Annotated in this window: 209 protein-coding genes, 4 tRNA genes and 1 pseudogene (2 of these 214 only partly in view); 113 read left to right on the top strand and 101 right to left on the bottom strand. The window is 64.2% G+C overall.

The window, feature by feature from the left end; translation table 11 throughout:
- On the top strand, positions 1–643 hold the 3' portion of the coding sequence (locus FOY51_RS01935; protein ID WP_149428496.1) for an SDR family oxidoreductase. Its footprint begins 74 nt before the window's first position; 643 of the gene's 717 nt are visible here — the last part of the coding sequence; its start codon lies off the left edge, out of view; its stop codon occupies positions 641–643.
- Here FOY51_RS01935 and FOY51_RS01930 read toward each other — a convergent pair.
- Positions 640–1383 carry a TetR/AcrR family transcriptional regulator gene (locus FOY51_RS01930; protein ID WP_149428495.1) on the bottom strand — a complete coding sequence of 248 codons (744 nt, stop codon included), beginning with the start codon at positions 1381–1383 and terminating at the stop codon, positions 640–642. The two genes, FOY51_RS01935 and FOY51_RS01930, sit on opposite strands and share 4 nt — an antisense overlap.
- Before the next feature lie 110 nt (positions 1384–1493).
- On the opposite strand from FOY51_RS01930, the gene FOY51_RS01925 reads away from it, so the two are divergent.
- The 5 genes from FOY51_RS01925 (at position 1494) to FOY51_RS01905 (ending at position 6286) form a co-directional block, all read left to right on the top strand.
- Complete coding sequence (locus tag FOY51_RS01925; RefSeq protein WP_214633045.1) at positions 1494–3023, top strand: MFS transporter; 1530 nt, start codon at positions 1494–1496, stop codon at positions 3021–3023.
- 137 nt (positions 3024–3160) lie between these two features.
- Positions 3161–3655 carry a toxin-antitoxin system HicB family antitoxin gene (locus FOY51_RS01920; RefSeq protein WP_149428494.1) on the top strand — a complete coding sequence of 165 codons (495 nt, stop codon included), beginning with the start codon at positions 3161–3163 and terminating at the stop codon, positions 3653–3655.
- A 26-nt stretch (positions 3656–3681) separates the two neighbouring features.
- Complete coding sequence (locus FOY51_RS01915; protein ID WP_149428493.1) at positions 3682–4545, top strand: DUF4097 family beta strand repeat-containing protein; 864 nt, start codon at positions 3682–3684, stop codon at positions 4543–4545.
- Between the two features lie 11 nt (positions 4546–4556).
- Positions 4557–5498 carry an ATP-binding cassette domain-containing protein gene (locus FOY51_RS01910; RefSeq protein WP_149428492.1) on the top strand — a complete coding sequence of 314 codons (942 nt, stop codon included), beginning with the start codon at positions 4557–4559 and terminating at the stop codon, positions 5496–5498.
- Positions 5495–6286, top strand: a complete 792-nt coding sequence (locus FOY51_RS01905) for an ABC transporter permease (RefSeq protein ID WP_149428491.1) — start codon at positions 5495–5497, stop codon at positions 6284–6286. The genes FOY51_RS01910 and FOY51_RS01905 overlap by 4 nt, the downstream gene beginning before the upstream one ends.
- Before the next feature lie 205 nt (positions 6287–6491).
- On the opposite strand, the gene FOY51_RS01900 is transcribed toward FOY51_RS01905, so the two are convergent.
- Positions 6492–7796: a cytochrome P450 gene (locus tag FOY51_RS01900; protein ID WP_149428490.1), complete on the bottom strand. Its 1305-nt coding sequence runs from the start codon at positions 7794–7796 to the stop codon at positions 6492–6494.
- The gene (locus FOY51_RS01895) at positions 7793–10267 is read right to left on the bottom strand and encodes a peroxidase family protein (protein ID WP_214633044.1); all 2475 of its coding nucleotides are present in this window, start codon (positions 10265–10267) and stop codon (positions 7793–7795) included. The genes FOY51_RS01900 and FOY51_RS01895 overlap by 4 nt, the downstream gene beginning before the upstream one ends.
- Positions 10268–10567: 300 nt before the next feature.
- Here FOY51_RS01895 and FOY51_RS01890 point away from each other — a divergent pair, with 300 nt between their 5' ends.
- Together FOY51_RS01890 and FOY51_RS01885 are read left to right on the top strand one after the other, a co-directional pair.
- Complete coding sequence (locus tag FOY51_RS01890; protein WP_149428489.1) at positions 10568–11170, top strand: flavodoxin family protein; 603 nt, start codon at positions 10568–10570, stop codon at positions 11168–11170.
- Between the two features lie 116 nt (positions 11171–11286).
- Complete coding sequence (locus tag FOY51_RS01885) at positions 11287–11697, top strand: ester cyclase (protein ID WP_149428488.1); 411 nt, start codon at positions 11287–11289, stop codon at positions 11695–11697.
- Between the two features lie 44 nt (positions 11698–11741).
- On the opposite strand, the gene FOY51_RS01880 is transcribed toward FOY51_RS01885, so the two are convergent.
- The 11 genes from FOY51_RS01880 to FOY51_RS01830 form a co-directional block, all read right to left on the bottom strand.
- Positions 11742–12884, bottom strand: coding sequence for a glutathione-independent formaldehyde dehydrogenase (locus FOY51_RS01880; RefSeq protein WP_149428487.1), 1143 nt, complete (start codon positions 12882–12884; stop codon positions 11742–11744).
- Positions 12885–13026: 142 nt separating this feature from the next.
- Entirely contained in the window at positions 13027–13236 is a 210-nt protein-coding gene (locus tag FOY51_RS27445; RefSeq protein WP_235916042.1) for an ANTAR domain-containing protein, read from the bottom strand.
- Between the two features lie 147 nt (positions 13237–13383).
- Positions 13384–14544, bottom strand: coding sequence for an alpha-hydroxy-acid oxidizing protein (locus tag FOY51_RS01870; protein WP_214633043.1), 1161 nt, complete (start codon positions 14542–14544; stop codon positions 13384–13386).
- Positions 14541–15542, bottom strand: coding sequence for a zinc-binding metallopeptidase family protein (locus tag FOY51_RS01865; RefSeq protein WP_149428486.1), 1002 nt, complete (start codon positions 15540–15542; stop codon positions 14541–14543). The genes FOY51_RS01870 and FOY51_RS01865 overlap by 4 nt, the downstream gene beginning before the upstream one ends.
- Complete coding sequence (locus FOY51_RS01860; protein WP_149428485.1) at positions 15535–16827, bottom strand: cytochrome P450 family protein; 1293 nt, start codon at positions 16825–16827, stop codon at positions 15535–15537. Before FOY51_RS01860 ends, FOY51_RS01865 begins: the two co-directional genes overlap by 8 nt.
- 29 nt (positions 16828–16856) lie before the next feature.
- Complete coding sequence (locus FOY51_RS01855) at positions 16857–17564, bottom strand: cutinase family protein (RefSeq protein WP_149428484.1); 708 nt, start codon at positions 17562–17564, stop codon at positions 16857–16859.
- A 188-nt stretch (positions 17565–17752) separates the two neighbouring features.
- Positions 17753–18496, bottom strand: a complete 744-nt coding sequence (locus FOY51_RS01850; protein WP_149428483.1) for an SDR family NAD(P)-dependent oxidoreductase — start codon at positions 18494–18496, stop codon at positions 17753–17755.
- 47 nt (positions 18497–18543) lie between these two features.
- Positions 18544–19431, bottom strand: coding sequence for a transglutaminase family protein (locus tag FOY51_RS01845; protein ID WP_149428482.1), 888 nt, complete (start codon positions 19429–19431; stop codon positions 18544–18546).
- Positions 19428–22031: a circularly permuted type 2 ATP-grasp protein gene (locus FOY51_RS01840; protein ID WP_149428481.1), complete on the bottom strand. Its 2604-nt coding sequence runs from the start codon at positions 22029–22031 to the stop codon at positions 19428–19430. The genes FOY51_RS01845 and FOY51_RS01840 overlap by 4 nt, the downstream gene beginning before the upstream one ends.
- 19 nt (positions 22032–22050) lie before the next feature.
- Complete coding sequence (locus FOY51_RS01835; protein ID WP_149428480.1) at positions 22051–25374, bottom strand: transglutaminase family protein; 3324 nt, start codon at positions 25372–25374, stop codon at positions 22051–22053.
- A gap of 37 nt (positions 25375–25411) precedes the next feature.
- Positions 25412–26569 (bottom strand): MFS transporter, encoded by a 1158-nt coding sequence (locus FOY51_RS01830; RefSeq protein WP_187776133.1) that lies wholly within the window; start codon positions 26567–26569, stop codon positions 25412–25414.
- Between the two features lie 67 nt (positions 26570–26636).
- Between FOY51_RS01830 and pheA the strand changes: the two genes are divergently transcribed.
- Positions 26637–27554 (top strand): prephenate dehydratase, encoded by a 918-nt coding sequence (gene pheA / locus FOY51_RS01825; RefSeq protein WP_149428478.1) that lies wholly within the window; start codon positions 26637–26639, stop codon positions 27552–27554.
- Positions 27551–28207 (top strand): histidine phosphatase family protein, encoded by a 657-nt coding sequence (locus FOY51_RS01820; RefSeq protein ID WP_149428477.1) that lies wholly within the window; start codon positions 27551–27553, stop codon positions 28205–28207. Before pheA ends, FOY51_RS01820 begins: the two co-directional genes overlap by 4 nt.
- Here FOY51_RS01820 and FOY51_RS01815 read toward each other — a convergent pair.
- A complete protein-coding gene (locus FOY51_RS01815; RefSeq protein ID WP_149428476.1) occupies positions 28182–28721 on the bottom strand; it encodes a hypothetical protein in 540 nt (179 codons plus the stop codon). The genes FOY51_RS01820 and FOY51_RS01815 overlap by 26 nt on opposite strands.
- A gap of 208 nt (positions 28722–28929) precedes the next feature.
- Here FOY51_RS01815 and FOY51_RS01810 point away from each other — a divergent pair, with 208 nt between their 5' ends.
- Positions 28930–29850, top strand: a complete 921-nt coding sequence (locus FOY51_RS01810) for a type IV toxin-antitoxin system AbiEi family antitoxin domain-containing protein (RefSeq protein WP_187776132.1) — start codon at positions 28930–28932, stop codon at positions 29848–29850.
- 69 nt (positions 29851–29919) lie between these two features.
- Here the strand turns inward: FOY51_RS01810 and FOY51_RS01805 are convergent, their stop codons facing one another.
- The 7 genes from FOY51_RS01805 to FOY51_RS01775 all read right to left on the bottom strand — a co-directional run bounded on the left by FOY51_RS01805 (position 29920) and on the right by FOY51_RS01775 (position 35352).
- Entirely contained in the window at positions 29920–30912 is a 993-nt protein-coding gene (locus FOY51_RS01805) for a DUF1648 domain-containing protein (RefSeq protein ID WP_149428474.1), read from the bottom strand.
- Positions 30909–31283 carry a GntR family transcriptional regulator gene (locus FOY51_RS01800; RefSeq protein WP_149428473.1) on the bottom strand — a complete coding sequence of 125 codons (375 nt, stop codon included), beginning with the start codon at positions 31281–31283 and terminating at the stop codon, positions 30909–30911. Before FOY51_RS01800 ends, FOY51_RS01805 begins: the two co-directional genes overlap by 4 nt.
- Before the next feature lie 106 nt (positions 31284–31389).
- Entirely contained in the window at positions 31390–32211 is an 822-nt protein-coding gene (locus FOY51_RS01795; protein ID WP_149428472.1) for an ESX secretion-associated protein EspG, read from the bottom strand.
- Positions 32208–33449 carry a PPE domain-containing protein gene (locus tag FOY51_RS01790; RefSeq protein ID WP_149428471.1) on the bottom strand — a complete coding sequence of 414 codons (1242 nt, stop codon included), beginning with the start codon at positions 33447–33449 and terminating at the stop codon, positions 32208–32210. The genes FOY51_RS01795 and FOY51_RS01790 overlap by 4 nt, the downstream gene beginning before the upstream one ends.
- Before the next feature lie 29 nt (positions 33450–33478).
- Positions 33479–33790, bottom strand: a complete 312-nt coding sequence (locus FOY51_RS01785) for a PE family protein (protein ID WP_149428470.1) — start codon at positions 33788–33790, stop codon at positions 33479–33481.
- Between the two features lie 150 nt (positions 33791–33940).
- Positions 33941–34291, bottom strand: coding sequence for a metallopeptidase family protein (locus FOY51_RS01780; protein WP_149428469.1), 351 nt, complete (start codon positions 34289–34291; stop codon positions 33941–33943).
- Positions 34292–34293: 2 nt separating this feature from the next.
- Complete coding sequence (locus FOY51_RS01775; RefSeq protein WP_149428839.1) at positions 34294–35352, bottom strand: septum formation family protein; 1059 nt, start codon at positions 35350–35352, stop codon at positions 34294–34296.
- Between the two features lie 297 nt (positions 35353–35649).
- Here FOY51_RS01775 and FOY51_RS01770 point away from each other — a divergent pair, with 297 nt between their 5' ends.
- The 5 genes from FOY51_RS01770 (at position 35650) to FOY51_RS01750 (ending at position 41123) form a co-directional block, all read left to right on the top strand.
- On the top strand, positions 35650–36039 hold the full coding sequence (locus FOY51_RS01770; RefSeq protein ID WP_149428468.1) for an ankyrin repeat domain-containing protein: 390 nt from the start codon (positions 35650–35652) through the stop codon (positions 36037–36039).
- Positions 36040–36050: 11 nt separating this feature from the next.
- On the top strand, positions 36051–37307 hold the full coding sequence (serS, locus tag FOY51_RS01765; RefSeq protein WP_149428467.1) for a serine--tRNA ligase: 1257 nt from the start codon (positions 36051–36053) through the stop codon (positions 37305–37307).
- Positions 37308–37617: 310 nt separating this feature from the next.
- Positions 37618–39054 carry a C4-dicarboxylate transporter DctA gene (dctA, locus tag FOY51_RS01760; protein ID WP_235916040.1) on the top strand — a complete coding sequence of 479 codons (1437 nt, stop codon included), beginning with the start codon at positions 37618–37620 and terminating at the stop codon, positions 39052–39054.
- The gene (locus FOY51_RS01755; RefSeq protein WP_149428466.1) at positions 39047–39793 is read left to right on the top strand and encodes an MTAP family purine nucleoside phosphorylase; all 747 of its coding nucleotides are present in this window, start codon (positions 39047–39049) and stop codon (positions 39791–39793) included. The genes dctA and FOY51_RS01755 overlap by 8 nt, the downstream gene beginning before the upstream one ends.
- Before the next feature lie 52 nt (positions 39794–39845).
- Positions 39846–41123 carry an MFS transporter gene (locus FOY51_RS01750; RefSeq protein WP_149428465.1) on the top strand — a complete coding sequence of 426 codons (1278 nt, stop codon included), beginning with the start codon at positions 39846–39848 and terminating at the stop codon, positions 41121–41123.
- 41 nt (positions 41124–41164) lie between these two features.
- Here the strand turns inward: FOY51_RS01750 and FOY51_RS01745 are convergent, their stop codons facing one another.
- A complete protein-coding gene (locus tag FOY51_RS01745) occupies positions 41165–42433 on the bottom strand; it encodes a glycoside hydrolase family 183 protein (protein ID WP_235916038.1) in 1269 nt (422 codons plus the stop codon).
- Between the two features lie 166 nt (positions 42434–42599).
- Between FOY51_RS01745 and FOY51_RS01740 the strand changes: the two genes are divergently transcribed.
- Positions 42600–43820 carry an MFS transporter gene (locus tag FOY51_RS01740; RefSeq protein ID WP_149428464.1) on the top strand — a complete coding sequence of 407 codons (1221 nt, stop codon included), beginning with the start codon at positions 42600–42602 and terminating at the stop codon, positions 43818–43820.
- Positions 43821–43860: 40 nt separating this feature from the next.
- Positions 43861–44775: a neutral zinc metallopeptidase gene (locus FOY51_RS01735; RefSeq protein ID WP_187776131.1), complete on the top strand. Its 915-nt coding sequence runs from the start codon at positions 43861–43863 to the stop codon at positions 44773–44775.
- Here FOY51_RS01735 and FOY51_RS27070 read toward each other — a convergent pair whose 3' ends face one another.
- A complete protein-coding gene (locus FOY51_RS27070; protein ID WP_187776130.1) occupies positions 44776–44940 on the bottom strand; it encodes a hypothetical protein in 165 nt (54 codons plus the stop codon).
- 41 nt (positions 44941–44981) lie between these two features.
- Here FOY51_RS27070 and FOY51_RS01730 point away from each other — a divergent pair, with 41 nt between their 5' ends.
- A complete protein-coding gene (locus tag FOY51_RS01730; protein ID WP_149428462.1) occupies positions 44982–45320 on the top strand; it encodes a hypothetical protein in 339 nt (112 codons plus the stop codon).
- Positions 45317–46252 (top strand): DMT family transporter, encoded by a 936-nt coding sequence (locus FOY51_RS01725; protein ID WP_235916036.1) that lies wholly within the window; start codon positions 45317–45319, stop codon positions 46250–46252. The genes FOY51_RS01730 and FOY51_RS01725 overlap by 4 nt, the downstream gene beginning before the upstream one ends.
- Positions 46253–46269: 17 nt before the next feature.
- Here FOY51_RS01725 and FOY51_RS01720 read toward each other — a convergent pair whose 3' ends face one another.
- Complete coding sequence (locus tag FOY51_RS01720; RefSeq protein WP_149428461.1) at positions 46270–47004, bottom strand: HAD family hydrolase; 735 nt, start codon at positions 47002–47004, stop codon at positions 46270–46272.
- A gap of 18 nt (positions 47005–47022) precedes the next feature.
- On the bottom strand, positions 47023–48798 hold the full coding sequence (locus FOY51_RS01715; protein ID WP_235916034.1) for an ABC transporter ATP-binding protein: 1776 nt from the start codon (positions 48796–48798) through the stop codon (positions 47023–47025).
- Positions 48799–48920: 122 nt separating this feature from the next.
- Here FOY51_RS01715 and FOY51_RS01710 point away from each other — a divergent pair, with 122 nt between their 5' ends.
- Positions 48921–49340 carry a MarR family winged helix-turn-helix transcriptional regulator gene (locus FOY51_RS01710; RefSeq protein WP_149428460.1) on the top strand — a complete coding sequence of 140 codons (420 nt, stop codon included), beginning with the start codon at positions 48921–48923 and terminating at the stop codon, positions 49338–49340.
- On the opposite strand, the gene FOY51_RS01705 is transcribed toward FOY51_RS01710, so the two are convergent.
- From FOY51_RS01705 to FOY51_RS01695, 3 genes are read right to left on the bottom strand one after another with little or no spacing between them, the layout of a single operon-like run.
- Complete coding sequence (locus tag FOY51_RS01705) at positions 49341–50867, bottom strand: MBL fold metallo-hydrolase (RefSeq protein WP_149428459.1); 1527 nt, start codon at positions 50865–50867, stop codon at positions 49341–49343.
- Positions 50868–50910: 43 nt separating this feature from the next.
- On the bottom strand, positions 50911–51693 hold the full coding sequence (locus tag FOY51_RS01700; protein ID WP_149428458.1) for a hypothetical protein: 783 nt from the start codon (positions 51691–51693) through the stop codon (positions 50911–50913).
- A 14-nt stretch (positions 51694–51707) separates the two neighbouring features.
- Positions 51708–52556: a hypothetical protein gene (locus FOY51_RS01695; protein WP_149428457.1), complete on the bottom strand. Its 849-nt coding sequence runs from the start codon at positions 52554–52556 to the stop codon at positions 51708–51710.
- Positions 52557–52576: 20 nt separating this feature from the next.
- On the opposite strand from FOY51_RS01695, the gene FOY51_RS01690 reads away from it, so the two are divergent.
- The 5 genes from FOY51_RS01690 to FOY51_RS01670 are packed head-to-tail and all read left to right on the top strand — an operon-like array spanning position 52577 to position 57423.
- Positions 52577–53326 carry a lysophospholipid acyltransferase family protein gene (locus FOY51_RS01690; RefSeq protein ID WP_149428456.1) on the top strand — a complete coding sequence of 250 codons (750 nt, stop codon included), beginning with the start codon at positions 52577–52579 and terminating at the stop codon, positions 53324–53326.
- Between the two features lie 3 nt (positions 53327–53329).
- The gene (locus FOY51_RS01685; RefSeq protein WP_149428455.1) at positions 53330–54070 is read left to right on the top strand and encodes a lysophospholipid acyltransferase family protein; all 741 of its coding nucleotides are present in this window, start codon (positions 53330–53332) and stop codon (positions 54068–54070) included.
- The gene (locus tag FOY51_RS01680) at positions 54067–55539 is read left to right on the top strand and encodes an FAD-dependent monooxygenase (protein ID WP_149428454.1); all 1473 of its coding nucleotides are present in this window, start codon (positions 54067–54069) and stop codon (positions 55537–55539) included. Before FOY51_RS01685 ends, FOY51_RS01680 begins: the two co-directional genes overlap by 4 nt.
- Before the next feature lie 14 nt (positions 55540–55553).
- Positions 55554–56345 carry an SDR family oxidoreductase gene (locus FOY51_RS01675; RefSeq protein WP_149428453.1) on the top strand — a complete coding sequence of 264 codons (792 nt, stop codon included), beginning with the start codon at positions 55554–55556 and terminating at the stop codon, positions 56343–56345.
- A gap of 10 nt (positions 56346–56355) precedes the next feature.
- Positions 56356–57423 carry an NAD(P)H-dependent amine dehydrogenase family protein gene (locus tag FOY51_RS01670; RefSeq protein WP_149428452.1) on the top strand — a complete coding sequence of 356 codons (1068 nt, stop codon included), beginning with the start codon at positions 56356–56358 and terminating at the stop codon, positions 57421–57423.
- Positions 57424–57466: 43 nt separating this feature from the next.
- Here FOY51_RS01670 and FOY51_RS01665 read toward each other — a convergent pair whose 3' ends face one another.
- From FOY51_RS01665 to FOY51_RS01640, 5 genes are all read right to left on the bottom strand, one after another.
- Positions 57467–58102, bottom strand: coding sequence for an SRPBCC family protein (locus FOY51_RS01665; protein WP_149428451.1), 636 nt, complete (start codon positions 58100–58102; stop codon positions 57467–57469).
- Complete coding sequence (locus tag FOY51_RS01660) at positions 58099–58431, bottom strand: ArsR/SmtB family transcription factor (protein WP_149428450.1); 333 nt, start codon at positions 58429–58431, stop codon at positions 58099–58101. Before FOY51_RS01660 ends, FOY51_RS01665 begins: the two co-directional genes overlap by 4 nt.
- Positions 58432–58805: 374 nt before the next feature.
- Entirely contained in the window at positions 58806–59462 is a 657-nt protein-coding gene (locus FOY51_RS01650; protein WP_149428449.1) for a sterol desaturase family protein, read from the bottom strand.
- A complete protein-coding gene (locus tag FOY51_RS01645) occupies positions 59459–60181 on the bottom strand; it encodes a FadR/GntR family transcriptional regulator (protein WP_149428448.1) in 723 nt (240 codons plus the stop codon). The genes FOY51_RS01650 and FOY51_RS01645 overlap by 4 nt, the downstream gene beginning before the upstream one ends.
- A 126-nt stretch (positions 60182–60307) precedes the next feature.
- Entirely contained in the window at positions 60308–61984 is a 1677-nt protein-coding gene (locus tag FOY51_RS01640; RefSeq protein ID WP_235916032.1) for a DUF885 domain-containing protein, read from the bottom strand.
- A 79-nt stretch (positions 61985–62063) separates the two neighbouring features.
- On the opposite strand from FOY51_RS01640, the gene FOY51_RS01635 reads away from it, so the two are divergent.
- Positions 62064–63329, top strand: a complete 1266-nt coding sequence (locus FOY51_RS01635; protein ID WP_149428447.1) for a glycosyltransferase — start codon at positions 62064–62066, stop codon at positions 63327–63329.
- 4 nt (positions 63330–63333) lie between these two features.
- Positions 63334–64419, top strand: coding sequence for a glycosyltransferase (locus FOY51_RS01630; protein WP_149428446.1), 1086 nt, complete (start codon positions 63334–63336; stop codon positions 64417–64419).
- A 124-nt stretch (positions 64420–64543) separates the two neighbouring features.
- Here the strand turns inward: FOY51_RS01630 and FOY51_RS28170 are convergent.
- From FOY51_RS28170 to FOY51_RS01615, 3 genes and pseudogenes are all read right to left on the bottom strand, one after another.
- A pseudogene (locus FOY51_RS28170) lies at positions 64544–64822 on the bottom strand (GNAT family N-acetyltransferase); the annotation flags it as partial.
- A gap of 36 nt (positions 64823–64858) precedes the next feature.
- Positions 64859–66538 carry a purine-cytosine permease family protein gene (locus tag FOY51_RS01620; protein ID WP_149428445.1) on the bottom strand — a complete coding sequence of 560 codons (1680 nt, stop codon included), beginning with the start codon at positions 66536–66538 and terminating at the stop codon, positions 64859–64861.
- Positions 66539–66636: 98 nt separating this feature from the next.
- A complete protein-coding gene (locus FOY51_RS01615; protein ID WP_149428444.1) occupies positions 66637–67578 on the bottom strand; it encodes an endonuclease/exonuclease/phosphatase family protein in 942 nt (313 codons plus the stop codon).
- Positions 67579–67666: 88 nt separating this feature from the next.
- Here FOY51_RS01615 and FOY51_RS01610 point away from each other — a divergent pair, with 88 nt between their 5' ends.
- Together FOY51_RS01610 and FOY51_RS01605 are read left to right on the top strand one after the other, a co-directional pair.
- The gene (locus tag FOY51_RS01610) at positions 67667–68506 is read left to right on the top strand and encodes an HAD family hydrolase (RefSeq protein ID WP_149428443.1); all 840 of its coding nucleotides are present in this window, start codon (positions 67667–67669) and stop codon (positions 68504–68506) included.
- Between the two features lie 9 nt (positions 68507–68515).
- Positions 68516–69160: a hypothetical protein gene (locus FOY51_RS01605; protein WP_149428442.1), complete on the top strand. Its 645-nt coding sequence runs from the start codon at positions 68516–68518 to the stop codon at positions 69158–69160.
- Between the two features lie 11 nt (positions 69161–69171).
- On the opposite strand, the gene FOY51_RS01600 is transcribed toward FOY51_RS01605, so the two are convergent.
- Positions 69172–71415 carry an N-acetylmuramoyl-L-alanine amidase gene (locus FOY51_RS01600; protein WP_149428441.1) on the bottom strand — a complete coding sequence of 748 codons (2244 nt, stop codon included), beginning with the start codon at positions 71413–71415 and terminating at the stop codon, positions 69172–69174.
- Between the two features lie 313 nt (positions 71416–71728).
- On the opposite strand from FOY51_RS01600, the gene FOY51_RS01595 reads away from it, so the two are divergent.
- Positions 71729–73342 carry a SpoIID/LytB domain-containing protein gene (locus FOY51_RS01595; protein ID WP_149428440.1) on the top strand — a complete coding sequence of 538 codons (1614 nt, stop codon included), beginning with the start codon at positions 71729–71731 and terminating at the stop codon, positions 73340–73342.
- A gap of 13 nt (positions 73343–73355) precedes the next feature.
- On the opposite strand, the gene FOY51_RS01590 is transcribed toward FOY51_RS01595, so the two are convergent.
- Positions 73356–74636: a lipase family protein gene (locus FOY51_RS01590; RefSeq protein WP_235916030.1), complete on the bottom strand. Its 1281-nt coding sequence runs from the start codon at positions 74634–74636 to the stop codon at positions 73356–73358.
- Positions 74637–74853: 217 nt separating this feature from the next.
- On the opposite strand from FOY51_RS01590, the gene FOY51_RS01585 reads away from it, so the two are divergent.
- A complete protein-coding gene (locus FOY51_RS01585) occupies positions 74854–76389 on the top strand; it encodes an amino acid permease (protein WP_149428438.1) in 1536 nt (511 codons plus the stop codon).
- Here FOY51_RS01585 and FOY51_RS01580 read toward each other — a convergent pair.
- The gene (locus FOY51_RS01580) at positions 76386–76859 is read right to left on the bottom strand and encodes a MarR family winged helix-turn-helix transcriptional regulator (protein ID WP_149428437.1); all 474 of its coding nucleotides are present in this window, start codon (positions 76857–76859) and stop codon (positions 76386–76388) included. The genes FOY51_RS01585 and FOY51_RS01580 overlap by 4 nt on opposite strands.
- A 60-nt stretch (positions 76860–76919) precedes the next feature.
- Here FOY51_RS01580 and FOY51_RS01575 point away from each other — a divergent pair, with 60 nt between their 5' ends.
- Positions 76920–78125, top strand: coding sequence for an FAD-dependent oxidoreductase (locus FOY51_RS01575; RefSeq protein ID WP_149428436.1), 1206 nt, complete (start codon positions 76920–76922; stop codon positions 78123–78125).
- Position 78126: 1 nt separating this feature from the next.
- Here FOY51_RS01575 and FOY51_RS01570 read toward each other — a convergent pair whose 3' ends face one another.
- Together FOY51_RS01570 and FOY51_RS01565 are read right to left on the bottom strand one after the other, a co-directional pair.
- On the bottom strand, positions 78127–79530 hold the full coding sequence (locus FOY51_RS01570) for an HNH endonuclease signature motif containing protein (RefSeq protein ID WP_149428435.1): 1404 nt from the start codon (positions 79528–79530) through the stop codon (positions 78127–78129).
- A 61-nt stretch (positions 79531–79591) separates the two neighbouring features.
- Positions 79592–80152, bottom strand: coding sequence for a DUF2867 domain-containing protein (locus tag FOY51_RS01565; RefSeq protein WP_187776129.1), 561 nt, complete (start codon positions 80150–80152; stop codon positions 79592–79594).
- A gap of 103 nt (positions 80153–80255) precedes the next feature.
- Between FOY51_RS01565 and FOY51_RS01560 the strand changes: the two genes are divergently transcribed.
- Entirely contained in the window at positions 80256–80999 is a 744-nt protein-coding gene (locus FOY51_RS01560; protein ID WP_149428433.1) for a VOC family protein, read from the top strand.
- On the opposite strand, the gene FOY51_RS01555 is transcribed toward FOY51_RS01560, so the two are convergent.
- Positions 80996–83086, bottom strand: coding sequence for an AMP-binding protein (locus FOY51_RS01555; RefSeq protein ID WP_149428432.1), 2091 nt, complete (start codon positions 83084–83086; stop codon positions 80996–80998). The genes FOY51_RS01560 and FOY51_RS01555 overlap by 4 nt on opposite strands.
- Positions 83087–83235: 149 nt before the next feature.
- On the opposite strand from FOY51_RS01555, the gene FOY51_RS01550 reads away from it, so the two are divergent.
- Both FOY51_RS01550 and FOY51_RS01545 read left to right on the top strand, forming a co-directional pair.
- Entirely contained in the window at positions 83236–84453 is a 1218-nt protein-coding gene (locus tag FOY51_RS01550) for a cytochrome P450 (RefSeq protein ID WP_149428431.1), read from the top strand.
- A complete protein-coding gene (locus FOY51_RS01545; RefSeq protein WP_149428430.1) occupies positions 84450–85025 on the top strand; it encodes a TetR/AcrR family transcriptional regulator in 576 nt (191 codons plus the stop codon). Before FOY51_RS01550 ends, FOY51_RS01545 begins: the two co-directional genes overlap by 4 nt.
- Here FOY51_RS01545 and FOY51_RS01540 read toward each other — a convergent pair.
- Both FOY51_RS01540 and FOY51_RS01535 read right to left on the bottom strand, forming a co-directional pair.
- Positions 84998–85456: a nitroreductase family deazaflavin-dependent oxidoreductase gene (locus FOY51_RS01540; protein ID WP_149428429.1), complete on the bottom strand. Its 459-nt coding sequence runs from the start codon at positions 85454–85456 to the stop codon at positions 84998–85000. The two genes, FOY51_RS01545 and FOY51_RS01540, sit on opposite strands and share 28 nt — an antisense overlap.
- Before the next feature lie 83 nt (positions 85457–85539).
- Positions 85540–86313, bottom strand: a complete 774-nt coding sequence (locus FOY51_RS01535) for a hypothetical protein (protein ID WP_149428428.1) — start codon at positions 86311–86313, stop codon at positions 85540–85542.
- 102 nt (positions 86314–86415) lie between these two features.
- On the opposite strand from FOY51_RS01535, the gene FOY51_RS01530 reads away from it, so the two are divergent.
- The 8 genes from FOY51_RS01530 to FOY51_RS01495 all read left to right on the top strand — a co-directional run bounded on the left by FOY51_RS01530 (position 86416) and on the right by FOY51_RS01495 (position 96303).
- Entirely contained in the window at positions 86416–87171 is a 756-nt protein-coding gene (locus tag FOY51_RS01530; RefSeq protein WP_149428427.1) for a MerR family transcriptional regulator, read from the top strand.
- Positions 87172–87263: 92 nt separating this feature from the next.
- Positions 87264–88484: a UDP-galactopyranose mutase gene (gene glf, locus FOY51_RS01525; protein ID WP_149428426.1), complete on the top strand. Its 1221-nt coding sequence runs from the start codon at positions 87264–87266 to the stop codon at positions 88482–88484.
- Entirely contained in the window at positions 88481–90430 is a 1950-nt protein-coding gene (locus FOY51_RS01520) for a glycosyltransferase (RefSeq protein ID WP_149428425.1), read from the top strand. Before glf ends, FOY51_RS01520 begins: the two co-directional genes overlap by 4 nt.
- A complete protein-coding gene (locus FOY51_RS01515; protein ID WP_149428424.1) occupies positions 90414–90938 on the top strand; it encodes a phosphatase PAP2 family protein in 525 nt (174 codons plus the stop codon). The genes FOY51_RS01520 and FOY51_RS01515 overlap by 17 nt, the downstream gene beginning before the upstream one ends.
- Positions 90935–91861 (top strand): decaprenyl-phosphate phosphoribosyltransferase, encoded by a 927-nt coding sequence (locus FOY51_RS01510; protein WP_149428423.1) that lies wholly within the window; start codon positions 90935–90937, stop codon positions 91859–91861. Before FOY51_RS01515 ends, FOY51_RS01510 begins: the two co-directional genes overlap by 4 nt.
- On the top strand, positions 91839–93827 hold the full coding sequence (locus FOY51_RS01505; RefSeq protein ID WP_371830392.1) for an arabinofuranosyltransferase AftB family protein: 1989 nt from the start codon (positions 91839–91841) through the stop codon (positions 93825–93827). The genes FOY51_RS01510 and FOY51_RS01505 overlap by 23 nt, the downstream gene beginning before the upstream one ends.
- 163 nt (positions 93828–93990) lie before the next feature.
- Positions 93991–95031, top strand: coding sequence for an alpha/beta hydrolase (locus tag FOY51_RS01500; RefSeq protein ID WP_253072994.1), 1041 nt, complete (start codon positions 93991–93993; stop codon positions 95029–95031).
- A 237-nt stretch (positions 95032–95268) separates the two neighbouring features.
- Complete coding sequence (locus FOY51_RS01495) at positions 95269–96303, top strand: alpha/beta hydrolase (protein WP_235916027.1); 1035 nt, start codon at positions 95269–95271, stop codon at positions 96301–96303.
- Positions 96304–96361: 58 nt separating this feature from the next.
- Here the strand turns inward: FOY51_RS01495 and FOY51_RS01490 are convergent, their stop codons facing one another.
- On the bottom strand, positions 96362–97150 hold the full coding sequence (locus FOY51_RS01490; RefSeq protein ID WP_149428422.1) for an LLM class flavin-dependent oxidoreductase: 789 nt from the start codon (positions 97148–97150) through the stop codon (positions 96362–96364).
- Positions 97151–97414: 264 nt separating this feature from the next.
- Here FOY51_RS01490 and FOY51_RS01485 point away from each other — a divergent pair, with 264 nt between their 5' ends.
- From FOY51_RS01485 to FOY51_RS01445, 9 genes are all read left to right on the top strand, one after another.
- Complete coding sequence (locus tag FOY51_RS01485) at positions 97415–98461, top strand: alpha/beta hydrolase (RefSeq protein ID WP_235916025.1); 1047 nt, start codon at positions 97415–97417, stop codon at positions 98459–98461.
- A 197-nt stretch (positions 98462–98658) separates the two neighbouring features.
- Positions 98659–99651, top strand: a complete 993-nt coding sequence (locus tag FOY51_RS01480) for an alpha/beta hydrolase (RefSeq protein ID WP_149428421.1) — start codon at positions 98659–98661, stop codon at positions 99649–99651.
- Positions 99652–99822: 171 nt separating this feature from the next.
- Positions 99823–101670, top strand: coding sequence for an alpha/beta hydrolase-fold protein (locus FOY51_RS01475; RefSeq protein ID WP_149428420.1), 1848 nt, complete (start codon positions 99823–99825; stop codon positions 101668–101670).
- 62 nt (positions 101671–101732) lie between these two features.
- Entirely contained in the window at positions 101733–102278 is a 546-nt protein-coding gene (locus FOY51_RS01470) for a DUF732 domain-containing protein (RefSeq protein ID WP_149428419.1), read from the top strand.
- A 6-nt stretch (positions 102279–102284) separates the two neighbouring features.
- Positions 102285–103247 carry a cutinase family protein gene (locus FOY51_RS01465; protein ID WP_149428418.1) on the top strand — a complete coding sequence of 321 codons (963 nt, stop codon included), beginning with the start codon at positions 102285–102287 and terminating at the stop codon, positions 103245–103247.
- A 93-nt stretch (positions 103248–103340) separates the two neighbouring features.
- Positions 103341–104333: an LLM class F420-dependent oxidoreductase gene (locus tag FOY51_RS01460; protein WP_149428417.1), complete on the top strand. Its 993-nt coding sequence runs from the start codon at positions 103341–103343 to the stop codon at positions 104331–104333.
- 180 nt (positions 104334–104513) lie between these two features.
- A complete protein-coding gene (gene fadD32, locus FOY51_RS01455) occupies positions 104514–106412 on the top strand; it encodes a long-chain-fatty-acid--AMP ligase FadD32 (RefSeq protein ID WP_149428416.1) in 1899 nt (632 codons plus the stop codon).
- Between the two features lie 152 nt (positions 106413–106564).
- Positions 106565–111502, top strand: a complete 4938-nt coding sequence (pks13, locus tag FOY51_RS01450) for a polyketide synthase Pks13 (protein WP_149428830.1) — start codon at positions 106565–106567, stop codon at positions 111500–111502.
- Entirely contained in the window at positions 111499–113040 is a 1542-nt protein-coding gene (locus FOY51_RS01445) for an acyl-CoA carboxylase subunit beta (RefSeq protein WP_149428415.1), read from the top strand. The genes pks13 and FOY51_RS01445 overlap by 4 nt, the downstream gene beginning before the upstream one ends.
- Before the next feature lie 2 nt (positions 113041–113042).
- Here the strand turns inward: FOY51_RS01445 and FOY51_RS01440 are convergent, their stop codons facing one another.
- Both FOY51_RS01440 and FOY51_RS01435 read right to left on the bottom strand, forming a co-directional pair.
- Positions 113043–114038: a hypothetical protein gene (locus FOY51_RS01440; protein WP_149428414.1), complete on the bottom strand. Its 996-nt coding sequence runs from the start codon at positions 114036–114038 to the stop codon at positions 113043–113045.
- A 126-nt stretch (positions 114039–114164) separates the two neighbouring features.
- Positions 114165–114806 (bottom strand): TetR/AcrR family transcriptional regulator, encoded by a 642-nt coding sequence (locus FOY51_RS01435; RefSeq protein WP_149428413.1) that lies wholly within the window; start codon positions 114804–114806, stop codon positions 114165–114167.
- A 60-nt stretch (positions 114807–114866) separates the two neighbouring features.
- On the opposite strand from FOY51_RS01435, the gene FOY51_RS01430 reads away from it, so the two are divergent.
- The gene (locus FOY51_RS01430; RefSeq protein ID WP_149428412.1) at positions 114867–115736 is read left to right on the top strand and encodes an esterase/lipase family protein; all 870 of its coding nucleotides are present in this window, start codon (positions 114867–114869) and stop codon (positions 115734–115736) included.
- A 6-nt stretch (positions 115737–115742) separates the two neighbouring features.
- Here FOY51_RS01430 and FOY51_RS01425 read toward each other — a convergent pair whose 3' ends face one another.
- Genes FOY51_RS01425 through FOY51_RS01405 form a run of 5 tightly spaced genes read right to left on the bottom strand, consistent with a single transcriptional unit; the run spans position 115743 to position 125495 of the window.
- Entirely contained in the window at positions 115743–116507 is a 765-nt protein-coding gene (locus tag FOY51_RS01425; RefSeq protein WP_149428411.1) for a polyprenol monophosphomannose synthase, read from the bottom strand.
- 14 nt (positions 116508–116521) lie between these two features.
- Complete coding sequence (locus tag FOY51_RS01420; protein WP_371830391.1) at positions 116522–119830, bottom strand: arabinosyltransferase domain-containing protein; 3309 nt, start codon at positions 119828–119830, stop codon at positions 116522–116524.
- 54 nt (positions 119831–119884) lie between these two features.
- A complete protein-coding gene (locus FOY51_RS01415) occupies positions 119885–123088 on the bottom strand; it encodes an arabinosyltransferase domain-containing protein (protein WP_149428409.1) in 3204 nt (1067 codons plus the stop codon).
- 27 nt (positions 123089–123115) lie between these two features.
- Positions 123116–124942 carry a glycosyltransferase family protein gene (locus FOY51_RS01410; RefSeq protein ID WP_149428408.1) on the bottom strand — a complete coding sequence of 609 codons (1827 nt, stop codon included), beginning with the start codon at positions 124940–124942 and terminating at the stop codon, positions 123116–123118.
- 31 nt (positions 124943–124973) lie between these two features.
- Entirely contained in the window at positions 124974–125495 is a 522-nt protein-coding gene (locus FOY51_RS01405; RefSeq protein ID WP_235916024.1) for a carboxymuconolactone decarboxylase family protein, read from the bottom strand.
- A 74-nt stretch (positions 125496–125569) separates the two neighbouring features.
- Between FOY51_RS01405 and FOY51_RS01400 the strand changes: the two genes are divergently transcribed.
- Positions 125570–126037 carry a MarR family winged helix-turn-helix transcriptional regulator gene (locus FOY51_RS01400; protein WP_149428407.1) on the top strand — a complete coding sequence of 156 codons (468 nt, stop codon included), beginning with the start codon at positions 125570–125572 and terminating at the stop codon, positions 126035–126037.
- A gap of 69 nt (positions 126038–126106) precedes the next feature.
- Here FOY51_RS01400 and FOY51_RS01395 read toward each other — a convergent pair whose 3' ends face one another.
- From FOY51_RS01395 to dprE1, 3 genes are all read right to left on the bottom strand, one after another.
- On the bottom strand, positions 126107–127915 hold the full coding sequence (locus FOY51_RS01395; protein WP_149428828.1) for a galactan 5-O-arabinofuranosyltransferase: 1809 nt from the start codon (positions 127913–127915) through the stop codon (positions 126107–126109).
- 89 nt (positions 127916–128004) lie between these two features.
- Complete coding sequence (dprE2, locus tag FOY51_RS01390; protein ID WP_149428406.1) at positions 128005–128766, bottom strand: decaprenylphospho-beta-D-erythro-pentofuranosid-2-ulose 2-reductase; 762 nt, start codon at positions 128764–128766, stop codon at positions 128005–128007.
- A 47-nt stretch (positions 128767–128813) separates the two neighbouring features.
- Positions 128814–130211 carry a decaprenylphosphoryl-beta-D-ribose oxidase gene (gene dprE1, locus FOY51_RS01385; protein WP_149428405.1) on the bottom strand — a complete coding sequence of 466 codons (1398 nt, stop codon included), beginning with the start codon at positions 130209–130211 and terminating at the stop codon, positions 128814–128816.
- A gap of 46 nt (positions 130212–130257) precedes the next feature.
- On the opposite strand from dprE1, the gene FOY51_RS01380 reads away from it, so the two are divergent.
- Entirely contained in the window at positions 130258–130719 is a 462-nt protein-coding gene (locus FOY51_RS01380) for a GtrA family protein (protein WP_290367868.1), read from the top strand.
- 4 nt (positions 130720–130723) lie between these two features.
- On the opposite strand, the gene FOY51_RS01375 is transcribed toward FOY51_RS01380, so the two are convergent.
- Positions 130724–132919, bottom strand: coding sequence for a molybdopterin oxidoreductase family protein (locus tag FOY51_RS01375; RefSeq protein WP_149428404.1), 2196 nt, complete (start codon positions 132917–132919; stop codon positions 130724–130726).
- Positions 132920–133136: 217 nt separating this feature from the next.
- On the opposite strand from FOY51_RS01375, the gene FOY51_RS01370 reads away from it, so the two are divergent.
- Both FOY51_RS01370 and FOY51_RS01365 read left to right on the top strand, forming a co-directional pair.
- Positions 133137–134012 (top strand): cyclopropane mycolic acid synthase family methyltransferase, encoded by an 876-nt coding sequence (locus FOY51_RS01370; protein WP_149428403.1) that lies wholly within the window; start codon positions 133137–133139, stop codon positions 134010–134012.
- Complete coding sequence (locus FOY51_RS01365) at positions 134009–135019, top strand: fused (3R)-hydroxyacyl-ACP dehydratase subunits HadA/HadB (protein ID WP_149428402.1); 1011 nt, start codon at positions 134009–134011, stop codon at positions 135017–135019. The genes FOY51_RS01370 and FOY51_RS01365 overlap by 4 nt, the downstream gene beginning before the upstream one ends.
- 3 nt (positions 135020–135022) lie before the next feature.
- Here the strand turns inward: FOY51_RS01365 and lppU are convergent, their stop codons facing one another.
- From lppU to FOY51_RS01350, 3 genes are all read right to left on the bottom strand, one after another.
- The gene (gene lppU / locus FOY51_RS01360; protein ID WP_149428401.1) at positions 135023–135628 is read right to left on the bottom strand and encodes an LppU family putative lipoprotein; all 606 of its coding nucleotides are present in this window, start codon (positions 135626–135628) and stop codon (positions 135023–135025) included.
- A 110-nt stretch (positions 135629–135738) separates the two neighbouring features.
- The gene (locus FOY51_RS01355) at positions 135739–136236 is read right to left on the bottom strand and encodes a hypothetical protein (RefSeq protein ID WP_187776128.1); all 498 of its coding nucleotides are present in this window, start codon (positions 136234–136236) and stop codon (positions 135739–135741) included.
- Between the two features lie 148 nt (positions 136237–136384).
- Positions 136385–137161 carry an alpha/beta hydrolase gene (locus tag FOY51_RS01350; protein ID WP_235916023.1) on the bottom strand — a complete coding sequence of 259 codons (777 nt, stop codon included), beginning with the start codon at positions 137159–137161 and terminating at the stop codon, positions 136385–136387.
- A gap of 122 nt (positions 137162–137283) precedes the next feature.
- Between FOY51_RS01350 and FOY51_RS01345 the strand changes: the two genes are divergently transcribed.
- Entirely contained in the window at positions 137284–137811 is a 528-nt protein-coding gene (locus tag FOY51_RS01345; protein ID WP_149428400.1) for a DUF4282 domain-containing protein, read from the top strand.
- On the opposite strand, the gene FOY51_RS01340 is transcribed toward FOY51_RS01345, so the two are convergent.
- Complete coding sequence (locus FOY51_RS01340) at positions 137808–138215, bottom strand: MarR family winged helix-turn-helix transcriptional regulator (protein ID WP_235916021.1); 408 nt, start codon at positions 138213–138215, stop codon at positions 137808–137810. The two genes, FOY51_RS01345 and FOY51_RS01340, sit on opposite strands and share 4 nt — an antisense overlap.
- A gap of 88 nt (positions 138216–138303) precedes the next feature.
- On the opposite strand from FOY51_RS01340, the gene FOY51_RS01335 reads away from it, so the two are divergent.
- Positions 138304–139752: an MFS transporter gene (locus tag FOY51_RS01335; protein WP_235916019.1), complete on the top strand. Its 1449-nt coding sequence runs from the start codon at positions 138304–138306 to the stop codon at positions 139750–139752.
- Between the two features lie 74 nt (positions 139753–139826).
- Positions 139827–140639 (top strand): DUF72 domain-containing protein, encoded by an 813-nt coding sequence (locus FOY51_RS01330; RefSeq protein WP_149428399.1) that lies wholly within the window; start codon positions 139827–139829, stop codon positions 140637–140639.
- On the opposite strand, the gene FOY51_RS01325 is transcribed toward FOY51_RS01330, so the two are convergent.
- Positions 140628–141197: a TetR/AcrR family transcriptional regulator gene (locus FOY51_RS01325; RefSeq protein ID WP_149428398.1), complete on the bottom strand. Its 570-nt coding sequence runs from the start codon at positions 141195–141197 to the stop codon at positions 140628–140630. The two genes, FOY51_RS01330 and FOY51_RS01325, sit on opposite strands and share 12 nt — an antisense overlap.
- 87 nt (positions 141198–141284) lie before the next feature.
- On the opposite strand from FOY51_RS01325, the gene FOY51_RS01320 reads away from it, so the two are divergent.
- Positions 141285–141722, top strand: coding sequence for a DUF4267 domain-containing protein (locus tag FOY51_RS01320; RefSeq protein ID WP_214633041.1), 438 nt, complete (start codon positions 141285–141287; stop codon positions 141720–141722).
- Here FOY51_RS01320 and FOY51_RS01315 read toward each other — a convergent pair.
- From FOY51_RS01315 to rfbA, 3 genes are read right to left on the bottom strand one after another with little or no spacing between them, the layout of a single operon-like run.
- The gene (locus FOY51_RS01315) at positions 141660–142574 is read right to left on the bottom strand and encodes an MBL fold metallo-hydrolase (protein WP_149428396.1); all 915 of its coding nucleotides are present in this window, start codon (positions 142572–142574) and stop codon (positions 141660–141662) included. The two genes, FOY51_RS01320 and FOY51_RS01315, sit on opposite strands and share 63 nt — an antisense overlap.
- Positions 142575–142585: 11 nt before the next feature.
- Positions 142586–143173, bottom strand: coding sequence for a dTDP-4-dehydrorhamnose 3,5-epimerase family protein (locus FOY51_RS01310; RefSeq protein WP_149428395.1), 588 nt, complete (start codon positions 143171–143173; stop codon positions 142586–142588).
- A 2-nt stretch (positions 143174–143175) separates the two neighbouring features.
- On the bottom strand, positions 143176–144051 hold the full coding sequence (gene rfbA / locus FOY51_RS01305) for a glucose-1-phosphate thymidylyltransferase RfbA (protein WP_149428394.1): 876 nt from the start codon (positions 144049–144051) through the stop codon (positions 143176–143178).
- A gap of 158 nt (positions 144052–144209) precedes the next feature.
- On the opposite strand from rfbA, the gene FOY51_RS01300 reads away from it, so the two are divergent.
- Complete coding sequence (locus FOY51_RS01300) at positions 144210–145184, top strand: alpha/beta hydrolase (RefSeq protein WP_149428393.1); 975 nt, start codon at positions 144210–144212, stop codon at positions 145182–145184.
- Between the two features lie 65 nt (positions 145185–145249).
- Here the strand turns inward: FOY51_RS01300 and FOY51_RS01295 are convergent, their stop codons facing one another.
- Positions 145250–145990 carry a DUF8020 domain-containing protein gene (locus FOY51_RS01295; RefSeq protein WP_149428392.1) on the bottom strand — a complete coding sequence of 247 codons (741 nt, stop codon included), beginning with the start codon at positions 145988–145990 and terminating at the stop codon, positions 145250–145252.
- Positions 145991–146427: 437 nt separating this feature from the next.
- On the opposite strand from FOY51_RS01295, the gene rfbB reads away from it, so the two are divergent.
- The gene (gene rfbB, locus FOY51_RS01290; RefSeq protein ID WP_149428391.1) at positions 146428–147432 is read left to right on the top strand and encodes a dTDP-glucose 4,6-dehydratase; all 1005 of its coding nucleotides are present in this window, start codon (positions 146428–146430) and stop codon (positions 147430–147432) included.
- 7 nt (positions 147433–147439) lie between these two features.
- On the opposite strand, the gene FOY51_RS01285 is transcribed toward rfbB, so the two are convergent.
- The 5 genes from FOY51_RS01285 to FOY51_RS01265 are packed head-to-tail and all read right to left on the bottom strand — an operon-like array spanning position 147440 to position 152932.
- Complete coding sequence (locus FOY51_RS01285; protein ID WP_149428390.1) at positions 147440–148270, bottom strand: glycosyltransferase family 2 protein; 831 nt, start codon at positions 148268–148270, stop codon at positions 147440–147442.
- The gene (locus FOY51_RS01280) at positions 148267–148731 is read right to left on the bottom strand and encodes a GtrA family protein (RefSeq protein ID WP_149428389.1); all 465 of its coding nucleotides are present in this window, start codon (positions 148729–148731) and stop codon (positions 148267–148269) included. The genes FOY51_RS01285 and FOY51_RS01280 overlap by 4 nt, the downstream gene beginning before the upstream one ends.
- Positions 148732–148744: 13 nt before the next feature.
- Positions 148745–149683, bottom strand: a complete 939-nt coding sequence (locus tag FOY51_RS01275) for an NAD-dependent epimerase/dehydratase family protein (RefSeq protein ID WP_149428388.1) — start codon at positions 149681–149683, stop codon at positions 148745–148747.
- Between the two features lie 3 nt (positions 149684–149686).
- Positions 149687–150655 (bottom strand): glycosyltransferase, encoded by a 969-nt coding sequence (locus FOY51_RS01270; protein ID WP_149428822.1) that lies wholly within the window; start codon positions 150653–150655, stop codon positions 149687–149689.
- A 42-nt stretch (positions 150656–150697) separates the two neighbouring features.
- A complete protein-coding gene (locus FOY51_RS01265) occupies positions 150698–152932 on the bottom strand; it encodes a hypothetical protein (protein ID WP_149428387.1) in 2235 nt (744 codons plus the stop codon).
- Between the two features lie 133 nt (positions 152933–153065).
- Between FOY51_RS01265 and FOY51_RS01260 the strand changes: the two genes are divergently transcribed.
- The 5 genes from FOY51_RS01260 (at position 153066) to FOY51_RS01240 (ending at position 157785) form a co-directional block, all read left to right on the top strand.
- Positions 153066–153326 (top strand): hypothetical protein, encoded by a 261-nt coding sequence (locus tag FOY51_RS01260; RefSeq protein WP_149428386.1) that lies wholly within the window; start codon positions 153066–153068, stop codon positions 153324–153326.
- A gap of 132 nt (positions 153327–153458) precedes the next feature.
- Positions 153459–153704, top strand: a complete 246-nt coding sequence (locus FOY51_RS01255; protein WP_149428385.1) for a hypothetical protein — start codon at positions 153459–153461, stop codon at positions 153702–153704.
- A gap of 93 nt (positions 153705–153797) precedes the next feature.
- Positions 153798–155684: a glycosyltransferase gene (locus FOY51_RS01250; RefSeq protein WP_149428384.1), complete on the top strand. Its 1887-nt coding sequence runs from the start codon at positions 153798–153800 to the stop codon at positions 155682–155684.
- On the top strand, positions 155681–157168 hold the full coding sequence (locus FOY51_RS01245) for a glycosyltransferase family 39 protein (RefSeq protein ID WP_149428383.1): 1488 nt from the start codon (positions 155681–155683) through the stop codon (positions 157166–157168). Before FOY51_RS01250 ends, FOY51_RS01245 begins: the two co-directional genes overlap by 4 nt.
- Before the next feature lie 38 nt (positions 157169–157206).
- Positions 157207–157785, top strand: a complete 579-nt coding sequence (locus FOY51_RS01240) for a mismatch-specific DNA-glycosylase (RefSeq protein ID WP_149428382.1) — start codon at positions 157207–157209, stop codon at positions 157783–157785.
- Positions 157786–157837: 52 nt separating this feature from the next.
- On the opposite strand, the gene FOY51_RS01235 is transcribed toward FOY51_RS01240, so the two are convergent.
- Both FOY51_RS01235 and rsgA read right to left on the bottom strand, forming a co-directional pair.
- Positions 157838–158689, bottom strand: coding sequence for an SDR family oxidoreductase (locus FOY51_RS01235; RefSeq protein ID WP_149428381.1), 852 nt, complete (start codon positions 158687–158689; stop codon positions 157838–157840).
- A 102-nt stretch (positions 158690–158791) separates the two neighbouring features.
- Complete coding sequence (rsgA, locus tag FOY51_RS01230) at positions 158792–159808, bottom strand: ribosome small subunit-dependent GTPase A (RefSeq protein WP_149428380.1); 1017 nt, start codon at positions 159806–159808, stop codon at positions 158792–158794.
- A 184-nt stretch (positions 159809–159992) separates the two neighbouring features.
- Here rsgA and FOY51_RS01225 point away from each other — a divergent pair, with 184 nt between their 5' ends.
- Positions 159993–161369: an NAD-dependent succinate-semialdehyde dehydrogenase gene (locus FOY51_RS01225; RefSeq protein ID WP_149428379.1), complete on the top strand. Its 1377-nt coding sequence runs from the start codon at positions 159993–159995 to the stop codon at positions 161367–161369.
- A gap of 95 nt (positions 161370–161464) precedes the next feature.
- On the top strand, positions 161465–162109 hold the full coding sequence (locus tag FOY51_RS01220; protein WP_187776127.1) for a sigma-70 family RNA polymerase sigma factor: 645 nt from the start codon (positions 161465–161467) through the stop codon (positions 162107–162109).
- Here FOY51_RS01220 and glfT1 read toward each other — a convergent pair.
- From glfT1 to FOY51_RS01200, 4 genes are read right to left on the bottom strand one after another with little or no spacing between them, the layout of a single operon-like run.
- Positions 162096–163004: a galactofuranosyltransferase GlfT1 gene (glfT1, locus tag FOY51_RS01215; RefSeq protein WP_149428377.1), complete on the bottom strand. Its 909-nt coding sequence runs from the start codon at positions 163002–163004 to the stop codon at positions 162096–162098. The two genes, FOY51_RS01220 and glfT1, sit on opposite strands and share 14 nt — an antisense overlap.
- Positions 163001–163825, bottom strand: coding sequence for a galactan export ABC transporter ATP-binding subunit Wzt/RfbE (gene wzt, locus FOY51_RS01210; RefSeq protein WP_149428376.1), 825 nt, complete (start codon positions 163823–163825; stop codon positions 163001–163003). Before wzt ends, glfT1 begins: the two co-directional genes overlap by 4 nt.
- Before the next feature lie 26 nt (positions 163826–163851).
- Positions 163852–164718, bottom strand: a complete 867-nt coding sequence (gene wzm / locus FOY51_RS01205) for a galactan export ABC transporter permease subunit Wzm/RfbD (RefSeq protein WP_149428375.1) — start codon at positions 164716–164718, stop codon at positions 163852–163854.
- A gap of 17 nt (positions 164719–164735) precedes the next feature.
- Positions 164736–165302 (bottom strand): bacterial proteasome activator family protein, encoded by a 567-nt coding sequence (locus tag FOY51_RS01200; RefSeq protein WP_149428374.1) that lies wholly within the window; start codon positions 165300–165302, stop codon positions 164736–164738.
- Positions 165303–165451: 149 nt separating this feature from the next.
- Here FOY51_RS01200 and FOY51_RS01195 point away from each other — a divergent pair, with 149 nt between their 5' ends.
- A complete protein-coding gene (locus tag FOY51_RS01195) occupies positions 165452–166651 on the top strand; it encodes a cysteine desulfurase-like protein (RefSeq protein WP_149428373.1) in 1200 nt (399 codons plus the stop codon).
- On the opposite strand, the gene FOY51_RS01190 is transcribed toward FOY51_RS01195, so the two are convergent.
- A complete protein-coding gene (locus FOY51_RS01190) occupies positions 166652–167641 on the bottom strand; it encodes an NAD(P)H-quinone oxidoreductase (RefSeq protein WP_149428372.1) in 990 nt (329 codons plus the stop codon).
- A 64-nt stretch (positions 167642–167705) separates the two neighbouring features.
- On the opposite strand from FOY51_RS01190, the gene FOY51_RS01185 reads away from it, so the two are divergent.
- The 3 genes from FOY51_RS01185 (at position 167706) to FOY51_RS01175 (ending at position 171938) form a co-directional block, all read left to right on the top strand.
- Positions 167706–168209, top strand: a complete 504-nt coding sequence (locus tag FOY51_RS01185) for a MarR family winged helix-turn-helix transcriptional regulator (RefSeq protein ID WP_149428371.1) — start codon at positions 167706–167708, stop codon at positions 168207–168209.
- A gap of 254 nt (positions 168210–168463) precedes the next feature.
- Entirely contained in the window at positions 168464–171679 is a 3216-nt protein-coding gene (locus tag FOY51_RS01180) for a DUF5615 family PIN-like protein (RefSeq protein ID WP_149428370.1), read from the top strand.
- Between the two features lie 171 nt (positions 171680–171850).
- Positions 171851–171938 (top strand) — tRNA-Ser (locus FOY51_RS01175).
- Between the two features lie 75 nt (positions 171939–172013).
- Here the strand turns inward: FOY51_RS01175 and FOY51_RS01170 are convergent.
- On the bottom strand, positions 172014–172313 hold the full coding sequence (locus tag FOY51_RS01170; RefSeq protein WP_149428369.1) for an excalibur calcium-binding domain-containing protein: 300 nt from the start codon (positions 172311–172313) through the stop codon (positions 172014–172016).
- A 131-nt stretch (positions 172314–172444) separates the two neighbouring features.
- On the opposite strand from FOY51_RS01170, the gene FOY51_RS01165 reads away from it, so the two are divergent.
- Both FOY51_RS01165 and FOY51_RS01160 read left to right on the top strand, forming a co-directional pair.
- Positions 172445–173386: an alpha/beta hydrolase gene (locus FOY51_RS01165; protein WP_235916017.1), complete on the top strand. Its 942-nt coding sequence runs from the start codon at positions 172445–172447 to the stop codon at positions 173384–173386.
- Positions 173387–173389: 3 nt separating this feature from the next.
- Positions 173390–174124: a class I SAM-dependent methyltransferase gene (locus FOY51_RS01160; RefSeq protein WP_149428367.1), complete on the top strand. Its 735-nt coding sequence runs from the start codon at positions 173390–173392 to the stop codon at positions 174122–174124.
- Here FOY51_RS01160 and FOY51_RS01155 read toward each other — a convergent pair.
- Positions 174114–175676: an alkaline phosphatase D family protein gene (locus FOY51_RS01155; protein WP_149428821.1), complete on the bottom strand. Its 1563-nt coding sequence runs from the start codon at positions 175674–175676 to the stop codon at positions 174114–174116. The two genes, FOY51_RS01160 and FOY51_RS01155, sit on opposite strands and share 11 nt — an antisense overlap.
- Before the next feature lie 88 nt (positions 175677–175764).
- On the opposite strand from FOY51_RS01155, the gene FOY51_RS01150 reads away from it, so the two are divergent.
- Entirely contained in the window at positions 175765–176421 is a 657-nt protein-coding gene (locus tag FOY51_RS01150; protein WP_149428366.1) for a TetR/AcrR family transcriptional regulator, read from the top strand.
- On the top strand, positions 176418–177317 hold the full coding sequence (locus tag FOY51_RS01145) for an alpha/beta fold hydrolase (RefSeq protein ID WP_149428365.1): 900 nt from the start codon (positions 176418–176420) through the stop codon (positions 177315–177317). The genes FOY51_RS01150 and FOY51_RS01145 overlap by 4 nt, the downstream gene beginning before the upstream one ends.
- Here FOY51_RS01145 and FOY51_RS01140 read toward each other — a convergent pair.
- Positions 177306–178202: a TIGR03619 family F420-dependent LLM class oxidoreductase gene (locus FOY51_RS01140; protein ID WP_149428364.1), complete on the bottom strand. Its 897-nt coding sequence runs from the start codon at positions 178200–178202 to the stop codon at positions 177306–177308. The genes FOY51_RS01145 and FOY51_RS01140 overlap by 12 nt on opposite strands.
- A 123-nt stretch (positions 178203–178325) precedes the next feature.
- On the opposite strand from FOY51_RS01140, the gene FOY51_RS01135 reads away from it, so the two are divergent.
- Entirely contained in the window at positions 178326–179306 is a 981-nt protein-coding gene (locus FOY51_RS01135) for an alpha/beta hydrolase (RefSeq protein ID WP_149428363.1), read from the top strand.
- Positions 179266–180273, top strand: a complete 1008-nt coding sequence (locus FOY51_RS01130) for an alpha/beta hydrolase (protein ID WP_149428362.1) — start codon at positions 179266–179268, stop codon at positions 180271–180273. Before FOY51_RS01135 ends, FOY51_RS01130 begins: the two co-directional genes overlap by 41 nt.
- Here FOY51_RS01130 and FOY51_RS01125 read toward each other — a convergent pair.
- Together FOY51_RS01125 and hisC are read right to left on the bottom strand one after the other, a co-directional pair.
- Positions 180270–181952, bottom strand: a complete 1683-nt coding sequence (locus FOY51_RS01125) for a bifunctional metallophosphatase/5'-nucleotidase (protein WP_149428361.1) — start codon at positions 181950–181952, stop codon at positions 180270–180272. The genes FOY51_RS01130 and FOY51_RS01125 overlap by 4 nt on opposite strands.
- A 102-nt stretch (positions 181953–182054) precedes the next feature.
- Entirely contained in the window at positions 182055–183131 is a 1077-nt protein-coding gene (gene hisC, locus FOY51_RS01120) for a histidinol-phosphate transaminase (RefSeq protein WP_149428360.1), read from the bottom strand.
- A 50-nt stretch (positions 183132–183181) separates the two neighbouring features.
- On the opposite strand from hisC, the gene FOY51_RS01115 reads away from it, so the two are divergent.
- From FOY51_RS01115 to FOY51_RS01075, 9 genes are all read left to right on the top strand, one after another.
- The gene (locus tag FOY51_RS01115) at positions 183182–183874 is read left to right on the top strand and encodes a dienelactone hydrolase family protein (protein WP_149428359.1); all 693 of its coding nucleotides are present in this window, start codon (positions 183182–183184) and stop codon (positions 183872–183874) included.
- An 89-nt stretch (positions 183875–183963) separates the two neighbouring features.
- Positions 183964–184053: transfer RNA gene (locus FOY51_RS01110), tRNA-Ser, on the top strand.
- Positions 184054–184107: 54 nt separating this feature from the next.
- Positions 184108–184180, top strand: a tRNA-Arg gene (locus tag FOY51_RS01105).
- A gap of 91 nt (positions 184181–184271) precedes the next feature.
- Positions 184272–185588 carry a wax ester/triacylglycerol synthase family O-acyltransferase gene (locus FOY51_RS01100; protein ID WP_187776126.1) on the top strand — a complete coding sequence of 439 codons (1317 nt, stop codon included), beginning with the start codon at positions 184272–184274 and terminating at the stop codon, positions 185586–185588.
- Positions 185585–186724, top strand: coding sequence for an LLM class flavin-dependent oxidoreductase (locus tag FOY51_RS01095; RefSeq protein ID WP_149428357.1), 1140 nt, complete (start codon positions 185585–185587; stop codon positions 186722–186724). Before FOY51_RS01100 ends, FOY51_RS01095 begins: the two co-directional genes overlap by 4 nt.
- Positions 186725–186918: 194 nt before the next feature.
- Positions 186919–187386, top strand: coding sequence for a MarR family winged helix-turn-helix transcriptional regulator (locus tag FOY51_RS01090; RefSeq protein WP_149428356.1), 468 nt, complete (start codon positions 186919–186921; stop codon positions 187384–187386).
- Between the two features lie 19 nt (positions 187387–187405).
- Positions 187406–188980, top strand: coding sequence for an MDR family MFS transporter (locus tag FOY51_RS01085; RefSeq protein ID WP_149428355.1), 1575 nt, complete (start codon positions 187406–187408; stop codon positions 188978–188980).
- Between the two features lie 60 nt (positions 188981–189040).
- Complete coding sequence (locus FOY51_RS01080) at positions 189041–190495, top strand: MFS transporter (protein ID WP_149428354.1); 1455 nt, start codon at positions 189041–189043, stop codon at positions 190493–190495.
- A gap of 67 nt (positions 190496–190562) precedes the next feature.
- On the top strand, positions 190563–190967 hold the full coding sequence (locus FOY51_RS01075; protein WP_149428353.1) for a pyridoxamine 5'-phosphate oxidase family protein: 405 nt from the start codon (positions 190563–190565) through the stop codon (positions 190965–190967).
- On the opposite strand, the gene FOY51_RS01070 is transcribed toward FOY51_RS01075, so the two are convergent.
- A complete protein-coding gene (locus tag FOY51_RS01070; protein WP_149428352.1) occupies positions 190968–191360 on the bottom strand; it encodes a RidA family protein in 393 nt (130 codons plus the stop codon).
- Positions 191361–191388: 28 nt separating this feature from the next.
- On the bottom strand, positions 191389–191814 hold the full coding sequence (locus FOY51_RS01065; protein WP_149428351.1) for a VOC family protein: 426 nt from the start codon (positions 191812–191814) through the stop codon (positions 191389–191391).
- Positions 191815–191902: 88 nt separating this feature from the next.
- On the opposite strand from FOY51_RS01065, the gene FOY51_RS01060 reads away from it, so the two are divergent.
- Both FOY51_RS01060 and FOY51_RS01055 read left to right on the top strand, forming a co-directional pair.
- Entirely contained in the window at positions 191903–192859 is a 957-nt protein-coding gene (locus FOY51_RS01060; protein WP_149428350.1) for a helix-turn-helix transcriptional regulator, read from the top strand.
- Positions 192856–193479 carry a hypothetical protein gene (locus tag FOY51_RS01055; RefSeq protein ID WP_214633040.1) on the top strand — a complete coding sequence of 208 codons (624 nt, stop codon included), beginning with the start codon at positions 192856–192858 and terminating at the stop codon, positions 193477–193479. Before FOY51_RS01060 ends, FOY51_RS01055 begins: the two co-directional genes overlap by 4 nt.
- 90 nt (positions 193480–193569) lie before the next feature.
- Here the strand turns inward: FOY51_RS01055 and FOY51_RS01050 are convergent, their stop codons facing one another.
- The gene (locus FOY51_RS01050; protein WP_149428349.1) at positions 193570–194148 is read right to left on the bottom strand and encodes a hypothetical protein; all 579 of its coding nucleotides are present in this window, start codon (positions 194146–194148) and stop codon (positions 193570–193572) included.
- Positions 194149–195190: 1042 nt separating this feature from the next.
- On the opposite strand from FOY51_RS01050, the gene FOY51_RS01045 reads away from it, so the two are divergent.
- Positions 195191–196054, top strand: a complete 864-nt coding sequence (locus tag FOY51_RS01045) for an exodeoxyribonuclease III (RefSeq protein WP_149428348.1) — start codon at positions 195191–195193, stop codon at positions 196052–196054.
- On the opposite strand, the gene FOY51_RS01040 is transcribed toward FOY51_RS01045, so the two are convergent.
- Genes FOY51_RS01040 through FOY51_RS01025 form a run of 4 tightly spaced genes read right to left on the bottom strand, consistent with a single transcriptional unit; the run spans position 196037 to position 199177 of the window.
- Positions 196037–196705, bottom strand: a complete 669-nt coding sequence (locus FOY51_RS01040; RefSeq protein WP_149428347.1) for a DUF998 domain-containing protein — start codon at positions 196703–196705, stop codon at positions 196037–196039. The genes FOY51_RS01045 and FOY51_RS01040 overlap by 18 nt on opposite strands.
- Before the next feature lie 40 nt (positions 196706–196745).
- A complete protein-coding gene (locus FOY51_RS01035; protein WP_149428346.1) occupies positions 196746–197171 on the bottom strand; it encodes a very short patch repair endonuclease in 426 nt (141 codons plus the stop codon).
- A 5-nt stretch (positions 197172–197176) separates the two neighbouring features.
- Positions 197177–198004: a hypothetical protein gene (locus FOY51_RS01030; protein ID WP_149428345.1), complete on the bottom strand. Its 828-nt coding sequence runs from the start codon at positions 198002–198004 to the stop codon at positions 197177–197179.
- 27 nt (positions 198005–198031) lie between these two features.
- Complete coding sequence (locus tag FOY51_RS01025; protein ID WP_149428819.1) at positions 198032–199177, bottom strand: DNA cytosine methyltransferase; 1146 nt, start codon at positions 199175–199177, stop codon at positions 198032–198034.
- Between the two features lie 250 nt (positions 199178–199427).
- On the opposite strand from FOY51_RS01025, the gene FOY51_RS01020 reads away from it, so the two are divergent.
- The 3 genes from FOY51_RS01020 (at position 199428) to FOY51_RS01010 (ending at position 203779) form a co-directional block, all read left to right on the top strand.
- Positions 199428–201242, top strand: coding sequence for an ABC transporter ATP-binding protein (locus FOY51_RS01020; protein WP_235916016.1), 1815 nt, complete (start codon positions 199428–199430; stop codon positions 201240–201242).
- Complete coding sequence (locus FOY51_RS01015; RefSeq protein ID WP_149428344.1) at positions 201235–203094, top strand: ABC transporter ATP-binding protein; 1860 nt, start codon at positions 201235–201237, stop codon at positions 203092–203094. Before FOY51_RS01020 ends, FOY51_RS01015 begins: the two co-directional genes overlap by 8 nt.
- A gap of 73 nt (positions 203095–203167) precedes the next feature.
- On the top strand, positions 203168–203779 hold the full coding sequence (locus FOY51_RS01010; protein WP_290367867.1) for a putative glycolipid-binding domain-containing protein: 612 nt from the start codon (positions 203168–203170) through the stop codon (positions 203777–203779).
- Between the two features lie 53 nt (positions 203780–203832).
- On the opposite strand, the gene FOY51_RS01005 is transcribed toward FOY51_RS01010, so the two are convergent.
- Positions 203833–204798 (bottom strand): prephenate dehydrogenase, encoded by a 966-nt coding sequence (locus tag FOY51_RS01005; RefSeq protein ID WP_149428816.1) that lies wholly within the window; start codon positions 204796–204798, stop codon positions 203833–203835.
- 93 nt (positions 204799–204891) lie between these two features.
- Here FOY51_RS01005 and FOY51_RS01000 point away from each other — a divergent pair, with 93 nt between their 5' ends.
- From FOY51_RS01000 to FOY51_RS00985, 4 genes are all read left to right on the top strand, one after another.
- Entirely contained in the window at positions 204892–205428 is a 537-nt protein-coding gene (locus FOY51_RS01000) for a tRNA adenosine deaminase-associated protein (protein WP_149428343.1), read from the top strand.
- Between the two features lie 19 nt (positions 205429–205447).
- On the top strand, positions 205448–205882 hold the full coding sequence (locus FOY51_RS00995) for a nucleoside deaminase (protein WP_149428815.1): 435 nt from the start codon (positions 205448–205450) through the stop codon (positions 205880–205882).
- 133 nt (positions 205883–206015) lie between these two features.
- A complete protein-coding gene (locus FOY51_RS00990; protein ID WP_149428342.1) occupies positions 206016–206213 on the top strand; it encodes a CsbD family protein in 198 nt (65 codons plus the stop codon).
- Between the two features lie 42 nt (positions 206214–206255).
- Positions 206256–206346: transfer RNA gene (locus FOY51_RS00985), tRNA-Ser, on the top strand.
- Positions 206347–206361: 15 nt separating this feature from the next.
- Here the strand turns inward: FOY51_RS00985 and FOY51_RS00980 are convergent.
- Positions 206362–207009: a site-specific integrase gene (locus FOY51_RS00980; protein ID WP_371830390.1), complete on the bottom strand. Its 648-nt coding sequence runs from the start codon at positions 207007–207009 to the stop codon at positions 206362–206364.
- A gap of 272 nt (positions 207010–207281) precedes the next feature.
- Between FOY51_RS00980 and FOY51_RS00975 the strand changes: the two genes are divergently transcribed.
- From FOY51_RS00975 to FOY51_RS00965, 3 genes are all read left to right on the top strand, one after another.
- Positions 207282–208460, top strand: a complete 1179-nt coding sequence (locus tag FOY51_RS00975) for a Fic family protein (RefSeq protein ID WP_149428341.1) — start codon at positions 207282–207284, stop codon at positions 208458–208460.
- Between the two features lie 221 nt (positions 208461–208681).
- On the top strand, positions 208682–209554 hold the full coding sequence (locus FOY51_RS00970; RefSeq protein ID WP_149428340.1) for an alpha/beta fold hydrolase: 873 nt from the start codon (positions 208682–208684) through the stop codon (positions 209552–209554).
- Entirely contained in the window at positions 209551–210111 is a 561-nt protein-coding gene (locus tag FOY51_RS00965; protein WP_149428339.1) for a cysteine hydrolase family protein, read from the top strand. The genes FOY51_RS00970 and FOY51_RS00965 overlap by 4 nt, the downstream gene beginning before the upstream one ends.
- On the opposite strand, the gene FOY51_RS00960 is transcribed toward FOY51_RS00965, so the two are convergent.
- Together FOY51_RS00960 and FOY51_RS00955 are read right to left on the bottom strand one after the other, a co-directional pair.
- The gene (locus FOY51_RS00960) at positions 210100–210294 is read right to left on the bottom strand and encodes a hypothetical protein (RefSeq protein ID WP_149428338.1); all 195 of its coding nucleotides are present in this window, start codon (positions 210292–210294) and stop codon (positions 210100–210102) included. The genes FOY51_RS00965 and FOY51_RS00960 overlap by 12 nt on opposite strands.
- Positions 210295–210345: 51 nt before the next feature.
- Positions 210346–211527 (bottom strand): ROK family protein, encoded by a 1182-nt coding sequence (locus tag FOY51_RS00955; protein WP_149428814.1) that lies wholly within the window; start codon positions 211525–211527, stop codon positions 210346–210348.
- Between the two features lie 148 nt (positions 211528–211675).
- Between FOY51_RS00955 and zwf the strand changes: the two genes are divergently transcribed.
- Genes zwf through eda form a run of 3 tightly spaced genes read left to right on the top strand, consistent with a single transcriptional unit; the run spans position 211676 to position 215612 of the window.
- On the top strand, positions 211676–213154 hold the full coding sequence (gene zwf / locus FOY51_RS00950) for a glucose-6-phosphate dehydrogenase (protein WP_149428337.1): 1479 nt from the start codon (positions 211676–211678) through the stop codon (positions 213152–213154).
- Entirely contained in the window at positions 213151–214986 is a 1836-nt protein-coding gene (gene edd, locus FOY51_RS00945; RefSeq protein ID WP_149428336.1) for a phosphogluconate dehydratase, read from the top strand. Before zwf ends, edd begins: the two co-directional genes overlap by 4 nt.
- A gap of 14 nt (positions 214987–215000) precedes the next feature.
- Positions 215001–215612, top strand: a complete 612-nt coding sequence (eda, locus tag FOY51_RS00940; RefSeq protein ID WP_149428335.1) for a bifunctional 4-hydroxy-2-oxoglutarate aldolase/2-dehydro-3-deoxy-phosphogluconate aldolase — start codon at positions 215001–215003, stop codon at positions 215610–215612.
- Positions 215613–215614: 2 nt separating this feature from the next.
- On the opposite strand, the gene FOY51_RS27065 is transcribed toward eda, so the two are convergent.
- The 4 genes from FOY51_RS27065 to FOY51_RS00925 form a co-directional block, all read right to left on the bottom strand.
- Positions 215615–215791 carry a hypothetical protein gene (locus tag FOY51_RS27065; protein ID WP_187776125.1) on the bottom strand — a complete coding sequence of 59 codons (177 nt, stop codon included), beginning with the start codon at positions 215789–215791 and terminating at the stop codon, positions 215615–215617.
- A 29-nt stretch (positions 215792–215820) separates the two neighbouring features.
- Positions 215821–216231 carry a DUF5313 domain-containing protein gene (locus FOY51_RS00935; protein WP_149428334.1) on the bottom strand — a complete coding sequence of 137 codons (411 nt, stop codon included), beginning with the start codon at positions 216229–216231 and terminating at the stop codon, positions 215821–215823.
- Positions 216232–216251: 20 nt separating this feature from the next.
- Positions 216252–216719, bottom strand: a complete 468-nt coding sequence (locus FOY51_RS00930; protein ID WP_149428333.1) for a MarR family winged helix-turn-helix transcriptional regulator — start codon at positions 216717–216719, stop codon at positions 216252–216254.
- 126 nt (positions 216720–216845) lie between these two features.
- Positions 216846–218990, bottom strand: coding sequence for an MMPL family transporter (locus FOY51_RS00925; RefSeq protein WP_214633039.1), 2145 nt, complete (start codon positions 218988–218990; stop codon positions 216846–216848).
- Positions 218991–219102: 112 nt separating this feature from the next.
- Between FOY51_RS00925 and FOY51_RS00920 the strand changes: the two genes are divergently transcribed.
- On the top strand, positions 219103–219678 hold the full coding sequence (locus FOY51_RS00920) for a TetR/AcrR family transcriptional regulator (RefSeq protein ID WP_149428331.1): 576 nt from the start codon (positions 219103–219105) through the stop codon (positions 219676–219678).
- Between the two features lie 8 nt (positions 219679–219686).
- Positions 219687–220172, top strand: a complete 486-nt coding sequence (locus FOY51_RS00915) for an RrF2 family transcriptional regulator (RefSeq protein ID WP_149428330.1) — start codon at positions 219687–219689, stop codon at positions 220170–220172.
- Here FOY51_RS00915 and FOY51_RS00910 read toward each other — a convergent pair.
- Positions 220165–221355, bottom strand: a complete 1191-nt coding sequence (locus FOY51_RS00910; protein ID WP_149428329.1) for a lipid-transfer protein — start codon at positions 221353–221355, stop codon at positions 220165–220167. The genes FOY51_RS00915 and FOY51_RS00910 overlap by 8 nt on opposite strands.
- On the bottom strand, positions 221355–221825 hold the full coding sequence (locus tag FOY51_RS00905; protein ID WP_149428328.1) for a Zn-ribbon domain-containing OB-fold protein: 471 nt from the start codon (positions 221823–221825) through the stop codon (positions 221355–221357). Before FOY51_RS00905 ends, FOY51_RS00910 begins: the two co-directional genes overlap by 1 nt.
- Positions 221826–222021: 196 nt before the next feature.
- Between FOY51_RS00905 and FOY51_RS00900 the strand changes: the two genes are divergently transcribed.
- Together FOY51_RS00900 and FOY51_RS00895 are read left to right on the top strand one after the other, a co-directional pair.
- Positions 222022–222648: a TetR family transcriptional regulator gene (locus tag FOY51_RS00900; RefSeq protein WP_149428327.1), complete on the top strand. Its 627-nt coding sequence runs from the start codon at positions 222022–222024 to the stop codon at positions 222646–222648.
- Positions 222649–222681: 33 nt separating this feature from the next.
- Positions 222682–224991, top strand: a complete 2310-nt coding sequence (locus FOY51_RS00895; RefSeq protein ID WP_149428326.1) for an MMPL family transporter — start codon at positions 222682–222684, stop codon at positions 224989–224991.
- A 39-nt stretch (positions 224992–225030) separates the two neighbouring features.
- Here the strand turns inward: FOY51_RS00895 and FOY51_RS00890 are convergent, their stop codons facing one another.
- A complete protein-coding gene (locus FOY51_RS00890; RefSeq protein ID WP_149428325.1) occupies positions 225031–225891 on the bottom strand; it encodes an SMP-30/gluconolactonase/LRE family protein in 861 nt (286 codons plus the stop codon).
- A 118-nt stretch (positions 225892–226009) separates the two neighbouring features.
- Between FOY51_RS00890 and FOY51_RS00885 the strand changes: the two genes are divergently transcribed.
- The 3 genes in view from FOY51_RS00885 to tgt are tightly spaced (at most 29 nt apart) and all read left to right on the top strand, a layout consistent with a single transcriptional unit that may run on beyond the window.
- Positions 226010–227743, top strand: coding sequence for an ABC transporter ATP-binding protein (locus FOY51_RS00885; RefSeq protein ID WP_149428324.1), 1734 nt, complete (start codon positions 226010–226012; stop codon positions 227741–227743).
- A complete protein-coding gene (locus FOY51_RS00880) occupies positions 227740–229650 on the top strand; it encodes an ABC transporter ATP-binding protein (protein WP_290367866.1) in 1911 nt (636 codons plus the stop codon). Before FOY51_RS00885 ends, FOY51_RS00880 begins: the two co-directional genes overlap by 4 nt.
- Before the next feature lie 29 nt (positions 229651–229679).
- Positions 229680–230686, top strand: partial view of a tRNA guanosine(34) transglycosylase Tgt gene (gene tgt / locus FOY51_RS00875; protein ID WP_149428323.1) — the 5' portion only. Its footprint extends 178 nt past the window's final position; 1007 of the gene's 1185 nt are visible here — the first part of the coding sequence; it begins with the start codon at positions 229680–229682; its stop codon lies beyond the right edge, outside the window.

The following is a 230686-nucleotide window of genomic DNA, read 5'->3' as shown; positions in this document are numbered from 1 at the left end:
GGGCGGAAGCCACGTGGTGTTGAACTACCGGGAGAAACGCAAACGCGCACAGGCGATTGCGGACGAGATCACCGCTGCCGGTGGGTCGGCGGACGTCGTCGGCGCCGATGTCACCGACACGGTTGCGGTGGAGGCGATGCTGGACCAGATAGGCAAGTTGGATGTGTTGGTGCTCAACGCATCCGGTGGTCTGGAGTTGGGCGCCGGACCCGATTACGCGATGTCGATCAACCGAGACGCCCAGGTACGACTGGTCGACCTCGCGTTGCCGAAGTTGGTAGACGGCGGTCGGATCGTCTTCGTGACCAGCCATCAGGCGCACTTTCATGGCCGCAAACCGGTGCCTGCGGACTACGAGCCGATCGCGGCGAGCAAGCGTGCAGGCGAGGATGCGTTGCGCGCGAGGCTTCCCGAATTGGCCGAGCGCGGAATCACTTTGGTCGTCGTCTCCGGCGACATGATCGAGGGCACGATCATCGTGCGGTTGCTGGAACGTCGCAACCCGGGCGCTGTCGATGCGCGCCGTGAGCACGGCGACCTGCCGACCGTCGAGGAATTTGCTGTAGCTATCGCTGACGCTGTCAACTCGCCCGTCGAATCCGGTCACACCGTCTATGTCGGTGGCGGCGACTACCTGAATTAGCTTGCGCGCGCAGCAATTCGGGCTGCTATGCCGTCGAAAACGGTATCGAGACCGAAGCGAAATTCGTCGACCGCGAAATCGCTGTTGTCGTCTTCCAGAGCGCCTGACATCAGCGCATCGGTGATGCGTGGAAAACGCTCATGGTCGATCAGCTGCATCAATCGGCGCCCGTACAGCTCACCCGCATCGGTGTCGCCACCGAAGCCGACCGACAGCTGGGTCTGGCCGCGAACATAGACGTCGACCAACAACATCGACGACAGCTTCTCCTGTTGTTCCAGGCCGGTATCCGCGAACGCTGCGAGGCCACGTTCCATCCATGCGATCTGGTGCGGCAGCAGCGGCGGCTCGTTGACAGCCACCTCCATCACCCACGGATGCTGTACGAGCTTGCCGCGGTTGGCCTGCGCCCATGCGTTCAGCAGTTCGCGCCACGACGCGTCCGGCTCGTCGGCATAGTCCGGGATACCGAATGCCTCGTCCACGATGAGCGTGACCAGCTCTTCCTTCGACTTCACATACCGGTAGAGCGCCATCGACGTCAGCCCGAGCTCGGCGGCGACGTTGCGCATCGATACCGCCGCCAGCCCCTTTGCATCTGCGATGGCAACGCCGGCAGCGGCAATGGTCGCAAGGTCGACGCCGCGCTTCGGACCCGGTCGGGCCACGTCGACGCCTGTCCACAGCTGCCGAAGGAAGTCGGGGATCTCGACCTCGCCACCTGCCATTTCCTGCGTCATCTCGACTCCTCGAAGAATTTTTGCTCGATCTGTTTACATCCTACACAGCGAGTTGTACATTTGCTTACATCGTCGACAGTAGACGACGTAAACAGATATGAGGAGCAGTGATGACCGAAATGATGCAAGACGAGGAACAGCGAGCCGGACGCAAGGAATGGACCGGCCTGGCAGTCCTGGCGCTGCCGTTGCTGCTGGTCTCGATGGACGTGTCCGTCCTCTACTTCGCGGTGCCGTTCATCAGCCGTGACCTGGACCCGAGCGCTACGCAGCAGCTGTGGATCTTCGACATCTACGGATTTGTCCTAGCAGGTCTGCTGCTGACGATGGGGTCGCTCGGCGATCGGATCGGTCGCAGGCGGTTGCTGCTGATCGGCGCCGTCGGGTTCAGCCTCGCCTCGATCCTGGCCGCGTACGCGCCCTCGGCCGAGGTTCTCATCGCCGCGCGCGCCATTCTCGGCATCGCCGGTGCCACTTTGATGCCATCGACGTTGGCGCTGATCCGCAATATGTTCCACAACGCCGAAGATCGCGGTAAAGCCATCGCGATCTGGACTGCCGTGATGACCGGCGGCATCTCGCTGGGACCGGTGATCAGTGGCGCCCTGCTCGAGCACTTCTGGTGGGGCTCGGTGTTCCTGATCAACATCCCGGCGATGCTCCTGCTCCTGGCCATCGGACCGGTATTGCTGCCAGAGTTCCGCCCGCCGAACCCCGGCCGCTTCGACTACATCAGCTCGGTGCTCTCGCTCGCCGCAATTCTGCCGCTGATCTACGGCATCAAAGAGTGGGCGGCCAACGGATTCTCGGCCGACTACGTCGGATTCATCGTCGTAGGTCTGATCTTCGGTGGGGCGTTCGTGCAGCGGCAGCGCGTTGTCCCTGATTCGATTCTGGACCTGTCGCTCTTCGCCAACCGCGGCTTCAACGCGTCGGCGATCGCCAACTCGGTTGCAATGTTCGCGCTGGTCGGGAACGCGGTGTTCATGACGCAGTACCTGCAGTCGGTGCTTGCGATGAGCCCATTGAAGGCAGCGCTGTGGAGCTTGGCTCCGTCCGTGGTGGTCGCAGGGGCGGCGCCGATCGCAACGACGCTCGGCGCCAAGGTAAATCGCGCATATGTGCTGGCAGGCGGATTTCTGATCGCAGCGGCCGGATTCGCAATCGTTGCCAACGTCCATGCGACGTCGTCGCTTGCGGTCATTCTGATCGGAGCCGCCGTACTCAGTGCCGGGCTCGTCGCGGTGATGACGTTGGTGACCGAGGTTGCGCTCGGCGCAATCCCGCCGGAGCGTGCAGGGTCGGCGTCCGCAGTGATCGAAACGGGCTCCGAGTTCGGCGGCGCCCTTGGCATCGCGATCCTCGGCAGTATCGGTGCCGCGGTCTACGGCAATCATGTCGCGTCGGCCATTCCGGCGGGAACTCCCGACGAGACTCGGCACGCGATCCGCGAGACGCTCGGCGGCGCAATCGCGGTCACCGATCACCTGCCCAACGGTGGTGCCATCCTTGCTGCCGCACGCGATGCCTTCACCACCGGAATGAACGTCGAGGCCAGCGCCGGCGCGGTTGTCATGGTCGCCGCCGCCATCCTCTGTGCACTATTTCTCCGCAATGCGGGCCATCTCGACACTGTCTAGAACGTGAGCAAGAGGTCCCCTGACCACCGTTTATAGGTGGCGGGGGACCCTTCGCTGGCGTGGGGCGGCGCCAGCGTCCGGCAACTTGGTGCCGCATAGGTGTTGCAATGACACCACGACGGTGCCATAGTGATGCCATGGACCTCACGCCTTACGTAAACAACCTCCGTCGAGAACTGGCGGTTGCAGCCGAAGCAGGTGGCGACGATGCTCGCGCCCTTGCCGATCGTCTGACGGCTCCGCTGGAATCGGCCGTCAGGCTCACGCTCCTGAGCGCACTCTCCGATGCGGCGGGCGAAATCACCCGCGAACTTGCGCCCGGTTACGTCGACGTTCGCCTGCGCGGCGTCGACCCGAGCTTCCGCGTCACGCTTCCGCCCGAAGAACACCCGGCAGAGGTACAGGCGGCGCCGCTGCCGGTGATCGCCGACGACGACGGAACCACGTCACGCATCAATCTTCGACTTCCCGAAAGCCTCAAGACGCGCATCGAGGAAGCGGCCGCCCGCGAGTCGCTCTCCGTCAACACCTGGCTCGTCCGGGCTGCCTCCGCGGCGCTCGAAGCCCCCGAACCCCGATCCACCCGCCGCATGTCCACCGGCGGTCAGCGCTACACCGGCTGGGTCAAGTAGCCCCGTCTCCCCGAAAGGAAATCGAAATGCAGACCTACGACACTCCCAATCCGATCGCCGTGATCATCGACGTGATGGTGGCTGACGTGACGATCGACGCGTCCGACCGCACCGACTCGATGGTGACCGTGACGCCGAGCAATCCGTCCAAGCCTGCCGACGTCAAAGCTGCCGAGCAGTGCAAGGTCGGGTTCGCCGACGGCCGTTTGACGGTGAAGTCACTCAAGCAGTGGAAGATGTACAGCCCGTTCGGCCCGACCGGATCCATCGACGTCCTCGTCGAGGTGCCGACTGGATCGCAGGTTTCCGGCGACTCGTCGCTCGGAACGTTCCGGAGCGAGGGGCGGCTCGGTGACTGCATCATCAAGACCTCGATGGGCGGCATTCACCTCGACCAGACCGCAAAGCTGAACGCGGACAGCTCGAGTGGTGACATCACGGTGAATCGCGTCATCGGTCGTACCGAAGCAAGCACCGGCAACGGCGCCATCACCTTTCGCGATATCGACGGCACCGCCGCGATCAAGAATTCCAACGGCGAGACCCGGGTCGACGTCGTGACCGGCGACATTCGGGTCAATTCAGCCAACGGTGCCGTCACCATCGGGTCGGCTCACGCGTCCGTCGATGCCAAGACGGCCAACGGCAACATTCGTGTCGCCGAGGTCGTGGAGGGCGCAGTCGTTCTCGAAACGGCACTGGGGGAGTTGGAAATCGGTGTCCGCGAAGGAACCGCGGCATGGCTGGACGCTCACACCCAATTCGGCCGCGTCGACAGCACGCTCGACGAGTCCGGCAGCCCTGCGGCGGGCAAGGTCGTCGAAGTCCGCGCCCGAACGTCCATGGGCGACATCATCGTTCACCGATCCTCGGTGGCGTACCGATCATGAATGGAGCAGACATGAGCACCACAGCAATCGCCGTCACCGGTCTTCGCAAGTCGTTCGGTGAGAAGACCGTGCTCGACGGCATCGACTTGGCAGTACCGGAGGGCACCGTCTTTTCGCTGCTCGGGCCCAACGGCGCGGGCAAGACCACGATGGTGCAGATCCTCTCGACGTTGATCGGTGCCGACTCGGGGATCGTCCGCGTCGCCGGTCACGACCTTGCCGCCGATCCCGACGCCGTTCGCGCGGAAATCGGTGTCACCGGCCAGTTCTCGGCCGTCGACGGCCTGCTGACCGGCACCGAGAACTTGATTCTGATGGCCGACCTGCACCGGCTCGGCAGGGCTGAGGGTCGCCGCCGTGCGCAGGAACTGCTTGTGCAGTTCGATCTCGTCGAGGCCGCAGGCAAGCCGGCCGCCAGCTACTCGGGCGGCATGCGGCGTCGACTGGATCTGGCGATGACGCTGGTCGGGAGCCCGCGCATCATCTTTCTCGACGAGCCGACCACCGGACTCGACCCGCGCAGCAGGCGCACCATGTGGGACATCATCCGCAACCTGGTCGCGAACGACGGCGTCACCATCTTCCTCACCACGCAGTATCTGGAAGAGGCGGATCAGCTCGCCGACCGGATCGCCCTGCTCGATCACGGCATCCTGGTGGCCGAGGGCACCGCTGACGAGTTGAAGCGGCTGATCCCCGGCGGGCATCTCGAGCTGCAGTTCGCCGATGTCGAAAGCCTCGACAGGGCCGCTCACGCAATCGATTCCGTCGGTCGTGACGACGACGCCCTGACACTGCAGGTGCCCAGCGACGGTGGTGTGGCAGCGATGCGCGCCGTGTTCGATCGCCTCGATGCCGAAGCGATCGAGATCGTCGGATTGACTGTCCACACCCCCGATCTGGACGACGTGTTTCTCTCTCTCACCGGACAGGCAAAGGAGTTGCAGTCATGAGCACGCTCACTTACGCAGCAACCGATTCCGCGACGATGTTGCGGCGCAACCTACGTCATATGCGGCGATATCCCTCGATGACGGTGATGCTGATCGGCATGCCGGTGGTGTTCTTGCTGCTGTTCGTCTACGTCTTCGGCGGCACCCTCGGCAGTGGACTGGGGGAGGCGGCAGGCGGCCGAAGTGCTTACGTCAACTACGTGGTCCCCGGCATCATGCTGATGGCTCTCGCGGCGACCGCGCAGGGGACCGCGATCTCGGTCGCGATGGACATGACCGAAGGCATCATCGCCCGCTTCCGCACCATGGCGATCACCAGGTCGTCGGTGCTCACCGGCCACGTCTTCGGCGCCGTCATCCAGTCGATGCTCTGCGTCGCGGTCTCCGTGGCCGTCGGGTTCCTGGTGGGCTTCCGGCCTGACGCAACCGCCATCGAGTGGCTCGCCGTTGTGGGCATGGTGGTGCTGACGGCGTTCGCGCTCACCTGGCTCACCGTCGCTATGGGGTTGGTGTCGAAAAGTGTCGAAACCGCAAGCAACACACCGATGTTCCTGATGCTCCTGCCGTTCTTCGGCAGCGCCTTCGTGCCCACCGACTCGATGCCGACCGGACTCCGGTGGTTCGCCGAGTATCAACCGTTCACGCCGATCACCGAGACCCTGCGCGGACTGCTGATGGGCACGTCGATCGGCAACAGTGCGGCACTGGCCATCGGGTGGTGCATCGTGATCGCCGGGCTCGGCTACCTGTGGGCCCGCAAGCTGTACGCCAGGGATCCGAGCAACTGACGCTCTAACGGTCGAGACGCGCAGGTTGTGTACGTGTCGCACAGGTTGCAACCCATGCGACACGTACACAACCTGCGCGTTCAGCCGTCTCGACCGGAGTCAGTGCACGTCGCGGAGGTTCTACCGACGTCACGCCTCCGATCGGCAGCGCGACGTCCGCAACGACGGTGCGAAGTGGCGTGCGCGTTCAGCCGTCTCGACGGAGCTAGTCCTTGACCACGATCTTCGCAGTGAAGTAGTCCATCATGTGCGGCAGGCTTGCCGGGTCACGCAGGATGGGCTGCTTCGCTTCGATCGTTCTGCCTTCCAGCGCAACTCGCATCGCGACCCGGCCGATCAGCAGTGCAAGATTGCTGCCGGGGCAGCCCTGCGGTCCACGGCTGAACGCGTTGAATCCGGGGTAGCTCCCCGCGTCGCCGTCGACCCATTCCTCGGGAGCAAAGCGATCGGCGAAATCGAGCCGCTCCTTGTTCCGATGGCCGTACGTGTTCACGACCACCACCTGGGTACCCGCCGGGATGGTCAGTCCACCGCCCCAATCGATTTCGGTGATCGTCTCCCGTGACAGCATCGGCGTCGTCGGCCACAGGCGCATCGCCTCCTGCAGGCACGCCTGCAAGTATTCGTCCGTACCGTCGGCGATCGCGTGCTCACGCTTCTCCTGATGATTCGCCAGCAGCACCAAGCCACGCAGCGTGTTGATCGCCAGCGTGTCGCCCATGGCGAACATCCAATGCGTCACCTGCCCGACCGGCGCGGTCAGGCTGTCGACCGGCGCATCGGCGAAAAAGCCGGCGATGCTGCCCTTTTCGGCCCGTCGAATGTATGCGGCGATGCGATCGGTGAACGCGCCCAGGTCGCCGGAGGGTTTGCCCGGCATCGAGTTGGCGCCGGACATCATCCGCTCGAGCGTGTCGGTGAGAGCCCAGTCGCCCGCGGCAGCGTCGCCGAGGATCACGCGTCGGGTGATCCGCTGGATGGCCTTGTTCCATGGCTGCCAGGAGATTTCACCGGTTTCGGCGCCTACCGGTTCGATCTCCTCGCGGGTGATCTGCTCCACCCGCTCGGTGAGCCCGCCGGGCGGGCCGACCTTGCCGAGCACCGACTCGGTGAATCGGCGCCTGCTGGACCATTCCTCGCCCCGCGATATGGTCACCGCATCGGGCTGAAAGTGCACCATCCCTTTACGTTTGGCGTCCGGATCCGCGGCGATCTGCCCAGGGGAGGCGTCGAGCACTCGCGCGACATCGTCCGGGTTCAGCACCAGCAGCGCCTCGTCGAGTCCCATCCGCACCCACACCGGCCTGCTCTGGTAGCGCCGATCGACACTGCCGAGGAAGCTGATCGCCTTGCCGTCGACGTCGGCAAGCGTGGCCGCCGCGACAGGCGTCGACCTGCGGCGAAACAGTCCCTGCACCACGTTGGGCACCACTACCAGCGAGTTGAACAGCGCGTTCTCGCCGATGGTGGCTTTGGAGAAGGCTTCGGACATTGCGTGCACTCCGCTCATTCTGCTATCCGGTTCCAGGGCGCGAAGGCGTTGGCGACGCCGTCGAGAGCTGGGGCCAATTCGGGGTGATGACGCAGGAGCACGTCGGTCATGTTGTTGGTCTCGATCCACCGGATGCCTTCAGGGGTGTAAACCTCGGGCGTGTAGTCGTCGGTGTAGAAACGATCGGACTTCAACCGGCGCGATGCCATCAGGATGAAGATGCGAAATGCGGTGTCGCTGAAGCCGAATCCGGGCGGCGGCGTCTCGGCCAGCATCCCGACCTGCAGATCGACGCGATCGATGTCGTCGTTGTAGACCTCCCGAATCGCCTCGGCCAACTCCGGATCGTCGGTGAGATCCTCGAATCGGGTGATCCGACTCTTGCGTAGCTTCTCGCGGAAGTCGTTGTAGCGCGGGACCCCTCGTTCCCGGTCGCGCACGATGTCGATGGTCGCGAGATCGACGCGATCACCGTTGAGTCGGACGTGATCGGTGAGCGCCTTCGGATGGTTCTTCAACGTGATGGCGCCGGGGTTCGCGACGCCGAACGAGTAGAGCAGGTTGGACCAGCCGTAGCGTCGAATCGTCGGCCGCGTGCCCTTGCCTTGGATCGGGTCGAAGTCGACGGTGTCGATCAGCGAGTCGTCGGTGTGGTCGCGGATCTCGTAGTCGTCGGGTATCAACGGATGCAGCCGGTAGACGGAGATGAACTCCTCGGTGATCGCATACGGCGCGGTGCCGTGATCTTGCGCGGATCCGACTATGCCGCCGATCATTTCGGTGCCGAGGTGCCCGAACTTCTCCCGCGTCCAGCGCGGTAGCACGCCGTACCAGTTGGCGTTCATCGCGCGGTCCAGGACAGGGGTATTGAGAATGCCGGGGGTCCACTCGACAGTGTGAATCTTCGCCATCAATGCGGCGTTGACCAATCGTGCTGTCAGGAAAAGCTTTTCGTCGTCCCAGGTGGGGTGCACGCTGGCCAAATGGTCGCAGATCGCGTTGTGCTCCTTGACGAACAAGGTGTGCAGCAGCGAGAGCCCGATCCAGTAGTTGTCGGCGAAGCCGGTCCGGTCGACACCGTCGAGCTTCTTGTCGCTCTCGTTGGGCAGCATGCCGTCTTCGACGATCAGCTTGCCCGACGCGCCGGTCCGCAGCTCGCGGTTACGGGCTTCGGTGGAGCCGTAGATCTGCGAGCCGTCCCACCAGTGCGTGACGGTGTTGACGTAGGTGGGCGGATCGCCTTCGGTGTCGGCTCGGCTGCGGTCGGGGCTGGTCGCCCGTACCCGCATCGGCGTGCCCTCGGGCCACTCGTCGTTGTCGTCCAGCTCGATGTCGATGTACTCGCTGGGCGAGTTCTCCCCGTGCCCGAACCAGCCGTGGTTCTGGAACTGGATCCAACACGCGGCGAGCACGTTCAACGTGGTGGCGGGCTTGAACACGTCGCGGTGCATGAGCTTGCTGGCGACCAGTCGCGGATTCGGCTCCATCCGCTCCGGTAGCGGCTCGGGAGCGGTGGCGTCGATCGGTGCGTTGCGACCGAACCGGGTGCCCACCTTGCCCATCTCGGGGTCGTACGGGTCCTGATCGGCGCCGTCGTACGTACGGTACGGCGGCAGATCCTCCGACGGGGTCCGCTCACCGGGTGTGCGGGTGTCGTAGAGGTTGTATTCGCGGAGATCGTCGCGCAGCGCGCGTAGGTTCAGCAGCGCGATCGGCGTCGGCAGCTTCCACCAGTCCCGCGCCTTGTTGACCTGACGGAACACGGTGGAGTTGACCCCACCGAAGCTCTTCTCGACGACGCCGAGAACGGTGTCGACCGTGCCCTCCGGCTTGTGCGGTGGCACGTCGACCGACCGCAGCGCGAAGTAGCCGACCGTTCCGTATGTGCCGCCGGAGCGATGCATCACCTTGCCGAGGAACACCTGCGGCACCACCTGCACCAGTTCGTCGCGCAGGCCCTTCACCAGCAACGACGGATTGGCGCTGATGGTGGCGAAGTCCAGGACCAGCACATCCAGATCGGGGTTCTCGACGCCAGGCTCCACGCGGGTGTCGAAGTCGAAGATGTGGCGGCCGTCGTCGTCCTCGCCGGTTTGATACAGCGGCCACACCAGCTTCGCCGGCCACCGCGCGGTGTCGCCGATGTTGTTGGTGCCGCGGTTGCCTTCCTTGTCGAAATGCATTCCGTGCCAAGGCATCCAGACCGATCCGAAGGCCTTGGCGGCGCGGTCGACTATCGGCTGGACCAGCGGGACCAGCAGCTTTCCGGCGGTGGGTCCGTCCAGATCGGCCGGTAGCGAGCCGTCGGCGAACACGGTGTCCAAAGCGGCTACGCCCGCCGCGCGATCGGCGTTGGCGAGTTGCTCCAGCTCTTCGAGAAAGGACCAACCTTCGAGTGCGGCTGCATGCTCGTCTTTCGCTGCATGCTCGCGTAATTCGGCGATACGGGTGCCGACATCGGTCGGCGAATGTCCATCCAGGACGCTCATACTGCAAACCTAACGCTGTTTTGAGGAAACACTGTGGCCGGGATCACACTTGGCGAACAGCGCGGAGTCTACGCGGAATCGCGCGGTGGTCGGCAGAAAACTCAGCTCGGTCCTAGAGCGCCTATTGCGTCCAGTAGGCGCTGGAAATGAGGCAGTTCAGGTCTGTGATGGGCGGGTCGGTCGGTGACAGATCGCCGCGGCGGGTGCGCCCGCCGCTTGTTTCGTTTCGTCAGCTACCGGGGCGGGTACGCCAGATGTGGCGGCGGCAGACATGTCGCACCGACGATGAAGGCGGTAAGCATGGCGGAACTGTTGCGTGCGCTAGTGCTGGTGTGCACCTTGAGTCCCAGCCCGGCCTCCTCCAGCAGCGAACTGCTCGCGCGGCAACTGCTCGAGCAGATGCCCGACGTGGATGCTTCGGTCGTGCGGGTGGTCGATCACAACATCACCGCGGGCGTAGAGCTCGATATGGGTTCGGGCGATGAATGGCCGGCTATTCGATCCCAACTGGTCGATGCCGACATTCTCGTGTTGGCGACGCCGACTTGGATGGGTCAGCCCAGCAGTGTGTGTCAGCGGGTTCTGGAGCGTTTGGATGCCGAGTTGTCCGAGACCGATGCGCAGGGCCGGCCGTTGACGTTCGGGAAGGTCGCTGTCGCGGTCGTGGTCGGTAACGAGGACGGGGCCCATCACATCAGCGGCATCATCTACCAATGCTTGAACGATGTCGGGTTCACCGTTCCTGCCCAGGGCGTCACCTACTGGAACGGCGAAGCGATGCACGGCATCGATTACCAAGACCTCGACGATGTTCCTGAGAAGACGGCCGGAACGACCAAGACTGCCGCGACCAACGCGATCCACTTGGCACGGTTGCTCAAAGACAACTACCCAGCGCCTTGACGGCGTGTCGAAAAGTGTTGACAGCGAGACTGTCCCGCCCTCGCAAGCACTGCTGGGTGCGGGATCCCGAACACCTACAAGCAGCCATATCTCGACAATTGAGGAGCACACAAAAGATGAGTGAGACGGAAAGCAACATTGCCACCCAGCAGACCTTCGGAGATGCGGTCAACAGCGGCGACCTCGACGTATTCGACACCGTCGTTGCACCCGAGTGCGTCGATCACGACCCGGCACCGGGGCAGGTGCCGGGGCCGCAGGGGTTCAAGGCGTTCTTCAGCGATATGCGTACCGCGTTCCCAGATCTCCATGTCGAGGTGGAAACACTGGTCGCCGACAATGACCAGGTCGCGTTCGCATACACCCTCACCGGCACTCATGGTGGCGTGTTCGACGGCCACGACGCCACGGGCAAATCGATCAACGTCCGTGGAGTGCAGATCAGCAAATTCAGTGCAGGCAAGATGACTGAGCGATGGGGCAGTTCGGACGAACTCGGGATCCGGACGCAGCTAGGGCTGGCCTGAACCATCCACTCTCGCCCTCCCGGGCGAGAGTGGCGTTCGTCGATTCAGCCGCCGGTGGGATTGAGGACAACCTTCGTCCATCCCGCGTCGCGAGCATCGAAGTGCCGGTACGCATCCGGAGCGGCATCGAGCCCGAGGTTGTGGGAGACGAGTCGTGACGGTGTCGCTTTGCCGTGGTGGACGAGCTCGCGGAGTTGCCGATCGTAGGCCTTGACGTTGGCCTGGCCGGTACCGATCGTCTGACCCTTGAAGAAGAACTTCCCGAAGTCGAAGTCCATCCGTCCCTCGCGCGCCTGTTCGTCGTCGGCCCCAGGATCCTCGGGCAAAAAGACGCCGACGACGCCGATTCCGCCGGTGGGCTTCACGATGTCGACGAGTGCGTTCATCGTGAGGTTCGATCGCTCGACACCGGAGGAGTCGTGGGCTTGATAGCCGACGGCCTCGACACCGCGATCGACGCCGGCCCCGTTGGTGATCTCGTTGATCTGTTCCACTGGATCGCCGTCGGCGGTGTTGATGCCGGTCGCGCCGAACTTCTCCGCTAGGGCGACTCGCTCCCCGATGTGGTCGATGACGAAAACCCTGCTTGCGCCTTGTATTTCGGCAGAATAGGCGGCCATCAGCCCGACCGGACCGCCGCCGTAGACGACGATGCTCTCGCCTGGCTGCAGTTTCGCCAGCCGGGTTCCGTGCCATCCGGTGGGCATGATGTCGGTGAGCATGACGTAGTCGTTTTCTTTCTCGACGCTGTCTTCGGGAAGTTGCAGCGCGTTGAAATCGGCGAACGGCACCCGCAGATACTCTGCTTGTCCACCGTTGTACGGCCCCATTTCGGCGTAACCGTAGGCGCCGCCTGCATTGGGAGGGTTGACGATCAGACAGAACGCTGTCAATCCGCTAGTGCAGTTTGCGCAGAATCCGCAACCGATGTTGAAAGGCAACGCAATTCGATCACCGACCTTGACCGAATACACCCCGGCACCGACCTCGACGACTTCGCCCAGATTCTCGTGGCCGATGACTCTGCCGGCGTCGAGGCTGGTTCGCCCCTCGTACATGTGTAGGTCTGACCCACAAATATTGGTCGCGGTGATCTTGACGATTGCATCGGTGGTTTGCTCGATCTTCGCGTCGGGCACCTCCTCGACAGAGATGTCGCGGGGACCGTTGTAGACAACTGCGCGCATCAGAAATCCTTTTGCCAGCAATGGAATCCGTGTACAACGGGCTGCTTCATTGCCGACGGCGTGCACCTTCGATGCTACGGAACATCCGACAAATGGCAATCCGGCGGCAGTAGCCATGAGCGGCTCGGCGAGGTGGTCTGGCTCAGGGTTGGCGATCGCTGCCGAGTTCGACGAGTGATTGCGCGACGTCGCCCAGTTTGGTGTTTCCTTCCTGGGAGAGCTGGGTGAGCAAGCTGAAGGCCTGCACAGCAGTGATGGCGTAGGGCTCCATGAGCATGCCTTTGGGTCGCCCGATGATGTCGCGGGACGCCAGAGCCGAGGACCATTGCTGTTGTTGCTGTGCTCCGCCCAATGCGATAGCCGCATGGTGGCTAATGCTTCGGCGGTGCCGTAGGAAGCGCTATCGAACGCATACGGCGTCGATCCGTACAAATTCAGGGCACCAAGATTGCTCCCAAAATTGGTCATCGTCATGGTGCGGCTGGCGCAAGGTGCGCAGCTACGCAGGAAGGAGTGACGACGGGCCGAGCTCCGCCGGCGAACCGTAGCCGGAGAGCGCCAGGGTGATGTCGAATTCGGCGAGCAGTGAGCGCATGACCTGCTCTACGCCGGACTGTCCGGCCAGTGCGAGGCCGTAGAGGAAAGGCCTGCCGATCAGCACGGCGTCGGCACCCAATGCGAGCGCTTTGAACAAGTCAGCGCCGGTGCGCACACCGGAGTCGAAGAGCACCGCGATCTGCCCGCCGACGGCAGTGGCGATCGCGGGCAGCGCGTCGAGCGAACCCCGCGCGCCGTCTATCTGCCTGCCGCCGTGGTTCGACACGATGATGCCGTCCATACCCGCGTCGACGGCCAGTCGCGCGTCCTCGACACAGCAGATGCCCTTGAGCACGATCGGGCCGTCCCAATGTTCGCGCAGGAAGGGCAGATCGGACCAGGCGAGTCCGACGTGCGGGAACATGCCGATCCAGCGTGCTGTCGCAGCGGCAGGATCTTGTTCGACTGGCTTGCTGAGGCCGGCAAGAAAGGCCGGGTCGGTCAGGTAGTTCGCGAGGCCGGTGTTAACGAGGAACGGCAGGTAGCCGCGGTCGAGGTCCTTGGGCCGCCAACCGAGCACACCGGTATCGAGGGTGACTACCAGCGTGGTGAAGCCGCTGTCCTTCGCGCGTTTCAGAAAGCTGATGCAGACGTCGCGATCGGTTGGCCAATACAGCTGATACCAGCGCGAACCGGTGCCGCTGGCCTCGGCAACCTGTTCGAAAGAATGCGTCGCCGCCGTCGAATGCGTGTAGGTCAGTCCCAACGCCGTTGCAGCGCGCGCGGTCGCGAGTTCGCCGTCCGGATGCGCCAGCTGCTGCACGCCGACGGGAGCGATCAGCACGGGGGCAGGCATGTCGGTTCCGAGCACCGTGCACGACAGGTCGCGCTCGGCAGACCCGCGCAGCATCCGCGGCACGATCTGCCACTTGTCGAACGCGGCGCGATTCGCGCGCGCCGTCGCTCCGCTGCCCGCGCTGGGAACGATGTAGCCGAGGGCATCGGGGGAGAGCGTCGCTGCGGCCTTCTCTTCGAGCCCGGCCAGATCGGTGGTCACCTCGGGCAGCATGTTCGCGAACATGCCCTGGGCATAGATGCCCGACTGGTAATCGCTGTAGTTCACGATCCGCTCCTCGTAATCACTGTGTGAATGAACCGCATCTTTTCCAGCACCGCCGCGGGCAGCACGAACGGATAGAGATCCGGATGACCCATCGATCTGTTCACCATATTCAGCGACCACGACAACGGCAGCCACATCTCGATGATCTGGTCGAATGCGGACGGTCCCTCCGGCGGTCGATCGAAAGTCGCTCCGGCAGGGACCATTCCGAATGCGGCTGCGGTGTCGAGGGTGTCGCGGATGTGCAGGTAGTGGGCGAACGTCTCGGCCCAGTCCTCGGCGGGATGCATGGTCGCGTAGGACGACACGTGCGTCTTCTCCCAGCCCGACGGCGCCCCGGTGTCGTAATGCCGCTCGAGCGCGCACCGGTAGTCGACGTTGGGATCGCCGAACAGTCCGACGAACTCGTTCAGCGCATCCGGAACGGTGACCAGCTTCGGGTAGTAGTAATGCCCGATCTCGTGGCGGAAGTGTCCGAGCAACGTGCGGTACGGCTCGGCCATCGACACGCGCAATCGTTCGCGGTGCACGTCGTCGCCCTCGGCGAGATCGAGGGTGATCACACCGTTCATGTGCCCGGTGATCACCGGCTCGAATCGGCTGGACAGCAGATCGAAGGCGAGGCCGAACTGCGGATCGGCGTCCCGACCGACGATGGGTAACCCCAGTTCGGTCAGCTCCACGATCAGTCGTCGTTTCGCGGCTTCGGCGTTAGCGAAGTCGCCGAGGTCTTCGGTGCGGCCGTCGGCAGGTCGGGTGCGGGTGAGTCTGCACGATTCGCACAGTCCGCTGCCGATCCCGATGGGCACCAACCAGTTACAGCGCGCGATATGCAGGTTGTCGCAGAGCCGGAACTGCGTGGGGTCGACGCCGTCCTTGCCGATCACTCGCAGCGTGCGGTCGTCGAGGCTGTACCCGAGTGGGCTCGAACACGACAGGCAGACGGAATTGTCGAACGCAAGATGCTGCCCGCAGACCGGGCAGGTGAAGTCACGCACGGCGGTAAGCCAATGGACATGGGCCTGCCGCTCGCGCGACACCGCCGATCTGCGCGGGCACCGGGATCGGGTAGCTGGTCCACTGCGCGACGACGTGGTAGGTCGAGAGCAGATGGATGAGGGCCTTCGACATCGCAGCCAGCGAGAACGGTTGAGCTGGACACGAGTGCTTGCCGTGCCCGAACGACGTCACCAACTGCGCCGACGCGAGCCCGCTGGTGTCGGCGAGCCGATGCCGGTCCCAGCGCAGCGGATCCCACGTGGTCAACCCGGGACCCGCCGACGTGTTGGTCAGCGGTAGCAACGTGGCGATCGTCGAACCGGGATCGACGCGGTAAGTGGTTGTGCCGTCTGCGAATTCGACGGGCTCGAGCACGCTGCGCGCCATGATCGAGCGTTGCGCGAGTCGGGTGGATTCCAACGCGCAGCGGTCGGCGAGTGTTCGATCACCGGCGGCGACCAGGTCGCGCTCGTGCGGATGCCCGACCAGATCGACCAGCGCCCAGCCGAGGGCCGCGGCGAGGTTGGACATCGACGCGATGTGGATCAGCGCGACATCGCCCGCCACACCGGTGCGGCGAACATCGTCGGGCTCGTCGGCCCAGGCCGCCGCGATGCGACCGAAGAGCGAGTCGTCGGGGTCGTTGCTTTCAGTGCCGTTGTGCAGCTCGAGAGCCGCACCGATCACCTCGCCGACGTCGGCAAGTGCCGCGCGCTCAGCCTTCTTGCCCGATGCGGCGACAGCGGCCATCGCGTCGGGATGAACGAAGGCGTCGGAGCCGTCGAGGGTGTCGAAGGCCAGGACGAGTCGCTCGAAGTTGTCGCCGGTGTCGTTGCCCGGACCTGCCCAGGACGCCAGTCCCATCCGGTGACCGAGTCGTCGCGTGAGGGCGAAGACGTCGACCGTTCCGGCGTCGCCGAGTTCGGTGACGGTCTCGACCAACGCGTGGTCGAGGTTGCTCAGATACGTGGCGACATCGCCGCGCCGAAACAGTCCACCGGGCAGTATCCGGCGGCCGAGAAAGATCTCGTCGGGCAGCTTGCGTCGGAGCATCAGGAAATCGGCGACGCCCTTGCTGGCCTGTGCCTCCGGCAGCGCATAGAAGGACTCGACGCCCTGCGCGGAGAAAGTGAACAGGTAGCGGTCGCCGCCACTGTCGACGACGAAGGTGTCACCGTAGGCGTCGCGGGCGTGCGCAAGCTCGGCTACCGCGTCGTCGACGGCGATGTCCCACGGAAGTCCGACGCCATCCGCGAGCGGGGGCATGGGGGTGATTGCGGGCACCAGGCCACAGTAATGGTGCGAGGTGTTTGTCAGAGTCGGCTGACTACGAATCCCGCCGCACCGAGAGCCATTCCGTTGAAGGCGTACAGACCGTGCAGCGCGTTGGGCTGGCCGACGCCCGAGCCGTCGCAGATCGTGTCGCCGCCGATGCACAACTCGGTGTTCTTTCCGGCGTAGAGCGGACCGACAATTGCCGGCGGCGCCCCGGCGTCACGCAACCATCGGTCCGACGGCTTGCCGAAAAGAACCACGGCTGCGACCTGATTGGACACCGCAGGTGGCAGCGGCGCAGGCCAGTCGGCTGCGTACTCCGTGGGCACTGCTGCCGGCGTTCCCGACATGGTCGCGTAGCCGGTCAGGGCTGCACCCTGCGAGTATCCGCCGAGCACCAGCCTGGTGTTCGCGCAGTTCGCCGCCATGTATTCGACGTGCGCCTGCTCGTCCCTGATGCCATCGAGGACCGTTCCGGCCAAGGCGATCGGGTCGTTGAAATTGTTGCTTGCCTGGTAATTGACTGCATACGATCCGACCGATCGTCCTACCGCGAGCAAGCGCACTGACTCCACGAAGGACGTCCCGGTGACGCCGAGCCCTGGCGGTTCGGATGTTCCCCGCGCGAAGATCACCTCGACGTCGGGACACGTCGCCGCAGAGGCCGGCTGGGTGGGCAGAACAAGTGGAATCGCCGCTGCCACGATTGCGGCACCGACGAAGCGCGCTAGAGAACGTGCGCTCATGAGAAACTCACCGACTCCCAGGTTTCCGGGGCGTGGGTACGCTCCGGCATTACCCGACATTCGGAGCCGAGGCCCGTACGGATGAGTGGTTTCCGGTTATTCCTTCCCGATTCCGCGCACCGAATGTGCGTACGCGCGCGAAACTTACTGCGCCGGTGAACATTCAGTGCGCGAAATGTCGACGGGCGTCATACGAAGCTTCCGCCGCCGTTCACCGCCACTGTCTGCCCAGTCAGGTAGGCGTTGCCGATCACCATCAACACGGCCTGACCGATCTCGTCCGGTCTGCCTATTCGGCCGACGGGAATGCGGTCGGCGACACCCGATTCCTTCAGTGGTGCAGCCATTTCGGTATCGACGAGGCCGGGGGCGATGGCGTTGACCGTGATCCCATCGGGCGCAAGCCGTGCGGCGTATCCGCGGGTGAGCCCTTCCAATCCCGACTTCGACGCGTTGTAGTGCACGCCGATGCCGCCAGCGCCGCGCGCGGCGATCGACGAGATGTTCACTATCCGTCCCCAGCCTCGCTCTCGCATTCCGGGGAGCACGGCTTGGGTGCACAGGAAGGCCGACTTCAGATTGACCGAAAGCGTCTGATCGAAGTCCGCCTCGGTGATGTCGTCCACGCCGCGAATGGTTGCGATTCCGGCGTTGTTCACGAGCACGTCGACCGGGCCCAGTTCGGACACGACCTGTTCTGTCAACGCCTGCACCTCGGCGGCAACGGAGACGTCCGCGCATACGGCGATTGCTCGGCCGCCGGCCTCGTCGATCGCGGCGACCGCTGCGGCCGCTTCGTCCTCGCGGTGGCGATAGTTGACGGCCACCGCCGCTCCGGCCCGACCGAGCGCCTCCGCGATTCCGCGTCCGATCCCACGAGAACCACCGGTCACAAGCGCGACTCGACCGGCAAGTGTTGTCTGTTCGTCCATGTCACGCAGGTTAGGACGTGGAGTGCGCTCCAGGTCAAGGACGGGCGTCAGTCCAGCGGAGCCACGTCCACCGAAACGTTGATCGTCGACTTCTTGGAATCGGTGTAAATGATGCCGCGCAAGGGCGGAACGTCGGCGTAGTCGCGGCCCCACGAGACCGTGATGTAGCGCTCGTCGGCCAGCTGGTTGTTGGTGGGATCGAACGCCAGCCACTCGTCGTCCGGCAACCAGACGGCAGCCCATGCGTGCGACGCGTCGACGCCGATCATCCGTTCCTTGCCGGGCGGCGGCCGCGTCGACAGATATCCCGAGACATACCGTGCCGCTAGTCCTTGCGAGCGAAGGCAGGCGATCGCGATTCGGGCGAAGTCCTGGCACACGCCGGAGCGTGCCTCCATCACCTCGGCCACCTTGGTCGAATTGGTGGTCGATCCGGACTTGTAGGTGAAGTCGGTGAAGATGCGGGTGGTGAGTTCACGGATCACCTCGACCAACGGTCTGCCGGGTGTGAAGGTCACGGCGGCATAGTCGCGAACCGCGTCGGTGATCTCCGGCGGCACCAGATCCAGCACGAACTCGGTGGCCAACGCTCCCGCGACACCCGTGGGACGCGAATCCTCCCACGGCGCAGTCGAATAGCCGCGTTGCAGTCGCACCTCGTCCGGCGGATCAACCTCGGCGGTGGATACGTTGGTGACGACAAGTGTGCGGTGATCGGTGTTGATGTGGAAGAACGCTGTCGTGTTGCCGAAGACGTCGGGACTGGTCGATCGGTCCGATGGTTCCGGTTCGATGATCAACTCCGCGTCGGTGATTCGCTGTCCGGGTAGTTCCCGCGGAGTCAGATGGGTGCGACCGTACGAACTCGAAACATCGTCGGAGTAGGTGTACGTGGTTCGATGTGTGATCCGATAGCGCTTGGTTTCGCCCGTCATGGCAACACCTGCGCAAGACTGAGTCCCCACAGTGGCTGAATGTCCTGTGGCATGGACAGCTGTGTCGCCAGAATGATCTCCGACAACGACCGCAACGACGCATGAATGCCGTCCAGCAGCTCTACCAGATCGGTGCGCAACCCTTCCGGCCCAACGGTTTCCAGATCGGCGGGATCGGCTCGGCGCAGTTGTGCGCTCATCTCTTCCGCGAGCCGCTCGGCGCGCGAGGAACCCGATGCCTCCGGTAGGGCGTGCAGGTCGTCCTTGAGCCGATCCAGTTGGTAGACAAGGGAACGCGGGTTGCCCTCGTCGAACAGCAGCAGTTGCGCGACGGCGGCCAGGCGAATGACGCCCCGGTTGCGGCGCGCGTAGATCACCGACGATTCGCTTGCGGCCAAAACGGATTCGATCACCATCCGCTCGGTCGAGGGCATCCGCGGCGCGTCGAGAGTGGCACCGAGCAGCGCGGTCAGCTGAAGACCGCGTTCGAGTCGTTTGCCGATGTCCATCAGGTACCAGCCGGGATCGTGCACCATCGATTCGGCGCCCAGTCCGGACAGCGACAACATGCCGGTGAGCACCGCCGACTGCACGGATCCGATTGCGCTGCCGTCGTCGTAGGTGACGGTCGCGAACTCTGCCAACGCGGCGTCGACGGTGCTCAGCACGGTCCAGGTGTCGTTGGAGAGCTGGTCGCGGACAGCGCGTGCCGCGTAACCGAGGCGGTCGACGGACTGCGCCAGCGAGCCTGCGCGCGTCTTGTCGGCGGTCAGCGTTCGCTGCAGATCGTGAGCGTTGACGTCCATGGAACCGGTGATTTCGGCGAGCGCATCCAGCAGGATCGTCACGCTGTCACTGCCGTCGAGCCACATCCGGTGGCGGTACTCCTGCTGTCGGTCGCGGACCGCGATCAGCAGTCGCGCCGTATCTTCCGCACGCTCTGCGTAGCGGCCCATCCAGAAGAGGTCCGACAGCACGCGCGGCGAGCTGACCACATCAGCCACCGCCGCATGGAAGACGGGCAACGATTCGGGCGGCGGGACCAGGCGAATCGGGCCGGTGGCATCGGCAGCGCCACCCCGATCGGCCGGGCGAACCCACACGTCCTTGGCTGCGATGCTGTGCAACGCCAACGACGTCGGATTCTCCGCCATCACCTGCCCGAGGCCGCCGACCATCGCCGTGAAACCCGCGCGCTGGGCGACGGCGAACATGCGGAACGCCACCGGCGCGGATCGTACGGCCGACGCGCTGGATTCGATGGGCGCCACCGAGAACTGGGGCGGCTCCTGCCCGACCCATTTCCACGGTTCGGCCTCGATCTGAGCGGCGAGCGTCTCCCGCGCGGCCGCGGTGAGCAGTCGGCCCACCTGCACCTCGGTGCCGACCGTCGACTTGACCACCAGCGATCCCAGATTCGCCAGCAGGTGCGACTTCTGCAGGTCGTCGCCTGCCCAGTAGGTCGGGGTCGACTCCAACAACAGCTCTTCACCGAGCAACGAACGACTGAGTTGCGGGAGAAATCCGGGCAGGGCGGCGTTCTCGAGCACGCCGCTGCCCAGGGTGTTGACCACGCTGACCGCGCCGCGCCGCAGCACCTCGACCAACCCGACCACACCGAGTCGCGAATCTGCCCGCAGGTCGAGCGGGTCGGCGAAGGCGGCGTCGACGCGGCGCAGCACAACATCCACGCGCTTGAGAGTGCCCAGCGACCGCATCCACAGCTTGCCGTCGCGGACCGTCAGGTCGGCGCTCTCCACCAGTGGGAAACCCAACACCGACGCGAGATAGGCCTGGTCGAATGCTGTTTCGGAGTGTGTACCCGGGCTGAGCACGACGACGACCGGGTTCTCCGCCGCATCCGGTGCGGCGTCGATCAGCGCGAGGCGCATGGTCTGCGCAAACGACGAGATCGGGCGCGGCGCGGTCTGCTGAAAGACATCAGGCAAGGCGCGCGAGATCACCCGACGATCGGCGAGCGCGTAGCCGGCACCCGATGGCGCCTGCGTCCAGTCGGCGTTGACGCGGAAGCTGCCGGTCGGGGACCGGCTGACGTCGCACCCGTGCAGAAACAGCTGATGCGGTCCGGGGACCGTGATGCCGTGGGCGGCCCGGAGATAGCCGGGGTGGCCGAACACCAGCTGCGGTGGCAGCAGACCCGATCGCACCACCGACATCGGCCCGTACAGATCGGCAAGCAAGGCATCGAGCACCCGAGATCGTTGGGTGAGACCGGCTTCGAGTGTGGCCCAGTCGTCGGGTGCCAGCACCAACGGCACGCCGTCGAGCTGCCACCGGCTCGGCGGGACGGACTTACCGGGCTCGGCGACCGACGTCTCGTTGTAGGTGATGCCGTAGGTGTCGACGAGGCGCCGGACGCGATCGCGCAGCCACTGCATCCCCGGATGGCCGCGGGTCGACAGGCCTGCCGCCGGGTCGGCCCAGTGGGGTTTCAGTGTTCCGGTGGCGTCGAACAGTTCGTCGTAGCGGGTCTCCGTGGGCGAGAGCTCGAACAATGCACCCTGCGGCCGGGCGGTGCGGTAGTTGCCGAAGACATCGGGTGGCGAGCCGGCTGCGGGCGCTGTGGCTTCCTGGGTCATCGACTCACCTCCTCAGCTCCTACCTCAGTACGGACCGTGCCCTCCGAAGGTCCAGTATCCCGGGAGCACCGACGTCTGTGGCCAGTCGAGCCTGTTTGCTGCGCAAGTCTGACAAATCGATGGGGCCCGGCGTGTACCCGGCTGCCTCGAAGCGACGGTTCCGCCGCGATTCGGCCTCGACGGCGTTGACCGGGGCACCGTCGTAGGAGCGGCCACCGGGATGCGATACGTGGTACGTGCAGCCGCCGCGGGAGCGACCGTTGACGGTGTCGACAAGGTCGAAGACCAGAGGGCCGTCGACGGTCAACGACGGATGCAACGCACTCGGTGGTTGCCAAGCGCGGTAGCGAACACCGGCGACCTGCACGTCCGACTTGTCGGTACCCATCAGCGGTACCGGAAAACCGTTGCAGGTCAGGATGTATCGACCGGTGTCCGCACCGGCGAGACGCACCTGCAGCCGCTCCACCGACGAATCGACGTAGCGCGCGGTCCCGGTCAGCGACGACTCTTCGCCGAGCACGTTCCACGGCTCGATGGCGCCACGCAGCTCCAGTTCGGCACCGTCGATGATCGCTGTTCCGATTCGCGGAAAACGGAATTCGGTGAACGGGTCCAGCCAGCTGGTGTCGAAATCGATGCCGTGCGCCCGCAGATCGGCCGCGACTGCGGTGATGTCCTCGATGATGTAGTGCGGCAACAGATAGCGCCCGTGCAGGTTGGCGCCGTGGCGGATCAGCGGTGCCTTCAGGGGATCGTCCCAGAACCGGGAGACCAGGCTGCGGACCAGCAGCGATTGCACCATCGCCATCCGGTGATGCGGAGGCATCTCGAAGCCGCGCAGCTCCAGCAGGCCGAGCCGACCGCGCGCCGAATCGGGGCTGTAGAGCTTGTCGATGCAGAATTCGGCGCGGTGGGTGTTGCCGGTGATGTCGGTGAGGAGGTGCCGGAGCGCCCTATCAACTTGCCAGGGCGAGTTGTTTTCGCTGCCGAGTCGATCGATTTCGGCGAAGGCGATCTCCAACTCGTAGAGCGCTTCCTGCCTGCCCTCGTCCGCGCGCGGCGCCTGCGACGTGGTCCCGATGAACCTGCCGGAGAACAGATACGACAGCGACGGGTGCCGCTGCCAGTAGGTGAGCAGCGAGACCAGCAGGTCGGGCCGACGCAGCAGCGGCGACTCTGCGGGTGTCCGACCGCCCAGGGTGATGTGGTTGCCACCGCCGGTGCCGCCGTGGGTGCCGTCGTTGTCGAACGACTCTGTGCCGAGCCGGGTTCGGCGCGCCTGCTCGTACAGGTTCGCCAGCAGCTCCGATTGTTCGGCGAAGGACGACGTGGGCTGCATGTTCACTTCGATGACACCGGGATCCGGTGTCACGGTGAGGGTTTCGATGCGCGGATCAGGCGGCGGCGCATACCCCTCGAGCACCACCGCGGTCCCCGTCGCCTCGGCAGCGCTTTCGACGACCGAAATCAGGTCGACGAAGTGGTCCAACTTCGCGACGGGCGGCAGGAACACGTAGGCAATGCCGTCGCGTACTTCGACAACCAGTGCAGTGGTGGGCAACCCGACCTTCGCACGCGGCGCCTCGGTGACTACCTCGGCATCGGGTTCGTCGACCTCGTCGGGAATCGGCTCCTTGTCCGCAGTCGGATCGTCGTCGAAAGGCGGTTCGGAGGCGCGCCAGGAAATCGAATCGAGTGGCAGACGAAGACCGGCGGGAGAGTCGCCGGGCCGCAACACGATTCGCCCTCGCCGCAGCTTCCAGTCGGCGCTCTCCCATAGGGTGCCGTCTTCCGCGCGGTGCAGTGGCAGAACGTATGCAGCGGCAGTGCGCACCGGCTGGGAAACCTTGTCGATCAATGCTTGTCGCGCATCGACGGAATCGGTGGTCGGATCGAGGTCGGTGGTCGGGGGATCGCCGTCGGGTTGGCGAAGCAGGGTCGCGAGATCGGCGATCGGATCTTCGTACGCCGGGCGGACCTGGGCGTCCGGCAGTCCGAGCTGCTCGGCGATGTCGGCTGCCAATTTCTGTGCCGCAATGGGTTCGGTGCTATTGGTCTGTTCCGGTGACCACGGATCGGCGAGCAGTTCGGGATCGTTCCAGAGCTCACCGCCGTCCGTGCGCCAGTAGAGCCCGATCTGCCAGCGCGGCAACGGTTCTCCGGGATACCACTTGCCCTGATTGCGCTGCACGAAGCCGGTGGGTGCGTACACGTCCTTGAGTCGGGAGGCGAGCTCGCTGGCGAGGCGACGCTTGTGTGGCCCGTCCGCGGCGGTCGTCCACTCGGGGTCTTCCTGATTGTCGATCGAGACGAACGTCGGCTCGCCACCCATCGTCAACGCCACGTCGCTGTCGACCATGCGCCGGTCGATCTCCGCGCCGAGCGATTGAATGGCCGTCCACTGTGTTTCGGTGTACGGCAACGTGACTCGTGGGTCTTCGTGGATTCGGGTGACCACGTTGGCGAAGTCGAGGATGCTCTCGCAGATGCCGGTGCTGCCGGAGATCGGGGCGGACGACGACGGATGCGGCGTCGCGGACAGCGGTATGTGGCCTTCGCCCGCGAACAGCCCCGACGTCGGGTCGAGGCCGATCCAGCCCGCGCCGGGAATGTAGACCTCGGTCCAGGCGTGCAGGTCGGTGAAGTCGGCTTCCGGACCGGACGGGCCGTCCAGCGACTTCACATCCGACGACAGCTGTACCAGATAGCCGGAGACGAAGCGTGCGGCCAAACCCATCTCGCGCAGAATCGACACCATCAGCCATGCCGAGTCGCGGCACGATCCGATTGCAGCACGCAACGTGTGATCGGGCGTCTGCACGCCGACTTCCATGCGCAGCGTGTAGCCCACGCAGTCCAGGATCTCGCGGTTGAGGCGAGCGAGGAACTCGATGGTGCGGATCTTGCTTGGAACGGTGAAGTCGCGCACCCAATCCTTGACCAGTTCACCAGGGCCCGAGCCGGGTTCGCCCTCGTCGACAGGTCGTAGGTAGGGCTCGAGGTCGGCGAGCAGGTCGGCGGGGTACTCGAACCCGTAGTGCTCGGCGAAGTCTTCGATGAAGAAGTCGAGCGGGTTGATCACCTCCATGTCGGCGATCAAGCCGACGGTGATGCTCAATTCCTTGGCACGTTCGGGAAATACCAGGCGCGCAAGGAAATTACCGAATACGTCCTGCTGCCAGTTGACGAAATGCTCGGCCGGTTCCACCTTCAGGGTGTACGCCTCGATAGGCGTCCGGGTGTGCGGAGCAGGTCGGAGCCGCACCACGTGCGGATGTACCGCCACCAGCCGGTCGAAGGTGTAGGTGGTGCGGTGTTCGAGTGCCACCTTTATGCCCATCCCGAAATCTCATCACACGCGGCGACGGCGCGCTCGTTCAGGCAATCCGCTTCCGCAGCGCCACCAGCAGCGGAACCGCGAGCAGACCGAAGACGGCGAGCAGTGTGAACGCAGCGGCCGGAGTGTCGACGAGCGCCTGGACCGACAGCGCGACCACCAGTCCGCCTGCATTGCCGGCAAGCCATACCAACGATGCGACGGCGCCACCGGCCGCGCCCGCGCGGCGCTCGGCCAACTCGAGAATCACCGGCAGCGCGGCAACGTTGAGGAAACCGCTCACCGCGAGAACGGCGACGCCGACCCCGAATCCCGGCGCGACTGCGAGAGCAAGCGCGGCGACAATGCCGACGATGACCGACGCGAAAAGCATCGCGGGCTGCGCGTTGCGGCGGGCGATGGTGGTCGGCAGGGTGGCAGCGCCGATGGTGCCCGCAACCAGCATGATCACCAGCAACACGCCTGCTGAGGACGCGGTGATTCCCGCCGGTTCCAGCAACGCCTGCAGCCAGGTGGTTTCAGCGATGTAGATCCCGAAGCCGAGGAAGACGACGCCGCACATGATCCGGATCGCGCGGTCGCTCCAGACGACACGCAATGATTCGAGCCCTGCCGCGACTCGCCCGGACGGGTAGGGACTCGGCCGCAGCAGACACAGCACCAGCACGATCGCCGACACCGCAGCGAACACGGCGCCGATCAGCTCCAGATCGGGAATCTGGTCCGGGGCGGACAGCGCCGCGCCCAACACGATTGCCAGCAATTGTCCTGCGGTGAGGCTGCAGGCGCCCAGCGCGATCCCGGCCGGACGATCCTTCTCGGTCAGGTATTCGCGAGCGACCTTCGCGATCGCACTGAGCAGCAACGGCTGCGCAACAGCCGCGATCAGCTGACCGATCAGCGCCCACGAATAATCGTCGCCGAGCAGGCGGACGATCGCACCGATCGCCGAAAGGATGGCGCCTGCCGCGAGCGACGAGCGAAACGACCTGTCCAGCAACAAACCCGCGGGCAGCGCAAGCAGAACGTAGAGCAGTGGTTCGATGTTGGCGAGCCACCCGATCGCACCGATAGACACTCCGTAGTGATCCGCCGCGACCGTGGTGACGGGCGCATAGGTCAGCCACAAGGTCTGCGAGGCCGCCGCAACGGACGCGTAGGCGATCAGTACCGACCACCTGCTACGGCTCGAGTTCACGGCTGATCCAACCGCGTTCACTCGACGGTCGTCAACGCGAGGCCCATCATTGCGTAACCTCGTGAGCGTGCAGCGGATCGCGTATTTCGGACCGTCCGGAACTTTCACCGAGATGGCACTGGCCGGGTTGGAGACGGCCGGTGCGTTCGACGGCACCGTCGAACGTGTCACCGCCGCCAGTCAGCCTGCCGCGTTGGAGCTGGTTCGGGCCGGCGATGTCGACGGTGCGGTGGTCCCGATCGAGAGTTCCATCGAAGGCTCCATTCCAGCGACATTGGATTCGTTGGCGATGAGCGCGCGCCTGCAGATCGTTGCCGAAATCGACTTGGACGTGAGCTTTTCTATCGTCGCCAAGTCGGGCACCGCGTTGACCGACGTCCGCACCATCTGCGCCTATCCGGTCGCGGCCGCGCAGGTGCGGCTGTGGCTCGAACGTGAGTTGCCGGACGTCGAGGTGCGGTACGCGGCATCGAATGCCGCCGCGGCCGAGGACGTCGCGAACGGCCTCGCCGACGCGGCGGTGTCGACGGCGTTGGCGGGGGAGCGGCTGGGTCTGGAGTCGTTGGCCTCGGGCGTCGTCGACTACGAGGGTGCACGCACCCGCTTCGTTCACGTCACCAAACCGCGTCGAGCACCGGCGGTGACGGGATCCGATCGCACGTCGATCGTCCTCGAACTGCCTAACGAGCCAGGCTCGTTGTTCGGTGCGTTCGCCGAGTTCGCCACGCGCGGAATCGATCTGACCCGAATCGAGTCGCGGCCGACCAGAACCGGCATCGGCACCTACCGCTTCTACCTCGACTGCATCGGGCACATCGACGACGCGGCCGTCGGTGAGGCGTTGAAGGCGTTGCACCGCATGGCAGCAAGCGTTCGGTTCCTGGGATCATGGCCTGCAGCAAACGAATTCGGCACCGCGCCACCGTCGGATGCTCCGGACTCGCAGTGGCTGGCCGAACTACGGGAAGGGCGGGCGGACCTGTGACCGGACGGCTGATCCTGGTGCGGCACGGGGAGACCGAGGGCAACGTCGCGAAGCAGCTCGATACCAAGCTGCCCGGCGCTCCGTTGACCGAGTTGGGTGTCATGCAGGCCAGAACCATCGCCGAGCGGTTCGCGGCCGAAGAGCCGGTCGCGCTGGTGTCGTCGCATGCGTTGCGCGCCTTGCAGACTGCGAGCTACATCGAGGGCTCGACGAGTCTGATCGTGCAGGCGCTGGACGGTTTGCACGAGGCGCAGGCGGGCGACCTCGAAGGGAAGACCGACGAGGCATCGCACGAATTGTTCAAGAAGGTCTTTCACGATTGGCACATGGGCGATCTCACCGTGCGCGTGCCCGGTGGCGAGTCGGGTCAGGACGTGCTGGACCGCTACGTGCCGGTGCTCGACCAACTGCGCGAGCAGTACCTGGATTCCGGCGACGTGGTGGTGGTGAGCCACGGCGCCGCGATCCGGCTGGTCGGGCGCTACCTCGGCAACGTGCCCGGGCTGTTCTCGTCGCACAACCACCTGGACAACACCCAGACCGTCGAGCTGGTCCCGACGCCCGACGGGTGGGAGTGCGTCCGGTGGGCGGTGTTCGAGCCGCCGTTCGAGCAGGAGGACGTCGCCGCTATTGCGGACGACCCGATGGGCTAGACGACCCGAAGCCCGACGAGCCCGTCGCAGGCGGCGGCGTTGCGCAGCCTGCGACCTGGATCGACTGCCACGCAGGGTGCCGGTCGGGCCCGTTCGGTCCGAGGATCATGCGGTACTCCACGTTGTACGTCTCGGTCGGCGGTTTGGCCGGGTAGCCGAGGCTCGGCAGGTTTTCGGTCTTCTGGCTGGTGACCGGCGGCAGGTCGGTGCGGTAGGGGTTGCCGGGGAAAGTCGGTGTGCCGTCGGCGACTTCGGAGTGCACGCTCAACCGGCCGGTCGGGCCTGATCCGTAGTCGGTGCCGGTCAGCGGCTCGCCGTCGACACGGAAGTCGATGGTGTAGAACGTCGAATTCGTGCGGTTGACGATCTGGAACGTCACGTCGCACGCCGCCGCGGACGACGCCGAAATATCGGTGCCGGGACTGGCCGCCGACGCGGGGCCTGCGAAGGCCACGGCGCTCAGGACGGTGATCGGTAGTACGGCAACAGCAGCTCGCGTGGTTCGGATCGACATCGAAACTCCTCCGTTCGTAGCCCCCGATTTCGAGACAAGCACGAACGGTTGCGGTCCCGCACCCGTTTTGCCGGAATTGTTACCAAGTGCAACGAGCATTTGGCGCACCGATTTTGCATCCGAGCGCGAAACTTGCTGCGCCGGTGAATGTTTCAGTGCGCGGAATGAGTTATCCACAGGCTGTCGCTTGGGGCTACCGGCAGCGATGGTGACCCGGCACGCTGAGAGGTGTGACCGATTCGGACGTGTCTTCACCCGCAGGCAGGCACTCGATCGCGGGCTGAGCGACGCGCAGATCCATCGTGGCGTCAGGTCCGGCGACCTCACTCGCGTGTCGCGCGGTGCACTCGCGCAAAGTGAGCGATGGGCTGAGCTGGCGGCGGTCGAACGGTATCGCGCGACGGTGCTTGCCGCCGTGGGTCGATGCACGACGGGAGCCGTGGTCAGTCACGTCTCCGCGGCCGTTCTCCACTCGCTTCCGCTGTTGCGGCCGGACTTCGACGCCGTGCATTTCTCGGAGGATGGCCGGGGCGGCGGCCATCGTGCACATCGCATTCTGCATCGGGTCTCACTCGCGCCCGCCGATGTGAGCGTGCTCGACGGCGTTGCGGTGACGACGCCTGCCCGCACGGCAGTGGATGTGGCGTGCCTCGGCTCGTTCGAGCAGGCGGTGTGCGTGCTGGAGTCGGCGCTGCGCAGTGGTGTATCGGCGGAAGACATCGACGACGTTCTCGCCCGGCTCGGCAAGCGTCGAGGGATTGGCGTCGCGCGTCGGGGCGCTGCCTTTGCCGACGATCGCACGGAAAGCATCGGCGAATCGTGGAGCCGTGCGCAGATGGCGTCCTGGCCGGATATCCCGTTGCCTCGCCTACAGCACGAATTCCGCACGCCGGAGGGTCTTTTCGTGGCGCGGACAGACTTCGATCGGGACGGTGTACTGGTCGGGGAGTTCGACGGCATGGTGAAGTACGCCAAGGACGCGTCCGACGCCGTTCTGGCCGAACGCCGCCGCGAGACCAATCTGCACGCTCTGGGTGTGCACGTGGTGCGCTGGACCTGGAGTGATTCACGCCGTCCCGGCGCGCTGCACAGATTGCTACGGCAAGGGCTCGAGCGCGTCGGACGGTAACAGCGCATCGAATATGCATCCGAGCGTGAAACTTGCTGCGCAGGTGAATGTTCAGTGCGCGGCATCGCGCTAGCCGCGCTGGATCAAACCGTTCACAACGCCTGCTCCGGTTGCGGCATCGTCGACCGTCACCACGTCACGACCGCCACCGACACGTTGGACGAGCAGTGCGTCACCGCCGCGCAAGATGAAGCCCTCTGCGCCTGCGCAGGGTCCGCGGAGCGCGAATCGGTGACCGTAGCCGCCAAACTCACGGTAGGGGCGGATCTGGACCACGCGAGCGGACACGATGTCGTCGAGCGCGATTGTGGTCCTCGGCCAGCCGAAGGCGCTGCGAATGCTGACGCCACGCTGGTCGACGGTCACGCGGATCGACAGCAATGCCGCGAGTACCACGATCAGGATCACGGCGCCGATCAGCAATGCCCACTGCCGAGTTATCAGGGCCAGAACCGGAAAGACGCCGATGCCCACGACACTCAGCACAGCTGCGACGCGATTGACGGATGCTCCACTGGTCCACACCACGCGTTCGTCTGCACCGATGGGGATGGTCGGTTGATCGCCGACCACCAACTCGTTCGGCGTCGCCCAGCGCGGAATGATGATGGCGCACAACGCTCCTATCAGTACACCGACCACCAATGCGGTCACGATGGACCACGCGGAAGTGTTGGCTTCGGTCGCATCGAGCAGCCCGCGTTGCGCCGACGTCAACAGACCGATGAGCGTCACCGAGAAGACTGCTGTCCCGGCGCCGGTCGCGCTCGCGAGCCTGGCGATGGTGCTGTGCGGCGCGTAGAGCGCGATGCCGACACCGATCGCGGTGAACAGCGCACCGAAGATGACGAGTAACGAGATGGTGCCACTGATCGATCCGAACCGGTCCGGCGAACCCAGTGCGTCCCAGTGGGTCGCGATCGGCTCCGGCAGGTCGGAGCGCCAGCTGTCCACCAGCCAGGCGCCGCCCGCCGTGATCAACGCCGGGGGTAGGCCCGCGAGCAGGATCCGCACGACCGGACGCGTGGTGGCACCGATGGGCTGGGGTGCAATCTCGGTCATTTCGACTCCTCCATGGGTTCGCTCTGTTCCGCACGCACGATCTCGACGATCTCGTCCGTACTCATGCCCAACTGTCTTGCTACAAGCCGCAATTCGGACACGGCCTGGTGCAGTCGCACGGTGCCGTCGAATGCAGTCGCCGTCACGACCGCACCGCGGCCGCGGCGCAACTCGACCAGACCTTCGTCGCGAAGTTCCTGATATCCGCGCAAGATCGTGTGTACGTTCAGTCCCAGTGACGACGCCAGTTGGCGGGCGCCAGGTAGCCGTTCGCCGATGGTGATCTCGCCTCGCGCGATCGCTCCGCGCACTGCTCCCGCAATTTGGGAGAACAGCGGTTCCGATGATGTCGGATCGACCTGTATCAGCACACGGTTAGCATATTGTTCTATTTCAAATAGAACAAGTCTCGATCTGGCAACAGAGAAAAGCCCGTTCACCGAGGCGATCGGTGAACGGGCTTTCTGGGAAACGTGGCTACTGCCGGGTGGGGAAGTTCTCGCGGGTCGGCAGCGTCTCCACCAGCGAGTGGATGGCCTGCCGCAACCGTGCGTCTGTACCCGAACTCAGCGCCGACCACTTGGTGCCGTCTGCTGCCCGACTGGATGTCGCGATGAAACGACCGTCGCGCGTGTCGAACACGGCGATGTTGCCCTCCGCTTGATCACGGGTGCCGTCGCCGTAGGCAACGCCCACGATCTCCGTGTGCGCGAAGCAATGCAGCATCGCCGCTGCCACCACACCCGACTCGCGCGACGGAATGCCGATCTCCGCAAGCCTTTCCGCAGTGCGCTCGGGATCGCTGGAATCGTCGAAGATCAAACCCAGCGGCTCGGTCGGGGCATTCAGACCGCTGAAGTCCAACGGCGTCGACGGTCCGAGTGCCGCGATGATCGGGCCCGCGGGATCGGTGTCGAGCTGGTCGATGACGTACGTGTCCGGACCACGCAGGGCCAGAACCGTCCGCTCGTCACCCTTCGCCACGCACAACCGCGAGATCGACTCGTCGACGTAGTAGCGCAGCGCGATGATCCAATGCGGACGAGCCAGCACCTGCAGCCGCTCGACCAGGTCGGGAACGATCTGACCGTCGTCGATGAGCCCACGTTCGGTCAGCGCGCCCTCGGCCGCACCGAGTGCGGCGTCGCGGTCGGGAGCGTTGTCGTAGCGCGGCACCGCAGCGAGCACCACCGGAAGCTCGTCGATCTGCAACCGCTCCATCAGCAGTTCCATCTCGTCGAGCGTGAGCGTGACCGCCTCCAACGTGGACGGTGCGGGGCCGATCCCGAGATCGATCACCTGACGGGTTCCATCGCAGCGCCGTCGCCGCCGATGACGGACGGGATAACCGTCCGACCGTCGGAGAAGTGCTCGAAGTTCTTGAGGTACTCGGGTGTCTCGTGCTCGGCGTCGTCTTCGCCGTCAGCGGTGCCGCGGCCGGGCATCATCGATCCCGGGTTGCCGGTACGACCGGCGAGTGCGGGATCGAGCCGTGCGCCAGCGCCGAGACCGTCCTGCATGGTCGCCGATCCGTTCAAGCCGTTCGCCGATGCGCCGCCCAGCGCCGAGCCGGGGCTGCCCCAGCCTTCCGGCAACTTGATGCCCGACGAGCTGCCCAAGCCGCCTGCCGCGCTGCCTGCGCCGAGGGAGACGGCGCGGGTCGAGGCGCTCGACGCAACCGCACCGCCGATTGCACCTGCACCAAGACCGGCCATTCCGCCCATCGGCATGCTCGGCGCTCCGCCTAGCGAGCCGGTGAGGTTGCTGGTGACTGCCGAGACTGCGGCACCACCGATGTTCGTCGCAACCGACGATGCCGCGGACGTGGCGGTTCCGGCGATGTTGCCTGCCTGAGCCACCGCGCCCTGCACCACCGGGTTGTTCATCACGGCGCCTGCCAGGGTGCTGGCCGCTTGCACCGGGTTGGCGGTGAAGGCGCCGACCGGATCGGTGAAGACGTCCGGGCTTTGATTCTGCTTCGAATCGTCAGCGGGGGCACCCGCCGCGATCGCGGGCGACGGCGCGAAATCGTTGGGGATGGCGAGCACGCTGGTGGCGGCCTCGTAGGCCTCCATGACCAGCGCGGCGCGGATGTCCATGGCCTTGTCGGCGGCCTCGGCCAGCTCGGCCGTGCCGTTGAGCGCGCCGCCCGTGGAGTACGCGGCCACCTTGGCAGCCTGGACGGCGGCGATCTCCGGAAGACTCGGCATCGCCAGCGACGCCACGGTGTAGGCCGTCACGTTCGCAGCGGCCTTCGCGCTGGTCAGAGCCGAGTTGACGGCCATGTGCTCGGTCCACCCAGTGAAGTTGGTTAGCTGCGCGATCGCACCGATGCCGTTGATGCCCTCGAGGCCGGCGCCTAGTTCCGCGATCACACGTGCCGTGGTGGCTGTTGCCTCCGTGTATACGGCGGCGAGCGTCCCCCACGCCCCGCCCGCGGCCGAGATCGGCACAGCATGTGCACCGGTGTTCAGAGTGATGGAGTTACCCGTCGCAGTACGTGGCAGCCAGAAAACGCCGGTTACGCCCAATGTCATTGCGAATCTCCCCTAGTTCTTATCCGGCGTCAGACTTCGATGGAACCGAGCGAGCCGGCATTGGTGACGTCGTGGCCGATGTACTGAGCAACATGGTTGCGAAGAACGGCTGCCGCGTTGTGCAGCTCGGCGATACCACGGAGCGCGGCGGGCTCGAAGCTCGCGGCGGTGCGGTTGAAGTAGCCCGCTGCCAGGCCGGACACCTCTTCTGCGCCGGACGGAATCACGTGGGTGACCGGGGCATTCAACGAGACTGCGACCTGTAGACGGTCAGCGAGCAGTTCCAGTTCGGTCGCTGCTGCGAGCACCATTTCGGGTTCGACACGTACTAAGCCAGGCATGGCGTCCTACTCCCTCACGCGAAGTGTTGCCGGATCGGCGATACGCCGATCCGACTGGTGGAACCACCGTTGAATTCCCCCTCGATTTCTTGGACGCGAAGGATCCGTGATCGGTTCCATCGAGTTCCAAAGAAATTTCCCTCGGACAGACTAGCCCCAGCCGAGCTGGTGAAGGCGCTCTTCTTCGATCCCGAAGTAATGGGCGATCTCGTGAATCACTGTCACGGCAACCTCGTGCACCACTTCGTCCTCGTCGGCGCACATCTCGAGAATCGCGTCGCGGTAGATGGTCACCGTGTCCGGCAACGACCCGCCGTAGTGGCTGTCCCGCTCGGTCAAGGCGATGCCCTCGTAGAGCCCGAGCAGGTGCGGATCGTCGTCGTTGCGCGGCTCGACCAGGACCACCACGTTGTCGATCGCCGCTGTCAGTTCCTCCGGTATGAGATCCAAACCGTCCCCGACCAGCTCTTCGAACCGGTCGGGGGACATCGCGACTGCCACGATCAGCCCGGCGGCGCGGGTACGACAGGTGCGCCCGGGTCGGGCGGCGGCACCGGCGCGGGGGCGGCACCGGGCAACGGGGCCGGCATGGAGCGACCGTTCGGGATGGCAGGCGGCGGGACCGGCGGCTGGCCGTTGATCAGGATGTCGCCCTTGGCGGAGTTGACGATCGGCGCGAAACCGCCTGCGTCGACCTCCTTGCCGACAGAGCAGTTGATCCTGCGGCTTCCGGCGAGCCAGCTCGACGCGTCCAAGTTGTCCCAGAACAGCGTCAAGGTCTTGTTGCGCAGTGCATCGGGCGATCCGAGGTACGCGTCGGACTGCTTGGTGCACTCACCTTCGATGAACTTGTCCTGGTCGTCGGACGAGGGCGGACCGCCGGGGAACTGCTGCGCCAAGTCGATCGTGCCGACCACCTCGAAGGCATGCTGCTGCGAGCATTCGACGGGGTCGGACGGGATGTTCTGGTTGATGCCGATGCAGGTGCCCGGATCCCACACCTTCGACTGGTCTTGACTCACAACGGTTCCGACGATCGGCATCAGCGCGCCGGTAGTGCCGGAGAACTGCAGGCCGCAGCGCAGCGTTCGCTCGCCCGCAGCCCAGCCCGCTTCGCCGGGATTGATCAGGCCGATGTCGAACTTGCCGTTCGGATCGAACTTGGCACCCAGGTAGTCGTTGACGGCCGGTGCGCAATGTTCGTCGCGCAACTCCGAGAAGCGCAGCACGCCTGGGAACTTGGAGCCGGGTCCGAACTCGGCACCCGGGTACTTGCTCAGATCCACCTCCGACGCTACCTCGAACAGGTGCGGTTCTTTGCAGTCGACTTTGCCGAGGTCGCTGGCGTCGGGGTTCTTCCAGGTCAGGCAGTCGCCTTGGGCGGCGGAACCGAACGCCTCACCGGCGACAGCGCCGGTGGCGGCGGCCGCATCGCCTGCCGGGTGCACGCTCAGGTCCTTGTCTTTCTTGAACCCGCCGGTGAGGAAGATGGTGGCGATGGCTGCCACGATGGCGCCGATGGCCACAGCGGCCAGCACTCGACGCGTCGTCGCAGCGGACATGTGGCGATGCTTGGTAACGGGCTCGTCGACGTCGTCGTCGGCATCCGCGGTCGGCTCGTCCTCGACCGGTGCAGCACTCGCCGCCGTCGGGTTGGCTGACCACGCGGTGTCGGGCTCCGTCGTCGCAGGTAGAGCCTGTTCTGGCTCGTCGCGACCGGAGTCGTCTCGCTTGGGTCGCAGCCCGCCGAGACGGCGGATTCTGTCGACGGGACTCTTCTTCGCGGGCATGTCTTCCTCGGGCATCGCGCTCCATCATGCCCGGTCGCTCTCGTGGAGCGCAGCGTAGCTTGGCAAGTCATGAGCGAAGATGTCCAAAATCTGGCAAACCGGCTGTTCGCGATGGCCCGCGAGGGTGCGTCGGACACGCTGGCTCAGTACCTGGACGCAGGGACGCCGGTGAACCTGTGCAACCAGAACGGCGACACGCTCTTGATGCTCGCCGCCTATCACGGACATGCGACGACGGTGTCGACACTGATCGAACACGGGGCGGACGTGAACCGAGCGAACGACAAGGGCCAGACCCCGCTCGCAGGTGCGGTCTTCAAGGGCGAAGACGACGTGGTGGCGGCGTTGGTGCGCGCGGGTGCGGATCCGACGACCGGGCACCCGTCGGCCGTCGACGCCGCGACGATGTTCGGCCGCTCCGATTACCTCGGCCTGCTGCAGCCGGAAAACGGTCAGTAGGCTGCAGAGTCGTGATTGACCTGAGATTCGTGCGAGAGAACCCCGACGTCGTGCGTGCATCGCAGCGGGCGAGGGGCGAAGATCCAGCCCTGGTCGACGCGCTGCTCGAGGTCGATACGAGTCGCCGCGCCGCCGTGGCCGCCGCCGACAACATTCGCGCCGAGCAGAAGGCGCTCGGAAAGAAGGTCGGCAAGGCCAGCCCGGAGGAACGCCCCGCGCTGCTCGCCGGCTCTCAGGAACTTGCCGCGAAGGTCAAGGAAGCCGAGGTTGCGCAGACCGCAGGCGACGCCGCGTTGGACGCGGCCCACCGGGCGATCTCGAACGTCGTCCAGGAGGGTGCACCCGCGGGCGGCGAGGAAGACTTCATAGTTCTCGAGACCGTCGGCGAGCTACCGACGTTCGACTTCGAACCCAAGGATCATCTGGAGCTCGGCGAGTCGCTGAACCTCTTCGACATGGAGCGCGGCGCCAAGGTCTCCGGTGCGCGCTTCTATTTCATGACCGGCTTCGGGGCGATGCTGCAGCTCGGCATGCTGCAGCTCGCCGCGCAGAAGGCGATGGCCAACGGGTTCACCATGATGATTCCGCCGGTGCTTGTGCGCCCGGAGATCATGGCGGGCACCGGCTTCCTCGGCGCGCACTCGGCGGAGGTCTACCACCTCGAAGAAGACGATCTGTATCTGGTCGGAACCTCGGAAGTGCCTATGGCAGGCTTTCATTCGGGCGAAATCCTGGATTTGAACAACGGGCCGAAGCGGTATGCGGGCTGGTCGTCGTGCTTCCGTCGCGAGGCGGGCAGTTACGGCAAGGACACCCGCGGCATCATCCGTGTCCACCAGTTCGACAAGGTGGAGATGTTCACCTACTGCAAGCCCGAGGACGCCGACGCTGAGCACCAGCGGTTGCTCGGTTGGGAACGCGACATGCTCGCCGCGATCGAGGTGCCGTATCGGGTAATCGATGTTGCTGCAGGCGATCTCGGGTCGTCGGCGGCGCGCAAGTTCGACTGTGAAGCCTGGGTTCCGACGCAGCAGGCCTACCGCGAGCTGACGTCGACGTCGAACTGCACGACGTTCCAGGCGCGCAGGCTCAGCGTCCGCTACCGCGACGAGAACAACAAGCCGCAGATCGCCGCCACCCTCAACGGAACCTTGGCCACGACGCGCTGGATCGTTGCGATCCTCGAGAACCACCAGCAGGCCGACGGATCGGTGCGGGTGCCAGCTGCCTTGGTGCCGTTTGTCGGGACGGATGTGTTGCGGCCGTAGAGTGGCCTGGATCACAGCGCTTAGACTTCCGATTGTGAGCGGCCCATAGTCCCGAATCTGGTACTGCATCAGCAGGTTTGGGAGTATTCACGTGTGATTCTGCGGTCTGATCCTGGGGCCTCGTCGCAGCCTGTAAGCCCCGTACCAAACGGTACATTTCCGCATGCCGAAACCTAATATTCGCATTGCGGCAATTTCTTTCGCGCGTCTCTTGACATGCAAAATGTGACGCGGTTCACTCGGTATCAAGATATGAAAAGTAACTTCCACAATACGGAAGTTTTGGTATCGCTAGCCCGAGGAGGGCACCGTGTCCGATGTAGCAACCGCCACCAAACCCAAGAAGCAGCCGTGGTACCGCTCCTTGTTCGTCCAAGTCTTGATGGGCATTGCGCTCGGCATCGCCACCGGTGTGTTCTTCCCGACCTTCTCCCACCATCTGGGTCCGCTGGGTGAAGGCTTTATCAAGCTGATCAAGATGATCGTCGCGCCGCTGATCTTCCTCGTGATCGTCACGGGCATCGCCAAGGTTGGGAGCATGAAGGCGCTGGGTTCGATCGGCGTCAAGGCCCTGCTCTGGTTCACGGCGGGAACCACCTGCGCATTGGCGCTCGGACTGCTGATCGCCAATGTCGTTCATCCCGGCAGCGGTCTGAACGTCGACCCGGCGACGCTGGACACCACCGCGCTGGACCAGAAGACGCAGGGCGGGCACCTCCCCGGCGGTGTCGAGTTCGTCATGAACATCATTCCGACCAGCGTGTTCGACGCTTTTGCGCAGAACAACCTGCTGCAGGTGCTGCTGTTCGCGATTCTTTTCGGTGTCGCGTTGGCGTCGTTCAGCGAGTCGGCACCGCCGATACTGATGGACGTCATCGACCAAGCGCTGCACGTCATCTTCCGCATCGTCGGCTACATCATGTACCTCGCACCGCTCGGCGCATTCGGTGCAATGGCCTTCACCGTGGGCAACTACGGCGCTGGCTCACTCAAGTCGTTCGGCATGCTGATCCTCGCTTGCTACGGCGCGGCGATCATCTTCATCGTCGTGCTGTCGCTCGTGGTGTGGGCGATCACCGGTCTCAATGCGTGGAAGTTCATCAAGTACTGCCGGGAAGAGTTCATGCTGGCGTTGGGTACGGGATCGTCCGAGGCAGTCATGCCACGCATCATCAAGAAGCTCGACAACGCCGGATGTGACCGCGCCGTAGTAGGTCTCGTGATTCCCACCGGCTATTCGTTCAACCTCGACGGAGCTGCGATCTACCTGTCGCTCGCAATGATCTTCCTTGCGCAAGCTGTCGGCGTCGACCTCGGCTTCGGCCAGCAGCTCGCGATCATGGGAATCCTGATCCTCAGCTCGAAAGGTATGGCGGGCGTACCTGGTTCGGCGTTCGTCGCATTGTCCGCGACGGCCGCGGCCATCGGTGCGTTCCCCGTCGCCGCCGTCGCACTGCTTCTCGGCGCAGATCGTTTGATGGACTCCATGCGCGTGTTCACCAACCTGCTCGGTAACTGCCTCGCCACCTTCGTCGTCGCCAATTGGGAAGGGCTGCTTGACAAGGACAAGATGCGTGCCGTGCTAGACGGGAAGATCACTCCCGACGATCCGGACGACGTTGCAGCGCACCCGCACCCCGGTGGTGAACAGCACGGCGATGCAATGGATTCCGTGGCGATCAAGCCCGCACCGGCAGCGTTGCCGACGACGTCGACCACCGAACAGGTTGCGAGTCAGAATGTCTGAGCCGACACCCACTGTTGCGGTGCTGGGAACCTGGGGCTACTACGGGTTGCTCGACGACGCCGAACAGATCGAGGTCGAAACCCCATACGGCCCTGCCTCCGACAACATTGTGCTCGGAACCTTCGAGGGACGCAGGCTCGCCTACCTCACGCGAACTGGCCGCAATCGCGACATTCCTCCGCACCGCATCAACGCGCGAGCCAACATCTGGGCGTTGCACAGCTTGGGAATTCGCACGATCTTGGCCCCGACGCCGTCCGGGTCGCTGCGGTCGGCAATCGGAGTCGGGTCCCTTGTGGTCCCCGACCAGTTAGTCGATCGGACCGGTCGCACCGACGACACCTTCCACGACGACGACGTGCACATCTCGTTCGCGGAACCGTTTTGCGCGTCGACACGGCAGACCGTTGTCTCGACGCTCCGCAAGAACGGCTGGATCGTTAACGACGGCGGCGTCATGGTCGCCATCCGTGGGCCGCGCTTCTCGACGCGAGCCGAATCGCGTTGGTACGCAGCGCAGGGCTGGGATCTGATCAGCATGACCCCGTATCCCGAAGCTGCACTTGCTCGCGAACTCGGCATGTCCTACACGTGCATCGCACTGGTAACGGACCACGATGTCATCGGTGACACCCCGTGGCCGGTCAGTCAGGAGTTGGTGCGCGAGCAGCTCGACTCCAACACGCTTCGCCTCCGAAAGGCCTTGTTGCAGATAGTGATGGAGCTAAGTCAGCGTTGATCGGTTGCGATTCCTCCCGGATACCGGGAGGAATCGCAACGGATAGGCTGGGATCGTGCGCGCTTGGGTTGTCTGGTCTGCCGGAGTTCTCGCGTACGTAGTCGGTGTCATGCACCGCACCACGTTCGGCGTCTCCGGGATCGACGCTGCCGCCAGGTTCGACGTGGCTCCGACTGTGCTGTCGTCGTTCGTCGTGCTCCAGGTTGTCGTGTACGCAGCCATGCAGATTCCGGCCGGCGTCATGCTGGATCGATTCGGATCGCGGGTGCTCATCGCGTCCGGCGCGGCGATCATGGCGGCCGGGCAGCTCACTCTCGCCATGACCGAGTCGCTTCCGCTGGCGATCGGGGCGCGCGCCGTCGTCGGCGTCGGCGATGCGTTGACCTTCATTTCCGTGCTGCGCCTTGTGCCGCAGTGGTTCGCCCCACGCCGCGTGCCACTGGTGACCCAGTTGACGGGCATCCTCGGTCAGATCGGCCAAATCCTCTCGGCCGTACCGTTTCTCGCACTGCTCTACGGGCCGGGCTGGTCGGTAGCGTTCGGTTCGGCAGCGGCGCTCGGGGTGCTGATCGTGGTGCTGGTGCTCGCGGTCGTCCGCAACGCACCGCCCGGTTTGGCAGTGGTCGCCGAGAAGGTGACGTTGCGCGATACTGCCCGATCGATTCGGGACGTGTGGTTTCGGCCGGGAACTCGGCTCGGCTTCTTTTCGCACCTGGGTACACAGTTCTCGATCACGACGTTCGCACTCATGTGGGGGTTGCCGTATCTCACGTCGGGTCAGGGGTTGTCGTCCGGTGCGGCCGGCGGGTTGCTGAGTTTGTCGGTGTTGTCGGCGATCGTGTCGGGCATCGTGATCGGAGTCCTCACGGGTCGCTATCCGAACAGGCGGTCCTGGCTGGTTCTGTTCATCATGGTGAGCAACGCGTTGATGTGGACCGTGGTGCTGATGCTGCCGGAGCGGGCTCCCGTGTGGCTGTTGGCGCTGTTGGTGGTCGTGATCTCCGTCGGTGGGCCCGGGTCTGCTGTGGGATTCGACTACGCGCGCACCTTCAATCCGAGTGCCAATCTGGGCACCGCGCAGGGGATGGTCAACATCGGAGGCTTCTTGGCGACGTTGTTGGTGATCCTCGCCATGGGCTTCATCCTCGACGCCAAGGGCGGCTACACCTTCGAGGCGTTCCGAGTTGCGTGGACCGTCCAGTACGTCGTTTGGGCGGTCGGGATAATCGGAGTCCTGTTGTCGCGCAAACGCACTCGGTCGGTCACCGGTGTCACACCGAGAACGCTGTCCGAGGTGCGGGAGCGGATTCGGCGCGATCGGGAGGGCTAGCCCGGTCTTGCAACGCATTCGCCGAGTCGGAGCGCCGCCTCCTACAACGTCGTCCTCATCAACATCACGTTGTAGTCCGACCATGTTGTTGCGAGGAAATACAAGTCCGATCCGCTCGACCACGGATGAATATATGCGCCATAGAGTTCCGGCACATCACGGCTGGATACCAAGACGTCGGGCGCGCCCCATGGACCCCACGGATTCGGTGCTTTGCGCATCACGATCGAGTTGGACCCGTCGGTGTACATCGAAACGAATGCGCCCAAGTGGTCGTTCCATTGCACCGACAGTTCGCTGACGGGCCCGGGGATGACCGAAGCCGCGGCGCCGGGATTGGTTGGGGTCCAGCCGGTTCCGTTCCAGTATTCGTAGGCCGCGGTGTTGCGGACAGCCTCGGGTCGGACGCGAGCAAGGCGTGCGTCCCCGGAACGTCCTGGGGGCGTGCCGAATTGGTAGAGCCACCCGTCGCCGTGCTGCAGGTACGACGCCATCTGAAAGTTGTCGAACCCGCCGGGGAGGTTGGGGCGCAACGTCGTTGGATCGACGGTCCAGTTCTCGCCGTTGTCGGTGGAGTATGCGACGCCGGCAAAGTTGGTGACCCAGTGGCCGGGGGCGCCCCACGATCGGACCGACATGAAGTTGATGTACTGCGTATCGCCGACGGCGATGCCGGACGTCGGGATCACCGTGATCTCCACACCGGCGATCTTCTGGCTGGGAATGATCTCTTTCGCATGGTTCGGCCTGTCCAACGCCGCGCTGTCGAATCCCATTCCGTCGGAGAGGTTTCGATCGCCGCTGCGCAGGAGAACATTGCTGCGCCAGTCTCCGACGAAACCGCAGAACGGATTGATGGTCAACCCGAACGTGTCGCCGAATGCGGTGAGCACCTGCCCTTTTCCGTTGTCCCACATGATGCCGAGGTCGGTTCCGAGCACGCCGAATCGCCGGACGGTGTCGTTGGGACTCAGCGGTCCGGTGAGATGCGAAATGGCCTGGGTTCTGCCCTGCAGGTTCGGGAGGTGGCCGTCGCGGCCGTTGAGCCAGGGGATCGGGTTCACAGCGCCCGCACCTGAACCAGCCGACCCCGATCCAGCCGACCCCGATCCAGCCGACCCTGAGCCCGCCGATCCCGAACCAGCACTGCCTGAACCGGCACTCCCGGTTCCCGAACCCGTGCCTGCGCTGCCGGTGCTACCGCCGCACCCTTGCGCATCGGCGACAGTCGGAGTTGCAATCGCCACCGCACACGTGGTGATGACGACGCCGACCATCGACACGAGCCCGAACCGCCTGTGAAGTCGCATCGGGTGACCGTAACAACAATCGCACCAGCCTCATATGTCACTTTCGTAACATTCGCGAACGACTGGGAATTCTCTTGACGACCGGATGCGACGCGGTCACAGTTGGTGCATGGCTTTCTTCACGTCCAACCCTTGACGTCGTACCGCCCCGCATAGCTCGTCCGGCATTCGATCGCTGGGCGTTCGCGCGGTCGCCTTCTACGGCGTCCGCGACCTCATCCCGCTCTATGCGCTCTACACCCTGCTGTTCGCCGACCACGGGCTGAGCACCGCGCAGATCTCGTCGCTGCTGGTCATCTGGTCGGTCACGGGTTTCGTGTTCGAGGTGCCGTCGGGCGCCTGGGCCGATACGGTGTCGCGTCGCGGGCTCCTGATCCTGGGTTCTGTTCTACTGGCGGCGGGTTTCGCCGTCTGGACGGTCTTTCCGTCGTACGCAGGATTCGCCACGGGTTTCGTGCTGTGGGGAATCAGTGGGGCGCTGCAGTCCGGCACCTACGAGGCGCTGCTGTACGACGAGTTGCAGGCGCGCGACGCGACGACCAGCTACGCGTCGCTGATGGGATACGCGAACTCGGCTGCCGAAACCTGCAACTTGCTCGCAACCGTTGCTGCCGCGCCGCTGTTCGCGTTGGGTGGCTATCCGCTGGTGGGCTGGGTCAGCGTCGGGGTTGCGGTCGGTCACGGCGCTCTCGCGTTGTCGCTGCCGAGCGCGCCCAAAGCCATGTCCGTCGTCGAAGAATCGGACGTGGGACCACCGTCCGGTTATGTGGCGATGCTGCGCGCCGGACTGGGCGAGGTGCTGCGCGTACGCACCGTGCGATTCGGCGTGCTGCTGGTAGCGCTGCTGTTCGGCTTCACCGCGTTCGACGAGTACTTCGCGCTGCTCGCGAACGAGGCCGGGGTGGCAACGGCGACGGTTCCGCTGCTGATCGGCTTGACCGTGATCGGGCAGGTGATCGGTACCGCGCTGGCGGGTCGGACGGCGAAGATGCGGTCGTCGACGATGGCGATTGCGCTGATCGCTGCCGGCGTCCTGCTGACGATCGGCTCGCTGATCGGTGGGCGGGGTCTGCTGGGTGTGATCGGGTTCGCGTCGATCGGTGTCGGCTACGGCATCGTCAACAACGCGGTGATCGTTGCCGAGGCTCGTGTGCAGGATGCGATCGCAGGCCCGGCTCGCGCGACGGTCACGTCGGCGTCCGGATTGCTCAGCGAGGTAGTCGCATTGGCGATCTTCGGTGCAGTCGCATTGGGCTCGGAATGGCTGTCGATGGCAACGATGTTGGCAGTGTTGGGAGTGCCGGTCGTCCTCGCCGCGGCAGCGGTCCCCAAGTGGTTGCCGGGCGTGCGCGCAGATCCGCCCGAGACGGCCGAGGTGCGTGGTTAGATCGACAAAAGACCGATCGTCCCCCAGGGGGTCCTGCGTAGTGCCAGCTCCACGCCGCGAAAGTGTGACCTCGGCGCTGATCGTCACCACTCTCGTCATCTTTCTCATCGGTGCCATCGCCGCGATCAAGCTCTCAGGCCGCGACAGCACGGCAGACACCCGGCCCGCGGCGTCGGTGGAAGTCCGAACGACGACGCCGACATCGACGTCTCGGACACCGACCCCGACCACCACGGCGCCGACCACCACGGCTGCTACGGGGCTGATCTCGGTCGAAGCCACCGGATCCAATCCGCTGACGTCGACGGCGTCGCTCGCGACTCGACCCTGCCGACTGCCCCCGTGGGCGACAACGCCGCAGGCCACGCAGGTCTTCCTCGACGCCGCGCTCGACTGCCTCAATCAGGCCTGGAGTCCGGTGATGGCTCGGCTGAAGTTGCCGTTTCAGCCCGCATCTGTGGTGACTACGGCGGACGTCAGCACGCAGAGTTGCGGTAGACCCCCGGAGGAGAGCAGCTACTACTGCGACGGCGTGATCTATCTGGTTCCGGCCAGCTATCTCGGCACCAACGCTGGGCCGCAAGGCATTCCGACCGCCGCGGTGAGCATGCTCGCCCACGAGTACGGCCATCACCTGCAGCAACTGAGTGGAACGCTCGCCGCGTCGACCAAACAGATCAGCGATGTCGGATGGATGTCGCCGCAGGGGTTGGAGCTCTCCCGACGCACCGAACTGCAGGCGCAATGCCTGTCGGGGATGTTCATGGGTACCGCATTCGACGTACCGAGCCTGCGGATGGCGCAGCAGGACAACTACACCCGCGGTGATGCGATCGGACGGCAATCGAATCACGGCACTCCGCAGAACTTCGGCGACTGGTTCACCAAAGGCGTGCAACGTAATTCGTTGGTCTCCTGCAACACCTGGGTGGCGACGCCGGCCTCCGTCGGGTGATCAGGCGGGCAGTTCGAAGCTGCCCGAGCCGATTTCGCGCAGCACCGCCTTCATCGTGTCGTACCGCTCGGCGCCCACTTCTTTGCGCCAGGCGGCTTCGACAGCTGCCACCGCGGCATTGGTGAGCTGGGAAACATTGTCCCCCTTAGGGGTGCGCCGAACCATCCGCACCCTTGATACCCGCTGCCGACCGATCCGAGCGGATCGTGATCGACTGGGGATTCGGCACCCTGCTACCCGTCGGTTTCGATCTGGGGCAGTTGCTGATCGGGCTCGCGCACGCAGGCGAGCTGGACCCAGATCGGATCGCTGACATCGATGCCGTGATTCTGCCCGCGTATCTCGACGGCGTGAACGACGAGGGTTACGACGTCGACCCCACTGCCGTGCGGTTCGGCTACATCGGTGGCATGACCGTCCGGTCCGCAGTGTGCGCGTTGCCGATCGAACTTCTTGACAACCCGGACGATTCGACCCTCGACCTGATGCCGGAACGCCTGCGTTTGACGCGCGTCCTTGTGGACATGGCACAGTCGTTGGAGTGACCAATGCGCTGCAACGACGACTCGGCCTGCTGGCGGCCTTCCTGATCGGCTCACTTGTCGCATTGCAGTCCCACATCAACGGCGAGCTCGGTGCTGACCTCGACGACGGCGTGGTCGCGGCTGTCGTGAGTTTCGGCGGCGGTCTTGTGGTCCTCACCATCGCGGTGCTGTGCAGCAAGACGATTCGGGCAGGCCTGCGTGACGTTCGCGGTGCCGTTCACATCGGGAAGCTGCGTCCGTGGCACTGCGTCGGCGGTGTGTGCGGCGCGTTTCTCGTTGCATGCCAGGGCATCACGGTCGGCACCATCGGTGTCGCACTGTTCACGGTCGCGGTGGTCGGCGGGCAGATTGCGAGCAGTCTGCTGGTCGATCGGGCTGGTATCGGCCCGGCGGGCGTAAGCCCGGTCACGACGACCAGGTTGATCGGCGCGGGCCTGGGGATCGTTGCGGTGATCGTCGCGATGTCGGGCCGGTTGAACGGTGGGCTCGGTGCCGTGGGCCTGGCGATTCTCCCTGCGCTCGCCGGCATCGGGTTGGCGTGGCAGCAGGCCGTGAACGGGCGGGTCGGTGCGGTCGGCGGGCCGTTTGCCGCGTCGTGGATCAACTTTGCGGTCGGCACCGTGGTGCTGGTGATCGTGGGTGCGGTTGCCGTGCTGTTCAAAGGTTGGCCGACCGGCTGGCCGACGGACCCGCGGCTCTACCTCGGCGGTCTGCTCGGCATCGGCTTCATCGCGGGCGCTGCCGTGGTGGTGCGGTGGATCGGCGTCTTGTTACTCGGGATGGCTTCTGTCGCAGGGCAGCTGGTCACCGCCGTTGCACTGGATGCGTTGGCGCCATCGGGCGGCGAGCTGACCGTCACGGTCCTGATCGGCTGCGCGCTGCTGCTGGTCGCGGTCGGCATTGCTGCTTCGCAGCCCGTGCGTGAAGTTTAGTGCTGGGGCACTGAATTTCACTCACAGGCGCGGAGCGCACTCAGCTCGTGAATGATCCGATCCGGCTTCGCCGTATGGCCATCAGGGACGCCCTTGCGATAGGGGTCGTACCAGATCGCATAGATGCCTAATTGTTGCGGCGCAACGACTTCCCAGTCCAGGTTGTCGCCGACCATCCAGGTGTCCTCGGCCTCGACTCCCAGCGACCGCATCGCATCGACGTAGGCCTGCGGCTCGGGCTTCCCGATGCCGTGCTCGCCTTCGATCTGAATGTGATCGAACCGATCGGCCAACTCGAAGCGCACCACCTTCGCGCGCTGGCTCGGGCCGTCACCGTTGGTGATCAACGCCAACTTCACACCCTGCGACCGTAGTTCGTCGAGAACGTTGTGGGCGTCGGGGAACAGGTGCATCTGCTCCTCACGGAGCGCGGCGAAGCGTTCGCCGATCGCACGCTGCACGTCGATCGACGGCACGTGATGTCCCGCTTGCTCCAGGGCCGCGAATCCCAGCGTCACCACCTTGTACCTGGCGTCCTTCGGCCGTTGCCGCCAGATGCGGTGCCGCTCCGGATCGGACCAGAACTCGATGCCCGCCTTTCGAATCGCATCGACCACAACGTCTTCCGACAAGGGAGCCAACTGCGACGAAAACTCCGCGACGACCGTCCGCCATGCTCGTTCGGGGCGGCCGTACGCGGAGATGATCGTGTCGTCCAGGTCGAAAAGGATCGCGCGGGGGAGTGCCTGCATAACTGCGTGTCTACCAGTTCACGCCGCGACCGGTACAGCCGATTCCTTTGCCAGCAGAGCCGCATACGCGCCGTCTGCCGCAGCCAACTCGTCGTGCGAACCGCGTTCGACGATCCGGCCGTGCGCCATCACCACGATCTCGTCGGCGTCGCGAACGGTGGACAGCCGGTGCGCGATGGTGAGCGTCGTCCGGCCCGCGGAGAGGTTCGCCAGCGCGGCGGTGACGGCGGCTTCGGTGGAGTTGTCCAGCGCACTGGTCGCCTCGTCGAGGATCAGCACCTGCGGGTTGCGCAGCACCATCCTGGCGATGGCCAGGCGCTGCTTCTCGCCACCGGAGAACCGGTAGCCCCGCTCACCCACGACCGTGTCGTAGCCGTCGGGCAACTCGTCGATCAGCTGATGGATCTGCGCGGCTCGTGCTGCCGCGACAAGCTCGTCGTCGGTTGCGTCGGGTTTGGCGAAGCGCAGGTTGTCCGCAATCGACGCATGCAGCAGAAAGGTCTCCTGCGACACGATCCCGACCACACTCGCCAGGTCGGCCAGCGAAAGCCGTTCCAGCGGAACACCGTCGAGCGTGATCGAACCCCGATCAGGCTCGTAGAGCCGAGCACCGAGGTAGCCCAGCGTGGTCTTGCCCGATCCGGTCGCACCGACCACCGCAACGTGGCGGCCTGCCGGAACGGTGAGATCGATATCGGCGAGGGTGTCGCGGTCGGCTTCGGGGTAGCGGAAGGTGACACCGTCGAAGCGCAACTCGCCGCGAGTTTCGCCCCGCGGCTGCGGATCTGCGGCGTCGGGGATGTCGATCGGAAGGTCGAGGTACTCGAAGACGCGACGGAACATCGCCATCGACGACTGCATTTCGACGCCGGTGCTCAGCAACGACATCATCGGGCGGAACAACTGGCCCTGCAGCGTGGTGAACGCGACCAAGGTACCGATCGATACCGGGCCGGTGGTGCCGGAGAAGGTGAACGCCGCGGCCAGGTAGATGGCGGCGGGCAGCACGGCGATGATGATACCGATGGTGGATTGGCGCCAACGACCCGTCATCGACGACTGGACCTCGAGATCGGCCAGTTCGGCCGACGCCGTGGTGAACCGGTCGGTGAGCTGATCGCCGCGGCCCATCGTGCGGGTGAGCAGGATTCCGGAGACCGACAGCGAGTCCGCCACCATCGCGGACATGTCTGCCATCCGCTCCTGACGCAAGGCAACGAACTTACGGCGTCGTCCGCCGACCTGCTTGGAGATCAGCACGAACAGCGGCACCAGGATCAGCGAGACCAGGGTGAGTTGCCAGTTCAGGGCGAGCATGGCGACGAAGGTGCCGATCACGGTGGTGCCGGACGAGACCACCGTCGTCGCCGTGTTGGTGACCGTCGCCTGCATCGAGCCGATGTCGCTGGCGATACGCGACTGCACCTCACCGGTGCGGGTTCGCGTGTAGAAGGCGAGGGAGAGTTTCTGCAGGTGTTCGTAGACCGCGGTGCGCAGGCGGTGCATGACGCCTTGGCCGACCAGCGTCGACTGTCGCGATTGCAGCACGTTGAGCACAGATGTCGCGACGGCGACTACCACCATGCCGAGGGCCAGCAGCGCGGAGAGGCTGGTGTTGCGCGTGGGCAGGGATACATCAAGTAGGTCGCGAAGAAGGAAGGGTGATGCGAGGGAGATGAGGGAGGAAGCGACGATGAGTGCTCCGACGACGGCCAATCGGGCTCGGTCGTGGGCAAAGAGTCGCAGGATGCGGCGGATTTCGCCAGGTTGTTTGTTCGGTTTGGTTGGCTTCACGTTGATACCTCTGTTCGTGTCGGTCACGTCCTAGGACTTGGAGGGCTTGTACGATGGTGAGTGTAGCTCATAGTGAGTTTAACTCACAATAGGCTGAGTTCATTCCCGAGGAAGGTTGTGCGATGGCGGTCTCGACCGGCGAACTCGCGGAAAAGTTGATGCGGACGACGCACCGGCTGCGTCGGGCGTCGATGAAGTCGTTGGCGCCCCTGGGCCTGACACCTGCGCAGGAACGGATGCTGCGCCTGGTCGCGCGCAGCACAGAGCACGCGCGAATGGGCGAACTGGCCGACAGGATGGGAATCGTGCCGAGGTCGGCGACCAGCCTGGTCGCGGCGCTGCAGGACGCAGGACTGGTCGAGCGGGCCACCGATCCGGACAACCGGCGATCGGTGCTGGTCGCGTTGACCGAGCAGGGCAGTGCCGTTCAGCAAGGCATGGCGAAGGCGCGGGCCTCGGCGGGCGAGGAGATGTTCGCAGCGCTCACCGAAGCCGAGCGCGTGGAGCTGGCCCGCTTACTGGACAAGGTTGGGCAGGTGTAGTTACAGCTTCTTCGACCGCAGTTCGTGACCCTTCGACGTCTTGCAACGCCCGGTTTCCAGATCCCACTGCCAGCCGTGCAGGTTGCAGGTGAGCCCGGTGCCCTCGACCACGCCGAACTTCGACAGATCCGCCTTCAGATGCGGACAGCGACGCTGGATCTCGTAGCCGCCCAACTCGATCGACGCCGTGTCGTCGTGCGTCTCCGCGAACCAGCCGTCGGCGTAGGCGATCCGCTCGTCGCTGAGGACCTTGAAGAAGGTGTACAGGAATTCGTTGTAGCCGCCGATCCGCCACGCCTGGAAGCGGGTGGAGAGGAAGATCGAGTTCACCCAGTCGGGTTCGTTGTCCCGCAACACAGTTCGCACCAGCTCGGGCGGAATGCGGAAGCCGTAGCGGTACTTACCGTCGCCCTCGGCCGGCGCGCGGACGGTGCGAGCGGGGAAGTCGACGACGACGGTCTCGTCACCCATGACCAGCCCGACGGGGTAGCCGATGCCGTCGCAGATCAGATCGCTCTGCGCCATCAGCGGCTCGAACAGGTCCTTCAGCGGCTCCAGCAGGGGCTCCCCGTCGGCAGGCGCCCACGACGCCTTCTCCGCCTCGAGCACCGGCGCCATTCGCTGTGCCATCTTCTCGATGTAGCCGGCCTTGTCGTCGAAGATCTCCGCCGGATCGCTCGGGTGCGTCAGGGTCAGCTCTGCGCCCTTCAGATCCGCCGTCGAACCCGGGATCATCAACAGCCCGTTGTCTTTACCGTGGATGCGCATCTGCTCCAGGAACACGATCTGGTCCGGGAAGATGTTGCCTTCGTCGCCCCGATCGTCGTTGAGGTAGCGCAGCTCGTCGTCGAGGAACACCGGCGGACCGGCCGACGGCACCACCCAGGTGGCGTCGACCTGATCGATGTAACTGCGGCAACGATCCATGCCGCGCTGCCGCTTCTGCTTGCCGAAGTTCGACTTGGTGCGGTTCGGAATGTCGTAGACCATCGGGTACCAGATCGCACCCGAGTACTGCAGCAGGTGGATGTCGATCTTCCCGAACTGGTCGTGCAACACGTCCATGTCGACAGGGCGGGCGTCGTTCATGTTGAAACAGGTGGTCTCGCCGTCGGACACGACAAGCCCGGAGTCGCCGATCGGACCGTCGGCGGGCGCCCGGAGCGCGATGATCATGATGTCGAGCTCACCGACACGGTGCTTGACCGAATCCTCGGTCTCGAAGAACTTGGTGAAGCCGAGCGCTTCCAGCTCACGCTTGAGGTCCGGCACCGGGTAGTCCGGCAGCAGGACGGTGGTGTCCTTGTTGACGTGCTTCGCCAGGTTCTCCGGATCGAAGTGATCCTTGTGGAGATGCGAAACGTAGAGGTAGTCGCAGTTTCCGAGGGTGTCCCAGTCGAGCTCGGTGTTGTCCGGGAACGGGAACCAGGACGCGAAATACGCGGGGTTCACCCACGGGTCGCACAAAATCGATCCAGCCGTGGTCTGGATGTGGAATCCGGCGTGTCCGACGCTGGTCACCTGCACTGTGCTGTACCTCCTGAGGAATCCAGGTTCCCAGGGTATGCGGCTACCGGGCGATCTCCCCAATGCAGTAGGCGCCGGTGCCGGGTGTCAGGGTGAATCGGGCGTTGCGGGTGGCACCGGACGCGTCCGTGACCGGCCCGGTGACGGCGACGTAGTTGGGTCGAACGGTCTCGACCTTCAACGCCTTCGGATCGAACGCGGTCGCACCGTGCAGCGGGTCCGGATGAACGGCCAACGGCGGCGCGGTCGGCCCTGTCCCGGACGGATTCCACACGTTCAGATTCGGGCACACCAACGGATACGACGCCTCGACGTCGGAGACGTTGACTGGTCGGCCGACCGTGCGGGCCAGGTAGCGCTCCACCGTGTAGCGGGCGTCCTCGTCGGTGAACGGCGTCGACGATCCGACCGGCGACACCTTCGGGCAGGCGTAGTTGGAGTCGATTTCGGTGAACCGCGCCGACACTTCGGTGGTGTTGCTGCGCCAGAACGTCGCGAACTGTCCGACGATCCCCGGATTCGCGACCGCCTCGACGATTCGCTTGGGATCGCCGTACATCGGCTCGATCTGATCCGGCGGCACTGTCCAGCATTTACGCGTCAGCGCACCGAGGTCCTGTTTGACCACGTCGATCACCCACGGTCGCAGCGCGGTGGCGGCGTGCGCATTGCCCGGAACGGCCCCGACCTGCACGTCGGGTGCGCCGGTTGTCGTAGCAGTCTGTATGGAGGTGTCGGCCTCGTTTGCCACGTCGGTCCCGGAGTTCCCGCAGGCAGCGAGCGTTGCGGTCGCGACAACCGCGAGCGCCGCCGTCCGAAGCCTCATCGAGTTCCCGTTCCCTAGACCACATCTCCGATGCAGTATCCGTTCGACCCCACGCGCAGCGTGAAGGTCTTGCTGGCGGTCACCCCCGACGAGTTCTGTACCGGTACCGACACTGTCACATAGTCCAACCGGCCGGGCTGTGAGGTCAGCTCACTGTCCGTGTAGCCGGTGACGCCGGTCAGCTTGTCCGGGTCGTCTCGCAACGGCGCGATTTTCGACTGACCGGTGCCATCCGGATCCCATGTCGCCGAGTTGTCGCACACCAGCGGATATTTGCTCTCGACGTCGTCGGCGTTGACAGGCTTGCCGATCTGTCGAGCCAGATAGCGACGGACGGTGTGGCGGGCGTCGGCGTCGTTGTAGGCGAACTGGGTACCGGTCGGGTAGACGTACGGGCAGGCGTATCCCGACGAGATCTCGCTGCGCTTGACGCTGACGGTCTGCGTCGGGCCGGTCCAGGTCACCGCGAACTGGCCGTCCTTGCCGGGTTTCGCGACCGCGGCCAGGATGGCTTGCTGGTCGGCGTACATCTTCGACGTGTTCAGCGGCGAGATGGTCCAGCACTTGGCTGCCAAGCTCGACGGGTTCGTCACCAGATCGTTCACCCACGGCTGCAATGCCGCGGACGCGGCGGCGTTGGTCGGCACCTCGCCGACGGGCGCGGCGGGGGCAGTCTGAGTTGTAGTGGTCGACTCCGAGGTTGTCGACGGTTCTGCCGTTGCCGACTGGGACGCCGTGACGGCGGGTGCGTCGTGGTGCACGTCTGCCGCGGGAATTCCGGATTCGGAATCGCAGGACGCGAGCATCGGGACGGTTGCCGCAGCTGCGAGGCAGACCAGTAGCGCTTTCCGGTGTCGGTACACGGCGACTACGCTAACCGACTGTGGAACCTGTTTATTGGAGCATCATCGGTGTCGCCCGTTCGGTGTTCGCACTCGAAGGTTTGAAGTTCACCATTTCCGGGGATGAAAATATTCCTGCAAAAGGTGGGGCGGTGATTGCGATCAACCACACCGGCTACATGGATTTCACGTACGCGGGCATCCCGGCACGGACCACCAAGCGATACATCCGCTTCATGGCGAAGAAGGAAGTCTTCGACAACTCCGTCTCCGGCCCGATCATGCGGGTACTGCGGCACATCGAGGTGGATCGTGCGGCCGGTGCCGAGTCGTATCGCCAAGCGGTAGAGGCACTTCGCTCGGGTGAGTTGGTGGGTGTGTACCCCGAGGCGACGATCAGTCGGAGCTTCGAGATCAAAGATTTCAAGTCGGGTGCGGCGCGAATGGCGCTCGAAGCTCAGGTGCCGGTGATCCCTGTCGTGATCTGGGGAGCGCAGCGCGTCTGGACCAAGGGCTTTCCGAAGCGGTTGGGCCGCACCAACACACCGATTTCCATCGCGGTCGGTGAGCCGATTGCGGCGTACGAGCCCGCAGCCGACATGACGGCGCAACTGCGCTCGACGATGCAAGGCATGCTCGCCTTGCTGCAGAAGGACTACGACCACCCCGCAGGCGAGTACTGGGTGCCGGCTCGTCTCGGCGGTAGTGCGCCGACGCTGGAAGAAGCCGATCGAATGGATGCCGAAGAGGCGCAAGCGAAGGCGGCCCGCCGCGCGGGTTCCGAGGAGTAGGTCGTGCGGCGGGAACCGGTGTACGACGTGCTGACGGTCCTTGCCCGTTCGATGGCCGCGCTGCAGGGATTGCGCATCGACATCGTGGGGCAGGAGAACGTGCCGCGAACGGGTGGTGCGGTGTTGGCCGTCAATCACACGGCGTACCTGGACTTCATCGAGGTCGGCATGATCGGGCGCAACAGTGGCCGCAACGTGCGCTACATGATGAAGGCGGAGCTGGAACGCAATCCGATCGTCGGCTTTCTCATGAAGCACTGCAAGGCAATTCCGGTGGACCGCAGTGCAGGCGCTGCGGCGTACCACCGTGCCGTCGATTCGCTGCGTGACGGCGAACTGGTGGTGGTGTACCCCGAGGCGACGATCAGTCGGAGCTTCGAGATCAAGGAGTTCAAGTCGGGTGCGGCGCGGATGGCGCTCGACGCCGATGTGCCTATCTTGCCTGCCGCGATCTGGGGTGCCCATCGTATCTGGAGCAAGGGCTACCCGAAGCAGCTGGGGCGGAACAACTTTCCGATCAACATTCGGATCGGTACGCCGATCCCGGCCATGGGACACGTCGACGAGTTGACCGCACAGCTCAAAACAACTCTGCAAGAACTGCTGACACAGGCGCAGGTTGGCTATCCGATGCCTGCGGGGCAGCCGTGGGTTCCCGCCCGATTCGGTGGTGGTGCACCGGATCTCGCCGAGGCACATCGGCTCGAAGAGGCCGAGTTCGCCGCGCGCCGCAAGCGCGCATGAGCGTTCTGGTCGTCGGCGCCGGGCCTGCGGGTCTGACGCTCGCCTGCGCATTGCTGACCCAGGGTGTCGAGGTGCGAATCATCGACCGTGCCGACGGGCCTGCTCGTACGTCACGTGCAATGGTGGTGCAGCCACGCGGCGTGGAGGTGCTGCAACGGATCGGTGCGCTTGCCGACCTGCCCGAGCGTGCGATCGGCGTGCATACCATGGCCATTCACGCCGACGGGCGTCGGATCGCGACCATCGGTGTTGCAGATCTGTTCAGACGTAACGGTATTCGTCCACCGCTGCTGATATCGCAGGCCGATGTCGAAGCGGCATTGCGGCGTCGTCTCGATGACCTCGGTGGCCGGGTCGAGTGGGCCACCGGATTGGAGCAGGCCGTCCAGCGCGACGACGGCGTGACGATCGAGCTGAGTTCCGGTGCGAGCCAACGCGTCGATTGGCTGATCGGCTGCGACGGCGCGCACAGCACGGTGCGCGAGGCGGCGGGCATAGGATTCCCCGGCAGTTCGGTGAACGAGCACTTCCTGCTGGCAGATGTGCACACCGACTTTTCGGGCGATCGGGAAACGACCCGGACGTGGGTGCACCACGACGGCCTACTCGCGATGTTCCCGCTGCCCGGCAACGACTTGTGGCGGTTGATCGCCGATGTCACGCTCGCCGACGACGAAAGGCTTTCCGACACAGAAATTCTCGATCGACTACGTCATGCGGTCGTGGAACGGGCTGGACTCGACGATGTTCGGATCGGTTCGGCGGACTGGGTGTCGAACTTCCGGATCAGCGAACGATTGGCGGAGCGCTATCGCAACGGCCGTCTGCTGATCATCGGCGACGCCGCGCATATTCACAGTCCACTGGGTGGGCAGGGGATGAACACGGGCATCGGCGACGCCGAGAACCTGGCGTGGAAGCTGGCGCTCGTTGTCCAGGGCCGCGCTGATCCGTCGTTGCTCGACACAGTGGAAGCCGAACGGCGTCCGATCGCCAAAGAGGTGATCGCCTCGACTCGTCTGGTCACACGGCTCGGCTTGGCGCGCAACCCGGTGGTCGGCGCCGTCCGGAAGTTCGTCTTGCCGCGGATCGCGGCAATCGGGTTCGTGCAGAACATGATTGCCGAACGCGCGTCACAGATGCGAGTGACCTATCGGAGCGGTCCGCTGGGTGGTGGGAACCGGAAGGGGCTGTCGCCGGGCGATCCTGTTCCCGATCTAGAGCCGACCACGGATTGGACGGTGCGTGGTCCGGCACATGCTGTCGCACCTCATGTGGCTGCGTTGCAGAAACGGTTCGGCGCGGTCACGGTTGCGGCGCCGCCGAAACTGCGCGAAGTTCTCGTAGTCCGTCCGGACGGGCATCTGGCGTGGCACTCTGGTGTTACCGCTCGAGGTGTTACCGCTCGAGGAGATGGTTCGACAAGTCTGGACGCCTGGCTGGACGAGATGCTCGGCAAATCTGTGTAGATGTGGAGACGACGATGATCCTCGACCTTTTTCGGCTCGATGATCAGGTCGCGGTGGTCACCGGCGCCGGGCGGGGTCTCGGGGCCGCCATTGCAATCGCCTTCGCCGAGGCCGGTTCCGATGTGGTGATCTCGTCGAGAACCGAAAGCGAACTCCGCGGTGTTGCCGACGCGGTGCACGCAGCTGGGCGTCGTGCGCATGTCGTTGCCGCCGACCTCAGCGATCCCGATGCGGCGGCAGCCCTGGCTACTGCTGCTGTCGAGCAATTCGGACGGCTCGACATCGTGGTCAACAACGTGGGTGGTGCGCTCCCGAAACCGTTGCTGGACACCACACCTGCCGATCTGGAAGCTGCATTCACCTTCAACGTCTCCAATGCGCACGCGCTCGTCACGGCGGCCGTGCCCAAAATTCTGGAGACATCAGGCAGTGGGTCCATCATCAACATCACGTCGATGATGGGTCGACAACCCGGGCGCGCGTTCGCCGCGTACGGCACCGCGAAAGCCGCCCTTACGCACTACACCCGACTCGCATCGATGGACTTGTGCCCGAAGATCAGAGTCAACGGCATCGCGCCCGGTTCGATCGTCACATCGGCTCTCGAGATCGTCGCGTCGAACGAATCGATACGCACCCCGATGGAGAAGGTGACGCCGATGCGCACTCTCGGGGAACCGAACGATGTCGCAGCGGCGGCGTTGTACTTGGCGTCACCGGCCGGAAAGTTCATGACAGGCAAGGTGATCGAGGTGGACGGTGGTCTGATCGCACCCAACCTCGACATCCCGATTCCCGACCTCTGAGGAGACTTCGATGACCTACCGAGTGGTGCAATGGGGCACGGGCAACGTCGGGGTGCACGCGCTCGCCGGGATCATTGCGAATGCCGCGTTGGAACTGGTGGGTGTCTGGGTGTCGAGCGCTGCGAAGGACGGCGTCGACGCAGGCACGCTGGCCGGTCTCGACAGAACGGTCGGGGTCGCGGCGACCACCGACACCGATGCGATCCTTGCGCTCCAACCGGATTGCGTCGTGTACACCGCGATGACGGACAACCGCCTGATGGAGGCTCTGGAAGATCTGCGGAAGATTCTGGTGGCCGGCATCAACATCGTGGCCAGTGCACCGGTGTTCCTTCAGTACCCGTTCGACGTCCTACCGCCTGCGATGATCGAACCGCTGGAAGCGGCTGCGGCGCAAGGTAAGGCATCGATCTTCGTGAACGGTATCGACCCCGGCTTCGCGAACGACATTCTGCCACTGGTCCTTACCGGCACGTGCCAGAGCATCGAGCAGGTGCGGTGCATGGAAATCGTCGACTACGCCACCTACGACAATCGTGCAGTGATGTTCGACATCATGGGCTTCGGTGGCTCGCTCGACGAGACGCCGATGTTGTTGCAGCCGACCGTGTTGTCGCTCGCGTGGGGCAGCGTCGTCCGGCAGATCGCGGCCGGACTCGATCTCACCCTGGACGCCGTGACCGAAACCTACGACCGCAGACCGGCTCCGGACAGTTTCGAGATCGCCGCCGGTCACATCGAGCAAGGAACGGCGGCGGCGCTGCGATTCGAGGTGCGCGGGATGGTCGGCGATCGGGTGGCCGTCGTACTCGAGCACGTGACGCGCTTACGCCCGGATCTGTGCCCGGAGTGGCCGCAGCCCGCGCAGGAGGGCGGATCGTATCGCGTCGAGATCACCGGCGAGCCGTCGTACGCGTTGGATCTCTGCCTCACCAGCCGCAAGGGCGATCACAACCATGCAGGTTTGGTCGCGACAGCCATGCGGGTAGTCAACGCAGTGCCCGCCGTCGTCGATGCCGCGCCCGGCATTCGCACGACCTTGGACCTGCCGTTGATCTCCGGACGCGGCTTGGCCTGAGTCAGGGGCACCCACCCTCACATAGACGACGGCAGTGGTCCCCTCACTCAGGTGTTGCGGTGTACGCGGCGGTGGTTCGGTCTGCCGCTGCTGTCGCTGCGGCCTGGTCTTCGCCTGCTGCGATGGCCGCATCGCGCCACTGAGTACTGCTGAGAGTGTTGAATCGTTTGCCCTCGTCGGAGATCTGCCATTCCATGCTTTCTTGCGGATCAAGGCCTTGGCCCGAGGCCAAGTAGTTGGCTAGCCCCAGCATGCCGCCATCCCAACCGACGCCTACGGCACCCGGTCCGAACTCGGTCCAGCGCTCGTCGTCTACGTGCGCGATGTGCTCGAGGGTGAACTGCGCCTTGTCGTCGCCGACCGCTGACACGGTGACCTCGATCCAGCTGACCTCGCCGCCGTACTCCCAGGTCGCCGCGAAACTGCTTGGCGGATCGCACTTCTCGATGGTGCCGCCGGCATTGCCGTCGAACTGATAGGTGCCGCCGAGTCGCAGGTCTCCGCTGATCGGAAGGAACCACCGCGGAATGCGTTCGGGGTTCGTGCAGGCATCCCATAGGTCGTCGACGTCGGTGGGGTAGGTCTGACTCACGGTGATCACGCGGGCCTCACCTGCGTCGAGAACCCGACTCCCGACGGTGCGGCTGACGGCGTTGATCTGATGGTCTATGTCGATCATGTTCTGCTCCTTCTGCGCTTGCCACGTGCGATTTCGGTGCCCAGTGCATCGAGGTGCGGCGTCCAGTACCTACGGAAGTGGTCGAGCCACTGGTCGACGTCGCGGAGCGGGTCCGTGTTCACCGTGTACAGGCGTCGAGCGCCGTCGGTGCGCACTTCGGCAAAACCGTTGTCGCGTAGCACTTTCAGATGCTGCGACACCGCAGGTTGCGATATCGCGAACTCGTCCCGGATCACCTCGGTCACCGCACCCGACGCCAACTCACCGTCGGCGAGAAGTTCGAGGATCCGCCGTCTGACGGGATCGCCGAGAACGTCGAATGCGTGCACCGAGCAACTATAGAAGTCGGAGCTTATATAATTCAAGAGTTCTAACTGGGAAGGCGTTCGCCATGTCGCTCGATCGACTCAGCGGGGGCAGACAGTCGCCAGGCCTCGAAAACGGGTTCGGCAAGTTCATCGCGCTCGATCCCGTCCAGATGGACCACCACCCAGCCGTATCCGTAGGACGTGAACTGGACCTCTGCTTGAGGCCGACGGTTCGAGTCGGCTCCCAGAGATAGCCGAACGCGTGGTTCTTGACTGCGAATTTCCAATAGCGGCCGTTGTCGTTGCGGGTCACGTCATCGAGTTGATCCACCAGTTCGAGAAAATCCACGATGGCGCATCCGGTCATGGAGTCATTCTCGCAAAGGAACCGGGCGTCAGTTTTGCAGGGCGTGGAGATTCTTCGCCGTCGGCGACTTGGCGACGGTCTCCGGATCGGGCGCCGTGTGCAGGACGCGGTCGGCGGTGCCGGAGGTGGTGACGCTGAACCAGTAGTGCTCGTTCTTGAAATGGTGCAGCCGGTGGTTACGTCGAATCGCTTTGTAGAGGCGAGTTTTCGGCTGGTAGTCGCTGTGAATCAGGTAGTGGGTCCACTCGTAGATGCAGCCGATCACTGCAATGGTGCCGAGGTAGGTCAGGCCGAGTCCGATGCGCGGGAAGGCGAAGATCGCGATGAGCGTGAGCAGCGGAATCAGCCACAGCAGGACCGGCCAGGGAATGAAGATCAGCGGGACGTTGCGCGGGTCGACGTGATGCTCGCGATGCTTACGCGACAGCAGCGGATCGATGGTGATGCCTGCGACGGTGCGCGGACGCCAATGCAGGATGCATACGTGGATCAGCCATTCGACGAACGGGAAGGACGCAACGATCACGACAGGGACGAGCGCGTCCGTCCACTGCCAATCGCCGGCGATGATCCGTGCGGCGACGGCGACAACGACCGTTGCGCCGAGCATCCAGGGCGTCGGATGCCGGAGGAATTCGCGGAAGGCGTCGCCGAGCGTGAGGCCCTTTCGGATGTGGGTGGTCATGGCTGCTCCTCGAGACTGGTGATTGCCGAAATCAATGCGGTGGTAGCGGGTTCGAGCAGATCCTTTGCGGCCTGAGCGGCGAGGTCGGGTGTGCCTGCAACGATCGCGCCGGTGAGGGCGCGATAGGCCTCCGGGTGACCCACCTCCGCTGCCATCACGGTGGCGAGTGCGCCGAGTGCGGGCTCGTAGGCGGCGCGCAGCGTGTTGTACATCAGACGGAACGCGATGGAATTAGCGCCGTCGACGATGTGATCCCAGAATGCCAACGCGATGATCTGAGCCTGGACGGGATCCTTTTCTGCGTCGAGGGAATCGACCGAATCGTTCAGCGCAGTAGCAAGTTTCGCGCCCGATCGCTCCGCTGCGAGCGCCGCGATCTTGGGCCCGTTGTGCAGCCGTGCCTCCAGGATGCTGCGAGCCACGGCGATGTCGAGTTCGCCTGCGCGCAGCAATAATTGGGGGAGTAGATCCAGGCCGGCGTGGCGTCGATAGTCGCGGACCGTCGTAGCGTCGCCTTGTCGAATCTCGATCAGTCCGGCAGCAGCGACCCGTTTGAGTGCCTCCCGAACCGCCGGCCGCGATACCCCGAGTACCTCGGCGAGGCGGCGCTCGCTGGGCAGCGACTCGCCAGGAGTCAGTTCGCCGCTGACCACGTCGCTGACGATCTGATCGAAGACGTCCTCGGGTACCGAGCGCCGATTCACGGGTTGCAGTGCCATGGATCGAGCATGAACCTAATTGCGGTAAGACGTCAAGTGGTCAGACCAGTGTACCTACCTGATCATGAGCAGCTCGGGGCTAAAACCGCGAAATTTGCCACCATTCGGTCGTGATCAGCGCCGAGGTCAGCCCTCCCAGGCCGCAACCCGCTCGGCAAGAACAGGCAGGCTGATGGTGGCAGCACCGAGCACCACGTCGTGGAAACCTTGAATGCTGAAGTTTCCCCGTAGCCGCTCTTCCGCCTCGGCACGCAGTCGCAGAATCTCGCGCTGGCCCACCTTGTAAGCCAGCGCCTGACCCGGCATCCCGATGTAGCGATCCACTTCGGTGACGATCTCGTCCTTCGGCACCGGCGCGTGCTCCACCATGAAGTCGATGGCCTGCTGCCGGGTCCACCCCATCGCATGGAGGCCGGTGTCGACGACCAGCCTGCACGCTCGCCAGGAATCGCTCGCCAGCATGCCGAGCCGATCCAGATCGGTTCGGTACAAACCCATTTCGCCTGCGAGCCGCTCGGTATAGAGCGCCCATCCTTCGACGAACGCGGTGTGACCCCAGGACAGTCTTCGGAATGCGGGCAGGTCGACGCGCTCCGAGGCGATCGCCAACTGTAGGTGATGGCCCGGGATCGCTTCGTGGAACGCGATCGACGCCGTCTCCGCACGCCCGGTCTTGGTGGGTTCGTGCAGGTTGACGTGGTATTCGCCCGGACGGCTGCCGTCCGGCGCGGGCGGCGTGTAGTAGGCGGCGGGGGCATCGGCGGCGAGGTAGTCGGGGATGGCCGTCAGCACGCACGGCGCTTCCGGCAGGATGCCGAACCAGCCTGCCATCGCCTCTGTCGCGGCGTCGAGGCTCTGGGTCGCGGCCGCCAGAATCTCGTCGGAGTTGGTGTAGCGCAACTCTTGGTCATCGAGCAGATGGCGGAAAATTTCGGCGAGGTCGTCGGTGCCGAATTGGTTCTTGCCGATCTCGCGGTACTGCTCCGGCAGAACGTCGAGCACTTCCCGCTTGCCGATCTCGTGCAGTTCCTCGGCGGTCAAGTCGAGTCCGGTGTGCAGCTTGATCAGAGCGAGGTAGACGGCCGGACCGTCGGCGAGCCAATGCAATCCGGGTTGGTCGTCGGAGCGGGACACAGGCAGCAATTCGTCTGCCAGCACCGTGCGATAGCGAGCGAACGCAGGCCGAAGATGTTCGGTGACAGCAACTTTCATCTGCTCCCGCCAGGCGCTTTCGCCACTCCAGTTCTCGGGTCCTGCCATGGTGGCAAACGGGTCGTCTTCCAGCGGCGACGCCAGATAGCCGTCGACCTGGTTGATCGAGCGCTCGATGCAGATGTGCGCAGGCGTTCGCCCCGCGGCGAGCCCCGCGCGGAAGCGATCGGCAGCTTGATCGAGCATGCCCCCGAGACGTTCCAGCCGAGTCACCGCAAGTGGTGCGTGCTCGGGTTCTGCTGCTCGCAGCTGCCCGGCCATGATCAGGAGGTCGGCGTGCACACCCTGCATCTGGTCGGACAGAAACTCGGCAAGCCGCAGATCGATCCCGACGATGTTGTCGCGCAATTCGCCCAACAGCAGGGTTCGAGTGACCAGATCGGTCTCGTCGAGCTCGGCAGGATCGACCTCTTCCACCTCGTCGATCAAGCCGGCCCAGGTGGCGCGGCGAGAAGCGTCGGCGGTAACGGACAGGTCGTCCACCTGGTCGTCGTAGCGGTGATCGCCGATGAAGGTGGCGAACAACGGGCTCGCCACGAGGCGCGCTTCCCAGTACCGATCGGCCAGATTCTGCAACGCTGTCGATGTCATGACCTCCATGCTGCCGGAATCGGCGCGAAGGTGGGCGCGCCTCTGCAACGATTGATTGGTCTGCAGGGAGGCCAGGCCCGTGAAAGTTCTCATTGCCACGATGCCGATGGACGGCCATTTCAACCCGCTGACCGGGGTGGCCAAGCATCTGCAAGATCAAGGGCACGACGTTCGGTGGTACGCAGGCGCCAGCTACGACACACGGTTACGTGAGCTCGGCATCCCTCGCCTCCCCTTCGATCGTGCAGTCGAGGTGAACAGCGACACCATTGCCGAACTGTTTCCCGAACGCGCAAAACTCAAGGGGCCCAGACTCATTGCGTTCGATGCCGAACAACTGTTCTTCGGCAACGTCGAGAATCACTATCGCGACATTGCCGACATTCGCGAGCACTTTACGTTCGACGCCTTCTTTTGCGACGGCATGTTCTGTGCGGGCAAGTTGGTTGCGGAGAAGACGGGAGTTGCCGGATATGTCGTGAATCCTGCACCGCTGTTTGCACGTTCGCGTGATGTGCCGCCGCCGGGCTTCGGGCTGAAGCCCGCACAGTCGCTGGCGGGCAGGCTGACCCATCGTGCCGTGCGCGCGGTGCTGTTTCTGGCGATGCGCAAGGCGATCGGTCGTTTCAACGGCTATCTCGACAATCAGGGCCTCGAGCCGATTTCGGTGAATGCGTGGATGGATGTCCCTCACCTGTGTGCGACGCACCTTTTTCAGGTCGGCATCGCGGAGATGGATTTTCCGCGAACCGATCTACCGCCCAACGTCACTTTCGTGGGCGCACTGCTCCCGTATCGGCGAGTTTCCGACGACCCCTTCCCACTGGCGGAGCGACTCCGCGATGAGTCCGTGATCGTCGTGTCGCAGGGCACTGTCGACAACCACGATCTCGAGAAGCTGATCGTTCCCGCGTTGGAGGCGTTGAAAGATGGATCGCACACCGTAGTCGTCGCGACGGGCGGAACGCGTACCGCCGAACTACGACAACGGTTTCCGCAGTCCAACGTGATCATCGAAGACTTCGTAGACTTCGATGCGCTGTTCGACTATGCGGATGTGTTCGTGTGCAACGGCGGTTACGGATCCATCGTGCTGGCGATGAGTCACGGCGTGCCCGTCGTTGCCGCGGGAATTCGCGAGGGCAAGAACGACATCAACGCCCGCCTTGCCTACCTGGGGCTCGGCCTCGACCTGCGCACCGAACGACCGTCGCCCAAGAAGATCGCCGCAGCCGTCGATCGCATCATCGGCGACGCCACCATCGCCGCGAACGTGGCGAGGATCGCGAAGGAACTTGCGACCTACGACGCACTGCGCATCATCGACGACCACATCGGGAAATAGCACCGTGCCTTCCGACATCGTCTTCGCCACCTACGACGGTGGTGGCAACACTGCACCGGCACTGGGCATTGCCAAGGTGCTGCTTCAGGGCGGACATCGAGTCCGGATGCTCGGGCAGCCATCACAGCGGCAGCAGATAGCAAGCGCAGGAATAGAATTCCACGAATATCGACGCGCACCGCAGTGGATGTCGGTCGACAAGCCGGGGCCCCGCTACTTGGCGGGGCTGTTCTCGACCTTGACCAGTCGCGGAATGGGGCAGGATCTGCTCGACCTACTACGTGACGATCCGGCGACGCACGTCGTGATCGATTGCGCACTGCTCGGTGTACTGGACGCTGCGGGCCGCGTTGACGTGCACCACGTTGCACTGGTGCACGCGTTCTTCGCATGGTTCGACGGTCCGTTCTATCGAGGTCTGCTCGGTCGATCGGCGCGACTACGGCGGCTCGACGCGCGAAAGCTCTGGCGCGGAGCTGATTCGGTGCTGGTGTGCTCCGATCGAGAGCTCGATCCAGCACGAACCGTGCCGGGCAACCTAGCATGGACCGGAGCGGTCGTCGCCCCTGCTGTTCAGGCCGAGAGACCCGATCGCGACCGCATCCTTGTCAGCTTCAGCACCATTTCGTTCCCCGGTCAGGTTGCGCTACTGCAGAAGGTGCTCGACGCCGTTGCCCCGCTCGACCTCGATGTGATCGTGACGACGGGGCCGTCGGTCGACCCTGCCGAGCTGCGGGTCCCAGCGAATACCACAGCGCACCAGTATCTTCCGCACAGCGACATCTTGCCGACGTGTACCGCGGTGATCGGCCACGGTGGTCATGCGACCACCTTTCGTGCGCTCTCCTTCGGTCTGCCGCTGCTGATTCTGCCGTTGAACCCGATGGCCGATCAACCGATGGTCGGCGAGGTTGTCGCCGCCGCGGGAGCGGGTCTCTGTCTGTCGAAGAACTCCAATGCCGACACTGTTCGGCACGCGGTCGTCGAGCTCCTCGCCTCCGACGTCCATCGTGAACGGGCGCAGGCGCTCGGCGCTCGGATTCGCGCAGCGGACGGCGCAGCAACTGCGGCAAACCTACTGCTCGGCTAGCGATTTCGTGGTGGCCGAACCAGTGCAGTCTGGTCAGGCGGCGCGAAACCGTACTGCGCATAGAGGCCATGCGCGTCGCGGGTGAACAGTGTCCAGCGAAATCGACACCGGGTCCGTCGTCGATCATCGCCGCGACGATGCGTTTACCCAGCCCGTTGCCCTGGTGGTCGGGATGAACGTAGACGTCCGCGAGGTACGCGTCACCGATGCCATCGGACGTCGCGCGTGCGAAACCTACTGTGCTGCCTGCGTGGTGGACACCGATCACCCGCCACGCGTCTCGAACCTGCTTTTCGAACTGCGCTCGCGTTCGCCACCGCCCCCAGTACGCGTCGGTGGACAGGTAGGCCCATACCGCGTCGATGTCGAGTCGCGAGCGGTTGTCGCTCAGTTCGTAGCTCACCGATCCGATTTTAGGTCGCCGAACGCGGCAGCGGTCCTACTGCCTCGGCAGAACGTGCTCGCCCGTCTTGTCGGTGCTCAGGCTGAGCGAGCTGATGTACTGCTTCTCTCCGTCGGGACCGGGTGTATTGGACGCGATCATGTCCGGCCGCTCGAACTCGATTCCCGACACGTGGCACAGCAGCTTCTCACCTGACGGGTTTCCGTGCTCGTCGAACATCGGGAGGTCGATCCCGTCGTCGGTGCGTCGCAGGTAGTACTTGCCCTTTGTCGCAATCGCCAGAACCGGCGGTGCCACAAGGGCAATCACGACAGCGACGATCGGCGAGTACGGCTTGATCGACTCGCCGAACGCACCGAAGAACACCAGGATCGAGATTCCCGCGGAGAGTGCCATCGACACGAATCCGACCGGATTGACGTCGTAGAGCATGCCGCGCCGGAACTCGGGAACCTTGGGCGAGAGCTTCAGCAGGTACTTGTTGAAGACGATGTCCGCCGCGACGGTCACGATCCACGCCATACCGCAGTTCGCGTAGAAGCCCAAGATCGTGTTGAGGAAGTCGAACATGTTGGCTTCCATGAGAATCAACGCGATGGTGACGTTGAAGATGACGAAAACCAACCTACCCGGGTAGTGCTTGGTGACCCGGGTGAACGAGTTGGTCCACGCCAGTGAGCCCGAGTAGGCGTTGGTCACGTTGATCTTGATCTGGCTGATGACTACCAGGATCACCGCGAGAGTCATTGCGAGCCAGTGCGGCATCATGTCCTGGTAGATCTCCAGGAACTGGTGCACGGGCTGGTTGGCGACGGTGGCACCGTCGGCGACGTTGGCGATGATGTAAACCGCAAGGAACAAGCCGACCACCTGCTTGATGGCGCCGAAGATCACCCAGCCCGGTCCTGCCAACAGCACCGCGCTCCACCAACGACGTTTGTTCTCAGGAGTTTTCGGTGGCATGAAGCGCAGGTAGTCGATCTGCTCTGCGATCTGAGCGATCAGTGACAGACAGACGCCGGCCGCCAGCATGACCGAGCCCAGATTCACACCCTTGCCCGCCTTGGCGTCGTCGCCGCCGTAGGCGAAGAACGTCCCAACCGAGTCCGGGTGCTTGATCAGCAGGTACAGGAACGGCAACACCATCATGACCAGCCATAGCGGGGTGGTCCAGACCTGCAGCTTTGCAAGGGCTTTCATGCCGAAGATGACCAACGGGATCACCAGTAGCGACGACACCAGGTAGCCGATCGGCAACGGTATGTGCAGGCCCAGTTTCAGGCCCTGCGCCATGATCGAGCCCTCCAACGCGAAGAAGATGAAGGTGAACGTCGCGAAGATGACGTTGGTGACCACGGACCCGTAATAGCCGAAACCGCTTCCGCGGGTGATCAAGTCGAGATCGATGTTGTAGCGGGCCGCGTAGTAGGCCAGTGGGAACCCGGTGAGCACGATGACCACCGCGAACACCAGGATGCCCCACAGCGCGTTGCCCGTGCCGTAAGAGATGCCGATGTTCGCGCCGATCGAGAAGTCGGCGAGATAGGCGATGCCGCCCAGTGCAGAGGTCGCGACAACGCCAGTTCCCCACTTGCGGTAGCTGCGTGGCGCGAATCTGAGGGTGTAGTCCTCCAAGGTTTCGTGCAGCGCGGAGTTCTCCGCCCTGTCGTGTGCAGAGATCGCTGTCTCTACCGGTGGCGCCTGCAAATCGGTCATGGTTCCTCGTTCCGTCACCCGGACTGGTTCTGCCAGGACCGTAGGAACGAGTTGTGTCGGCGGCGGCGCGCTTTGGTTACCGGGCGGTTAAACGTCCCTCACAGGGCGATTCGTGCCCAGATGCCTCGGTGATCCGAGCCCGGTAGGTCGACGGCGCGGACCACGAGTGCGGTTGCGTCGCTGGTCAGGATGTGATCGATGGCGATGATCGGCGGATACCAGGTATCCGCCGCATAGGTCGGTTGGATACCCGCGCCGGTAGCGATTGCCGCATCGGAGTAGCGATCGTCGAGGAGCGCGCGGTAGGGCTTGTGGTCGTATGTCGCGTTGAAGTCCCCGCCCACCAAGACTGGCCTGTCATCGGGAACCGCATCGAAAATGGTTCGCAGCAGCCCCATTTCGCGAAGCCAGGTTTCCGGGTGCAGCGGCCATGGCGGTTGGGGGTGTACGGCGAACACCGACGGAGAACGCCACTCCGGTGCATCGACGCGTGCCGAGAGCATTTCGGTCTCGAATCCGTCGTACCGATGTTGTTCCGTCAGTGGGTATCTGCTCCAGATGCCGGTGCCTCGGCCGCCCGGAGCGGTGCTGACGTAGCTGTGCGGGAGTCGCTGGCACAATCCCGCCGCGATGAGTCGCTGCAGCCCTTCTTCAGTGAGCTCGCAGATCGTGAGGATGTCTGCCTCGACGTTGTCTACTCGGGCGACGAGGGCCGCGGCATCGGCGTTACCGATGAACAGGTTGGCTTGCAGGAGTACAACTTCCGTGCTTCCTTGCGACACCGGCTTCTTCGCGCGGTAGAGGGGCCACTGCGTTGCGGCGCCCATTGCGCTGACGAGAATTCCAGCAGCGACGCCGAGCCACTGGCCACCGACAGCGAAAACGATGGCTCCCACCGGCGCGAGTACGAGCAGCGGCGGAGTCAACGCGGCAGCGACCAGAAGTAATTGGCGTCGTGAATCGATCGCGTGCGCCGCGATGCCGACCAAGGCTGCGCCGATCAGAACTGTTCCCAACGCAGCGATCAGGAGGGTGCCCACGACTCCATAAGAGCAGTCGTAGCTGAGGACCAGCTGTGACGCTCAGCCGGGCGAGTGGCGATTTGTCGGGTCGGGCAGTATTGATCGGGTGCAGCGACGCAACCTCGACCGTGCCAAGCCCAGACTCGTGGCCAGCGATGTCGACGGAACGCTTCTGGACAACGACGAGAAGGTTGCGCCCCGAACCAAGGCCGTGATCCGGTCGTTGGTGGCCGACGGCGCCACGTTCGTTCTCGCGACCGGGCGACCGCCGCGCTGGATCGAGCCGGTGGTCGACGGGCTGGGCTACGCGCCGATGGCCGTGTGCGGCAACGGTGCGGTGATCTACGACAGCGACTCCGATCGGGTGCTCAGCTCGCGTTCGCTCGACGTCGAGACACTCGCGTGGGTCGCCGAGCTGGCACTGCAGACGATTCCCGGGTGTGGGCTTGCCGCGGAGCGGGTCGGGGAATCGGCACACGATGCCGCGACACCACAGTTCGTCAGCTCGCCCGGCTATCAGCATGCCTGGCTCAATCCGGACAACACCGAGACGTCGTCGGAAGAAGTGCTTGCCGCACCTGCGATCAAGCTTTTGATCCGGCAGCCGAGTGCGACGAGCGAGGCGATGCGGCAAGTGTTGGAGCCGCTGGTCGGCACGCGCGCAGACATCACCTATTCGACGAACAACGGGCTCATCGAGATCTCGGCGCCAGGCGTCACCAAGGCGTCGGGCCTGGACCTTCTTGCCGAGCGATTCGGCATCGCACATTCGGAGATCGTCGCATTCGGCGACATGCCCAACGACGTACCGATGCTCACCCTGGCAGGCCACGGAGTTGCGATGGGCAATGCGCATGCCGATGCGCTTGCTGCTGCCGACGAGGTAACGGCATCGAATCAGGATTGTGGTGTCGCAGTCGTTCTCGAGCGTTGGTGGTCTGCTTAACTCGACTGTGTGGCCGATCCCAAGAGAGTGAACTTCGCCTACGTCGGTGAACCTTCTGCCGAGTGGTCCGAGATCTTGCGGATCAGCGCGGAAGTGAAGGAGCTCCTGACCGCGCCCGACGCACGATCGGCACCACGACGTCGAGAAGTTCCCGAATGCCGGGTAATCCCCAGTCAGGACGCAGTTCCCCTCCTGGAGCCGGAGCTGAATCTTCCGTTCGAGACCGACTCGCACCTCGCCATCCGGCTGACCACATTGCGCGTATATGCGTCGGGCGTGACCTTCGAACTCGTGGCGACGGACAACACCCAGCACGGCCTTGAATCGCCCCAAGCGATCCCGAACCTGAGTTTTCGGATCAAGCCCACACAGCCACACCGAATCCGGCTCGTTCTGGATCTTCCAGATCGAACACTGCTGACGAACAGGTCGAGTCAGATGGATTTTCCCGATGAGCCTCGGAGTCCGTGGTTGGCCGGCGGGAGTAGCTATGCGCGCCGGACGAGTACGGGCGTCGAAGTCGGTGCCACGTACTTTCTCAGCCCTGTGCCCCCTGTCGGGACGATGTACGTCAGCATCCTCTACCCGGAGTTCGACGTCGAAAGAACGAATGTCGAAATCGACACATCGGTATTTCAGGTCAGTTCGGGATAACCCTCGGATTGTCAGCCTGCGGGCGCTGGTGCAGGAACCAAGGCCTCAGGTGCTGGTGCTGGAGCTGGAACCGGTGCTTCTGCAGCAGGGTCGGGCGCAGGAGCAGCAGGAGCAGGATCGGGCGCTGGCGACGGTGCTGGTTCCGGAACAGGTGCTGCTGCAGGCACTTCAGGCGCGGGCGGAGCAGCCGGTGCCGGTGCCGCCGCATCCTGCGGCTTGTTGTATTCCTCGGTGTAGGCGTCGTTGTAGGCCTTCAGGATCGTCGTGACGAAGCCGGTGACCTGGTTGAAGATCAACGAGCCCTTCTCGAAGTCCGCTCGCAGACCGTCCGGTACCGGGTACTCGTCGCTGGTCGGCAAACCGAGCGAACCCGCGTCGAGGCCAAGTTCCTGGAACTTCTGCAGGACCTTGCCGAGGATGACGAACGGGCCGCCGTTGGCTGCAGTGAAGACGTAGCCGTTGGCGAACTTGGCGTACTGCTGACCGCCCGCAGCGGGCAGCAGGCCGGATTCGGCAACGCCGAGCGGACCGGTTTCGCCGCCGGTCTCCACCCACTTCTTGGCGACTGGACTCGGATCCGTCAGTCGAACCAGTTCCTTGGCCAGATCGCCGACGGTGGTCGACGGCTTGGCAGCATCAGTGGCCGAGGTGTCGGGCGCCGCATCGCCTGTGGTTGGTGCCGACGCCAGCTGATCCGACGACTTGCCCTTGATGTAATCGGCTGCAATGTCACGAATTTCGTCCATCTTCGCGTACGCCGCATCGCCTGGGCAGTCCGTGTTGTCCACGTCGCGGTGCGCGAAGATGATGGGCAGATCGACTGCCGCACCCTCCGGATACGACGTGAAGCTGGTGCCTTCCGAGTACATGGTGGTCTGCCCCTTGGGGTCGAGATTCGCCGACTTGAGGCGCCACCCGAGGAACTTGCCCACCGATTCCAAGGTGGCCTGTGTAGGTGCGATCTTGTCGTAGTTGCCCAGCATGGCGATGCCGACGGTGTTCTCGTTGAAGCCACCCGCATGCGCACCCTCGACCGGCTTGTCGAGGCCGCCGAAGCGTCCCTCGAAGATCTGACCGTACTTGTCCACCAATGCGTTGTAGCCGATGTCGCACCACCCCAACGTTTTAGCGTGATACGCGTAGATCGAGCGAACGATGCCCGCGGACTGCGCCTTGGTGTAGTCGTTGCTACCTGCACTGTGGTGCACGGTGGCGCCGCCGATGAAATCGTCGTAGGTGGGCTTGGAGCAGCGCATGGATTCGTCTGCGCCCCACTGCGATCGAGTGATCACCTTGGGCCCGCCGTTGGCAAGTGGTGCCGCGACGTCGGACAGCGTGGAATCCTCGGGCGCCTCGCCGGGTTCGATCAGCGCAACGGACATGTCGTCGGCGTCCGCCGCTTCGTCTGCTTCGGGCTCATCCGCCACCGGGTCCTGGCGCAACGGCTGCGACATGGACGCCGGCTGATATCCGAGCGGTTCGGTGCCGGGTTCCGGTGCGGGTGCCGGTGGTGCTGGCGCGGGCCCATCCGGAACAGGCGCAGGCTCGACGGGAGCAACCGCTGCGGGCGCAGGCGGTGCAGGCACGGGCAAAGCATCAGGCAACGGTGCCGCAGCTTGCTTCTTGGTCACCAGCACCTGAACGGCATTGGTATTGCCCACGTAGATGGGATCGGTGCCTGTCTTCGCGGGGGCAGCTGCGGTGCGCGTGTCGAGCTGCTCGGTGGACCACCACTGGCTCCACGAGCCGTCCGGTTGCTTGACCCGAACCCGAGTGTCGGAGTCGGCGAGGTTGGACGCCGTCACCGCGATCATGCTGAACGGAACAGCCCGGTTGACCTCTTTGACCGTCGCACCGACCGCGCCCGTGAGTTCGGGGGGCAGCTGGTCCGGCGAGATCAAGGTCGACGGGTCGGCAGGTGCTTCACCGGCGGCAGGACTGAGCAGCTCCGTGAGCGCTGGTGGAATCTGCAGGCCCGCGGGAAGGGGCAGGTCAGCGGGGAGCTGAATCTTCTTCAGATCAGCCAAGTGCAAGTCGGGAAGGTTGAGCCCGGTCAGTTCCTTGAGCGGAATGACGATGTCCGGCACCGACGACAGCGCAACCTCGGCGATGTTGGTCGGCACGGCGCTCTGCGAACTGTCGTTGGTGGACCGGACGTCCGAGCTGTTGAGCGTGTAGGCGGCGAGTGGGCTCGCGACGGCTATCGCCGCGACTGCGCCCAGGACAAGCGAAGGCTTCGGTCGACGGTGCGGCAAGAGTCTCTCCCTAGTTGTAGTGCGGCGAACCGACTTCCGGCGGGTGCCCGAATTGTCGGACTTTGCGGGTCGGAATTGTTGTGCCTGTTCGCGTGTCCCTGCAACTTGTGATGCGGACGTTACATACGTGACGGGTGTTGCACATAGAAGTCACACTTGCAACACTAGCCACACGAGTCACAAATTCTCAACCTCTACTTGAGGCTTCGGCTCGGATGTTAGCGGGTGCGCCACGTTATGCGCCCGTACGACATGCCGAACGACGCGACGTGGCAATGCACGTCGTGCTGAGACGACCGAAGGAGCAAGGCAGATGCGGAGTAGTCGATCCCGCCGGTGGCTGGTCAGGACACCCGGCGCCACGTCCCCCGCCCGAAAGAAGCGATTCATCGGTGGCCGCCCCCTGCGCAGCGGGTGGCGTCCGGCGGCACTTCGCTACTCGGCCGTCGCGATCGCTCCCGCGTTGCTGATCGGTGGCGCTGCGCTGACATTGCACGGAATCGGCACCTCTACGCAGGACGTCAGAGCTGCCGTCGCAGCCGACACTCCTTTCACGATCAGCGGCCACGGAAGCGGCCACGGCCGCGGCATGGGTCAATGGGGCGCCTTCGGCTACGCCAAGGACGGCTGGTCGGCTGAACGCATTCTCGGTTACTACTACGGCGGAACAACTCTCGGCACGCTGCCACCGACCAGGCTGGCCGTGCGGCTGATCGAGCGCGACGACAAGCCGCTCGACGTCACCGCCGACGCCGGACTCAATATCGCAGGGCGCCACGTCGATCCGGGACAAGCAGCACGGATGACGCCGAATCCCGGTGGGGGAGCGCATGCCGTGATCACCGCGGGTTGCGGTGGGCCGGTGGTGTGGGAAGGCGACACCGACAACCCGTGGATCGACCCGGTGGACTTGGGTCCCGACCGTCCGGCCGATCAACATCTGAAACTGTGCGACGGCGGAGTGCCGTATCGCGGCAGCCTCGGCGTTGCGCTCGACGGCGCCGCGCAGCGCACTGTCAACTATCTCGACATCGAAGACTACGTGCTTTCCGTTGTCCCGCTGGAGATGTCGGCAGGCTGGGCCGATCAGGGCGGTGCGGAAGCCTTGCGTGCGCAGGCAATCGCAGCCCGCTCGTATGCCGCCACCGAGCACCGCTACCCCTACGCCGAGACCTGCGACAACCAGGACTGCCAGATGTACGGCGGATCGTCGAAAGAAGATCCGCGAACCACCGAGGCCGTTCGATCGACGGCGGGAACCGTGGTGATGCGCGACGGCGCGCCGGTCTCCACCGAGTACTCCGCATCCACCGGCGGTGGCACCGCAGGCGGTGACTTCCCGGCCGTCGTCGACGCGGGTGACAAGATCGCGCCGGACCAGAACTGGTCGAAGACGATGACGGCCGGCGAGATCGGGCAAGCGTTCGGAGTCGGTGAGCTGCAATCGATTGCGGTCACCGGCAACACTCCGGAGGGTCGGGTGACCGGCGTCCACGTTGTCGGTTCCACCGGCACGGTCGACGTGACGGGCGAAGAGGCGCGCGAAAAGCTGAAGCTCGAATCCGACTGGTTCCAGGTTGCGGAGGGTGCAGGCGCTCCACCTGCACCTGCAGCTCCACCTGCACCTGCAGCGCCGCCCGCACTGCCAGCTCCGCCGGCACCCGCAGGCCCGCCTGCGCCTCCGGTGCTTGCCGATGCCCCCGCGCTGCCTGCTCCCGCGCCGGGCGATCCGATCGACGACAAGTACCGCGAAATCGGTGGCCTCAACAGCACTTTGGGTGCTCCGATCGGTCCGGTGATGGAGCTGCCGGAGAAGACCGGCACCTTCCGCACCTTCACCAACGGCGTGATCATCTGGACGCCCGAGCTGGGCGCGCAGGTGGTGGACGCGAGCATTCTGCAGTCGAGGTTGAACACCGGCAGCTGAGTTGCCGACGCTGTCAGCAGGTGCTGCGGGCCGGAACTCCGTCGAAACTCTCGTTGAGCCAGGCGAGGCTGCGACCGAATATCGAGAGCGGTGAATCGATGACGTGCACAATTGCGGTGCCAGGCAGGATCGGCGGAGTCGGCAGATCGAGCAACTCGACGGTTGCGCCTTGTCCGCACCATTGCGCAGCTGTCGCGCGGATCGGTTCGGCGGGCACTATGTCGTCGGCACTCGCCGTCGACAGGAGCACTGGTGCGTTGGGCTTGCGGTCGCCTATATGCAAACTTTTGACGATCGAACCGGTCACGGGATCGTCGGCGAGGTGGGCAGCGAAAGACCGATGATCGACGGTCATGTCCGACGACCTGCGGAACCCGTAGGTGAGTGATGTTTCGATGGCGCACTGGTTGGCGGCGGCGGCAAGCAGTTGGCGGCCTGCAGGATTGAGAAAGCCGTCGATCACCGGTGCGGCCTGGGGATAGACAGCGCGAAGACCGTTGAGCAGGTACCCGTTGAAGCCGGACAGGATGGTGCCATCGAATTTGGCGGCCTGCGCGATGAGGTCCGGCGAGGCCGCAGCGCCTGCGAACGTCCCCCGCACGTCGAGATCCGGACCGTAGGATGCGGCGTATTCGCCGGCAGCCGCAGCAGCTCCGCCACCCTCGGAATATCCCCAAAACGCCACCGGCCCGTGCGCGGGGATGCTGGTGCCACCGACCCGCTGAGCCGCTCTGGCGGCATCGATGACGGCGTGCGCGAGAGCGGCCGAGTTCAAATAGCTGTGCACCGCAGGCGTACCGAGTCCGTCGTAGTCGGTGACGACGACGCCGATACCTTGCGCGAGCAGAAGGTCGATGAAGACGACCTCGTACTCCGTCATGAGGTCCAGGGGCGGGTTGTACTGGATCACCTGGTTGAAAAGCTTCGACGGAGCGCACTGGTCCCCTTGCCCATGCGTTCCGATCGCGAAGCTGACCAATGGTCGTACACCTGGCCCACGCCATGGGAGCGACGGATCGAGCACGGTTCCCGTGACGGCGTTGGGTAGACCTGTCGCCCCGGTGCTGCGATACATGATGCGTGTCGCGTTGGCCGGGAACGTCCCGGAACCTCCGGGCACCGACAGTGCCAGATGCGATGGCTCGCTGCGGATCACATCACCCGGTGCGCCGGGAGGCAGCGGAACCGGGGGTTGGTAGAACGCCGTGATCGGTGCTGGAGGTGAAGCGAAGGCGTTCGGGCCTGCGCCCACCGTCGCAACAAGAGCAAGGACAGCCACCAAAATTCGCCGCACGCGAAACCTCCAGCATCGAACATCGTGTGGATCTGCCACCATTAGATAACTGTGACTCGCATAGCGGGATAGTTTCGGCGGTATTGGCAGGACGCGAAATGCGGCTGTGCCTGCGAAATCAGTTGTTGACGTGAAGGTTTGCGCTGGTTAAATTCGGCCGACGAGGCTCATAACGGTAAGGCCCGGTCGCGGACGTTGCCCAGCAGAAAGTCAGCCGATGAACGCTGCACCGCCACCAGTGTCGGACGATGAACGCCGTCTCGCGGAGATGGGCTACAAGCAGGACCTGGAGCGATCGTGGTCCGGCTTCTCGAATTTCGCGATCAGCTTTTCGATCGTGTCTATCCTGACGGGTGGTCTCGCAAGCTACGGCGTCGGACTTGCCAACGGCGGCCCGATCACCATGGCGTGGGGGTGGCCGCTGGTGTCGGTGATGGTGCTGTTGGTCGGCCTTGCGATGGCCGAACTCGGCTCCGCGTACCCCACGTCCGGCGGCCTGTACTGGTGGGCTTCGGAGCTGGGTGGTCCGGTGTGGGGGTGGTTCACCGGCTGGTTCAATCTTATCGGCCAGGTGGCCGTCACCGCCGCAATCGATTACGGCGCAGCAATTTTCACAACCGTGGTGTTGGACGTCATCGGTATCGGTCTCGGCACCGACCGGACCGCGATCTTCATCGTCTACATCGTGATCCTGGTGCTGCACGCGACCCTGAACATTCTGGGCCCGCGGCTGTCCGCCACCATCAACAACGTCTCCGCATGGTGGCACGTGGTCGGTGTACTGATATTCGTTGTGGTGCTTGCCTTTTTCGCGAAGGACCATCAGAGCGTGTCCTTCGTCTTCACGCAGACCGTCGACAACAGCGGCGTCGGATTCGGCGGGGTCGGGTTCAGCTTCCTGCTCGGATTGCTGCACGCCCAATACACATTCACCGGATACGACGCGTCGGCGCACATGTCCGAAGAAACGTCGGGTGCTTCCGAAGCCGTCGCCAAGGGCGTCATCAACACGATCCTGGTGTCGGCGGTGTTCGGCTACATCCTGATCCTCGCGGTGACGTTCGCGATACCGAATCTCGACGACGCGTTGGACCCGACGAAGAACAGCGGCTATCCCGTCATCTACATCCTGGACACCGCGCTGAATTCGGGTTGGTCCACGACGTTGTTGGTGATTGCCGCTGCGGCGCAACTATTCTGCGGCTACGCATCAGTGACGTCGGCGTCGCGCATGCTGTACGCGTTCTCGCGTGACGGCGCCGTTCCGGGGTCCAAGATCTGGTCGTCGCTGAGCAGCAAGCGGGTGCCGGTGAACGCCGTGCTGTTCATCGTGTTCTTCGCGTTCCTGCTGTCGATGCTTGTCCCTGCAGCCAATGCCCCGACCGCGTACTACGCGGCCACGTCGGTCGCCGTGATCGGGCTCTACATTGCGTACGGCATCCCGATTCTTCTGCGCCTGCGGCACGGCGAGAACTTCAAGAACGGGCCGTGGAACCTAGGGCGCTGGTACCGGCCGATCGGGATCGTCGCGCTGCTGTGGATCGCATTCATCAGCGTGCTCTTCATCATCCCGACCGACGACAAGGGCCTGCCCTGGAACGACGAATTCAATTGGAACTTCGTCAATTACGCGCCGATCACGCTGGTGGCGGTCGTCGGTGCGATCGGCGTCTGGTGGTTCGCTTCGGCGAGGACGTGGTTCACCGGGCCGAAGCGACCGGTAGCCGAGCTGGAACGGGAACTGGGCGACTAATCAGCCAGCATTCTGGTCGCATCCAGCTGCCGAGCCGCAGCCTCGGTGAGATAGCCGGCGATGACTTCCAACTGGGCGTCGTCGTAGTCATCGCATTGGTCGCTCAGTAGCCGCACCAGGTTGTCGTAGAGCGGCAGGCTGTCCTGCGCGAACTGCGGGTTGAACTCGATCAGCACTTTGCGGCCGTCTCCCGGGTGTGGAACCCGTCTGGCAGCGCCCTTTGCTTCCAGCCGACCCACCAGCCCGGTAATCGAGGCCGGCGCCAATCCGGACTGCTCGGACAGTTGGCCTGCGGTCATCGGACCGTTGCGCGCGATCAGGTCGAGCGCCTTCAGGTCCGACGCGATCAGACCCTGCTTCGCAGCCAGCGCGGTGTGGAACAACACCGCCGCAGTACTCAATGTTCGCCCGGCCGTCAACACCTGCTGGACCAGGTCGGCGCGAGGAGATTCCGATTCGGCTGTTGACACCCGGCAACCCTATCCCATATATTTCGTTCGGCCGAACGAAATAAACTAACGGGAGTGACTATGACGAAAGCAATGATCATCGGAGGCGGTGTCGCAGGCTCGGTTGCCGCGATGGCACTGAACAAAGCGGGCGTGGAAGCCGTTGTCTACGAGCGATATCCGCACGCAGCCGCCGACATCGGCGCATTCCTGACGTTTGCCGTGAACGGGATGGACGCGCTGCGCTCGATCGAGGCGAACACGCCGGTCATCGGACTGGGATTTCCAACGCCCACGCTGAAATTCACCAGCGGCAGCGGGAAAACCTTGGGTGAGATCCCGCTCGGTGGAAACTTGGCCGACGGCACCGTCACGCAAACGATCAAGCGCGCCGAGCTGTACGGCGCCCTGCAGGACGAGGCCCAGGGTCGTGGTGTGCGCGTCGAATACGGCAAGAAGCTGGTGGGGGCCGAGACGCTGTCGGGCGGTCGCGTCCGCGCACGCTTCGACGATGGCACCTCCGACGAAGGTGACGTGCTGATCGGCGCCGACGGCATCCATTCCACGGTGCGCGGGATCATCGACCCGCACGCTCCGGAGCCGCGCTACGTGCCCGTGCTGAACGTCGGCGGATACGCCTCGGGAATTCGAGTTGCATCGGAGCCCGGTGTCTTCCACATGACCTTCGGTAAGCGAGCCTTCTTCGCCTACACCGTCACCGCATCCGGCGAGGTGTGGTGGTTCGCCAACCCGCCGCGGCGCACGGAGCCGAATGCCGCCGAACTGAACGCGATCACGGATGCGCAATGGCGTGCCGAACTGCACGATCTTTTCGAAGACGACAACACACCCGCGCTACAGATAATCGATGCGACGCGCGACGAGATCCGGGCATGGGCCACGTACGACATTCCGAAAGTCCCCACATGGCATCGGGATTCGATGATCGTGATCGGCGATGCAGCGCACGCAACGTCACCCGCATCGGGTCAGGGTGCGTCGATGGCAATCGAAGACGCCGTGATTCTCGCGAAGTGCCTTCGCGATGTGCCCGACACGCAGAAGGCGTTCGCGACCTATGAATCGTTGCGCCGCGACCGCGTCGAGCGCATCGTTGCGGCGGGTGCCAGGTCCAGCAACAGCAAGGCAGCGGGGCCGATCGGTCGGGTGCTGCGCGATGCTTTCTTGCCGATCTTCTTGAAGAAAATGGCCAAGGGCGGCGACAAATCGGCGGCATTCATGTTCGATCACCACATCGACTGGGAGCAGCCGGTAGCGGTTGCGTGATCTACGCAGCATCGTCATCGGGCGGTTCTCGGCCTTTCGCAGCTTCGATCGCTCGGTCGAGCAATTCTTCTGGGTGGTGGCAGTGGTTGATTCTCGGTTTTTGTTCCGGATCGATATGTTTCGGTGGAATCCACAGGGTTCGGCCAGGGAATTCATGGTCGTTACCGGCTTTGATGGTCTTCCAACCGTTTTCGGATTTCGTGACCAGGGCGTGGCAGCCGTCGCAGACGAATGTTTCGTTCTCGATATCTGTTTTGCCGTCATCGGCCCATTCTTCGGGGTGATGGACCGCGCATAGCGATGGTGGCTTGTCGCAGCGGGGTTTGGTGCACCCGCGATCGAAGGGGATGAGGATCAGGCGTTGTTCGCCGCTGGCGAGGCGGCTGGTTCTGCCGAGGTGCAACGGTCGGCCGGCGTGGTCGAAGATCGCCAACCACGGTCTCGTCTTCTCCGCCATTTTCAGGGCGTCTGAGACCGGGATACGACCACCAGTGGCTGTCGTGGCAACACCTGCTGCTTCTTCGAGCTGATCCAAGCTCATCGTGATGATCGCGGTGACGGGGAGGCCGCGGTGGGTGCCGGATTCCCCGGACTCGAGGGCGATTTCGCAGATCCGTTTGAACGCATCGTGGTTACGTTGGGCGGCGGTTCGAACATCTTTCGTGGCGGCGTCGGCGGGATCTGCCGGGGTCGGGTCGTCGGGGTTGTTCATTCCTGGTTTGGCATGCTTGGCCAACAACGCATCCAGGAGTGCGCGGAGGGTGGGGTCGATGCACCCGGACACCGGTGACATCAAATCCGGTCCTTGGGGTCCGATCCGAAACGCACGTCGTCGGGCCCGGTCGCGGTCGTCGGTGAGCTTGCCGTCCGGATCGAGGTAGCTCAACAGTCGGTCACCGGCTTTGCGAACGTCCTCGGGTGTCCCGTCCCTCGCGCACTCGGCGAGGATCTTTTCCGCTTCGTCCCGATGCGCTCTAGGTAAGGCGGCGGGAACGTCGTGCATGACGGCTGCGATCTTGCGGGCATGCTCGGGGCTGATGTCACCGCCCTGTTGTGCTTTGGAGGTTGCGGGCAGATCGACAGGAATCTCATGCCCGCCGACGTCGTGCCAGGTGCCCAGCTTCTTTGCCGCGGTCACCCGGGCGGTGGCATCGGAGCGGGACAGCCGGAGCACGTCTTGGAGGTACGACGCGGTCGAGGTGCACCCGGCTCGGCGTGGGATGGAGCGTTCTTCGGTCTCGACGAGGGCTTTGGTGAAGAACGCGGCGAGTTGGCGGGTGCACCGCTCGGCCATCCGCAGAAGCTCGGTCACCTGGTCGTCGGGGTAGCGCGTCAGGTCGTCGTCGAGCACCTTGGACACGTCAGCAGCGAGTGCTGCGACGGGTCCTTCGGTGATCGAATGCATGTACGAATTCTAACTGCACCCACCGACACAAAATCAGCTGAAACTGTTGGGGCAGTTGAGGTTAGCCCGTCGTCGCTTGCCGGCGGATTTCGCGCAGAAGCAATATTCTGATCAGTCCACTGAACGGCCCGATCAACAACCAATAGCGTTGCATCGCACGAAATGACGCCTCGTCGGTAGTTCGCACCCGCGTCTCCGTCGAGAGTCGGATGCGTCCGGCCTGGTCGGTCTCGATGCGAAAGCTGTAGGTGGCCTTGGCGAAATCCGGTTCGGCGAAGGCAAGGAACTTGTCCGCAGTGTCGATGTCGGTACGTCTGGTCTCGTGGCCGACGGCCCAGAAGCGCGCGACAACGCCGTAGACCACCTCCGTGTCACTACGGCACAGCAACGTGAACAGCGGCTCGGCTATCCCCTCCGAACGCGAGCCCTCCGAACGCGACCCGCCAATGATCCGCGACAGCGCGATCCGAATCCCCATCAAAACCTTGACGACCGGAATGTCGCCCATACCGACTTGGTCGACAGCAGCCCACACCCGATCCGCCGGTGCGTCGATGGTGATGGCGTGCCGCTCGAAGATCTGCGGTGCGTGCAGGTACCGGTCCACAAGTTGTGCGCTCATGAACCAATCGTCCCGACACGGCGTCGCAAAGAGTTCCCGCGTCGGGGTGAGCGAGGTCCCCCGACAGAGGGACTCGACATTCGCGAAGTGGCATGGTGAGGATATGGACACCGCGTTTCCGTGGGCGCATGCATTCATCGACGTCCCGGAAGAATTCGTCGCCGCGAGTACCGACTTCTGGGCAGCAGCCACCGGCTACGACGTCGGCGAACCGTGGCGACAGCATCGCGAGTTCACCTCCCTTGTGCCGACCGCCGGCTCGTCGTATGTGCACATCCAGCGAATCGGCGAACCGCCTCGGGTACATCTGGACTTTCCCAGCGCCGACCTGGACGCTGACACTGCGCGGCTGGTTGCGCTCGGCGCAACCCTGGCAGGCCCGCGTGGGCATTGGCAAACACTGGAATCGCCTGGCGGACTGCCATTCTGCATCGTCGACGAAACCGGACCCTTCACCGTTCCGACGTCGACGGCGTGGAGTGACGGCACCAGGAGCCGCCTCTGTCAGATCTGCATCGATGTCCCACCGAGCCGCCACGATGCGGAGCTCGAATTCTGGTCGGCCGCCACCGGTTGGCAGCAACGCGCCTCGACCAATCCAGAGTTCCATTCGCTGCTACCGCCGTCGTCGTCGCCGCTGCAGCTGCTTGTTCAACGACTGGACGACGAGCGCGACGCGGTGCGCGCACACATCGACCTCGGCTGCGACGACATCGATGCCGAAGCGTCCCGGCTTACCCGATTCGGTGCGAGCGTCGTTGCGCGCATGGCGGATTGGGTCGTGCTACGCGACCCTGCGGGACTCGAATTCTGTGCAACGTCACGCCGGCCGGACGGCGTGACCTAACCAGTCGACCGCGCCTCCGCCTCGAACTGTCCGTCGATCAGCTTGCGTTTCAAGATCTTTCCCGTCGCGGTGCGCGGCAGGTAACTGACGAACGTGACGTCGCGTGGAATCGAGAAACGACTCAGCCGGTGCCGAATGTAGGTGCGAATCATGTCCTGATCGAGGCTGGCTCCCTCGGCGCGGACGACGAATGCTGCAAGCCGTTGCCCGAACTCCTTGTCCGGCACGCCCACAACGGCGACGTCGGCGATCTGCGGCAGATTCGCCAGCGCCTCCTCGACCGGGCGCGGGAACACGTTCTCGCCGCCCGAGATGATCATCTCGTCGTCGCGGCCTGCGACGAACAGTCGCCCGCTCGCGTCCAGGTAACCGAGATCGCCGGTGCTCATCAGTTGGTCCTCGATGGCAGGCGGCGCAGCGTTGGTGTAGCCGTCGAAGAGCATTTCGTTCCCGACGAAAATGCGTCCGACAGCCCCGACTGGAAGCGGTACCCCGTCCTGATCGAGCACCGCGATGCGGGTGCCGAGTGGGGGTCGGCCAGCGGTGGTCGGCGTCGCCCGCAGATCGGCGGGGTCGGCGATGGTCGCCCAGGACACCTCGGTGGAGCCGTAGAAGTTGTAGAGAACGTCACCGAAGGTGTCCATGAACCTCGTGACGGTCGCCCCGGATATGGGCGATCCGCTCGTCGCGACGACATTCAGCGATGACGTGTCATACCGGTTGATCACTCGCTCCGGCAGTTCGAGAATCCGCTGCAGCATGACCGGCACCGCGATGAGCGTCGTGCAGCGTTGCAGCGCAATCGTTTTCAGACATTCTTCGGCGTCGAAGCGTTCCATCAACACCACCGACGCACGCAGGGGAGTGCTGAGTTGCAGAGCCGCGAGACCCCAGGTGTGGAAGAGCGGCGCCGGAATCAGGATCACCTCGTCGCGGTGCAGCGGCATCCTCGACAACATGGCGGCGATGGTGCCGAACCCGCGCGGCGTCGGTCGTCGGGCGCCCTTGGGATTGCCGGTCGTTCCGGAGGTGAGCACGACGAGTTGCCCGGCTTCCTCCGGCGGATCGAGCGGTCCGGCATCGGCTCCGGACGGAACGAAGTCGTCGATCGAATATCTCCCCTCCGCAACCGAATCGGGGTGCGTCGAGATGCGCGGGACCTCCTCGGGCAGGTAGCGAACCTGTGCTTCGAACTCGTCATCGACGAAAATCGCGTCGATCGCGTTGCGATCGATGATCTCCTCGATCTGGCGGGGGGCGAGGCCTGTGTTCAACAAGATGATGTCAGCGCCCAACTTGCTCGACGCGATCATGGATTCCACCATCGCGGAGTGATTGCGCGCGAGGATTGCCAGCCGACTGGTGTCGGTGAAGCCGGCTACCGCCAGCCCCGCGGCGATGTGCGTTGTCCGTTCGTCCACCTCTTGGTAGGTGTATTCGCCGTACCTGTCTATCAGCGCAATGTTGTGCGGAGAACGTGCGGCGGCCGCCGCATAACCGCCGGCAAGCGTAAAGCCCCATTTGGCAAGGGAATTGAGCTGTCTGATTGCGCGATCCGGTCGCGCGGCGCGCACCACGCCGCTGGTGATCATCGTCTTCGCGACACTGAGCTGCAGCGATCGCAGCTCGCCCATGTTGACGAGCACCGACGACTCTTTGCCCGCCAGATAGTCGGCCATTCGCGTCAGCCCGTCGCGAGCCCAGTTCTGCACGGCACTGTTGCTGACCTTCGCCAGCCCCGGATGCAGGAGGCCCGCTTTGAAGATGGTCAGTCCCACTCGGGTGCGTCCGCGGTCGGTGGAGAGCCGCACCGAGACGAAGCTTCCGACTGCGGTCCCCTCGAGGCGCATCTCCTCGCCGGGCTTGCGAACGGTCAAGCGCATCTGGTGATCCGCGACCGCGCCATTGGGAGTGATCAGGTGGACTGCAAACTGCAGCGGCTGGCCGGGAGTGGCGCCGGAAGTCTGGTCACACGAACCGATTCCGCGGAAAAACCGTGGATACCAGTCGGGTGCCTGCAGCAGCCCCCAGATATCGGCGCGTGGATGCTCCAGCGCCATGTCGAAGTCGATCACGTCATTTACCACGGGTGGTCCTACCAGGTGTTCGTATGCCAGCTTCGTGAATTGATTGTGATTCATTCGTGCCCGATGCGGAACAGTTTGGTGAATGGAACCGGACCGGTGGCCATCGACGGTTGATTGACACTTCGGCGTGAATGTATCACTATCAATACATGACGAACGTAGTGTCTCGACCGGCTTTCATTCTTAGATCCGATGCGTCGTGGCGCGATCCTTGGCCGATGTACGCCGCGCTACGCGATCACGATCCGGTCCATCATGTCGTCCCGGACGAGGCCCCCGGCGACGACTATTGGGTGCTGTCCCGGCACGCCGACGTCTACGGAGCGGCACGGGACACCGACACCTTCTCCTCGCGCAGCGGACTGACCGTCACCTACGGGGAGCTGGAAAAGATTGGGATGCAGGACAATCCACCGCTGGTGATGCTCGACCCGCCCGAGCACACCGCGATGCGACGGATGGTGTCCTCCGGATTCACGCCACGCCAGGTCAGCGCCGTCGAACCCGCGGTCCGCGCGTTCGTGGTCGAGCGGATCGAGAAACTCCGCGATCAGGGCGAGGGTGATGTGGTTGCCGAACTGTTCAAGCCGTTACCCAGCATGGTGGTGGCCCACTACCTCGGCGTGCCCGTAGAAGACCGAGGCCGCTTCGACGGGTGGACCGACGCGATAGTCGCGGCAAACGCGGAAGGCGATCCGATGGAAGCGGCAACGGCGGTCACCGAGTTGCTGACGTACTTCGGCGGCCTGATCGAGCGCAGGCGTATCGAACCTGGCGACGACACCGTCTCGCACCTGATAGCCGCAGGCCTCGGCGCAGACGGCGACACTGCGGGGATGCTGTCGATTCTCGGTTTCGCTTTCACGATGGTGACTGGAGGAAACGACACGACCACCGGGATGCTCGGGGGCGCAGTGCAATTGCTGACCGCCGAACGCGATCAACGTGCGTTGCTGATCGAGGAGCCCAGTCGGATCGTGGATGCGGTCGAGGAGCTCCTCCGCCTGACGTCGCCGGTGCAGGGGCTCGCCCGCACGACGACGCGAGACGTCGAGTTCGACGACGGGCTGATTCCCGCAGGCCGAAAGACATTGCTGCTCTACGGTTCTGCCAATCGCGATCCGCGAGAATACGGACCGGACGCCGACCGGTTGGACGTGCGACGCAGGCCCAAGCAGATCCTCACGTTCAGTCACGGCGCCCACCACTGCCTCGGGGCGGCGGCAGCGCGCATGCAAGCGCGGGTCGCGCTGGAAGAACTGCTGGCGCGATGCCCTGACTTCGATGTCGACATCGATGCGATCACCTACGCCGCGGGTAATTACGTTCGCAGGCCGACCAGCGTTCCGTTCCGGGTGCAGGGATGAGCGGGAACTGGTTGCGCGAGGAACGCTCGGATGCGGCGTCCGAGCGAATTCTCGATGCAGCGGGCAGGTTGTTCGTCGACCGCGGCGTGTCTGGCACCACGATGGCCGTCGTCGCGCGGGAGGCGGGCTGCTCGCGGGCGACGCTGTATCGCTACTTCGACGGGCGTCGATCGTTGCACCTCGCCTACGTCAATCGTGAGGCGCGTCGGATCGGATTGCGGGTACTCGCGGAAGCGGCGACGATCACGGATCCTCGTGAACGAGTGGTCGAAGCCGTGCTGATGGCGATTCGCGAAGTACGTTCCGACCCCAATTCGGCCGTGTGGTTTCGACGCGGCGACGCCGGGGTGGCTGCCGATGTCGCGGACTCTTCGGAGGTGATCGATGCGCTCGGCTCGGCGTTCCTCGCCGACATGGGCGCGGGTGCCGACACCTCGCGCCAGGCGCGGTGGCTGGTGCGAGTCATCGTGTCGCTCTTGACGGTTCCCGGAATCGACGAGGACGACGAACGAGCCACGCTCGAACAGTTCGTCGTCCCCGTGATTCAGGATTCGATAGAAAAGATCGGATAGCCGGGTGCGATGGCGAGCAGCTGCTCGTCCGTCGCATTCGCATCGATCCCGTCGAAGAACATGCCGACCTCGAACTTCCACCGACGGAGGTACGCGCGCAGCAGTTCGGGCTTGACGTCGTCCGCGAGCTCGACGCCCGTGAACGTCTCGACCTGCTTGCCGACGCGCAACCGGCCGGTCCCGCTGACGCGGAGGTTTCGCACCCACTGGGTGTGACCGCGGGGCGCGACCAGATATCGCTTGCCGTCGTGGGTGAGAACGTTCACCGGCGTGCTGCGCCATTCGCCGGTCTTTCGGCCCTGGACGGACAGCACGCGACTGCCCCAGATGCTGATACCCCGGTCGGTCAGCCAGCTGATGATCGCGTTCGGCACCGTGGTGGTTGCCAGGCCGTCGGCCTTGATGTTGCGGGCGGCGTCGTAGTTGGTCATGCGATTCTCCTCTGTGAGCAGTGCTCTCTGTTGCGATTCAGTAAACACCGCCGAGCCGATCATGTCAAGAGCAGTGCTCTCGTTTACTTGCGATCGAAGGTGGCAGCGAGTGCGGCAACAACGACGTCGGAACGTGTCGCGCGCGTCGTCGCGTTCAGCTCCAGATGGCAGAAACCACGGTTGCGCTGGGCCGCAGCAGTGGCTTGGGAGTTCTGATTTCCCTCCAGCCGCCCCTCCGGCCGGCGCCAGGCGCGACGGACTTTCAAGTCGGCAGTGAGCTGATCGGCCAGGCGCTCGTGGATCTCACCCGGCGTTCCCGGTCCAGCGGATATCACGACATCGCACCCGGCCGAGCTGTCGTCGGCGAAGCCGTGCAACTGCAACTCGAAGAGATCCGCAGATGCTGTGGCCATTGCATGGAACAGCGATCGATCGTCGTGTGCGACGTCGGCAAGACCTGCGGCGCGTCGATGCGCACCGGCGACGATCAGCACGCTGCCCGGAATCGCCCGTAGCGACTGCAGGCCGATCAGTTCCGTGCCCTGATCCGCCTTGGGGTGCGGGACCTCGATCTGCACCCGTGGCGCCGCGCCGCGATCGACGATCACCATGCCCCAGGCTCGCTCCGTCCCACGCTCGCCGATCGCAACCGTGCAGCGCCTGCCGGACGTGGAGTCCATCACATCGCTCACGGTGAGTCCGACCGCGGCGAGCGGGGTGGCGGCCTCGGGGTCGTCCGCGAGCAGCATCTGCAACGCGAGCGCGCCGTTGCGGCGCTCGGCAGCGCTCGCATTGCGGTAGGCCTGCGTCGGCTGGATCGACCGTGTGAGCGAGCCGATCAGATCGTCGAGGTTCACCGACACCGCCTTCCTTCGACGAGCGTAGTAGCGAAGCTTGACATTGACGCAGCGTCAACTTGCAGACTGGATTCACCGACGAAACGAAGGGAGTTCGAAGTCGTGACCGGCGAATGGTCCATCCAGGATCTGGCGAAAGCTGCCAAGACCACCAGTCGCACCCTGCGGCACTACGGCGACGTGGGGCTGTTGGAGCCGTCGCGGATCGGCAGCAACGGCTACCGGTACTACGACCAGAACGCCCTCGTGCGATTGCAGCGGGTGCTGCTGCTGCGTGACCTCGGCCTCGGCCTACCGGCCATAGCCGAAGTGCTGCGCGGCGAGCGAAACACTGCCTCCGCGCTGCGATCTCACCTGGAACTGCTTCGGCAGGAACAGGATCGGATCAACAGGCAGATCGCGTCGGTGACAACGACACTGCGAAAAACGGAGGGAGGTGAACAACTCATGGCAGAGGAAGTTTTCGACGGCTTCGATCACACCCAGTACAAGGACGAGGTGATCGAGCGCTGGGGCAAGGATGCCTACGAACGCAGCGACAACTGGTGGAAGTCCATGAGCGATGACGACAAGCGTGGTTTTCAACAGCGTCAAATCGACATCGCGACGGACTTCGCGAACGCTCGCAAGGCCGGTCTCGCCGCGGACAGCGACGAGGTACAGGCGATCACCCAGCGGCAGTACGACTGGATCACGGTCGGCTGGGGCGGCAAGAAGCCCGAGGCCTGCGCGTTCGAGGGCCTGGGTCAGATGTACGTCGACGATTCGCGCTTCACCGCGAATTACGACGATCCGCACGGCCCCGGGACCGCGGCCTTCATTCGCGACGCGATGAAGGTCTATGCGGACCGCATGTAGGTGCCCGACCCCGTGTGTGGTCGACGAGTCCACGGACTGTCGAATCCACGCACGGGGGTCGGAGCGGCGTGCGTCGGATACCCTGAGTTCCCGTGACTGCTGTAACCCCAGGTGACCATGCTTCCGGCACGTACGACCTGATCATCGTCGGCTCAGGATTCTTCGGGTTGACCATCGCGGAGAGGGCGGCAACCCAGCTGGGTAAGCGGGTGCTGGTCCTCGACCGGCGTCACCACCTCGGCGGCAACGCCTACTCCGAGGCCGAGCCCGAGACGGGCATCGAGGTACACAAGTACGGTGCGCACCTCTTCCACACCTCGAACAAGAAGGTATGGGACTACGTCACCCAGTTCACCGCTTTCACGAATTACCAGCACCGCGTATTCGCGCTGCACGACGGCCAGTCGTATCAGTTCCCGATGGGGCTCGGGCTGATCTCGCAGTTCTTCGGCAAGTACTTCAGCCCGGAGGAAGCGCGAGCGCTCATCGCTGAGCAGGCCTCGGAGTTCGACTCGAAGGATGCAAGCAACTTCGAGGAAAAGGCGATCTCACTGATCGGCCGCCCGCTGTACGAGGCGTTCATCAAGGCCTACACCGCCAAGCAGTGGCAGACCGACCCGAAGCATCTTCCGGCAGGCAACATCACGCGCTTGCCGGTTCGCTATACGTTCGACAACCGCTACTTCAACGACACCTACGAAGGCCTGCCGGTCGACGGGTACACGAAGTGGCTCGAGAACATGACGGCCGACGACAAGATCGACGTGCGGCTGAACACGGACTGGTTCGACGTACGCGACAACCTCCGTGCGGCTTCGCCGGACGCCCCCATCGTCTACACCGGTCCGTTGGACCGCTACTTCGACTACGCCGACGGTGAGCTGGGTTGGCGCACAATCGACTTCGAGACCGAAGTGCTGCAGACTGGTGATTTTCAAGGCACGCCGGTGATGAACTACAACGACGGCGACGTCCCGTTCATCCGCATCCACGAGTTCCGCCACTTCCACCCGGAGCGGGACTACCCCAAGGACAAGACGGTCATCATGCGGGAATTCTCCCGCTTCGCCAAAAGTGGCGACGAGCCGTACTACCCGATCAATGCCTCCGACGACCGCGAGAAGCTCGCGGCCTACCGGGCGCGGGCGAAGCAGGAAACCGCAACGGCGAAGGTGCTTTTCGGTGGCCGCCTGGGCACTTACCAGTACCTGGACATGCACATGGCAATCGCCAGTGCGCTGTCGATGTTCGACAACACGCTGCGGCCGCACTTCGAAACCGGCGAAGCGCTGCACGGGGAAGACGACGCGTGACCCCGAAACATGAGTTGGAGTCGGTAACCATCGAAGACCTCGCTCCCAAAGGTAAGTCGCTGCTGCAGCGCATTCTGCTGCCACGCCCGGGTGAACCGCTCGACGTGCGCACCCTTTACCTGGAGGAAGCTGCGACGAACAACCGCCGCGCACATGCCACTTCGCGCACCAGCCTGAACATCGGCGCCGAATCCGAGGCGTCGTTCTGCACCTACTTCAACGCCTTCCCAGCCAGCTACTGGCGGCGCTACAGCGTGCTGAAGTCCGTTGTGCTGCGGCTCGAGCTCACCGGCCACGGCCGCGTCGACGTCTATCGCTCCAAGGCCGACGGTTCGCGGATTCACGTCGAGGGTAAAGAATTTCAGAACAGCATGAACTCCGCGGCTATCGAGTTCGAGGTGGAGCTGGCACCGTTCGAGGACGGTGGCTGGATCTGGTTCGACATCACCACCGACACCGAGGTGGGCCTGGATAGCGCGGGCTGGTTCTCCGCCGTCGAAGCCCCGGGCGCGGCGCCCGCGGAGCACCCCGACAACACCGGCAGTCCCTCGATAGCAGTGGGCATTCCGACGTTCAACCGTCCGACCGACTGCGTGAAAGCGCTGACAGCGCTGGGCTCCGATCCCTTGGTGCTGGACAAGATCGGCGCTGTGATCGTGCCCGATCAGGGCACCCGTAAGGCGCGCGACGAACCTGGATTCGCCGAAGCGGCAGCAGTATTGGGCGATCGCCTGGTGGTCCACGATCAGCCGAACCTCGGTGGTTCCGGCGGCTACAGCCGAATCATGTACGAGGCGTTGAAGACCACGTCGTGCGAGTTCATCCTCTACATGGACGACGACATCGAGATCGAACCGGACTCGATTCTGCGCGCCCTCGCCCTGTCTCGATTCGCGAAGGTTCCGACGCTGGTCGGCGGCCAGATGCTGAACCTGCAGGAGCGCTCCCATCTGCACACGATGGGCGAGGTGATCAACCGCGGCATATTCATGTGGACGGGTGCACCGAACACCGAGTACGACCACGATTTCGCCAAGTACCCCTTGAGCGATCGCGACAATTCCAAGCAGCTGCACCGGCGCATCGACGTCGATTTCAACGGCTGGTGGATGTGCATGATTCCGCGCACCGTCGCCGAAGAACTCGGCCAGCCGCTGCCACTGTTCATCAAGTGGGACGATTCCGAATACGGTTTGCGCGCAAGGAAAGCCGGCTATCCGACGGTCACCATGCCCGGCGTGGCGATCTGGCACATGGCGTGGAGCGACAAGGACGACGCCATCGATTGGCAGGCGTACTTCCATCTGCGTAACCGGCTGGTGATCGCGTCGTTGTACATGGACGGCGACCCGCGCGCGATGATCGCGAACTCGGTCAAGGCGACGCTGAAACATCTACTGTGCCTGGAGTATTCGACGGTCGCCATCCAGAACCAGGCGATTCGCGACTTCATGCGCGGGCCGGAGGGGCTGTTCGATCTGCTGCCCACGGCGCTGAGCAACGTGCACGCCATGCGGAAGGAATACCCCGACGCCGTCGTCGTCCCGTCGTCGACGGAACTGCCGCTGGCCTCCGGGGCCGGCGTCGGTGCGGTGGGGGAGCCGTCCAACCCGCTCGCGAAGGTTGCGCGCCTCGGTAAGGGGCTGGTGCACAACGTCCGCAAGGCCGACGTGTCGCATCACGACCGGCCGCAGCTCAACGTTCCGACGCTCGACGCGCGGTGGTACCTGCTGTCGCAGGTGGACGGCGTCACCGTCACCACAGCCGATGGCCGCGGGGTCGTCTACCGCAAACGCGACCCGCGCAAGGCCGCGGCTCTGCTCAAGGAAGCGATGCGGTTGCGCAAGGAACTGGCGAGCCGGTTCCCCGAGCTGCGCGACTCGTACCGCGCCGCACACCCGGAGCTGACCAGCAGGGAGAGGTGGGCTCGTGTCTTCGACCAGTAACGAAGTGGCGATTCTCAATGCCGTGCAATCCGGCATCGGCTCGCACCCGACGGTGATCTCGGCGGCACGCGGCATGTCGCACTTCGGTGAGCACGCGCTCGGCTGGATCGCGCTGGCGGGCATCGGTGCCGCGGTCGACAAGGATCGTCGTCGGGAATGGGCGGGTGTCGCCGTCGGTGCGGTAGGGGCACACGCCGCGTCCATCGTGATCAAGCGAGTAGTTCGTCGCCCGCGGCCCAACGATCCGAGCGTCGCGATCAACGTGTCGACACCCAGCAAGCTCAGCTTCCCGTCGTCGCACGCCACGTCGACCACCGCGGCTGCTGTGCTGATGGGTCGGCTCACCGGGCTACCCTTGCCAGCACTGCTGGTTCCGCCGATGTTGCTTTCGCGGGTGGTGCTCGGCGTGCACTATCCGACCGATGTGCTCGCAGGCTCCGCGCTGGGTGCAGCGTCGGCCGCGGCCGTGCTTGCCGCCGAGAAGAAGTTTGGAGACAGACCCCGATGAGCGAAGAGCCGACCGGCCACGACCTCGAAGAAGGCGTGACCAAGGGGCCGCCGAAGACCCTGGCAGGCGGCATCGTCAAGGCTGTCCGCCCACGGCAGTGGGTCAAGAACGTGCTGGTCCTGGCCGCGCCGCTGGCCGCCGGTTCGGTGAACCACATCGACGTCCTGTGGCCCGTCGCGCTCGCGTTCGTCGTGTTCTGTATGGCGGCGTCGGGCATCTACCTGGTCAACGACGCGATGGACGTCGAAGCCGACCGCGCCCACCCCACCAAGCGTTTCCGTCCGATCGCGGCAGGCGTCCTGCCCGTGAAGCTGGCGTACGCGATGGCCGTGGTGTTGCTGCTCGCGGCGATCGGGCTGTCGTTCATCGCGAACTGGCAGCTCGCCGTGGTGATGGCCATCTACATCGGCGTTCAGTTGGCCTACTGCTTCGGCCTCAAGCACGAGCATGTGCTCGACATCTGCATCGTGTCGTCCGGCTTCCTGCTGCGGGCGATCGCCGGTGGTGCGGCCGCCGACATTCCGTTGTCTCAGTGGTTCCTGCTGATCATGGCGTTCGGATCGCTGTTCATGGCCGCGGGCAAGCGCTACGCGGAGATTCAGATCTCGATCAACACGGGCGCGAAGATTCGTAAGTCGTTGGAGGCGTACACCCCGACCTACCTGCGGTTCGTGTGGACGCTGTCGGCAACGGCCGTCGTCATCTGGTACGGGCTGTGGGCGTTCCAGCAGGACTCCCTCAAGCACACCAACTGGTACGCGGTGTCGATGATTCCGTTCACCATCGCGATCCTGCGCTACGCCGTCGATGTCGACGGTGGCGAGGCGGGCGAGCCCGAAGAAATCGCGCTGGGGGATCGGGTGCTGCAACTGCTCGCGATCGCTTGGATCGGAGTTGTGGGTGTCGCTGTCTACGTCGCATGATGATGTGCGGACCGATACGCCCGCAGGTGAGATAACAGGCGTTGCTCGTCGTGGTTCCTGGCTGCCACGCGCCATCTTTCCCGCCGGGATCGTGCTGACGGCGGTGCTGTTCTTCATCGGTGCGTGGCAACGCCGGTGGATCGCCGACGACGGCCTGATCGTGCTGCGCACCGTGCGCAATCTGCTGGCGGGCAACGGCCCGGTCTTCAATGTCGGCGAGCGAGTCGAGACCAACACCAGCACCGTCTGGACCTTCCTGGTCTACGGCGTCAGCTGGGTCACCCAGGCCCGGCTGGAATATGTGGTGCTCGGGATTGCGCTGACGCTCTCGATTGCCGCGATCGTGCTGGCCATGGTCGGATCGGGTCGGTTGTGGTCCGGTGGCAAGACGACCGGTGCGTCGTTGCTGCTGCCTGCCGGTGGCCTCGTCTACATCGCCGTTCCGCCTGCCCGCGACTACGCGACCTCCGGACTCGAAACCTGCTTGGTCATCTTCTGGCTCGCGCTGCTATGGGTGTTGCTCATCCGGTGGAGTCAGCGTGCGTCCGGTGAGCGCTCGGTGTTGGTCCTGGCGTTCATCGCGGGCCTCGGACCGCTGGTGCGCCCCGAGATGCTGCTCGTCGCGACCTTGACGCTGTTGCTGATCTTCTTCGCGCCGCACGCCAGTTGGGTGATGCGCGTGTGGATCGTGATCGTCGCGGGCCTGGTACCGGTCGGCTACCAGGTCTGGCGAATGGGCTACTACGCGCTGCCCTACCCGAACACGGCCGTTGCAAAGGATGCCGCGGGTTCGAAGTGGGGCCAGGGGTTCATCTACCTCTGGAATCTCGTAGGGCCGTACTTCCTCTGGCTGCCGCTGCTGATCCTGCTGATCGCCGCCGTCCTCGCCTTCCGCACCGCCCGCGGTAGCTCCGTCGGATCGAACGAACGTTCCGTTCGTTCTGTCAGATCGAACGAACGTTCCGTTCACCCCGCCAAAGAGGGCGGAAAAACGGGTGCGCGGGGGCGCGGGTTCGACGTACGGCGCTGGCAGGCCAAGCTGCGCTCGCCGGCCGCGATCGTGGCACTCGTGCTCTGCAGCGGCCTGCTGCTCGGGCTGTACACACTGCGCGTCGGTGGCGATTTCATGCACGGCCGCACGCTGCTGCCCGCGCTGTTCTGTTTCCTGCTCCCGGTTGCGGTGCTGCCGCTCCGACTGCCTGAGCGCGGCGTTCGTAAGCAAACCATGACCTTTGCGGCGCTCGCCGTGGCGTGGGTCGCAACGATGGCCTGGGCGGTCATCGCGGCGAACACCGTTGGGATGGCAACCGGAACCACGATCGGTAAGTCCGGCATCGCCGACGAGCGAGCGTTCTACGTCCTCAACACCGGCCACGATCACCCGATCCTCGCCGAGGACTATCTCGACTATCCGCGGATGCGCGCGATGGTGAAAACCATCGCCGATACGCCCGACGGTGGCCTGCTGATCGCTGCGCCGTCGTTCACGTACTGGGACGTCGTGCCGCCGCCGCTGCCGATCCCCGACGACAAGATCAGCCACACCGTCTACTTCCTGAACCTCGGTATGACCAGCATGAACGTGCCGCTCAACGTCCGAGTCATCGATCAGGAGGGCCTGGCGTATCCACTTGCCGCGCACAGTGATCGGTTGCTCGACGGGCGGATCGGGCATGACAAGGCGCTCTACCCCGACTGGGTGGTCGCCGATCTCAATCTCGTCGACAAGCACCCGTGGCTGCCGTGGTACCTCGACGAGGACTGGATCACCGAGGCGAAGACTGCGATCGGCTGTCCGGAGACACAGGACCTGCTGACGTCGTACCGATCGGATCTCACGTTCGAGCGGTGGAAGCAGAACTTCAAGTCGGCGCTGACCCTTGCGAAGTACCGCTTCGATCGGGTGCCGAAATACGAGATCGAGCGATGCAAGCTGACGCCGCCTCCCTTACAGCGTCCAAATTGATCGGATGTCCAGCCAAGAAAACTGGCTATTCCGTTGAGTTCGGGATACTTTGTCACGGTTCGATAACTACAGGGTCGCACCAGTGATGCTGGTCGTCGGGGGACGATCGACCCACGAGTGCACGATGCGACCGGCCGGTCGCGCGAATGGAAGGCTCTTGTCGATGCAGGTTTCGAAGAGGCAAGGCGTGCTACGTCGCATGGCTGCTGCCGTGACGATGGCGCTCCTCGTGCCGATGGGCGTTGCCGTCTTGGGCGACACCGCAACGGCATCTGCCGCGTTCAATCCCTCGGGACAGGACTTCTGGGTCGACTCCGCCACCATGGGTCCGATCAAATCCAGGATCTTCCGCGCAGCCGACGGCAATACCGATCGCGTTGCGTATGCGCTGGACGGACTGCGTGCCCGCGACGACCTGAACGGTTGGGAGATCGAAACCGATATCGCGCGCTCGTTGACCGCGGCGAACATCAACGTCGTGATGCCGGTCGGTGGCCAGTCCAGCTTCTACACCGACTGGTACGCCCCTAGCAGCTTCTTCGGATTGGGCTCAGGCTCGTCGTCCGGCTCCGCAACCGGTTCGTCCGGCAAAGTCGGCCAGAAGAACCGCTACACCTGGGAAACCTTCCTCACCAGCGACCTTCCCAACGCGCTTGCGGGCCGAATGGGCTTCCGCAATTCACGCAACGGAATCTTCGGCCTGTCGATGGGCGGTAGTGCCGCTCTGACGCTTGCCGCGTACCACCCGAACCAGTTCTCCTACGCCGGTTCTTTCTCGGGATACCTGAACGTCTCTGCGCCCGGCATGAAGGAAGCAATTCGACTCGCGATGCTCGATGCAGGCAACTTCAACGTCGACTCGATGTGGGGCCCGCCGTTCGACCGTGCCTGGTTGCGCAACGATCCCTTCGTCTTCGCGCCGCGCTTGCGTGATCAGGGCACCAGATTGTGGGTTTCGGCCGGAAGCGGTCTGCCGGGTCCGTTCGACCGCCCAGCGTCGCCTGTCGACTTGTTCAATACGGGCAACGCCATGGGTCTGGAGGCGATCGCCCTCGCCAACACCCGCTCGTTCCAGATTCGGATGGCCACACTCGGTGCGAACAACGTGACCTACGACTTCCCGAACGTCGGCACCCACAGCTGGGGTTACTGGCAGGACGAGGTCTTCAAGATGACCCCTGACATGAGTGCACATATTGGCTAGTGTTCCGGCGGAATTGCCACTTCATCGACGACGGTGATGCGGCAATTCTGCTCTCGGGAGAATGTCGGATATCATTTCGGTAACGGCGCAGGCGGCTCCGCCGATATGCCTCCAGGATGTCCACCGGACGAGTGCGTCAGTACGTCTGGTATTCATTAGCTCGAGCAATCGTGGGCTGCTGCAGTACGCGTGAACGATTGCGACCGATCCGGTCGCGCGAATGGAAGGCTTTACTCGATGCAGGTTTCGAAAAAGCGGGGATACCTCCGTCGGGCGGCCGCTGCCGTGACGATGGCGGTTCTGATGCCAGTGGGCGTTGCCGTGATGGGTGACGCCTCGACGGCTTCTGCCGCGTTCAATCCCTCCGGTCAGGACTTCTGGGTCGACTCGGCGAGCATGGGGCCGATCAAGAGCCGCATCTTCCGCGCGAACGACGGCAACACCAACCGTGTCGTGTATGCGCTGGACGGTCTGCGCGCCCGCGACGACCTCAACGGCTGGGAAATCGAAACCGATATCGCGCGCACGCTGACGGCGGCGAACATCAACGTCGTGATGCCCGTCGGCGGGCAGAACAGCTTCTACAGCGACTGGGCCGCGCCGAGCTCGTTCTTCGGTGCCAGCGGGTCGTCGAGCGGGTCGGGCACCGGTTCCGCCGATGTCGGCCAACGCAACCGCTACACCTGGGAAACGTTCCTGACGCAGGATCTGCGTAACGCGCTGAGTTCGCGGTTGGGTTTCAGCCCGACGCGCAACGGCGTTTTCGGTCTGTCGATGGGTGGCAGTGCTGCGTTGACGTTGGCGAACTACCACCCGGATCAGTTCTCGTATGCGGGGTCGTTCTCGGGTTACCTGAACGTGTCGGCGCCGGGCATGAAGGAAGCCATGCGGTTGGCGATGTTGAGTCAGAACGGGTTCAACATCGACGCGATGTGGGGACCGCCCTGGAGCCCGGCGTGGTTGCGTAACGATCCGTTCGTCTACGCTCCGTCGCTCAAGGCGCACAACACGCGGCTGTGGATTTCCGCGGGCAGCGGCTTGCCTGGTCCGTTCGATCGTCCGGCGTCGCCGGTAGATCTGTTCAACACCGGTAATGCGATGGGTCTCGAAGCCATTGCGTTGGCGAACACTCGTGCGTTCCAGTTGCGGATGTCGTCGCTCGGTGCGAACAACGTCACCTACGACTTCCCGAACGTCGGTACCCATAGCTGGGGTTACTGGCAGGACGAGGTCTTCAAGATGACTCCGGACCTGAGCGCACACATCGGATAACCTCCGAATCGAACGCCGAAATTGCCGCATCACCGATCAGGTGGTGCGGCAATTTCTGTTACCGGGGGCCGTCTCGCAGCATCCCTCGTACTGCGTCGACCGAAATGTCGTCGGGCTCGAAATCGGTCAGCCACCAGGTGGCACCTGCCTCGACGTACGGTGCCAGGTCCGTGCTGGCCGGCTGGGCCACGACCACCTCCAGGCCGGTACCGAGTAAAGCCACCGATTCGGCGAGCTGATCCGGATGACTCAGGTTGACCGGGAAGTAGCCGTCGTGGCGGGCCGCTCGCCGTATCGGCGCGAGCTTGCCGGGAAATCCGGCCACCCACACCGGAATTCGGTCGTGCGTCGGCCGTGGCAGGAAACGCACGCCATCGACGGTGTAGTGCTCACCGTGGTGGTGGACTTCCACGCCCGACCACGCCGCGCTCAGGATGGTGAGCGACTCGTCCAGCATGGCCGCCCGCCTGCGATCGTCGGTCTCTTCCCCGAACAGCGAGTACTCGCCGCCGAATCGATCGCTGCCCAACCCAACGCCGAGGGTCAGCCTGCCGTTGCTCAATCGGTCGAGCGTCGCGGTTTCGCGGGCGACCTGCACCGGTCGGCGACGAGCCAACGGGGTCACCATGGGGCCGATCCGCACCCTCTCGGTCGCGATGGCAGCAGCTGCCAGCGTGATCCACGGATCTGCCACGGCCGAGACGGGCGCGCGCCACCGCGTGTGATCCCAGACGAACACACCGTCCCAGCCGAATTCCTCCGCCTCGGCGGCGAGCCTCGCGACGCCAGCGGGTTCGGCGAGCTGGTCGAACAGCGGGAACCACAGTGCGGATTTCAAGCGCGTCATGGAAACAGACATAAACCCTGACACCGTGTCGTCGTCAAGGGAGCTCGCGGATCACGGCGTGGCGGCGATTCCACGTGAACCGGGCGTTTTCGGTACCAGTTCGATAACTCGAGAGCCCGTTCCGGCAAATTGGCCCCAAGATGTGCCAAGGACAGTCACACCAGTAACTCTGGCCACATCAGAGACTCTGGAAACATCGGGGGGACTGCCGACCATGTGCTGACGGATGCGGTCGCACGACCGCGTGAGCGAAAGGCTGAGTCGATGCGAGCTGTCACAGAACGCGGACGCCCGGGGACTACCAGGCGGGCAGTAGTGAAGCGGATTTCCGTAGCCCTGACCATGGCGCTGCTGATGCCGCTGGGCATTGCGGTCCTCGGAAACACCGCAACCGCCTCGGCGGCCTTCAATCCCGCAGGGCAGGACTTCTGGGTCGACTCCGTCACCATGGGGCCGATCAAAAGCAGAATTTTCCGCGCCTACGACGGCAACACCAACCGCGTCGTCTATGCGCTGGACGGTCTCCGCGCCCGCGACGACCTCAACGGCTGGGAAATCGAAACCGACGTCGGCCGCACGCTGGCTGCCGCGAACATCAACGTGGTGATGCCGGTCGGCGGGCAGAACAGCTTCTACAGCGACTGGTACGCACCGAGCACGTTCCTGGGGGCCGCCAGCCTCTCGGGCGGCGCGGGTGACGTCGGCCAGCGCAACCGCTACACCTGGGAAACCTTCCTCACCCACGATCTGCGCAACGCCATGGCCGCCCGGCTGGGGTTCAGCCCGACCCGCAACGGCGTCTTCGGTCTGTCGATGGGTGGCAGCGCCGCGCTCACGCTGGCGAACTACCACCCGGATCAGTTCTCCTATGCGGGTTCGTTCTCCGGCTACCTGAACATCTCGGCGCCGGGCATGAAAGAGGGCATGCGTGCCGCGTTCCTCAGCCAGAACGGCTTCAACATCGACGCCATGTGGGGCCCGCCGTGGGACCCGGCGTGGCTTCGTAACGATCCGTTCGTCTACGCGCCGTCGCTCAAGGCCCACAACACTCGACTCTGGATCTCCGCGGGTAGTGGTCTGCCGGGTCCGTTCGATCGCCCGATGTCGCCGATCGACTACTTCAACACCGGCAACGCTATGGGCTTGGAGGCCATCGCCTTGGTCAACACCAGGGCATTCCAACTCCGAATGTCGTCGTTGGGTGCCAACAACGTCACCTACGACTTTCCGAACGTGGGCACCCACAGTTGGGGCTACTGGCAGGACGAGGTCTTCAAGATGACCCCGGACCTGAGCGCCCATATCGGGTAGTCGTCACGGAGTTGGCACTGCGGGCGACGGTCGAATATTGTCCTCCCAACGCAGTGTGACCTCATAGTCATCTCACTGTCCGCCGTGTGCCGTGGCCTGGTTTTCGTAACCGGACCACGGCACACGGCGGCGGTGTCCGTTGCAGTAGGCAAGTTCGCTCATGCGGGCATCGCAGAAGCAGAAAGAGAGCTGTATCCATGCGTTTAGGTAACGCGGACCGAAGCTGGAAAAAGAAGATTCTCGCTGTCGGCGCAGCGGCACTCGTGCTACCGATGGCCGCCGGGATCGTCGGCACGGCAGTTGCGACCGCGGCGCCGGTCACGGCCCACCGCACGCCGGCAGGCGGCGTCGAGGATCTGCAGGTTCCGTCCAGCATGGGTCCGATCAAGGTGCAGGTGCAGTGGGCCGCGCACGGCGGAAACGCCGCTCTCTACCTGCTCGACGGCCTCCGCGCCCGCGACGACCGCAACGCCTGGTCGTTCGAGACCAACGCGCTCGACCAGTTCCGCAACGACAACGTCACCCTGGTGATGCCGGTCGGCGGCCAGTCGAGCTTCTACGCCGACTGGTACGCGCCCAGCAACACCAACGGGCAGAAGTCGACGTACAAGTGGGAGACCTTCCTGACCAAGGAACTTCCCGCCTACCTCGCCAACTACGGCGTTTCGCCGACCAACAACGCCGTCGCAGGTCTGTCGATGGGCGGCAGCGCCGCCATGACGTTGGCCGCGTACCACCGCGATCAGTTCAAGTTCGCCGGTTCCTACTCCGGCTACCTGAACATGTCGGCTCCCGGCATGCGCGAAGCGATCCGCGTGGCGATGCTCGACGCGGGACGCTTCAACGTCGACTCGATGGCCGCGCCGTGGAGCCCGCAATGGCTGCATATGGACCCGTTCGTGTCCGCCCCAAAGCTCAACGGCTTGTCGATGTACATCTCGGCATCGAGCGGACTCCCCGGACCCTACGATCACCCGAACTCGGCGATCGGCGTGTACAACACGGCGAACGCCATGGCTCTCGAGGCCCTCGCGCTGGTCAACACTCGCGCCTTCCAGGTCCGACTGGCCAGCCTCGGCATCCCGGCTCGCTTCGAGTTCCCGGCCTCCGGAACGCACTCGTGGCCGTACTGGCAGAACGAGCTTGCCAACTCACGCAACCAGATTCTGGATGTGCTGAACGCGCACTGAGAACCACGTCACAACAGCCCCGCACGCCACACTGGTGTGCGGGGCTGTTGCGTGTCCTACCAGGTTTTGCGGGTCGTTGCGGGTAGAAAAGACCTTGCACGAAAGGCTGTTCAGTCGGGGCCTGTCCGCGCGAAAGCGTTTCCAGTTCCACATGAAAGCGAGGCACACCGGATGCGACGCGCACACGGAATCCGCACCCGGGTATTTGGAGTGTGCGCAGCGGCGCTCGTGCTGCCGCTCGGCGCCGGCGTCCTGAGTGCCGCGACAGGTGTTCAGCCTGCGACGGCTTCGGCTGCTCCCGATCGGACTCAAGCACCCGCCGGTGCGACCATTCAGAAAGTCGTCTGGCTGACGGATCGTCGTGTCTCCCTGTGGATCAACTCGCCGTCGATGGCGACGCCCGTTCAGGTGCAGCTACTCCTCGCCCGCGACTGGAACAAGGATTCGCAGGCCAAGTTCCCGGCTCTCTTCATGCTCGACGGGCTCCGCGCGACGGACAAGGAAAGCGGCTGGACGCTCGACGCAAAGGCCGAATCCTTCTACGCCGACAAGAATGTCAACGTCGTCCTGCCGATCGGCGGCCAGTCGAGCTTCTACTCCGACTGGCTCAACGAGGACAACGGCAAGAACTACCAGTGGGAAACGTTCCTCACCAAGGAACTGCCACCGTTGCTCGAAAGCCAATGGCGCACAACGGATGTCCGCGGTGTCGAAGGTCTGTCGATGGGTGGCACCGCCGCCATGGCGCTGACCGCTCGCAACCCGGGATTCTTCAAGTACGCCGCGTCGTACTCCGGATTCCTGACCACCACCTCGCTCGGAATGCCGCAAGCCATCCAGTACGCGATGAACGATGCGGGCGGTTTCAACTCCGCCGACATGTGGGGTCCGCCGTCCAATTCGGCTTGGGCAGAACATGATCCGTACACCATCGCCGACAAGCTCAAGGGCGTCAGCCTCTACGTCTCCAGCGGCAGCGGCATGACAGGTCCGTTCGACCAGCCGACCGGAATCCCCGGTGTCAGCACCAATTTCGCAGGCATGGGACTCGAGATTCTGGCCCGCCTGACGTCGCAGAACTTCGCGACCAAGCTGAACAAGCTCGGCATTCCGGCGCAGGTGAACTATCGACCGTCGGGCACGCACTCGTGGCCGTACTGGGACTTCGAGATGCGTCAATCCTGGCCGCAGGCGGCTGCGGCGCTCAACGTCGCGGCCGACAAGCCTGCCTGCAATCAGGGTGGTGCCATCGCGGGCGTTGTCACCGCCAACAACTGGCTCGGTGACTGCCTGACGGGTGAGTACAACGTCACAGGCGGTGTCGCACAAGATTTCCGGTTCGGTCAGGTGTTTTCCTCCGGAACCGAAGCCCATCCCGTCGGCGGTGCGATCAGCGGTGCCTACCAGCAAAACGGCGGCCCGGGCGGACCGCTCGGACTCCCCGTGAGCGATGAGCTGGGTGCGCCGGACGGGCGCGGCCGGTTCCAGAAATTCCAGAACGGCTTCATCTACTTCACGCCGCAGACCGGTGCTCACGCGGTGCGCGGCAATATCTTGGCGGAATGGGCGAAGCAGGGCTACGAACGCGGTCCGCTCGGCTATCCGGTTGCCGACGAGATCAAGACGCCCAACAAGGACGGTGCGGTTCAGGGCTTCGAGATCGGTGCCATGTATTCCAGCGGTGCGGGCACCAACGCGGTGCAGGGTCTGATCATGGCCAAGTACGGCCAGATGGGATTCGAGGACAGCTGGCTCGGCTTCCCGAAGACCAGTGAGGTCGGGGTCAAAGACTTCGGCAAGTTCAATCAGTTCGAGGGCGGCAACATCTACTGGAGCCCGCTGTCCGGCGCATGGGCGATTCGCAACGGCCCGATGTTCGACGCCTGGAAGAGCGTGGGATACGAGAACGGCAGGCTCGGCTTCCCGACCGGCGACGAGTTCCCCATCCCGGGCGGCGTCCAACAGAACTTCCAACTCGGCTACATCACCGTGAAGGACGGCAAGGGCGAGGTTCATTAGGCCCGGCAGTGATTCACATGCGTAGCCTGGACCGAACCCGACAATCAAGGAACTGACCAGGAATGACTGAGCTCCGTTTCATCACCGCCCGCACCGTTGCCGCGCTCGCGCTGGTCGCGGCCGCCAGCGGCCTGCTCGCCGGATGTGGTGGCGACGACTCGACGGCGACCGGAAGCCCAACCCAGGCCAGTGTTGCGTCCACCACATCGGCGGCGGCGAAATCGTCGAAGGCGCAGGGCTCCGACGCACCGAGTTCGGATGCTCCGGTGACGAGCCCAGGCGCTGCCGCGACCGCGCCGCCCGAGCAGCCGCAGCCCGTGCCGAGTGGATTCCCCGGCCCGACATCCGCACCCGTCGATTCGCGGAACCAGGCGTTGATCGCCGAACTCGACAAGGCGGGCGTCAAGTCGTCCGGCAACGGTGAGAACGCGGTGGCCATCGCCAACTTCATCTGCGCATCCATCCGCGACGGCAGCACGCCGGATCAGATGGACACCACGGTCACCGCGATGGCGGGCGTGGAACTCAACCTTGCCGGGTCTCAGATGGCACCCGCGGATGCCGCAAAGATCTACAAGGATGCCGCCCAGAAGACGTACTGCAAGTAGGCGGTCATGGCTCGGAAAAAGCGTTCCTTCGGAAAACTGCTCGCGCTGTTCGTTGCGCTCGTCGTCGTCTTTCTGCTCGTCATTGCCTTGATCTGGTACCTGGCGGCGGGCCGACTCAACGAGCCGACACCCGTTCCGGGCCCGACGCCCGGCCCGGGCCAGCCCCAGAGCCAGCCCGCGAGTTGCCCGGACGTTCAGGTGGTCGCGATTCCGGGAACGTGGGAGTCCAGCTCGGCAGACGACCCGCACAATCCGACGTTCAACCCGAAGTCGTTGATAGCCAACGTCACTCGTCCGCTACAGCAGCAGTTCCCGGCGTCGCGGGCCGACGTCTACACGATTCCGTACGTTGCTCAGTTCTCCAATCCGGTCGCGCTGCCGCCGGACGGGCAGGCGTCCTACAACGTCAGCCGCAGCGAAGGCGCTAAGCGTGCCAACGATGTGGTTGCGGGTATGCACGCCAACTGCCCGCTCACGAATTTCGTGATCGTCGGCTTCTCCCAGGGCGCGGTGATCGCGGGCGATCTCGCGGCGCAGATCGGCGCCGACAAGGGTCCGGCGCCCGCCAACCAGGTGCTCGGCGTGACGTTGATCGCCGACGGTCGTCGAGACAGCGATGCCAAGCCGATCGGCCCCGATCCGGACGGCGTGGGCGCCGAGGTCGCACTCAAGGGCGTCAACCTGCCAGGGATCACGATGACCGGACCGCGTGGCGGCTTCGGCGCACTGGGTGATCGCGTCAACTCGATCTGCGCACCCGGCGACCTGATCTGCACGGCACCCAAGTCTGCGATGAATCCACTCAACATTCCCGGCAGCCTCGCCGCGCTGGCAGGTGCCTACGGAAATCCTGTGCATTCGCTGTACAACAGCTTTGCCGTCGAGCAGGACGGGACTACTGCAACGCAGTGGACAGAGCGCTGGGCTGCGGATTTGATCGACAAAGCGCCGACTCCGGCGCACTCCTGACCTTGGTATTCGGGGCATCGGCCCGAATAGGTTCGGCAGGCGTCAACGGATAGAGTGCGCACAAACGTGACACGATTTCAGGAGACGTGATCGATGACTTCTGCCGCCGACAAGGCGCCGCGTAAGTTCCGCTTCGCCGCCGGAGGCGAGGGCAATCCCGAAGAGGGCGGTGCCCGCAAGTTCGTCAAGCTCGCTCAGCAAGCCGAGGAATACGGCTTCGACACCTTCATGATTCCCGATCAGCTGGGCAACCAGGTCGGTCCCATCGCGGCGCTGGGCGCGCTGACGCAGGCCACCGAGAAGATCCGCCTCGGTACCGCGATGCTGGCCAACGGTTTTCGTCATCCCGCCGTGCTGGCCAAGGACGCCGCGACCATCGATGTGCTCTCGCGCGGTCGCCTCGAGCTGGGTCTGGGCGCCGGTCTCGCCAAGGAAGAGTTCGAGAAGGGCGGCATCGCCTACGACTCGCCCGCGGTGCGCATCGAGAAGCTCGACGAGACGCTGACGATTCTGGACGTGCTGCTGCGCGGGCAGGAGTGCAATTTCGACGGCAAGCACTATCGGATCAAGGGACTCAAGGGCAGCCCGCGGCCGCGGCAGGGCCCACGTCCGCCGATCGCCGTCGGTGCCGGTGGACCCAAGATGCTTGCGCTGGCAGCGAAACACGCCGACATCATCTCGGTCGCCGCGCCCACCGATTCCGAGGGCAAGGTGTTGGTGTCCGGCGTCACGATGGACAAGACGATCGAACGGGTGAACCTGATCCGCGAAGCCGCGGGCGAGCGGTTCGACGACATCGAGTTGAGCTGGACCATCACCATGATCGTCATCACCGACGACCGTGAGCAGGTCGCCGAGATGGCATTGAACGCGCTGGACACGGGAATCGTGCCCAATATCGCGGCCGATGTCACGCTGTCGTCGGACGACATACTGGGTTCGCCGTACATCGCGATCGGAACTTTCGAAGAGATCGCCGATCAGATCAGAGACGTTCGCGCCAAGACGTCGATGTCGTACGTGGGTGTCTTCCCGACCCAGATGGATGCATTTGCGCCGATCATTCCGCTGTTGCGGGGTGAGTAGGCGTTATTACATCTGTAACATGTTTCTGGTTTGAAGACATGTAGCCAGAAGGCCACCCGGATTCGATAGCCCACAAATTTCGTACGGCAGTTCGTGCGTTGTATTAGCACCCGAGGGCGAAGCAAGTCGGGACGCAGCTGCGTCTGTAAATGGCTGCGAGCGTGCTTCGGAGGAGAAGGAATGGACGAAAAGTTCGATGATTACGTCGACTCGAAGGGGAATCTTTTCATCCCCGAGGGTCGCACTCTGGTCGACCATGTCGAGGCGCACACGCGCAACGACGCGAACGATCTGGCTTACCGATACATCGACTACTCCCGTGAGTCCGACGGTGAAGTCCACGAGCTGACGTGGCGTGAGTTCGGCAACAGGCTGCGCGCCGTCGCAGGCCGGCTGCAGCAGGTGACGAGCCCGGGCGACCGGGTCGCCATCCTTGCGCCGCAGGGCCTCGATTACGTTGTCTCGTTCTTCGCTGCCATCTACGCGGGCACCATCGCGGTTCCACTGTTCGACCCCGACGAGCCCGGTCACTCGGATCGCCTGCACGCCGTGCTCGGCGACTGCAAGCCGTCCGCGATTCTGACAGCGACGCAGTCGGCCGCCGGTGTGCGCCAGCTGTTCCGTGCGCTGCCTGCGGCCGAGCGCCCGCGCATCATCGCCGTCGACGCGATCCCGGACAGCATCGGCGACTCGTGGGTGCGCCCCGACATGGTGATCGACGACATCGCGTACCTGCAGTACACGTCGGGCTCCACGCGCGTTCCCGCCGGCGTCGAGATCACCCACCGCGCGGTCGGCACCAACGCCCTGCAGATGATCGACTCGATCCAGCTCACAGAGAACTCGCGCGGCGTCACCTGGCTGCCGCTGTTCCACGACATGGGCCTGCTGACGGTGATCCTGCCTGCGCTGGGCGGCAAGTACATCACCATCATGTCGCCGGTTGCGTTCGTGCGTCGTCCCGGTCGGTGGATCAAGGAGCTCGCCGCGGTCGCCGACGGCGCGGGCACGTTCGCCGCGGCACCGAACTTCGCGTACGAGCACGCCGCCGTCCGTGGACTCCCGAAGAACGGCGAGACGTTGGACCTGTCCAACGTGATCGGCCTCATCAACGGCAGCGAGCCGGTCACCACGTCGTCGATGAAGCAATTCAACGAGGCCTTCGCGCCCTACGGGTTGCCGAAGACCGCCATCAAACCGTCGTACGGCATGGCCGAGGCCACCTTGTTCGTGTCCTCGACCAGGCACTCGGACGAGGCGAAGATCATCTACGTCGACCGCGACAAGCTCAACGCGGGCACGATCGTGAAGGTCGACAAGTCGGCCGACGGTGCGATTCCGCAGGTGTCCTGCGGCTATGTCGCGCGCAGCCAGTGGGCGGCGATCGTCGATCCGGAGACCGGGGCCGAGCAGGCCGACGATCACGTCGGCGAGATCTGGCTGCACGGTGCCAACATGGGCATCGGCTATTGGGGCCGGGCGGACGAAACCGTGGAGACCTTCCAGAACAAGCTGACCAACCGGCTTGCCGACGGCAGTCATGCAGCCGGTGCGGCCGACGACGCCGACTGGATGCGGACCGGCGACTACGGCGTCTACGTCGACGGCGAGCTGTACATCACCGGTCGCGTCAAGGACCTGGTGATCGTCGACGGTCGCAATCACTACCCGCAGGACCTGGAGTACTCGGCGCAGGAAGCGAGCACCGCGCTGCGTCCGAACTTCCTTGCCGCGTTCTCTGTGCCCGCGAATCAGCTGCCGTCGCTGGTATTCGAGAACACCAGCCACTCGGGGCTGAAGTTCGACGCGGACGATCAGTCGGAGCAACTGGTGATCGTCGGCGAGCGCAGCCCTGGTGCGGGCAAGGCCGATCCCCAGCCGATCGCCGACGACGTTCGCACAGCGATCGCGACGCGCCACGGTGTGACGGTGCGCGACGTCCTGCTGGTGCCTGCAGGTTCCATTCCTCGCACATCGAGCGGCAAGATCGCCCGGCGCGCCTGTAAAGCGGCGTATCTGGAGGGCACCCTGCGCGGCGGGTATACGCAGCAGGCGTTCCCCGACAGTGTCGACGAGTAACGAAGCGGTCGAAAGCTGACCGCCAAACGGACAGGTAACTTGAGCTGATGGCCGAAGAACAGACGACCGCGTCGGACGATCAAGTTGTCGCCGAGCAAGACGCGGTGGGCGACGAGCGGGTCGCATCGGGCGAACATCCTGACGGCACGGATATGACCGTTGCCGAGCTGCGCACCTGGCTGCGCAACTGGGTTGCCGAGGCGACGGGTCAGCCCGCGGAGAACATCTCCGACGACCGCCCGATGGAAGAATTCGGCCTGTCTTCCCGTGACGCCATCGCGCTGAGCGGTGAGATCGAGGAACTGACCGGTGTCATCCTCACCGCCACCGTCGTTTTCCAGCATCCGACCATCGCGACGCTGGCCACCCGCATCATCGAGGGCGAGCCGGACGTGCCGGAGGACGACGAAGACGATTTCTACACATCGGCCCCGACGACCGACTCGCACGACATTGCGATCGTCGGCCTGTCGACACGTTTCCCGAAGGCCGGTTTCACGCCCGAGGAGACGTGGCAGTTCCTCATCGACGGTGGCGACGGTATCTCCGACCTTCCCGAAGGCCGCTGGGACGAGTTCAAAGGCGACCCGGATCTTGCGGCAGCCATGGCGGCAGGCAACACCCGCGGCGGCTACCTAGACGATTACAAGAGTTTCGACACCGAGTTCTTCGCGATGTCACCCGCGGAGAGCAGGCGCGTCGATCCGCAGCAGCGGCTCGCCCTGGAGCTCGCGTGGGAAGCGCTCGAGCACGCTCGCATTCCCGCCAGCGGCCTCAAAGGTGAACGGGTCGGCGTCTACGTCGGCACCTCGACCAGCGACTACGCGTGGCTGGCACTGAGCGATCGCGGTCTGAACGAGCCCGCCTTGAACCGGGCGTACGGCCTCACCGGTAACGCGTCGGCGGTCGTCGCCAACCGTATTTCGTACTTCTACGACTTCCGTGGACCGTCGGTCGCCATCGATACGGCGTGCTCGTCGTCGTTGGTCGCGGTCCATCAGGCTGTCCGCGCGCTGCGCGGCGGCGAGGCCGATGTTGCGCTCGCCGGCGGCGTCAACGCGCTGCTGGCGCCGATGATCACCCTGGGATTCGACTCGACCGGCGCTGTCGCAAAGAACGGTCACATCAAGGCCTTCTCGTCCGACGCCGACGGCATGGTTCGCGCCGAGGGCGGCGGCCTGGTGGTCCTCAAGCGACTCGAGGATGCCGAGCGCGACGGCGACAACATTCTTGCGGTGATTGCCGGCTCGGCCGTCAACTCCGACGGTCGCTCCAACGGTCTGCTCGCCCCCAACCCCGATGCGCAGGCCGACGTGCTGCGTGCCGCCTACCGTGACGCGGGCATCGCGCCGTCGGGCGTCGACTACATCGAGGCACACGGCACCGGCACCATCCTCGGCGATCCGATCGAGGCAGACGCGCTGGGTCGTGTTGTCGGCCGCGGCCGGGACGACGACAAGCCGGCGCTGCTCGGCTCTGCGAAGACCAACTTCGGTCACATGGAGTCCGCGGCAGGTGCAGCCAGCCTCATCAAGGTCGTGCTGGCGATGCAGGAGAACAAGCTGCCGCCGTCGCTCAACTACGTGGGCCCCAACCCGTACATCGCGTTCGACAAGGCGCACCTGCAGGTGATTCCGGAGGCCACCGAGTGGCCGCGCTACACCGGCAAGGCGATCGCCGGGGTCTCCGGCTTCGGCTTCGGTGGCACCAATGCGCACATCGTGGTCAAGGAGTACGTGAGCGAGGGGTCCCCTACCGCCGCAGACGTCACCGAGGGTGCCCCTGACTCGATCGAATTGGTGAGTGAGGGGTCTCCCGCCGCCGTAGAGGTCACCGAGGGTGCCCCCGACTCAGCGGATTTACCGGTGGTTTTGGCTGTTTCGGCATACCTGCCGTCGCGTCGCAAGGCTGCCGCCGCCGCCCTCGCCGACTGGCTGGAGACCGAAGAGGGCAGCAATACCCCGCTCGCCGACATCGGACGGGCGTTGGCGAAGCGCAATCACGGTCGATCCCGCGCAGTGGTGCTCGCGACGGATCACGCCGAAGCCATCACGGGTCTGCGCGCGGTCGCGGCGGGCAAGCCCGGTGGGCCGACCGTATTCAGTGCCGATTCGCCTGCCACCCAGCCGCCGGTGTGGGTGCTGTCCGGATTCGGTGCGCAGCACCGCAAGATGGCGAAGCAGCTCTATCAGGCCAACACCGTGTTCGCGGCAGCGGTCGACGAGATCGACGAGTTGGTCCTCGACGAGGCCGGCTACTCCGTCAAGGAGATGTTCCTCGACGATGCGCAGGACTACGACGTCGGCACGTCGCAGGTTGGCATCTTCACCATTCAGCTTGCTCTCGCTGCGCTGCTGCGACACCACGGTGCCGAACCGGGCGCCGTCGTCGGGCATTCGCTCGGTGAGGTTGCGGGTGCGTACATCGCGGGCGGTCTGCCGCTCGAAGACGCGGTGCGAGTGATCTGCGCGCGGTCGCGGCTGATGGGCGAGGGCGAGTCGATGATTCGCGACGACGACATTCGACGAATGGCGTTGGTGGAGTACAGCGCCGACGAAATCGTTGCCGTGCTCGACGACTATCCGGATCTCGAGGTCGCGGTCTATGCGGCTCCGAAGCTCACCGTCATCGGCGGGCCCGAAGCGCAGGTCGAGGCGATCACCGCGCGCGCCGAGTCCGAGGGCAAGCTGAACCGGATCCTGCAGACCAGGGGAGCAGGACACACGTCGCAGATGGACGCGCTGCTCGGTGAGCTTGCGGCAGAACTTGCCGGCATCGAGCCGAAGAAGCTGAAGGTCGGCGTGTACTCCACGGTCGACAAGGAGACGTTCTACCGCGCGGGCCACGACCCCATTCACGGCGTCGAGTACTGGGTCAAGAACATGCGGCACGCGGTCTACTTCACCAACGCCATCAAGCAGGCGGTGGCAACCGGGCACACAACCTTCGTGGAGCTGGCTCCGCACCCCACCGCGCTGATGCAGATTGCCGCAACAACTTTCGGTGCCGGCCTGAGTGATGCTCAACTGATTCAGACGCTCAAGCGCAAGGAAGACGAAGAGCTGGGCGTGCTGCTCGCACTTGCGCAGCTCTATGTGCACGGCCACAAGGTCAACCTGCCGTCGCTGTTCGAGCCCGGTGACTACGCGAACATCCCGCGCACCGCGTTCATTCGCAGGGAGCACTGGGTCAACGCGCAGATCGGCTCCAGTGGCGATACCCATGTTCCGGGCGCTCACGTTGCGCTCCCGGACGGCAGGCACGTGTGGCAGGTGCAGGCCACCGCGGTGACCGACCTCGCGGATCTGGTGACAGCGGCTGCCACGCAGGTGATGTCGGATGTTGCTCTAGGAGCATCGATTCCGCACAGTGCTGCGCCCACCGAGGGAACTTTGACGACGACGCTGAACCCGCATCCGGGCGGTGCGTCGATTCAGGTGCATGCGCGTGACGGCGGTAGCTTCCGGTTGCTGTTCGATTCGGTCGTTACTGGCGGGGCGAGCGCAGCGACGGGGGATGTCACCGGTGCTGCTCTCGTGGAGCCCGTCGTTGCTCCGGTGGCTCCCATCGCCGAGCAGCCGACCGGCCCGGTCGAAACGCTGCCCGAGGTCTCCGAATCCGTTGGTGGCAAATGGAACCCGGATGGCCCGGTGACGCTGGAGGATCGGCTCACCGAGATCGTGTCCGAGTCGATGGGATACGCGAAAGAAGATCTGCCGCAGGAGATTCCGCTGGTGGAGCTGGGACTCGATTCGCTGATGGCGATGCGAATCAAGAATCGCGTCGAGTACGAGTTCGACATTCCCAACCTGCAGCTCCAAGCCATGGTCGAAGCCAACATGACCGACGTCGGCAAGATCCTGCGCTACGCCGTGGAGAACCGCGACGAGGTCGAGGCGATGGCCGCGAAGCAGGCCGCCGAGAAGGACACCGCTGAGAAGGATGCCGAAGCACCGGTAGCCGAGGCCGAGCAGGGCGAAACACCAACGCCTGCAGCGCCGTCCGGCGATGTCCCGATCCCGCCGCGCGATGCCGCCGAACGGCTCACCTACGCAACGTGGGTGGCTGTGACGGGCGAGTCGGCGAAGGGGATCTTCAACACGCTGCCCATCCTCGACGACGACAAGGCGGAACAACTCGCCGCGCGACTCTCGGAGCGCACGGGCGGCGAGATCACCGTCGACGATGTTCTCGATTCCGAAACCATCGAGGAGTTGGCCGACGTCACCCGCAAGTTCCTCGAGGACGAGAACAAGATCGACGGCCTCGTTCGAACATTGCGGGAGCGCCCGGAGGGCTCGAACGCCGTACCGGTGTTCGTGTTCCATCCCGCGGGCGGCTCGACGGTCGCCTACGAGCCACTGCTCAAACGGCTCCCCGCCGACACCCCGATGTACGGCTTCGAGCGGACCGAAGGTCCCATCGAAACCCGTGCGGCGGAATACGTTCCGCTGATCAAGGCGATTCAGGGCGACGGCCCGTACGTGCTGTTCGGCTGGTCGTTGGGCGGTGCGCTGGCCTATGCGGTCGCGCGTGCGCTGAAGGCAGACGGTGCCGATGTTCGCGTAGTCGGGCTGCTCGACACCGTCTTGCCCGGTGAGCACGTGCCGGACACCGAGGACGAGGTGCGTAAGCGCTGGAAGCGGTACGCGGCGTTCGCGCGCAAGACCTACAACGTCGACTACCCGGTGCCCTACGACAAGCTCGCTGCCGCCAAGTCCGACGAGGAGCAGATCGGCATCCTGATGAATCTGCTGAAGCTCAGTGGGGCAAAGATTCCCGCCGGAATCATCGAGCACCAGCGCACGTCGTGGCTCGACAATCGGGCAATCCAGACCGCGGAGCTGGAGCCCTACGACGGCAAGGTCGTGCTCTACATGGCCGATACCTACGAGGCCGATCAGATCGAGCTGGAGCCTGCACTGAAAACCCGTAAGCCCGACGGTGGTTGGGGCGACGCGGCAAAGGATCTGGAAGTCATCAAGATCGGCGGCACGCACATCGCTGTCGTCGACGAGCCCTACATCGCCAAGGTCGGCGCCGACCTGACCACGAGATTGGCGTCGATCAAGTCTGGAGACTCTGCGTGAGCACAACCGCCGAAAAACTTGCGCAGCTCCGAGCGAACCTGGAACTCGCCCGAGAACCGGCCGGCGAGAAGGCAATTGCCAAACGAGCGGCCAAGGGAATTCCTTCGGCGCGCGAGCGCATCAACATGCTGCTCGATCCCGGTAGCTTCATCGAGGTCGGTGCACTGGTGCGGCAACCGGGTGACCCGAACTCTCTGTACGGAGACGGCGTCGTCACCGGTCACGGCACGGTCGACGGACGTCCGGTCGCGGTCTTCAGCCACGACCAGACGGTGTTCGGCGGCAGCGTCGGCGAGATGTTCGGCCGCAAGGTGGCCGCGATCATGGAGTTCGCCATCAAGATCGGCTGCCCCATGATCGGCATCAACGATTCCGGTGGCGCCCGCATCCAGGACTCGGTCACGTCCCTTGCTTGGTACGCGGAGCTCGGTCGCAGGCACTACCCGCTCTCTGGGTTGGTGCCGCACATCTCGATGATTCTCGGTAAGTGCGCGGGTGGTGCCGTGTACGCGCCGATCAACACCGATGTGCTTGTGGCAACCGAAGATTCGTACATGTTCGTCACCGGGCCCAACGTGGTGCGAGATGTCATGGGCGAGGACGTCACCCTCGTCGAACTCGGTGGAGCGCAGAATCAGGCCGAGTACGGCAACCTGCACCACGTCGCCAAGGACGAGAAGGCGGCCTTCGAGTGGGTGCGCAGCTACTTGAGCTTCCTGCCGTCGAGCTGCCAAGAGAAACCGCCGGTCATCAATCCCGGCTTGGAGCCCGAGGTCACCGATACCGACCTCGAGCTGGACGCGATCGTCCCCGACTCGGACAACGCCAGCTACGACATGAAAGATGTGCTGCTCCGCATCTTCGACGATGGTGAATTTCACGAGATCGGTGCGAGTGTCGCGCAGAACCTGATCATCGGTTTCGCTCGCGTCGACGGCCGTGCCGTCGGTGTCGTTGCCAACCAGCCGCTGATCCTCGCCGGTGTGCTCGATGCTCGAAGTTCCGACAAGGCAGCACATTTCGTGCGGATGTGCGACGCGTTCGACATTCCGCTGGTCTTCGTCGTCGATACACCGGGCTTCCTGCCGGGTATCGAGCAGGAGAAGATGGGCGTCATCAAGCGTGGCGGCCGCTTCATCTTCTCCTTCGCCGAGGCATCCGTTCCGAAGGTCACTGTGATCGTGCGCAAGGCCTACGGCGGTGCCTACGCGGTGATGGGGTCCAAGCAATTGGGCGCAGACATCAACCTCGCCTGGCCAACCGCCCGGATCGCGGTGATGGGTGGCGAGAGTGCGGTCACCATCTTGTGGCGCAAGAAGGTCGAAGAGGCAGGCGAGAACGGCCCTGCCGTGCGCAAGCAGTTGATCGAATTTTACAACGCCACGATTCCGACGCCGTGGGTTGCTGCGGAGCGCGGTTACATCGATGGCGTGATCGAGCCGTCGTCGACCCGCCTCGAGATTCGCAAGGCGATGCGGTTGCTGCGCGACAAGCAGGTCCCGCCGAGCCCGAAGAAGCATTCCCTCTTCCCGCTCTAGCCCTACGCGAGTGAGGGGTCCGTCAGCTCCGTTGGACGTGGTGAGGGGTCCCCTTGCTCACGCATTCGGAGCGGCGGGCGGGGTCGTTGCGTTGCGTGCCGGTAGTTGTCGCGGAGGTCGGCGAGCACTACCTCCGGCTCGTCGCGGATCTGATTCGGAAGATGCGTGACGACGACGATGCCGTACCGCTGCATCCGTGCGCGGCGTGCCAGCGTTTGCGCGTGCAGCGTCGGAGAGAAGTGATACCGAATGGAGTCGATCTCCCACGCAAGTCCGACGTCGTCGAGCCAGCCGTCCGGCCTTGCGACGAAGGTGCCTGACCCGTCGCAGATGTCGATGTTGTGCACCATCTTCGGCAAACCGGCTCTCTTGTAAAGTTTTTGCGCAGCGATCTCGGCGACCGAGTGCGCGTCCTCGCTCAGTTCGGCGAGTACCGATCGGGGCAGCGCTGATCCCGTCGAACTCGATGCGGCGAGTTCGACTGCCAGTTGTTCTACTGAGGTGTCACCGCGTTGGATCGGCTCCACCAACAGCGAGCGGCAGGTGCCGAGCGATTTCATCCGTCGCGACGCGTCGATGATGCATCGCGTGATCGGCGAGCACGTGACGGAGCCCCGTCGTACCGGATCCGGCATGCGTCGACTGCGTTCGATCGTGACGAAGCCGGCCGACGATCGTCGGCGAGCATGGGGAATCAGGATATGGACGTCTGCCGAGTTCCATCGCGAATAGCCATGTGCGGCAAGGCCGGCGTAGCCCGTGAGCAGCGAATCCTCGCCGGCATACAGCGATGCGGCGACGATACGCTGGTGCTGTGTGGGAGTTGCGTTGTGCAGCAGCACTATTCCGGGTAGGAGGCGCTGCCACGGTCCTCCAGGACGACATTTGCGGACAACAGTGCCATCAGGGACGTGGAGTTCGGCGAGCCAGGTCGATCGGATGACGCAATCGATGCTCGCCTCTTCGAGGTCGGCGTACGACCAGCGTGGCTTGTGCATGCCGGAAGTGTGCCGGACTCGACGGACATGGAACCCTCGTCACCTGGGCAAACATATTGCCCTGTGGATGGATCAGGTCGTGTGGATAACGCCGTTAACCTCGAGTCGGGGGACCGCTGACCACGTCTAACGGAGGAAATGGACCCCTGAGTCAGTCGTGCTCGCGCCGGTCAGCGCGGTTACGATTCCGATGAAACGCGTGCGGACGGCGTCGGCATCCAGATCGAGTAGCAGCTGGTAGATGGCGCCGTCGTAGACGGTCATGACCGCCCTGGCCAGATCGTCCGGTGTCGGAAGCGCGGCAGGCAACGTATCGATGTTTTTGCCGATGTAGTCGGCGAGCCAGGTAGCCGTTGCTTCACGGAGGAGAGTCCGCTCGTAGGCCAGGTCGGCGGCCACCTCGGGATGCCTAGCCGCATGCAATACGAAATCGGTGTTGATCAGCAGCCAATCCCGATCGATGGCCAAACCGTTGCCCCACTCGGCGATTGCTGCGTCGACATCGTCCGTCAAGTTCGCCAAGACGCGCAAGGTCAGCTCGGCGGCCTGCTGGGAGCGTTGGCGGTAGAGCTCGAAGAACAACTCTTCGAGTGACGAGAAGTTCGAGTAGAACGCACCCTTCGTGTAGCCCGCGGCGGCGCAGACATCGTCGATTCGCGTGCGCCCGAAGCTTTTTGCCGCGAAAACGGAAAACGCGGCATCAAGGAGCCGCTGTCGGGTCTCGGCGCGTCGCCGACCGGTCGCCTGTTCTGCTTCGTCTGTTGCCATCGCCGAAGTGATGATACCTTTTGGTATCGGTATACCAAAAGGTATCGGAGGGTGAGCGGCATGAAGTTCGCGCGTTTCGTAGTGACGGGGATGCTTGCCGGGCTGTTGGTGCTGGCGGCCGCACCTGCAGGCGCCGCTCCTGTGGCACCTGCCGGGACGACTATCGAGCCGCCGATCGGTTGCCTACCTACCGCGGCGCGGCCCGATCCGGTCGTCGTGTTGCCGGGCGCCGATGGAACCACTGCGCAAACCGCCGAGCAGTGGGCGGTGATGACGCAGCACCTGCGGGGTGCCGGCGCCTGTGTGCTCGTGTTCCAGGGCGGCATCATCGATGGAAAGCGTTGGGCCGGTGACATTCCCGCCGCAGCAGTCCAGGTTGCGCAGTTCGTCGACAGGGTCGAGGCAACGACCGGTGCGCGCAAGGTCGACATCGTCGCTCACTCGGCGGGCAGCATCGTCGCGAACTATTACTTGAAGGTGCTCCACGGTGCACCGAACGTTGAGCACGCGGTCTTCATCGCCTCCGAAGGAGGCGGTTGCGACGGCGCCGGATCGCTTGCTGCGCTAGGAATAAAGAACCTTCCGATCACGCCGGTGCAGGTGCTGCGGACGTTGCCGTTCATGGCGCCGATCCTCGCTCAACTGTTGCCTGATCTGGCGACCACCTTGCAGATGGCACCCGGATCGGCGGTGTACGAGTCTGTCTTCGTCGACGGCCCCGTCACGCAGCCAGGCGTCCGCTACGCCGTGCTGGCAAGCAAGGCCGACACTTTGGCGACTCCGGCCGGAACCTGCTCGTTCATCACAGAACCCGGGGTGACCAACGTGTTCTACGAAGATCTGTTTCCCGGCCGTCCTCCCGTCGACCACTCGACGATTCGCTCGAGCCCGGACACCGCGAACTGGGTTGTCGATCAGCTCTATTCGTAACCTGACTCAAGCCTTGCGGTGATGCCACCGCAAACGGAACGGCACGATAGCGCTTTCCATCTTCACCTTGAACGACATCTTCGACTCACCGTGCTGCCGTTCGTTGAAGTGGATCGGGATCTCCAGTGTCTTGACGGCCTGCTTCTGGGCCAGGAAGTGCATCTCGACCTGGAAGGAGTAGCCGTTGCTGCGGATGCGATCGAGGTCGATCTCGCGCAGTGCATCGGCACGCCACATCTTGAAGCCTGCGGTCATGTCCTTGACTCGCAGGCTCAGCAACCGCTCTACGTAGAAATTCGCGAAGCCGGACAACATTTTTCGGTGTAAGGGCCAGTCTTCGGCCAGTGCGCCACCGGAGACGTACCTGGATCCGATCACCAAACCCGCACCCGTGGACAGCATCGTGCCGAGCAATTGCGGTACGTACTCCGTCGGATGGGAGAGATCTGCGTCCATCTGTACGACGAAGTCCGCACCAGCATCGAGCGCCGCGTTCATGCCGTCGACGTATGCGCGGCCGAGGCCTTGCTTGCCGGTGCGGTGTAACACGATCAGGCGTCCGGGGTTCGCCAGCGCCAGGTTGTCCGCCACCTCGCCGGTGCCGTCGGGGCTGTTGTCGTCCGCGATCAGAATTCGCAGATTCGGCAGCGGCAACGCGAGCAGTTCCCCCACCACCAACGGAACGTTGTCGGCTTCGTTGAACGTGGGAATGACCACGACAACGTCGGAGTCACTCCACGGTGCGGGTATGGCAGCGGGCTGGTCGGTCAACTTTTCGACACCTCTCACTCGTCGATGCAGTGCGGCGGACAGAAGACACGGAGCGGACCGGGCTTCCAGAAGCCCGATCTGGTCACCTCAGCGGTGTCGATCGTCGCCGCCGTGGCTTTCGGGTAGTACGGGGTATAGCGCTCCAGCGAACCCCAGTCCCGGCCCCAGTTGTCTTTCAGGTAGGTCGGCAACGTGACCGAACTGGCGAGCGCCTCCGTGTAGAGCAACGGGCCGCCGTTGTCCGCCGATTGCCAAGTGTCGGTGGACGACACGGCCAGCGGGCGGTCCGGCAGAATGCGGTAGTTGGGCACTTCTGCGACACCGTAGCGATGGTTGAACGGCCGCTGGCACGGGAACTGCAGCCCGACGGCCCAGTCCAGTAGCACCGGCTGATCCTTGCCGATGAAGGTGTTCAGCGACGTCAACTTCGGCACCCGCGGGGGTGTGAAGGCCAGCCATTGATCGCCGGTGAGGTTGGGGTCGTTTGCGACGATGCGAACCACGTCGGCGTCCGGTGCGATCTCGTCGAGCGGCACGCGCAGGTTGCGCCACGAAGGCGCGGGTCCGATGTCCTTGGGCAGGTAGTTGCCCTCGACCTTCACGGTGCCGTCGGGTTGGCGCTTGCCGTAGTCGATGGTCAACGACTGGCCGTAGGTGACCACCTGGCTGGTGTCGACGGACCAGATGCGACCCGCCGCAGACACCACGACCAGCGGGGAATCCGCACTGCGAGCCGGCAATTGATACCAACTCGACGTCAACGTGGCAGGTTCCTGCGTGGTCTCCTGGTAGCTGCCGAGCACAGGCGTTGTGGCGGGGTCGAGGCCGTACGGCAGCTTGGCCGTGCTGCCGTTTACGCCGCGACGACCGGTGCCGCCACCGGTGCCGGCATTCTGGCCGCCCTCGAAGACCGGTCCGACGCTCTGCGAATCGGTATTGCCCTGACCCGGTTTCACCGCGACCGTGTCGGCCGACAGATCCGTCGGAATTCCGTTGGGGGTGAAGCCGGTCGGGTTGCCGCCACCGAGCGGGTCGTTGGGGTCCTTCGGCGGGTTGGCAGGGTCGATCAGCGGTTGCAGGATGCCGTCGTTGGCGTTCGGTTCCACCAGCACGTCGTTGGCGAGCCCACACGACTCGCCCTTGAGCGCGTCGAAGTTGGATCGAGCCAACGAGTACGCGGGATACTGTGCGACAGCGCCTTTCGCGAGGGAGAGCACCTCGAAGAGCACCATCAAGCCGGCGATCACGGTCAGCGGTGCCGCCGCGAACATCCTGATCCGTCTGCCCTTGGCGGTGTTCGCCTTCACCTGCGGTTTGGCGTAGCCCTCACGTAGGTACTGCCAGGCAACCAGCACGAGCGCCAAGAAGAAGAGCAGCAGGAACGCGGTGTTGGACTTGTTGCCCGCAAGGGACACCTGCTTGTCGAACCACGGCACGCCGTAACTCGACACGTACCAGTAGCCGTTGATGCCGGAGAACGACAGCGCAAGGACGAACAGGAGTCCGGCGGCGAACATGGTGCGATTGCGTCGAGACCGTAATGCGCTGGCAGACACGGCAACCGCGGTCAGCGCCGCCAACGATCCGGCGATACCGGCGTACGCACCGAAGTGGTGGGTCCACTTGGTGGGGTTGAACATCATGAAGAAGATGGTTCCGAACACGATGCCCATCAGGCGCCACGCCGGACCATTGGCAACACCGGGAATCCGCTTGCGACGCAACAGGATGAACAGCGTGGTCGCGAGGCAGAGGATCATCACCAGGAAGGCGAATCGACGAGCGAGCGAGCCGTCCACCGTGTCGACGAACAGGTAGTAGTAGCGCAGGAAGTCCTTGTACCACTGCAGGTTCGGCCCGATCAGCTGACGAACCCGGTTTGCTTCGTTGATCCCCGCGAAGGTCTGGTCGCCGTAGACCACGGTCAACACCAAGACGCCTGCCGCGGTGATCGGTGCCAGCAGCGGCAGCGTGCCGACCAGCCGGTGACGCTTGACGATGATGCGGGTCAGCGGGCGGACACCGGCGATCAACGCCGCCACACACGACAGGCCGGTCGGTGCCGCGGCCAGCGTGAACGCACCCACCAAACAGGCAGCGGCGGCAGGGAGCAGGCGGCCGGTGGCGATGGCGCGTTCGATGGAGCACCAGGTGAGCAGGGCGCCGACGGCCACGATCGGCTCGGGACGCAGACCGTTGTTGTAGGGAAGCCAGAAGGCAAGGAACACAAGGCCGCCGGTCCACAGGGCTACCGAATTGTTGCGGACCGCCCGACCGAGGCGCGGCACCACCTCGCGGCTGATCACCATCCAGCACAGCAGTCCGGCGATCAGTGCGGGTAGGCGCATCCACGGGCTCGCGGTGGAGACCTTCGCGAACGCCGCAAGTACGTCGTAGTACCAGCCGAACGGTGCCTCGGGTACGCCGAACCAGCGGTAGTAATTGGCCATGTAGCCGGCGTGCTCGGACACTCGCGCCATGGTGAGCAGGTAGCCGTCGTCGGAGGTGTTGGCGCCGATGAAGTGCCACACCACCAGCGTCCCGACCACGATCGCGTCGACGCCGGTCAGCTTCCACCAATGCGATGGGAAGAAGCGGCGGTGGCCGCGACCGTCGGTGCCGTCGAGGCGGGCGAGGGCGCCGAGCGCAATGAGCGTGCACAGCAGCGCTCCGAGCATCGCGACCAGCTTGACGATCGTCGGCGTCGAGGAGAACCGCGAGTCGACGTTCATCGAGAACTTCAGGCCCTCGGGTGCCGGGCCGGTCAAGTCGGTGAAGACGCCGACCACCTGCGGCCGGAGATCGCCTTTCAGCTCACCCTTCACCGGCTTGCCCGAGGTATCGGTGAGACCGACGAATTCCGCAACCGTGTGATCGGCGTCGGAGGTGATGGTGATGGTCTGGCAGCGGCCCATGTCGGCTCGCGGTGCGGTCGCGACCACAACGTTGCGATCCAGCACGTCGACCGACGTCTCGGACACCCGGACGAACATCGCGCTCAGCGCGGCGCCTTCACCCTGTGGGGGTGACGTCGCGAGCATGATCCCGCCACGGGCGGGCACCTGGTTCACCGTCGAGCACGGGATGGACGCGCCGAGGTCGATGGGTACTTCGGATACCAGCGGCGCGTCGACGCTCGCCACCTGCCCGCCCTGCGGCCAGTTCACGGCTGCCGTTGTCTGCACCACGGGAAGAAATGGCGTCGCGAGAGCCAAGAGCGCACCGAGGAGTCCGGTCACGATCGCGATCAGACGGGCTGTTCGGAACTCTTTGCGTAGGTCGACACGCGGGACGACCGGTGGAGCTGTCACGACATCTGGCACGGACAAGATGTTATAGGAGTGATTGCAGAGCTAACGCTGCTTGACGGACCTGCGCTATTTCTCCTTGATGGGTCCGGGGGTCCACAGTCCGGAACGACCGGTTTCGACGACGTCGACCTTGGCAGGAACCGCCGATTTGTCCAGAGGTGTGAGCCGTTCCAGCGAACCCCAGTCGCGGCCCCAGTCGTCCTTCGAATAAGCCGGAACAGTCTCCGACGCCAGCAAATCGGGCATCCACCCCAAAGGCCCACCGCCGATCGCGTCTTGCCAGGCATTCGTGGAGTCGGCGCCGTTGCGGTCGGGCAGGATCCGGTATTTCGGAACCTCGGCAACGCCGTAAAGGTGATCGAACGGACGCTGGCACGGGAACGCCAACCCCACCGACCAGTCCAGTAGCACCGGATCGGTGCGACCGACTACGTCGTCGAGCGTCTTCATGACCGGCACGCGCGGTGGCGTGACCGCGAGCCACTGGCGTTGGGTGATGTCGTTGTCGACTGCGACGAGCCGAACGGCGTTCGCATCCGGTGGAATCCGATCCAATGGCACTCGCAGGTTGCGCCACGACGGCGACGGCCCGATATCCAGCGGCGGCACCGATCCGTGCACCGCGACCGAGCCGTCGGGGTTGCGCGTGCCGTACTCGACTTTCAGGTCCTGGCCATAGGTCACGACGCCGTCCTTGTCGACGGAGTTGATGCGCCCAGCGGCGGTGACGACGAGGATGGGCCCGGAACGGGTCAATCCGTACCACTGCGTCGTCAGCTTCGCGGTCTTCTGCTCGCCGGTCTGATAGCTGCCCATCACCGGCGTGCGCGCCGGGTCCAGTCCGAACGGCAGCATCACGCGACTCCCGTTGACGCCGCCCTGATCCTCGGTACCGCCACCGGTACCCGCGCCGGTGGTCGATGTGGTGGTAGAGGAGTCGGTGGCGATGCTGTTGGCCCCGCCCTTGCTCTTTTCCTCCGCATCCGCGGTGAGATCGTTGGCGACGCCGTTCGGTGTGAAATTGGTTGAGTCACCGGACAATCCGTCGCCCACCGAGCCGACGAGCGGCTTCAGCATGTCGGCATTCGGATCGGTCTCGACCATCACGTCGTTGGCCAGCCCGCATATGTTGCCGGTGAGCGCGTCGATGTTGGAGCGGGCGATCGAGTACGCCGGATACTGCGCTACGGCGCCCTTCGCGAACGACAGCACCTCGAATACGACGACGGCTCCGGCGGCAATGGTCAGCGGGGCAGGGGCGATCCTGCGCATGCGGGCCGGTCGAGAGTTGTTGCGCTGCTTGATGTACGGCGCTCGATAGTGATGCCAGGCGGCGAGCAGTAGCAGGAGAATCGTGAGGCCGAGCAAGATGGTCGCGAATCCCTTACCTGCGATCGTCGGCGGCTTGTCCCACCACGGCACGCCGTAGCTACCCACGTACCACCACCCGTTGGAGCTGGTGAACGACTGGGCGAGCAGGAACATCACTGCCGCCGCGAACAGTGTGCGGTTGCGCGGCGACCGAATGCTCGCGGATCCGACGGCGACTGCTGCAAGTGCCGCAAGCGATCCCGCGAGTCCGGCGTACACACCGAAATGATGGGTCCACTTGGTGGGGGTGAACATCATCAACAGCAACGACCCGAAGATGATCCCCAGGATGCGTGTCGCCGGGCCTTTGGATGCTCCGGGAATTCGGCCGCCCTTGCGTAGTAGCTGTGCGGTGCACACCACGAGGCAGAGCAGCATCACGAAGACGCCGAACCGACGCGCCAACGAGCCGTCCGGGCCGATCGTGAGCAGAGCGTCCCAGCGCACACGTTCGTCGAACCACTTCACGTTGGGCCCGATTGCGGTCCGCACGCGCGTCGACTCGAGCACTGTTGCCAACGTCTGATCCGCGAAGATCGCCACCAGCACAACGGTTCCCGCGGCAAGGCCGGGAGCGATCAGCGATGCGAACCCGACTGTTCGGGCACGGGCGATGATCGCCCGCAACACCGGTTGTGAGCCCGCGATCAAGGCGGCGATACAGATCAGGCCGGACGGACCGGCAGCCAATGAGAACGCGGCGATCAGCACAGCGACGGCGGCGGGGAGCAGCCGTCCGGTGGCGATGGCTCGTTCGATCGAGCACCAGGTGAGCAGAGCGCCGAGAGCGATGATCGGTTCCGGCCGCAGCCCGTTGTTGTAGGGCAGCCAGAACGCCAGGAACACCAAGCCTGCCGTCCACAGCGCGACTTTGTTGCTCTTCACGCGAGCGCCCAAGCGGGGCAGCACCTCTCGGCTGATCAGCATCCAACACAGGATCGCCGCGACCAACGCAGGCAGGCGCATCCACGGGCTGGCCGTCGAGACCTTTGCGAATGCGGCAAGGACGTCGTAGTACCAGCCGAACGGTGCTTCCGGCACTCCGAACCAGCGGTAGTAATTGGCCATGTAGCCCGAATGATCCGACAGGCGAGCCATGTTCAGCAGATAGCCGTCGTCGGAGGTGTTGGCACCGATGACATGCCAGACCAACAGGGTTCCGACCACCACGCCGTCGACCGGCGTCACCTTCCACCACGATGCGGGAAGGAAGCGACGTGGCTTGCGCCGATCGACGCCGTCGAGCAGGTGCAATGCGACCAGCGCGACCAGTGTCGACAGCACAGCCACGATCATCGCGGCGAGTTTCAGCGCGCTCGGGCTCGACGAGAAGCGGGAATCCAGATCCACGTGTGCGGTCGCGCCTGCGGGGACCGTTTTCAGGTCCGTGAAGATGCCGACCATCTGTGGGCGAATGTCGCGAGCAACGTCGGCCTTGACCGGATCGGGAGTGGTGTCGGTGATTTCGGCTGCGGTGTGCGCAACTGTGGAGGTGACGACGATACGAGACGAATCACGCAAGGCGGTCAGGGGTGCGGACAGCAGCGGAATGTCGCGGAGGACGACGTTGACGTTGCCGCCCTCGACCTTGACCACCAGACCGTCGCTGCTCGCCTCGCTGGACTGCTTCGGGACGGTCGACAGCAACACCCCACCGTCGGCGCCGAGATCACGAGCTGCGGCAGCCGGGATGGTCGCGTCGAACTGAATCGGTGTGTAGGACACCAGCGGTGCTTCCACGCTGACCGCGCCCTGCTGCGGCCAATCGATGTGAGCCGCATCCTGCCGGACGGGCAGTAGCGGCGTGGCAAGGGCGAGGACGAACCCCAGCAACCCGGCGACGATCGCGACGAGACGAACTACACGGCTACGGGTGACAGCAGGCTGCTCAGGTGGCACAAGGCACGATGTTAACCGCGCCGGGGGTCATCCGTGCACGTCACCACGCACATCCCAGACCTTCACATCGTCCACCTGGGTGCCTGGGCGGCCCAGCAGTTGTTCGACGGTGGCCGCCAGCGCGGGCTCGTTGCGCCCGCCGGGAAGCACCATCATGTCGGCCCGCCAGTAGTGCAGATCGTCCTGCGCGGTGGCCCGGGTACTCGCGTCGATCGGGGGCACGATCCCGGTTTTCGCGACCTTCGCCAACAACAGTGCGGTCGGACGGTCGATGGGTCCGTACTTGCCCTTCTGTTCGGCGTTTTCGTGGGCGGAGTTACGCTGTGAGCTGCCTGCCGGGCCGACGAAATATCCACCGACGATGGAGTATTCGAAGTCGGTGTCGGCCTGCCACTGCAGGGGCTGTGCTCGCTCCGGCGCGGGCAGTGGAACGGTGACTACCGAGCCGCCACTGGAGAATTCGCGCCAATCGCCGTTCGCGAAGAACTGCGGCGCGGGTGTCCGATCTGTGACGGGCAGCGGAGTCGGGGTCAACGGAAGCAGTGCGACGACAAGACCGACGAACCAGAAGGTCGACACCGAACGGATCGGAGTCGTCAACGCGCGCTGCGTGGCCAGGGCGAGCAGGATGCCGATCGCCGGGATGCACGCCAGCGCGAAGCGAGTCTCGAGTACTGACTCGATCAACGGGTATTCGCCGAGCCAATGCCACGGCATCTTGATGCCGGTATCGGATTTGCCGATCTTCAGTTCCGCACCGAGGGAGATGACGCCGAACACGACGATGGTGACGGTGGCGGCTCGCGCAATCCTGTTTCGCCAGAACCACACAGCGATGACGGCGACCAGAATCAGCAGCGGCCAACCGAAGTACGCGTTCTCTTCGGTGGCGTTGATCGCGACGTTCTGTCCGGGCGCGAACATGCCGCCCAGCGACTCCGACGGGAACTGCACAAGTGCCTTGGCGTCGTTGCCCATCTGACCGTGGTCGAGGAAGCGGTAGCTCTGCGCGCCGAAGAACTGCCACCACAGCGCGGCGCCGGTGATCAAGACGGCGATGGCACCGCCGAGTAGGACCGGCTTGTAAACACGTCGAACAGCGGTGACGGCCGCCTTGGGCATGTGCAAGTAGTAGACGAGCGCGAAAACCGCGAAAGCGAACGCGAAAATCAGCAGCGGCTCTTCGCCGAGCCCGATCTGTCCCGCGAGCAGCACGCCGAGTATCGCGCCGCCGCGCAACTTGTTGTCGCCGCGACTGAGCTTGATGACCTGCAGCGCGATCAGCGGGAGGAGGACGAGTACGACGAAGTTCGGATGCCCGTTCGCGTGCGACACCATGCCCGGCGCGAAACCGCAGAACAGACCACCGACGGCTGCCGCGAACCGGGACGTCACCACTTCCTTGGCAAACACCCAGTACCACCCGAACGCTGTCCCCGCGAGCCCCAGCGTCAGCACGAGAACGTAGGTGACCGTCGGGCCGAACAGCAACGTGATCGGTGCCAACGGAACGCTGACGCCGAACATGGCGGTGTTTGCCATAAGGTTCACGCCGAGTGGATAGTTCTGCAGCGTTGTGCCGAGCGGGTTCTCCAGATGGGCGATCGAGTGCGCGGTGACGGCGAAGAACCACTCCCACATCGTCTGGTCCTGGCCGCTCTTCACGAGATAGCCGGTGCCCAGATCGCGCCACTGCCGTTCGAGAACGACGAACGCGATGGCAAGGTAGCCGATCCCGATCAGTGCGTGCTGGAATCTGGGCGTCTTGCGAGAAACGGGTGCCTCGGGGGCCGGCGTCTCGAGCGTGAAATCGAGTACCGAATGGTCGAGCGTCGTTCCTTGCGCCTGCCTCACACACTCTCCTGATCTGTATCGGCAGACGACGCTACCGAGTCAGGCTGTGATCTTTCTCAGCGGCGAACTGGGGATCGATCGGCGCTTTGGTGAGTCGATTCGCGAAGGTCGACAGGGTGTAGGTGCCGATGCCCAGCACCACCTCGAGCGCGTTGCGGGCGGTGTAACCAGCAGCGATGAAGGCGTCGAGCTGGTCGTCGTCGACGGCCCCTGTGGTGTCCATGACGGCGTTGGCGAAGGTGCGTAGCGTCACTAGTGCGGGGTCTGTGGATTCCGGTGATCCGCCCAGTCGAATCAGTGCGGGTGTGTGCATCGCGACGCAGAGTTCGCAGCCGTTGCGCTCGGCGATGGCGAGTACCAGCGTCTCACGTGCAATCGGGGACAAACTGGACTGTTGGAACAGGGAGTTTGCCCTGCTGAAGGCTTGCAACAGCTCTGGCGACTCGGCCATCAATGCAACGGCGGAGGGGAGGAATCCGAACTGGTTCGTGATGGCCAGCATCGTTGCGTGACCGGCAGCGGGAGCGGTGTCGTGGGTGTGGGTTGTGAACATGTGACGGACCTTTCTCTCGAAAATGCTAAATTCGACAACATGGTTGACCAAATAGTAAACATGGTTGTCTAAGTATGGCAAGCGAGTCGCATGGGTTCGAGCTGCCGCTGCTGCTGTTTGCCGGCTTCAGGTCGCTGATCGACGAGTTGCATCGGGAGCTCGCGAACCAGGGCCACCCGGGCGTGCGACCCGCCTACGGATTCGCGATGCAGGCGATCGGGATCGACGGTGCATCGGCGACCGAGGTGGGTCGTCGGCTCGGTGTGTCCAAGCAAGCTGCGGGCAAGACCATCGACCGGTTGGAGGCGATGGGATACGCGGTGCGTTCCGACGATCCCCGCGACGCCCGTCGAAAACTGGTGCTGCTGACCGAGCGGGGCATCGACTCGCTGCGGCGCTCCGCCGTGATCTTCGACGCGCTCAGGCAACGCTGGGCAGCCGAGATGGGACCGGTGCGGTTGAACGAACTCGAGGCGGGGTTACGACGCGTCACACCCGCCGACGGATTCAGCCTCGATGTCCAGGGTTGGTTCGGTGGCTAGCGTCGAGTTACCGGCGCGAGCGAGTGGTCCCCCGACAATGTCTAGTGGAGGCGGGGGGCCCCTGGCTCGCTAGTTCCGCGTCACCAATACGAACGGTCCGATGTCGGTGACCGTGAACCGCGGATCGTCGAACAGCTTCTTGTCGAAGCTCACCGTGTAGCGACGCACGTTGGGATCGTTGGGGTAGACGTCCTCGGCGAGGCGAAGGCTGTAGCCGTCGGAACCGTTGCGGAACAGGATCGCGTCGGGTGCGCGCCACTTGCTCTTCTCCAGCCCGGCCACCAACTCGTCCGGGGTCTTCAACTCACTCCACGACTTGATCGCCGCCGCCCGACCGGCGAAGTCCGCCAACGGGTTTGCGTAGTGCGACGTGAGCGCCTGGAAGCCCAGATAGGGGAAATAGCTGAGGAAGCTGGTGTCCGCCGTCAGAACGACGATATCGCCGCGGGGGCGCGAAATCCGTTGCGTAAGTGCCTTGTCGATGTCGCCGTAGAAGGCAACGGCACCGGGCGGGCGTTTGTCGGCGCGGACGCCGTTGCCGTCGGTGTCGGTATACGCCGTGTTGATCTCGGGCTCGAGCACGTGCGGAATGTTCTGCGAAAACGCGAGCGCGCCGATGACGCCGATGGTCAGCACCGCGTACCGGAATCGGGGCGGTTCGTTGAGGGCCTGATAGATCGCGCGAGCGCCTTCGATGAAACCGAAGACGCCGGCAGCGGCGAAGAGCGAGAACAGGATCGGGGCAAGGCGGAACGAGAGCAGGGTCGTCCCTGCCGCTGTCGCGGCCATCGACGCCAACGACCAGAGATAGATGGCGACGATGCCGATACCGATGCCCTGCGCCCGCCGCGAGGACGTACCGCGGATGACAAGCCACACGGTTCCGATCAGGCACAGCGCGCCGAACAGATCGGCGCGCAACATCGGAAACTCTAGCTGCGCACCGGATCCGGGCAGATAGTGAAACGCGGTTCCGGAACTCGGCGGACTGCCGTGACGCAGTTGCAGCAGGAACGGCAGCCACACGATCAGCGCGATCACACCTGCGATCGCGCCGGCCACCACCATGCGCACGATCGGCGCGAACGACCGCATGGCGACCGCGGCGACCAGTGCCATCAGGCCGACGGTGAATGCGGCCCAGCCGGCGTACAGCGTGTAGAAGGTCGCCGAGATGCCAAGAAACACACCGGTTCCGACGACGGCACCCCAACCGGAACTCGGCTTGTACAGCCCGCCCCACGCGAGAATCAGTGCGGGCGGTACTACTACGGCGATGATTGCGCCGTAGACCTCGGGCGAACCGTAGGCGAGGACGACCGCTGTGGTGGCGAGCGCAACCGGTGCCGCCCAATCCGATCGAATCAGCTTGCTCCACAACACCATCGCGACGACGGCCGCAACCGCGAGCGAGGCGATGGCGTACGGCTTGAAGGCTTCCCAGCCCGCCATGCCCAGCAGATCGGCGACGCGACCGCCCACCCAGAACCAGCCTGCCGGATAGAACGACGGCAGGTCGGCGTAGGTCATGTCGTGCAGCGACGCCGTGTCCGTCATCCGGGTGAGGAACTCGGTACGAAATTCCTGGTCGACCGATACGCCGAACAGATAGAGCTTGGTTGCGGCCAGGGGCATCCCCAGCGTGACCGTGACGAAGGCCGACAGCCCTGCCCACGACAGCAGCTTGGCTGCGATCGGCCATTTGCGCGTACGAGTCAGGTAGACCGAAAGGCCAACGACGGCAACGGAAGCAACCTGGCCGACAGTGGTGATCGCCCTGGTGACGTTGGATGCGTTGAAGGCGGGCCAGTGGATCACCGAGAACGCAACCAGCCCGATGGCGGCCACCACAGCGGCAACCATCGCCGCCACGACCATTTCGGCTGCAGTGAACAGCGCGGACCGCGCGGGGGCCGACAGCGCGCGACGCGCTGGGGCGGCAGTGGCCACAGCTGAATTCACGTCGGCTAGATCGGGAGCTTGCGGAAGATCGGGCGCGGGACGTGGCGCAGGGCCATCATCACGTACCTGAACTGTCCTGGCGCCCACACCAGATCCTTGCCCTTGTCCGACGACCGGACCGCCAACTCTGCGACGAACTCCTTGTCGACAGTCAGCGGTGCCTCCTTGACGTGCGAGCTGAACTTGGTGCGCACCATGCCGGGGCGAACCACCAGCACGCGAACGCCGAACTCGCGCAACGCCTCTCCGAGGCCGAGGTAGAAGCCGTCGAGTCCGGCCTTGGTGGAGCCGTAGACGAAGTTGGAGCGACGAACCCGCTCACCGGCCACGGTCGACATGGCGATGATCCGGCCGAAGCCCTGGTTCTTCATCTTCTCGGCGACCAGCACACCCACCGAGACCGCGGCGGTGTAGTTGACGTTGGCAACCTGCACAGCCTTGCGCTGGTTCTGCCACAGTTCCTCGGGGTCGCCGTCGAGTGCGAAGGCGACGATCGCGACGTCCACGTCGCCGTCGGCCCATGCCTTGTCGATCATCGCGGGGTGCGACGCGGTGTCGATTCCGTCGAAGTCGATGACGTCGACCTTGGTTGCGCCCGCCGCGGTCAGCTTGGCGACGGCACCGTTGCGACCCGGATCACCCGGCAGCGCAGCGAGAACGACCCGCATCGGGCCCTTCTTCAGGTACTCCTCGCAGATCGCAAGACCGATCTCGGAAGTGCCACCGAGCAGCAGCAGCGTTTGCGGGTTACCTACAGCGTTGATCAATTGGACTCCAAGCTAATCGGCAGATCGAGGCTCATCGCGGTTGGGGCCTATTGCAGTTCGAGTCGGCGTGCCATGTCGGACATGAAAACGCCTGTGGGGTCGACATTTCGCCGGACCTTGATCCACTCGTCGATCCGGGGATACATCTTGTGGAAGGTTTCTGCGGTGGTGCGCGAATCCTTGGCGGTGTAGAGACGGCCGCCGAATTCGAGGACGCGCTTGTCGAGTTCTGTGACGAATTGGTTGAGCCCCGGCGTGATCGGGAAGTCGACGCAGATGTTCCAGCCCGCCATCGGGAAGCTCAGCGGTGCTTGGTTGCCCTCGCCGAACAACTTGAACACGTTGAGGAACGTGTAGAAGCCCGACTTTTGAATGTCGATGATGATCCGCTTGAACTCGTCCACCGACTCCGGCGGGACCACGAACTGATACTGCAGAAATCCGTTGGATCCGTACGCCCGGTTCCACTCACCCATCAGGTCGAGCGGGTGATAGAACGCGGTCAGGCTTTGGATCTTGTCGCGGTATGTGCCCGCCTTGCGGTACCAGAGTTCGCCGATCGGGCCGAACGTGTACTTGTTCGCGAGTCCGTTCGGGAAGATGTCCGGAACCGTGAAGAACGTCTTTCCGGTGAACCCGAGCGGGTTCTTCTGGAGCTTCGCCGGAAGCTGGTCGAGCGTCGCAAGCGAGCCGCGAGACAGGGCAGCGCGGCCGAGCTTCGGCGGTCCGCTGATCGCGTCGAACCACGCGCTCGAATAGGTGTACTTGTCCTCGCTGCCGTCGCTGTGGAGTGCAATGGTCTCGTCGAGGTTGGCCGTGACATCGCCGTCGGCGATGAAGTACGCGGTCTCGGTCGGTGTCATCTTGACCGTCGCCCGCAGGATGATGCCGGTCAGGCCGTTTCCGCCGATAGTCGCCCAGAACAGTTCCGAGTCGGACTCCGGCGTGATCGTGCGCACCTGGCCATCCGCTGTCAGCAGATCCATCGAGCGCACATGGTTGCCGAAGCTGCCCGCGCTGTGATGGTTCTTACCGTGGATGTCGGATCCGATGGCGCCGCCGATGGTCACCTGACGGGTTCCGGGAAGCACGGGCACCCACAGGCCGAACGGCAGCGCAGCGCGCATCAGTTGGTCGAGGTTCACACCGGCATCGATGTCGACCAGGGCGGTCTGCGCGTCGATGCTGTGAATCTTGTTCAACTGATTCATGTCGATGACGAGCCCGCCGGCGTTCTGGGCGCTGTCGCCATATGACCGACCCAGACCGCGCGCAATGACGCCGCGTCGCAGGTGAGAGGGCTTGCCGTCGTTCTGCTCGGCAACCTGAGCGACCGCCTTGGCGATCAGCTCGACATCGGGAGTGGCGAGCACCTGGGCGGTCGTGGGAGCGGTACGCCCCCAGCCGGAAAGGGACCGCGTCTGGGTGGGAATTGTGGTTGACATCGAGTTAGAGGCTACCGCAGCAGCGTCGTCGCCTACCCTCGTCAGCGTGCCCGAACACTTGCCCGTCCAACCAGAACCGCATCTTCCGCTACCGGTCGAGCTGCCGCTGGTCGACGAGCCGGGCGGCACCGATGTCGACCTGAAGACGCAGGTTGTCCGATTCGCCCTGACCGGCGGGCTGTCTGCGATCGTCGACTTCGGGCTCTATGCGGTCGGCCTTGCACTCGGCATGCCCGTCGCACTCGCGAAGTCCATCAGCTTCATCTGTGGCACCACAACGGCATACCTGATCAACCGGCGCTGGACGTTCAAGGCCGAGCCGAGCAGGTCTCGCTTCATCGCAGTCGTCGTGCTCTATGCGGTCACGTTCGCGGTGCAGGTCGGGCTGAACACGCTGCTATACGACCCCGCGAAATGGCGAATCCTGCTCGCCTTCGTCATCGCTCAGGGCACGGCGACGGTGATCAACTTCATCGTTCAGCGGACCATCATCTTCAAGATCCACTGAGTTTTCAAGAAACACTGAACGCATGCGAGACCGTCACCGGAACGCCGTTGAACACCGCATTTCCGGAGAGCGCGTCCACGTGCGCATCGTCGGTCAACGTGTTCGCGTTGACACCGGCATGCGCCGCCGCGACCGACTGAGTGCTCGCGCCGTGTCCCCAGCCGTGCGGCAGGCTGACGACGCCGGGCATGATCGAATCGGTCGGCTCCAGCGGGACGATCAGCTCGCCCGCAGCCGATTTCACGACGGCGTCGTCGCCGAGCCCCAGCCGTTCGACATCCGCGGGATTGATCAGCAGCGTGCACCGATTGGATCCGCCGACCAGCGTCGACACGTTGTGCATCCAGCTGTTGTTCGACCGCAATTGTCGACGCCCGATCAGCACGATCTCCGGTTGTGTTTGTGTGAGTCCGGCTTTCAGCCGCTCGACGTCCGCGAGGAGCTGCGGCGGTGCCAGCTCGACTTTCCCGGACGCGGTGATCAAGCAGTCCGGCAGTTGCGGTTCCAGCGGACCGAGGTCGAGTCCGTGCGGATTGTCGAGCAGCTTCTGCAACGACAGGTCGGCGCCGTCGACGCCGGACCATTCGCCGTACGGTCCCAGGCGCAGCATCATGTCCAGTCGTAGCTCGGCACCGGTTTCGCCCTGCAACGACGCTCGGAGGTCACCGACGTCGCGGCCGAATACGCCGGATCCTTGTGCAGCAACTGCTTTCCGGAGCGTCTGGTCGATGATCAATTCGTCGTGCGCGGCGGTATCGCCGTCCAGCCCGGCCGCGATCATGGCGAGGCGCGCGAGGATGTCCGACTCCGACGGTCGATCGCCCAAGGCGACCGCGGGCGGCGAGTAGCGCGTGTAGTTGCGGACCGCGAACGCGAGCAATGCAAAGTCGTAGTGCGACGACTGCAATGTCTGTGGCGGCGGCAGGATCACGTCGGCGTGCTTGGTGGTCTCGTTGAGGTAGCGATCGACGCTGACCATGAAGTCGACCTCTTGCAGCGACGTGTCCAATCTGGCGCCGTTGGGCAGCGACAGCACGGGATTGCCTGCGACGGTGATGATTCCGCGAATTTGGCCCTCACCCGGGGTCTCGATCTCTTCGGCTAGTGCCGCTGCGGGAAGCTCGCCATTGGCTTCGGGCAGTCCACGTACGCGGCTGGTCCACCGGGCTGTGCGATACGGCCTGCTGCGACGGGGGAGTGCTGTCGCCGGTCGGGGGAACATCGCCCCGCCGGCCCGATCGAGGTTGCCGGTGAGCACGTTGATCACATCGACCAGCCATTGTGCGACTGTCCCGAATTCGGCTGTGCAGGTGCCGATTCGACCGTAGACGGCCGCCGTGGGAGCGGCGGCGAGCTCGCGCGCGATCCGCCGTATGACGTCGGCGGGTACACCGGTGCGCGGCGCCGCCGCCTCGGGTGTGAACGGGACGGCGGCTTCGCGGATCGCTGCCAGACCGTCGACGTCGACGCTCACCGTTGTGAGATTCTCGGCGAACAGCACGTTGACGATTCCGAAGAGCAAGTAGGCGTCACTGCCGGGGCGGACGAAGATGTGTTCGTCAGCCAACGCCGCGGTCCGGGTGTGCCGCGGATCGACTACCACCAGCTTGCCGCCGCGCTTCCGAATGTCCTTGAGGCGACCCGGAAAATTCGGTGCGGTACAGAGCGAGCCGTTGGATTCGAGCGGGTTGGCGCCGAGCATCAGCAGGTAGTCGGTGCGGTCGAGATCCGGAACGGCGATGGTCAGCGGATCGCCGAACATCAGCCCGCTCGCAACGTGCTTCGGCATCTGATCCAGGCTGCTGGCCGAGAAGATGTTGCGGGTCCCGAGTCCGCGCGCAACCGAACCGCCGTAGAGCGCGCCCGCGACCGTGTGCGCATTCGGGTTACCGAGGTAGAGCGCGAGCGACTTGCGGCCATGCTCTTCGATCACCTTGTTCAACCCGACCGCGACGGCGTCGAACGCCTCGTCCCACGTCGCCGTTCGCCATTGCGTACCTTCGCGGATCATCGGCGTCGTCAACAGGTCGGGATCTTCGTCGAGCTTTCCCAGGCTCGCGCCTTTCGGGCAGATGAATCCCTTGCTGAACGGGTCGTCGCGGTCGCCTTTGACCGACGTGACGCGATTGTCGCTGTCGAGGGTGAGCGTCAGTCCGCAGACCGCCTCGCAGAGCGGACACGTGCGATGAACAGTCGTCATCGATCCATACTGTCCCTCGCGGGCGCTGCAGCGAACCCTCGAACTCGAGATCCAGTTCTGAAGGATATTGCTCGGTATCCGATCGAAATCCTTCACTTTCACATGTCGCGCAACCACGGCTGAACCATTCGCCGCGCTACCTCGTGACAGAGACAAGGGTGAAGTCAAGCAGCGGCGCACCGCAATTTTCGATGCCACATGAAGGTGTGTGTCTCACATGGCGAAGCTGCAACCGTTCTTCCACGATGTGCAAGCCCACTACGACCTCTCCGACGACTTCTTTGCTCTGTTTCTCGACCCGACCCGCACCTACAGTTGCGCGTATTTCGAGCGCGACGACATGACGCTCGAAGAAGCGCAGCGCGCCAAGGTGGATCTTGCCCTGGGCAAATGCGATCTAGAACCGGGCATGACGCTGCTCGATGTCGGCTGCGGCTGGGGATCGACGATTCTCCGCGCTGCGCAACGCTACGACGTCGATGTCATCGGACTGACGCTGAGTCGCAACCAGTTCGACTACGTCACCGATCTACTTTCGGCGCGCCAGGATAAAAGCCGCAGCGCGCAGGTACTTCTGCAGGGCTGGGAGGAATTCGACCAACCTGTCGATCGGATCGTCAGTATCGGTGCGTTCGAGCACTTTCGACGCGAACGCTACGAGGCCTTCTTCGCCAAGTGCCGAGATGTGCTGCCGGACAACGGAAAAATGCTGCTACACACGATCGTCCAGTACAACCGGCACGAGATTCGTGCCAAGGGCTTGCCGATCGACCGCAGCGTCTTGGAATTCGCTCGCTTCATGCAACGCGAAATCTTTCCGGGCGGCGAGCTGCCGGAGCCGCAGTGGGTGGTCACCGGTGCACAAGGGGCAGGCTTTCGGGTCGATCGAATTCATCCGCTGCAGCAGCATTACGCACGAACACTCGACAGTTGGGCGGCCGCTCTGCAAGCGCGTAGGACCGAAGCGGTTCGGCTGACATCGATCGAGGTGTACAACACTTACATCAAGTACCTCACCGGGTGTGCAGAGCTCTTCCGGAAGGGGTACATCGACATCATGCAATTCACACTTTCGCTGGAGCCCAACCGATGACAGTTGCCGTAGACGACGTCGAATCCCTACTCGGTCGCGTGTATCGCATCTCCGATCATTACGAGGTAGGCCGGGAGAAGATACGCGAGTTCTCCCGCGCGGTGCAGGCCACCCATTCGGCGCACTACGACGAGGTCGCTGCGAATGCGTTGGGGCACAACGCATTGATCGCACCGACCACGTTCACGGCAATTCTCGGCGGCATCGCTCAGCGATCCGTGTTCTCCGAGTTTCTGCCCAACTATGATTTGAGTCAGGTCCTGCACACCGAGCAACACATCACGGCGTACCGACCAGTCCGTTCCGGTGACATCCTGGACAGTCGAATTGCATTGGAGTCGTTCCGGTCGAGCCATGGCCAGGAGACATTCGTCTTCAAGACCGACATCACGGACAGCTCCGGTGCCGTTGTGCAGGCGAGTCTGACCACGGCGATCGCGCGGGCGGGCGGCGTCATCGACGAGCACATCGCGGACGCCGCGCAGCAGGTGTTGATGGCAGAGTCGGCGAACCGAAGCTCCACCGTGGGCTTGATCGCCGACGCGGATTACGTTGCCGCCGAGCCGCAGCGGACGCCGTCGCAACCGCGAATCGAGTTCTCCGACATCGCCGTCGGCGATCAGCTGCCGACCAGCACGGCGTATCTGCGGCGCGGCGACCTGGTGAACTACGCGGGCGTTGCCGGTGACCCAAACCCCATCCATTGGAACGAGAACATCGTGAGCCTCGTCGGCCTCGACGACGTGGTGGCGCATGGCATGCTCACCATGGGATTGGGTGCCGAATACCTGACAACTTGGCTCGGCGACCCAGGCGCTTTGTGCGACTACGGGGTGCGTTTCACCAGGCCGGTCTACGTCGGCAACGACGCGCCCGCCGCGGTCGATTTCGTCGGAAAGGTCAAGACTGTCGACCCTGCGACACGAACAGCGACGATCGCACTGACCGCAACGGCGAACGGCAGCAAGATATTCGGCCGTTCGACTGCGACAGTCCAGCTGCGGTAGTCGCTAGATCGGCTGCACGCACACGACGCGTTTGCGCTCGCTGTAGACGCCGCCGCTGTGGCCTGCGCAGCCGTCGGTGCTGTCGGTTCCGTCGATGATGTCGGTAACCCGGATGGCCGCACCCGAACCCGATGCGCAGTCGATGCGCGTCGGCCAGTCACCTGCCGTCGAAATACAGTCGCCGACAGCCCAATCCACGTCGAGACAGAGCGCACCCACTTCTTGTCCGTTGCGGGTGCGGGCGTACCACATATCCACGTCGGAAACGCATTGAGTGTGCGTCGGAGCCTTTTGCACGACGGTGAAGTTGGCTGCGGAACTGCCACACACCGCATGCGCGATGACGGGCGACGCCATGGTGCCGCTGAGCGTCACACAGTCACCGATCTCGGCGTCGAAGTTGGGATCGACGGCAGCGGGCTTCGGTCCTCGCGTGGGGGCCGAGTCGACAACCAAGGCCGGTGGCGAGACGGCGTCCTGCATGGCGGGGACGGCATGCGGCGTGATGTCCGAACCGCATCCGGTGAGCAGCAGCGCGGCAGCCGCGAGCCCAACGGGAACGGCTGCGAAGGATGTGGATCGAAGAAGAAGGTAGCGAGGTCCGAGCATCGGGGCTCCTGCTGTCGTATCGGGTGATACGACAAGAGTCGATGCAGTGGGCTACTCGAAACAGACACCCTGGGGTGCGAAGTCAGGCACCCGACGGGTACGGCGTCAGATCAGGAAGCGACGCGGCGAGCGCTCTCGGACCAGCGGGCGGACGTGACGGCGCGGACAGCGGCACCGACGGCGACCACCGGCGGGAGCCAGCGTGACTCTTCCGGGCTGACGGACCAGCGGGCGCTGCCTGCGACCAACTGGGTGGGCGGCAGCGGGATCCCCGCGCCATCCATATGCACGATGGCGCCGATTGCGCGCAGTGCTGCGATCGCCATGCTTGCGTTGGCGATGCCGGTGACCAAGTGGATCTCACGACTCGGTGTTCCGGGGAGCTCGATGACCGGTCCGACCATCTGGTTTGCCCGCATGTAGTGGCGGACAGCGTCAGCGTGTTCGGCGGGGATCTCGATCCCGGCGACATCGGCATCGGTGATCAACGAGATCCCGTTTGCCGTCGTCGCAACGTTCCAACCGCGATCGCTGTACCCGTCCGCCGTAGCGGTGAGGTCGCGGTCGAGGAGGGAGGTTCCGGACGTGGTGCGCACTGTCTTCTCCATTCGTGTGGGGCTTCTTGCTACTCCACACGACGTATCGGCGAAGAACGATGAAAGGTTACTGGCAAGTTTCTGTGAGTTCTGCACAATTAACACGTAGGACCTTTGGAGGGCCGTCCAACCAGCACGAATGAGACAAATGTGTCGCCGGTCACATCGATAATCGGCTTGACCAGGAGGTGATCGCCGTCACCCATTCGCGCCCGGCGAGGACCACCAGGTCGTTGTGCCCGGCGTTGTCGATCACCTGCAGTTCCTTCTGTCCGGCCGCGGCAGCGTAGTTGCGATGCGCCTGCTCGACGGGGACGAGATCGTCGACGGCGCCGTGCTGAATAAGCACCGGGGCCTGCAGTTCGGCGATTCGGCGGGCGTTGGGATAGGCATCGGGAACCAGGAAGGACGGCAGAATCGCGAAGTGCTCACGGGCTACGTCACGGACGCTGCTGAACGTCGACGTCAGGATCACACCCGCGGGCGGATGAGCCAACGCCAATTCGAGGACGACGCCGCCGCCCAGCGACTCCCCGAGGTAGAAAGTCCGACCGCCCGCTACGCCGTCCTGAGCGAGCAGAGCAGTCCGTGCCGCTCGCGAGTCCAGGTACGTTCCCCGCTCGGAGGGGCGGCCGGCACTCGAGCCGTAACCCCGGTAGTCGAAGAGGAGCACGTCGAATCCGGCTTCGGAAAGAAGTTGAGCGTGGAGGATGCGGTCGCCGATGTTGCCGCCGTTGCCGTGCGCGAAGAGCACATGGCCGATTCGGGGCCTGGACGTCGGAATCCACCAGCCGTGCAGCACGACGCCGTCGGAGGTGGTGATGTCCAGATCGACGTACTCGAGGCCGGCCATGTCGGGCGTCGCGTGCACGCCGGCCGTCGGTTGGAACAAGACGGCGTTCAGCGGTGGCCGCTGCACCCGATTGATCAAGAACACTGACCGCCCCTTGTCGTCGACCGGTGCCGTGGCGGCATCGGCCGCGTGAATTGTGCCACCGAATCGGCTCCTGATCGTCTACGCATTCGCAAATCGTCGCGTAGGAGGGGAGTATTCGGTTCATGACGCAAGAGCCGGAGTACGAGGCCCCGGAAGAGGCCGAGTGGGCTGAATACGAGGAGGAGTGGGAGGAATACGCGGACGCCGAGCCCGACCATGATCCTGTCCTCGTGCGCACCGACGCGCTGTCCGGAGTTCGCGACTGGTTGTTCACCGCCATGCGCGGCCTGCTGGACATCCGATTCCGCCGGGTGTCGACCAGGACGTTGCTCCCCGTCGTCTACGTACTCTTTCTGCTGATGTCCATCGCGGTACCGGTCGCTCTGTCCGTCGCGGTGTTCCAGTTCTCGGTCTTCCTCGGCGTGCTGTTCTTGGTTTTCGTCGCTCCGCTGCTCGCGTTGTCGATGGCGGCGACGGTGCGCCTGCTGCTGGAGTTCTTGATCAGCATCAACCGGCTGGGTTCCAAGGTGACGCACATGAGTCAGCTGGCCGACGACATTCACACGTCGCTCAACGAAGTGGCCGTTCCGATGAGTCAACTCTCGGAAGATGTTCGTGCAGTGCAGTTCTGGCGCTTCAAGAAGCGTTAGCCCAGGTTGTTCGCCAACACCGCGCGATGCGTCACGCGCGCCTGCGCGTGGAGTGCGCGACCCGCGTCGGTGAGGCAGACGAAGATCGAACGACGATCCGTCGAGCACATGGTCCGGTCGACCAGCTTGTCGCGCTCGAGTCGTGCCACCGTGCGGGACAGGGCGCTCTGGCTCAGGTAGATGTCGTTGGCCAGGTCGCTCATCCGGTACTCGCTGCAACCGGCATCGATCAATCGGTCGAGCGTCTCGAATTCGCTGACGCCGATTCCGTGCTCGTCCTGCAGTGCTTTCTCCAGCGCACAGGAGACGTTGGAGTGCTTGGTCAGGAGGTCCCGCCACTCGTTGACCAGCGGGTCGCCGGTGCGGGTATCGGAATGCTCCCTCATCGTCGAGAGATCAGCCATGGCCGCCATCTTAGCCCTGGTCCGTACGTCGATGCAACTGCATTTATTGCGGTTGCATTTAATGCGTACGCATGTAATGTCTGTCAGCATGACTTCCACGACAACGATCTCGGATGCTCGTCCGGTAGGTCCGGACGGCAACTCGACGCTTGCTTCGGCGAGTGACAATCTGAAATGGCCCCTCCGGCTGTGGGGGACCCTCATCGCGCTCTGCATCGTGCTGTTTCTCGACGGTCTCGACGTCTCCATGGTCGGCGTCGCACTCCCGTCCATCGGTACCGAACTGAACCTGACGACATCCACCCTGCAGTGGCTGATCAGCGGTTACGTTCTGGGATACGGCGGCTTGCTGCTGCTCGGCGGCCGCACCGCCGACCTGCTCGGCCGTCGCCGGGTCTTCCTGATCGCGTTGGCGGTCTTCGCGGTCGCGTCGTTGTTGGGTGGAGTCGTCGACGACGGTCCGCTGCTCATCGCGACTCGATTCATCAAGGGACTCTCCGCTGCGTTCACGGCTCCGACCGGTCTCTCCATCATCACCACGACGTTCGCGCAAGGTAAGGCGCGGAACAAGGCGCTCTCCATCTACACCGTGTTCGGTGCGAGTGGGTTCTCGTTCGGCCTGGTCTTCGGTGGTCTGATGACCGGAATCGGCTGGCGGTGGACGTTCCTGCTCCCCGTTCCGATCGCGATCATCGCGCTGGTCATGGGCTACTTCCTCATTCCGAAGGACACGACCAAGGCCGAGGGCGGGCACGACATCGTTGGTGCGATTCTGTCCACCGCCGGGATGTTGCTGCTGGTGTACACCGTGGTGTCGGCCCCGCAGGCTGGGTGGGCGAGCGCTCGTACGCTCGGCTCGTTCGTTCTGGTCGTGGTGCTGTTCGCGTCGTTCATCGCGGTGGAGAAGCGGGTGGCGCATCCGCTGGTTCGACTGGGCATCTTGCGCAACGGCACGCTGGTGCGGGCAAACCTGGCGATCGTCGGGTTGTTCGGTTCCTTCGCGAGCTTCCAGTTCATCGTGACGCTGTACTTCCAGGACACGCTCGGCTGGTCGCCGCTGCACATGGCGCTGGCCTTGCTGCCGACCGGTCTGCTGGTGGCGTTCAGCGCGCCGTTCGCAGGCAGCGTGATCGACCGCGTCGGTACTCCGCGTCTCATCATTGCGGGCCTCGCGGCGATGACCCTGGGCTATGTGTTGTTCCTTCGGGTCGACACGCATCCGATCTACGCGTTGGCGATCATGCCGACCGCATTGCTGTTGGGAGTTGGCTTCGCCCTTGCCTTCCCGGCGATCAACGTGCAGGCGACCAACGGCATCGAGGATGAGGAGCAGGGGCTGGCGGCGGGACTGGTCCAGTCGTCGGCGCAGGTCGGCGCGGCGCTGGTCCTCGCTGTCACGACGGCGATCATCTCGGCGCACGGCACGGGCACCGGGTCGGCAGCGGACATGCTGGCCAGCTACAAGCCGGGCCTGATCTTCGTCACCTGCGTTGCCCTTGCAGGTTTGCTGGTGACGTTGGTCCGCAAGCGGGCGTAGCCCGCAGGTGAGCGTTTAGTTGGTCCAGGGACCAATTAAACGCTCACCTGCGCGAAGCGTAGTCGCGATAGCGTATGAGCATGATTCGCGTCGGGACATCGGGTTGGGTGTATCCGCCATGGCGGGATTCGTTCTATCCCAAGGGATTGGCCCATCGACGCGAACTCGAGTACATGGCGCAACGGCTCGACTCGGTCGAGATCAACGGCTCGTTCTACGCGCTGCAGAAGCCGAGCAGCTATCTCAAGTGGTCCGAGCAAACCCCCGACGATTTCGTTTTCTCCGTCAAGTCACCACGATTCATCACGCACATGAAGCGGCTCGTCGACGTCGACGAGCCGCTTGCCACGTTCTTCGCCTCCGGCATTCTCGCGTTGGGGCCCAAGCTCGGACCGTTGCTGTGGCAGCTGCCACCGAACCTGGCATTCAATGCCGACACGCTGGCTGCCTTCGCCGCCCAGTTGCCCAAAACCACTGCGGCTGCAGCAGAATTCGCCGGCCGCCATGGCGACAAGGTTGCCGACCGGGCGTGGACGACGACCGATGCCGACAGGCCGTTACGCCACGCCATCGAGGTTCGCAGTCCCAGCTTCGCCGTTCCCGACGTGCCGGAGATATTGCGGGCCAACAACATTGCCTTGGTCATTGCCGACTCGGCGGGCAAGTACCCGTACTTCGAGGACCTGACCGCCGACTTCGTCTACGCCCGAATGCACGGCGCCGAGGAAATGTACGTCAGCGGTTACACCGACGAGGCGCTCGGCAACTGGGCCGACAAGCTGCGTACCTGGACAGCGGGTGGCGACGGCTACGTGTACTTCGACAACGACGTCAAGGTTCGATCTCCCTACGACGCAATGGGGTTGCGAGAACGACTAGCCGAGTAGTTGCGTCACCAGTGCCATCCGCCGGTCGGCGAAGTCCGGTCGTAGGCGGCCGTCGCGGCCCAGCGTCACCAAGCCGTGCAGCATGCTCCACCACACCTCGGTGAGGGTCTCGACGTCGCGGTCCCCGGCCAGGGGCGCAACGGCGGCCTGAATTTCTCCGAATGCCGCGATGAGCGGTGCTGGTGTCGCGTCAGCGCCGAACGGTAGTCGAGTCGTGCGCGTGAACATCGCATCGAAGAGGGCGGGATTCGCATTCGCGAAATCCGCGTAGGCGCTCGCGACTTTCCCCAGCGATTCGTGGGGGTCGTCCACCGATCGACGAGCCAGCCGCAGCGCACCGGTCAACTCGACGAATCCTTCCACCGCAACGGCTTCGACGATCTCGTCCTTACCGGCGAAATGGCTGTAGAGCACAGGCTGGCTGTACTCGATTCGCTCGGCAAGTCGCCGTGTAGTCACCGCATCCCAGCCCTCGTTCTCGGCCAGCTCGCGCGCGGTGGCGATGATCAACTGCTGGCGCAGCCCTCGTTCACGGGTACGTCTCTCCTGTATCGACATTCCTCGACTCTAGCACCGCTAGACAAGAAGGCATAGTTAGATCTACTGTCGACTTGTCTGCTAGCAGCGCTAGATATGGAGAAGAACATGAAACTGCACACTGTCGCACTTTGGCTCGCCGCACTCGGTGGCGCCTTTATCGCATATATCGGTCTGAGCTATCTGATCGTTCCTGGGTCCATCGTCACGGGGTTCGGGTTCCCACGCTGGCCGGGGGGCGACGCCGACGGCTTCTATGCAGTGAAAGGCACTCGTGACCTGGTGTGCGGTCTGGTGGTGTTTGCTCTGATCGCCGCTCGCGAGCACCGAGCACTCGCGATCGCTCTAGGCGTCGTCTCGCTGATTCCTTTCGGCGACGCGATCAACGTCCTCTCCCACCACGGCAGCATTGCCACTGCACTTGGCGTACACACCGCCACAGCGTTGTTCGTGCTGTTCACAGCGGCGTTGCTGTACCGGACCTCAGAACGCGACAGCGACACCGCGCGGCAACTGGACCAGTCGAGTTCCGTAGCGGCGCTGTAGTCGAGCGGCAACATCGAGAAACGCAGGCCAATCCAGCCGAGCGACCGGACGCGGCGGCTTGTCCTGCGAGACAAGAAAGTTGTCGTGATGGCACGGAATGAGCACCCTGGGCTGCAGCGTCGCTGCGAGCCGATCGAAGTAGTCGGGGGTGCCCTGCCGTGCGGCCAGGCACGCGAACAGGATGTCGACAGGCTGCTGCCGTTGCAGTGGGGCGTCCTCGATGCCTGCGCTGGTCTGGATATGCACGCTCGTCCCGCCGACTTCGAGTCGATACGCGAACACGTCGCCGCGCGGCCAGCGGAAGGGGCTGCGCGGCAGCCCTTTTCCGCGAAGTTCGATGACGTCGATCTTGTTGGCGATCGGCACCAGCCCATGCCGCGACGCGATCGCATCGACAGTGAAAGGCCCTACAGTCACCCGGGAGCCGTCGCGGACGGTGTGCAACTGCGACTCGGCCACGCCTTGTCGCCTGCAGACTTCGACGGTTGTCGCGCTGCCGTAGATGTCGGCGCCATCGGCGGCGACGGTGGCCACGTCCATTGCATGATCCCAGTGGGTATGCCCCACGAATGCGGCAGCGACGTCACCGAAGGCGGCGCGCACGCGCCGTTCGTCCGAACGTGCCGGGCGCGCAAAGGTATCCACCACACCGGGGTTGCTGACGAAGGGATCGAAGCAGATGCGCTGGCCATCGACGTCGAAAACAAGTCCCGCGCATCCGGTCCAGGTGATCGATCCCGTCGGTGCGTTATCGCCCAGCCACCGAGGCGCCGGAGCGTGATCGGGAAATATCTCCGGCGCAGCGATCCCTGGCGTTGCCATCATCGCCGAACCGAGGCAGGTCAAGCACATGGCGCACGCCCCTACCGGGTCCAGGTCGGCAGCACGCCACGCTCTGCGGCCGTGGCCAACGACGGTGCCGCCGAATCCTTCTCGGACAGCACGTATTCGAGCTTGTCGCCGTTCCGGCCGACCGTCGGCCAGTCGATGGCGAGTGCTGGATCGAGTGGATGTACGTCGTGGTCGAGACCGGGCGAATACTCGATCGAGCACAGGTACATCACGGTCGAGCCGTCTTCGAGCGAGAGGATGGCGTGGCCGAGACCCTCGGACAGGTACACCGCGCGTCGGTCGACATCGTCGATCAGGACCGAGTCCCACTTGCCGAACGTCGGTGATCCGACGCGGAGGTCGACGACGACGTCGAGGAAGGCACCGCGAACGCACGTGACGTACTTTGCTTGGCCCGGAGGCACATCCGTGAAATGGATGCCGCGGAGAACACCGGCGGCAGAGACGGAGCAGTTCGCCTGCTTCAGCTCCAACGGCGAGCCGACGGCTTCGGTGAACTCGCTGCTCTTGAACCATTCGAGGAAGACGCCGCGGTCGTCGCCGAACTGTTTCGGCGTGAACTCGTACGCCCCCGCTATGGAAAGTTCGCGAATCTCCATCGTCACCAATCCCTGCCGCGTTCCAGCAGATTCAGTAGGTATGTGCCATAGCCGGACTTCACCAATTGCTCGGCGCGCGTGCGCAGCCCGTCGTCGTCGATGAATCCTCGACGCCATGCGACTTCCTCGGGGACACCGATCTTGAGTCCTTGCCGCTCTTCGATGGTGCGGACGTAGTTGCAGGCGTCGAGGAGGGAGTCGAAGGTTCCGGTGTCCAACCAGGCGGTTCCGCGGGGGAGTACCTCCACCTGAAGAGTGCCTGCGTCGAGGTAGGCGCGGTTGATGTCGGTGATCTCGTATTCGCCTCGCGCAGAAGGCTTCAGATCCTTCGCGATCGCGAGCACGTCGTTGTCGTAGAAATACAGGCCGGGAACGGCGAAATTGGACCGCGGCTTGGCGGGCTTCTCTTCCAGGGAGACGGCGGTACCCGACTTGTCGAACTCGATCACGCCGTACGCGCTCGGTTCCGACACCCAATATGCGAAAACCGCTCCGCCGGTGAGCCCGTCGAAACGGGTCAGTCGCGTACCCAGGCCAGGCCCGTAGAAGATGTTGTCGCCGAGCACCAATGCGGCGCCATCGTCACCGATGTGATCGGCGCCGAGCACGAATGCCTGCGCGAGGCCGTTGGGTTCCTCTTGCACCTGATAGGTGATGCTGACGCCGAATTGTGAACCGTCGCCGAGCAAGCGGCCGAACGATTCGGCATCACCGGGTGTGGTGATCACAAGGATGTCGCGAATGCCGGCGAGGATCAGGGTGGAGAGCGGGTAGTAGATCATCGGTTTGTCGTAGACCGGGACAAGCTGCTTGCTCACGCCGAGCGTGATCGGGTGCAGCCGAGAGCCGGTACCGCCTGCCAGGATGATTCCGCGCATTCTCGAAGTCTCCCAGGCGAAGTCCCGAAAGCGAAACAGCCGCGCAATCCCAGATTCGGTCGTACATTGGCTGAGAATGTCATTGTCGACCCGAGCAGTTCTCGCTGTTCCATATTTGGAACGGGAAGCTGGGCGCTCCGGATACGAATGGGACTGAGATGTCGGTTATCGAGCGTCACGCGCAGACAGTTCGTCGCAGCTCCCAGTCGCGGCTGGCGTATGAGGCATTTCGCTGGGGCATCAAGCCGGTCGTCATGGCCGCTCCGATCAACGGTCAGAGCTTTCGCACCGCGGCGATGATCGAAGCCGTCGCGGGTCTGCGGCCACAGCCGACGGGTATCACGCGTGAGCGATTGCAGCTCAACGGATTCAGCGCCGAGGTTGTCCGCGCGTTGGGACGGGCCCGCCCCTTGGCGGATGGGACGGTGCTGTACTTCCACGGCGGCGGGTTCATGTGCTGCGGGCTCAATACGCACCGCCCGATCGTGTCTAGCATCGCCAAGCGCACCGGGATGTCGGTGGTGAGCGTTGCGTATCGCCAGCTGCCGAGGACCGACTTCGCCGGCTCCGTGCAGGACTGCGTGACCGCGTATCGCTGGCTGCTCGAGCGGGGCGTCGCCCCCGAGAAGATCGTGTTCGCAGGCGATTCCGCGGGTGGCTATCTGGTGTTCCAGACGGCCTTGGCGGCAATCGCTGCCGGACTGCCGTCGCCTGCAGGCCTAGTCGGTCTGTCGGCGTGGCTCGATCTCGATTGCACCACCAAGTTCGCGCATTCGAACGCGCGCCGCGATGTCATTGTCACCCCAGCCGTCCTCGTCGAGCTCGGCAAGTACGGGGCGGCGGTGGACGGCGTCATCGATTCTGCGTCGTCGCCGATCAACGGTGCGCTTGCGGGACTGCCGCCCGTATTGCTGATCGCCGCGGAAGGGGAGGTCCTTCGCATCGATTCCGAGGTGATGGCCGCACGGCTGACCGAGGCTGGGGTGCCCTGTGAACTTCAGATCTGGGACGGGCAGGTACACGCGTTCGTCAGCGTGCTGCCCGGGCTGCCGGAAAGCCGTAGGGCCCTTGCGGATGTCGCGCGATTCATTCGTGCTCGTATCGAGCAGGTTGTCGTCGCGCAGTCTGCATGAACGAGAAAGGGGCCCCCTGACCACGTCGTGACGTGGCAGGGAGCCCCTGGCTCAGTGTGAAGCGGTTACTTCGCGGGCTTGAAAGGCGCGTTGATCGTCGTGAAGTACTGCACTGCAGCAGCAATCGCGACCGGTGCACCGATCAGGATGGAGCCACCGAGGGCGCCGAGCGGGGCGAAGACAACCGCGCCACCGATGCACCCGATGATCGCGGCCGGAATGCCGAGTGCGGCAAGGAAGCCGAACGAACCGACTGCGGTGCCGCCACCGGCGACAACGCCACCGATGAGGCAGCCGACGCCGCCTGCGAAGATCGCACCGACGATGGCGCCGACTGCGGCACCGGTCGAGATGGTGTCCTTCAGGCGGTTCCAGGCGGCCTGCTCACGGTCGTACGGGGTCTTCCACGGCGCGGTGTCCTGGAAAGGCAGATCGACCGGGTGGAAGACGCCACGGCTGGCGTCCGGGGTGATGGTCGCGGTGTTGCCGGAGACCTTGGCGTCGATCGGCACCGAGATGTCGCCGATCTGGGCGGTCAGCGGAGTGCCGGCGATGACCTTGCCGGTTGCGTCCTTGACCTCGAAGTTGCCGTTCTCGACAGTCAGCGTGCCTGCGGCGGCCGTGATGACGGCCGACTTGCCGTTGTTGGTTGCGGAGTAGTGAACACCGGGCAGCACGTCGACGCCCAGGTCCTGGCCCGCGGGAGCGGCCGGAGCCGGGGCGGGAGCGGCGTTTGCGGTGCCACTGGCGATGCCGATCGAGGCGATCACCAGCGCCGCCGTAGCGGCGAGCTTGTTGAGCTTCATTGTGCGAGGTCCTTCGTTTCGGGCTGATCCGACAGGGACGAGCGGCGGCGACCGTTGGGGCCTGTTGCATGCCGATCGGTCGATGTGGGTTGTGCAGATGGTTTGCTCGCACCCGGTTCGACGGGTTGATATAACGATGCGTTGAAGAATGGCTGGTGTCCGGAAGGTGAACGCTTTGGATGCAGAGGTGTAACTGTCGTTACACCGCCGGTGTTCGACTCGCCGAGCCGCACCACGTGACCTGCAGATTTGCTGTCCGGCAAGCCTTCTCGGGCGTGAGGCGCAGATCACGGTGTAGCGGCGGTCGGATAACGCGGCTTGTCCAGTATGTCTCGATCCCGTCAACGGTTCGGGAAACGATCACCGTCCCAGAGCTACGAGAGCTGGGCGGGTATCGTCTCGCTAGGTACTGACACGGCGACACGACGGAGGTAACGATGCGGCTGCTCGTCACCGGTGGCGCAGGCTTCATCGGCGCGAACTTCGTTCACCAGAGCATTGCCGACCACCCGAATGTGACTGTCACGGTGCTGGACTCGCTGACCTATGCGGGCAACCGTGCCTCGCTGGACACGGTGGCGGACAAAATCGACTTCGTCCATGGCGACATCGCCGACATGGATCTGGTCGACGAACTGGTCAGCGGCGTCGATGCTGTGGTGCATTTTGCGGCTGAGTCGCACAACGACAACTCGATCGCCGACCCGTGGCCGTTCGTCCAGACCAACATCGTCGGGACATTCTCACTGCTGCAGGCGGTTCGACGCCACGATGTGCGTTATCACCACGTCTCCACTGACGAGGTCTACGGCGATCTGGAGCTCGACGATCCCGACAGGTTCACCGAATCCACGCCGTACAACCCGTCCAGCCCTTACTCCGCGACCAAAGCCTCCAGCGACATGCTGGTTCGCGCGTGGACGCGGTCGTTCGGTGTGCGCGCGACGCTGTCGAACTGTTCCAACAACTACGGGCCGTATCAGCACGTGGAAAAGTTCATTCCCCGTCAGATCACCAATCTGATCGACGGAGTGCGCCCCAAGCTGTACGGCGAAGGGCGCAACGTCCGCGACTGGATCCACGTCGACGATCACAACCGAGCGGTGTGGGCGATCCTGGAACGCGGCCGGATCGGGCAGACCTATCTGATCGGCGCCGACGGCGAGCTCGACAACCGCACCGTCGTCGAGCAGATCCTCGAGGCATTCGGCCGTGACAAGTCGGATTTCGATTTCGTCACCGATCGCCCTGGCCACGACATGCGGTACGCCATCGACTCCAGCCTCTTGCGGAACGAGTTGGGGTGGACGCCGCAGTTCGGCGATTTCGGCGCAGGCCTTGCCGCCACCGTGCAGTGGTATCGCGACAACGAGCAGTGGTGGCGACCCAAGAAAGATGCAACCGAGCAGGCGTATGTGGCGCAAGGTGAGTCCGCAGTCTGAAGTCCGCCTACTTCATCCGGTGACTGAGCAGGATGTACACCGCCCGCCGCATGAACGACGTGGCAAGCGCTTTGGCGTCGCCTAACCGCACGTCCCACTTCGAGAGCAGCGTCGGATCCGCATCGCGCAGCTTCTTGTGAAAGGCTGCGGCCTGCACGGCTTGTTGGGTCGCGAGGCGCACACTCCATTGGCCCGCGTTGATGCGAAACGCCGCCAGCGCCTTGGGGATTGCAACGAAATCACCGCGTAGCGCAACGTCGACGTAGGTGGCTTCGTCGATCAGGTACGGGTGCGTGTCGTCCCACCAGCCGACAGCCGCCAGATCACTGCGCTTCATCATCACGCAGGCAGGCTCACCGAAGATATTGGCGCCCGCGATCACGGCACTGCGTGCGGCCACCCTGCCGGAAACCAGCCCGGACAGCCCGCCCAGACCACGCGCCTTGATCACCGTGCCACCCTTGGCGTCGACCAGCTTGCGTTGCGAGGCAACCAATACCGCCGATGGGTGTTCGTCGAATGCTGCGACCTGTTCGGCGAGTGCGGTGGGGTAGATGATGTCGTCGCCGCACACCAGCTTGAGCAACTCGCCCGACGCGGCCCGGCTCACGCGATCCCAATTCCGCTTCGCGCCGCCACCGGCTTCGGTGGTGATGACGGTGATGCGGGGATCGTCCGCGTAGCGCTGCACCACGTCCAGGGTGGCGTCGTCGGAGGTGTGATCGCCGATGATCACCTCGAAGTCGTCGTAGGTTTGCGCGAGGATCGATTCGATCGTCTCGGCGATGTAGTCCGCGTTGTTGTACGCGGGAACGACGACGGATACCCGTGGACTCATCTGGTGTCTGCCCTTTTCTTCCTGTCGAAGGAGAAGTCTCGGTAGCCGAAGAAGCTGATGGTTGCGGTGACGGCCGTGATCGCGATCTGCGCCGGAATCGGCGGGAAGCCGAATACCGACACGGCCAGCGTCATCAGCGCCAGATTGATCGCGAAGGCACCGAAGTTCACCACGATGAACCGCCACAGGTCGCGCCAGAAATGCCCGCGGACCCGAAATACCAGGTAGCGATACATGGCGAACGCGCACGCTACGTTGCAGAGGTACCCGGCGACGATCGCGAAGTGGTAGCCGAAACGATCACCCAGCGCTAGTTGCCAGCCGATGAACCACACCGTGCCGAGCGCGGTATTGAACGCTCCGACCAGCAGAAAGGCGAACGCTTGATTCTTGAACAGCCGGATCAGCGGCCCGGTTTCGCCGGTCATGCCTGCCGGCGGAGTGTGGCTGCTTTCCGTCATCGAAGGCATCCCGTCATCGCGCGGTCGAGAGCGCGTCGCGCGTCGCCTCCAGCGTTGCCGCGATTCCGGACGGCAAGGTGCGAAACGTTCGGGCATCGATCTCCGGCCAGATCACCGAGCGGAGCCGCAGGTCCTGCGACTGGACGGCTGCCAACTTCGATGCAGCGAGGATGACGTTGGGTTTACGTCGAAACACCGTGCGGCAGGCACCGAGAATTGCACCGATGGTGACGGTGGTCCCGGACGCGAAGATCTTGGTCGCTGTCGCGCCCGGATGCGTGCCCGCAACGTCGAGTGCGTCCGCGACCATTTCGGCGGCGTCGGAGACGTAGAGGTAGTCGCGAAGCGTGTCCATCGGAACGTAGATCGCTACCGGCGCCGACATCAGATAACCGCGGCACAGGTGCGAGATCAACCCCTGCGGCTTCTCCAGGTTCTGGCCCGGACCGTACAGGTTGGCGATACGGCCGATCACCGTCGTCGCACCTGTCCGTCGCCCGAAGGCGTTGACGATTTCCTCTGCAGAGAGTTTGGCTCGACCGTAATCACCAAGGGGTGCAACGGGACTCAGTTCGGAAAACGGCGCACCGAGGGCTCCCGCGTATACGCCGCCTGCCGATGACGCGTGGAACACCACACCGCGGTCGGCGCGTCCGCCTGCTGCGTCGGCGAGTTCGTCGAGCACCGCGCCGAGCAAGCCGTGCTCGGCCGCGAACGCCTCGACGCTGGTGCCGTTGACACCTGCGCCCGCACACCAGACCAACCGCCACGGACCGTCGCCGACTCGCTCGATGAACCGCCGGGCATCTGCCGTCAGCACCGCGCGTGCCTGTTCCGTGCTGTGCCACGGCACCGCGCTGGTGGTGGGCAGGCTGCCGCGTCGTCCGAGTTCCCTCGTGAGCGCGCCGCCGAGCAGTCCGCCGCTCCCGACCAGCCAGGTGGGAGCGGTCATCGTCTACTCACGACGGCCGAGCGGTCCCTGCGCGGGATCGCTGACGATCAGATACGGCGGTTTGCCCATCGCCGTCTTGACCGCGACACCGACATATTCGGCGATCACGCCGAGCGAAAACAGTACGGCGCCGAAACCGAACAGCAGCACGACGATCGTCGAGGCCCAACCGCGAACCTCGTCGCCGACGTCGAAGAAGATGTATGAAATCAGCACGTACACCACGATCACCAGACCGCAGAACGAGAACAACACCCCGATCAGGCTGACCAGCCGCAGGCCCTTGGTGCCGCTGGAGAGGACCATCCGCCAGAAGTGCGAGAGGAGTGTGCGCAGCCGATAGCCCGAGGGGCGTCCCTCTTCGGCCCGCAGCGCCACCGGACTGCTCACCACCTCGCCCGCGATCCAGCCGAGGGCGACATCGAGGTACGCCTCCGATCCGGCATACGCGGCAAGGGATCGGCCGACCTCGCCGAGAACCAGGCGGTAGCTCTGGAACTTCGTCGACTCGCCGCCGGAAAGTGCCTTGGCCAGAAACCACTTCGATGTCTTGGACGCCGAATTACGCAGCGCTCCGTGCGGTGCCGGATTGGTCGGACGGGCGTAGACGACGGTGGCTTGTTCGTCCAACGCGGTGTCGAGCAGTCCGCCGATCGCGGCCGGATCGTGCTGACCGTCCTCGTCCATCGTCACGATCCATTCACCGCCGCTCGACGCCATTCCTGCCAGCGTCGCGGGATGCTGCCCGAAGTTACGGCTGAGCCAGATCGGCCGAATGAACGTGTGTTCGCGGGCGAGCGCTCGGATGACGTCGGCCGAACCGTCCGGACCGTGGTCGAAGACCAACAGCACTTCTTCGACCACCATGCGACGGCCACCCGGCGTGGACCGCGCCTGGGTCAGCGGTTCCAGTTCGGCGACGAGAGAGCCCAGCGTCCGCTCGCCCTGGTAGACCGGAATCACCACGGAGATGCGATGCGCAGGCGCGTGCGTTGCTGGGGCCGTCACAACAGGTCAGCCTATCGGCTCGGTCGGCACCGGAGCGGGAGCCGACTCGGGTGTTCGACGGGTTCGTCGACGCTGCCGGAAGTCGATCACCGTCAGTGCCGCCACCACGACAAGACCGGCGGCGATCCCGGCCAGGCCGATGCGCTGGCCCGGCGGCCGGAACGTGATCGCCAGGTCGGCATCGCGAGTTCCGGGTGGCAGGTCGACGTAGAGGAAGGTGTCGCCGAGGCCCTTCGTGGTCAGCGGTTTGCCATTCAGGGTCGCTGTGTAGCCCGGCCACGCCAGCCGGGAGAAGACTACGCTGCCACCGGTCGGCGAGCTGACTGTCGCGTGCTCGTGGTTGGCGTCGGAGGAGATCGGCGTCGCCTGCGCGTTGACCGTCGTCGCGATGCGATTGCCCTTGCCCGACACCGGGCCGTCGACCCGCTCGAGAACATAGGTGAACTTGCCGGCCTCCAGCGGCGGCGTCACCCACTTCCAGCCCAGCGGCGCAGGCTTGCGATCCGCGAAGGGGTACTGCTTCTTCTGCAGAACCACGCGATCGACCTGCATCAGATCGACGAATGTCCGACCGGTGTAGCGGTCGACCGTGAAGGCCCGTTTGTAGGCGTCCTTGCAGGTGGATCCGTCGAAGCCCATACACAGCAGCGTCCCGAACGCCTGATGACCGACGGGCGTGTAGGCGTTGGCGTAACTGAGGTTCAGATCTTTGGCGTAGTTGCCGTACACCTGCGATTGCCAAGGGATTTCTCGGCTGTGCGGGCCCATCCGGATCAGGCTGCGATCGCCCAGCTGCAGAGTGGTGCCCTGATAGTCGGGGAAACCGGCCTTGGCTGCCGATTGACTTTGTGGGAGCTGCCAATTGATCAAGACGGGCGTGTAGGTGCTCACCTGATAGAGCGCGACGGGCACGATCGAGATCAGCAGCACCCCGGCGATGCCCGCGGCGCCGAACCGCTTGGCGAAGTACAACGCCACCACTCCGGCGGCGACCATCGCGAGCCCCGCCACCAGATGTCTGCCCATGAACTGTGGACCGGACGATCCGGCGCGCAAGACCAGCACCACGATGATCAGTCCGGCCGCCAGCAGCCGCGGTTTGAGGGGTCTCAGCGTGCCGAATCGGCTGACCACCACGGCGATCAGGATCAAGGCCGCCAGCGCGACGAAGGGCAGGACTCGCGCAGGCCATCGGATCTGGCCGATGTCGCTGGGCCCCGCGGTGAACAGCAAGACGCAGACCAGGACGGCGAGTGGAGCCGTCAGTTCGCGCATCGCAGGCCCGATCGACTTCCAGGCCACGAACGCAAGTGCGGGAACGGCGAACCAGGCGATGTAGGTGATCGGGGCGACGGTCGTTTCGCCGGACCAGGATTCGATGCTGGTGACCGACGTCGGGATGGAGGCGGTGATGGTCTCGGACCACGGTGCGGTGAGGAAGTTGTCGTTGTAGACGCCGTCGGCGCCGGTTCGCCACGTCACCGCGGAGGTGAGCACGCCGGGAAGGAAGGTGATCGCGCCCGCGGCAGCTGCGGCTGCGCCGACGGTGGCCACCCGAAGCGACGGCAGCCATTTGCCGGAGTACACGCCCTCGCCGACCATCAGACAGGCGGTGACCACCCCGGCCATCAGGGCGGCGTGGACGTAGCCGACGCTGATCGCGAGGTAGAGAAAGACAAACATGGGAATCGGGCCCGACTTGCCGCGCGCATATCGGATGCCGCTTGCCCAGCCCTGGATCACCCATGCTGCCCCGATCAGCGACGTCACCCACGACGTCTGCTCGAAGTAGAGAGTGAATCCGGCGAACGGCGCGCTCGCGCCGGCCACGGCCGCCCATGCCGGATGCGCGCCGTATTCGTTGGCGACCCGGAAGATGCCCCAGCCCAGCACTATCGAGAAGAACAGCTTGACGCCTGCGGCCAGCAGGGCCATGTCGTCGACCGAGGGGGCGATGAAGTTGATCAGCATCTGGACTGGATTCCACAGCCCGCCCTGCCCCTCGACTGGGTAGTTTCCGGACATCCACTGGTCGAGCACGAGGGACGGAAAGTGCCCTGACCTCAAGATATGGCCGAGCTGGATCCAGTTGCCCACAGCGCCCGACTCGGAATCGTCGAGGTAGAAGTAGCGGTGATCGTGCAGCAGCAACGCGCCGAATCCGATGCAGACGACCGCGGCGACCGCTGCGCCCCACGCCCAGCGCTGGGTGCGCGTAGAGGTGTGACGCGTGGAGATCACAAAGCTTCCTTTTGCGTGGCAAGGCTAGCGTGGGCAACGCTTGCATTTGGTAACGACATGTGACCTTAGCTTGCGCCTCGCACTATGCCGGAATCGACGTAACCTGGCTGTATAGGGGAAAGGACCTGCACTCATGTTGCGAACAGTTGCCGGTGCGGCACTTGCCGTTGTGGCGTGCTCACTATTTTCTCTCGGCGGTGGATCGGTTGCGCAGGCCGCGCCGCAATTTCCGAACAACAGTGCCTCGCAAGGCCAATGTCAGTATCTCGCGGGCCAGATCGCCGAGTTGACGGCTCGCTCCCAGCGGGCGGACACGGCGCAGAAGGCGAATCGGCTGCAGAATCAAGCGGACCAGTTGGCTCAGCAAGCTGCCAATACAGGATGCGACAGCTAGCCGGATAACGTTCCGGTGTGAATCGCCTCGGAAGTTCCTGTCTAAAGGAAAACCCTAGTGGCGTAATGAAATTCCGTGGTGGCCGACCGCGCCGAAGCAGGGTGTACTGGATGGTGACGAAGGAGAATCACCATGATCAAGACTGTTGCCAAACTCCTGTTTCCCGCTGTGGCCGTGGCCGCGATCGCGCTCGGCGCGGCGCCGATGTCGCAAGCCGCCGAATCGCACACCGATACACCGGGGGCATGCGCAGCGATTCCGTCGCAGATCGCGGACCTCAAGGCGCGCGAGAAGACGAGCACCGATCCGCAAGAAGTCGCGACCCTGAAACAGCAAGTGAACGACCTCAATGCCGAATCGACAGAGCTCGCCTGCTGATTACTGCACCGGCAAATTTGTGACCGGTTGATATCCTCGCCGAAGCCGCGACCTGCGCCCTCGGGTCGCCTTCGAGCGAAGGATATGAACCTCATGGATCAGCCGGCATCCAACGCCGCGACCGCCGCGGAGCAGGCGGCTCCGAGCACCCTGCTGGCGGAGCATCGGGCGCCGGACCGGTTGGTGGTGGCCCGCGGTCTGTTCATCGGCCCCGCGCGGCGCATCAACGACGATCTGTATGCCGTCGTCAAAGGCAACGCGCACCGCGAGCGGCTGACGATGCAGTTGGAGAAAGGCGCGCACGCTCACACCAACACCTACTTCGGTCGGTTCGCGGCCAGCTACTGGCAGCGGTGGACCACGGCGACCGAGGTGCGGGTGTCGGTGCATCTGAAGGTGGGCAAGAAGGCGCGCATGCGGATGTTGGCATCCGACATCGCAGGTCATCGTCGGATCGTCGACAGCGTGCACGCCGACAAGTCGGGCACGTTCACCATCGATGCCCAGCTCGACATGTACGTCGACGGCGGCGCGTTGTGGCTCGAATTCGACGCCATCGGTGGCGAACTCGGCATCAGCGACGTCGAGTGGACGGTTGCGGCGCCGGAGCAGATCCGGCCGGTCGCGATCGCCATCTGCACCTTCAATCGCGCCGACGACTGCAACCTCACCATCGCCGCGCTCGCGTCCGATCCCACGGTGGTCGCGACCATCGACGCCGTGTATGTAGTGGATCAGGGCACGGACCTGGTGCAGGATCGCGATCTGTACAAGGAGACGTCGGCCAAGCTGGGCGACAAGCTTCGGTATCTCCGCCAGCCGAATCTCGGTGGTGCAGGCGGATTCACACGGGGTCTGTACGAGGTGAGTGCCGTCAACGAGCACGCCGACGTGATCTTGATGGACGACGACATTCTGTGCGAGCCGGAAACTGTGTTGCGGCTCAACGCTTTTGCGAACATGACCGTGGAGCCCACGCTGGTGGGCGCGCAGATGCTGTTCCTGCTCAACCCCGACTACCTCAACGTCGGTGCCGAAGAAGTGCACATCGGAACGCTGCAGCACGGCCAGAAGGTCGCAAAGGCGTTGCGTAACACCAGCATGCTGCGCAAGCAGCAGGAGCGCCGGGTGGACGCCGGGTACAACGCGTGGTGGACCTGCCTGATCCCTGCAGAAGTCGTCGCCAAGATCGGGCTGCCCATTCCGATCTTCTTCCAGTGGGACGACGTGGAATACGGAATCCGCGCTCGCGAAGCCGGTTTCGTCACCGTCACCCTGCCGAATGCCGCAGTGTGGCACGCGGACTTCTACTGGAAGGACTTCGACGACTGGGCGCGCTACTTCAGCACCCGCAACTCGTTGATCGTCGGCGCGCTGCACAGTGAACTGGACGCGAAGGCGTTGTCGCGCATGTTCTTCCGGCACATCTCGGAACACCTTGTTGCCATGCAGTACGGCTTGGCCTACACCACGTTGAAGGGCATCGAAGACTTCCTGGAAGGGCCGGAGACGTTGCAGGACGGCGGGATCAAGGCGATGGCTGCCATCCGCAAGGGCCGCGCCGACTACCCGGAGACCGTCAAGCATCCGGCGTCGACGGCTCCGGTCAGCTCCGCGGCATTGAGTACGCGTCGGGCCAGCGGTGAGCCGTCGATGATGAAGACGATCCTCGCCAAGCGTGCGGTCGATCAGTGGTTCGGTCGTACGCAGCACGGTTTGACCGGTGTCACGCGCGAGGACGCGCATTGGTGGCACATCTCCAACTTCGATCATGTGGTCGTCACCGATGCGTCGCAGTCGGGTGTTCGAATTCGACAGCGCGACAAGGCGAAAGCGCGTGCGCTGCTGGTCGATGCGGCCAAGCTGCTGCGTCGTTTCCGCAAGGAGGCGCCCGGTGTTCAGCAGCGCTACCGCGATGCCTTGCCCACGTTGACCAGTCGGGAGAACTGGGAACGGTTGTACGGCGTTCCGCGAGAGTGAGAGCGTCCGGGGGAATTGCCGCTGGGCTGGGGGTATTGGCCGCGGTACTGGGTGCAGCGTTCTCCTGGCGGCCGTCGTTCTGGTACGACGAGGCCGCCACCGTGTACGTGTCGCAGCGGTCGCTGCCGGACCTGGCACGGTTGCTGGCCCATCAGGACGCGGTGCACGGCGTCTACTACCTGTCGATGCACTTCTGGTTTCGGCTGTTCGGGGCGTCGGAGTTCAGTGCCCGGCTGCCGAGTGCGATTGCCGTCGGCGTCGCCGTAGCCGGTGTGGTGGTGCTGGCCGAGCTGGTCGCCGACCGTCGAGCCGCTGTGTTGTCGGGGTTGATCTGTGCAGTCTTGCCGCGCTTGACGTGGGCAGCCGTCGAAGCGCGCGGGTATGCGCTGACCGCGGCGGTTGCGGTGTGGTTGACGGTGGTGCTGCTGGTGGCACTTCGGCGCGGCCGGTGGTTCTGGTGGGTGCTGTACGCGGTGGGTGTCGCCGCGGCGATCGTGGTGTTCATGGACCTGGCGACGCTGGTGTGCGCTCATGCCCTGACCGTGCTGGTGCTGCGCCGACGCGCGTTGCTGCCCTTCGCAGGCGCCGCGGTTGTGGGTGGTCTGCTGGCCTTGCCCGCGATTCTCGAAATGAACGAACAGTCCGGTCAGGTCGGGTGGATTCCGGCGATGAACGCGACGGTCCTGCGCACCGTGTTGGTGTATCCGTGGTTCGTCGGGACAGCGGGCGCCGCAGTGCTGGCAGCGGTGATCGTCGTATACGGGCTGATCGCGAGCAGGTCGTATCGGACGTCGGAACTGCTGGCCGTCGCCGTGCCGTGGGCGGTGCTGCCGATTGTGCTGTTGGTGGCGTATTCCCTTGCGGCGGAACCGATGTACCTCGATCGCTACGTAACCTTCACCGCACCCGCGGTGGCATTGCTGGTGGGCGGCGCCATCGCCGCAGTCGGGCACAATCGGTTGGGGACGGTCGCGTTGATCGTCGCCGTCGTTGCACCGTCCGTCGGCGCGTATCTGGCCCAGCGCACGCCTTACGCCAAGCCGAGCGGAATGGACTACAGCGCGGTCGCCGACTACATGGCCGACAACGCGCATCCAGGCGACTGCGTTCTGTTCGCGGAGAAGTCGGCGTTCACGCCCACATCGGCGCGCGTAGCGGAGAACATCGCGCCGTCGGCCTTCGCGGGCTTACAGGATCCGGGTAAGGGCAAGTCGGCGGTGGCGTTGGGGTGGCTGTGGGACGAGCAGCTACCGATCGCGGCGGTCGCGGACAAGCTCGGCAGCTGCTCGGTGCTCTGGTACGTCGGCGATGTGGAGCGATCGGAACCGGCAACCATCCGTCACACCAGCAACGAGGTGTGGCATCTGCCGCCGTACCACTTCGAGGACTCGAAGGACTACCACGAGCTGGTAACGCTCGGCTTCACCGTCGATGAATCGCACCAATTCAACGTCTCGCAGGTGGTGCGGCTACGCCGCTCGTGAGGGCGGCGTCCTACAGTGCGGGGCCCTACAGTGCTGGGGTGGGATTCACTCGGGCCCAACTGGAGAGCTTTCGCGGCAAGACGTTGCCTGACCTGATCGGTCCGGATGTGCGACTGCTGATCGTCGGCATCAACCCGGGTTTGCTGACGGTCGCGGTACAGAGTCACTTCGGTCGTCGTGGCAATCGGTTCTATCCGGCGCTGTACCGAGCGGGAATCATCGACAGGGTGATCGATGCGGCGGACGGGTTCGATCCTGCCGATGTCGAGCACCTCCGCGCCCGCGGCATCGGCATCACGAACATCGTGCGCCGCGCCACCGCGAGGGCGGACGAGCTGAGCACGGCCGAACTTGTCGACGGTGCGCGAGCGTTGGAGCAACGCGTGCGGACGCTGCAGCCGAAGGTGGTGGCGATCCTGGGGATCACCGCGTACCGAGCCGGATTTCTCAGGCCGAAGGCGACAGTGGGAAAACAGCCGGAGAGCTTCGGTGGCGCGGAGCTGTGGGTGGTTCCGAACCCGAGCGGGCTGAATGCGCACGCCTCGCTCGCCGATCTGGCAGCCGCCTACCGCGAGGTGGCAGTGGCGGCAGGGATCGATGTGGGCAAGCCCCTGTGAGTGAAATTCGGTGCCAGAGCACCGAATTTCACTCACAGGGCGCGAAGCGCCTTTACTTGTCGAGGAACAGGTCCAACTGAAGCTCGCCGTCGCCCGGGACTACCCGGTACTTGTCGAGATCGGTGACGCCGTTGGCGGCGAGAACCTCGTCGTCGATGTAGAAGTTGCCGGTGTTCGCCTTCGGATCCGACGTGAGGACGGCGTAGGCGGCGTCGGCGTAGATGTCGGGTGTCCGTGATGCGGCGACCATCGAATCGCCACCCAGCAGGTTCTTCACGGCAGCCGTAGCGATGGTGGTGCGCGGCCACAGCGAGTTGACGCCGATGCCGTCGCCCTTGAGCTCCTCGGCGAGACCCAGCGTGGTGAGGCTCATGCCGTACTTGGCGATGGTGTAGCCCAGCGACGAACCGGCCCACTTCGGGTTGAGGTTCAGCGGCGGCGACAGCGTCAGGATGTGCGGGTTGCGGCCCGCCTTCGCCGACTCGCGCAACGCGGGAATGCTGGTCTTGGACAGCAGGAAGCTGCCGCGGGCGTTGATGTCCTGCATCAGGTCGTACTTCTTCATCGAAATCGAATCGGTGGGCGAGAGGTCGATCGCGCTCGCGTTGTTGACCACCAGGTCGATGCCGCCGAACTTCTCCACGGTCTGCTTGACGGCTTCGGCAACAGACTCGTCACTACGCACATCGCCGACGAACGCCAGCACCTGACCGCCGGCCTCCTCGATCTCTGCCGCGGCCGTGTGAATGGTGCCCGGCAGCTTCGGGTTCGGCGTGTCCGTCTTCGCGATCAGCGTGACGTTGGCACCGTCCTTGGCGGCTAGCAGCGCAATGGCCAGCCCGATACCGCGGCTGCCGCCGGACATGATGAGGGTCTTACCTGCCAGGGGCTTGGCGTCTGCCATCGCAACTCCTTCGTTGTGGGTGGGCAACCTAACTGCCGCGTACAACTATGCACCCCGACGAGGTACGGGGGGCCGGCGGTCACAGGTAATTTCTGTGCAGCGCTACCTGCTCTTGTACATCCGCCGCAGTTCACGCGATTTCGACTTCACCACACGGGTGCGCTCGCTGCGCAGGCGCGCGTCGGATCTGGCTGCCACCCAGTCGTTCTCGCGCAGCAGCTTGCGGTAACTGTCGAGCCTGCGTTGCTCCAACGTGCCGGATTCGACGGCGGCCAAGACCGCGCAGCCGGGTTCCGCAACGTGGTGACAGTCGTCGAATCGGCACTGGTGCGCCAAGGTGTCCACGTCTGCGAACACCTTCTCTATGCCGTGCGCGGCGTCCCACAGTCCGACCCCGCGCAGCCCGGGAGTGTCGATCAGTGCTCCGCCGAACGGCAACGGCAGCAGTTCGCGATGCACGGTCGTGTGGCGCCCCTTCCCGTCGACACTGCGAACGGCGTTGGTAGCGAGCAACTCTTTGCCGAGCAGCGTGTTGGCCAACGTCGACTTACCGGCGCCGGACGGTCCGATCAACGCGACGGTTCCGCTCAGGACGGCGATCAGGATGTCGATGCCGTCGCCCGTCGTCGCGCTGACTGCCAGCACGGAGACGCCGGGCGCAATTGTCTGAACACGAGCTATCCGATCGAGAACGTGCTGAGCCGCATCGGCTTTGGTCAAAGCGATGACCGGTTGCGCACCGCTTTCCCAGGCGAGTGCCAGCAGCCGCTCGATTCTGGCGAGGTCGACGTCGCCGTCCAACGCGGTGGTGACCAGAACGGTGTCGACGTTGGCCGCAAGCATCTGGGCTTCCGAGCGCGGCGACGACGATCGTCGAATCGCGGTTGTACGCGGGAGTAGATCGATCACTGTCGGCGCGTCACCCCGATCGGCGACGGTCACCCAGTCGCCGGTGCAGAGTTGTCGATCCGCTGTCCGAGCACGAACGACGCCACCGGAAGTGGCTGCGTCGCATTGGCCTTTGTCGACGCGGACGATCCGTGCAGGAGTGTCTGGATATGACGCAAAGCTGGTTGCTACGGAGTCGTTCCAGCCGTAGCGATCGAGAGGGTGAACCATCGGTGTGATGTCCTTCGTCGAGGCGAGTATGGGCACGAGAGAGCCAGCACGGTGACATCCATCGAAATCCACCTCCTTCGACGAGGGTTGAAACCAAGCGTCGCATCGCAGCGCAGGCTGTTCAACCGATTTTTCTTACAGCAGCGCTGTTTGTGACCGCTGGGTGCCGGGTAACCCTGAAGATATGACTTCGTACAAGACTGTCAATCCTGCTACTGGCGAAGCCGGGCAGGAATTTCCCACGCTCGACCAGGCCGGCGTCGAATCGGCGCTGGCACGCGCACAGTCCGGGTTCGAATCGTGGCGAACCACCGAGCCTGACGAGCGCGCGCGCATCCTCGCGAAGACGGCAGACCTCTACAAGGAGCGTGCCGACGAACTCGCGACGTCGATCTCGGTGGAGATGGGCAAGCCGATCAAGCAGTCGCACCAGGAGGTGCAGATCACGACGGCGATCTTCGCCTGGTACGCCGAAAACGGTCCGGCGCTGCTCGCCGACGAGGTTCTGGATGTGCCGCCTGCCGAGGAATCGTTGGTGCACAAACGTCCGGTCGGGCCGTTGATCGGGGTGATGCCGTGGAACTTCCCGTACTACCAGGTGGCACGATTCGCGGCGCCGAACCTGATGCTGGGCAACACGATTCTGCTCAAGCATGCGGGCAGCTGTCCGCAGTCGGCCCTGTTGATCGAGGAGATATTCCAGCAGGCCGGGCTGCCCAAGGATGCGTACATCAACGTCTTCGCCGACACCGACCAGATCGCGGACATGATTGCCGACCCGCGCGTCCACGGCGTCTCGTTGACGGGCAGTGAGAAGGCCGGCGCGAGTGTCGGCGCGACCGCAGGAAAGAACCTGAAGAAGGTGGTGCTCGAACTGGGCGGCTCCGACCCGTTCATCGTCCTCGACAACCACAACCTCGACGCCACCGTCAAGGCGGCGGCTCGGGGTCGGCTCTCGAACACGGGTCAGGCGTGCAACGGCGCGAAACGCATCATCGTGCTGGCCGACGTCTACGACGAGTTCGTGCCGCAACTCACCGCCGCCTTTGCCGCGACCACGCCCGGCGATCCGCTCGATCCGGAGACCAAGTTGGGTCCGCTGTCGTCGCAAACCGCACTCGATTCGCTCATGGAGCAGGTCGCCAACGCGATCGACAAGGGCGCCACGGTGTTGACCGGTGGCAATGCGGTGGATGGGCCAGGAGCGTTCGTCGAGCCGACGTTGCTCACCGACGTCACGCCGGAGATGCGGGCGTACGAGGAAGAACTGTTCGGCCCCGTCGCCGTGGTGTACAAGGTGGCCTCCGCGGAAGAGGCTGTCACACTGGCGAATTCGTCGGCGTTCGGGCTCAGCGGCTCGGTGTGGAGCGGCGATCTCTTGTCCGCTCGCGATGTTGCCGATCAGCTGGACGTCGGAATGGCGTTCGTCAACGAGCACGGCACCACGCTGCCCGGCTTACCGTTCGGAGGCGTCAAGCGCTCAGGCTTCGGCCGCGAACTCGGCTCGTGGGGCATGGACGAATTCGTCAACAAGAAGCTGGTGCGGGTCAGCAAGGTGTAGTGCCGCTTCGCCGCAGGTGCGCGCTTTGTGGGTGTGGAGACCAACTAAACGCTCACCTGCGCGAAGCGCAATTCGATGCGGAAACGATGCAGTTCGTGCCAGAATGGGCGGACAGAGCAGTTGTGGTCAGCCGAGCAGCAGGATTGCGATGCATATCGGGGAACGTTCCACCCACGGAATCGCAACGTCTCTGCGCTGTTCTCGACCGTGTCGGCCACCACGACCACCTCGCCTTCACCGAGCTGTACACCGCGACTGCGGCACGGATCTTCGGCATGACCATGCGGGTGTTGTGCGACCGCGGCTATGCCGAAGACGTGACGCAGGAGGTGTTTGTCGAGGTCTGGAGCAAAGCCGCCAGCTTCGACGCGCGTTGCGGTAGTCCGCTGGCCTGGATGATCACCATCGCGCATCGCCGCGCCATCGACCGAGTGCGATCGGAACAGTCACGTACAGCGCGCGACCAGCGGAACTCGCTGTTGTCGATGCGTCGGTGTTTCGATGACGACGTTGCCGCTGAGGTGCTCGCGGAGATGTCGAATCACCGAGTGGTCGCGTGCCTGGATTGTCTGACCGACCTGGAGCGCGAGGCCATCGTGCTCGCCTACATCGACCGCCTCACCTACCGCGAAACCGCTGCAGCGCTCGATATTCCGGTACCCACGGCAAAGTCGCGTATTCGTGAAGGGCTACACAGGATGCGGCACCAACTCGAAGGTGAGCTGGTTACGGTCGGCTGAACTTTTCCTGCCTGCCGAGCTTGCGCAGCCGCAGCCACTCTCGCAGGCCCGCCGGATCGCGCGTGGTGACGAGGAAGTACCAGCCGAACCGAATCCACTCTTGCGGCAACAGCTTTCGCATGCCGGGCTGCGACATCAGATACCCGCGGTTGCGGTAGGTGAAGTAGCGCTTGTTCGCGTCGTCGGGATACTGCGTGTGCATGCGGCCACCGAGGATCGGCTTGAACTCGTCGGCACCGTTCGGATGCAGATAGGCCGTCTGCAGACAGGTCCCGAACGGAAGGCCGGAGCGCACCAGTCGGCGGTGGATCTCCACCTCGTCGCCGCGCACGAAAAGCCGAAGGTCCGGAACGCCTACCGCATCGATCGCGGCAGCAGAGATCAAGGCGCCGTTGAACAATGACGCGATGCCGGGCAGCAGATCGTCGGCCTCGTTGTCAGTTGCAGCGCCGGTGTCGCCCAACTCCGATCGCAGTCGTCGCCACACCACGCCGCGACGCAACGGGAACGCAAGGCGATCGGGTTCGGCGATGTCGCAGACGACGGGGGACACTTCCGCGAGACCGTGCTTGTCGGCGCAGGCGATCAACTTTTCCAGAACGTCCGGGCCCTCAGGTCGGCCGTCGTCGTCGGCCAGCCACACCCAGTCAGCGCCGAGCGAAAGCGCATAGAGCATCCCGAGCGCGAAACCGCCTGCGCCGCCCAGATTGTGCGCCGAACCCAGATAGGTCAGCTCGCCCGGCTGCGCCTCGACCAGCGCCCGAACGTCGGCCTCGTTCGCGTTGTCAACCACCACCAGGTGATCGATCGGACGCGATTGACCCGCAACGGCTTTCAGTGACTCGGCGAGCAGCTCGCGTCGCTTGTGGGTGACGACGACGGCAACGACCTTCACGCGCCTGCGGCCTTCTCGCGTTCGTTCTCTGCTTCGAGTTCGCGGATGGTGCGGGCGACGTGTTCGGCGGCTTCGGGTCCCTCGTAGGCGCCGACCACCTCTTCGATCCCGCCATGCATACGCACGGTGCCGTGATCGATCCACATCGCGGTATCGCAGAGCTGAGCGAGGAATTCGTTGGAGTGGCTGGCGAACACCAGGATGCCGGAGCGCTTTACCAGCGCTTCGAGGCGTTTACGCGCCTTCTTCATGAACTCGGCGTCGACGGCGCCGATGCCCTCGTCGAGCAGCAGGATCTCGGGGTCGATGCTGGTGACCACGCCCATCGCGAGGCGAACGCGCATACCCGTCGAGTACGTGCGCAGCGGCATCTCGAGGTAGTCGCCGAGCTCGGTGAAGTCGGCGATCTCGTCGATCTTGGAGAGCATTTCCTTGCGCGTCTGGCCGAGGAAGAGCCCGCGGATGATGATGTTCTCGTAGCCGGAGATCTCGGGGTCCATGCCGACGCCCAGGTCGAACACCGGGGCCACCCGGCCGCGAATCTGGGCACTACCCCGCGACGGCTCGTAGATGCCGGCGAGCAGTCGCAGCAGCGTCGACTTGCCTGCGCCGTTGTGCCCGACCAGCCCGATGCGGTCGCCTTCCTTCAGCGACAAGGTGATGTCGCGCAGCGCTTCGACGACGACGACGTCGGAGGTGTTGCGTCCGATCGCACCGCCCGCCTTGCCGAGGAACGCCTTCTTCAGCGAACGAGTCTTGGCGTCGAAGATGGGAAATTCCACCCACGCGTCGTGGGTGTCGATACCGACGTGCTCAGTCACTGTTGCTCCCAAAACACTGTTGCCCCCTAAACCCAGTAGGGCACGCGCGCCCGATATTTCTTGAGCGCGAAGATGGCGACGATCCATCCCACGACGGTGAACGCGCCGACGATGTACCAGTGATACGCGTGCTGATCTTCGCCGAGCAGGGGCGCACGCACGATCTCGAGGAAATGGAACGTCGGAACGATCTCGACGATCCTCGCCCGATCGGCGACCTGACCGCCCTGGTTCTCCAGCGCCTTGGTGCTCCACATGACCGGGGTCAGCACGAACAGCATCAGCGTCATGCTGTTGAGGATCGGCGCGATATCGCGGTAGCGGGTGGCGAAGATGCCGAACACGATCGACACCCACATCGCGTTGAGCACGAGCAGCACGAACGCGGGGATCGCGAAGATGATCGTCCAGTGCACGTCCCGCCAGATGGAGAACGCGAAGAAGACGATCACGTAGATCAACAGGTTGTGCGCGAAGAAGAGGATCTGCCGCCAGACCAGGCGATATACGTGCACGCTCAGGGCCGACGGGAGTTGCTTGATCAGGCCCTCGTTGGCGATGAACACCTCGGAGCCTTCGATGATGCTCGCCTGGATCAAACCCCAGACGATCAGACCCACCGTGACGTGCGGCAACTGCTCGCGCAACGGCTGATCCAGCAGCACCGAATACAGCAGGCCGATCGCCGACGCCTGGATTCCGGTGGCGATGGTGATCCAGAACGGGCCGAGCACCGAACGGCGATAACGCTGCTTGATGTCCTGCCACCCCAGCGACAGCCACAGTTCCCGCTGACTCAGGCCCTCGCGCAGATCTTTGAACGCGCGACGATAAGTCTGCGAGTCGGACACGGGCAGTGCCGATTGCTCGACTTCCGGGGCTGGGGCTGACACGAGGGTCGAGCCTACCGTTACAGGTACTGCCCAGTGCCGCCGCTCGGTGACTGGCCGCCGTGACCTCGCGGATCGGCGTCGTGCAGGCCTGGGGGCAACGCGCCCTGACGCATCTGCTCCAGCTGCGCGCGCGCCGCCATCTGCTGCGCGAACAGCGCGGTCTGAATGCCGTGGAACAACCCTTCCAACCAGCCGACCAACTGTGCCTGCGCGATACGAAGCTCACCGTCGGAGGGCACGTCGTCGTCGTTGAAGGGCAGCGCGAGGCGCTCCAACTCGTCGCGCAGCTCCGGGGCGAGGCCCTGCTCCAGCTCGCGAATCGACGACTTGTGGATTTCCCTGAGCCGAGCCCGACTCGCCTCGTCGAGCGGAGCGGCACGCACCTCTTCGAGCAGCTGCTTGATCATCGTGCCGATGCGCATCACCTTGGCGGGCTGTTCCACCATGTCGGCGAGGCTCTCGTCGGAACCGTCGTCGCCGCGGGCCTGCGCGACCTGGGAGACGGCGGCCTGCGCGGCAGTCATCGACACCGGCTGACCGTCCGGCCCCACCACTACGACCTGTTCGTTGTCCGATTGCGTCATTACTCCATCTTGTCGGGTAGTTACGAATTGCGCTAAGGCAGGGGCGGCATATCCTTGGTCGCTGGGGGGCCGAGTTACCCCTCTTACGGGTGACATTTGAAAGGGATCTGTGTCACAGGCCTACCGAGGGACCATTTAGAGTGTCGGGAATGAGTTACGACGTCGCACGGGTGCGTGGGCACATACCCTCGCTCGGCGATGGTTGGATCCATCTGGATCCGCAGGCGGGGATGCAGATTCCGGACGCCGTTTCGCGATCGGTGTCGACTGGATTTCGCACGTCGTCGTTCAATCACACCGGTCGCCACGCCGCTGCCAAACGCAGCGCGGAGATTCTGCAGAACGCTCGTGAAGCCGTCGCTGATCTGGTGGGTGGCGATCCGGCCGGCGTTGTTCTCGGTCCTGATCGAGCCTTGCTGTTGGCCTGGCTGGCGGAGTCGCTCAGCTCGCGACTGGGACTCGGCACCGGAATCGTGCTCTCGCGTCTCGACGACGAGGCCAACGTCGCCCCGTGGTTGCGGATCGCGAATCGGTACGGCGCGCATGTGCGGTGGGCCGAGGTGGAGATCGATACCTGCGAGCTCCCCAGCTGGCAGTTCGAAGAGCTGATCGGACCGACAGCGCGGCTGGTCGCGTTGACGGCGGCATCACCGATCGTCGGCTCGGCGCCAGACGTTCGCGTCGCCGCCGATCGTGTGCACGAGGTGGGCGGCCTGTTGGTGGTCGACGCGATCGGTGCCGCGCCGTACGCGCACCTCGACATCGATCAACTCGGAGCCGACGTAGTCGCGTTGAGCGGTCCGTCGTGGGGCGGACCGCAGGTGGGCGCGTTGGCCTTTCGCGATCCCGAACTGCTGGATCGCATTCCGGCGATGTCGCTCAACCCGTATTCCAAAGGGGCGGAACGCCTCGAGGTCGGCGGTCATCAATACGCGATGCTCGCGGGCCTCACCACATCCATCGACTTTCTCGCCGGCCTCGACGAGTCGGCGACGGGTACCCGCAGGCAGCGACTGGAAACGTCGATCAGCTCGTTGCAGGGTTACCAGGATCAGCTGTTCGAGCATCTGCTGCGTACGTTGCGGTCGTTGCCGAAGGTGACATTGATCGGCCGACCGACCACGCGCATTCCCACACTCAGCTTCACGGTCGCAGGTGTCAACGCGGAGAAGGTTTCTGCGCATCTCGCCGACAACCGAATCGGCACGCTCAGCGGCAGTCACGGTGGCAGCAGGTTGCTCGACGCGCTCGGTGTGAACGACGAAGGCGGCGCGGTCACCATCGGATTGGCCCCGTACACAACGAAATACGAGATCGATCAGCTCGCGCGTGTCCTCGCTGCAGTCTGACTAACGCACTCGCAGAACAACTTTGCCGATCACATCGGGGGAGTCGAGCATGCGATGCGCCTCTGCTGCCTCGGCAATCGGAAGTTCCGCAGCCACGATCGGTTGCACGGTGCCGTCGGTGACCAGCGGCCAGAGATCTTTGGTGACAGCCGCGACGATGTCTGCTTTGCTCGATCGTCCTGTCTCCGGGCGACCACGCAGTCCCGCCGCATGGACGGTGCCGCGCTTGCTCATCAGCTTGCCGATCTCGAGGTCGCCGGTGGTGCCGCCTTGCATGCCGATGACGATCAGCTGTCCGTCGGGTGCCAGCGCATCGATGTTGCGACCGAGGTACTTTGCGCCCATGTTGTCGAGGATGATGTCCGCGCCCGCGCTGCCGTCGATGGAGCGAACGACGTCGACGAAGTCCTCGTTCTTGTAGTCGATCAGTGTGGTCGCACCGAGTTCCTTGCACATGGCGAGCTTGTGTTGGGACCCCGCGGTGACGGCGACGGTGACACCGCGTGCGACGGCGACCTGAATGGCATGCGTTCCGATTCCGCTGGCGCCACCGTGCACCAACAACAACTGCCCGGAATGCATGCCCGCCGTCATCACCAAGTTCGACCACACCGTGCACGCAACCTCGGGAAGTGCTGCGGCAGCATGGAGATCGAGGCGCTCAGGCACCGGCAACAGTTGGGTCGCGGGCACCACCACCTCTTCGGCATAGCCCCCGCCGGCGAGCAACGCGCACACTCGATCGCCGGGCTTCCAATCCACGACGCCCGCACCGACTTCGGCGATGTAGCCGGAACATTCGAGGCCGAGGATCTCGCTGGCACCGGGCGGCGGCGGATAGAAGCCTTGGCGCTGCATCAGGTCGGCGCGGTTGACCGCGGTAGCGACCACGTCGATGCGCACCTGACCCTGTCCGAGTTGCGGGTCCGGTGCGACGCTCCAGCTCATGACGTCGGGGTCGCCGAAGTTCTTCATGGTGATCGCGTACATGTCTTCGAACGCTAGTCGGTCACGTCGGACGTGCCCGCCGCGGTGCGCACGTGCAAAGAATAGGATGTGTTGTGTGCACCCAGAATCGTCCGCTGAACCGACGGCGCAGCCGCGGTGGTTGACCGCGAAGGAACAGCGTGCGTGGCGTGCATACATGGACGGCAGTCAGCGACTTGCCGACTACCTCAGCCGCGACCTGCAGGCCAACCACGACATGTCGCTCGCCGAGTACCGCATTCTGGTGCTCTTGTCCGAATCTGCCGACAGCTCACTGCGAATGAGCGATCTGGCCGACGGCGTGCTGTCGTCGCGTAGCAGGTTGACGCATCAGATTCGTCGCATGGAAGCACAGGGAATGGTCGAGCGCAGCAACTGCGTCGACGACGGTCGAGGTGTGCTCGCGAACCTCACACCAGAAGGTCGGCGTCGCCTGGAGGAGGCCGCGCCGACGCATGTGGAGAGCGTGCGCCGCAACTTCGTCGACCTCGCCGATGCTGCGCAATTGTCCGCAGTCGCAGAGGTCTTCGAGAAGGTCGACGCAACCATTTCGCGCACCGAGTCCGAATAGTTACCTTTCGGCATCGTGTCCTGAGACGCCCTGCCGGCCGTGAAACCTGAGGTCAGCGCGCGGCACGTCACTACAGCGCAACAGTTCTGCCGGCCCTGGTTAATAACCATCTGGTCGCAATGTCAACTTTCACGCGAATCTCTAGTCACGGTTGGTCTCGCGTGCTTTACTGGCGCGTGGTCACAGGTGTAACCAACATGTCATCAGACGCCTATTCCTTCGAGCGGTAAATCACCAAAGGAGTTAGTGCCGTTATGTCCAATCAACTCGCCAAACGCGTTCCGCGCGACCAGCGACGATCGATGCTGGCAAATCGGATCGTAGTCGGCAGTGTCGCCACAGTCGGCGCCGCGCTTCTACTTGCGTCCCCGGTTTCCGCATCGCCTCTTCTGCACAACGGACCGGTCCCGGTCCATACGCAGTCGCCGGCGGCAGACGCAATCAACAAGAAGTACACCGACTTCGGCGGGGCATCGACTCCGCTCGGAAACCCCGCCGGTGAAGTTACCCCCGCAGGTAGCGGCGCGAGTCGCAACTACGACGGCGGTGTCATCTACTACTCGGAGCCGACGGGTGCGCACGTCACCTACGGCATCATTCTCGACAAATACCGCGAATTGGGCGGACCCACAGGTGATTTCGGGTTCCCGACCAATGACGAGTCGGACGCCCCCGGTGGCGGCCGTGTCAGTGAGTTCTCTGCACCCGGCGGTGCGGCGATCTACTGGACTCCCGAGAACGGTGCATGGCCCGTTCGTGGACCGCTCCTTGCTGCGTACAAGCAGCTCGGTGGACCGGGCGGCGCACTCGGCGGCCCCACCGCAGCACAGACCGAGGCCAACGGTGAGTACGTCCAGAAGTTCAGCGGTGCCAACGGCACGGCCGAGGTTCGTTGGAGCCAGGCCGGTGGGTTCGTCACTGTCCCACCGGAACTCGCGAGCCAGCTCGCCAATGTGCAGATTCCGAACGCTGAAGGTGGCGCGCTGCCCGACGGTGCGGTCAAGCAGCCCGACGGCACCTACAAGCTGCCCGACGGAACCATCGTTCTCGCCGACGGTTCGCTGAAGCTGGCCGACGGATCGGTAGTGCTGCCCGAGGGCGCGACGCGTCTTCCAGACGGATCGCTGCAGTACGCCAACGGACTGGTGCGCAAGGCGGATGGCACGTTCAACCCGCTGCCCGAGGGTGCTGTGCAGCAGCCCGACGGCTCCATCAAGTTGGCCGACGGCACCATCGCCTACCCGGACGGTGGCACCAAGTTGGCGGACGGCTCGTTCGCGCTCCCGAAGCCGGGTGCTGCCACGGGTGGCACCGAAGCTGCCACTCCGACAACGGCAACCAGCTCGAACGACAACGACGACAACGGCAGCTCGGTGTGGAAGTGGCTCCTGCCGCTCATCATCGCGCTGGTGGTCATCGGTCTGCTCTGGGCACTCTGGAAGTTCCTGCGCGGTCGCGGTGGTTCGCGTCCGACCGGTAGCGGCCCGCGTCTCAACGGTCCGGATGTCAAGGCGCCCAACGTCAAGGCTCCCGAGATCAAACGTCCCGACATCAAGACCCCTGAGGTCAAGCGTCCCGACATCAAGGCTCCCGAGGTGAAGAAGCCGGAAGGCGGCTTCGATCTGAAGAAGGGTGCCATCGGTGGCGCTGCGGCAGCAGGCGTTGCCGGTGCGGCCGGACTCGGCGCAAAAGCCAAGGGCGCGTTCGATCGTGACGTCGACGCTCCGGACGTGAAGACGCCGGATGTCAAGGCTCCCGAGGTCGACAAGCCGGATCTGTCCGGTGGACGGCACGGGTTCGGCGACCTGGGTGCTCCCGATGTCAATGCCCCGAAGGTGGATACACCGAACATCGACACACCCGACGTCAAGGCCCCCGAGGCCAAGGCACCGGAAGGTGACGGCGGCTTCGACTGGAAGAAGGGCGCACTAGGCGGCGTCGCCGCAGCAGGGGCTGCAGGCGTTGCCGGTGCGGCCGGACTCGGCGGAAAGATCAAGGGCGCGTTCGATCGCGATTCCGACAAGCCCGATGTCGATGCCGACGGTCCGGACCGGTCGAAGCTGACCGGCCCGAGCGCCGACGATGTCAAGGATGCCGGCAAGCACGAACTCGACGGTCCGGACGAGAAGGGCACGGACGGTGGTCGCCTGGATTTTGACGGTGGCGCTACCGGCGGGTCCGCCGCCGGCAGCGCCGGCGTTGGCGCGACTGGAGCGAGCGGCACTGCCGACGTAGGCGCCTCGAGCGACCTGCCGAAGGCCGACATCCCGAAGGCGGACGCACCGTCGGCGGATGTGCCGAAGGTCGATACTCCGGACACCGGTTCCACGTCCGGCGTGTCGGGTCGCCACGAGTTGACGGATTCGGCTGCGCCAGAGGCGAAATCGTCCGACGACGGCGGAATCGACTGGAAGAAGGGCGCTCTCGGCGGTGCTGCTGCCGCCGGTGTCGCCGGAGCAGCAGGGTTGGGCGCCAAGGCAACTGGTGCGTTCGACAAGGATGCTGATTCCGATTCGGCTGGTGCTCCTGCGGTGACCGGTACGCCGGTCGGCACAGGGTCGGCTCCGGCCGAGGGTGCTGCGGATGTGTCGGGCGCTACCTCTGGTAGCAGTGACACAGGTAGTGCTGATTCGGCTGGTGCTCCTGCCGTCACCGGTACTCCGATCGGGACCGGTTCGGCTCCCGCCGAGGGTGCAGCGCCGGGTACGTCACCGGATACCGCGTCGACTTCGGCAACGGCGTCGTCTTCCGACGACGGTGGTGTCGACTGGAAGAAGGGTGCTCTCGGTGGTGCTGCTGCCGCCGGTGTCGCCGGAGCAGCAGGGTTGGGCGCCAAGGCAACTGGTGCGTTCGACGGCGGTTCCAGCAGTGCGACTGCTGATTCCGGTGCCGCGTCTTCGTCGGGTGCAGCTGCTACCGCTCCCTCGGGCGCTGCAGGTGCCACTGCTGGTGGTGGCAATCCGCCGGCGTGGGTCAACAAGAAGGTCGTGGGTACGGACAGCAAGCTCGAGTCGCTGTTCGACGGTCTCGGCGGAACCGACGAGATCAACACGACGTATGCCGAAGTGATTACTTCGACGGCGTCGGGTGCTGTTGCCGGACAGAGTTTCTTGGTGGACGAGAACCTCAGCCCCAAGGTCGCGGGCTTGCTCCGCGATGCCGGCTACGACGCGATCCATGTGCACGATGCAAACCTGCGCGGCGGCAACAACGAGCAGGTACTTGCGAAGGCGAAGGCGGATGGCCGCACTCTGATCACCGGCGAGCTCAGCTACGTCGACGATCTGATCGGCGGCGATACCGGCCCGAGCTTGCTGCTTCTGCGTCGTGGTGGAGCAACGATCGATGAGCAGGGTTCGGTAATCGCATCGAGCCTGCCGCACATCGCGTCGTCGCTCAGTGCTGGTGCCTTGGTTGCTCTTGCAGCCGATCGCATCAGGGCACGTCGCCTGCCTCTGCAGCGCGGCTAGGGAAGAACGAGAGTCGAGCCCCGGCTACCAAGCCGCCTCACACACTCGAGTTCCAGCCCACGCACTCCCCATCCGGGGTGCGTGGGTCGGAACCGGGGTGCGCGAGCGGTGCGGTAGCCGGGGCTCGACCATTTTTCAGGGGTCGACAAGCGACCCGATAGTATTCGTCACGGAAGCGTGGCAGAGCGGCCGAATGCACTCGCCTTGAAAGCGAGCGTCGTGAGAACGACCGGGGGTTCAAATCCCTCCGCTTCCGCCAAGCTGTGACGGTGAACGGGCTATGAGGGCGGCAAACGTCGAGTAGCACCGCCACCAGAGCCCACTCACCGAAGAGCTACCGCCGCGGATCCTTCTCACATGCAACACCGTCGTTGTCGCTGTCGAGATGCGGCGAATAGCCCGCCTGGCCGCGGTAGATCGGTGCTACGCCTGCGTTCCATGCCTCGGTGCAGTTCTTGTAGCCCTCACCGGCACCACCTTCGGGTGCAGGGGCCAATGGTGCCGGGCAGAACTGTGCCGAACCGCTGCTGCACAGAAAATCGGTGACCGGGTCTGCGTTGGCCATGCTCGGCACGGCGAGCAGAACTCCGGAGGCGGCGAGAATTCCGATACATAGTCGACGTGCTGAACGCATCATTGGTTGGCCCCTGAGAAATGTGGTGGAGGAAGAGTCGATACAGGATCGTTCTGCAATTGCTACCTGTTACCTCCGATTTATGGGCAACGATCGAGCTACGTTGAGAACTCCGCATCGAGGAGGGCAACGTGCGTCGGGGACTGCTGATCGTCACAGTGCTACTGCTGGCCCTTCTCGGCGCTGGCCCGGCCGATGCCGAAGCTCGGGTTGCGAATGTTGTCAACCTCACCCCAACGCGCACAGCACTTTTCATTGACTCGCCCGCGATGGGACACCGGGTGCAGGTGCAGATTCTGCATCCCGCCGGTGGAGGATCACGGCCCAGCTACTACCTGCTAGACGGACTGGTCCCGGGCGATCAGGAAAGCATCTGGACAGTCGCGACGGACGCCGTCAACTTCTTCGCTAACAAGAACGTCAACGTGGTCCTTCCCGTCGGCGGCCTCGCCAGTTACTACACGGACTGGGAGCGACCGGATCCACGACTCGGCAACTACAAATGGGAAACCTTCCTCACCCGCGAACTGCCGCCGATCATCGACGGCCAGTTCGGCGGCAACGGCGTCAACGCTGTCGGTGGCCTCTCGATGGGTGGCAACGCCGCCTTCACGCTCGTCACCCGCAACCCGTGGCTCTATCGCGCCGTCGCCGGCTACAGCGCATGCCCCGACGCCACCCTCTCCGCCGCAGCCACCATGTTCTCCATCGCGCTCCGTGGCGCCAACCCGATCAACATGTGGGGCTTGCCCGGCAGCCCCGACTGGGCCGATCACGATTCGGCCATCAACGCCGACCGGCTCCGCGGCAAGGCGATCTACCTCTCCACCGGTACCGGACTCCTCGGACCGCACGACCTGAATCTCGACGCCGAACTTCCCGCCCGCATCTTCTCCGGCGCGCCCGTCGAGGCGATGGTGAACGTGTGCACCATCGCGTTCGAGCAGCGCCTGCGCACACTCGGCATCCCCGCGCGATTCGCCTACCGTCCGAGCGGCATCCACTCCTGGCCGTACTGGCAGGATGCATTGCATGACTCGTGGCCGACGATCGGCCCGGCGATCGGAGCGTAGGCAATGACTCGAGACGACATGGCGACCTCGTTCGGCCGCGAAACCGACAATTACAACCGCGGCCGACCCAGCTACCCGCAGGCCGCCGTCGACTGGCTCGTTCCGGCCACCGCAACCACCATCGCCGACGTCGGCGCGGGCACCGGCAAGCTGACCGCGAGCATGCTGCAACCAGACCGCGACGTCATCGCCGTCGACCCCGACACCGAGATGCTGGCCTCGTTGGCGAAGCAGTATCCGACCGTCCGCACCCTGCACGGGACCGGCGAGCAGATCCCGTTGCCCGATGCCTCCGTCGACGCCGTCGTCTTCGGGCAGGCGTGGCACTGGGTCGATCCGGACGCCGCGTCGCGCGAGGTCGCGCGAGTCCTGAAACCCGGCGGCACGCTCGGCCTGATCTGGAACATCCGCGACGAGTCGGTGCCGTGGGTGCACCGGCTCACCGAAATCATGCACGGCAGCGCTGCCGAGATCCTGATCGCCGAAGGTGGTCCGACGGTGTCGGCACCGTTCGAGTCGGTCGAGGAAAACCGGGTCGAGTGGCAGCGGCAGATGACCGCCGACGACATCGTCGCGATGGCCGCGTCGCGCAGTTACGTGATCACCGCCGAGGAGCAGGACCGGGAAAGAATCCTCGCCGAGATCGCCGATCTACTCGCCAACGATCCGGACGTCACAGGCCAGAGCCCGATCGTCATGCCGTACGTGACGCACTCCTACCGAGCGATCAAACCGTGAGGGTTTTGGAGTAGAGGCTCGCACCCTTCGCGTCGCGCAGGTTGACGGTGAGCGCGCGGGAATCCTTGTCGATCTCTACCTCACCGAAATGCTGAAAGCCCTCCGCCGGTGATGCGTTCGGCTTGTCCGGGGCGTGCACGAATTCGTACTGCGCGCCGAACGTGCCGTCCAACGGACTCTGCGGAAACGATCCCGCATTGAGCGGTCCGGAGACGAACTCCCAGAACGGCGCGAAGTCGGCGAACCCTGCCCGGTCCGGGTGGTAGGAGATGGCAGCGGTGTAGTGCACGTCGGCGGTGAGGAAGACGACGTTGCGGACGTCGCGAGTCCCGGACAGAATCCGCGAGAACGCGATCTCCCGCCCGAGCGGTCGCCCGTTGTCGCCCTGCGCGACCGCCTCCATCGACGGAGGACCCGACGGTGGGTTGGTGTTTGCGTCCGGAACGACGATGCTGATCGGCAGGTCGTTCGCGACCACCTTCCACGTTGCCGTGGACGACTTCAAGCCATCGATCAACCACTGCGTCTGCGCGGCGCCGAGAATTCCGGCGTCGTCGGATTCCGCCCAGGCCTGCGGATTCGGATCCTTGTAGCTGCGCATGTCGAGGATGAACACGTCGAGCAGTGGACCGTACGACACCTTGCGATACACCCGACCGTCGACCGCTTCGCCCGGTTGCACGGGCTGCCACTCGCGCCACGCCTGGTTGGCCATGGCGGCGAGCTTGTTCACGTCGGTCTCGGTGTAGCCCTTGCGGTTCTGCCCGGCCAACGATTCGCCGGGAAACCAATTGTTCAGAACTTCGTGGTCATCCCACTGGATCAGTTGTGGGACTTGGGAATTGAATCGTAGGTAGTTCGTGTCGGTCAGGTTGTAGGCGTAGCTGCCACGGAAGCTGCCCAGATCCTGCGCGACGTGGTCTTTGGCTGCCGCGGTCACCGATCGGTAGGTGCCGCCGTCGTTCTGCTGCTGTGTCGCGGGCACTGGATTGTCGGCGTAGATGGCGTCGCCGGAATGGATGAAGAAGTTCGGCATACGATCGGCCATCGCACCGAAGATCGCCATGCCGCCGATCGATTCGTTGATACCCCAACCCTGCCCGACGACGTCGCCGGACCAGACGAAGCGAACGCCGTCCGCGGCGGTCGGCGCGGTGCGGAAGATTCCGGTCGCGGGCTCCGAGGTGGCTCCGTCGTCGCCCTCCAGGGTGACCCGATAGTGCACGGTCTGCCCCGATTCCAGCCCGGTGACGCGAATCCGTCCGGTGCCGTCGGAATCCGGTGTGAGCATCGGTCCCTCGATCCGACGTGGATTCGTGAACGACTCCGTTGCCGACGTTTCGACGATCATCTTCGCGGGCGTATCGGAGCGCGCCCAGACCAGTGCGCCGTCGGGTCGTGGGTCGCCGCTGGAAATTCCGTGCGTCAGTCGGGGGCGGTTGCGCGCCAGAGTGGGCGACGCGTCCGAACCGCACGCTGCGAGCGCACCCGCAACCGGAATCAGCAGCGACGAGCGGAGCAGGGTGCGGCGATCGAGTACGAATCTGTCCATCCCGCGAGCCTCGCCGAGGCGAGCCACGGCAACCCGAACGGCGGGTGAAAACCAAACGAGGGCCATTGACTATGTTACGGTACGGAACGTGGCGTATCCAAACCTGGGCGGTCGTCCGCGCGACGATCGTCGTGAAGCCGCAATCTTGGACGTCGTGAACACGCTGCTCGCCGAAGCCGGCTACGACGGAGTCAGCTTCGAGGAAGTTGCGCGTCGAGCCAGTGCGTCCAAAGCCACGCTCTATCGGCGCTGGAACTCCAAGCGCGACATGGTGATTGCGGCGCTGAAGGCAGGGCCTGCGAGTCGAGAAGGCCCCGCCGAGATCGACACAGGCAGCTTGCGTGGAGATCTACTCGCGCTTTGTCGGCGGTTGAGAGAGTCGATGACCGCCGCCGACAGTCAGACCGCGTTCCTATTGCTGCAAGCCGGGCTCGAGGATCCTGAGCTATGCAACGAGATCGAGCGATCAGTCGGCCCGACCGGCGCACGACTTCCCGACTCGGTGGTTGCTGCCGCGATCGGACGTGGCGAAGTGAGCGAGGACGTGAACCCGTTTGCGTTCGAGGAGGTCGCGGGCGCGACCATTCTCCTTCGACGGATGAACGGGTTGCAACTGGACGACGTCTACCTCGAATCGCTCGTCGATGCGGTCCTGATCCCCGCACTGACTGCCCCTGGTCACACAGACCTTCCAGCCGGCATCTTCTCCGGTTGTCCCACTCATCGAACTAAGGAAACGCCATGAGTCCGTTGACCATCGAAGGGTTCGACTACAAGACGATTGGAGGTGACGCGGGCGTCGAATTGAACATAGCCGTCGCCGGCAACGGCCCAGCCGTCGTCCTGCTCCACGGATTCCCGCAGACGCACTACATGTGGCGGACGGTTGCCGAGGACCTTGCCGACAGGCATACCGTCATCGTTCCCGATTTGCGCGGGTACGGACAAAGCGCCAAACCCGCCGAGAACGGCCCATCGACCTATTCGAAGCGAACCATGGCACGCGACGTCGTCGCGGTCGCTGCGGCTCTCGGTCACGACCACTTCGGTTTGATCGGCCATGACCGTGGTGCGCTGGTCGGAGTTCGCGCAGGTCTCGATCATCCGAACGTCGTGGAGTACCTCGGGATCCTGGATGTGCTTCCTACGCTTGATACTTGGGACGTCCTACGCGGCGTCGACGCGAAGGTGGCCTGGCACCTCTATCTCATGGCACAACCGGTGGGCTTGCCGGAGAAGATGATCGAGGCGGTCGGCGAGGAGTTCTTCCTCTCGTTCCTCGACGCGTGGGATCCCACAGGCGCGACCTTTACTTCCGAGGTGCGGCAGCACTACGTCGACAGCTCGGTCGATGCGATCGACTCGATCGTCGCCGACTATCGCGCCACCGCGGGTATCGATCTCGACATGGATCGTGAGGACCGCGCCGCCGGACGGCAACTCTCCATGCCGGTGGGAGTGATCTCGCAGGACTGGGGTTCGCAGTTGGGCTTCGACGCCGCGGCACTCTGGCGTGCGTGGGCGCCAGACCTGACGTACCAGTCGATCGACGCCGGTCACTTCATGGCGGAGGAAAAACCTGCTGAGATCGCGCGATTCGTCGCTGAACTGGCCGACCGTGTCCTGACATCACAGTCCTGACGCGAACTCGTCCAGCAGTTCGTTGGCGCGACGAACGGACTCGGCCGGGTCGGCATTCGGATTGCCGATCGCCGGATCGAAGTTCAGGTCGAGGAATGTCTCGGTAAGGCCTTGCTCGGCAAGCTCGTGCAGGTCGCCGCGGATCTCGTCGAACGACCCGGACAGCGGTCCCTTCCGCTCCCCGACGACCACCACACCGCGGCAGACATACGACAACGATTCGGGATCGCGACCGGCGTCCCGCGCCGACGACTTGATCCGCGTCACCGCTTCGCCGATCGCCGCCAAGTCGGTCCGGCTGCTGCTGATCCAGCCGTCCGCGATTCGCCCGACCCGATCCAGCGCTGCCGGCGCGGCACCGCCGAGCAGGATCGGGGGAGCGCTCTGCACCGGCTTCGGCAGCACACTCGATTTCGGGACTCGATAGAACGGACCGTCGTACTCGACGGGATCCGCACCCCACACCTGCTTCAAACAGGCAACGAAGTCTTCGGCCCGTTGGCCGCGCTGCGCGTAGTCGGAGCCGACGGCGACGAATTCATCTTCCGACCAGCCGAGTCCCAGGCCGGCATCCAGGCGGCCGTTCGACAACACGTCGACGGTGGCCAACTGCTTGCCGAGCAGCGCGGGGGACGAGAACGGCATGTTGAAGACGGCGGTGCCGAGGCGGATTCGATCGGTGACGGCTGCCGCGAATCCGAGTGCGGCGATCGGGTCGAGGACGCTCGCATACTGCGGACCCAACGGCACCGCTTCGGCAACCAGCAGCCGCTGAAACGTCCACAGGGTGGCGTATCCGAGCTCGTCGGCGCGGGTGGCGATTGCCCGGATATTGCGCGGCGTCGCCCACGAGCCGGATACCGGTAATCCGAATCCAAGTTCCATGCTTTTATTCTTGCGCATCAGCAGTCTCACAGGTATCGCTCGAGTTCGGTGCGCTACCTTGGTCCCGGCGGCAAGACGAGTCGTCGTGCTATTCGACGACTTGACGACGCGGTGAGGGGCTTCATGCGTAGGCGGTTTTTTGCGGTGCTCGGCGTTGTCCTGCCATTGGCATGGGCAGGCACCGGTGCCGCAGTCGCCGCGCCGCCGCCTCCGCTCGCACCCACCTCGGTACACGTTGCCCACATCGACGCGCTGTCGCCGACGCGGTCGGCGGTCTTCGTCGATTCACCCGCGATGGGTCGTACCGTTCAGGTGCAGGTGCTGCACCCTGCGAACAACAGTCCTCGGCCGTCGTTCTACCTGCTCGACGGCGTCGAATCGGGCACCGACGAGAGCACCTGGACCAAGAAGACGGACATCGTTCGCTTCTTCCAGAACAAGAACGTCAACGTTGTGCTGCCCGTCGGCGGCACGGGTAGCTATTACACGGACTGGCAGAAACCCGACCCGATTCTCGGTGTCAACAAGTGGGAAACCTTTCTCACCAAGGAACTGCCGCCGATCATCGACGGCGACCTCGACGGCAACGGTGTGAACTCGATCGGCGGACTGTCGATGGGCGGTCAGAGTGCTCTCGCCCTGATCACTCGCCACCCCGATCTGTATCGCGGCGTCGCCGCCTACTCGGCCTGTCCCAGCTCGACGGACCCGAATGCCAAGTCGGCGATCCGCGCGACCGTCGCCTCTCGTGGTGGCAACGCGGACAACATGTGGGGACCCGACGACAACCCGGACTGGGTCAGCCACGACCCGTCCACCAACGCCGAGAAGCTGCGCGGCAAGAGCATCTACCTCGACGTCGGCAACGGCCTGCCCGGTCCGTACGAGCTGCTGCCCGGCGCCGATACCGGTACCGCCGTGATCCAGGGCGGTCCGCTGGAAGCGGCCGCGCGTACCTGCACGGTGCAATTCCAGCAGCGGCTCGCGCAACTGAAGATCCCGGCACGATTCAACTTCCGGCCATACGGCACTCACTCGTGGCCATACTGGCAAGATGCCCTGCATGTCTCCTGGCCGACCGTTGCTGCGTCGCTGGGCGACTAGCACCGCGGCGCTGCTGCTGTTCGGGATGATTCCCTTCATCGCGTCGGCGCCAGCGAGTGCCGCACCGACAGGCAGTGTCGGACGAACCGCGACGATCGATCACATCGAGAAGATCACCGATCGTTGGCTGCGCGTGTTCGTCGACTCGCCCGCGATGGGTTCCGTCGTCGAGGTGCAGTTGCTGCTGCCGCGGGACACCGCCAAGCCACGCCCGACGGTGTATCTGCTCGACGGTCGTAGCGCCGACAACACCGGCAGCCACTGGACCACATTGGGCAACGCCGTGCAGTTCTTCGACGACAAGGACGTCAACGCCGTCCTCACCGTCGGTGGGACCGCGAGCTACTACACGGACTGGCAGAAGACCGATCCCACATTGGGGCACTACAAGTGGGAGACCTTCCTGACCAAGGAGCTGCCACCACTGATCGACGGCCGATTCGACGGCAACGGCAGCAACGCGATCGTCGGGCTGTCGATGGGTGCGGAGGCCGCGATGATGCTGGCCGTGCGGGCGCCGCAGGTCTATCGCGCCGTCGCGTCGTTCAGCGGGTGCTACACGGCTGCAGACGATTTCGGTCAAGCCCAGATACGTGCCGTCATCGCGAGTTTCGGTGGCGACGCGGACAACATGTTCGGCGCGCAGGACGATCCGGACTGGGCGGCGCACGACGTCGTTTTACACGCAGCTGCGTTGCGCGGCAAGGCAATATACGTCTCCGCCGGCAGCGGTCTACCCGGGCGCCACGAGATTCCGGCCAACCCCGACCTACTGCCGTCTGCGCTGATCGGCGGTCCCCTCGAAGCGATCACCAACGCGTGCACACATCAGCTTGCCGGCGCATTGGGCAGTTTGGGGATCCCGGCCACGTTCGATTTCCAGCAGACGGGCACGCATTCGTGGCCCTACTGGACCGACGATCTTGTGTCGTCATGGCCGACGATCGGTGGCGCGCTCGGCGCCTAACCTGCCGCCTTGATGCGGTTGGTCGCGGGTGCGACGACGGGGCCGCGCGCGCCGAGATATGCGGCGAGTAGATCGGCATCCTTACCGACGTCGACGCTGTCGCGCGCGCTACGGAACGCTGCGAAGCCGTCCCCGCCGCCTGCCAGGAACTCGTTGACTGCGACCCGGTAGACAGCGTCGCGAACGACCGGTCGGCCATCGATGGACAGATTCACGATCCGAGTTCCCGGATGGGCTGCGCTGTGCAGCTCGTAGGACACGTTCGCCGACGGCGCGAGGACGTCGCGCAACGCTGTTCCGTCGTCGCGCTGCTGGAATTGTTGCTCCAACGCGTCGTCGATCTGGGCGCCGGTCATCGACACCACGCGAATGGAATTGTCGAACGGTTGGACATTGTGGATGTCGCCGTAGCTGATGGTTCCGGACCCGAGGTCGGCGCGGATGCCGCCTGCGTTAGTCAGCGCCAGTTGGGCACCCACTGGAGCCGACGCGGCGAGTTGGGCGTCCGCGATCAGATTGCCGAGGGGCGATTCACCACTGGGGGCGGCTTGGCGCACCACCTGATCCGCAGTCGAGCCGACGACGCGCTTCGACACCGCCGCGGCCTTGGCGCTTGCGCGGTCCACTATCGCTTTCGCCGCGGGATCGGGTGCGATGTTGCGGCCGACGATCTGATTGAACGAGTTGGTCCGATCTCTCAGGACATCGCGCGTACTGCGGTCGATGCCGAGGTCGACGACGGAGAGGACCCTTCCGTTCGATGCGCCCTGCATGAACACCCGCGGGTTGCCGAGTGGGTCGTCGACGCGACAGTTGTACTGATTGTTGCCCGCCGCAGAGAATACGACGTCCACCTTGGGGCTGGCGAGTTGTGCGATCCGACGGGCGGAGTTGGTGGTGAGGTTGCAGTCGTCGGGCGAGCCGGGCGACGAGTCGTCGCCACGGTGCAGCAACACCGTGATGGCTTTGACGCCGAAGAAGTCGAGCAGGTCGGCGGTGCGGTCGATCGCCTGGAGTTCGTCGCCGAATGCGAGACCTGCCGTGCGGCCCGCGGCGATGATCTTCGGCGAGTTCTCCGGAAGTACGCCGATCACACCGATGGGGATGCCGTCGACGTAATTGACGTTGAACGGCAGCGTGGCCGGAACACCGTTCGCGAACGTCAGATTTGCGGCGAGCATGGGAAAGCGGGCGCCGGAAAAGGTGTCGGTGAAAAGGCAGCCATCGACCGGATTGCACCCGCCGCGTTGCATGCGCTGAAATTCGGCAAAGCCGGCGTCCAACTCGTGATTGCCGATTCCTGATGCCGCGACGCCCATCGAGTTGAGTAGATCGACGGTGGGCTCGTCATGAAACAGTGACGACTCCAATGGCGACGCGCCCCAGTTGTCACCCACCGAATAAAGCAACGAATTCGATGCCTGGCTTCGCAATTGATCGACATAGGCAGCCAAGTAGGCTGCACCGCCTGCCGCGATGGCCGAGCCGTCTGCGCCGACCACTTCGCCCGCACTTCCCTGCGGTGGCGCGAGGGTGCCGTGCAGATCGTTGAAGGCAAGCAGCCGAACCGCGAGAACGTCTGGATTCTGTGCTGCCGCAACACCACCCGTGAACAGCGTGCACGCGGCGAGTGTTGCGACGAGCACGGCGACCGCACAAGCAGCGGCGTGCTTCGGCACTCGAACCCCCTTCGGCTGACCGTCACAGTCTGCCAATCGGGGTGGTGAATGCGCCCTACTTAATGGTTACATTTTCGTTTCGAAGCAACGCTAGCGGTTTGTTTAGCCGGAGAAAGCCGCCAGTGCATCCGGTTTTGTTGCGAGAGTGAGAAATGCGTCGTTTTCGTGGGGATCGCCGATTGTGACGCGCACACCGTCACCCGCAAACGGTCGCACCAGAACGTCCGATTGCGCCAGCAGCGTCGCGAAGGGAACGGCTCGATCGCCCAGCGGCAACCATACGAAATTGGCCTCGGATTCGGCGACGAGGTAGCCGGCATCGAGCAGTGCGGTGCGCACTCGATTGCGCTCGGCGACAACGGCGTCGGTGCGGTCGAGTAACTCCGCCTGCGCTTCCAACGACGCGATCGCCGCCGCCTGGGCAACTCGGCTGACGCTGAACGGGACGTGCACCTTGCTGAGCGACCTGATGATCTCCGGGTCGCCGACGGCGTAGCCGACGCGCAGGCCCGCGAGACCATAGGCCTTCGAGAAAGTCCGCAGGACAACGACATTGGGCCTGCTGCGGCCGAGTTCGACGCCGTCGGCTCGATCCTCCACGGGAATGCGAACGTACTCGAGGTACGCCTCGTCGAGCACCACCAGTATCTCCGCGGGCACCGAATCCAGAAACCGCTCCAGTGCGCGTCGGCCGACAGCGGTTCCGGTTGGATTGTTGGGGTTGCAGACAAATATCAGGCGGGTGCGCGGGGTGATCGCGGCGGCAATGGCGTCGAGATCGTGGACATGGTCGGCGTCGAGTGGAACGGTCACCTCGGTGGCACCCGCAACCTTCGTGACGACCGGATAGGCCTCGAAGGCGCGCCACGCGTAGAGCACCTCGTCGCCGGGCACGCAGGTGATGGCGACCAACTCCTGGCAGATCGCGACACTGCCGCAGCCTGCCGCGACGTTCTCCGGTGCGACACCGAGCGAGTCGGCGAGGGCGGTGACCAGTTCCACCGACCCGTTGTCCGGATAACGATTCGCCGATTCGACGGCTTCCGCGATCGCCTTGCTGACACTGGGCAGCGGACCCAGCGTGGTCTCGTTGCTGGCCAGCTTGATCGCGCCCGGAAAATTGCGCCCGGGAACGTAGGGCGGAATCGATTCGAGGTCCTCGCGGATGCGCGCAGTCACCGTCCAAGTATGGCGATGCGGTGGAACCGGAGCCGACCTACCCTGGTTCCATGTCGGGATTCTTCGAAGATGCCGCGCCGTTGCGCGCGAAGGAAGGCAAAACCGCCGATGGCGCGACCGTTCCGGTCACCGCCATCGAGCCGGAGGGAAATGCACGCGGCGGCATTGTGGTGCTGCACCGATCGAGTGAGTTCACCGATTCGCTGCTGGCCCTGATGCGATCGCTTTCGGCCGAGGGCTGGATTGCGGTGGCACCGCATCTGTTCGATCGGTCGTCGGACGCGCAGGTGTTCGGGGGCAGTCTGTTCGCGAACTTCGATGCGTCGTTCGACTGGCTGACCGCCAGGGGAGTGTTCGCCGACTGCGTCGGAGCGCTCGGTTTCGACGATGCCGGTAGCGCCGCCTTTCTGGTTGCCACGTCGCGACCGATCGGCGCCGCCGTCAGCATTGCCGCCCGTGGAATCGTCGAGCCGCTGACCGCGGACGTCCCCGCGCTGGTCGATGCTGCCGAACAATTGCAAGCGCCGTGGCTCGGCCTCTACGGCGAGGGTGATGCGGAATCGCCGCCCGAGCAGGTCGAGCAGTTGCGTGACGCCGTCGCGAAGGCACCCGTCGCGACGAACGTCGTGAGCTATGCGGGCGTCGGGCACCGCGCGGACGAGCCGACCGCCGACTCGAGTGACGATGTTCTCGTCGACGCGCAGACCCGCATCTTCGATTGGTTCGACAGCAATCTGCGCTGAGTCGATACCGGTTTTGCTTAGCGCTGCGCGGCTGTGTAATCTTTGCCCTCGGCGGTTCGAAAGGACGGCCCTCTCGAGAGAGAAACTCAGGAGGCGTGCCAGAGCGGCCGAATGGGAGTCACTGCTAATGACTTGACCCTTCACCGGGTCCGGAGGTTCAAATCCTCTCGCCTCCGCCAGACCCGGGAGAAGTTTTCCGGTAACAACTGAATACGGTGTTTCTTGCAACACATGCGCCCGTAGCTCAACGGATAGAGCACCTGACTACGGATCAGGAGGTTAGGGGTTCGAATCCCTTCGGGCGCACAGAGAAATTCATCCCCCACAGGCACTTCGGTGCAGGTGGGGGATGTTTTCTTTTCGGGGCAGCGTGGATCGAGCCCGTTATGCTCACGGCGTGGAGAAAATCGCTGCCCTCGACGCGGCGTTTCTCGTCGGCGAAAACGATGCGAACCCGACTCATTTCTCCGTTCTCATGGTGTTCGACATTCCCGCAACAGCGGGTGAGAACTATGTTCGCGAGGTCTTCGAACGCATCCTGGCGAACGAGGACTATCACCCGGTTTTCCGGCGAGTGGTCCGTCGCATGCGGGGCAGGCCGGCCTGGGACTCGGTCGCCAAGCCGGATATCGAGCACCATCTGCGTTTCGTGACGCTGCCCCAACCTGGCGGACGCGACGAGCTGCTCACCGTGATCGTCCGTTCCCGCGCGCGGCGGCTCGATCGGTCTCGGCCGCTGTGGGAGGCCGACATTGTCGACGGTATGGCCGGGCGGCGATTTGCGATCAACCTCAAAATCCACCACTCGCTGGTCGACGGCATCGGGTTCGTGCGACTCGTTCGAGATTGCCTGTCGACCGATCCCACCGCCGACGACTGTGTGGCCATGTGGAACACGCCGCGCTCGGCGACGGGCTTTGCGAAACCGAGCGCCGCGGGACCACGGCACCCACTGCGCGCGTTCGGTCGGGACGCAGGCGTCATCCGGGCTGCGGCGCGTCGCGACGAATCGTTGGTCATGCCCTACCCCCATCCGATCGTCGGGGCCGGCGTGACCGGCAGCGCACACCAGACCACCGTCTGCTCATGGGAATTCGAGCGACTCGATGCGATCCGGCGCAGTGTCGGAGACGTGTCGATCAACGACGTCCTCGTCGCGGCGTGTGGCGGTGCGTTGCGGTCGTACCTGATCGGTCGCGGTGCGCTGCCGGAGGCCAGCCTGAAGGCGATGATCCCGATGGCAACCCGCACTGTCGACGAAGCAGGCGACGGCGGCAACGCCGTTGGTGCGATCGTCGCCGATCTGGGTACGGATCGACGCGATCCGTTCGAACGGTTGCGAATTGTCAACGCCTCGACGAACAGTGGCAAAGCGCTGTTTCGGTCGATCGACGCGCGGTCGGCGTTGGCGTGGTCGGCGGCGAACATGTCGCCGATCTATTACAACCGCTTCTTCGGGCCGCGACGCACCGGTCGGCCACGCAGGTTCACGACCGTGGTGTCGAATGTTCCGTCGTCTCGCGACCAGTTGTATTTCAACGGTGCCGCTCTGGTCGAAGTGCATCCGATCGGCTTGGTGACCAAGGGCTTGGATCTCAACATCGCGTTGTCGAATACCGCGCGCTCGGTGGACTTCGGAGTCGTCACGACCATTCCCGACACGCAGCGGTTCATCGACCACTACGAGCGGGCACTGCAGGATCTCGAACGATGATCCGAACCGGTTTGGTCGACTTCGGCATGCACACCCGATTCTCACCAGACCTGCTGATGCGGAACAGTCGGACGCTCGCCGCGCTGATCGGAGCCGAATCGCTGTGGACGCCTGACCATTTGATCAACGTGATCCCGCAGTCGATCTTCGTTCCGCGCTATGTCGGGGTGTCGCGAATCGCACCGAGAGCGCACGCATGCTACGAACCGTGGACCGAACTCGGGTACCTGGCTGCTCGGAACAGGTTGTCGCGCTTGCTATTGGGAGTTTCCGTCACCGATGCCGGACGGCGGCATCCCGCGGTGACCGCGCAGGCAGCGATGACGTTGCATCACTTGAGCCGCGGTCGCGCCATCCTCGGAATCGGCGTGGGCGAACGTGAGAACAACGAGCCCTACGGCGTCGACTGGTCACGTCCGGTCGCGCGATTCGTCGATGCGTTGGCAACCGTTCGTGCGCTGTGGAATTCGGGTGGCGCGCCGGTGAATCGGGAATCCGAATTCTTCCCTCTGCGCGACGCCGTGTTCGACCTTCCGCCGTACAAGGGGACACGTCCGCCGATCTGGGTCGCGTCACACGGCCCGCGGATGCTACGTGCGACAGGCCGCTACGCCGATGGCTGGTACCCCGCGTTCATCCGCGACCCGGTCGAATACGAAAGGAAGCTGGAGCTGGTTCGAGCTGCGGCCTCGGATGCCGGTCGCGACCCGTCGACCATCGTTCCTGCGCTGAACCTGCCGATTGTCGTCGCGCGAAGCGAGGATGCCGTCGACGAGATTCTCGACGGCGTCGCCGCGAAGGCGATGGCACTTGCGCTGCCCGCGACGGACTGGTCAGCGCACGGCGTGCGGCACCCGTTGGGAGACGACTTCGCTGGCGCCCAGGACTTCCTGCCGCAGACACTCGACGAGGCCACCGTGCTGCGACATGTCGAAACGGTGCCGACGTCGTTGCTGCGGTCCGGCGCAATCATGGGAACACCGGAATCGGTGGTCGACCAGGTCGCAGAGTGGCGTGATCGCGGTATGCGCTACTTCGTGCCGCTGGACGTTTCGTCTCTGCAGCCGAGTCTGCGTCGCGGGTTGGCATCGACGAAACCGCTGGTCAAGGCGATGCGGGCAATCAAGCGGTTGTAATGCGATGGCACGTTGGTCTCTGCATCGACGGACCGAAGGTGACCTTGACATCGTCAGACGGAGCTTAGGTGACGTTCGCTCCATTTACGCGGAACTCATAAATGTGACGTAGTAGACGTATCGGAATATTTGCTTACCTCAGGTAATTATAGATACTGTTGTGTTCTGCAACTATCTATTACCGAGGAGGCGTCGTGGCCGTACAGCCTGACACCGCTCACGAGCTGGTCGACGAATTGTTTCTCTTCGGCCGTGCCTTGCGGTTGGCCATAGTCGCCAGCCATACCGATCCGCTTCCGCAAGCACTGGTCGGCGTACTCGTCGTTCTTGCTGCTCGCGGCGAGTGCAGGCAGAACGAGTTGGCCACGGAGCTGTGCATCACGCCGTCGTCGCTCAGTCGTCAGATCTCCGATCTGGTGGATGCCGGTTACATCGGCAGGCACGCCGATCCGTGCGACGGACGAGCCTCGCTGGTTCACGTCACGGACGCGGGCAAGGCTTTGCTCCTGCGCTCCAAGGAAGTTCGATCTGCTCGGTTGCGCGAGACCTTGGCGGAATGGGACGAGACGGATGCGCAGTCCGCACTCGAGTCCGTCCGCAAATTGAAAAACACGATGTTCGACCACGCCAGCCGGCAGCACGCCATGCAGGTTCACGCTTAATCATATTGGGAGACAACCGATGTCAACAACAACACTGGAGAGCAGGCCTACCGAATCCGGCGCCATGACTCACCGGGAAATCCTCGAGGCGTTGATCGGCCTGCTCGCAGCGCTGTTCACCGCACTGCTGAGCACCACCATCGTCGCGACCGCGTTGCCGACCATCATCGGCGATCTCAAGGGTTCGCAGACCGCATACACGTGGGTCATCACCGCCGCCCTGCTGGCGAACGCCGCGTCGACGCCGATCTGGGGCAAACTGGCCGACCTGTTCAACAAGAAGGTGCTGGTCCAGTCTGCGATCGTCATCTTCGTGATCGGCTCTGCGGTAGCTGGTTTCGCGCACAATGTGCCGATACTGTTGGCGGCCCGCGTTATTCAGGGCGTAGGCATGGGCGGTCTGACCGCGTTGGTGGTCGCCATTATCGGCAGTATCGTCGCGCCACGTGAGCGCGGACGCTACTCCGGCTACATGGGTGCCGTTATGGCCGTGTCGATGTCGGGTGGTCCGATCCTGGGTGGCGTCATCGTCGACAGTCCGCTTGGTTGGCGCTGGTGCTTCTTCGTCTGCGTCCCGCTCGCCGTCATCGCGCTGGGGCTGCTGCAGAAGACGCTGCACATCGAGACCGATCGCAAGGAGAACGTATCCATCGACTGGTTGGGCGCAGGACTTCTGACCGCGGGTGTCTCCGTTCTGCTGATCTGGGTGTCGTTCGCGGGCAAGGCCGGCTACTACGACTGGATCTCCGGCGAATCGGCGCTCTACGTAGGCATCGGTCTGGTCCTGCTGGCCGCGACGATCTGGGTCGAGTCGAAGGCGAAATCGCCGATCATCCCGCTGAAGATCGTCACGGAGCGCACCACCGGCCTTGCGATCATCGCGTCCATCGCGGTGGGAGTCGGCCTGTTCGGTGCGACGACGTTCCTCGGTCAGTACTTCCAGACCGCTCGCGGCTTCACGCCGACAGACGCTGGGCTGCTGTCGATTCCGTTGGTCGTCGGCATGTTGGTCTCGTCGGTCGGCTCGGGTCAGCTGATCACCCGCTTCGGTCAGTGGAAGCCGTTCATCATCACCGGCGCGATCCTGTTGGTCGGTGGCTTTGCGTTGCTCGGCACGATCGACCACACCACCAGCCTCTGGACCGTCGGCGTCTTCATCACGATCGTCGGCCTCGGTACCGGCATGCTGATGCAGAACCTGGTGCTCGCCGTGCAGAACACCGTGAGCGTGCACAACATCGGTGCCGCATCCAGTTCGGTCGCCTTCTTCCGTACCTTCGGCGGCGCGATCGGCGTCTCGGTGCTCGGCTCGATCCTCGCCAGCCGCGTCGGCACTCTCTCTGCCGACGGGTTTGCCGAGATGGGTATCGATCCGAGCAAGTCGGGCGGTGGCGCCAGCCTCGATTTGATGTCGCTGCCCGAGCCGGTGCAGATGGTCATCCGTGCCGCCTACGGTGATGCGACCGGCCGGATCTTCCTGGTCGCAGGCTTCGTTGCGCTGGTCACCCTGGTCGCGGTCGTCCTGATCCCGAACCGCCCGCTACGACGGACGATCGATATCGAGTCGGAGCAGGAAGAACTCGTCACCGTCTGATCTGACCCGACGTAGAACGCTGACTTGCACAAAAGCAAGTCAGCGTTCTACCGTCTGGCTATGCAAACAACAAGCCAGCGGGTCGACGCATCACCTCGACTCGGCATGCTGCTCACCGTCCTGGCCGGGGCACCCTTCCTCGCGAGCCTCGACCTCTTCGTCGTCAATGTTGCCTTCCAGGACATCGGGCGTGCGTTCCCCGGCCATTCGATCGGCAACCTCAGCTGGATCCTCAATGCCTACGCGATCGTCTACGCCGCACTGCTGATTCCGCTGGGACGCTGGGCCGATCGGGTGGGACGCAAGCGTGGCTTTCTGCTCGGTCTGGTGCTGTTCACAGTCGCGAGCATCGGAGCCGCCGCCAGCACCGGGCTGTGGATGCTGGTCGGCTTCCGCCTGGTGCAGGCAGTGGGCGCAGCGGCATTGACCCCGACCAGTCTCGGTTTGCTGATCAGCGCTGTCCCTGCCGCCAAACGCACTGCTTCCGTGCGGATCTGGGCAGCGCTCGGCGCGGCGGCTGCTGCGCTCGGCCCCGTCGTCGGTGGTCTGCTGGTCGAGTTGTCGTGGCGCTGGGTCTTCATCATCAACATCCCCATCGGTATCGCGCTGATCGTGCTTGCGCTGCGATTCGTGCCCGACTCGCTCGACGCCAAAGCGCCCGGTGAACTCGATCTGGTGGGCGCTGTCGTGCTGACCGTCGGTATCGGAGCCTTGGCGCTCGCACTGGTCGAGGGCCCGGATTGGGGCTGGTCCAGCGACGGAGTGATCGCGTCGTTCGTCGTGGCAGCTGTTGCGCTGGCTGGGTTTTGGCTGAACATCGCACAACATGCCTCGCCGTTGATCGATCCTGCGCTGCTGCGAGTGCGAACATTCGCCTGGGCCAATGCGTCGGGCTTGCTGTTCAGCGCGGCGTTCGCAGCGGGTCTGCTCTGCAATATTCTGTGGCTGCAGGAGGTCTGGGGGTACTCGGCATCGAAGGCGGGCCTGGCGATCGCTCCGGGTCCCACCCTGGTTCCGGTCTTCTCCTATGTGGCGCAACGGTTGTCCGCCAAGGTGGGTGCCGGTCTGATAGCCGCTGCCGGGTGCGTGTTCACGGCGCTCGGGACGGTGCTGGTCGCGTCCACGGTTGCGGCGGAGCCTGCCTACGCGACCGCATATCTGCCGGGTTGGCTGGTCGCGGGAGTCGGTGTCGGTCTTGCGTTGCCCACCATCCTCTCGACCGCGACCGCCGAGCTCCCTGTCGACCGCGGTGCGACCGGAAGTGCGATCGTGAACATGAGTCGCCAGATCGGCACCGTTCTCGGCATCAGCGTGCTGGTCGCGATACTTGGATCTGCTTCCAGCTCAGCCGATTACGCGGGTGTGCACGATCACTTCGTTCTCGCCTGGTGGGTGATCGCCGCGGTGGGTCTTGCCGCCGCCGTGACTGCACTCGGCTTGACGGCGGGTCAGGACAAGGCGGCAGTGAATGATGGCGTCCCGTCGGCAATGACGGCGCGATCCTCGAGCGCGTAGCGGAACATTTCGCGGACGGCCGGTGTTGGGGAAATTAGCTACTGACACGTCCCGAGGGGTGCGAGAAATGCCGACAACGACGTTTCCCGATTTTCTGCACGACCAGCTCGATTCCGACCAGATTGCTTGGCTCACAACGACTAAAGGCGAACAACCGCAGGCATCACCTGTCTGGTTTCTTTACATCGACGGAACCGTGTGGATTCGCAGCCAGCCCAAAGCGGGTAAGGTCTCGAACATCGCTGCCAACCAGCGAGTCGCATTCCATCTCGACACGTCGCACAGCGGTCATGTGTTGAGCGTCGATGCCACCGCGTGGGTGTTCGACGCGATCCCGCACGACGTATCTATCGCCTACGACGCGAAGTATCGAACTGCGATCACCGACGAGCTGAAAACCACGGTGCCGGGTTTCGCGGCCGACTACAGCACGGTGATCGCCTTGACGCCGGTGCGCGTGCTGGCCTGGTAGTCAGCCCGAAATCACTGCGTCCGCTTCGATTTCGACCAGCAGTGCCGGCGCGATCAGCGCGGAGACCTCGACCATCGACGCCGCAGGCCGGATGTCGCCGAACACCTGGCCGTGCACGTCGCCGACCTCTGCGCTGCGACTGATGTCGGTGACGAAGATGCGGGTGCGCACTACGTCGGTCAATGTCGCGCCCGCCTGCTCCAATGCGTTCGCGATGCGGCGCAGCACCTCGCGCGTCTGCTCGCCGATGTCGTCGTCACCGACCGCCGACCCGTCCGGCTCCACCGCCGTCGTACCTGCGACCGCGACGATCTGACCGACTCGTACCGCGCGCGAGTACCCGACGGTGGCCTCGTATTCGACGCCGGACGAGATGTTGATGCGCTCACTCATGCTTCGGAGTATGTCGCACGGAATGCCGCTACGCAGGTGAGTATTCTGCCGTCACATCGAGCACCCAGGTGACGCCGAACTGATCGGTCAACATGCCGTAGAGCGGGCCCCACGCCGCAGGCCCGAGCGGCTGCTTGATCGTGGCCTGCGCGCTCAGTCCTTCCCAGTAGCGCGTGACCTCGTCGGCATCCTTGCCGCGAACGGAGACGAAGTACGACTCCTTGCCCTGGTCCCATTCCCTCGACGACGGCACGTCGAACGCCATGATCTGGAACCCCTCTGGCGAGGTCACCTCGCCCCACATGATGTGGTCGGCCTCGTCGGGATTCTGTACCGCGTTCGCGTCTCTGTAGGTGAGTGCAACCAAGTTGCCGCCGAACACGGACTGGTAGAACTCCAGCGCCGCTCGTGCTTCGCCGCGCAGGTTGATGTGGGTGACGGTCGCGATGCTCATGGTGTCTCCTTGGTTGTTGGGGTCTTGAAAGAACTTTCGCATCAGAAGAGGACAGGATGTGTCCGCTATTTCTGGCAGCATCAGAAATATGCAAAAAACTTCCGCGCGGCTGCTGGCGTTGTTATCTCTGCTGCAGGTGCAACGAGATTGGCCAGGGCTGTTGCTGGCGGAGCGCCTCGATGTCAGCCACCGCACGGTGCGTCGCGATGTCGACCGGCTCCGTGAGCTGGGATATCCGATTGCCGCGATCAAGGGCCCGGACGGTGGCTATCGCCTGGAGGCGGGGAAAGACATGCCGCCGTTGCTGTTCGACGACGAGCAAGCCGTTGCACTCGCTATTGCGCTGCAGGTAGCGGTCACTGCGGGCGCCGGTATCGAGGAAGGAGCAACGCGCGCACTGAACACGATTCGGCAGGTCATGCCTGCCCGATTGCGCAATCGGATCGATGGAGTGCGGTTCACAGCAGTTCGTCGGTCCGACACCGAGGTCCTACACGACGTGCTGACGACCCTGAGCTCCGTCGTCCGCAATCACGAGGAGCTGCGCTTCGATTACGGCAACGCTTCCGAACCGCGTCGAGTCCAACCGCATTACCTGGTCACGCAGAGTGGGCGGTGGTACCTGATTTCGTGGGACATCGATCGAGCGGACTGGCGAGTGTTCCGGGCCGACCGGATCACCCCGCGGATCCCGACCGGTCCGCGATTCGATCCGCGCGAGTTGCCGGGCGGCGACGTCGCGACGTTCCTGGCCGGACGCTTTCGCGGAACCGACGGATCGACAAGCGAATGGCCGTGTCGCGGACAGGCCGTGCTCGACATCGGCGCCGACGTGGCAACGCAATTCGTCGGTGACGGAACTGTGGAGGCTCTCGGTCCCGATCGCTGCCGCGTGCTTGTCGGTTCGTGGTCTTGGCCTGCGCTGGCGGCATCATTCGGCAGGTTCGACGCCGACATCGCCGGCGTCGAACCTGCCGAACTGCGAACAGCTTTCGCAGACCTTGCGATGCGCTACGGCGCGGCAGGGCGACAATGGCAGGCATGACGCAACCGATTGGAGCAGCAGAGATAGACGCAGTCGTCGAATCCGCGATAGTCACGCTGAGCGGTGCCGATCTCGACTGGTCTGCAGTCGCTGGATCGCTTGAGTGGACGCGGTGGGAGTTGTTGGGCCACATGGCCGACGACCTCTTCGGCTACGCGGCGCAACTTGGTGCCCCAGGTATCACGACCTACGTTCCGTTTCTGCTGAGCCGTGTGCGAGCCGACGCACCCAACGAGACGATCCACATTGCCGACGACGCCGGCGTCGATGGCGCGATGCAGGTCTTGCGGTCGACCGGGTCGATGCTGGCAGGCGTCGTCGATCGGACCGCGGATTCCGCTCGCGCACATCATGTATGGGGTGCGTCGGATCGAACAGGGTTCGCCGCCATGGGCATAGTCGAAGTGTTGGTGCACATGCACGACCTGACGGTGGACACCGATACCGTCTGGTCGCCGTCGCCTGAACTCTGTGCAGCCGTGCTGGTTCGCTTGTTCCCCGATGTCGACGTGGGCGACGATCCGTGGCAGTCGCTGTTGTGGGCGACAGGGCGCGTCGACCTCGCCGACCGCCTACATCGTGAAAGCTGGCGATGGGACGGCGCGGTACGTGGCGTCTAGCCTCACCACACCGAACAACGGGTCGATGAAATCGCGAAATCTGCCACCCTTTGCTCGTGATCACCGCGTCAACGGTGCTGCTCATCGATGTCAGGGCATTGTCGTGACATCGAGCCAAAGGCCGGAACTCGCGTCGCTCACGTATCCGAGTTCGGCGAACGCAGAATGGGTGAACCTGGTGTGAACCTCGTGTGCGCCAGCATTTGCGAGTGTGTGCGTCATCTGACGGATCAGTTGGCCGCTCACGCTATCCGGAGTGCCCGCGACAGTCTGGAGAACGTCGAAGTTGGCAATGCTGGGAGTTGTCCACCAGGCTGCTGCGTGCCCAACGTACGGTCGACCGTGAATGTTGTTCTCGTACGCCTGAAGCCAGCCGGCGAGCGTTCCATCGTTCTTCGCGGCCACTGCGCCGTCCGTATTGAGGCCTTCCCGTTCGAGCCAGCTGCCTGATGTTTCGTGGAGCGGGACATTGCTGACGTAGTAGGCGCTCCGGGTTGTCTCAGTTGGGGGTTCACTCGAAATGTGGAGGACGCCGTCGAGTCGAGTTCTCCTGCCACGCACTGCAAGTCCGGTCTCCAACTCTTCCATCCAGTCGAGTAGAAGCGTCGAGACGAATCCTTCCGGGCTGTCTACAGCAGGACCTCTGAAATCGTCGGTCGACGTCGGCAAAGTAAACGTCAGCGCAAACAGGTTGGGATTGCGGGCCCATTCGAAATACACCCGAACCAGACAGCTCTTCAGTTCGATGCGCACGGGCCGAAATCGGCTCGTGACTGCGCCACGGATACGCAGTGAACGGCACGCGCGATCGAAGGTTTCACGGGCCACGTCATTCAGTAGGGTTCGAGGGTCGCCTACGACGTCGACCCGCCATCCGCCGTCGGGATCTGTACGCGGATCGCGTATCTCGGTGGAATCTACGAACGGACCTGATCGAACGAGTTCAGCAATCAACGACGTGTTCGATGGCGCCGGGGCAAGTTTGTGCGGCTCAACCCGATCGAATGTGAGTGCATTCCACCGAGTGTTGTCGGGTGCGAGGACAGGGGTCCCAGTAGCGTCGACGAACACAACGTAGACGTCATTTCTCGGTAGGTGTTTCAAGCGAGGGTTCGTTTCGACAACAGCTAAGCAGTATGCGTAGTCAGCCCATTCGCTACCGAGGACGGCGCGAGCCCATCCTTCGCTCTCATTGCGGGGTAACGGTATTCGCTGACTTCCGGCAGCGCGCAGGTCGGCAAACGCATCCGAGTAGCCGTGCACGTGCACTCGGAAACATAGCGGGTGAACGTCTGGCGCGAAGGAGCCCACATCGCCGGCCTCTTGAAAGCCGTGATTTGCGGCAACATTGACCGAAGGAATCGTGATTGCCGAACCCTCGATCTCGAAGGTGCTGCGCGGCCAGCGAATGTCGTCGAGGTTCGAGTGGCTGCGTGTACGAACGTGACTGTCGATGACTTCGCGAAGTGTCAGTAGTTGCGGAGCGAAAAGTTCTGTCACCGTCCGCGCGATATCCGCGGGGTCAGACGGCCGAATCATTCTTTCTGCGCATCGTGGATTCCATAGCCACCGAGAATACCGAAGTTCTGCTTTGTGAGGTCTCGATTCGAACGGGCTAAGCCTCACCACACCGAACAACGGGTCGACGAAATCGCGAAATCTGCCACCCTTTGCTCGTGATCACCGCGGCGGCTGACTACCGTTGATCGGTGTGCGAGTAGCTACCTGGAACGTGAATTCGGTGAAGCAACGAGTCCCGCGGCTGTTGCCGTGGCTCGACCAGCGACGACCTGACGTCGTGTGCCTGCAGGAAACCAAGATGTCCGACGACGCGTTCGCCGACCTGCTCGGTCTCGAACTCGCGGACCGCGGCTACGAGGTTGCGCTCAACGGTGAGGTGCAGTGGAACGGCGTCGCGATTCTGTCCAGAATCGGACTCGAGGATGTCGTCGCCGAACTGCCGGGCGCACCTGGGTTCCCGCACGCCGAGGCCCGCGCGGTGGCCGCAACGTGCGGCGGTGTCCGCATCCACTCGCTTTACGTGCCGAACGGTCGCGAACCCGATTCCGACCATTACCGCTACAAATTGGAGTGGCTCGAGGTGCTGCGCGGCGTCGTCGAATCCGGGCCGAAGGACGTCCTGGTCTGCGGTGACATGAATATCGCACCCACCGACGCCGATCTGTTCGATCCCGATGCCTACGTCGGCCAAACACACGTGACGCCGCCCGAACGCAAGGCCCTCGCCGATCTCCAGGCACTCGGCTTGCACGACGTGGTCCGCGACCGATGGCCCGACGACACGGTCTTCAGCTACTGGGACTACCGCGCTGGCATGTTCCACAAGAATCTCGGGATGCGCATAGACCTGGTGCTCGCCGGCGGCGGACTGCCCGACCGCGTGCAGGCGGCCTGGATCGACCGATTGGCGCGAAAGGGCAAGGGTCCCAGCGATCATGCGCCGGTCATGGTCGATTTTGACGAGGCACCCGACGGTGACATCGGGCCGATGGTGCCGCCGCCGTCGGCTCCCGCAGCCAAGCGTGGGGCGGCGAAACTACCGCAGGCGCGCTGACGTCGGCGTTCGCCAGACGGCGATGCCGAGCGTCACGATCCACAACGACATCGTGCCGACCTGCACACGTTGCGCGACGCCGAGCGCGTAATCGCCCGGCAGGTTGTCGGCGATCAACATCCACGCCGTGGTCACCGCGCAGATGACCAGCATCGCGAGTCCGACGACGCGCAACACCGGCCACGCGCGATAACGGTAGGCGGCCCAGCTGAACGCGATCATCGCTGTGAAGATCGCGAACACAGCGATGGTGCTGGTCAGTGCATGAATGTGGTGCAGTTGCGGAAACAGTCCGCTCGGCGTCCCCCCACACGGGTGCACCGGCGTCGGGATGCAGGTGATCGGCAGGCGTGCGTCGGCGATGGTGGACGCGCCGAAAATCAGCAGCGCGATCCAGCCCGTCGTGATCAGCGGGCGGCGAGGTAAGAAAACGATTCCGACGATCGATGCGAGCACCGCCAACGTGCCGGTCAGAGTGTCCGCGTACGAGAAGACCTCACGATACGGCTGGCCGACGGCGTCGAGTTCGCTGAGGAACGAATTGGTGGGATCGAGGCCGGTGTGTAGCACGAACTCCAGCAACCACGACGAGTACGCGATTCCTGCGACCGCGATCGCCACTGCCAATACCGCGCGCGCACTCTTGCTCATGCGTTCCTCGACAGCATCGTCACCGCAGCCAGCGTAATCGTCAGTCGCGCAGTGCCGCTTCCACCGTGTCCGCCGCGTGGCCGGCAGCCTCGTGCTCCCACACGCGAATCACCTGCCAACCTTCCGATTTCAGGCGATCGTCGGTATCGCGATCGCGGGCGACATTGGCTGCGAGCTTGTCCGCCCACCACTGCGCATTGTTCTTCGGATGGGTCGCGTGCTCCGGGCAGCTGTGCCAAAAACAACCGTCGACGTACACCGCGATTCGACGACGCGGAAACACCAGATCGGCCCGACGGCGCAGCCCGGGGACTGGCGCGCGGTCGACGAAGAACCGCGCGCCGCGACGATGCAGTTCCTTGCGCAACGCCATCTCCGGCGCGGTGTCCCTGCGCCGTTGCTTGCTCAGTCGCGCACTCGTCACCGGATCCGTCGCAGGCGCGCCGCCCTCGATCTTTGCCGCCATGGTTCTCAGTCTTCACCATCTGGCTCCGACCAGGTGGGGGCGAAGCGATTGCGCCGCTCCACCTCGGCATGGACGGCGGCGGTGAAATCGTCGAACGACAACGTCTGCGCCTCGGCGGGTCTGCCGTTGCGCGGGGGAGCCTCGTCGACGTCGAAAAATCGCACGGCGCCGTCCGGCTCGTAAAGCCCGATGTAGACCTTTTCGAACAGGTCGTAGCGGGTGTCTTCCGCGCCCAGGTCCACCCAGAGCTTCTCGGTGCTGCCCATGACGGGTCGTTTACCGCGCCCGGAGCGCTTGGAGAGGGTGGTGACGTGATGGGCGAACGACGACTTGCCCACATCGCTTGACTTGCTCGGATCGCCGTCGTCGCAGGTCGCGTAGGGCTCGAACATCACCGCGACCAGCACACTGTATGGCTGACGCTGGTGCAGAACCATTGCCTCGCCACGCAATTCGTGGTCGTTGCGGACGATGTTCTTGGTCCAGCGCCCCAACTTGCCGGACGTGGGACTGTAGTCCTGGAAGCTGTAGGTCTTGATCGACACGCACAGGATCAGGCCGAGTGTGGGGTCAACGGCTTTGACGTCCAGTCGTTTTCGGCCCTTCGCCACATCGACGGTGGCTTCCTGGCCCGCGCCGCTCGCGGTCGGAGTGATGTCCGGGTAGTTCGGTCGGAGCGCATCCGCCAGGGTCTGAGCGAGCTGATTGGACAAGCGTTGCGCGTAGTTCTTCTTCTCGCCGCGATCGCTGTCTGCGGGTGGCTTGCTTCCGCTGAGCCGCAACGCTTTTGCGAGTGGTAACGCAACCGGTGCGTCGAACAGCGCCTCAGTCATGACACTGCTCGCCATGACACGGCTCGGTCACGCAGCAACCTCGGGAAAGCCGCCCATGCGGTCGAGGTGGGTTTCGACGTCGTCGATGAAGCCGGGCGGAAAGCGCAGGTTGCCCATCCGGGTACGACGCAGGAAGCCCGCCGTTGCGCGAGCAGACAACAAGCGCGGGTCGTCGAGAAACCCATCGAGATCTTCGTACGGTTCGTGCGCCGGCCAGGTCGAGACCGGGACCTGGTACGAAATGCGATCGCGGCCCCACGCGGCCGTCGGCCAGCGCTGGCTGTGCAGCAACAGTGATTCGCCATCGGGGGAGTAGGGCGTCGGGTTCGCGAGACGTTCGCCGACCCACGACGCCATCCGGACGCTCACCGCATTGCCGACCAGCTTCCAGCGATGCCCGGCTCGGACGCCGAGGGCGTCGGTCGCAGGTGCGGTCCAATCGGGATCGAAACCCTGCAGCCGTTCGACATCTGCGATGCCCGGCGTCACCAGCTCACCCGATGGCATCCGCACGGCGGGCGGGCTGGCGATCCCGATCGTCGACCCACCCTTTAGCGTCGGAACGGCGTTGACCGCCCAACCGAGACCGCGGACGCCTTCGGTCCAGTAGAAGCCGCACGGGTCGGTCGCGGCGTTGCCGATCTCCATCGGTCCGGCGTCCTGCGGAAACAGCACTTCGCGCGGATCCTCGGTGCGCGATGCCAACATCAGCACACGCTGACGACGCTGCGGCAGCCCGAATGCTCGGGCGTCGACCACGCGATAGGCCCAGGTGTAGCCGAGGTCTTCGAGTGCGTCAGTGATGTGGCGCATCGCCGCGCCGCGACCGAGCTGCAGCATGAACGGCACGTTCTCGATCAGCAGCCAGCGTGGTCCTTTGCGGCGCTTGACCAGCCGAAAGACCTCGTCGACCAGGCCGGATCGATCGCCGGTGATGCCTGCGGTACGACCGGCCTGCGACAGGTCCTGGCACGGGAAACCAGCGGCGACCAGATCGATGCCGGACGGGATTGCGCGCAATTTGGTGACATCCGAGTGCAGCGGAACGTCACCGAAGCGGGCCGACAGCACGGCTTGCGCGCCGTCGTCGATCTCGCACAGCAGCTGGGTGTCCCACCCGTGCTCGCCGAGGCCGAGTTCCAGCCCGCCGATGCCGGCGAACAGCCCGACCATGCTCCCGCCTGACGACACAGTGTCCTTCCCCGGCCTTTCCCGGCCTTTCCCGGCCCTTCCCGATCTTCGGTTACTGCAAGAACCGTACTCGAGAGCGCCGACAGGATCGGTGACCGACGCAGACGACTCTGCTTGACCTCAATGGCACTTCAGGTTGCATTGTCGGTGGGACGGGAATGCGAGCGCCGGAAAATCGGTTGGCTCTGTCGGATCCCGGTGGGAGCATTCACACCGGACGTAAGGGGAGATCGTGTCGGTATCGGCGGAAGTTCTGACGCCGGACCTGGAACTGCAGGACTCGCAGCAGACGCAGGCCCGGGCATCGGCGAACCTGAAATCGAGCAACCCGCTCGTGCGATTCTGGCCGTACATCAAGCCGTTTCGAGTCGCTCTCTTCGGCTCGATCGCACTCTCCGTGCTCGCGACTTTGACCGGGATCGTCATTCCGCTGGTGACGCAGCGGATCATCGACGGTCCCATCGCCGACGGCAACTTTGCGGGCATCTGGTGGCCCGCACTGTTGGTTCTCGCGTTGGGCGCGCTCGATGCGGCGGGGGTGTGGGGTCGACGTTATCTGGTCGCGCACCCGTCGAGCACATTCGAAATCACCATGCGGGCCAAGCTGTTCGCGAAGTTGCAGTCGCTGTCGGTCGGTGTGCACGACGGCTGGGATTCCGGCCAATTGCTCTCGCGCGCAATCACGGACATGTCGACGCTGCGCCGGTTCATCGCGTTCGCAGCGCCGTTTCTGGTGATCAACAGCGTCACCGTGATCGCGGGCTTCGCTGTGCTGATCGCCGTGAACTGGCAGTTCGGTCTGATTCAGTTGATCACCGCAATTCCGTTGCTGTTCATCTGCATTCGGTTCGAACGGCTGTACCGTGTCGTCGCGCGCCGGGCACAGGACCAGGCAGGCGATGTCGCGACGACCGTCGAAGAATCGGTGCAGGGCATTCGAGTACTGAAGGCGTTCGGGCGCAGCGCCCATCTCGGTGCGCTGTTCACTCGCCAATCGCGCGACCTGAAAACGACTGAGCTGCTGAAGGTTCGGTACGGCGCGACACTGTGGGCCGCCATGGTGGGATTGCCGCCGATCTCGCTGGGCCTGATGCTGGGTGTGGGGGTGCACGCGGTCGTGAACGGCACGATGACCCTCGGTGCCGTCGTCGCGGGGATTACGCTTGCGACGTTTCTGCAGTGGCCTGTCGAGGCGTTCGGCTACCTGCTCGCCGAGCTCAACAATGCTCGGACGGCGGCCGATCGGTACTGGGAGATCATCGACGCACCTGTCGACATTCGCGAGCCTGCCGATCCGGTCGAGCTACCGGAAAAGCTCAGCGGCAAGCTGCATTTCGACCACGTCGCCTTCACCTTCCCGGGTGCCGAACGCGCTCAGGTGAGTGACATCGAGCTGATGGTGGCGCCCGGTGAGACCGTCGCCCTTGTCGGTGCGACGGGCAGCGGGAAAACTGCGCTGCTCAACCTGGTGCCACGACTCTACGACGTGTCGGCCGGTGCGATCACCATCGATGGCATCGACATTCGGTCGATGCGGCTCGCCGAGCTGCGCACGATCGTCTCCGTCGCGTTCGAGGAGCCGGTGCTGTTCTCGGCGAGCGTGCGCGAGAACGTCGCACTCGGCAGCCCGGGCGCAACCGATGCGGAAGTTCGCGCGGCACTTGATGTTGCGCGCGCGAGCGAGTTCGTCGACGACCTGCCGTGGGGACTCGACAGCCGCATCGGCGAGCAGGGGCTGAGTCTCTCCGGTGGCCAGCGTCAGCGACTGGCCTTGGCACGCGCTGTGTTGGCTCAGCCGCGGATTCTGGTGCTCGACGATCCGTTGTCCGCGCTCGACGTCGACACCGAGGAGCAGGTCCAAGCGGCACTGCGTCGGGTCCTGCGGCATTCGACCACGCTGCTCGTCGCGCACCGACCGTCGACCGCTGCCCTTGCCGACCGCGTCGCCCTGCTGCACGACGGGCGAATCGTCGCGCAGGGCACGCACGAGCAGCTGTTGCACACCTCCGATCGCTACCGGCACCTGATGGGCTCCACCGATGACTGACACGACGACCACAACCCAACCACCGCAGACAGACAATGCAGAAGACAACTGGCGGGGAGTTGCCAACGAAGACAAGGACATCACCGCCACCGGCAACCTGGTCCTGGTGGGTCGGTCACGGCGGCTGTTGGCGTCGTTGATTCGTCCGTATCGACGGTGGGCATCGGCTGCGGTCGCGATCATCGTGATCGACAACCTGGCGATGATCGCAGGCCCGCTGTTCGTCGCCTACGCGCTGGATGTCGGCGTGAAATCCGCGCAGTCGGGGGACTGGTCGCCGTTGAATCTGGCGGTCGGTGGGTTCATCGGTGCTGCACTGCTCGGTGCGCTCACCACGATCGTGTTCCTTCGTGTGTCGGGGCGGCTCAGTCAGAGCATCCTGTTCGATCTGCGGGTCCGCGTGTTCGATCACGTTCAGCAGCTGAGTGTGTCGTTTCACGAGCGGTACACGTCGGGTCGGATCATCTCGCGATTGACGAGCGATCTGGAGTCGCTCGAAGGACTGCTGGAGAGTGCGCTCAACGATGCGATGAGCGCTGTGCTGTCCGTGGCCAGCATCGCAATCATTCTGTTGTACTTGGACATTCCGCTGGCGCTGGTCGTTCTGGCCGGGTTCGTTCCGCTGGTGATCATCACCCGATGGGCGCAACGGCGCCAGCGTGCTGGCTATCGGCGAACCCGCGGTGCCATCGCGAAAGTCGTCGTGCACTTCGTCGAATCGATGGGCGGCATCCGGGCTGTCCAGTCGTTCCGTCGGGAAGCTCGCAACGATTCGATTCTGGCACTGGAGGATTCGGAGTATCGCGCGGCCAACGCCGATGCCCTGCGTGGCATGGCGACATATGTGGGGCTGGTGCGGATCATCGGCAACATCAGTATTGCGGTGATCCTGGTGTTCGGCGGTTGGCGAGTGATGAACGGGCACACAGAGATCGGAGTGCTCGCCGCCTACCTGCTGTATCTGCGGCGGTTCTACGGCCCGCTCGACGAGTTGGCGCAGGTGTTCAACGCCTACCAGTCGGCGGCTGCCGCGCTGGAGAAGATTTCCGGTGTGCTCGAGGAACAGCCGACCGTCGCCGAACCGTCGAATCCGCGGCCGCTGGGCCGGGCGCGTGGCGAGCTGCGACTCGACGATGCGTGGTTCTCGTACTACGACGACGCGTCGCATCCGGTGCTGCCGTCGTTCACCCTCGATGTGCCCGCGGGCCAGGTGATCGCATTGGTGGGCGCGACCGGCGCGGGTAAATCGACGCTCGCGAAACTGCTGACCCGCTTCTACGACCCGTCGGGCGGCTCGGTGACGTTGGATGGCATCGACCTGCGCGAATTGTCCGATTCGGACTTGCGTCGGAACGTGGTGATGGTCACGCAGGAGTCGTATCTGTTCTCCGGCTCGGTAGCCGACAACATCCGGCTCGGTAGGCCCGACGCCACCGACGCCGAGGTAGTCGACGCCGCCCGAGCGGTGGGGCTCTACGACTTCGTTGCAGCGCTGCCCGACGGCTTCGACACCGACGTTCGCAAGCGGGGCGGCAGGCTGTCTGCCGGGCAACGGCAGCTGGTTGCCTTTGCGCGGGTCTTCTTGGCGTCGCCGGCGGTGATCGTGCTCGACGAGGCCACATCGAGCCTGGACATCCCGGGTGAGCGGCTCGTGCAAGCGGCGTTGGAAACGATCTTGGAAGGCAGGACGGCGGTGATCATCGCGCACCGACTCTCGACTGTGGCGATTGCGGACCGCGTGCTGGTGATGGAGATAGGGCAGATCGTCGAGGACGGCGCTCCTGCCGAACTCATCGCTGGCGCAGGACGGTTCGCGCGCCTGCACACCACGTGGCGGGAGTCGTTGGTTTAGCTCCCGCCGCCGCCACGGAATTGATCTTGCTACCGCTGGTGCTCTCGAGGGCTTCGTCTATTACCGTAGGAAGGTGACCAACCCAGCTCCCGGGGCCGCTCAGCCCGCCGCCGGTTCTGTGTCCACCTGGCCGGCTGTGCTGACGTGGCGGGCGCTCACTGCCCCTCGCATGGAGTCAGTGCGTGTCCAGCTCGCTGGCAATCGAATCAAGGCCGCGGGCCGAATCATCGGCGGCGCATGCAGTGAGCACCCGGCGTTCAGCGCGTCCTACGACCTCGTCACCGACGAGAGCGGCGTGACGCGTCGGCTCTCGCTACGGAGCAGCGTCGCGGGCGGCGAACGTCAGTGCTCGATCACCCGGGATGCCGAGGGCAACTGGCTGGTCGAGAACGGCACGACGCCGGTGCGCTCGACGTACGCGGGCGCGCTCGACGTTGACGTGGTGCTCAGCCCGTTCTTCAACACGCTGCCGATCCGGCGGCTGTCGCTGCAGAACGCCGCGGACGACGTCCAGGTTCCGGTCGTCTACGTGAACCTGCCCGATCTCGCGGTGTACGACGCCAGCCTCACCTACAGCAGCGGCGGCGACGGCATCCATGTGCTGTCGCCGGTCTCGAGCTCATCGATTCAGGTCGATCACGACGGCTTCGTCATCAGCTACCCAGGCTTGGCCGAGCGTATTTAGCTGCGGCTTCGCCGCCCGTGCGTGAAATTCAGTGCTCTGGCACCCAACTTCACTCACAGTGCGCGGAGCGCACCACCCCGCCGGCCGGCCTTTCGTAACGCGTCCTGCCAGCCGTCATCGCCCGGAGTGATGTCGGTGATGTCCCAGCGTTGCCGGTGCGTGTAACGGGTGTGGGCGGCGTGGCCCGCGGTCACGAGGTCGGCGGTCGACGCCGCCGCTGCCAATGCCATGCGGGCTGCTTTGAGTACCTCGACCGTCTCGTCGAGCGCGATCAGCAACGCCGTCGAGTTGGCTTCGCACATTGCCCGGACCAGGTCGGGTGCGGTGCCTGCCACGCGGGTGCCGTCGCGGAACGACCCGGCGGCCAAGGTCAGTGCCAAATCGCCGCCCGCCGCACCGGAGAGGGCCAGCGCCTCGGCGAGTAGGTGCGGCAGGTGCGAGATTCGTGCGACCGCGCGATCGTGCTCTACGGACTCGGCCGGAATGACCACCGATCCGCAATCCAACGCCAGCTGCGCCACCTGCGACCAGACGATCGGATCGGCGTCGGCTTCGGTGCCGACAACCCAGACCGCATCGTGGAACAGGTCGGCGGTAGATGCCGCCCAACCCGATTCCGACGTTCCCGCCATCGGATGTCCGCCCACGTAGCGGGCGGCGAGACCATGCCTTTCGACGGCCGACAACATCTCCGCCTTCACGCTGACCACGTCGGTGAGGGCGCAGTCGGGTGCGTGTTCGGTGATTGCCGTCAACACCGAGTCGACGGCGGGCATCGGCACCGCGATCACGATCAGAGCGTGCTCCCGCTGGGCCCGTTGCAGCACAGCGGGCAGGTCGTCGGCGGCGTCGAAGCCTTCGGCGGTCGCATCGACAACCGCACTCGACGACCGGTTGTAGCCCCATACGGTCCTGCCCGCATCTGCCGCGGCACGCACAACCGAGCCGCCGATCAGGCCGAGGCCAAGGACACACACCGAAGTTTCGCGTTGATCGGACACCAGAACAGGTTGGCACATCGCGCGCCGACCGTCGTCGAGAACCTGCACGTCGACGTATCGAATCCACAGGTGAGTACAACAAACCCAACCTTGCGGACTACCGTTGCCCGCATGGCACAGCGTTCGAGCACCAACAGCGCGACCTCGGACGAACTCGATGATCTCGAAGGATTCGGCATCGCGGTTGTTCACGAGGACGGGAAGTGGAAGTGCACGCCGTTGACATCGGCTGCCCTGACCAGCCTGAGTACGGCGGAAACCGAGCTGCGTGAGCTCCGAAGTTCCGGCGCCGTGTTCGGTCTGCTGGATGTGGACGACGAATTCTTCGTCGTACTGCGGCCTGCGCCATCCGGTACTCGGCTGCTGCTCTCCGACGCCACTGCGGCCATCGACTACGACATCGCCGCAGAAATTCTCGATGCCATCAACGTCGACATCCCGGATATCGATCCCGACGAACTCGACGACGTCGAGCCGTGGGAAGAAGGCGACCTGGGCGTGCTGTCCGATCTCGGTCTGCCGGAGCCGGTGCTCAGTGTGATCGTGGCCGAAACCGACCTGTATCCGGACGAGCAGCTGGGCATGATCGCGCAGCGACTCGGCTTCGCGGACGAGTTTGCCGCCGTGCTCGACAAGTTGCCTCGCTGATCGAGTGGACGATCAGTCCATGATGCGGGCGGCGCTCGCCGCCGCTGCCGCTGCAGATCCTGCGGACGTTCCGGTGGGTGCCGTCGTGTTCGACGACGACGGAAACGAGCTGGCGCGGGCCGCCAATGCCCGTGAAGCGTCCGGCGACCCGACGGCGCACGCCGAGGTTCTCGCGTTGCGGGCTGCCGCCAAGGTGCATGGCGATGGTTGGCGTCTCGAAGGCGCGACGCTGGCGGTGACGCTGGAGCCGTGCACGATGTGTGCGGGTGCATTGGTCCTGGCGCGGGTGTCTCGAGTCGTCTTCGGTGCGTGGGAACCGAAGACCGGTGCCGTCGGGTCGCTGTGGGACGTGGTACGCGACCGTCGCCTCAACCATCGGCCGCAGGTCCGCGGGGGTGTTCTCGAAACGGAATGCGTTCTGCTGCTCGATAACTTCTTCGGTACGCAACGGTAACGGTTTGAATCGAGGCGAGCGCAACCCGACATTCGATGGACGCGTGCAAACCGATCAAGGCAAGATGTGGTCGGCGCGATGACGCGCCTCGCGTCGGCTCTTGCCGGGGGCGACACTCTTACGGGAGGACATCATGGGAATCGCTGACAAGGCTTCGAACGCAGCAGAGGACTTCGGCGGAAAGGCGAAGGAAGCTGCCGGCAACCTGACCGGCAACGACGAACTCGCAGGCGAAGGCAAAGCTGATCAGATTTCTTCCGCCATCAAGGACGGCGTCGAGAAGGCCAAGGATGCCCTCGGCGACCTGAAGGACAAGCTCACCGGCAACTGACCGGATTTAACGCTACCGCCGGTGTCCGGTAGAGTCACCGGCGGTGGCGTGTCCGAGCGGCCTAAGGAGCACGCCTCGAAAGCGTGTGACGGGTAACCCCCGTCCGAGGGTTCAAATCCCTCCGCCACCGCCAAAGCCCTTCACCTGTTCACGCAGGTGAGGGGCTTTTTGTTGCCTTCTCGACGGCCTGTAGGGTCTCATCTGCCCACACTTTGCCCACATTTGCTGGCGAGTAGGCGTCATCTATCGTGACGGCTGCCCGATCCAGGTCCGAGTCGAAGAGGTCTGCGTAGACGCGCAACGTCACTGCTGGATCGGTGTGGCCGAGCATCCGCGCGAGCGCCAGGACATTGACGCCCGCGGATACGGCGAGACTTGCGCAGGTGTGTCGAAGGTCGTGCGGCGTGATCCGCTGCACCTGGGCCCGCTTCACCGCGCCCGCGAACCAACCGCCGTCGGACTTCGGTCGAGGCAGGTAGGTAGCGCCGTCGCCGAACACGAGACCGTTGCGGTCGCGGCCCTGACATTGCTTCGAAAGCTCATCGAGAACGAACTGGGGGACCGGCACCGCTCGCACTGCCTTGCCCTTGGTCTGGCCGACTGCATGGTCGACACCGAGTTGCACCGCGTTGTCGGCAACCGCCAATCGCCGTCGAAGAAACTCGATATCGCCGACCCGTAATGCAACCGCTTCGCCCCACCGCAGACCGCAGTAGGACAACACCAGCACGAGCACCCGATGCTGCCCCGACTCGTGAGCAAGTCGCCGGACGTCATCCGCCGTCAGATACAACATGGCGCTTCGACGACCTTTTCGGCAGGTTCTCAACCAGCCGCACCGGGTTCTTGGCCAGCCGCTTGGCCTTCATAGCGCTGTCGAGCACCCCGGCAAGGACGCCATACGCGCGAATCACAACCGCTTAAGCGAAGGTCTGTCGTTACCCAGTTTCCTGAATGACACATATGTAAGTTCAGGTTTTGAGGGTGTTACCGGAATCCTCCATGCAACACTCAGGTGATCCTGAATGCCCGCCACGACGTTCAGGTTTTGTGGCCTAAACTTGAATCGTGGATGTAGACGGGCTTCGGAAGTCACCTATTGGTGAGTTGGTACCAATCTCGGGAACGGATCCTCGAACTGGCCTGGGCTGGTCTTATTGGGCGTTCGTCCCGCAGCCACTTCCGGCAAGTCCGACACTTGGTGCGAGGGCTGCGAATATCGCTGGCCTGGCGGCGATGGAAGTTGCACGTCTGGACCAGGCTGTGTCGCAACTTCCACGTCCAGAGATCCTTGTAAGGCCCACGGTCCGCCGCGAAGCGGCCAGCACGTCGGCGCTTGAAGGTACCTACGCCAGCTTCGACGACGTGCTCGAAGCGGACTTCCTCGACGATCGGCAACTGACTGTTGAGCAGCGAGAGATCCGAAACTACGTAACGGCTACTGACCAAGCTGTCGAGCTGATCAAGACCTATCCGATTAGTAGGAATCTGGCGGGAAGGCTACAAGCAACGATCGTCAAGGGCACGCAGGGCGATAGCTTCGATGCGGGTGACATCAGGCAACGGCAGGTTGCAATAGGACCCAAGAACCGGCCAATTGAAGAGGCGCGTTTTGTGCCAGTCCCTGGAGACGATCGACTGGTGCAAGGTATGAGCGACTGGGAAAAATGGGTCAATCGCGATGACGATTTCATGATCGTTGCGCGAATGGCTATGGCGCACTATCAGTTTGAGACCCTGCATCCATTTGCAGATGGAAACGGCCGCCTAGGTCGTCTGATCGCCATCCTGCAACTTATGCAGGATGGCGTTCTGCGGTGGCCGGTCTTGAACCTTGCTCCGTGGCTTGAGCAGCGACGCGACGTGTATCAGCAAGGTCTCTTAGATGTCACTCTGACGGGTGACTTTGACCCGTGGATCGAGTTCTTCGCCGAGGCAGTGCATGTCCAAGCGCGTGCTGGAGTTCAGAAGATCACGCAGCTTCTCATACTTCGGGATTCAATCGTTGAGGACCTTCGAGTCCAAGGGGTCAAGGGGACGGCTCTGCACCTGGCCGAGTTCCTTATTGGTTACCCAGTCCTCGATGTCCCGACCGCCCGAATCTTGACCGGAAAAGGATTCGAGACGGCAAACCAAGCCGTTGCCAAACTAGTAGACAAGGGACTGTTGGTCGAGATCACAGGCAAAAGACAGAATCGGCTCTTTGTCTGCAGACAGGTTCTGAACGTCACGCAGTTCCTTGTTTGATATCGAGCTGCACAAGCGGTCCGCCCACATTTTGCCCACACTTGCCCACGAAACACCGCAATCTCGCGTGACTTACAGTGATGTGTTTATGCAGCTAGACCGCCGATTAAGGCCTTGAGCAGCACTACTGAAAGGGTTCAAATCCCTCCGCCACCGCCAAAGCTCCCCACCTGTTGATGCAGGTGGGGAGCTTTTTTGTGGGCAATGGGCACACTGGAGAGATGTTCGAAAACTTCACCGAATTCGATGTCGAGGTCTCCAACGCCACCATTCATGGCCGACGCGGTGGCGACGGACCACCCCTGTTGCTCTTGCATGGCATCCCCGAAACCCATCTGATGTGGCATCGCATTGCGTCCGAGCTAGCTGAGCACTTCACCGTAATCGCGGCCGACTTGCGAGGCTTCGGCGATAGCAGCGCGCCCGCCGATGCCGACTACAGTATGCGCGCCCTTGCGCTCGATCAGCGAGAGATGATGTCCGCGTTGGGATTCGACAGGTTCGGTGTAGTCGGCCACGACCGCGGCGCTCGCTGTGCGTACCGGCTTGCATTGGATCATCCGGATGCCGTCACCAGTCTCGCGGTGCTCGACATCGTCCCGACCGCACATGCATTTCGCCACGCGGACAAGGCCTTTGCGCTCGGCTTCTGGGTGTGGTCGTTTCTCGCCGCGCCCTATCCGGTGCCGGAACGGCTGGTCGCCAACGACCCGTCGGCCTTCGTCGACTACATGCTGGACGACTGGTCCAGCGCCGCGGAGTTTCCTGATGACGTGCGTGAGGTGTACCGCCGCCAGTTCGCCGACCCGCAGCGCGTGCACGCAATCTGCCAGCAGTATCGCGCCGCAGCGACCGTGGACATCGAGCACGACGACGCCGATCATGGACTGCCGAAGATCGCGTGCCCGACCTTGGTGCTGTGGAGCGCTGACGGGCCGCTCGGCAAGTGGTACGACCCGCTGGCTGTCTGGGGGGAGTGGGCCGACGACGTCCGCGGCGGCGCAGTGCCGGGCGGACACTTTCTGCCGGAGGAGGCCCCCGACGAGGTGGTACGAGCCCTCCGTGAGTTCTTGCTGGCAAGATCGACAACATGAACCTCGGCGCATCAGCTCTTGTGATCGTCGATGCCCAACAGGGTTTCGACGATCCGTGGTGGGGGCCGCGCAACAATCCCGACGCCGACGCGAACATCGCGGCACTCGACAAAGCCTATGCCGCAGAGGGCTTGTCCAGGATCTACGTCCAACACGATTCGGCCAACCCGGACAGCCCGCTGCATCCGGCCAATCCCGGCCATCAGCTGAAGAGCTACCTCGATTCCGAGCCGCAGCTCCGGATCGCCAAGACCGTCAACTCGTCGTTTCACGGCAGTCCCGACCTCGACGCCTGGCTGAAGCAGCGGAAGCTGAGCGAGCTGGTGATCTGCGGCATCACCACCAACCACTGTTGCGAGACAACGGCGCGGGTCGGCGGCAACCTCGGCTACGACGTCTTGTTCGTCGCCGATGCGACTTACACCTTCGATCGCACCGGCCCCGACGGCACCACCATGACCGCCGACGAGCTCACCCGAGCGACCTGCACCAATCTGCATGGCGAGTTCGCGACGGTCGTGGCGACTGCCGACGTGGTGCGGGCGCTAGCCAGATAGTTCGCGCCCTACTTTCGGGCGACGTCGCGATTTCGCGATCTCCCACACCGTGAGGGCAACGCCCAGTGCGAGAAGCGCAGTGATGAACGCGCTGAATCCGTTGTCGCTCCACAAGACCCCGACGCAGGCGAAGTAGAACAGCAGCAGACATACGCTTCGTCTGCTCGTGCGATCCAGCCTCATCGAACGATCCTAGATCCGCGATGTATGAATCCGCTGAGTAATGCGAACCGGCTAACCCTGTAGCGCTCGGTCGATCGCTCGTGCACTCAGTACCTGCTCCAAAACCAATGCTGCACTACCGATTACGCCGGACTGGTCACCGTGGGTGGTCGGCAGAATCTGCAGCTCTCGGGTAGCGAGGGCGGTCGCATTGCCGTAGACCGTCTCGCGTAGACCCGCGACAAAGGTGTCGTACGCCTTGGCCATGTCGCCGCCGATGACCAGGGCGTCAGGGTTCAGCAGGTTGATCGCGGCGGCCAGCACCTCACCGATCTGACGGCCACTTTCGCGGATCAACCGCTTGGCCTCCGGATCTCCGCTGAGGGCCAGATCGACCACGTCGCGGATGTGTCCGACGCTGCGCCCCTGCTGCTGCAGCGCGCGCACCAACGCCCACCCGCCCGCGATCGCTTCCAGACACCCGGTATCGCCGCACCGGCAGGGAACCCCCACGGCTGCAGGCGTTTTGGTGTGCCCGAATTCGCCCGCCGCACCCAGCGCACCGCGCTGTAGGGTGCCGCCTGCGACGATGCCGCCACCGAGGCCCGTCGACGCCTTGATCAGCAACACGTTGTCGAATCGCTCGCGATGCCCACGACGCTCGGACAGCACGATCACGTTGGCATCGTTGTCCAGCAGGATCGGCGCCTCGGTCAGCTTGGCAAGATACGGAGCGAGCGGAATTCCGTCCCAGCCGTTCATGATCGGTGAATCCAGACTGCAGCCGCGGTCGATGTCGACGGTTCCTGGAATACACAGGCCGACCCCGCGAACCTCGGCCGGTGCGCGGCCCAACTCGTGGAGCAGCGCATCGAGGCGCTTGGCGACATCCGGCATCAGATCGTCGGGTCCGATGCCGATCTCCTGATCGATCTCCGACGTCACCAGCGCGTCGCCGGCGAGCGTGCAGACGCCGAGTTGGGTACGACTCCGGCCTATGGCGACCGCGAGCACCACTCCCGCATCGGCATCGAAGCGCAGTCGCGCGGGCGGGCGACCGCCGGTGGAGGGCGCCTCCTCGCGTTCGGATACCAAACCGAGCGACTGCAACGCGGTGATGCGCGCGGCTATCGCAGTCCGGGAGAGACCGGTGATGCGGCCGACCTCCGCACGAGTATCGGCGTTCCCGTCACGGATCAGCGCGAAGACGTCTCCCGCTGTGGGCGGGGGTGAAGACGACGGTGACGTGCGCATATCTGCCATTCAACCAACCTCCTGGGTCGTCGACAACCTCCGAAGCTTTCGTACTTAAGTATATTGAGTGCGTAAGTATGTCTTGCCAACAACCATAAGTCTGCCTACTCTTGCCGTCATGGAACTCACTTCAACAGAGGAGGCTCCCATGTCGACCGCGAAACCCGTGGCCCCTTGTGACTTCGTCGTATTCGGTGGAACCGGCGATCTCGCCGTCCGCAAGCTCCTTCCCGCCCTCTACCTGCGAGATCGTGACGGCCAGCTACCCGCGACCTCGCGCATCATCGCCACCTCCCGCGCCGGCCTCGACATCGCCGGCTATCGCGACAAGGTCCGCGGTGAGCTCGGTCGATTCGTACCGGACGCATCGCTCGACGACGCGATTGTCGCCCGCTTTCTCGCTCGACTCGAGTACGCGAGCATCGACTTTGCCGACGCCGACGACTGGTCCGAGCTGACCGACCTACTGCCCGCCGATCCCGGCAAGATCCGGGTCTTCTACCTTGCCTGCGCACCCGCGCTGTTCGGCCCGATCTGCACTCACCTCGCGACACACGGCCTGGTCGACGATCAGTCCCGCGTGGTGCTGGAGAAGCCGATCGGCCGCGATCTCGCGTCGGCGCGCGCCATCAACGACGCCGTCGGCGCTGTGTTCGACGAGTCGCAGATCTTCCGCATCGACCACTACCTCGGCAAGGAGAGCGTGCAGAACCTGCTCGTCACTCGCTTCGCCAACACGTTCCTGGAACCGCTGTGGAACTCCAGTTGGGTCGATCACGTGCAGATCACCGTGTCGGAATCGCTGGGGGTCGGTACCCGCGGCGGGTACTACGACAATTCCGGCGCACTTCGCGACATGGTGCAGAACCACCTGCTGCAGGTGCTGTGTCTGGTCGCGATGGAACCGCCGACCTACGTCGGTCGCGAGACCGTGCGCGACGAAAAGCTCAAGGTGCTACAGGCATTGAAGCCGATGACGCCCGACGATGTCGCGCACAGCACCGTCGCAGGCCAGTACACCGCCGGACTCGCCGAGGGTGGAGCGGTGCTCGGCTACAAGGACGACGCAGAGAATGTGGCAAGTCGCACAGAGACTTTCGTGGCGATCAAGGCGGACGTGCGCAACTGGCGCTGGGCAGGTGTGCCGTTCTACATCCGCACCGGGAAGCGCATGGAGCGACGTAGCTCCGAAATCGTTATCCAGTTCAAACCTGTTCCGCACCCGATGTTTCCGGACAGCGAGGGCAGCAACGAACCGAACAAGCTCGTCATTCAGCTGCAACCCAACGAGGGGATTCGGCTGCACATGACGGCGAAAGAACCCGGTCCTGCAGGAACGCGAATGCGTCCGGTCTCGTTGGATCTCAACTACACCGAGGCATTTCACCGGCCATCACCCGACGCATACGAGCGGCTGTTGATGGACGTCGTCCAAGGCAACCCGACGCTGTTCATGCGTCGTGACGAAGTCGAAGCCGCCTGGGCATGGGTCGAGCCGATTCTGGTCGGCTGGCAGCAATCCGAACGCGGCCCACGCCGCTACCCGGCAGGAACAAACGGTCCCACCGATGCGACCACACTCATCGAGCGCGACGGCCGTACCTGGCACGAAGGGGCAACTCCATGAACGACATTCAGCAGACATTGCGCGACGTAACCGATCGAATCGTCGAGCGCAGCGCACCGGAGCGCACCGCCTACCTGGCTCGGATTCGGGCAGCGGGCGATCGTGGTCCAGCACGTGGCCGGCTCGCCTGTGCGAATCTGGCGCACGGTTTCGCCGCGTCGGGCATCGCCGACAAGAAGGCGTTGCGTGGCATGGTCAAGCCGAACGTCGCGATCGTCTCGGCATACAACGACATGCTCTCCGCACACAAACCGTTCGAAACCTTTCCGGCACAACTGAAGCAGGCCGTGATCGAGGCCGGTGGCATCGCCCAGTTCGCAGGGGGTGTGCCTGCCATGTGCGACGGCATCACCCAGGGCCGAGACGGCATGCAGTTGTCGTTGTTCAGCCGCGACGTCATCGCGATGTCGACGGCGATCGCGTTGTCGCACGACATGTTCGACGCCGCGCTGATGCTCGGTGTGTGCGACAAGATCGTGCCCGGAATGCTGATCGGCGCCTTGAGTTTCGGGCATCTGCCGACGGTATTCGTACCCGCAGGCCCGATGTCGTCCGGATTGCCCAACGGTGAGAAGGCGCGCGTGCGACAGCTTTACGCCGAGGGCAAGATCGGCCGCGAGGAGCTGCTCGACGCGGAAGCGCAGTCGTACCACAGCAGCGGCACCTGCACGTTCTTCGGCACCGCCAACTCCAACCAGTTGCTGATGGAGGTGATGGGTCTGCACCTGCCAGGCTCCAGCTTCGTCAACCCCGGGACCCCGATCCGCACGGCACTCACGGCCGAGGCCGGCCGTCGCGTCACGAATCTGACGGCGTTGGGGGACAACTACACTCCGATCGGCGAGATGATCGACGAGCGTGCGATCGTCAACGGCTGCGTCGCTCTGCTCGCCACGGGTGGCTCCACGAATCACACCATGCACTTGGTTGCGATTGCCCGGGCTGCGGGAATCACGTTGACCTGGCAGGACTTGGCGGACTTGTCGGCGACGGTGCCGCTGATGGCGCGGATCTACCCGAACGGCAAGGCCGACGTCAATCACTTCCATGCAGCGGGCGGGCTGGGCTTCGTCGTCGGGTCGCTACTCGATGCCGGACTCTTGCACGAGGATGTCCGCACCGTCGTTGGACACGGCCTGCGCCGTTACACCCAAGAACCCAAGCTCGACGGTGACGGCGTGCTGTGGCACGACGGCACCAGCATGAGCCACGACACCGCGGTGCTGCGTGGTGCCGACGAGCCGTTCGACACCGACGGTGGCCTGAAAATGCTTGCGGGAAACCTGGGTTCGTCTGTCATCAAGACGTCGGCGGTCAAGCCGGAGCATCGAGCGGTGACTGCACCGGCCGTCGTGTTCGACGACCAAGCCGACTTCCTTGCGGCGTTCGAAGCTGGGACGCTCGACGGCGATCTGATTGCCGTGCTGCGCTACCAAGGCCCGCAAGCCAACGGCATGCCGGAATTGCACAAGCTGACACCCGCGTTGGGTGTGCTGCAGGATCGTGGCCATCGCGTCGCGCTAGTCACCGACGGCCGGATGTCCGGCGCGTCCGGAAAGGTGCCCGCCGCAATCCATCTCACGCCGGAGGCGGCATCGGGCGGACCTCTCGCCCGTGTTGTCGATGGTGACACCATCACGGTCGACGCGGCAGCAGGCACCCTGACGTTGCATGTGTCCGACGACGAGTTCTCGGCCCGCACACCGACCGGTCGGGCGTTGCGCGCCGACGAATGGGTCGGCACCGGTCGCGAAATGTTCGCCAGCATGCGCGCTGCCGTCGGGCCGGCCGACAAAGGCGCCAGCGTGTTTCCGTCCCACCTCGCATCGTGATCAAGGAGAAGCCGATGACCGCATCGTTGTTGGACCGTGTCCCCGTCATACCCGTCGTCGTCGTCGATGACGTGGAACATGCTGTGCCGCTTGCCCTCGCCCTCGTCGCGGGCGGATTGCCCGTCATCGAACTGACGCTGCGAACGCCCGTCGCGCTTGCCGCGATCGAGCGCATCGCCGACCAGGTGCCGGAGATTCTGCTCGGTGCGGGCACAGTCGTCGCACCCGAGCACGCGAAGGACGCTGCCGCAGCGGGGGCGCAATTTCTGGTATCGCCTGGCAGCACGCCCACCTTGCTCCAGGCGATGACCGATACCGGTCTGCCCCATTTGCCCGGTGTCGCAACGGCTTCGGAGGTGCTCGCGGCGCTCGAAGCTGGGTACACGGAGCTGAAGTTCTTCCCAGCAGAGGCGGCTGGGGGAGCGCCGTATCTGAAGTCGATGCACGCCCCGATCGCTGCGGCACGCTTCTGTCCGACGGGTGGGATCAATCCGGACAATGCTGCGAGCTACCTGGCGCTGAAGAACGTCGGCTGCGTCGGAGGATCGTGGATCACGCCCGCAGATGTGTTGGCTGCACGGGACTGGGATCGGGTGACGGAGTTGGCAACGGCCGCGTCACAGTAGCTCTACTTGCGGTACTTGCGACGCATCCGTTCGCGGTAAAGCGCGAGCGCGATGTTCGCAACCAGCGCGACGCAGAGCAGGCCGATCGCAAAACCGCTCCCACCGTTGATGATCAGCGCGACCGTCGCCACAGCGATGAGGGCGATGCCGGCGATGACCATGACGTTGGCTTGGTTCACGGGGCCGATCTTACGTGGAGCCGATTTCGTCAGAACGGGCTGCTGTTTCTGCCCGACGTGTCCGGGCGCGCTCCGAAACGTCGAGCGTATTCCTCGTGGATGTGCGCATCCTTCTGGCGTTGGAGCACGTCGACGAGGTTGGGGTCGAGGCCGTGAACCGCCAGCCGGTGCCTGCGCCAGATCTTGTTCAGTGCCAGTGACATCAGCACGGACCAGATGTAGATCGGCGCTGTCATCTCGAGATGCACGTACAGCGAGGCCGGGATCAACCAGAACGGGGCGAGCAGCAGGAACGGTGGTATCGCGAACCGAATCAGGTGCCGTCGAAGCGCTCCCGGCCCGGCAAGATCGTTGGCGACCCAACTGCGCATCGAGTCCGGCAGGTGTCGGCCGTACGAGTAAGCGACGTATTGCAGGGCAGAGGGTTTCGCGTTAGTCATCGGGCTCCTGTCGGCGGTGGTCATGCGAGGGCGCCGGCCGCGAGGGCAGCGCGATTGATTCGGGTCAGGACTCGGTGCAGCTCTTCCAGTTCGGCGATGTCGACCCCGAGGCGGGCGATGACGGCGGGTGGAATATCCAGCGCGCAAGTGCGCAGCTCGACACCGGCGGCAGTGAGTTCGACGTCTGTCGCGCGCTCGTCGGCTGCACGGCGGGCGCGGGTGATCAGCCCGATGGCCTCGAGTCGTTTCAGCATCGGCGACAAGGTTGCCGAGTCCAGCCGGAGCAGCGTGGCGATTCCTTTGACCGACAGGGGTGCGCTGTCACCGCGGTGATCCCACAGCGCCAGCATCACCAGATACTGAGGATGGGTCAGCCCCAACGGTTCGAGCAGTGGCCGGTAGACGGCCAGAACGGCGCGATTGGTCGCTGCGAGCGCGAAACAGACCTGCTTGTCGAGTGCAAGCAGGTCTGTCTCGGTCGTGGTCATAGAAAGATCGTACACTAATAGTTAGTGCACTACTGATGTGACGTACGCCTCGCACACTCCGATTCGTGCCCGCACACCCCGAATTCGGGGTGCACGGGCAAGAACTCGAGTGCGTGGCGGTTGCTACTAGACGCGAGCAGGCTCGAGATCGTCGTCCGGCTTGGTTTCCCGCGCGGCATCTCCGTGGCCGGGCCACCAGGCCTTGTGTCCCAGCAGCGCCGTCACCGATGGGACAAGGAACATCGACATCACGAACGACGAGAGCAGGATGCCGAGTGCCACCGAGAACCCCATTTCGGTGAGGAACGCGATGCCCGCCAACAACATCGAGCCGAACGTGCCCGCCAGGATCACGCCCGCAGCGCCGACCGACGGACCACCGTGCGCGATCGCCAATCGGGCAGCCTCGCGTGGTTCCTTCCCGAGTCTCGACTCCTCTCGAAGCCTGGCGATCATCAGAATGTTGTAGTCCGTGCCGATGGCAACGACGAAGAGATACAACATGATCGGCAGCGAGAAGCTGACGCCCGGTCGGTCCTGTAGATGCGTCACCTGGAACGCCGTCGCGCCCATCGTCGAGAAGAACACCAGCACCACCGACGCCATCAGGTACAGCGGCGCGACCACACTGCGTAGCAGCAACCCGAGGATCAGGGCGATCAACACACCTGCGACGGGAAAGATCACCGACAGGTCCCTGTTGTTGGCGTCGCGAATGTCGGCGTATGCGGCCGTCGGACCACCGATCAGCACTTCACTGCCCGCCGGCGCGATCTTGTGCGCCGCATCGCGCAGCGGCTCGATCGTGTCCAGCGCCTCGTTCGCGTACGGACTTGCGGTCAGCAGCAGATTGATCTGTGCAGTCTGCCCGTCCTTCGAGATGAGGCCCAGCTTGCCGTCCTGGCCCGCCATGGTGCCGCCGATTCCCGGCGCGGTCTTCAACTGATCGGCAATGCCGTCGACTGTCGACTGATCGAGGGGCTTGCCGTCCGTCGAATGCACGTATGCCAGCGTCGGATTGAGTGCTCCGGCCGGGAAGCCGGACTGCAGATCCTTGAACCCCTGTGCCGATTCGGTGTCGCTTGGGAGCTGGGAGAGCTGGTCGTAGTCGGTTTTGAAGCTGAACATGCCCAGCGCAAGCACCACCATGATGCCGCCGGAGATCAACGCCACCACCGCGGGCCGACGTCCGGTGAAGGCACCCAACTTCGCGAAAGTTGTTCCGGTCGGCTGCTTTTGCCACGACTTCGACGGCCAGAACACCTTGGTGCCGATCAGCGACACGATCGCCGGTACCAACGTCACCGACGCGATCGCCATGATCGCAACCGCAATCGCCAGACCCGGTCCCAAGCTTCGGAACGCGCCGAAGATCGCCAACAGCAGCGCCATGAACGCGACGATGATTGCACCGGCTGCCGAGGCAATCACTTCGCCGACTCGCGCAACAGCTTGCACCAGAGCGGTTTTCGGCTCTTCGCCCTCGCGGAGCAGCTCACGGAACCGGAACAGCAGGAAGACGATGTAGTCGGTACCGACGCCGAACAGCACGATCGTCAAGATGATCTGCAACGACTGATCCACCTGCAAGCCAGTGGCTTTCGCGACCAGCGCGATGATTCCTGGCGCGATCGACGACACGATGCCCACGGACAAGATCGGCAGGAATGCGGCAACCGGACTTCGGTAGATCAGGAGCAGCAGGAACAGAATCAGCACGACCGTCGCAATGCCGACGATGGCGAGGGCGTTGCTGAATGCGTCCTGGTTGTCGACGCCCAGGGCGGCATCACCGGTGACGGCCATATGTAGGCCGGTGCCGTTGAGGTCGGTCTTCCCGGTTTCCCGGATCTTCTTGATGGCGTCGAAAACCTTTGTGTCATCCGGCAAACCCTGGAACTGCAGGCTGATCAGCTGCACTTCCCTGTTCGGCGAGACCGCCTGCGGCCCGGTCTGCGCAGCGACGACGCGATCGATCTTCGACGTGCTCAACGTGTTGGCGAGCGCGGTGATCTTCTCCTGGTCCTGCGGCGTCAACGGTCCGCCGTCGTCGCGTTTGAGGACCGCGGTCCCCGTCGCATCGTTGGATTTGGCGAACGCAGATTCGGCGAGCTTCTGCGTCTGCACCGACTCGTACTTGTCGGGCAGGAAGCCTGCCTGTTCGCGGTTGAGAACATCGTTGAGACCCGGTGCGAAGGTCAATACTGCGACTGCGACCACCACCCAGGCCGCAATAACCTTCCACGGATTGAAAACCACAAATCTGGCCATTTTTCCGAACATGTTTCCCCTCCAGAGTTCGGTGCCGCACTGGATAATGATCAGTAGACTACCGACCGCACGGTAGGCAGGCAATCGGTTAATTCGGGCGGAAAGGTTTTCGATGAGCGTCCGAGACACGCGAACACAGATTCGCGAGGCGGCGATCCGGCTGATCACGGCGAAAGGATTCGAGCAGACGAGCCTGCGTGAAGTGGCCGAAGACGTCGGAATCACCAAGGCATCGCTGTACTACCACTACGCGTCGAAGGCGGATCTGCTCGCGGCGATCGTCGAACCCGTGCTCGACCACATGCGCTCGGTGACCGACGAGGCCGTCGCCATGCCGTACAGCGACGACGCCATGCGGTCCGTGCTTCGCCACTACCTGTCAGGCCTGATGCAGTTCCGCGACGAGGGTGCGCTGCTGCTGCGCGACACCGTGGCGATCATCAACGCCATCGACGACAAGTATCCGGCCATGGTCGCGGACAGCAACAGGCTCTACGCCTGGCTGGCTGGTCCGGATGCGAATCCCGAGGCGCACCTGCGCGCCATCGGTGCGCTGCATCTCCTCGGTGTGGCGTTGTCGTCGAAGGAGTTGGTGCCCACCGCGGGCGACGACCTCGTCGAACGGGTGCTGCTCGATGCGGCCATGGCCGTGCTCGGTCCGACAGCGCAGTCGACGCAACCCGCATAATCGACCCCGTGCACCTCACCGCGAAGGCCGATTACGCCGTCCGCGCTCTTGTCGAGTTGGCGAGCAGTCCGCAGCAGAGCGCAAAGGCCGAAGCGGTCGCGGCGGCGCAGGCAATTCCGGGCAAGGTACTGGAGGCGGTCCTGGGCGAGCTTCGGCGCGGTGGTCTGGTGCAGAGCAGGCGCGGACCCGACGGTGGATATTGGCTGGCGCGACCTGCGTCGCAGATCAGCATCGCGGACGTGATTCGTACCATCGATGGCCCGCTCGCGTCGGTGCGTGGCGAACGACCGGAGGACGTCTCGTACTCGGGCTCGGCGGCCCCGCTGCGTCACGTGTGGGTCGCGGTGCGCGTCAACATGCGAGCTGTGTTGGAGCAGGTCAGCATCGAAGACATTGCGACGAACCAACTTCCGGAGTTCGTCGACCAGTTGACGATCGAGCCGCAGGCGTGGCGCCGACGACCTGCCCCTTCGGTGGACAGCTCGTCTATGTAGTCAGCAATACAGACGAACCGTGACCGAAGAGACCTTGGTTCGCTGTGATTCCTGTTGTGGCGCCTTCGACTTGACGCCCGGTGGCTTGTCCGCGTAGCTGCCAGGTGATTTCGCAGACCTGCGCGATTGCTTGTGCGGGAACGGCTTCGCCGAAGCAGGCGAGTCCGCCGCTCGGATTGACCGGGATACGGCCGCCGATGTGGGTGGCGCCGTCGTTGAGCAGTTTCTCGGCGTCGCCTGCTCCGCAGATGCCGATGTCTTCGTACCAGTCGAGTTCGAGCGCGGTCGAGAGGTCGTAGACCTCGGCTAACGACAGATCCTCGGGACCGACGCCGGCTTCCTCGTACGCGGCGTGCGCGATCGACGCTTTGAAGCGGAAGTCCGGCGGCGCGACGACGGCTGAGGAGTCGGTCGCGATGTCCGGCAGGTCGATGATGGTGTTGGGATAGCTCGGTGTCACCGTGGACACCGCGGCCACCCGAACCGGTGCTTTGCCAAGCTTTTTCGCGTACTCCATCGACGTGAGCACCAGGGCGGCGCCGCCGTCGGAGGTGGCGCAGATTTCCAGCAGATGCAGCGGATCGGCAACGACCGGACTGGCCAGGATGTCCTCGACCGTCACCGCCTTCTTGTATCGGGCGTTCGGGTTGGCGAGCCCGTTGGTGGCGTTCTTGACCTTCACCTTCGCGAAGTCGGTGCTGGTGGCGCCGTAGAGGTCCATGCGGCGGCGGGCGGCGAGCGCGAAGTACGTCGGGTTCGTGGCGCCGATCAGCCGAAACCGCAACCAGTCCGGGTCGGTCGGGCGGTCACCGGCGTTGGGGGCGAGGAATCCTTTGGGCGTCGTATCCGCGCCGACGACCAGGGCGACATCGCACAGTCCGGCGAGGATTCGCGTGCGGGCGGCTTCGATGGCGGTGACGCCGGACGCACACGCCGCGTACGACGACGCGACGCGGGCGCCGTTCCAGCCCAACGCTTGGGCGAAGGTGGCGCCGGAGACGTAGCCGGGGTAGCCGTTGCGCATGGTGTCGGCACCGGAGACGAATTGCACCTGCGACCAGTCGATTCCCGCGTCGCGCAGGGCGTCTCGTGCGGCGGCGACACCGTATTCGACGAAGTTGCGTCCCCATTTGCCCCAGGGGTGCATGCCGACACCGAGTACGGCTACATCGTGTGCGCCCATCAGTTGGCCTCCCCGTCATGGACGACGCTGCTCACTGGCTGCCATTTCCAGATCAGGTGGTCGGTGTCGTCGTCGCTGTAGAGGACGTCGATCACCAACTCCATGTCTTGTCCGACGGTGAGGTCTGCAACGCCGACTCCGGCGATCACCTGACCCATCACGGTCAGACCCTCGGTCTCGAGGTGGACGGCGGCGATCGCGAACGGTGTGTGTTCGTCGCCGGGCACCACATAGGGAGGTGGCGGCTTGTATTGCGCGTCGGTGTAGCTCCAGAGTTTCCCGCGCCGCGAGAGGGGTACCTCGTCGAACTCGGTTCCCAGGCAAGCCGGGTTGGGGCACCCGAAATCGGCCTTCGGGAACGCGTACGTGCGACAGGTGGTGCAGCGTTGCCCGAGCAGTGTCGGTTCCGCAGCATCGGGCGTGAACCAGCCCTCGGATCCGAGCGCGGGTACGCGCGTTCGCGATGTCATAGCTCACTAAAACACGTTGCAGAACAGATGCCAACAAGGCCCGCAATGCTGGTGCTCGGTCAATTGGAACGTGTTGCAAATCGACGATCGCGACGAGTGTCTTGCATCACTGTTCCGCAGTGGGTGTAACCAAACACACAATGTTGCATTCGTCTGCAATCTTGCAGAACTCTGCAAGTTCCGTAGCGTTGCTCAGGTGATTACTGAATCCGGCCTTCGCGACCGCAAGAAGGCAGCAACGCGAGCCGCACTGAGCGAGGCAGCCGTCCGGCTGTCCGCGCAGCGTGGGTTCGAATCGGTGACAGCCGAAGCGATCGCCTCCGAGGCGGGAGTTTCGACTCGCACGTTCCACAACTACTTCGCGTCGAAAGAGGACGCGGTCCTGTCCCAGGTCGAATCGTCGGTTCAGGAATGGGTGGAACTGCTAAGGGCGCGTCCCGAGGGCGAGCCCATCTGGGACTCGCTGCAACACCTGGCCATGGGCATCGTGTCCGACCCGGAACGCTCCCTCGAGGAGATGCGGGCGGTATCGCAGCTCATCGAAGAGTCGCCGGCACTGATGGCCAAGAAGCTGCAGATGCACGACAACGTCAACCGCACGTTCGGTGAGGCCATCGCCGCACGCACCGGCACCGACATCGACATCGACCTTTTCCCGAACCTGCTGATGGTGGCGGTCGGGGGAGCGGTGAAGACCGTGCTGGAACTCGCGCTCAGCGGCAACGTCGCCGGTCGCACACCGCAGGAACTGATGACCGAAGCCTTCGACCAGCTTCGCTCCGGCCTTCCTCAAGTACAGAGCCTTCCCCAACCCAAGAACTGATTCACGGATCACACAGAGCGAACGAGGAGAATCGTGGCTACCTATCTGTACCGAATAGGCAAGTTTGCCTACCGGCGAAAAGGCGTGGTGCTTGCCGGCTGGTTGGCGCTGATGATTTTGGTCGGCGTCGGCGCGGCAACGCTGGCCGGACCGACCAGCGAGTCGTTCTCCATTCCGGGAACACCCGCGCAGCAGGCGCAGGACCTGATGGCCGAGCGGTTCCCCGCCCAGGCCGACGATCCGATGAACTCGCTGAGCGCCCGCTACGTCTTCCAGGCTCCCGCCGGGCAGACGCTCGATCAGCCGCAGAACAAGGCCGCGATGGACGCCGTTCTGGAGCAGGTTCGTCAGATCCCGCAGGTGAAGGCGGCGGCCAAGGCCGAGGGTGCGCTGGCCGACCCGATCGTCGCCAACCAGAAGCTGACCGACGCAGCCGTCAAGTCGGCCACTGAGAAGGGCACCTCGCAGGAGACCGCGCTTGCCAATGCCGCGGCGATGTCGCCGCTGAGCAAGGACAAGACCGTCGGCTACGTGCAGGTGCCGTTCGACGGCGATCAAGCCGATGTCACGGATGCGCTGCGCAGCTCGATCGACCATGCCGCGCAGGCAGGCCGCGACGCCGGACTGAACGTGCAGATCAGCGGAACCGCCGCATCGGATCAGCAGCCTCCGGGTGGTGCCACCGAACTGGTCGGCATCGGTGTTGCCGCCGTCGTACTGATGATCACCTTCGGTTCGCTTGTGGCAGCGGGACTTCCGCTGATCACCGCGATCATCGGCATCATGATCGGCAGCCTCGGCATCACGATCGCAACCGGCTTCACCGAACTGAGTTCGATGACGCCCACCCTCGCGATCATGATCGGCTTGGCCGTCGCGATCGACTACTCGCTGTTCATCGTCTCGCGCTATCGCCACGAGATCGAGGTGACCGGCGACCGTGAAGAAGCGGCAGGTCGTGCGGTGGGTACCGCAGGTTCCGCCGTCGTCTTCGCAGGCTTGACCGTGATCATCGCGTTGCTTGCACTGCGCGTCGTCGGCATCCCGTTCCTCACGGACATGGGTGCAGCCGCAGCGTTCACGGTGTTCATCGCCGTTTCGATCGCCCTGACCCTGCTGCCCGCGATCCTGGGGCTGTTCGGACGCAAGGCGTTCGCGGGTAAGATCCCGTTCCTGAAGTCGCGGGAGCCGAAGCCGGGCAAGCAGTCGGCGGCGCAGCGCTACATCGCATTCGTCACCCGCAAGCCGGCGTACACGCTGATCGGCGGCGTGCTGCTGCTCGGTGTGCTGGCGATACCGGCGACCAACCTGTCGCTGGCATTGCCGAACGACGGCACAGCCGATCCGGCCACCAGTTCGCGTCAGGCCTACGACATGGTCGGCGACGGCTTCGGTCCCGGCAAGAACGGCCCGCTGCTGGTGGTGGTCGACGCCAAGGATGCGAAGGTCGCACCGCAACAGGCGTTCGACGATGTGGTCAAGTCCATCTCCAGTCAGCCCGACGTGGTGAACGCGCAGATCGCAGGCGTGAACCAGGCAGGCGACACCGCGCAGGTCTTGGTGACGCCGAAGAGTTCGCCGAGCAGTGACGAGACCAAGGCGCTCGTGGACAACATCCGCGGTGCCGAGGCGGGGCTGAACGCGCAGACCGGCGTCAACTACGGCGTCACGGGTCAGACAGCGTTGGAGAGCGACGTGTCCAACAGCCTCTCGAAGGCACTGATTCCGTACCTCGCCGTCGTGGTCGGGTTGGCGTTCCTGTTGCTGATGCTGGTGTTCCGCTCCGTGCTGGTGCCGCTGACAGCCACTCTGGGCTTCCTGCTCAGCGTTGCCGCCACGTTCGGTGCCACGGTCGCGATCTTCCAGGAAGGCTGGTTGGGGATCATCTCCAACCCGGGTCCGATCGTCAGCTTCATGCCGGTGTTCCTGATCGGCGTGGTGTTCGGACTCGCGATGGACTACCAGGTGTTCCTGGTGACCCGGATGCGTGAGGAATACACCCACGGTGCTTCGGCAAAGGACGCGGTGATCGCCGGGTTCAGCCACGGTGCCCGCGTTGTGACCGCCGCGGCGATCATCATGATGTCGGTGTTCGCGGCCTTCATCGCCGAGCCGGGCACGTTCATCAAGGCCATGGGCTTCGCCCTCGCGGTCGCGGTGTTCTTCGACGCCTTCATCGTCCGCATGGTTGTCATCCCGTCGGTGATGGCGCTGCTGGGAGACAAGGCCTGGTACCTGCCGAAGTGGCTGGACCGGATCCTCCCGAACGTCGACATCGAGGGCAAGAAGCTCGAGCGTTCGCTCCCGAACGACGAGCGCAAGGAACTGCAGCCGGTCAGCTAGACCGAAACGCCAGAGCGCGGTTGGGGAGTCCTGGACTCCTCAGCCGCGCTTCGGCGTCGAGCGCCCTACCTGCGCCCGGGTGCTGAGCACCTGGCCGTTCCACGGCACATCGCCCGCCATCGACGACATTCCTGCCCACTGGGCCGCGACGATGAACAGCGTCTTCCCGTCGCCGCCGCCGAGCATGCAGGCGAACGCACCGCGATCGATCTCGACGGTGTCTGCAACCTCGCCGCCTTCCCGCACCCGAACGCACCGCTTGTTCGGCACGTCGGCGTACCAGACCGCGTTTTCGTCGTCGAGGCAGATTCCGTCCGGCGCACCCGTGCCGAGATCGGCCCACACCCGACGACGCGACAACGAACCGTCGGCGGCAATGTCGAACGCCGCCAACCGGTTTCGATGCGATTCGGCAACGATCAACGTCGAATTGTCCGCGGTCACGGCCATTCCGTTCGGAAACGACAGGTCGTCGGCGACCACCCTGGCGACACCGTCCGGGGTGACAAGAGAAACGAACCCGGGTGCGGTCGCGCCGACGGGTTCACCGGCCATCACGTCGTAGTTGGGGTTGTTGACGTAGGCGTTGCCACGGCCGTCGATCACGATGTCGTTGCCGCCGCCGAAGGTGGAGAACGCGGACAGATCGGCGTACTGCGTCAGCGAACCGTCCGGCGCCGCACGCAGCAGGGCATTCTCCGGACCGGATACGACCAGCGGTGTGCCGTCGGGCAGAAAGTCGAAGCACAGCGGCAACGACCGATGTCGGATCTGCACCTCGTGCTCGCCGGCGGCGTCGATCGCGATGATCTCGCCGGCAATCCAATCGGCAAACCACAGCCGATCCTGGTGCCAGCGCGGCGACTCGACCAGTCCCAGGTTCGTCATCAATGTCTGCATCGGAACTCCTTGTTCGGTGGGCTATGACCGAAACGTCGAAGCTGAGGGCTCGACTTCGACGTGCCCCGATAAATGCTGGCGACGCGAAGACGTGAGAGCCGGTAACCTTCCAGGCAGTATGTTGATTCGACTGCTTCGCACTTACCTTTACCCCTATCGCCGCGACTTGGTGGGGGTCGTTGTGCTGCAGCTGATCTCCGTGATCGCTGCCCTCTACCTGCCGAGCCTCAACGCCGACATCATCGACAACGGCGTCACCAAGGGCGATATCGGCTACATCTGGACCACCGGCTTCACGATGCTGCTGGTCTCGGGTGTGCAGATCGTTTGCTCGGTCAGCTCGGTGTTCCTCGGTGCGCGCGCCGCGATGGCGGCCGGCCGCGACATGCGCGGTGCCGTGCTTCATCGCGTCGGCACGTTCTCGGCTCGCGAAGTCGGCAAGTTCGGTGCGCCGTCGCTGATCACCCGCAACACCAACGACGTGCAGCAGGTGCAGCTGCTGATCGTGATGAGCTGCACCATCTTGGTAATGGCCCCGATCATGTGCGTCGGCGGCATCATCATGGCGGTGCGCCAAGACCTCGGTCTGTCGTGGATCCTCCTGGTCGCCGTACCCGCGCTCGCGCTGGCGATGGGCCTCATCATCGCGAAGATGGTGCCGGGATTCCGCGCGATGCAAACCAGAATCGACGCCGTCAACCGCGTGCTGCGCGAGCAGATCACCGGCATCCGCGTCGTCCGCGCGTTCGTCCGGGAACGGCACGAGATGTGGCGCTTCGGCGTTGCCAACACCCAGTTGACCGAATCCGCGTTGAGCGTCGGCAAGCTGATGGCGTTGATGTTCCCGACGGTGATGTTCATTTCCAACGTCACCAGTGTTGCGGTGCTGTGGTTCGGCGGACACGAGATCAACGACGGCACCATGCAGATCGGCTCGCTCACCGCGATGTTGAGCTACATCATGCAGATCCTGATGTCGGTGATGATGGCGAGCTTCATGGCAATGATGGTGCCGCGCGCGTCGGTCTGCGCCGAGCGCATCGGCGAGGTGCTCGACACCGAATCGTCGGTGGTGCCGCCACCGCGGCCTGAGCCGTTCCGATCGAACCCGGGCAACATCGAGATGTCGTTCGCGGAGTTCGCCTACCCCGGCGCCGACGAGCCGGTGCTGCGGTCGGTCAGTTTCACCGCCGCTCCCGGCGAGACAACGGCGATCGTCGGATCCACCGGCTCCGGAAAATCCACGCTGCTCAACCTCATTCCACGGCTCATCGACGTCACCGACGGCGTTGTCTACGTCGGCGAAACCGATGTGCGCAATCTCGATCCCGACCTGCTCAGATCCCAAATCGGGCTGGTTCCCCAGCGGCCGTATCTGTTCTCCGGAACCGTCGCGACCAACCTGCGCTACGGCAACCCGGACGCCACCGACGACGAGCTGTGGCGATGTCTCGAGATCGCCCAGGCCGCCGACTTCGTCAGGGAAATGCCCGACGGCCTCGACACCGCCGTCGCGCAGGGCGGAACGACGGTCTCCGGCGGCCAGCGGCAACGCCTCGCCATTGCGCGCGCTTTGGTCAAGCGGCCGCAGATCTACCTGTTCGACGACTCGTTCTCCGCACTCGACCTCGCCACCGACGCGCGACTACGCGAGGCGCTACGACCGGTCACCACCGACGCGTGCGTCATCATCGTCGCGCAGCGCATTTCCACCATTCGTGATGCGGATCGGATTCTGGTGCTAGACGACGGTGCGGTGGTCGGGTCCGGCAGGCACGAGCGACTGCTCGTCGAATGCCCGACGTACGCGGAGATCGTCGACTCGCAGCTGGCCGCGGAGGATGCCCGATGACGCGCCCGGGCATGCAGGCGCCAGGAGCGCCGGGCACCAAGCCGAAATCGTTCAAGCCGTCGCTCAAGCGGCTGCTCACCCGGTTGGTCCCGGAGCGGTTGTCGATCGCGCTGATCGTCACGCTCGCGATCACCAGCGTGGTCCTGACCACACTCGGCCCGAACATTCTCGGCAAGGCCACCAACCTGATCTTCGACGGCGTCATCGGCAAGCAACTGCAGCCGGGCGTGACGAAGGAACAGGCGATCGCAGGCCTGCGTGCCAACGGGCAGGGCACCATCGCCGACATGCTGTCCGGCATGAACGTAGTGCCCGGTCTCGGCATCGACTTCGGTGCGGTCGGCCGCGTGCTGCTGCTGGTACTGGCGCTGTATGTGGGTGCGGGCCTGTTCCAGTGGCTGCAGGGCTACCTGCTGAACATGGTGATCCAGCGGACCGTCAAGCGGCTGCGTAGCGACGTCGAAGACAAGATTCACCGGTTGCCGCTGAGCTACTTCGACAAGAACGCCCGCGGCGATCTGCTGAGCCGTGTCACCAACGACGTCGACAACGTCTCACAAAGCCTTCAGCAGACGATGAGTCAGCTGATGATGTCGGTGTTCTCGGTGCTCGGCATCCTGATCATGATGTTGTGGATCTCGCCGCTGCTGGCGTTGATCGCGATTCTGACTGTGCCCGCTGCCATTTGGGTGACGGCGCAGATCGCGAAACGATCCAAGCCGCACTTCGTCGACCAGTGGAAGCACACCGGCGCGCTGAACGCTCAGGTCGAAGAGGCCTACACCGGGCACGAGCTGGTGAAGGCATTCGGCCGCAGCAAAGAGGTCGAGGATTCGTTCGACGAACGCAACGAGCAACTGTTCCAAGCGAGCTATCGGGCGCAGTTCATCTCCGGCATGATCATGCCCGCGATCATGTTCCTGGGAAACCTGAACTACGTGCTGATCGCTGTTGTCGGCGGCTTGCGGGTGGCGTCGGGTTCACTGAGTCTCGGTGAGGTGCAGGCGTTCATCATGTACTCGCGCGGATTCACCCAGCCGCTCACGCAGATCGGTGCGATGGCGAACCTGCTGCAGTCGGGTGTGGCGTCCGCAGAACGGATCTTCGAGATTCTCGATGCCGACGAGCAGTCGTCGGACCCCGCCGAGGAGATGCGGCCCGCCGTCGACCGCGGCGAGGTGGAGTTCGAGAATGTGTCGTTCCGCTACGAGGAAGCGACGCCGTTGATCGAGGACCTGTCGTTGGTGGCGAGGCCGGGTCAACTGGTGGCGATCGTCGGGCCCACCGGGGCGGGCAAGACCACGCTGGTGAACCTGATCATGCGATTCTACGAGGTGGATTCGGGCGCGATCATGATCGACGGCGTCGACATCGCGTCGATGAGCCGCGATCACCTGCGCTCCCGAATCGGCATGGTGTTGCAGGACACCTGGTTGTTCGGCGGAACCATTCGCGAGAACATCGCGTACGGCAATCCGCAGGCGACCGAAGCGGAAATCATGGAGGCGGCGCGGGCGGCGTACGTCGACAGGTTCGCGCACTCGTTGCCGCTGGGCTACGAGACGGTGATCGACGAAGAGGGTTCGGGCGTCAGCGCAGGCGAGAAGCAGTTGATCACCATTGCGCGCGCGTTCCTGTCGAAGCCTTCGATCCTGATCCTCGACGAGGCAACCAGTTCCGTCGACACCCGCACCGAATTGCTGGTGCAGCATGCCACCGCCGCCCTGCGTAGCAACCGCACCAGTTTCGTTATCGCGCATCGGCTTTCCACGATTCGCGACGCCGACCTGATCGTGGTGATGGAGCACGGGCGGATTGTCGAGAAGGGCACGCATGCGCAGTTGCTCGCAGCTGATGGCGCGTACTACCGGCTCTACAACAGCCAATTCGAGAGCGCTGGCGCGTGACCCTGCCGTTGTTCGAGGTTGGCACATCTATGCCCGGCGCACGCGGTCGCACCGGCGTGCTACGCACCCCGCACGGCGAGATTCGGACGCCCGCGTTCATTCCCGTCGGTACGAAGGCCACCGTCAAGGCTGTCCTGCCGGAGACGATGAAAGAGATTGGCGGCCAAGCACTGCTGGCCAATGCCTATCACCTCTACCTGCAGCCGGGCTCGGACATCGTGGACGAGGCAGGCGGGCTCAGCACATTCATGAACTGGCCCGGACCCACCTTCACCGACAGCGGCGGCTTTCAGGTGATGAGCCTGGGCGTCGGGTTCAAGAAGGTGCTGTCGATGGAGTCGGTCGGCGTGCGCAACGACGACGTGATCGCGAAAGGCAAAGAGCGGCTGGCGAAGGTCGACGACGACGGTGTCACGTTCAAGTCGCATCTCGACGGATCGAAACATCGCTTCACACCAGAGATATCGATGCAGATCCAGCATCGGCTTGGTGCGGACATCATCTTCGCGTTCGATGAGCTCACCACATTGCTCAACACCCGTGAGTACCAGGAGAGTTCGCTGCAGCGGACGCACGAGTGGGCGGTGCGCTGCGTCGCCGAACACGAGCGGCTGACGGCGGAGCGAACGCATCGGCCGTATCAGGCGCTGTTCGGCGTGATCCAGGGCGCGCAGTACGAGGACTTGCGTCGGCAGGCGTGTCGGGGGCTGGAATCCATTGTGGGGCCGGGTGGTAGCGGTTTCGACGGCTACGGGATCGGCGGTGCGCTGGAGAAGCAGAACCTCGGCACCATCGTCGGCTGGTGCAGCGACGAACTGCCGGACCACAAACCGCGGCACCTGCTCGGCATCAGCGAGCCCGACGACCTGTTCACCGCAGTCGCCAACGGTGCCGACACCTTCGACTGCGTCAACCCGTCACGCGTCGCGCGCAACGCCGCGATCTACACGCCGGACGGTCGCTTCAACATCAACGTCAGCCGTTTCCGCCGCGATTTCACGCCTATCGACGACAAGTGCGACTGCTATACGTGCGC

The organism is Antrihabitans cavernicola (genome assembly GCF_008297975.1).
Lineage (GTDB): Bacteria > Actinomycetota > Actinomycetes > Mycobacteriales > Mycobacteriaceae > Antrihabitans > Antrihabitans cavernicola.
The sequence above is the reverse complement of the archived record's forward strand: the minus strand, read 5'-3'. Positions and strand labels throughout refer to the sequence as shown.

Coding starts and splice junctions, on each gene's coding strand:
- FOY51_RS01915 (WP_149428493.1), top strand. CDS start 3,682: ATGCAGACCTACGACACTCCCAATCCGATCGCCGTGATCATCGACGTG.
- FOY51_RS01180 (WP_149428370.1), top strand. CDS start 168,464: ATGTCCAATCAACTCGCCAAACGCGTTCCGCGCGACCAGCGACGATCG.
- FOY51_RS00990 (WP_149428342.1), top strand. CDS start 206,016: ATGGGAATCGCTGACAAGGCTTCGAACGCAGCAGAGGACTTCGGCGGA.
- FOY51_RS00965 (WP_149428339.1), top strand. CDS start 209,551: ATGAACCTCGGCGCATCAGCTCTTGTGATCGTCGATGCCCAACAGGGT.
- FOY51_RS01485 (WP_235916025.1), top strand. CDS start 97,415: ATGCGAGCTGTCACAGAACGCGGACGCCCGGGGACTACCAGGCGGGCA.
- FOY51_RS01670 (WP_149428452.1), top strand. CDS start 56,356: ATGACCTACCGAGTGGTGCAATGGGGCACGGGCAACGTCGGGGTGCAC.
- FOY51_RS01015 (WP_149428344.1), top strand. CDS start 201,235: ATGACTGACACGACGACCACAACCCAACCACCGCAGACAGACAATGCA.
- FOY51_RS01900 (WP_149428490.1), bottom strand. CDS start 7,796: ATGAGCGGAGTGCACGCAATGTCCGAAGCCTTCTCCAAAGCCACCATC.
- FOY51_RS01200 (WP_149428374.1), bottom strand. CDS start 165,302: ATGACGCAATCGGACAACGAACAGGTCGTAGTGGTGGGGCCGGACGGT.
- FOY51_RS01330 (WP_149428399.1), top strand. CDS start 139,827: ATGAGCATGATTCGCGTCGGGACATCGGGTTGGGTGTATCCGCCATGG.
- FOY51_RS01130 (WP_149428362.1), top strand. CDS start 179,266: ATGTCTCCTGGCCGACCGTTGCTGCGTCGCTGGGCGACTAGCACCGCG.
- FOY51_RS00890 (WP_149428325.1), bottom strand. CDS start 225,891: ATGCAGACATTGATGACGAACCTGGGACTGGTCGAGTCGCCGCGCTGG.
- FOY51_RS01930 (WP_149428495.1), bottom strand. CDS start 1,383: ATGACGCAGGAAATGGCAGGTGGCGAGGTCGAGATCCCCGACTTCCTT.
- FOY51_RS01070 (WP_149428352.1), bottom strand. CDS start 191,360: ATGAGTGAGCGCATCAACATCTCGTCCGGCGTCGAATACGAGGCCACC.
- FOY51_RS01025 (WP_149428819.1), bottom strand. CDS start 199,177: ATGGTCGGGCTGTTCGCCGGCATCGGCGGGCTGGAACTCGGCCTCGGC.
- FOY51_RS01540 (WP_149428429.1), bottom strand. CDS start 85,456: ATGACCAACTACGACGCCGCCCGCAACATCAAGGCCGACGGCCTGGCA.
- FOY51_RS01115 (WP_149428359.1), top strand. CDS start 183,182: ATGTCGGGATTCTTCGAAGATGCCGCGCCGTTGCGCGCGAAGGAAGGC.
- FOY51_RS01140 (WP_149428364.1), bottom strand. CDS start 178,202: ATGGAACTTGGATTCGGATTACCGGTATCCGGCTCGTGGGCGACGCCG.
- FOY51_RS01755 (WP_149428466.1), top strand. CDS start 39,047: ATGTCTGAGCCGACACCCACTGTTGCGGTGCTGGGAACCTGGGGCTAC.
- FOY51_RS01890 (WP_149428489.1), top strand. CDS start 10,568: ATGGCGGAACTGTTGCGTGCGCTAGTGCTGGTGTGCACCTTGAGTCCC.
- FOY51_RS01460 (WP_149428417.1), top strand. CDS start 103,341: ATGACTTCTGCCGCCGACAAGGCGCCGCGTAAGTTCCGCTTCGCCGCC.
- FOY51_RS01510 (WP_149428423.1), top strand. CDS start 90,935: ATGAGCGAAGAGCCGACCGGCCACGACCTCGAAGAAGGCGTGACCAAG.
- FOY51_RS01325 (WP_149428398.1), bottom strand. CDS start 141,197: ATGTCGATACAGGAGAGACGTACCCGTGAACGAGGGCTGCGCCAGCAG.
- FOY51_RS01190 (WP_149428372.1), bottom strand. CDS start 167,641: ATGTACGCGATCACCATGAAGAACTTCGGCGACCCCGACGTCATGAGC.
- FOY51_RS01680 (WP_149428454.1), top strand. CDS start 54,067: ATGAGCGTTCTGGTCGTCGGCGCCGGGCCTGCGGGTCTGACGCTCGCC.
- FOY51_RS00910 (WP_149428329.1), bottom strand. CDS start 221,355: ATGGGCGCACACGATGTAGCCGTACTCGGTGTCGGCATGCACCCCTGG.
- FOY51_RS01470 (WP_149428419.1), top strand. CDS start 101,733: ATGACTGAGCTCCGTTTCATCACCGCCCGCACCGTTGCCGCGCTCGCG.
- FOY51_RS01195 (WP_149428373.1), top strand. CDS start 165,452: ATGAGTTACGACGTCGCACGGGTGCGTGGGCACATACCCTCGCTCGGC.
- FOY51_RS01840 (WP_149428481.1), bottom strand. CDS start 22,031: ATGACCCAGGAAGCCACAGCGCCCGCAGCCGGCTCGCCACCCGATGTC.
- FOY51_RS00935 (WP_149428334.1), bottom strand. CDS start 216,231: ATGACTAACGCGAAACCCTCTGCCCTGCAATACGTCGCTTACTCGTAC.
- fadD32 (WP_149428416.1), top strand. CDS start 104,514: ATGGACGAAAAGTTCGATGATTACGTCGACTCGAAGGGGAATCTTTTC.
- FOY51_RS01260 (WP_149428386.1), top strand. CDS start 153,066: ATGTTGCGAACAGTTGCCGGTGCGGCACTTGCCGTTGTGGCGTGCTCA.
- FOY51_RS01345 (WP_149428400.1), top strand. CDS start 137,284: ATGACGCAAGAGCCGGAGTACGAGGCCCCGGAAGAGGCCGAGTGGGCT.
- FOY51_RS01565 (WP_187776129.1), bottom strand. CDS start 80,152: ATGAGCGCACAACTTGTGGACCGGTACCTGCACGCACCGCAGATCTTC.
- FOY51_RS01490 (WP_149428422.1), bottom strand. CDS start 97,150: ATGACGCGCTTGAAATCCGCACTGTGGTTCCCGCTGTTCGACCAGCTC.
- FOY51_RS01075 (WP_149428353.1), top strand. CDS start 190,563: ATGCCGACAACGACGTTTCCCGATTTTCTGCACGACCAGCTCGATTCC.
- FOY51_RS00880 (WP_290367866.1), top strand. CDS start 227,740: ATGACGCGCCCGGGCATGCAGGCGCCAGGAGCGCCGGGCACCAAGCCG.
- FOY51_RS01250 (WP_149428384.1), top strand. CDS start 153,798: ATGGATCAGCCGGCATCCAACGCCGCGACCGCCGCGGAGCAGGCGGCT.
- FOY51_RS01815 (WP_149428476.1), bottom strand. CDS start 28,721: ATGTCGATCCGAACCACGCGAGCTGCTGTTGCCGTACTACCGATCACC.
- FOY51_RS01475 (WP_149428420.1), top strand. CDS start 99,823: ATGCGACGCGCACACGGAATCCGCACCCGGGTATTTGGAGTGTGCGCA.
- FOY51_RS01885 (WP_149428488.1), top strand. CDS start 11,287: ATGAGTGAGACGGAAAGCAACATTGCCACCCAGCAGACCTTCGGAGAT.
- FOY51_RS01030 (WP_149428345.1), bottom strand. CDS start 198,004: ATGACTGAGGCGCTGTTCGACGCACCGGTTGCGTTACCACTCGCAAAA.
- FOY51_RS00885 (WP_149428324.1), top strand. CDS start 226,010: ATGTTGATTCGACTGCTTCGCACTTACCTTTACCCCTATCGCCGCGAC.
- eda (WP_149428335.1), top strand. CDS start 215,001: ATGACCGCATCGTTGTTGGACCGTGTCCCCGTCATACCCGTCGTCGTC.
- FOY51_RS01430 (WP_149428412.1), top strand. CDS start 114,867: ATGAAGTTCGCGCGTTTCGTAGTGACGGGGATGCTTGCCGGGCTGTTG.
- dprE1 (WP_149428405.1), bottom strand. CDS start 130,211: ATGTCAACCACAATTCCCACCCAGACGCGGTCCCTTTCCGGCTGGGGG.
- FOY51_RS01595 (WP_149428440.1), top strand. CDS start 71,729: ATGCGGAGTAGTCGATCCCGCCGGTGGCTGGTCAGGACACCCGGCGCC.
- FOY51_RS01255 (WP_149428385.1), top strand. CDS start 153,459: ATGATCAAGACTGTTGCCAAACTCCTGTTTCCCGCTGTGGCCGTGGCC.
- FOY51_RS01925 (WP_214633045.1), top strand. CDS start 1,494: ATGACCGAAATGATGCAAGACGAGGAACAGCGAGCCGGACGCAAGGAA.
- FOY51_RS01365 (WP_149428402.1), top strand. CDS start 134,009: ATGACAGTTGCCGTAGACGACGTCGAATCCCTACTCGGTCGCGTGTAT.
- FOY51_RS01620 (WP_149428445.1), bottom strand. CDS start 66,538: ATGACCGATTTGCAGGCGCCACCGGTAGAGACAGCGATCTCTGCACAC.
- FOY51_RS27070 (WP_187776130.1), bottom strand. CDS start 44,940: ATGGTTCGGCGCACCCCTAAGGGGGACAATGTTTCCCAGCTCACCAAT.
- rsgA (WP_149428380.1), bottom strand. CDS start 159,808: ATGGTTCACCCTCTCGATCGCTACGGCTGGAACGACTCCGTAGCAACC.
- FOY51_RS00960 (WP_149428338.1), bottom strand. CDS start 210,294: ATGAGGCTGGATCGCACGAGCAGACGAAGCGTATGTCTGCTGCTGTTC.
- FOY51_RS01095 (WP_149428357.1), top strand. CDS start 185,585: ATGATCCGAACCGGTTTGGTCGACTTCGGCATGCACACCCGATTCTCA.
- FOY51_RS01700 (WP_149428458.1), bottom strand. CDS start 51,693: ATGAGGCTTCGGACGGCGGCGCTCGCGGTTGTCGCGACCGCAACGCTC.
- FOY51_RS01770 (WP_149428468.1), top strand. CDS start 35,650: ATGAGCGAAGATGTCCAAAATCTGGCAAACCGGCTGTTCGCGATGGCC.
- FOY51_RS01060 (WP_149428350.1), top strand. CDS start 191,903: ATGCAAAAAACTTCCGCGCGGCTGCTGGCGTTGTTATCTCTGCTGCAG.
- FOY51_RS01855 (WP_149428484.1), bottom strand. CDS start 17,564: ATGAGCGCACGTTCTCTAGCGCGCTTCGTCGGTGCCGCAATCGTGGCA.
- FOY51_RS01225 (WP_149428379.1), top strand. CDS start 159,993: ATGACTTCGTACAAGACTGTCAATCCTGCTACTGGCGAAGCCGGGCAG.
- FOY51_RS01005 (WP_149428816.1), bottom strand. CDS start 204,798: ATGTGCCAACCTGTTCTGGTGTCCGATCAACGCGAAACTTCGGTGTGT.
- FOY51_RS01845 (WP_149428482.1), bottom strand. CDS start 19,431: ATGACGGGCGAAACCAAGCGCTATCGGATCACACATCGAACCACGTAC.
- FOY51_RS01275 (WP_149428388.1), bottom strand. CDS start 149,683: ATGACCGCTCCCACCTGGCTGGTCGGGAGCGGCGGACTGCTCGGCGGC.
- FOY51_RS01710 (WP_149428460.1), top strand. CDS start 48,921: ATGGCGGTCTCGACCGGCGAACTCGCGGAAAAGTTGATGCGGACGACG.
- FOY51_RS01320 (WP_214633041.1), top strand. CDS start 141,285: ATGAAACTGCACACTGTCGCACTTTGGCTCGCCGCACTCGGTGGCGCC.
- FOY51_RS01665 (WP_149428451.1), bottom strand. CDS start 58,102: ATGATCGACATAGACCATCAGATCAACGCCGTCAGCCGCACCGTCGGG.
- FOY51_RS01405 (WP_235916024.1), bottom strand. CDS start 125,495: ATGTTCACAACCCACACCCACGACACCGCTCCCGCTGCCGGTCACGCA.
- FOY51_RS01650 (WP_149428449.1), bottom strand. CDS start 59,462: ATGACCACCCACATCCGAAAGGGCCTCACGCTCGGCGACGCCTTCCGC.
- FOY51_RS01920 (WP_149428494.1), top strand. CDS start 3,161: ATGGACCTCACGCCTTACGTAAACAACCTCCGTCGAGAACTGGCGGTT.
- FOY51_RS01185 (WP_149428371.1), top strand. CDS start 167,706: ATGTGTTGTGTGCACCCAGAATCGTCCGCTGAACCGACGGCGCAGCCG.
- FOY51_RS01560 (WP_149428433.1), top strand. CDS start 80,256: ATGGACACCGCGTTTCCGTGGGCGCATGCATTCATCGACGTCCCGGAA.
- FOY51_RS01160 (WP_149428367.1), top strand. CDS start 173,390: ATGACTCGAGACGACATGGCGACCTCGTTCGGCCGCGAAACCGACAAT.
- FOY51_RS01155 (WP_149428821.1), bottom strand. CDS start 175,676: ATGGACAGATTCGTACTCGATCGCCGCACCCTGCTCCGCTCGTCGCTG.
- FOY51_RS01465 (WP_149428418.1), top strand. CDS start 102,285: ATGGCTCGGAAAAAGCGTTCCTTCGGAAAACTGCTCGCGCTGTTCGTT.
- FOY51_RS01315 (WP_149428396.1), bottom strand. CDS start 142,574: ATGTGCTTGACCTGCCTCGGTTCGGCGATGATGGCAACGCCAGGGATC.
- FOY51_RS01400 (WP_149428407.1), top strand. CDS start 125,570: ATGGCAAGCGAGTCGCATGGGTTCGAGCTGCCGCTGCTGCTGTTTGCC.
- FOY51_RS01355 (WP_187776128.1), bottom strand. CDS start 136,236: ATGGAGAAGACAGTGCGCACCACGTCCGGAACCTCCCTCCTCGACCGC.
- FOY51_RS01910 (WP_149428492.1), top strand. CDS start 4,557: ATGAGCACCACAGCAATCGCCGTCACCGGTCTTCGCAAGTCGTTCGGT.
- FOY51_RS00930 (WP_149428333.1), bottom strand. CDS start 216,719: ATGACCACGACCGAGACAGACCTGCTTGCACTCGACAAGCAGGTCTGT.
- FOY51_RS01500 (WP_253072994.1), top strand. CDS start 93,991: ATGCAGGTTTCGAAGAGGCAAGGCGTGCTACGTCGCATGGCTGCTGCC.
- FOY51_RS01340 (WP_235916021.1), bottom strand. CDS start 138,215: ATGGCTGATCTCTCGACGATGAGGGAGCATTCCGATACCCGCACCGGC.
- rfbA (WP_149428394.1), bottom strand. CDS start 144,051: ATGCGCGGAATCATCCTGGCAGGCGGTACCGGCTCTCGGCTGCACCCG.
- zwf (WP_149428337.1), top strand. CDS start 211,676: ATGTCGACCGCGAAACCCGTGGCCCCTTGTGACTTCGTCGTATTCGGT.
- FOY51_RS01495 (WP_235916027.1), top strand. CDS start 95,269: ATGCAGGTTTCGAAAAAGCGGGGATACCTCCGTCGGGCGGCCGCTGCC.
- FOY51_RS01085 (WP_149428355.1), top strand. CDS start 187,406: ATGTCAACAACAACACTGGAGAGCAGGCCTACCGAATCCGGCGCCATG.
- edd (WP_149428336.1), top strand. CDS start 213,151: ATGAACGACATTCAGCAGACATTGCGCGACGTAACCGATCGAATCGTC.
- FOY51_RS01035 (WP_149428346.1), bottom strand. CDS start 197,171: ATGGCGGCAAAGATCGAGGGCGGCGCGCCTGCGACGGATCCGGTGACG.
- FOY51_RS01785 (WP_149428470.1), bottom strand. CDS start 33,790: ATGCCTGGCTTAGTACGTGTCGAACCCGAAATGGTGCTCGCAGCAGCG.
- FOY51_RS01775 (WP_149428839.1), bottom strand. CDS start 35,352: ATGTCCGCTGCGACGACGCGTCGAGTGCTGGCCGCTGTGGCCATCGGC.
- pks13 (WP_149428830.1), top strand. CDS start 106,565: ATGACCGTTGCCGAGCTGCGCACCTGGCTGCGCAACTGGGTTGCCGAG.
- FOY51_RS01145 (WP_149428365.1), top strand. CDS start 176,418: ATGAGTCCGTTGACCATCGAAGGGTTCGACTACAAGACGATTGGAGGT.
- FOY51_RS01905 (WP_149428491.1), top strand. CDS start 5,495: ATGAGCACGCTCACTTACGCAGCAACCGATTCCGCGACGATGTTGCGG.
- FOY51_RS00920 (WP_149428331.1), top strand. CDS start 219,103: ATGAGCGTCCGAGACACGCGAACACAGATTCGCGAGGCGGCGATCCGG.
- FOY51_RS01835 (WP_149428480.1), bottom strand. CDS start 25,374: ATGGGCATAAAGGTGGCACTCGAACACCGCACCACCTACACCTTCGAC.
- FOY51_RS01300 (WP_149428393.1), top strand. CDS start 144,210: ATGTCGGTTATCGAGCGTCACGCGCAGACAGTTCGTCGCAGCTCCCAG.
- FOY51_RS01065 (WP_149428351.1), bottom strand. CDS start 191,814: ATGAGCATCGCGACCGTCACCCACATCAACCTGCGCGGCGAAGCACGA.
- FOY51_RS00905 (WP_149428328.1), bottom strand. CDS start 221,825: ATGACATCGCGAACGCGCGTACCCGCGCTCGGATCCGAGGGCTGGTTC.
- FOY51_RS01880 (WP_149428487.1), bottom strand. CDS start 12,884: ATGCGCGCAGTTGTCTACAACGGTCCCCGCGACATCTCTGTCGAGGAG.
- FOY51_RS01440 (WP_149428414.1), bottom strand. CDS start 114,038: ATGCACAAGCCACGCTGGTCGTACGCCGACCTCGAAGAGGCGAGCATC.
- lppU (WP_149428401.1), bottom strand. CDS start 135,628: ATGCTCGGACCTCGCTACCTTCTTCTTCGATCCACATCCTTCGCAGCC.
- FOY51_RS00970 (WP_149428340.1), top strand. CDS start 208,682: ATGTTCGAAAACTTCACCGAATTCGATGTCGAGGTCTCCAACGCCACC.
- FOY51_RS01335 (WP_235916019.1), top strand. CDS start 138,304: ATGACTTCCACGACAACGATCTCGGATGCTCGTCCGGTAGGTCCGGAC.
- FOY51_RS01170 (WP_149428369.1), bottom strand. CDS start 172,313: ATGCGTTCAGCACGTCGACTATGTATCGGAATTCTCGCCGCCTCCGGA.
- FOY51_RS00995 (WP_149428815.1), top strand. CDS start 205,448: ATGATGCGGGCGGCGCTCGCCGCCGCTGCCGCTGCAGATCCTGCGGAC.
- FOY51_RS01805 (WP_149428474.1), bottom strand. CDS start 30,912: ATGACCGAGATTGCACCCCAGCCCATCGGTGCCACCACGCGTCCGGTC.
- FOY51_RS00925 (WP_214633039.1), bottom strand. CDS start 218,990: ATGGCCAGATTTGTGGTTTTCAATCCGTGGAAGGTTATTGCGGCCTGG.
- FOY51_RS01645 (WP_149428448.1), bottom strand. CDS start 60,181: ATGGCACTGCAACCCGTGAATCGGCGCTCGGTACCCGAGGACGTCTTC.
- FOY51_RS01435 (WP_149428413.1), bottom strand. CDS start 114,806: ATGGCAACAGACGAAGCAGAACAGGCGACCGGTCGGCGACGCGCCGAG.
- FOY51_RS01585 (WP_149428438.1), top strand. CDS start 74,854: ATGAACGCTGCACCGCCACCAGTGTCGGACGATGAACGCCGTCTCGCG.
- FOY51_RS01575 (WP_149428436.1), top strand. CDS start 76,920: ATGACGAAAGCAATGATCATCGGAGGCGGTGTCGCAGGCTCGGTTGCC.
- FOY51_RS01280 (WP_149428389.1), bottom strand. CDS start 148,731: ATGACGGAAAGCAGCCACACTCCGCCGGCAGGCATGACCGGCGAAACC.
- FOY51_RS01310 (WP_149428395.1), bottom strand. CDS start 143,173: ATGGAGATTCGCGAACTTTCCATAGCGGGGGCGTACGAGTTCACGCCG.
- FOY51_RS01745 (WP_235916038.1), bottom strand. CDS start 42,433: ATGCGACTTCACAGGCGGTTCGGGCTCGTGTCGATGGTCGGCGTCGTC.
- FOY51_RS01375 (WP_149428404.1), bottom strand. CDS start 132,919: ATGACGACTGTTCATCGCACGTGTCCGCTCTGCGAGGCGGTCTGCGGA.
- rfbB (WP_149428391.1), top strand. CDS start 146,428: ATGCGGCTGCTCGTCACCGGTGGCGCAGGCTTCATCGGCGCGAACTTC.
- FOY51_RS01640 (WP_235916032.1), bottom strand. CDS start 61,984: ATGACATCGACAGCGTTGCAGAATCTGGCCGATCGGTACTGGGAAGCG.
- FOY51_RS01055 (WP_214633040.1), top strand. CDS start 192,856: ATGACGCAACCGATTGGAGCAGCAGAGATAGACGCAGTCGTCGAATCC.
- FOY51_RS00955 (WP_149428814.1), bottom strand. CDS start 211,527: ATGCGCACGTCACCGTCGTCTTCACCCCCGCCCACAGCGGGAGACGTC.
- FOY51_RS01395 (WP_149428828.1), bottom strand. CDS start 127,915: ATGGTCGTGGCGGCGATGGTTGCCGCTGTGGTGGCCGCCATCGGGCTG.
- FOY51_RS01550 (WP_149428431.1), top strand. CDS start 83,236: ATGACGAACGTAGTGTCTCGACCGGCTTTCATTCTTAGATCCGATGCG.
- FOY51_RS01850 (WP_149428483.1), bottom strand. CDS start 18,496: ATGGACGAACAGACAACACTTGCCGGTCGAGTCGCGCTTGTGACCGGT.
- FOY51_RS01895 (WP_214633044.1), bottom strand. CDS start 10,267: ATGAGCGTCCTGGATGGACATTCGCCGACCGATGTCGGCACCCGTATC.
- FOY51_RS01570 (WP_149428435.1), bottom strand. CDS start 79,530: ATGCATTCGATCACCGAAGGACCCGTCGCAGCACTCGCTGCTGACGTG.
- FOY51_RS01545 (WP_149428430.1), top strand. CDS start 84,450: ATGAGCGGGAACTGGTTGCGCGAGGAACGCTCGGATGCGGCGTCCGAG.
- FOY51_RS01720 (WP_149428461.1), bottom strand. CDS start 47,004: ATGCAGGCACTCCCCCGCGCGATCCTTTTCGACCTGGACGACACGATC.
- FOY51_RS01295 (WP_149428392.1), bottom strand. CDS start 145,990: ATGAAGCTCAACAAGCTCGCCGCTACGGCGGCGCTGGTGATCGCCTCG.
- FOY51_RS01480 (WP_149428421.1), top strand. CDS start 98,659: ATGCGTTTAGGTAACGCGGACCGAAGCTGGAAAAAGAAGATTCTCGCT.
- FOY51_RS01000 (WP_149428343.1), top strand. CDS start 204,892: ATGGCACAGCGTTCGAGCACCAACAGCGCGACCTCGGACGAACTCGAT.
- FOY51_RS00980 (WP_371830390.1), bottom strand. CDS start 207,009: ATGTTGTATCTGACGGCGGATGACGTCCGGCGACTTGCTCACGAGTCG.
- FOY51_RS01285 (WP_149428390.1), bottom strand. CDS start 148,270: ATGAGTCCACGGGTATCCGTCGTCGTTCCCGCGTACAACAACGCGGAC.
- FOY51_RS01235 (WP_149428381.1), bottom strand. CDS start 158,689: ATGGCAGACGCCAAGCCCCTGGCAGGTAAGACCCTCATCATGTCCGGC.
- FOY51_RS01370 (WP_149428403.1), top strand. CDS start 133,137: ATGGCGAAGCTGCAACCGTTCTTCCACGATGTGCAAGCCCACTACGAC.
- FOY51_RS01675 (WP_149428453.1), top strand. CDS start 55,554: ATGATCCTCGACCTTTTTCGGCTCGATGATCAGGTCGCGGTGGTCACC.
- FOY51_RS01040 (WP_149428347.1), bottom strand. CDS start 196,705: ATGAGCAAGAGTGCGCGCGCGGTATTGGCAGTGGCGATCGCGGTCGCA.
- FOY51_RS01790 (WP_149428471.1), bottom strand. CDS start 33,449: ATGACATTGGGCGTAACCGGCGTTTTCTGGCTGCCACGTACTGCGACG.
- FOY51_RS01080 (WP_149428354.1), top strand. CDS start 189,041: ATGCAAACAACAAGCCAGCGGGTCGACGCATCACCTCGACTCGGCATG.
- FOY51_RS01135 (WP_149428363.1), top strand. CDS start 178,326: ATGCGTAGGCGGTTTTTTGCGGTGCTCGGCGTTGTCCTGCCATTGGCA.